The sequence below is a fragment of the Arthrobacter castelli DSM 16402 genome, assembly GCF_000430705.1.
Lineage (GTDB): Bacteria > Actinomycetota > Actinomycetes > Actinomycetales > Micrococcaceae > Arthrobacter_C > Arthrobacter_C castelli.
Map to the genome: position 1 here is coordinate 57,672 of NZ_AUMN01000004.1, position 182,310 is coordinate 239,981.

Genomic DNA, 182,310 nt, shown 5'->3' on the forward strand with positions numbered 1-182,310 from the left:
ACTCCCTTGGTCAGTGCTTCGATTTGCGGCTCGTACGCGCGGCCGCCGTAAATCGTGGCGATGCGGGCGTCCCGACGGCGGGAGGCAGTCTGCAGATCATTGGCAACCTGCACGGCCAGTTCACGGGTCGGGACGACGACGAGTGCCTGCGGAGCGCCGGGGGCGGGGAGTTTGTCATAGCCGGGATCCTGGCGGCCGACCACGCGCTGCAGCACCGGAATGCCGAAGCCGAGGGTCTTGCCGGTGCCGGTTTTGGCCTGCCCGATGATGTCGTGGCCATCGAGCGCGACCGGCAGTGTCATGGACTGGATCGGGAAGGGGTGGGTGATTCCGGCGTCAACAAGTGAGTCGACGATATCGGAGCGGACGTTAAAGTCGGCGAAACTCTGTTCGGCGAGTTCGTGGGGAGCTTCGTCAGTGCTGAGCGATTCTTCGGTTTCTACAATTTCCGAGCCGGTGTCATCGCTGAGCGAATGTTCGGTATTCAAGTTACTCAAGTGGGAATTATTCCTTTGTTCGTATCAGGCGCAGGACTTTGCTGCAGCTCTACGCCGGCCGGGGCATCAAAGCACCGGGACGGAGCGTCAGCACCTGGCGCATCCAGTGGAAGCCGATCGCGGGCTTACAACTGCTTGCCGGTTTCGAAAGAACCGGCGAAAGAGATTCAAGATCGCGTACGCGGTCAATGCGTCGGCGGTAAATCACCGTCCGCACTGGGTATGCAGGTCGGGTTCACTAACTTCAAACGACCGGGCATCCAATTACTACACGACCAGTCTACCTTCTTCGGTCAACTATTGTCGTTGCCCGGTGCAGGCGTGCCGCCTGTACCGTCGTCGGGCCCGGTGGCGTCGACGGCCCGGAAGAGGACTTCCCGGCGGGCGATATCGGCGCTGACCAGCCTGGCGCGGATGGTGCTGCCAGTGTGCAGCTCACCTTCGCAGTGGGCCGTGACGGGAGGTTCCTTGAGCTGGACTGTCCCTCCCGACCCGGGGCGGGTGGAAATCACCACGCAATCGAATTCCTGGCCGATGAAACTGCTCAGCACCGCGGCTTCCACCGCATTGAGCGATTCCCGTTCCACCCGGGACGCGAGTTGGTCCGACGTGGCCATCAGCGCCGGCAGCGCGGGCAGCGCCTGGCGTGCCCATTGCGGGATGTCGCGGTCGTTGGCGATGGCGTCGCAGATCGGCAGTACGAAACGGTCCACCAGCCGGCGCAGCGGGGCCGTGGTATGTGCGTAAGGCGCGGCGACGGCGGCCTGAGTTGTCTCCTCGGGGTGAGCACCGTCAAAGGGCGTGTAGCCGGCACCGCGGAACAGAGTGGCCGCGGCGAACATCAGGGCCAACTGCTCCGGATCATCGGTGTCCAGCGACCGCAGATACTCGCCATGGGCCATCCCCTCCGGCCAGGGATGTCCCAGCGCGATGGTGCGCCGCCGGTATTCCGAAACGGCATCAGCGTGCGGGGGCGGCATGGTGCGCAGAATGCCGACGTTGCCATCGAGCATGATCCGGGCAGCGGCCATCCCGGTCAGCAGCGAAATCTGGGCATTCCATTCCTCCACCGGCAAGGGCGGCCGGGCATCAATCCGGTAGCGGCGCCCGTCGTGCTCGACGTCCTGTTCCGGCAGTGCGAGGCTGGCGCCGCCACGGTCGCGTTCGAGTCCGGTCCGGCGCTGACCAACCTCCTTGAGCAGGTACAGCGGTTCCGGAGCCGTACCGGCGTCGATATCCTGCTGCACCTCCTCGTACGTCAATTGGGCGGTGCTCTGGATCCTCGCCCGCTGCAGCCAGGTATCCTGCAGACGGCCGCCGTCGTCGAGCGCGAACTCCCAGACATACGCACCGCGGATCTGATGCGGCAGCAGCGAACCGGCATCTTCGCCGATGGCTTCGGGGTGCAATGGAATCCGGGTGTCGGGCGCATAGATCGTCTGCCCGCGCCGCCGGGTCTCGGCGTCGAGCGCGGATCCCGGCGCCACGAACGCCGGAACATCCGCGATCGCGTAATGCACCCGGTACCCGTTGCGGTGTCGTTCGATGAATACCGCCTGATCCAGATCCGTGGAGCCGGGCGGGTCGATAGTGACAAAGGGCAGGTGGGTCAGGTCGGCTCGCGGCATCTGGTAGCCCGCTACCGCTTCCTTGGCCTGGCGGAGGACGTCGTCGCTAAATTCGCCGGTCAACTTCATTTCTGTCCGCAGGGCAGCCAGCGATTGCCCGAGTTCGTCCGGTTGGCCGGTGGCGTTCCGGCCCGGATCGGATGCAGCATCCACACGAGAGTAAGGCACATTCCTACGTTAGCCGGTTCAGCGCCGCCGTTTGGCACATCACTGGCCGGTACGCTTAACGTATGCAATCCACCCCATCGGTCCCGGACGAGTTCCCATCGTCGGATCCCGGCAGTTACCGCAGTTTCATCCTCGACCTGCTGGGCATCATGGCTTATGGGGAGCTGTCCGCCTTCGAACGACTCTCCTCCGATGCCCGGTTTTCGCCGGAGCTGAACGACCGGGTGGTCCTCGGCGGCCGTGCCGCGGCCGAGTATGCCCATTATGAGTTAATAGCCGCGCGGCTGGAAGCAATGGATGCCGACGTCGCCGGAACCATGCGGCCGTTCATGGCCGCCGTCGATGCGTTCCACGACCGGACCCGGCCGGCCGACTGGTATGAATCGATCATGAAGGCGTACGTCCTCGACGCCATCTCAGGGGATTTTTACCGCGCACTGGCCCGCCACCTCGATCCGCGGACCCAGCAGATTGTGGCCGAAGTCCAGGTCACGGAGGAACAGTCAGATGTGCTGATGTCGCGGCTGAGGACCGCGCTCGTGGACAACCCGCGGCTCGCGTCCCGGCTGGCGTTGTGGGGACGGCGCCTGGTGGGGGAGGCGCTGACCCAGGCGCAGCGCCTCGGTATCGAACGCTCTTTCCTGGAGGGGCTGGTCTCGCTGCACGACGAGTCGGGCGCCGATCCGGTGGCCAAGCTCTTCTCCGACCTGACCCGGGAGCATTCGCGGCGGATGAATCTGCTGGGCCTGACGGCCTGACGGCCTGCTGCTCAGTCGAGAGATCCAATCGGCGGCAATTCAGCTTTCAGCGCGGCGGCAGCTGCAGCCGGGTCGGTTGCCTTGGTGACGGCACGGACGACGACGACGCGCTTGGCACCCGCTTCAACCACCCGCGCAACGGTGTCCATCCCGATCCCGCCGATCGCGAACCATGGACAGTCAACTCCGCGCTCGTGCGTCTGCTGCGCCGCGTAGGCAACCAGCTGCAGGCCGGCGGCGGGGCGGCCGGGCTTGGTCGGCGTTTCCCAGACCGGCCCGGTGCAGAAATAGTCCAAACCCTCGGTGGCGAGTGCGGCATCCACTTGATCAGGGTTGTGCGTGGAGAGGCCGACGGCGGGATCCGGTCCCAGCAGTGCGCGGGTGGCCCGGACCGGCAAGTCGGTCTGGCCCGCGTGGAACACCGGGGCAGCGGCCAACGATGAGATATCGGCGCGATCGTTGGCGGAAAAGAGCTTGCCATGCCGGCGTGCGGCGGCGGCGAGGATGGCGAAATGTTCCAGCTCCTCGGCCGCGTCGATGGTCTTGTCCCGGAACTGGATGATGTCCACTCCGCCTGCGAAAGCAGCGTCCACGAACGCCGCGAAGTCGCCTTGGCCGCGTCGCGCGTCTGTGCAGACATAGAGCTGCGCAGCCGCCAGCTGTGCCCGCAGTTGCCGGCCATTCTCAGTGATTGTGGTTCCGGCGTCGCCGGCGCTGTCTTTGGCGGGATTTTTATCTGCCATAACCTCTACACTAGTAGCACCACGGGAGCCCGATCCGCGGCGCATCGACGCAGCGGAGGCATGGCTGAGAGGGCGTGCGACGCCGACCGTATGAACCTGAACCGGTTAGTCCCGGCGGAGGAAGGATTTTTATGGCGCAATACCCGGGTCGGCACGCGATAGTAGTCGGCGGCGGCATCATCGGTCTCGCGATTGCCTGGGAGGCGGCGCGGCGTGGCCACCGGATCACCCTGGTCGACCCCGACCCGGCCGGCGGCGCAACCCATGCGGCCGCGGGGATGCTGGCTCCGGTCAGCGAGCTGCACTACCGCGAAGAACACTTGCTGGACCTGACGTTGGCCTCCGCGCAGCTCTACCCTGACTTTGTCGACCGGCTCACCGCCGCAGCCGGACAACCGGTCGGATACCAGCAGACCGGGACGATGGTGGCAGCGGTGGACGCGGCGGACCGGCAGAGCCTGTCCGACCTGCATCAGGCGCAAACCCGGTTGGGACTGCAATCGGAGAGGCTCACTACACGCAGCGCACGCCGCATGGAACCGATGTTGGGGCCACAGCTGACCGGCGCGTTCCTGGCCTCCGCAGATCACCAGGTCGACCCCCGCGCCATGGCGGCTGCCCTGCAGACGGCGCTGGCCGGCCGCCCTGACTACCACAGGCTCACGGCCAGAGCCACCGGTGTGTTGAGTATGGGCGGCTGCGTTACCGGAGTCCGGCTGGAGGACGGGACAACCGTGACGGCCGACGAAGTTGTGCTCGCCAACGGGCTCTCCGCCGCGGGCATGGACGGGCTGCCGGACGGCCTGTCGTTGCCGCTGCGACCTGTGTACGGAGATATCCTCCGGCTGAATGTGCCGCAAGCCCTGCGCCCCCTGCTGACCCGCACCGTGCGGGCGGTGGTGTGCGGCAGGCAGGTGTATGTGGTGCCGCGGGCCGACGGCACAGTGGTGATCGGAGCGACACAGCGGGAAAACGGCTCGGCCGGTGTCTCCGCCGGGGGCGTTTACGAGCTGTTGCGGGATGCGCAGACAGTGATCCCCGCCGTCGCCGAACTGGAATTGCAGGAGACCATCTGCCGTCCGCGGCCGGGCACCGCCGACAACGCACCACTGCTGGGCCGGTGCCGCGGCCAGGACGGCCAGGACGTCGCCGGGCTGCTGCTTGCCACCGGATTCTTCCGGCACGGGGTGCTGCTCGCACCGCTGGCCGCCCGCCTGTGCGCCGAACTGATCGACGGCGCTAAACCATTCATGGATGTAGAACGGTACCGCCCGGACCGGTTCGTCGAGGAGGGAGCACTATGAACATCACCGTCAATGGGAAACACCGCGAGGCCGCGGATTCGCTGCCGTTGCGGCAACTGGTCGTCGAGGTCACCGGACGCGAGCTGACCGAGGGCGGGCAGCCGGCGGATGGTCGGCGCCTTGGCGTTGCGGTGGCGCACAATTCCGAAGTGGTTCCGCGCGGCCGGTGGGCCGGGCTCGAGATCAAAGACGGTGACGACGTCGAAATTGTCGCCGCTGTGCAGGGAGGCTGACAACCATGCTGCAGGAGCATACGCAGACCGGAACGCCGGACACTCGTATCAGCGACGACCCGCAGACCGACGACGAGCCGCTGGTCATCGACGGGGTGGCGTTGCGGTCGCGTCTGGTGATGGGAACCGGAGGGGCGCCGAGCATTGACGGGCTCGCGGAGGCGCTGGAGGAATCCGGAACGGAGCTGACCACAGTGGCAATGCGCCGCTACAGCCCCGAGGTTGGTGGTTCACTGTTCGAACTGCTGAACCGTCGCCGGATCCGGGTGCTGCCCAACACGGCCGGTTGCTTCACTGCGCGGGAGGCGGTGATGACGGCGCAGCTGGCGCGCGAGGCGCTGGAAACCAATTGGGTGAAACTGGAAGTGATCGCCGACGAGCGCACGCTGCTGCCCGATGCGGTGGAGTTGGTGGACGCGGCCGAGTCCCTGGTGGCCGACGGGTTCCAGGTCTTCGCCTACACCAATGACGACCCGGCGCTCGCGTACCGGCTGGAGCAGCTTGGGGTGGCCGCCGTGATGCCGCTTGGCGCCCCGATCGGCACCGGGCTGGGCATCCTCAACCCGCACAACATCGAACTGATCGTGTCCCGGGCCAATGTGCCGGTGGTGCTCGACGCCGGCATCGGCACTGCCTCGGATGCCGCGTTGGCGATGGAGCTGGGATGTGACGCGGTGCTGCTGGCGACGGCGGTCACCAGGGCACAGCATCCGGCCAGGATGGCTGCCGCATTCCGGCATGCAGTGACAGCAGGCAGGCTGGCGTCGGCCGCGGGCAGGATCCCCAAGCGGGAACACGCCTTGGCGTCTTCTTCGATGGAGGGACGTCCGGACCTGTAAGAGGAGGGGCTTGTTGCAGCCAGCCCGGCACCGGATGGTTCCGGAGCCGGTTCAGCGGGCCTGCAGCGTTTCGGTGTACCGTGCATCGTCGGAGGCGGCGCGCCTGCGGGCCAGCACCACCACGGTGGCGATGGCCGCAAGCATGCCGGCGATCATGGGAAGCAGCCATGCCAGCCAGCTGATGCCCGGCGTGTAGCTCACCGAGAATGCCACCAGGATGACCCACAGCAGCAGGCCGGTGGCGACGGCGATTCCGGCCGGCAGCAGCAGTCCGTACGTAGCCCGCTTCCGGTCAATGCCCCAGATGGCAAAGCCGATGGCAGCATTGATGATGACGATCGCACTTAACGTAGCCATGGGGATCAACGATATAGCCCATATGGGAAAGGCACCATTGTCACGTAGCCAAGCCAGACGATTCGGAATAATCGCGTCTCTGCTGATACTCACAGCTGGAATGTGGTGGGGATGGTTTGCCTGGGATGTTGATTACCAACGCGATCCAGTAACGGGGGAAGTTTCCGGGCCCTACGAACTGTGGCAGGGAATCGGGTGTGCCATCTGTTGGATTGTTCTGGCGCTAGTGGCCCAGAGACTTCTCCGGCCAACCATCATTGTCATTGCGATGCCCGTCTCATTCACCACCGCTTACGCACTCACTGTCATCCCGCCCGACAAGTCAGGTTTGTCAGGCGTTGGTGTTATTTTGGTCGCCATCGGCACATTCGTAAGCACGTTGGCAGTCATAGGCGTGGCTAAGGGTGTGCGCCACTTAACCAATCGTGGCGACCGCCCAATTCGAGGGCGCTGCGCATCTGATCCATCGTGCCATGCCAGCTCCGGCCCTTGAGCGCGTCATGCCGGCCGGGTGGCGATCAGCCACCCGGGGAAGGATTGCCTAGGTGGCTGCGAAGCCGATCTTGCGCGGTTCTTCGGCGCCGATCTCCACGTAGCCCAGTACCTTGGACGGCACCAGCACGGTCCGGCCCTTGTTGTCGGTCAAGCGAAGCTCAGTATCACCGTTCATGGCCTTTGAGACAGTTTCGGCGACCTCATCGGCAGTTCCGGACGACTCGATGACAATTTCACGCCCAACGTTCTGAATGCCGATCTTGATTTCCACTTCTGATGCCTCCTGGTCAGTGACGAAGTCTGTCTGTATCCACTCTAAAACGTGCCGTTCAACTCTGGCTCGGAAACCGGCTGATTCCGCGCCAAGCTAAACGGTATATCAACTCGCTGGCCACCTCGAGGTCCAGGTTCTTGTCCGTTTCCAGCCAGTATCTGGCGCTGACCTGGGCCATCCCGGCCAGGGCACGTCCGAGGAGCGTGGCCTCCTGATGTGACAACTTGGTGTCTTCGGCAATCACCTGGGCGATGGCATCGGCATACTTGGCGTTGAACGCTTCCAAGCGGGAGCTGACGTCCGGGTCATTGGCCAGATCGGACTCGAACACCATGCGGTGGGCCTGGTCGTCGTTGGCAACGAACTCGAAGTAGGCATGCATCGTCGCGTGCACACGCTGTTTGTTGTCCGACGTGGAATTCAGCGCCGAGACGAGCAACTCGGTCAGCGACGCCAAATGGTTGTCCAGCAGCGCCAGATACAGCTCACGTTTACCCGGAAAGTGCTGGTATAGCACTGGTTTGCTCACGTGGGCCGTTTCGGCGATCTCGTCCATGGCGGCGCCATGATAGCCGTTGGCAACAAAGACGTCGTGCGCAGCCTGCAGCAACTGCCGCCGTCGTTCGTCACGGGGCAGCCTTGTCGACCGTCCCGCCGGCGGGTTCTGCGCTGAGCTCAATTCTTCGGTGCCTTCCTGCGTCATGAAAGTAGGGATCCCCTTTAGCTTAGCCGTTCGGCATAATGGAAGAGACAACCGCCACGTGCCGGCCCCATAGGCGGCAACACACGACGGAATGGAAACTTCAAGGTGTCATCTCAACAGCAACTCCCGCCGCTGGTCGAACCGGGCGCCGACCTCACCGTGGACGAAATTGAGCGGTACTCTCGGCATCTGATCATTCCGGAAGTCGGAATGACCGGCCAACGACGGTTGAAGAATGCCCGGGTGCTGGTGATCGGCGCCGGCGGCCTGGGATCTCCGGCTCTGCTGTACCTGGCCGCGGCCGGCGTGGGAACCATTGGAATTGTCGACGACGACGTGGTGGACACCTCGAATCTGCAGCGGCAGGTGATCCACGGGGTCGACGACGTCGGCCGGCTCAAGGCCGAGTCCGCCCGCGACGCCGTCGCCCGGCTGAATCCGCTGGTGGACGTTGTGCTGCATGTTGTACGGCTGGATTCGACCAACGCCCTGGACATTTTCTCCGGGTACGACCTGATTCTCGACGGAACCGACAACTTCGCCACCCGTTACCTGGTCAACGACGCCGCCGCGATCCTGGGCAAACCGTATGTCTGGGGATCCATTTATCGCTTCGATGGCCAGATATCGGTCTTCTGGGACAAGTACGGTCCGAATTACCGCGATCTGTATCCGGAAGCGCCGCCGCCCGGAAGCGTCCCGTCCTGTGCCGAGGGCGGTGTGCTGGGCATGCTTCCCGCTTCGGTGGGGTCTGTGATGGTGACCGAAGCCATTAAGCTGATTACCGGCACCGGAGAAACGCTGCTGGGCCGGCTGATGATCTACGATTCACTGGCCATGAGATGGCGTGAGGTCAGGGTGCGTAAAGATCCGGATGCGGAGCCAATCACCCATCTGGTGGACTACGAGGCCTTCTGCGGGATCCTGCCGGCGGATGCTGCCGACGCCGCGGACTCAGCGGCCATATCGGTGCGGGAACTTGCCGGAATGCTGGAGGCCCGGGGCCGCGGGGACGACGACTTCGAACTGATCGACGTTCGTGAGCCGGGCGAGTATGAGATCGTCAACATCCCCGGATCGGTGCTGGTGCCCAAGGCTAAGATTATCGACGGCGATGCCCTGGCCCGGTTCTCCGGCCGGAAGCTGGTGTTCCACTGCAAATCAGGGGCGAGGTCGGCTGAGGCCCTCGCAGTGGCGCAACGGGCCGGCTTTGACAGCGCCGTCCATGTCGACGGGGGAGTCGCGGCGTGGGTGGAGGAGATTGAACCGGCAAAACCGAGCTACTGAGCTCCGGCTTGCCCTGCGGTTGGCCAGTATCTGCCGGTATGAGGTGGGACTGCCCGACGAGTGGTCGGTATCTGCCGGTATGAGACGTCGGGAAGGGTACTTTTTGACTTCTGGATGGGCGGTGGTGAGGCGGATGAGACTTTCTTTGGGCTCGGGTAGCCACTCGACCTGCCCGATGATTGTTATAGCGACGGGACCCAAAAAACTTCGTATCGGGTCGGGGATTCTCGAGGTGGCGAGTTCCGCCTCCACCTGCACGACTTGATCCCACCCGTACTGTTGTGTGGTTTGGTCGGGTTGGTGATGTGCGATGCCAATCCGATCCAGGGTGATATGCCGGGCGGATGGATTTCCCAGCCCCAGAGCCCCGCGAATAACCGTGAGCGCCTCACGCATCAGGCGGATGCCTTCATCTGGAATCTCTCCACGACCGGCTCAGGCTGATTCTTCCCCGGGCTGCTGATCGTGCTGCCCGTGGACGGGACAGGACGCGCCCGAAGCGGTGCCCGCAGCCGCGGAGGGCTCGGCGACCTCAATGCCGTAGAGCGCTTCCAGGGCCGCAATGTATGTATCCTGCTCGCCGTCGGCGGCCAGCTGCCGACCACGGACCGTGGGGATGTGCAGCAGCTGCTTGACCATGCGGCGCAGGGCGAATTCCACTTCCTCGGCGGCAGCGGTGCAGCCGTGCTGTGCCCGCACCCGCTCCAGCTCGACGTCGAGCACGTTGTGCGTATGCTTGCGCAGCGCCACGATTGCCGCGTCGACAGTGCGGGATTTCTGCTGGCTCTCGAAAGACTCAGCGGCGTCGGCCACGATTTCATGGGCCGTGGTCAGTGAATCAGCCTGCTCCTGAGGTGCTGCCAGCCGGACGGATTCCAGGGTTATCAGCTCCACGCCCTCGAGGTCCCCGACGCCCGCGTCGAAGTCGTGCGTGAGGGCAAGGTCGATCATGATCAGCGGCTTTGCCGGGGCGCTGCGCACCCGGGACAGGTCATCGGCGGTGATCCGGTTGGATCCGCCGCTGCAGCCAATGACGACGTCGGCGCCGGCCAGCGCTGCCGGCAGGCTGTCGCGGTCAAGTGCCGTTCCGCCGCGGGATGCGACGAAGGATTCGGCGCGGCCTGAGGACGAGAACACCGAAATGTTGCTGCATCCGTGCTCGCGCAGCAGCGACATGGTCGCCCCGGCATACGCGCCTGTGCCAATGATGACCACATTCCGCCCGGACCAGTCCGCTCCACCCAAATCGGCGGCCAGTTCCAGTGCCACGGTGACGATGGACAGGCCCTGCTGACCGAGTCCCGTCCGCGAGCCGACATCCTTGGCGGTCTTGGACGCGGTCTGGAACAGCCGGGTGAGCCCGCCGCTGGCGGTGCCGGTTTCCTGGGCTTCAATGAGGGCGCGCCGGACCTGGCCGGCGATCTCGCGTTCGCCGACGACGGCCGAATCCAGCCCGGAGCCGACGGAGAACAGGTGACGGGATACGTCCACGCCGGTGTTGACGGCGAAGGACTGTTCCACGAGGTGCGGATCGATGCCGCTGTTGTGGCTGATCTGCCGAACCAGCGCCGTTTGGGCGGTTCCGGCGTCCCCCTCGGAGGGGAGTTCGCAGTAAATCTCGTAGCGATTGCACGTCGAAAGGACGACGGCTCCGGAAATGGGATGGCCGTCGTCGATTACGGAGGTGCCAACCTCTGAGGAGCCCGCGCTGAGCCGCGCTATGGTCTCAAGGTCCACATCCGTGTGGGTCGCAACAAGAGATAGTAGATTCACAGCGTCTCAATCATAACGGTGGAAGGCTGATTCGGCCGAATAGGCAAGCCTAATCCACGCGCTGTTTCGTGGCTTTCGCGTGGTGATTCCGGACACCTTCGCAGTACAGCGCGCCCGCCGGGTTAACCATCCGCAGGCGTTCTTCGGCAGAATCGAGAGTATGACACTTCCACTTGACCATCCGCTGATGGATGGTCGCACGTCCGGCTCGCCGTTGATCGATGCCTACCGGTCCCGGAAGCCATCGCGGCGCCCCATCTGGTTCATGCGCCAGGCGGGGCGTTCGCTGCCGGAATACCGTGCCGCACGGGAAGGCACGGCCATGCTCGATGCCTGCCTCACGCCTGACCTGGCCGCCGAGATCACGCTGCAGCCGGTGCGCCGTCACGGAGTCGACGCCGGTATCTTCTTCTCGGACATCGTGATCCCGCTCAAGCTGGCCGGTATCGACGTCGACATTAAGCCAGGGGTGGGCCCGGTGCTGGGCCAGCCGGTCCGCACGGCCGCCGATGTGGCGTCCCTGCCGCCGTTGACCGACGAAGCCCTGGAGCCGGTCCGCGAGGCGGTACGGCTGGTGGTGGCGGAACTTGGCACCGTGCCGCTGATCGGCTTTGCCGGTGCCCCCTACACGTTGGCTGCCTACATGGTGGAGGGCAAGCCCTCGCGTGACCACCTGGGCCCGCGGACTATGATGCACGCCGATCCTCAGGCGTGGAAGGCGCTGGCGGCCTGGACAGCCGAGGCCTCCGGCAAGTTCCTGCGCGCCCAGCTGGAAGCGGGCGCCAGCGCCGCCCAGCTCTTCGACTCCTGGGCCGGTTCACTGAGCCTGGCGGACTACGAGCAGCACGTGGCTGGCGCATCGGCCGCCGCCCTCGACCACGTGCGCGGACTGGACGCACCGCTGGTGCATTTCGGCACCGGAACCGGCGAACTGCTGGCGGCGATGCGCGACGTCGGCGCAGACGTGGTGGGTGTTGACTACAGGCTGCCGCTGGACGAGGCGAATCGCCGGCTCGGGGCGGACACTGTGTTGCAGGGAAACATTGATCCCGCGCTGCTGTCCGCACCGTGGTCCGTGCTCGAAGAACACGTCCGCGGGGTGCTTGCCGCCGGCCAGTCGGCGCCCGGCCACGTGGTCAATCTGGGACACGGGGTTCCGCCGGACACCGACCCGGCCGTGTTGACGCGCATCGTGGAGCTCGTCCATTCGGTGGACCCGTAGTGCAGACAGCAAGGACTCCCGGTAGTTCCGGCCAGCCCGGCCAGCCCGGCAAACCAGGCAAAACCGGCAAACCAGGCAAACCCAGGAAACCGTCCGCCGTCGTCGTCGGGGGCGGCATCTCCGGGCTGCTCGCCGCCCGCGAACTGAGCGCCGCCGGCACTGCCGTCACGGTGCTGGAAGCCAGCGGCCGGTTCGGCGGCTGCGTGGGGTCGCATGACGTTGCCTCCCTCACTCTGGACAGCGGGGCTGAATCATTCGCCACCCGCTCGACGGCGGTCAGCGACCTGATCGGCGAGCTCGGGCTGGAAGAACGACTGGTCGATCCCAACCCGGCCGGAGCCTGGGTGCAATTGCCACAAGGCGCGGTCCCGCTGCCCAAGACCGGGGTGCTGGGCATACCCGCCGACCCCGGCGCTCCCGAGGTGCGGCGCGCCCTTGGGTTCCGCGGGTCATTGCGGGCACGGCTGGACAAGTGGCTGCCGGCTTCCGTCGGCACTGACGACGAATCCGCCAGCGTCGCCGACGTGGTCACCGCACGGATGGGCCGCACCGTGCTGGAACGGCTGGTGACGCCCGTCGTCGGCGGCGTCCATTCAGCCGACCCGGCCATCCTCGACGTCGATATGGTCGCTCCGGGGCTGCGCCGGCTGGTGGCAGAGCACGGTTCGCTGGGCCAGGCCGTGACTCAACTGCGGGCGCGGGCCAAATCCGGTTCGGCAGTCCAGTCACTGGCCGGCGGGATGCACCTGCTGGTCGATGCCCTCGTCGATGAGCTGAAACAGTCCAAGGTGCAGCTGCTCAGCGACGCATCCGTGACGGGGCTGCAGCGCGACGACCCATCAGGCAAGTGGGTGGTCGAAACGGCCGCGCGGAAGTGGAACACTGACGCCGTTGTCGTCGCCACCCCCGGGCCGGTGGCAGCGGATCTGCTCTCCGCGGCCGTGCCCGGCCTGGATCAGGTCCGACCGCCCCGCGGGCACCAGATCAAGCTGGTCACCCTCGTCCTCGATATGCCCGAGCTCGACACGCCGACCCGTGGGACCGGGATCCTGGTGGCCCCGCAGGCCCCGGGAATCGAAGCCAAGGCATTGACGCACGCCACCTCCAAATGGGCCTGGCTGGCCGACGAAGCCGGCCCCGGCACGCACGTGCTGCGGCTCTCCTATGGCCGGATGAGTTCGGGCAGCACAGCCGGGGAGTTCGATGCCGGCGGCGGGGATGCGTCCGGCGCGGGCGATGCCGGCGGGACGGCGGGGCCGGAAACCGACGCGGAGCTGCTGGACTCCGCGGTGTCCGATGCGGCGGCGCTGCTGGGTGTGCACTTCACCACCGACGACCTGCTGGGCAGCGGGATCGTGCGCTGGCAGGGCGCCATGCCCTTTGCCGCCGTCGGGCACCGGCAGCGGGTGGAGCAGGCACGGGAGATGATCGGGCAGCTGGACGCGCTCGCCGTCGTCGGCTCCTGGGTGGCCGGCACGGGGCTGGCCGCCGTCACCGCCGATACCCGCCAAACGGTCCGGTCGCTGGCCGGAAAACTATGACAGAAATATTCTACAATGTGTAGAAGAACGGTTTCGACTTTATCCACGAGCAAGGAGCAAACTGTTAAGCATGAGCAACACATTGGATGAACCCCGCACGTCAAGCAACGCGTCCGCCGAAAACGGCGGCCCTGAGGGTGTTGTTCAACGGTTTACCCTCTGGACCGTATTCAAGCGGACGGATCACGTCGACCGTTCATCAACGGTGGATTCCTTCGAAGAGTTGACCAGCCAGCTGGCCGACGACGGCGTCACCCTGCGCGGCCTCTACGACGTCTCCGGCATGCGCGCCGATGCCGACGTCATGGTGTGGGTGCACGGCCCCAAGGCCGAGGACCTGCAGGCCGCGGTCCGCCGGATCCGCCGGACCGGCCTGTTTGCCGGCACCGAAATCGCCTGGTCCGCGATGGGCACCCACCGCGAAGCGGAATTCAACAAGAACCATTCGCCGGCCTTCTACCGCGGCGTCAGCCCCGAGGAATGGGTGTGCGTCTACCCCTTCGTCCGCTCCTACGAGTGGTACACGCTGCCCAGCGAGGAACGCGCGGCGATGCTCCGGGACCACGGCATGCTCGGCCGCGACTTCCCGCAGGTGCTGTCCAACACGGTCTCGTCGTTCGCGCTGGGGGACTGGGAATGGATCCTGGGCCTGGAGGCTCCCGAACTGACCGACCTCGTGGACCTGATGCGCCATCTGCGCAATACGCCGGCCCGGCACCACGTGCGCGAGGAAATTCCCTTCTACACCGGCCGCCGGGTCAATGCGGCACAGATTGCGGAGGTCCTGCAGTGACCACCCAGCCTGACCTGGCCGACGACGGCGGAATCCGGGTCATGGAGCCGAAACGATACGACGGCATCTTCCTCGCCTCCTTCGGCGGGCCCGAGGGGCAGGAGGATGTGATCCCGTTCCTGCGCAATGTCACCCGCGGCCGCGGGATCCCCGATGAGCGGCTCGAAGAAGTGGCCACCCACTACCGGGCCAACGGCGGGATCAGCCCCATCAATGCGCAAAACCGGGCGCTGAAGGCCGCGCTGGAGGCGGAACTGGAGCGGCGCGGTATCGACCTGCCGGTGCTGTGGGGCAACCGGAACTGGGACCCGTACGTCCCCGAAACGCTGCAGCGGGCATACGACATCGGCCACCGGCGCCTACTGGCAGTGTCCACCAGCGCCTATGCGAGCTATTCGAGTTGCCGCCAGTACCGGGAAGATTTCGGTATGGCCCTGGAACAGACCGGGCTGACCGGAAAGCTCGAGGTCGACAAGGTGCGCCAGTACTTTGACCATCCCGGATTCGTGGCACCCTTCGTGGAGCGTCTGACCGAGGGGCTCGCCGGGGTCCGCGGAAAACTGCAGGCCACCGGAACGGAAGGCGCCGTCGACGCCCCCGAACAGGATCCGGATGCCCGCGACGTGCACGTGCTCTTCTGCACGCACTCCATCCCCACCGCCGATGCTGAAGCATCCGGGCCGCGGAACCGCGAATTCGTCGAATCCAGCGCCTACGTTGCCCAGCATCTGGCAGTCGCCACCTCCATCATGGACACCATCGCCGAGGCGGACACCGAGTGGTCGCTGGTGTACCAGTCCCGCAGCGGCTCGCCGCAGACCCCGTGGCTGGAACCGGACGTCAACGACAAGCTCGCCGAGCTGGCCGCCGACGGCGTCAAGGGCGTGGTGCTGGTGCCGCTGGGCTTTGTCAGCGACCACATGGAAGTGGTGTGGGACCTGGATACCGAGGCCATGGAGACGGCCACCGAACTGTCGCTGGCCGCCGTCCGTGTCCCGACCCCTGGTATCCACGACAAGTTCGTCGCCGGCCTGGTCGACCTGGTCTGCGAACGGACGGTTGAGAACAACATTGCCGACCGCCCCGCACTGACCGGGCTGGGGCCGTGGTATGACGTCTGCACGCCCGGTTGCTGCGCCAACCGGCGCGGCGCCAAGCCGACGATCGCCGGCAGCGACGAAGCCGATCTGTCGGTCGGGGCAGCTGAATGAGCGGGTCGAAACCAACTGTCCGGTTCGGCACCCGGGGCAGTTCCCTGGCCATGACACAGACATCGGCGGCGGCTGAGGAACTGGCCGATCACGGCGGATTCGACGTCGAACTCGTCACGGTGAAGACCCAGGGCGATGAGTTCAAGGGGTCGCTGACCCAAATCGGTGGTACCGGGGTCTTCGTCACGGCGCTGCGCGATTCGCTGCTGCGCGGGGACTGCGATATCGCCGTGCACTCGCTGAAGGACTTGCCCACCGAGGCGGCACAGGACCTGGACATCGCGGCCATTCCGCCCCGTGTCGACCACCGGGACGCGCTGTGTGCGCGGAACAATCTGACGCTGGCGGAGCTGGAACCCGGTTCCAAGGTGGGCACCGGATCACCCCGCCGGGGGGCCCAGATCCTCGCTGCCCGGCCGGACCTTGAAGTGGTCGATATCCGCGGCAACGTCGGTACCCGGCTGGGCCGCGTGGCACCCGGTGACCTGGACGCGGTCGTGCTGGCCGCCGCCGGACTGCAGCGGCTGGAGCTGCAGGATGCCGTCACCGAATATCTCGACCCGTCGGTCATGCTTCCGGCCCCCGCACAGGGGGCGTTGGCCCTGGAATGCCGCAGCGAAACGAATACCGACCGCTCCATGGTGGGCAAGGCCTTGGCCGCCTACGACGACGCCGCGACCCGGCTGCCCGTGACGGCTGAACGGTCGGTGCTGGCCCGGCTGGAGGCCGGATGCACCGCACCCATCGGCGCGCTGGGCCACCTCGGCCAGGGCCGGTTGTCCCTGGACGCCGTCGTCTGCAAACCCGATGGCAGCCGGATCATCCGCCAAAGCGCCGCCACCGGCGACACCAGCGCGGCCGGTGCGGCGGCGCTGGGTGTACTGCTCGCGGAGAAGCTGCTGGACGCGGGAGCGGCCGGCCTGACTCCGCTGGCCGAATAGGGATGGCTGGAACGTCTGAGACCGGGGCGCTTCCTGTCCTGGACAGCCGGACGGTGGCCCTGACCCGCAGCCCGGACCGGGCCGGATCCATGCTTCACACGCTGAAGGCGACCGGGGCGCGGATGGTCCTCGTGCCGGTGATCGATTTCGAGCTTCCCGAGGACACCGGGGCCTTCGACGATGCTGTGCGTCGCCTGTCCGCGGACGGATTCGATTGGCTGGTGGTCACCAGTATCACCACCGTGCGGGCTCTCGCCCAGCGATGCGCTGAGCTGGATGTTGCCATGGCCGATCTGGTTCCCGAAGGCACAGCCGTGGCAGCGGTCGGAGACACCACCCGCGCCGCGCTCGAAGCGGAGGGGATCGCGGTGTCCCTTGTGCCCGGCATGGAACGGTCGGGGGCGGGACTGCTGCAAGTCTGGCCGGCCGGTGCCCGGCACGCCTCGGTGTTGCTGCCCCAGGCCGATATCGCCGATCCGGCACTCGGCGAGGGGCTGCGCCAGCTCGGCGCCGCCGTCGTCGGGGTGACTGCCTACCGTACGGTGGCATATCCGGCCGATCCGGCCAGGAGACTGGACCAGGCGCTGTCGATGGTCAGTGGACCGGGCGTTGCTGATGGCGCGGCCGGGGCTGGTGTCGCCGCTGGTGCCGATCCGGCCGGCTCCACGCGGGACGTGCCGGTTTGGACACCGGCCGAATTCGGGACCCGGGCGCACAGCGGAGGCGTGGACGCGCTGGTGTTGACGTCGCCGAGCGCCGCCCGGCGGATCGTCGAAGAATGTCCCCGGCTGGATCCGCGCGTTAGGGTGGTGGCCATCGGCAGGCCGACGGCGCGCGAGGCTGAACGCTGCGGCCTGGCGACGGCGGCGACGGCCCCGGAGCCGTCCGGGGCGGGCATTGCGGCAGCATTGAATCAGGTACTGAGCCCAGGGCCAGGTTCCTGAAGGACAGGGAAGGACCCTGAGCAGACGAAACCTGAGCCGCAGACGAAAGACCAACAAGGAGCATTCGTGAGTTTCCCCCACCACCGGCCCCGGCGGCTGCGTACTACCGAGGCCATGCGTCGACTGACCAGGGAGCACCAGGTGAGCGCGGGCCAATTGATTTTGCCGGCTTTCATCCGCGAAGGTGCCTCCGAGCCGGTCCCGATAGCATCCATGCCGGGGGTCGTCCAGCACACGACGGACAGCCTGCGGGCTGCCGCAGCCGACGCCGCCGAAGCCGGTCTGGGCGGGATCATGCTGTTCGGGGTGCCCGAGGTGCGCGACGCGCGGGGGAGCGCCGGCGTCGACGCCGAAGGCGTACTGAACAAGGCGATCGCCGACGTCGTGTCCGAAGTGGGCGATGACCTGGTCGTGATGTCGGACCTCTGCCTGGACGAATTCACCGATCACGGCCACTGCGGAGTGCTCGACGCCGATGGTGCCGTGGACAATGACGCCACCTTGGAAATTTACGCAGACATGGCGCTGGCCCAGGCCAGCGCCGGCGCGGATGTACTCGGTCCCTCCGGCATGATGGACGGGCAAACCGCCGTCATCCGGCAGGCACTCGACGGTGCAGGATTCACCAATGTGTCCCAGCTGGCCTATGCGGTGAAGTACGCGTCGGCGTTTTACGGTCCCTTCCGCGAAGCCGTCGACTCCCAGTTGCAGGGCGATCGCCGCAGCTACCAGATGGACCCCGCCAACCGCACCGAGGCCATGCAGGAGGTCGGCCTCGACCTGGCCGAGGGCGCGGATATGGTGATGGTGAAGCCGGCGCTGAGCTACCTGGACGTGATATCCGACGTCGCCGAGGTCAGCGACGTTCCCGTGGGCGCTTACCAGGTCTCCGGCGAGTACGCGATGATCGAGGCCGCTGCCGCCAACGGCTGGATCGACCGTCGTCGTGCGATTGAAGAGTCAGTGCTGAGTATCCGCCGCGCCGGTGCGGATATGGTGCTGACGTACTGGGCGCAGGAATTGGCCGGATGGCTGAAGGAAGGAAAATAATGACCAGCTCTGCTGAACTCTTTGACCGCGCCAAGGCGACCATGCCCGGCGGGGTCAGTTCCCCGGTCCGCGGGTTTGGTTCCGTCGGCGGGACCCCGCCCTTCATGGCCTCCGGACGGGGCGCGTACCTGAGGGACGTCGACGGCCGCGAGTACGTGGACCTGGTCGGCTCCTGGGGGCCGGCGCTGCTGGGCCACTCACATCCGGCGGTGCTCGACGCCGTCCACTCCGCCGTCGACCGCGGGCTCTCCTTTGGTGCCTCCATAGCCGGGGAGGCCGAGCTGGCCGAATTGGTGCTGGGCCGGGTCGCCGCCGTCGAACGCCTGCGGATGGTCTCCACCGGGACCGAAGCGACGATGACGGCTGTCCGGCTGGCCCGCGGCTACACCGGCAGGAACCTGATCATCAAGTTCGCCGGCTGCTATCACGGCCACCTCGATTCGCTGCTCGCCTCGGCCGGATCCGGCGTCGCCACGTTGTCCCTGCCCGGCTCGGCCGGTGTCACCGAAGCCACAGCCGCAGAGACCCTGGTGCTGCCGTACAACGACCTTGACGCGGTGCGTGAAGCCTTCGAAACCCACGGCGACAAGATCGCGGCCGTCATCACCGAGGCGGCTCCGGCCAACATGGGCGTGGTCGCTCCCGCCGACGGATTCAACGCCGGGCTGGCCGATATCACGGCCCGGCACGGCTCACTGCTGATCATGGATGAGGTGCTCACCGGATTCCGCGTCGGCCCCGCCGGATACTGGGGTGAGACCGGGGGAGCGGCCGGCGCCTCACCGGCATGGGCCCCGGACCTGCTCACCTTCGGCAAGGTGATCGGCGGCGGCATGCCGGTGGCTGCAGTCGGCGGGCGCGCCGAAGTGATGGACCATCTGGCACCGACCGGGCCGGTCTACCAGGCAGGCACCTTGTCGGGTAATCCGATTGCCATGGCCGCAGGCATTGCGACCCTGACGGCCGCTGATGAGGCTGTCTACTCCACCATCGACAGGCGTTCGGCCCAGCTGTCGACGGCGCTGGGCGATGCCCTGAACGCCGCCGGCGTCGACCACAGCATCCAGCGTGCCGGCAACCTGTTCAGCGTCGCGTTCGGTACGTCGCAGACCGGTGTGCACAACTATGAACAGGCGCAGTCGCAGCAGGCCTTCCGGTTCGGGCCGTTCTTCCATTCCATGCTGGAATCCGGTGTTTACCTGCCGCCGTCGGTGTTCGAGGCGTGGTTCCTCTCAGCCGCCCATGACGACGCCGCGATGGAACGGATCACCCGTGCGCTTCCCGCCGCTGCAGCGGCTGCGGCGCGGGCAGCCGGGTAGGGACAGCGACGTTACTCCGGCATAGTCGCTACAGTATCGGTCTCCACCAGCGCTCCCGGGCGGGCGTGGCCGGCGGTGATAACGAGTCGGAACTCTCGCGCCGGGGTAGCGTCATCCAGAGGTGCGGAGTACAGGTGATATGCGACTGCATGGGTGCTGGCCCCTGGGCTGATCCCATGCTTGAATGCGGATGCATGGACTTTCACGTGGCGTGTGTCCAGCTGCGCACGGCTTCGCGGGTGGCCTCCGACCGGGGTGGCACGTTCCTGCTTTGCGCGGGCGTTCAGGGTCGCCAATAACTCTGCGTCCATCCTTGCAGGCACGATCGCACCCGGACCGTCGCCAACGGTTGGCCGGCCACGCCTTCGCAACGTCTCGAGCTCGAAACCGGATTCGGCTTCGTCCGCCCAATCCTGAATCATCTCGTCCGTGACGGGCTGTCCGCACATGTGCATTGATTGTTGATGATGCTGGATCATCGGTGGGTGCGTAGGATCGTCGATACGAGCAGGAAGGGGTCACGGATGCGTCGGATAGTCGGTGCTGTGTCCTGGGGCGTGATCGTTGTTGTCTTGACGACCGTCGGTGTCGCGGGGTGCTCGTCCCGCCAGGGAATGGAGGGAGAGTGCACGTTGAAGGTCCGCGATGAAGGTGCCGTGTACCGGGCGGTGGCGGTGGCCTCGATGCCGCGACCTGGCCGGTCGTTGGGCAGTGCACACTTCGGCGACTGTGACGGTAGTCCGCTACAGGGCTCGTACCAAGGTGAATTGTTCGCCCTTCCCAACACCAGTACTGACCAGGCCGTGTTGCTGGGCCAAGGCGGACACGCCTCGGTATACGTGAACACGGCCCTGAAGATGGACCAGTGGCCGGCCTTGCTCAAGGCCGCCTCCCAGCCCGTAACGTGTGAAGAGTCGGTGGCGTTCACCGGGACCTGGGATATCGTCATCGACGACGGGGCGATGCCCGATGAGGGGGACTATGACCTCACAGTTCCCTATACCGCGGCGTTCACCACCGCCCACGGCATGGGGTTGGACCTGGACACGTGGTCTCGCGTCGAGTTGGATGCGCGCATTACCAGCAACACCGATCCGGTGCCGACCCCACGGTTTCTCAAGCAGGCGCTAGCAGCGAAGAATCCGCCGCAGGTGACCGTGACCGCGACCTGCCGCGGCACTAAGTTCGACGTCGCAACCATCGAGTTTGCAGATTGACGCCCCAAATGACCCTGCACACAGGGGAACTTGCTCCTCCCCTCGCATGGTCACCAGCCGTCGCGCGGCCGCGTAGGACGATGGTGCAGGGAACACTAGTTGGCGCTGCTCCTGCTCTGGGCTTCGATTCCCGGTGTTGCGCTGCGCCCAATCAGGAACCACAGGATCGGCCCCAGAAACGGTACGGCGAGAATGATGATGACCCATACGCCCTTGGCAGCAGAGGTGTGACGACTGGTGCGGCCAACACTGATTAGCGCCACTAGAAGGAAAAAATGCAGGATCAGGGGCAGCAACACCGCCACTTCAAACCACATCGGCATGATGGGGTTCATTCTCCGTTTCCTCCCTGCCGCGGGGGTTCGTCTCCATAGCGGGCGATTCGCAATTTGAGCTCGGTGATCTTTAGCTGCAGAACCTTGATCACCAATATGGCAATCCAGATGCCCAGTACCGCTACAGCAGCTACAAAGACAAAATACAAAACTGCGAAAATTCCGAAACCAGCAGCCATTTCCATGGAGTCGAATCCCCCTTGATATTTGAGACGTTCTCCCCATGCTAATTGACTGTTCTATCCTCCAGTGCCTGCCTGAATCGGCATCTGACCGAAGGACGAGGACACAACATCTCAGTCGCGCTGCCCAACATCCGGCTTTTCCGTATCCCGAATCGGTGTGAGTTGCGCCATGGCCGCACCTATCATGTTGGCTATGAACATTGAGGAAGTGGACGAGCGCGATAGCACCTGGGAGCAGCACGACTCCATTTACCGGGTGTACTTCGCCAAAGGAGTTTCCCGGGCAATCACTACAGTTGACGTGTCTGATGCCACTTTCAGCGAAGTGCACAAATGGGCAAAGGAAAAAGCTTCCGATGACACGCTCATCGCTATCGCACTTGTCGGTCGCAACGCCCGAGGGCTGAAAGGTTTGACGTGGCTGTTTGGAATGGACCCGAACGACCGCCCGGGAAGCGATATCGAGTTGCGGATGTTCGCGGAAATGAGCACTGAAAAATCCTGCACCTGACTTTGGCAGCCTGAGCAGTTTACGCTCCAAACGTTCCAATGGCGTCTCTCTATGGCCAGTTGTCTAGCTTGCTTGCCGAGCGTCCCGTAAGCCGAAGGCGATTCAGAACATCATCAAGATACAACACCGGACGAACGACGCTCGAGGGCATCGAGCTCAAGAGCCGGGTCCGCTACGCACGAGGAGAATGGGTGCATGTCAAAACGATTCGAGTGGGTGCCTACCCTTTCCCGGGGCGATTGGCTTCGCCCTATGGAAGCTGAACCGTTTGGCAGCATCCTGTCGATTGTGCCTCGCGGTTTCGAAACGTACGCGCGTATATTCCATCCTGTCGAACGCGACCGCCCGCGCGACACGAAGACGTGGCAGGGCGTTGATGAGACGACGTACTTCGACGGTGTCGAGGACATCGAGGCATCGCTTGAGACGGAGCGCACCACCTGGGCGAAGGCTGCTGCATCGTTTGACACGGTCATGCACGCCGAGGCGCAGTACGCACGCCTCGTGCGGCGTGACTACGGCAATGTCGATGGCGCGATCGCCGCAGACGGCTGGCGCTACGGGGACACGATGGAGGGATGTTTTGACGCCACGTCACTCACGGCGGCGTCGGTGGTTCTTGCTCGTCACACCACGACTCCGGATGCTGGCATCGCCGCCGTTTGGGATGGGTGGGGCGGCCTTATCAGTTCGGCAGGGGTGGGTTACTTCGTCGTCGAGCCGGGAGACGGGCTGGCCGCCAGCTACACCGACGAGGTTGCTAAGCGCGTCGGTTGTCCGACGCTTCGCGAGCGGCTTGCTACGGCCGCTCGGCGAGGGATCGCCGGGGCGCGTTCCATGGCCGAGACCCTTCCGGGACTCGCCAGCGACGAGCCGGAACTCGGCTCTGGGCTGCTCACTCGTGAAGTCGCAACCGGGCCCCGGTTCGATCTGCATGGAGGCACTGGACGGAACTATGTTCTGTTCGAGGCAGGGGCTAATGACTTCGCGGATGCTGCTTGGCCTGGCTGCGCGCCCTGGGTCGATAATGTCCTGTGGTCACAGTCGCCCAGCATTCTGTGGCCCGACGATCACTCGTGGTTGCTTGCCACAGAAATCGACTTCGACTCGACGCTCGTTGCGGGAACGACGGCGCTTATCCGCGAGCTCGTGCAGACGCCGGGTCTCGAGGCGCTGCCGATTCGCACCGACGCCGATCTGACGTGGGATGGCGACGTGCTCAATCGCCCCGATTGACATCGCAGCTCAGCACGCAGAAATTGGTACTCAATGGGTTTGGCACGGATGAGACACTTGCCGGTTCCGGATGTCGATCCTTGAGTGGGTAGGGTCAGGAGGGCGTGTTCCCGGCTTCAGCTGAGTGGACAATGAATGGACCAGTGATTTTGCCGGTCCTGTTGTATGCGACATTTCCCAGTCACTGACCGGCCTGGTGAATGCGGTGAGTCTGGCCGATAGGCTGGCCGTGGTTTGAGTTCTCGACCCGGGTGCCTGAGCAGGAAGTCCACTGGCCGGATCGAGTGGTCGCGTCGTGCCAAACGCTCATGACCTTCTTCTTCGTCAGAACATCATCTGTGCTTTCACGGAGACGAAGTCACCATAGCTCCATCCGAAAGGCACGGGGCCACCCGAACAGGACTCTCCAGCTGCCCGCTTGAGTCGGGGTTCTTTGGGACGGCCCGGGACATTCTATGCCGGACAGCCCTTGCGGAATTCGTCAGCGCGTACAGGGCGGGATCGGTAGAGACTACTATCGTGTGGGCTACTTCGATGCGAGGGACTCTTCCGCGTCCTCCTGTTGGTCACGGCCAAACCGCCAGGACCTACGTCCTCTATTGGCGAAGCGGACATTCCGGGCCGCACCGACGATGGCTGGAAGGGCGTAGGTCAGACCACGGTGCTGAAAATCCACGGTGTTGACGTCAAGGCAGCAATCGCAGTCACAGGTGACTATTCGGATATCTACGTTGCCGAGAATACTGGTCCAGATGATTGGCCTGACATGATTCGCCGGAAAATGGTTCTCAACTAACGGGTGCTCAACGGGGAACATATGTCCCTGAAGAACCCATCGACCAGTGGTGTCAGGGTTCCTCCTCGCCTATCGAGTGGGCGAGACGTATTCTTCGACTATGGGGAATACGGATGAAAGTGCTCATGGTGTGCCGGCAACAGTGGACGACATAGGTCACCGGAGCCGGAGAGAAACGCCATATGCGGCGGTATTATTCAAAGGCATTTTCATCGGGTCTCTCTTCGGAGCCGTCCTGATGCCGCTTTCGATGATTGGTCCCTCACCGAGCCCAGCTTGGCAACCGGACTTCGGCACCTACATCGTGGCAGTGATCGCCGGACTCTTCATCGGTGGAGCTGTTGCTGGGTTCTCTGCTGCATGTGCTTTGGGACTCCACGTATTGATGGGCCGGATTTCGACCGTGCTGCGGGCCCCGTCCGCAGCACTTGGGGCGATGGTGGGTGTGTTCGTTCCAGCATGCTTGGTCTTTGGTCCCCGGACAGCCCTGACCTTGCTTGACGGCTGGCCATGGTGGGTGAGCGCGTTAGCTGCAAGCGTCCTGGCCGTGAGAATGACAAAGCGATTCAGAACCTGACCAACATCCACATTGGCTCATGCGTCATTTGTGGCTTCTAGCCCACAGCGATCAAGCGATCAGAGTTACTACCCCACCGCCGATCGGCCCAAGCATCACCCCTGGAGCCCGCATACCCCATGACTCCCAGCGCGATGAAAGCCGTCATCACGAGCACAATGAATGCGACGAGAAAGCCGACCATCTCCCGCGCCCACCCATCGACAGATGCGTCGAATACATGATCGGGGACCAGGCAGATGTGGAACCTGCAGGGTCGTCCAACCGCTGATACTTAAGCAGCGACCAGTTCGGCGTGGGCGGGCCACTCACCGCTGATGACTGCCTCCGGGTCCCTGGTCCGTCGCAGGTAGTCCTGGAAGCTGGCAGCCTGTTCGCGGCACCAGCCGATCTGCGACTCATGCAATGCGGCGGCGTCCGTCTGCAACTGGGGGAATTTATCGGCCAGGCAGTCGGCCAGCCGGATGGTGGCCAGCGCGTCCGCCGCGGAGGTATGAGCCTCCGAGAGATCGACCAGATACTCCTCGCACAGGGCCACCAGGGTACGTTTTCCCTTGCGGAATCGGTGGACCTCCTTGTTCAGTACGAACGGATCGATCACCGGGCTGGCCACCGGAGGGATGACACCGTAGCGGGCGCATTCGGCATTGAGCACCGTGAAATCGTAGGGGGCGTTGAACGCCATGACCGGAGTGCCGGCGTCGAACAACCCCGCCAGCACGGTCGACACCTGGGCAGCAACGCGGTGCGGGACCATACCGGAGCGCCGCGCCTGGCGGTTGGAAATGCCGTGCACCGCCGTCGCTTCGGCTGGAATCTCGATCTCCGGACGCGCCAGCCACTCATGGCTGGCAATCACTGACCCGCCGCCGTCGACCACCACGACGGAGGCCGTGACAATGCGGGCCTGATGCGGATCCCGGCCGGTGGTTTCGAGATCGAACGCTGCCCTGGGGAGTTCGTGCCAATTGTCCATGTTTCGAAGCTATCGGCAGGTACCGACAAAACCGTGGAACGCCACAACCTTTGGCCGGATTGAATAGAGTTGGAGTATGCGGGATGAGTATGTGGATGCAGTGCTGGCCGCGGTGAATCTGATTCCGCCGGGCAGAGTGCTGGCATACGGCGACATCGCCGAATTGCTGGATTCAGCCGGTCCCCGCCAGGTCGGTGCGGTGATGTCCCATTACGGTGGTTCCGCGCCGTGGTGGCGGGTGCTGCGTGCCAATGGCGAGCCTCCAAAGTGCCATGATGCGAGGGCGCTGGGCCACTATGAAAACGAAGGGACACCACTGAAGCTGACCGGCAGCGGCGTTTATCGGGTGGATATGAGGGTGGCCCGCTGGCAACCCTCGGATACTGAAATCAAGGCGATCGAAGACCTCGTGGCAAAAATGTCACACCCCTGTGGTGAAGTGGTTCCGTGACCGAAACTACAGCACACCGGCTGCACCTCCGCCCGCCGGAACAACATCGTCCTGAGCCGCCGCTGCTTAGCGCCGATCAGCAGGCCGTTGTCGACCTCCCGTCCGGTTCCGGCCCTGCCCTCATCCTCGGGGCACCTGGTACGGGCAAGAGCACCGTGCTGGTGGAGGCCGCGGTGCGGCGGATCAACGACGACGGCGTGGACCCGGCGTCGGTGCTGATGCTGGCCCCCTCACGGTCGATGACGGCGACGCTGCGGGACCAGATGACGGCACGGCTGAATCGGAGCCTGAGTGCGACGCCGGCTCGCACCTGGGCGTCATATTCATTCGACCTGATCACCCGGGCACGCGCCGAGGGACGGTTGCCGCAGCTGACGCGGCCGCCCAAACTGCTCTCCGGTCCCGAACAGGACCTGATCATCGCTGAGTTGCTCGCCGGACACGAGGCAGCCGGGGTGCGTGCCCTGCCGTGGCCGGACGAACTCGAGGCCGCCCGCGGAACGCGCGGCTTCCGACAGGAAGTACGGCAGCTGTTCGACCGGGTGATCGAGTACGGCATCACTTCGGACGATTTTGCCCGCATGGGCCATGAGCTGGACCGGCCGGACTGGGTGGCCGCAGCACAGCTGTACGCCGAGTACCGAGACCTGATTGACCTGCGGATGCCGGAAAGCTTCGACCCCGCAGGCATTATCACCGCCGCCCGGCAGCTGTTCCAGGACGATCCTGAATTCCTGCAGCAGGAACGCGACCGGCTGTCGCTGGTGCTGGTCGACGACCTGCAGGAAGCTAATCCGGCCGTACATGAGTTGCTGGCCGTGCTGGGAGCGGGCAAGGACGTGTTGGCCGCAGCCTGCCCGGACACCGTAGTGCAGGGCTTCCGCGGTGCCCGGCCTGATCTGGTGTTCGCCGTCGAAGGGCTGCTGGCAACAGACTCCACGCCGGTGTCCCGGTACGTGCTCTCGACGTCGCACCGGCTGCCCGCGCCCCTGGCTGCAACATGGCAGACCGTGGCCTCACGCATAGCACGCCGCGGTGCCTCCAGCCACGGCCGTGAACTGGTTCAACCGGTCACCGGCACGGAGCCGGCGGCAGGCGCGTCAGGCGATCCGCAGGCGGCGGAACCGGAGGAACCGCAGGCGGCGGAACCGGACGATCCAGGTGAACCGGAGAAACCGGAGGAAGCACACGGCGCCCGGGAAACAGGCCGGGCCGAAGCGCATGTTTTGGCTTCGTCGGTGCATGAGCTGCGGTATATCGCCCAGCGGATCCTGGACGCCCAGCTCAATGGCGGCCGGCAGCTGTCGCAGATGGCTGTCATTGTCCGCACCGGTGGCCAGCTGGCCCACGTTCAGCGGTTCCTGACGGCACAAGGCATCCCGGTCAACGTCCCGGTGGCTGAAACCGCCGTGCGTGACGAGCCGGCCGTGCGCCCGCTGCTGGAGGCCTATGCCATCGCGCTGGATCCGGACGGCCTAACGCCCGAAACGGCGGTGGAGCTGTTGACCTCCCGGATCGGTGGTGCCTCCGCCATCGACTTGCGCCGGATCCGGCAGGCATTGCGCCGTGAGGAGATCCAGGCCGGTGGCGGACGCAGCAGCGACGCCCTGCTGGTGGACGCCTTGCGGGAGCCGCCGCTGCTGGAGACACTCGGATTCCAGGCGCGTCCGGCGCAGCGCATTGGCAGGATATTGGCGGCCGGTGCTGCCGCAGCGACCGAGCAAGGCGCAAACGCCGAGACGATGCTGTGGGCTTTGTGGTCGGCATCGGGATGGTCCGACTATTGGGCCCGTCTGGCCATCGACGGCGGCCCGGCCGGGCTGCGCGCCGACCGCGATCTGGACGCCATGATGGAACTCTTCCACACCGCCGAACGGTATGTTGATCAGCTGCCCGGTTCCAATCCGCGGCAATTCCTGGAGTACCTGATGAACCAGGAACTGCCCATGGACACGCTCGCACGCCGGGCACAGAACCGGGAGGCAGTGGAACTGTTGACCCCGGCCAGTGCTGCGGGCAGACAGTGGCCGGTGGTCTTCGTCGCCGGTCTGCAGGACGGGGTGTGGCCCAACCTCCGGCTGCGCGGCGAGCTGCTGGGCAGCACCTTGTTCGTCGATGCCATGGAACTGGGCCCGGAGCAGGCCCGCAGGGTGGACGTCCTGACACGGCTTCACGAGACTCGCTACGACGAATTGCGCAGCTTCTCCGCAGCCATCTCACGCGCCGGATCCCAACTGGTTTGTACCGCGGTGTCGTCCGAAGAAGAGGCGCCGTCGCAGTTCATCGACATCGTGGACCCGTGGACCGACCCGGAGAATCCACGTCCCAAGACGGAGGTGCTGCGTCCGTTGACGCTGCGGGCGCTGGTGTCCGAGCTGCGGCAATGGGCACAGCAGGACGAGGAACACCCGCTCACCGCCGGGCGGGCTGTGCGGCAACTCGCCAGACTGACGTGCAGCGAGACGCCGGTCGCCGGGGCGGATCCGGACAGCTGGTGGGGGCTGCTGGAATTGTCCAGTGCGGGGGTGGATATCGTCGATCCGCAGCAGCCTGTACCGGTTTCCCCGTCCAAGGTGGAAGCCGTCCATAAGTCACCATTGAGCTGGTTCATCCAGGCCGCCGGCGGAGAAGCCACCACCGATTTCGCCCGGAGCCTGGGGACGCTGGTGCATCAAATAGCCCATGATATGCCCGACGCCGCCGGCAGCGAATACATCAAGGAATTGCAGCACCGCTGGCCGGAGCTGGGGATGAAGGAAAACTGGGAGGGGCGGCTGGACTACCAGCGGGCGGAGACAATGGTCCGCAAACTTGCGGCGTATATTCTGCTGATGCGCCGGGAGGGTCGGCAACTCGTCTCCACCGAAACCGACTTCGCCGTCGAGGTCCCCGGCGGCGAACGGACGGCCTTGCTGCGGGGGCAGGTGGACCGGTTGGAAATCGACGACGACGGCCGGTTGGTGATCGTTGACTTGAAGACCGGGCGCAGCACACCGACGAAGAACGAGCTCGAACGGCACGGTCAATTGGCGGCGTACCAAGTCGCGGTGCATCACGGTGCTTTCGAGGGCAAAGACGAGTCGGGTGGTGCCGCGCTCGTGCAACTAGGCGGCACCACCAAGAGTGTCAAGGTGCAGGACCAGGAGCCCTTGGAAACGGACCAGGACTGGGCGACTCCGGTCATCGTTGAGGCAGCCGCGCTGATGGCCGGCCATGAATTTGAGACACGGCATGACCCCGCTGCCGGAGCGTACCGGGGGCATGGATGCCGGGTTCCTGAAGTTTGTCCGTTGTGCCCGGAGGGGAAGCAGGTGACCGAGTGAATTCGGCCAGTCAGGCGATGCTGGATCTGGACGGAACCGGCGAGCAGGAGCGGTTCACGCCGCAGCAACTTGCCTCAGCCCTGGGACAACACCAGCCCACCGAAGAGCAGGCCGCGATTATCAGTGCGCCCCTGGAACCGCTGCTCGTGGTGGCCGGCGCCGGGTCCGGAAAAACGGCGACGATGGCCGATCGTGTCGTCTGGCTGGTGGCCAATGGGAAAGTCCGTCCCGAGGAGATACTTGGCGTCACCTTCACCAGGAAGGCGGCCGGGGAATTGGCGGACAGAATGCGGACGCAACTGGCAAACCTGTCCCTCAAGGGACTGCTGCCGGCAGACGTAACTTCGCCGTCCGAGGCTGACGCCGGCTTACTCGATCCGAAAGTTTCCACCTACCACTCCTACGCCAGCAGCCTGGTCACCGATCATGGGCTGCGGCTGGGTATAGAACGGGACTCGGTACTGTTGGGCGGAGCCCAATCGTGGCAAATGGCCAGCCAGGTGGTGGAGGCCTACTCAGGCGAATTCGAGCACTTCACCGCCGCGAAATCGACCCTGGTGCAGGCAGTGATCCAGCTGGCCGGCGAATGCTCGGAACACCTGCAACATCCCGGCGAGGTGCGCACTTATTTGCTCCAGGAAGCAGCGCGGATGGAAAATCTTCCATACCTTGAGGGCAAAACGAAGGAACCGGCCGCAGAGGCCCGGAAGATCGTTGATCGGCTGCGGACCCGGGCGACCGTCGCCGAACTGGTGGAGCGTTACACCGGTTTGAAGCGGGAACGGGGAGCCCTGGACTTCGGGGACCTGGTGGCGCTGGCCGCGAAAATCGCCGACGAGGTTCCCGCCGCCGGGCACATGGAACGGCAACGGTTCAAAGTGGTGCTGCTGGACGAGTTCCAGGACACCTCACACGCCCAAATGCAATTGTTTTCACGTCTCTTCGGCGGTGGGCACCCCGTCACGGCGGTGGGGGACCCGAACCAGTCGATTTACGGATTCCGGGGCGCCTCGGCCGGGCAGCTCTTCAGCTTCCCGACCACCTTTCCCCTCATGGATGCGTCCGGATCAGGGTCTGCCGCACCGGTGAAGTACCTCAGTATTGCCTGGCGGAATTCGGTCAATGTCCTGTCCATGGCCAACACCATTTCCCGGCCGCTTAACGCAGTTGCCCCAAACCGGCCGGGCTCAGCCCGGATCGAGGTGCCCGATCTACGGTCGGCACCGGCGGCCGGGGCCGGCAAGGTGATCCTGGGGCGGTTCGAGACGGATGCGGACGAGGCAGCTGCGGTGGTCCGCCGCGTCGAGCAATACCGGGCCACCGCATTCACCCGGGATGAGAAGACTGGACGGGCGGTACCCACCTCGGCCGCGGTGCTGTGCCGGCGGCGCGCTCAAATGGAGCCGATCCGCAAGCAGCTTGAAGAACGGGCAGTTCCATATGAAATCGTCGGGCTCGGTGGCCTGCTCAGCACGCCTGAGATTGTGGATCTGGTGGCTACGCTGCGCGTCCTGGCAGATCCGTCCCGTTCCGATTCACTGATGCGGCTGCTGACCGGCGCGCGCTGGCGGGTCGGCCCGGCCGACCTGATGGCGTTCTCGGACTGGTCGAAATTCCTGGCCAGGCAACGGGAGAAAGCCTTCGCGAATCCGCAGGAAGCCGGCCGGCAGGACGAGTCCGAAGCCCCGGTGGTGGAACACGACCAAGTGGACAGCGCCAGCCTGGTTGAAGCGCTCGACTGGCTGCCCAGGGACGGATGGACATCCGGCCACGGACGCAGCCTGTCGCCTGAGGGGCTTGGACGGCTGCACCGGCTGCGGCAGGAGCTGAACAACCTCCGCACCTTCATTGGGGACGATCTGACCACCCTGTTGTCCGAGGTGGAACGGACTATGCTGCTCGATATCGAAGTGGCGGCCATCCCGGGCGTGAGCATTCACTACGCCCGCCGCCACCTGGACGCATTCCACGACGCAGCGGCCGGATACATTCAAACGGCCCAGCGGATGGACCTGTTGGCCTTCCTCAGCTGGCTCGATGCCGCGGCCGAGGAGGAGAATGGGCTGGATATTCCGCAGGTGGAAGTACGCCGCGACGCCGTCCAGCTCTTGACCGTGCACGCGTCCAAAGGCCTCGAGTGGGACGCTGTCTTCGTTCCCGGCCTCAACGCCGCGACCTTTCCGTCGGACAAGGACTCACGCTGGAGCAGCGGCAACTCGGCCCTGCCGTGGCCGCTCCGGGGTGACTGTGCGGGCTTGCCGGTGTGGGACTGCGACCAGCGGGACCAGAAAGGCTGGGTGGACAGCGAGAAAGCGTTCAAGGGCGAGGTCGCCCACCATACGGAAATGGAGGAGCGCCGGCTCGCCTACGTTGCCTACACCCGGGCCAAGCATGTGCTGATGTGCACGTCGGCTGCATGGAACGGCTCGCGGGGATCTGTCGCGGGGGTTTCCACCTTCCTGGAAGAGGTGCTTCCCCTGGCCGGGGGCACCGAACCCGCTGCGGCCATTGAACTATGGGCGGACGAAGATGAAGTCAGCACCTTCAACCCAATGACGGTCGATCTGGAACGGGCGGTGTGGCCATACGACCCGCTGGAAGGCCCAGTGGGACCGGACGGGCCAATCCGCAAACGACCGGGACGCCGGGCGCAGATGGAACGGGCCGCCCGCAATGTGCATGCCGCAGCCGAAGGGCTCAGCGCCGACAGCGACGGTGCGCCGGCCGCGGATGCCGGGGCGACACCGTCCAGTGCGGGCGATGGACCGGCGCATCCCATAGACCGCGCATCCGCCCGTTGGGATACAGAGACGTCCCTGCTGCTTGAGCGGCACAATGCTCCCAACCATCGGTTGGATGTTGAGTTGCCCCAGCACATATCCGCCTCCACCCTCGTGGACCTGGCCGACAACCCGGCGGAGGTGGTCCGGCAGTTGCGCCGCCCCGTGCCCAGGAAACCGGGGATGGCGGCGCGGCAGGGGACAGCCTTTCACACGTGGGTCGAAGAATACTTCGGAACCACCGGAATGCTGGAGTTTGAACAACCGCGCACCGCCGACAGTTTCATTGACGAGAATTACGATCTCGATTCGATGACCGCGACCTTCAAGGAATCCGAATGGGCCAGACGTTCCCCGGCAGCCATCGAGGTCCCGGTGGAAACCCAGGTGGAGGCCGTGGTGGTCCGTGGCCGGATCGACGCCGTGTTCCAGGATCGGGACGGGACCTGGGACCTGGTCGACTGGAAAACCGGCGCCGTGCCATCAGCGTCACAACTTGGGATCCGCGGCGTTCAGCTGGCGGTTTACCGGCTGGCCTGGGCGCGGTTGAAAGACGTTCCGCTCGACCGGGTGAATGCGGCCTTCTACTACGTCAAGGAGAACAAGGTCGTTCGTCCGCACGACATGGCCGGCGAGGAGGAACTTGAATCAGTGATCAGGTCCGCGTACGGGTAACCGGATCCTGCCGGTCGGCGGTGCCGGGGTCCGGGGCATCGCCGCGGTCGGGACCGACCTCGCGCTCGGGGCTACGGTCGGGATCTGCCTCCTCGCCGGAGTCCGGACCGTTATCCGAGTCAACGTCCGACGACGGATCGGAGCCCGAGTCGACGGCGTCGTCGCCTTCGGGGTATTCGTCGGCGGGAACGGGCTGCACCGTGACCTTATCGTTGTCGGCGGGCCGGGCAGAGGCATCAGCGCCGCCCGCGGGGTCCTGGTCGGCAGTGTCATTGGTTCGCGATGTATCGAGGTCCGGGCCGTCGTCGGCGTCACTGCCCGGTTCCGGCGCCGCCTCGGCGTCATCGTCGGTGCCGGTTGTCACTATCGCCTCATCGGGTATCTCTGCTGCGTTCGCCTCGGCGTCATCGTCGTGGCGGGAATCCGGCACCGGGTCGCTCGTCTCCACCTCCCCGGTGCTGATGGGCGCCACGGACTCTGAGTGCGGACGCTCCGGGGGATCCGCCGAAATCGGCTGGCCGCCGTACTCAGCGATGTCCGATTCCAGCGCGGCGAGCATTTCCTCAGCCTCGGCGACCACGGCCGGATCATCGATTGCGATGCCCCGCACGAGCCATTGGGCCACGGCAAACTCGGCAGACAGCGCGGCACGGCGAAGCAGATGGCGGTCCGGGGCACGCTGGACAGCCACCGAATACGATTCCAGCACCGAATCGGCGAAGCGCTGGTCGTTGGCAGCGATCAGCCAGGCGAAGTCATCCGCCGGATCTCCAATGCGCATATCCGTCCACCCGTTGACGCCGGTGACACGGGCCTGATCTATCAGCAGTTGGTCTTCGTGGAGGTCACCGTGCACGACTGACGGCTGGAACTGCCACAATGCAGCATCTTCGAGGGCATTCTCCCAGCGCAGCAATAACGACGACGGAATCTTTCCGGTCGTCGCTGCCTGATCCAGCTCGTTGAGTTTCCGCTGGCGGAATTCGTCGGCGCTGTAGCTGGGCAGGTCCGCCGAGTGCACCAACTCCAACGGCAAATCATGGATCGCGGCCATGATCCTGCCAAGTTCGGCGGCGATGTTGCCGGGTTCTGCCACCAGCTGGTCGATGCTGCGGGTGGACCCGGGAACATGTGAATAGACGAATGTGGACAGGTTTCCCTGGCGTACTGTTCCAGCCACGTTGGGCAACAGGAACGGCAATTCGGCCCGGACCGCCGGGGTGAAGCACCGCAGCACATGCAGTTCCGTTTCCAGGCGGACACTTGCCTCGGCATGTTTGGGCGAGCGCACACGCCACCGTTTGCCGGCGTCGTCAAGCAACACAGCGGACTGAAAATCCGCTGCGTCGTCGGGTGCGGTGGCGACCCCTGCGGGTGTCAGGCCGGGTACCGCGGCGCTTGCTATGGCTGCCAGTTCGGTGGGAGTTCTTGTCACAATTCCAACGGTAGATGTAACCGCGGCCTGAGCCCGGTTACGAGGCGGCGAGTCGCGGGAACCGTAGCCCTTGGAACATGCTGGGAGAATGCTGGGTCACAACTGGATCCGCCCATCCACAGGTCCGGCCTGAGGCGAATCGTGAAAACCCCGAATGGTTCAGTAACGTGGAAGGATGAGCAACACAGTTCCGCCCGCAGGGCCTTCGCCCGAAGATGCTCACCCTCCATTAGGATCACTGGCGCTGGCCCGGGCGGGCGTGGACCGCGGAGGCGACTGGCGGGTGACGCCGGGGCTGATGGAACGACTCTGGTCCGCGCCCGGAACCAAAGTCATGCTGATCGCGCATGGCCGCAGCCCGGTCCGTGACTCCTCGCTGCTGCTGGTGGATGCCGCCAGCATTGACCCCACCCGGACCCCGGTGTATCTGGGGCATACGACGGTTGCCGGTGCCGGACCTGCCGGCAGCGAACCCGCGGGGACCGACGTCGTCCTGTTGATGCTCAAGGAACCTTCCAACCAATGGGAGGGCGACGAATCGGTCCGATGGATTGGACTTCGCGAGGCCGCCACGGAACTGCCTGCCCGGGATGCGGCGCTCTTTGTGGAAGCGGCGGCCATTGCCAACTGGCACGCCACGCATACCCATTGCCCGCGGTGCGGCACGCCCACGGATGTTGAATCCGGCGGCTGGGTCCGGCGGTGCCCGGTGGATAACAGCGAGCACTTCCCGCGCACCGACCCGGCGATCATTGCCACGGTGATTGACGAGAACGACAGGCTGCTATTGGGAAGTTCGGCACAATGGTCCAACAAGCGGTTTTCCACGCTGGCTGGTTTCGTTGAGCCCGGGGAGTCGCTCGAAGCCGCGGTCATCCGGGAAATTGCCGAGGAATCCGGTGTCCGCGTCCATTCGCCGCGCTATCTGGGTTCGCAGCCGTGGCCATTCCCGGCGTCGCTCATGCTGGGATTCACCGCCCGCGCCCACAGCGCAGAAGCCGTGCCCGACGGCGTCGAAATCAGTGACCTGCGCTGGTTCACCAGACAGGAGCTGACTGAGGCAGTGGGCAGCGGGGAAGTGGTGATTGCCTCCGGCGCCTCCATCGCGCGGTCACTGATCGAGCACTGGTACGGCGGGCCGATTGCGGAGCCGGCGGGACCGCAGCCGTGAGCCAGACAAGCATAGCCGGCGACCTCGGACAGGAGCAGTCCCTGGAGGAACGCGTCCTCGGCGCACTGGATGACGAACAGCGCAGCGTCGCCTCAACGTTGACCGGACCATTGTGCGTATTGGCCGGGGCCGGAACCGGAAAAACCCGTGCGATCACACATCGCATCGCCTACGGAGTGCACGCCGGTGTGTACAAACCCCAACAGGTATTGGCCGTGACCTTCACGGCCCGCGCCGCCGCCGAAATGCGCACCAGGCTGCGGGATCTGGGCGTCGCCGGTGTGCAGGCGAGGACGTTCCACGCCGCGGCGCTGCGGCAACTCCAGTTCTTCTGGCCGCAGGCCATCGGCGGCCAGCTTCCGGGCCTGCTCGACCACAAGGCCACGCTCATCGCCGACGCGGCGCGCCGGCTGAGGCTGAGCACCGACCGCGCGGCCATCCGGGACCTGGCGTCGGAAATCGAATGGGCCAAGGTGTCAATGCTCACCCCTGACACCTACCTGGCGAAGACCGCAGGCAGACCGGAACCGGCAGGCTTCGACTTCACCACCATCGCCCGGCTCTTCCAGGCGTATGAGGACGTCAAGACCGACCGGAACGTCATCGACTTCGAAGACGTGCTGCTGATTACCATTGGCATCCTGCAGGAGGATCCGCGCGTCGCCGCGGCCGTCCGCGCCCAGTACCGGCATTTCGTCGTCGACGAGTACCAGGACGTGTCGCCCCTGCAGCAGCGGCTGCTCCAGCTGTGGCTCGGCGACCGCCAGGAATTGTGCGTGGTGGGGGACTCCAGTCAGACCATCTATTCGTTCACCGGCGCCACGTCGCGGCACCTGCTTGAATTCACTCGTAAGTTCCCGGAAGCCGACGTCGTCAAGCTCGTGCGCGATTACCGGTCCACTCCGGAGGTGGTGAAACTCGCCAATGATCTGCTGGCGGCACGCACCAGGGAAGTGGATGCGGCCGCCCGGCGGCGTGAAGCACTGGGTGGCGTCGCCCCCGCGAAAAAGTCCGTCCGGGACAGCTGGGCCAGGCCGTTGGAGCTGATCGCCCAGCGGGACTCCGGCCCGCCGCCGTCGTTCGAGGAATTCACCGACGACGAGGCCGAGGCCGCCGGAACAGCCCGCAGGATCAAAGCTTTGGTCGACGACGGCGTCCCGGCCAGCCAGATCGCGGTGCTCTACCGCACCAACGGTCAATCCGAGGCCTACGAGCAGGCCCTGGCGGCTGCCGGTATCGGGTATCAGCTGCGCGGCGGCGAGCGGTTCTTCGCACGCCGGGAAGTGCGGGACGCCATCCTGCAGCTGCGGGCGGCATCCCGCACGGCCGGCGGCGACGATGTGCCCCAACTGGTCAGGGACGTGCTTTCGTCCCTGGGGTACAGCGCCGAGGGGCCGCAGAGCAGCGGGGCCGTCCGGGAGCGGTGGGAGTCGCTGGCGGCGTTGGTGGCACTGGCCGACGACGTCGCCGCCACCCGGCGGCAGATTCCGGGGGCGCAGTTCACCCTGGCCGATTTCGTGTCGGAACTGGATGAGCGGGCAGCGGCTCAGCATGCGCCAACTGTGGAGGGCGTGACTCTTGCATCTCTGCACTCCGCGAAAGGTCTGGAATGGGACGCGGTGTTCCTGGTGGGCCTCAGTGAAGGCCTGATGCCGATATCGTTCGCCAACACGGAAGAGGGCGTCGACGAGGAACGCCGACTGCTCTACGTAGGCATCACCCGCGCGCGCAAGCATCTGGCGCTGTCCTGGTCGACGGCGCGTACTCCCGGAGGCCGTGCCAGCCGGAAACCAACACGCTTCCTCGATGGTCTCAGGCCGGACTCGGCTCCGGCGTCGTCGGGCCGAACCGGCGCAGCTCCCAAGAGACGCAAGGCCGCGGCGCCGGCGCAGTGCCGCAGTTGCGGGCAGATGCTTGCCTCCGGGGCCGAACGCAAGGTCGGCCGGTGCAGTGATTGTCCGCCGGCGTACGACGAAGCGACCTTTGAGGCGTTACGGCAATGGCGGCTCAAGGTTGCCACCGAGTCGGGAGTTCCGGCATTCGTCGTATTCACTGATGCCACGCTCGTCGCTATCGCCGAATCGAAGCCGGCCGACCCGCGGCAATTGTCTGCTGTGGCAGGTGTGGGAGCCAGTAAACTCGACCGCTACGGGGAAGCGGTGCTGGCCATCATCAACGAACCGGACGACTAACCATTGCGTCCCTGCGCAGGATCCGTTCCCGGTTCATTTGCCTGTCAACTCACGGCCGGAACCGAAGCGGTAGCCCCCAGGCACCCGCAATCGGGATGTGGTGAGTAACTGTGGGTGACGGTGGAACCGTCGGCCGCCCTCACCTGGACCACCGTCGACCAGCCCGAGGGGCGGTTGACACCGTCGACCAGCAGCAGGGATTGCAGCACGGCCGGACCTGCGGCAGATAGGGCCAATGCGCTTTCTTCCGGCCCGGTGGAATCCCTGGCCATTGCCCGCCGACGCATGGTCCGGCACATGTTGAGCCATTGCGGATCCTGGTCTGCCCGATGCCGGTCGACGCATTCAGTGCAGGCTGTTTCTCCGGGGACGACGAGCGGTCCAATCAGTACGTCGTGGTCACGCAGCACTACGGGAAGGTGGGGATGTTCGCGGTGCATGAGTTCTGCCTGCAGCCGGTCATCCGTGACATCGCTGCTGATGGAAATAACTAAGTCGAGGGAGAACGACCCCGTGCCGCCGGCATGGGCGGTGCCAAGGGGGTGCGCCCGGATCGTGGGGTCGATGTGGTGGATCTGGCGGCGGACGGCGGCAGTACGGCCCATGCCGATGTCGCAGAGCCGGTAGGAGCCGGCACCGACATCGCATGCCCGCACCCGGTGGGCGTCCTCCAGCAGCAGGGTGCCGATACCGGCGGCCGCGAGGGCCTGAGCTATAACACTTCCGGTCCTCCCCAGTCCGGCGATTCGGACGGCCGCCCGGCTGCGCCGCTCCATCAACGGCACTGCGTCCTGTTCATAAGCCGCGGACCACTGTTCAACATCCGGGCCCAGGCGATCCGAACGCAATCCTGACAAGCCGGAGGCCTCTGTGCCGCCATGAATCAACACGGGGTCGAGGAGTTCCATCAAGTATTGCGCCCGCGCCGGCAATAGTCCGCACTCGCTGGCGAGCATGGATCCGGACTTGTTCGTTCCGTCCATCAGGCACCACAGGAGCTTCTTGTCCGGGTCGGTCAAACCGTCGAGGACAATGCTCTGTTCTCCCACCCCGAATTGCACGCAATGCCCGGATCGTTCGAACATCTGCAGTCGGCGATTGATATGCATTGTGGCCTCCCTCATGCCTGGCACGGATTGATGCACTGCCGCCGAAGCGGGCTGAGCACCGGGTCTGTGTACTCATGCTGGCACGTCTGAATCCGGCGTGGAGGGTTATCCACAGGATGGAGCAGGCGCGGTGGCACCGGCGGTTCGGCGCTGTAACGTCGAGGTATGACTACTGACGCACCGCAGGTTGAAGTCCGACGTTCCGCCCGCCGTCGTCGTACCGTTACCGCATTTTGGGAGGACGGCGTAGCCGTCGTGGCGGTGCCGGGGCACTTGAGCACGGCGGAGGAACAGGAATGGGTGCAGAAGATGGTGCCTAAGCTGGAACGCAAGCGTGCCCAAAACGCGGGCAAAATGCGTGGTGGTCCGTCAGGCGATCAGGACCTGATGGACCACGCACTGCGGTTGTCCGGCCGCTACCTGGATGGAAGGGCCCGGCCGAAGAGCATCAAATGGGTGGACAATCAGAACACCCGGTGGGGGTCGGCCACACCCGCGAACGAGAGCATCCGGATATCAAGCAAGATCCGGGGTATGCCGCAGTGGGTGATCGATTATGTGCTGCTGCACGAGCTCGCCCACTTGCTGGTCGCCGGGCACAACACCAGGTTCTGGCAACTGCTGGAGGCCTATCCGGATACGGAGCGCGCGAAGGCATTCCTGGAAGGGGCGGCGTTCGCCACGTCGCGTGGACTGAGCGGAGAAACGGGCCTGGATTAGCGGCTGGTCTTGCGGGGCTGAGGGCATCAGTCCCGGCAAGACCGGCCGGCAGCCCATCACGCGACGGGGGAGCCGCCGATCAAGGGCGCCAGCCCGGATGGCCCCCGCCGTCGTCACCATCGTCGCGGTCCGGATCCTCGTTGCCGGACTCTTCCGGCGACCCTTGGCCACCGGTGTTGTCCCCATATTGGGGGTCCTCGTTCCCGGATCCGCCGACTGAAGGGCCAGTGGCCCCGTCGTCGTTGCCGTCACTGGTCTCGACGTCACCTGTCGGCTGATCCTCGTAACCGCCGGACAGCAGTTTCTGCAGCGCCGCGTCGACGTCCTGATCCGAGGCTTCCATCAGCTGCCGGCGTTCGTCGAACCCGGCCGGGTCGTCCAGATCCTCGGCAGTCGGCAGCAGGTCGGGGTGGGCCCAAATAGCATCCCGCCCCTCGATGCCGCGGTCCTTTTCCAGCTTGGCCCACAGCGCGGCCGCATCGCGGAGCCGGCGGGGACGCAATTCCAGTCCCACCAAAGAGGTGAAAGCGTGTTCGGCCGGACCGCCGGTCGCGCGGCGGCGCCGGACCGTTTCGCGCAGCGCCTCGGCCGAAGGGAGGTTGCTGGCGGCGGCAGCGGTCAACTGATCCACCCACCCTTCGACCAGCGCGAGCGTGGTCTCCAACTTCTCCAGGGCGGCGTCCTGTTCGGCGGAACGCTGCGGCATGAACACGCCTTGTGAGAGTGCTTCCTGGATTGACTCCGGGTTTGACGGATCGATGTCGCGGGCCAGCTCCTCGATCTTGCCGGTATCAATGTGGATCCCGCGGGCGAAGCTTTCAATCGCTCCCAACAAATGTCCGCTCAGCCACGGTACGTGGGTAAACAACCTGGCATGGGCGGCCTCGCGCACAGCCAGGAACAGCATCACTTCCTGCGGCGGGACGTCCAGCCCCTCACCGAATGAAGCAACGTTGGCGGGGAGCATGGCCATTTGGTTTCCGGCCAGCGGAATACCTATGTCGGAGGCGCTGACCACTTCGCCCGACAGCGCACCGACGGCCTGGCCGAGCTGCATACCGAAGAGTGCGCCGCCCATGTTCTGAAGCATCGACTGGGCCCCGCCCATCATCGACTTCATTTCCTCGGGCATTTGTTCACCAAGTGCTGAGGAGAGAGCGAACGCCACGGAGTTGGCGACCGGCTCGGTCATCCGCTTCCACGTGTCCATGGTCTCTTCGACCCATTCGGCACGGGACCAGACCCGGCCGATCATGCTGGTGCCGGGGAAATCCGTGGCCGGTTCCAGCCAGATTTCAGCCAGCCGGAGGGCCTCATCGACCTCGTGCGACTGTGCACTTGTCACGGAAGGATCCTCGCCGGCCGCTGCCGCCTGCCTGGCGTTCTCATGGGCCAGCTGCCAGTTCACCGGCGCATCGCTCTGCGAGCTCATCATCGACTGGACCTGCTGGAACATCATGGCCAACGCTTGCGGGTCAGACGGCATGCCGCTGGCCTTGGCGAACTCCTCCGGATCGATGCCGCCGGCCCCCTGTGAGCCGAAGAGCTTTGCCAGCATCTCCGACAGGGGATCTTTTGGATCCTCGCCTTCATGGGGTGGGTTCGAACTCATAGGTACCGCCGTTTCCCTGCTATAGCGTTCAGTTGGGCCAAGGGACTTGGAACTTTAAACGTTACCGGCACGTGCTTTGGGTTGTCGCCCTTTCGCGGGCAGGTTCGCTGAAGGCAAATAATGTCACTCGGCGACGCGTAGGCTGGGACAAAGACTATATTCGAGAGGCTGTGCTGTTGAGTTATCCGCCACCTGCGCCGTATGGTGTGCCTTCCCGCCCCCAGCGGCAAAAAGATCCGCGATTCGGCGCAATGGTGGTTTCGGGTGTGATTGCGGTGGTGCTGATTGTCGCCGCCCTCTTCCTGCCCGCGCCTTACGTGGTGGAAAGTCCGGGGCCAACGTTCAATACGTTGGGCAAGACGGAGCAGGGTCCCGTGATCGAGATCGAAGAACATCAGAGCTACCCGGCCGGCGGGCACCTCAATCTGACAACTGTTTACGTCACCGGCGGACCCGGCCCCCGGAACAACGTGAGCATTTTCCAGGCATTCGAAGCGTGGGCGGATCAGTCCGATTCTGTCCTTCCGGTGGAGCTGGTGTATCCGCCCGATGTCACCCGTGACCAAATCCAACAACAAAATGCGGCCGCCATGGATTCTTCGCAGGACAGCGCCATTGCGGCTGCGATGACCCAACTCGGTATCGAGTACAACCAGGAAATGTTCGTCGTCGGATTCACCCGGGATTCCGCTGCCAAGGGCGTCCTGCAGAAGGACGACATTCCGCTGCGGATTAACGGGAAGAAGATCGAGAATATCGACACTCTCCGCAAGGAACTCAATGCTTCCGGCGGCAAGACCGTTCAACTGACCATCAAGCGGGACGGCGAAACAATCACCGAGGAAGTCACTCCCAATCAGGCCGATTCCGGCGACTACCGATTAGGCGTCTTCCTCGGCACCAATTATGACTTCCCGTTTAAGGTCGACATCGGGTTGCAGAACGTTGGCGGCCCCAGCGCGGGAATGATGTTTGCCCTGGGCATTATGGACAAGCTGACCGAGGGCAAGATGACCGGTGGCCGGTTCTTCGCCGGCACGGGCACGATTTCCTCCACGGGGGACGTGGGTCCCATTGGCGGTATACAGCAGAAAATGGTCGGGGCGGACAAGGACGGCGCCGAAGTCTTCCTCGCCCCCGCGGGCAATTGCAGCGACGTCGAGGGCAACGTCCCTCAGGGGATGGACGTGTACAGCGTCGAAACGCTGGATGACGCCGTCGACGTCGTGAAAACTGTTGGTTCCGGCGGTGACACGTCGGCGTTGGAAACCTGCCAAAGCCAGTAGGATTTTCGGCGCCGAAAGCAATCTTGCGGGCTGTCAGAATTACGATCCAGTGACAGTCCGGCAGATCAATTGTGTCCCGATTGGTTGTGGCATTGCCTTACAGGCAGAATGAAGGGGTAAGGAACCATCGGCCGCGGTGAATCGTGGCACTACTAAAGCATCTGTTTGCTGTACAGCCACAACTTTAGATTGATGGACCAGCGCACCCTAGTGACGAGGTAACGAGTGACATCCGGATCATCCACGCAGGATAGACCACGCCCGATCTTCAGAGGCCGCCGGGGGCCGCTGATCCCGACACTGATTATTGTCGGTGTGCTCGTTGTAGGGTTCATCTTCTTCTCCGGCATCTACGCCGACATCCTGTGGTTTGATCAATTGGGGTACCTCGATGTCTTCGTGACACAGAATGTTACGCAGGCGGCCATCTTCATCGTCGCAGCCCTGATCATGGGCGCGACGGTGTACGCAAGCCTCCGCATCGCCTATGGTGCCCGCCCCATCTACGCCCCGGACACTGATGTCCAGGACAACCTGAGCCGGTACCAGGAAACGATTGAGCCCGTCCGGCGGCTGGCTATGATCGGCATCCCTGCCCTGTTGGGGCTGTTTGCCGGTACCGCCGCCTCCTCCCAGTGGCAGCAGGTGCTGCTGTTCTTCAACCAGGTTCCGTACGGAGAGACCGACCCGGAATTCGGTCTCGACTACACGTTCTACATGATCTCGTTACCCTTCCTGGGGTTCCTGACCGGCTTCCTGATCAGTGTCGTGCTGGTGGCCGGTATTGCCGGAATCCTGACCCATTACCTGTACGGCGGGATCCGCCTGGAGGAGAGGGGCATATTCACCAGCACGGCTGCCCGGGTCCATATCGCTGTGGCAGCGGCTGCCTTCCTGGTGCTGCAGGCGGCCAATTATTGGCTGGATCGCTATTCGACACTGACCAGCCAGGACGGCAACTGGGCCGGCGCCTTCTTCACGGATGTGCACGCTGTGATTCCCACGAAGGCCATTCTGGCGGTCGCCGCACTCATTGTTGCCGCGTTGTTTGTTGCGGCGGCAACGACCAACAAGTGGAGACTTCCCCTGGTGGGAACGGCGATGTTGATCATCACCGCAGTGCTTGCCAGCGGCGTCTACCCGTGGGTTATCCAGCGCTTCCAGGTCGAACCGTCCGAGCAGACCATGGAAGTTCCGTACATCGAGCGGAATATCGAGATGACGCGTGAGGCGTACGGACTATCGGACATCAAGGTCAAGGACTACGACGCCACCACCAACGTGAAACAGGGCGCCCTTGAAGAGGACCAGGCAACGATGGACAATATCCGTCTGCTGGATCCCAATCTGGTCGCGGCGGCCTTTGGGCAACTGCAGCAGTTCCGTCCCTACTACCAGTTCCCCAACATCTTGAACGTTGATCGGTACAAGGTGGACGGCCAGACGGAGAATGTTGTCGTCGCCGTACGCGGACTGGATACCGGAAACATCAACAGCTGGATCAACCAGCACGCCGTCTATACCCATGGTTACGGCGTTGTCGCCGCCAGCGCCAGTGAAGTCGCGGCCGACGGCGAGCCGCAATTCCTTGAATCAGGCATACCCAGTCAGGGAGTCTTCGGCGATTACCAGCCGCGGATTTACTTTGGCGAGTATTCACCTGAATACTCGGTGGTCGGTGCTCCGGAAGGCACGCAGCCGATGGAGCTGGACCGTCCGGAGACCGGCGGCGCCGCGGGGGAGGCCAAGACCACGTTCTCCGGCGATGGCGGACCAAGCGTTGGGAACTTCTTTAACCGGCTGGTCTACGCGATCCAGTTCCAATCCACCGAATTGTTGCTTTCGGACGCGGTGAATGAGGAATCGCAGATTCTCTACGACCGCGACCCGCGTGAACGCGTTGAAGCCGTGGCACCTTACTTGACTATCGACAGCAACATCTACCCCGCCGTCGTCGACGGGAGGGTGAAGTGGATTGTCGAGGGCTACACGACGAACTCGAATTTCCCATACTCGGAACAGCAGCAGCTGGAGTCAGCCACCACTGATTCGCAGACCGGAACCGGCGCTGCCCAGCAGGCGCTTCCACCGGAGCCGGTGAACTACATCCGCAACTCGGTCAAGGCAACAGTCGACGCCTATAACGGTTCAGTGGATCTATACGCATGGAATCCCGATGATCCGCTGTTGCAGGCATGGCAGAACGTCTTTCCCGAGGCTATTCAGCCGCTCAGCGAGGTTTCCGGGGACTTGATGAGCCACTTCCGCTATCCCGAGGACTTGTTCAAGGTTCAGCGCGAGTTGCTTGGAACGTACCACGTCACTAACCCGGTCAACTTCTATCGGGGCAACCAGGAGTGGAGCGTCCCGGACGACCCGACCGAATCGGATAACAACAACACTCCCGGGCAGGATGAGAGCAATGTCCCGATCCCGCCGTACTACCTGTCTCTGGCGATGCCGGGCCAGAAGAATCCGGCCTTCCAACTGACCTCGCCGTTCATTCCCGCGGCATCGAGTCAGGGCGAGGAGGCCAGGAACGTGCTGTATGGCTATTTGGCGGCTAACTCCAACGCCGGATCCACGGCAGGCGAGAAGGCGGACAGCTACGGAACGTTGCGTCTGCTGGAGCTGCCGACGGACCGAGTGGTGTCCGGGCCCGGCCAGGCGCAGAACCTGTTCAACTCCGATCCCGAAGTGTCGCAGGCGTTGAACCTCTTGCGCAGAGGTGCGTCAGAAGTACTCAACGGCAATCTGCTGACACTTCCCGTTGGCGGAGGCATCCTCTACGTCCAACCGGTGTATGTGCAATCATCCGGCGAATCGTCGTACCCGACGCTGCAGCGGGTGCTGGTGAGCTTTGGCGAGCAAATCGGCTTCGCGCCAACGCTGGATAAGGCATTGGACGAATTGTTCCAGGGCGACTCCGGTGTCGAGGCCGAAGGAGCCGAACAGGATGATACCGGCGGCGGCAACGGCGGCGGTGGCTCCGGTGGAGAAGGCCAGCAGCAAGGCGGCGGTGACGCGAGTGCCCAGGCAGCCTTGCAGGACGCCTTGGAGCGTGCCAACGCCGCTATACAGCAGGGGCAGGCTGCCCTGGCCGAGGGCGACTTTGCCGCCTATGGAAAGGCACAGGCCGCCTTGAACGAGGCGCTGCAGGATGCCATTGAAGCTGAGAATCAGCTCGCCAACGGAGGCTCCGGCGGGCAAGGCGGTGAAGGCGCCGGCGGGAACAATGGCGGCGGTTCCGGCGGCGCCAGTCCGGAGCCAACTGACCAGTCCTGACGATGGGAATGAGCCGGGCGGACCTCGATTTGGTTCCATACTTCGTGGCAGGTAGTGTTAATAACACGCCGCGGGGTGGAGCAGTTCGGTAGCTCGCTGGGCTCATAACCCAGAGGTCGCAAGTTCAAATCTTGCCCCCGCAACTGGTAAGCGAAGGTCCGAACCGAATGGTTCGGACCTTCGCTTTTTTGCTTGGCTTTGGGTTTACCCTTACCCGACCGAGCCCTGGGCGGGGAAAGAGATCGGCCACCTGCGCTCAACAGCACTAAAATAGTAAGCATGATGAACGTTCAGGGAGCCGGTGGCTTGCCTCATCACCGGCAAGGCGGGGAGACAAGCGGCGACTTCGATGACGGTCGGGGAGAGACCGAGAACCAGCGGCTCGACCGGAACTGGGTTGAGCTGTTGCAGGAGCTGCGCGTCATGCAGACGGGAATCCAGATTCTGACTGGCTTCCTGCTGACCCTGCCATTCCAGTCCAAGTTCCAGGACCTGGATACGTTCCAAATCGTGGTCTATCTGTGCCTGGTCGTGGGCGCCGTGGTGGTGACGGCGCTCATCCTGACATCAGTAAATCTGCACCGGGCGATCTTTGGACTGCACATCAAGAAATCGTTGGTCACAAACACCGACCGGACCGTGCGACTCACCATGGTCCTGGTTTCGCTGGTCCTTGCCGGGACGGCGGGGTTTATCTTCGACATCGTCGTGGGCCGTGTCGCCGGCGTGCTGGTATTCGGGTTGCTACTGGTCGGCGTGATCCTGCTGTGGAACGTCTACCCATACTTCATTCGCAGCAGAGCGACCCGGCAGCGATCCAATGGCGCTTCGCCGGGCAGCAAAAAGGCGGACCGGCACAGGGCCGATCCGCCTTAGTGAACGCTTGCCGACCAGCCTCAGTAGCCGGACTGTGTCGTCTCACCGGTGGTTAGCTGGGATGGATCGTTCTCATCCGAACGGCCCGCCTTCAAAGCCGCCAATCGGGCCTCGACTTCGGTCTGTTCACCGAGGTCCTCCAGGCTCTCGAACTGGGCATCGAGACTGGAATTCTGCAGCTCCGACTGGCCACGCACACGGGCTTCTTCCCGGCGGATTTTCTCTTCGAAGCGCCCGACTTCACTGGTGGGATCCATGAAGTCCAAGCTCTTGACGGCGTCCTGCACCTGGGATTGAGCCTCGACGGTCCGGGAGCGGGCAACCAGTTCGTCCCGCTTGCGGGTCAGTTCGTCGAGCTTATTCTTCATTTCGTTCAAACCAGTCTTCAGTTTTTCAACGATCTCGGTTTGCGAAGCGATTGTTGGTTCAGCACTCTTGGCTTCGTTCTCAGCATCGATTTGGCGCTGAATCGCGACCTTGGCCAAATTGTTGAACTTATCAGCATCGGCTGTATCACCCTGGGCGCGGAATTCCTCAGCGCGCTGGCTGGCCGCGATGGCCTTATTGCCCCATCCCTGCGCTGCCTGGACATCTTCCTGGTGGTCCTCCTGCAGCATGCGGAGGTTGCCGATCGTCTGGGCGACGGCGCTCTCCGCCTCCGCAATGTTGTTCGTGTAATCGCGGACCATCTGATCCAGCATTTTCTGCGGATCTTCGGCCTGGTCGATCAGGGCGTTGACATTGGCACGGGCCAGTTGTGCCACACGACCGAATATTGACTGCTTCGCCATTGCTTTGTCCCTCTTTCTTCCTTGCATCAATTGCCTGTTGATCCTTTGCGTCGAGCTGTCCTAGAAACTTCCTCCGGCGCCGCCGCCAAAGCCGCCTCCGAAGTCGCCGCCTCCGAAGTCGCCACCACCGAAGCCGCCGAATCCACCGCCGCCACCCAGGACGGAACCCAGCAAAATGCCTCCAAGCATGGCGCCGCCCATGCCACTGCCGCCGCGGTGCCGGCTGTACATTCCGCCACCGTAGCCGCCATGGCCGCCGAATCCTTCAACATCGGTCTGGGCGATCTTCGCTGCCTGCCCGGCAAGAACATTTGCCTGGTGAGCGTAGGAGAGGGCCGAGGTGGGGTCGTCGCGGGAGATGGAAAGCGCGTGATCAAGGTTCCGCTGCGCTTCGGCCAGCCGGGTCCGGGCTTCGCTCCCGACACCGCCGCGCCTGGCCGCAATGTAGTCGGAGGTGCCCGAAATTTGCGACCGCGCGGAGATCACCGCCTGTTGCAAGGCGCTTCGGGAACGGCGATCCTGCTCCTGCTTGTCACGCACGCCGGCGAGCGCCTCGTCCAATTGCCGATTCGCTTCGTCAATGCGCTGCAGGCACGCCAGAGGACCATATTTTCCGGCTGCCATTTCGCTTCGCACTTGCTGCAGAGCGGATTCAGTGCGGGCCAGGGGGCCGGCCAGTTCAGGGTGTGAACCGCCGTCGAGCATGGCGCGTGCTGCTGCGACGTCGGCAGAAACATCTGCGATGGCAGGTTCAAGTTCCTTGGTCGCTTCCGCGAGGTCGTCCGAGAGCTTGTCGATGGCGTCGAGCAGAATATTCGTCTGTTGGACGCTGTCCTCAGCGGCGCGCACTGCAATCACGGCAGATCCGGTGTCGCCTTCGGCGATCTTTTCCTCAGCCGTTTCGGCGGCGGTTTCGACGAATTCGAGGCGCTGGTTCGCCTGTGCGATATTATCGGCAACCTGGGTGATGGCCTCGCCCGCGTACCGTTCCTGCAGCTTCGCAAGGGAAGCTTCGGCAGCCTGAACGTTTTGGGTCGCATCGGCCGCACGCGCCCGGGCATTCTGCAGTGCCGCCGGAGCGTTCTTTTCCAGTTCCCGCAACTTGTCGAATTCGGCCTTGTGCTCTTCCAACGAGCTATTGGCCGCCTCGCAGTTCCGGATGATTTGTCCCAGCCACGACCGCTGCTGCTCCTCCGTGTCAGGAATGTGATCGTCCAGTTGCTGCTGCAGTTTGAACGATTCGCCGAGCTGCGTTTTGGCATGGTCGATATCGGCGATGAACGGCCGCACTGCCTCATCCCCGTACTGCGCCTGTGCAAACAGGACTTCCTGGTCGCTGGTCTTGATGGCATCATCACAAGCGACCAATAGACTGCCGGCCCGCTGGCGCAGTTCTTCGATGCTGAGTGAAGCCAGCGGGTCCGGCGGGGCTTTTTCCTCGTCTTTGTCCAGTTCGGCCTGTCCGTCCTTGGTGGCCGAATGGCTGCGCGAACGGAGGAACAGGAACCCTGCGATTCCGATCACCGCGATAATGAGCGCCACAGTTAACACAGTTGAAATTCCGCCTCCGTCGTTGGGGTTTCCGTCGCCTCCGCTGGCTGCATCGGCCGCACCGTTGGTTGCACCGATGGCTGCTTCAGCCCAGTTATCGTCGTCCAGTTCGGGACGGACGACTTCCTGGGAGATGGTCTGTTCCTCCTCAGCGCTGATATCGCTTGCTGAGTTGAAGTTGAGCTGGAAATCCCGTGTCTCTGTTGCAACGGCCAGCACCCCGTCAATAGTTCCGAGGTTGTTGACCTGGGCCGTTTCCTGAACCCACGCCTGTGGGCTGTCAGTGCCGGTGAAGTCCGGGACGAACGCGATATGCAGGTTGTAGCCGTGCTCATCCTGAAGCTGCTCGATGGCGTCTATGACCGTCGATTCTTCAGAGCTGCTGAGTACATCGGATTCATCGATAAGATATTCACCGGGTGGGAATTCCACTGGTTCCGCAGCGAAGGCTGCGGCCGGGGCGCTGAAAGCCGCGGCAATTCCAATCGACACAGCCCATGGCTTAATCGACGCTCGCATGTGCAATACTCAACCCCATTCGGCTGTTCCGGCGGCGCCAAAAGCAGCCAATCCTGCGATCAACCAGACGCTGACCGACACCTTGATTCTATGTATCACCCTATATGTCGTCCACGGTTGAAATATATGCGGCCCCTCATGCCTTATCCCTATGATGGCTTCGTTCGGGTATTTCATCCAGGCGAATCCCTGAGCAGGTATCCGGCTGTACAGCGAATGTCCAGCAAATATGATCTTCCAAATCAGGAACGGCGGGCATAGTGGGATACATCCACTCCGAAAGGAAATGTCGTCATGAGTGAGCAGCACGGCAGCGGCCAAGAGCGTCCGCGGCCTACTCAGCCGCGCGGACAGACTCCTCCACCTCCGAAGGATCCGCCGTCGAACGCGCCGCGGTTCGGACAATACCTGCCGCCGGATCGGCAAGCGCCGGAGCAGCAAGCAGACTCCGGGCAAGCTGAAGACCGGCCGGCGCAAGACCCGCAAGGGCCCGTTCAACCCGCGGCCGGACAAGCTCAGGGCGGCTATCCCCGAGCCGGGCAGCCGCATCAGGGGCAGGCACAGCGCGGCGGTTGGTACTACGACGGCGGCTGGCAATACTACGGCTCCGCCTCTCAGAGGCCACAACAGTCACAGCAGGGGCAGTCGCAGCATGCGGCCGGTGAGTATCCGGCGGGTCAGTACCCAACTGCGCAGTACCCCACGGGTCAGTATCCCACCGCGCAGTACGCCGCCGGGCAGCAGGCGGCCGGACAATACCCCACCGGGCAATACGGTGCTCCCTACCAGCAACAGCCTGCTCACGGTAAGCGGCCGAAGAGGTATGGCGGCATCGCCCTGGTGAGCGGTATGGTCATCGCGGCACTCGTCGGAGGCGGGGCCGCTATTGGTGCTGATGCCCTGCTCGATGGCGGGTCCTCGTCCACGGCTCCGGCGGCCAGCACCGCACAAAGTCCGGTGATCGTCAACGACCAGCAGAACGTCAACGCTGTGACCGCGGCGGCGAAGAAGGCTTCCCCGAGCGTTGTCACCATATCGGTCGGAGGCATGGGAACCAATGGAACCGGTTCGGGCATCATCCTGGACCGTGAGGGCCACATCCTGACCAATACCCATGTGGTGACTCTTGGCGGCCAGGCTTCGCAGCCAAATGTCGAGGTCCGGACCAATGATGGGCGAGTCCACTCCGCCGAGATAGTCGGCACTGATCCATTCTCGGATCTGGCGGTTATTAAAATCGACGCCGAGGGCCTCACACCGGCAAAGTTGGCCGACTCCAAAGAATTGAATGTGGGTGACACCGCCATCGCCATTGGCGCACCCTTGGGGCTGAGCGGGACTGTCACTGACGGCATCGTTTCCACACTGAACCGCACCATCAGCGTCTCTTCTTCGGCAGTGCCTGAAGATTCCGGTGGTGGAGTGCCCGATGACCAGGGCTGGAATTTTGCGCCGCCGGATGGTTCCGACAATCAGCAAAGCGGTGGTCAAGGCTCGGTCTTCATCAATGTGATCCAAACCGATGCCGCTATTAACCATGGCAATTCCGGCGGAGCACTGGTCAACGTCGATGGTGAAGTCATCGGTGTTAATGTCGCGATCGCCTCGGGAAGCAAATCCGGCGGCAATATCGGCGTAGGATTCTCGATCCCCATCGATTACGCGGAGCGTGTGGCCAACGAAATCATCGCCAACGGTGAGGCGACACATGGGTTCCTCGGGGTTTCTGTCACTGCCAAGGCTTCAGAGGAATCCACGGGCAGCACAGCCTTCAGTGTTGGTGCCGAGGTGGCAGAGGTCGTGGACGGCGCACCGGCCGACGACGCCGGGCTGCAGCCCGGGGATGTGATCACCCAGCTCAATGGCGTGGATATTTCAGACGCCAAGGCCCTGACCGCAGCCGTGCGTCAGCAGGCTCAAGGGTCAACAGCCGACCTGACCTATCTGCGTGATGGCGAGGAGCACACCGTCGAAGTCACGCTCGGCGACGCTGACTTGTCCTGACTGCGCCGTTCCACCACTGATAAGGCGGTTCTGCCGCTGAGGTGGCCCCGCTGCCTGGCGAACTGCCGTGCAGACGAATCACCCGACGCCGGGAGCCGGTTCCACACGCTGGAACCGGCTCCCGGCGTCGTCGTATCACGCGTTATAGTTAATGAGTAATAACTGAGCTGGATGTGATTAGCTTAACGAAGCCACCGGGCCGGACAGGCCGATGGTGGAACCTATTCAAGCGGTGAGGGATGAAAGGCGACAGTGGAAAACAAGGCACTTAAGATTGTGGTCCTGATCAAGCACGTACCCGACGCCGAGTTCGACAGGCACCTCACGGGCCCGTCCCATACGGTTGACCGATCGACCAGCATCCTCTCCGAGCTGGACGAGTACCCCCTGGAAGCAGCGTTGCAGCTGGTTGAAGCCCACGGGGGAGCCAAAAAGGCCGGTCATCAGGTCATTGCCGTGACGATGGGACCGGATCAGGCGTCGGCGGCGGTGAAGAAGGCATTGCAGATCGGTGCCCACGAAGGCGTGCACCTCAGTGATGAGGCCTTGGCGGGCTCGGACGCGGCCGCCACGTCTTTGGCGCTGGCTGCGGTGGTCAAGCAGATCGGCGACGTCGACCTGGTGATGGCCGGCATGGCATCGACCGACGGCGAGACGTCGCTGGTTCCGGCCCAGCTGGCCGAACGGCTGCAGCTGCCCCAGGTCACCTTCGCTTCGGAGCTGGAGTTGCAGGACGAAGGCGGCACCTACCGCATCAGGGCACGGCGCGACGGCGACACGCACTCTGACACTATTGAGTCGGCGCTGCCTGCCGTGGTCTCCGTGACGGATCAGATCAACGAGCCCCGGTACCCGAATTTCAAGGGGATCATGGCGGCAAAGAAGAAGCCGTTGACCACATTCTCACTGGCCGATATCGGGCTGGAAACGGCCGACGTCGGATTCGATGGCTCATGGACGAGAGTAGAGTCCGCAGCGGCCCGGCCTCCGCGCAGCCACGGCACCATCATTACCGATGAGGGCGATGCCGGCAAGCAGTTGGTCGACTTCCTCGAACAGCAGAAGCTGGTCTAAATCCCGTCAACGGCGCACCCACCTACTACCGGCAGCGTTGAACACGGCCGACGCTGAAGACAAGGAGTTCGGAGCATGGCTACCGTTCTGGTATTTATCGACAATCCCGGCGATCAGTTGGCCAAAGCCAACCAGGAGCTGCTGACTTTGGCCGCCGCGGCAGGAGAGCCTGCTGTGGCGCTCAACGGTCCGTTGCACGACTCGGTCGAAGCCACGATGGCCGAATACGGCGTCCACCACATCTATCGTCCCGCTGTCGAAGAGCTCGACGACTATCTGGTGGCCCCGAAGGCCGCATATCTGGCGGCGGCCGCCGGGCAGGCACAGCCTGCCGCGGTGCTGCTGGATAACACGTTTGAAGGCAAGGAAATCGCCGGGCGCCTGGGCATAAAGCTCGGGTCCGGCGTCGTCACCGACGTCACGGCAGTATCGGGCTCCGGGTCCGGCCTGACGGCCACCAAATCCGTCCTGGCCGGCGGCTATACCGTCGAATCCACGGTCTCCACCGGGATCCCCGTGCTGACGGTAAAACCCAACACCGTCGCTCCTTCTCCGGCCGGTGCGGCAACGGAACCGGAAAAGACGGTGATCGAGGTCGACGCCGCCTCACAACCAGCTGCCCGCATCACCGGCGTCGAAGAGCGGCCGGCGAGCGGACGGCCGGCGCTGGCCGATGCCGGGATAATTGTCTCTGGCGGGCGTGGCACGAACGGTGATTTCGGTCCCATCGAAGCGCTCGCCGACGAGCTGGGAGCCGCCGTCGGCGCCTCCCGCGCTGCCACGGACGCCGGATGGATCGAACACTCCGCCCAAGTGGGGCAGACCGGCCAGACGGTTTCGCCTCAGCTGTATGTCTCCGCCGGCATTTCCGGAGCTATCCAGCAAAAGGCCGGAATGCAGACCGCCAAGGTGATCGTGGCGGTGAACAAAGACGAGGACTCGCCTGTCTTCGAGATCGCCGACTTTGGCGTGGTGGGAGACCTGTTCGAGGTGTTGCCCCAGGCGACCGAGGAGATCCGGAAGCGCCGCAGCTGAGCGGGCGCTCAGTCGGTGCGGACGCCGGTGAAGTCGTGCTGGCGCCATGCTTCATATAAGGCGATGGAAGCCGAATTGGCCAGATTCAGCGACCGCAGCGAGGGTAGCATCGGCAAGCGGAGCCTCGCGGTGATGCGCGGATCCTGCTTCACCTCGTCCGGCAACCCGACCGATTCCGGGCCGAACATGAGCACGTCGCCGCAGTGGTACTCAATGTCCGTATAGCAACGCTGCGCATCAGTGGTGAAGGCATATACGTTCTCCGGCTGGAGCGCCTCCCATGCGCTGGTCAGGCTCTCGTGCACATGGAGCACGGCCAGGTCGTGGTAATCGAGACCGGCCCGGCGCAGCTTGGAGTCATCCAGGTCGAAGCCAAGCGGCTTCACCAGATGCAGCTCTGCGCCGGTGACGGCGGCCAGCCGGATGGCATTGCCGGTATTGCCGGGAATTTCCGGGGTGTAAAAGAGGATGCGGAACACCCGTCCAGTCTATGGCGCGAATGCCGCGGGCAGGACACGGGCAGGACATGCGAAGCGGCAGGCAGCGCCGGCCGGGTTCGAGCTCGGCCGGGACCTGCCATAATCAGGTGCCATGACCGAAATCCCCCAGCCACGAACCGGACGGTTTGTGGTCGCCGTCAACCCGTGCGCTGCGTTCAGCGTCAAGCATTCGTCCGGCCCGCGCGCCGAAGCGAGACTGCGTGGCCACGGTGTGGACCCGGTGATGCTTCAGGCAGCGGACTATCAGTCATTGGAGCGGGCGGTCGACTTCCATGTGGAGGCCGGAATCGACGCTCTGGTCGTGGTCGGTGGCGACGGGATGGTCAATCTCGGTGCCAATGCGCTCGCCGGATCTGGAGTGCCGCTGGGGATCGTCCCGTCCGGGACTGGTAACGACGTGGCCCGCACACTGGGCCTGCCCCGCCATGGACCGGAAGCGGCGGTGGACCGGCTGATGGCAGCATTGGCTTCGCCCCCGCGGTACATGGATCTGGGATTGGTCGCCCAGGCGGGCGGCAGCAAGTACTTCGCAGCCGTGCTCTCGGTGGGGTTCGACGCTGTGGTCAACGAGCGGGCAAACCGGTGGACCTGGCCGCGTGGCCGCAGCAGGTATGTCGGCGCTATGCTGCGCGAACTCGCCACCTTCAGGCCTGTCAGCTATCGGCTCGCGGTGGATGGGCAGGGGCGCCGGGATGTCGAAGCAATGATGATTTCGGTGGCCAATGGGACGTCGCTGGGCGGCGGCATGCGGATCACTCCGGATGCGAGGTGCGACGACGGCCTGCTGGACCTGTTCGTCGTTTCCCGTTTAACCCGGCTGGGGCTGTTGGCGGTCTTTCCCAAGGTGTTCTCCGGGCGGCATACCGGGCACCGCAGCGTCCACATCCAGCGGGTCTCTTCTGTGTCCCTCGAGGCCCCCGAAGCATCCGGTGCGGTCGGCTATGCCGATGGTGAACGGGTGGGCCGGTTGCCGTGTGTTGTGACTGTCGCCCCGGCCGCAATGCAGGTGCTGGCGTAGCAGCTGCAGCGCGCATTTTTCCGGTTGGACAGGGACCGTAGAATAGTTGAGTGCCCATGAAACAGTCTGTGTATCTGGATCATGCGGCCACCACACCGCTTGTGGCGGAAGCGATGGCCGTACTGACTGAAGAGCTGAGCCGCAGCGGCAACCCGTCGTCGCTGCACGGCTCAGGTCGTCGTGCCCGCAGGGTGGTTGAAGACGCCCGGGAAGCACTGGCGGCAGCGGCCGGGGCGCATCCATCGGAAGTGATTTTCACTTCCGGCGGGACTGAAGCGGACAATCTGGCTCTGAAGGGTCTGTATTGGGCCCGCCGGGCCGCCGACCCGCGCCGCAACAAGATCCTGGTCCCTGCCATCGAACACCATGCCGTGGCCGACACGGTCGAGTGGCTGGCCGCCCACGAAGGCGCTGAGCTGGTGGACATCCCCGTGGATGCTGACGGTGTGGTCTCCCTCGACGCCCTGCGCACCGAACTCGAGGCGGACGCCGCGCTCGAGCAGCCACGGATCGCGCTGGTGACCGTGATGTGGGCCAACAACGAGGTCGGCACGGTCGAGCCCATTGCCGACGTGGTGGAAATGGCGCACGGCTGCTCCGTTCCGGTGCATTCGGACGCGGTGCAGGCCTTCGGTTCGATCCCGGTTTCGTTCGCCGCCTCGGGCCTGGACTCCATGGCAATCAGCGGACATAAAATAGGCGGGCCGGTCGGCGTCGGTGCGTTGCTGCTGGGCAGGTCGGTGGCAGTGACGCCCGTTCAGCATGGCGGTGGCCAGGAACGCGATGTCCGTTCCGGTACTCTTGACACAGCGTCCATCGCGGCTTTTGCCGCAGCGGCGACTGCCGCCGTCGACCATTTACCGGCCGAGTCCGCGAGGATAGCCGCCCTGCGGCAGCGGCTGACTGAAGGCGTCGCGGCTGCGGTGCCTGAGGCTCGGTTGCGGGGCAGGCCAGATCCGGAGAATGATGGCGGGCGGTTGCCGGGTAACGCACATTTCACGTTTCCCGGGTGCGAGGGGGACTCGCTGCTCTTCCTGCTGGATGCGGCCGGTATTGAAACCTCCACCGGTTCGGCGTGCACGGCGGGTGTGCCCCGGCCCTCGCACGTATTACTGGCGATGGGCCTGGACGAAGACACTGCCCGCGGCGTGCAGCGGTTCAGCCTGGGGCATTCCTCCAGCGAGGCCGACGTCGACGCGTTACTGGCTGCCCTGCCGGAAGCGTATACGCGGGCCAAGCAGGCGGGAATGGCCGGACACATGTCCTCCATCCGTACCGCCGGAACCGGTCGCTAGCAGCGCCGCTGCGGCGGAAGAACTAAAGACCAACATCGGCCGGGCGGGACTTGCCCGGCCCCAAGCAGAGGATATTTATGCGAGTACTGGCAGCAATGAGCGGGGGAGTGGACTCCGCAGTCGCCGCAGCCCGGGCCGTCGAGGCCGGTCACGACGTCGTTGGCGTCCACTTGGCACTGTCCCGGATGCCGGGCACCCTGCGCACCGGCAGCCGCGGATGCTGCACCATCGAGGATTCCCGCGACGCTTGGCGGGCCTGCGACATTCTGGGCATCCCGTACTACGTCTGGGATTTCTCCGAGCGGTTCAAGGAAGACGTGGTGGACGACTTCATCGCCGAATATGCGGCCGGCCGCACCCCTAACCCCTGCATGCGCTGCAACGAACGGATCAAGTTCGCCGCCTTGCTGGAAAAGGCGATTGCGCTGGGCTTTGACGCCGTCTGCACCGGCCACTATGCGACGGTGATTGAGGACGACGACGGCAATCGCGAGCTGCACCGCGCAGCTGACTGGGCGAAAGACCAGTCCTACGTGCTGGGCGTGCTCACGGGCGAGCAGTTGCGGCATTCGATGTTCCCGCTCGCCGCCACTCCCAGCAAGGCCGAAGTGCGTGCCGAAGCCGAGCAGCGTGGATTGTCGGTGGCGAAGAAGCCGGACAGTCACGATATTTGCTTCATCCCCGACGGCGACACCCGCGGCTGGCTGGCTGAGCAGATCGAGATGCGCGAAGGCGACGTCGTCGACGATTCAGGTTCCAAGGTCGGTTCCCATGAGGGCGCTAACGCCTTCACCGTGGGGCAGCGCCGCGGCCTGAACCTGGGTACGCCCGCTCCCGACGGAAAACCTCGTTTCGTGCTTGAAGTCCGGCCCAAAGAGAACGAGGTGGTGGTCGGCCCGGAGCGGATGCTGAACATCGATCTGATGCGCGGCATTAAGGTCTCCTGGTGCGGGTTGCCGCCTGCCGAAGCCGATGTTTTGAGCCGTACCGACCGGGTGTCGGCTGAATTCGACTGCAGGGCCCAGGTCCGTGCCCACGGTGATCCCGTGGCCGCTACCGGCCGGGTGGAACTGGATGATGCGGGGCTCGAAGAGCTGGTCGTCACCTTGGTGGAACCCATGCGTGGAGTGGCTCCGGGCCAGACCGTGGTGATCTACCAAGGCACCCGCGTGCTGGGGCAGGCCACCATCGACAGTGCGAGGTCCACCGAGCGTGCGGGGGCAGTGACGGCGGCCGGCTGACGGAATCGCCGCCTGCAGGCACTTCGCTTGGGTGATTTGGCGCACTTAGTGATAGAAACGATGCATCACTAAAGTGCGCTCACTCACACGCGCGCTTCGATATTCATTGGACAAGGAAGTTCCTGCACATGGCACAAAAGAAAAATGCGTTGCGCTCTGTCGCGGCTACAGCCGCGCTTGGCGCATTGGCGCTGACAGCATGCACCGGCCCTGTCAACGAGGGCAGCGGCGGCGGGGGAAGCGCCGAGGAGAGAGTTGTTGTCGGCACCACCGACAAGGTCACCTCCCTCGACCCGGCCGGAGCATATGACCACGGCTCCTCCGCGGTGATGATCCAGGTCTACCCGTACCTGCTCAACCAGGAGCCCGGCAGCGCGAAGCCCCAACCAGGCATCGCGACGTCGGCCGAATTCACCTCTCCCACCGAGTACACAGTTAAGCTCAAGGACGGGCTCACCTTCGCCAACGGCCATAAACTGACATCGTCCGACGTGAAGTTCAGTTTTGACCGGATGGTGGAAATCGACGACCCCAATGGGCCTGCGGCGCTGCTGGGCAACCTGGCCAGTGTCGAAACGCCTGACGAATCCACGGTGGTGTTCCACCTCAAGGACGGCAACGACCAGACCTTTGCATCGGTGCTGTCCAGTTCGTCCGCCGGGCCCATTGTTGATGAGGAAGTCTTCTCACCGACCGAGATCACCCCGGACAAGAAGATCGTCAAGGCAAACGCCTTCGCCGGCCAGTACAAGATCGACACGTACACCAAGAACGAGCTGATCACCTACAGCGCGTTCGATGGATACAAGGGGCTGCTCGGCGAACCGGAGACCGACAACGTCGAGGTGAAGTACTACACCAGCTCCAACAACCTGAAGCTGGACGTGCAGCAGGGCAATATCGACGTGGCATTCCGCACCCTGTCCTCGACTGACGTGGCAGACCTGAAGAAGGACGAGAACGTCAAAGTTGTGACCGGACCCGGCGGCGAACTGCGCTACATCGTATTCAACTTCGCCACCATGCCGCACGGAACCGAGTCCGCCAACCCGGACCCCGAGAAGGCACTTGCCATCCGCCAGGCGATGGCACACGCCGTCGACCGGGAGGCAATCGCGAAGCAGGTCTACAAGGGCACCTACAAGCCGGCCTACTCCTACGTGCCGTCAGGGTTGCCCGGCGCCATCGAACCGCTGAAGAAGATGTACGGCGACGGCTCCGGCGGGCCGGACCTTCAGCGGGCCGCCAAGACACTTGAAGAAGCCGGCGTCGAAACCCCGGTGCGCATCAACATCCAGTACAACGGCGACCACTACGGGCCGTCATCAGGCGACGAATACGCGATGGTGAAGTCCCAGCTGGAAAAGAACGGGCTGTTCAAGGTCAACCTGCAGTCGACTGAATGGGTCCAGTACAACAAGGACCGCACCAAGGACGTCTACCCCATGTACCAGCTGGGCTGGTACCCGGACTACTCGGATGCGAGCAACTACCTGACCCCGTTCTTCGCGCCGGGCAACTTCCTCGCGAACCACTACGAGGACGAGAAGGTTGCGTCACTGATCGCCAAGCAGCGGACGGAGACCGACGAAGACAAGCGGATGAAACTGATTGAACAGATCCAGACCGAAGTTGCGAAGGATCTGTCCACGCTGCCGCTGCTGCAGGGGGCGAGCATCGCCATCACCGGCAAGGACGTCAAGGGCGTCGAAGACACGCTGGACGCCTCATACAAGTTCCGTCTGGGAGTGATCTCCAAATAGCAACAGATGAGTGGGCGGGGCCCGCGTCCGCAAGGGCCGGCCCCGCCCACTCCTTGCTGTCCGACTCATGGCCCGCGCGGCGGGCCAGCCAGGCGAATCCAGGAAACTTATGACTTCAACTATTGATACTCCCGAGGGGACGACTGCCCCGGCGGAGAAGAAAAAGCCCAAGAAGCAGGGCTTGGGACTGGGCAAATACATCCTGATCAGATTCCTGCTGATCTTTCCCACCATTTTCATCCTGGTCACCATGGTTTTCTTCCTGATGCGGATTACCGGTGACCCCATCACGGCGGCATTGGCAGGCAGGCTGCCACCGGAAGCACTACAGGCCCGGATCGAAGAGGCGGGCTATGACCGGCCCGTCATCGTCCAATACTTCGAATACCTGGGCAATCTTCTCCAGGGCGATTTCGGGACCACATTGTCCACCAACACTCCGGTCACCACTGTGCTGGTCAACTACGGTACGGCCACCCTGGAACTGGTGTTTTACGCCCTCATCGTTGCGTTCATCATCGGGATCCCGTTCGGCTTGATCTCCGCATACAAGCGTGACCAGTGGCCGGACGCGCTGCTGCGTTTCTTCGCCATCCTGTGCTATGCGACGCCGATATTCTTCGCCGGCCTGCTGTTGAAGCTGGTCTTCTCGGTATGGCTGGGCTGGTTTCCCGTCTCCGGCCGGACATCGTATATGTCTGAGCTGGAAGGGTTGCGTGCACCGACGGGCATCTACTTGCTCGACGCCCTGCGCGCGGGCAATTGGACAATAGCGGTGGATGTGCTCGAACACGCCGTGCTGCCCGCAGTCGCCTTGGGCCTGCTGGTTGCCGGGATCTTCCTGAGGCTGGTGCGCACTAACGTCATCGGCACCCTCGGGTCGAACTTCGTCGAGGCCGGCCGCTCCAGGGGCACCAGCGAATACCGGCTGCTGACCAAACATGCCTACAAACCAGCGCTGATTCCCATCATTACGGTGATGGGACTGCAGATTGCGATGCTAATGAGCGGCGCAGTGCTGACCGAGACGACGTTCGGCTGGCGTGGCCTCGGCTTCCAGCTGGCCGAGTATTTGACCGCCCGGGACTTCGTTGCCGTGCAGGGGATCGTTATGCTGCTGGCCGTGATTGTCGCAGTCACCAACTTTCTGGTCGACATCATAGCGGCGCTGATCGACCCACGAGTGAGGTTTTGACCATGGCTGAGCAACAGACACGATCGTGGTGGCTGCGGCTGCCCGTGATTTCCCACCTGCGCAAGAGCGTCGGTGTCCAACGGGTGATGCTGATCATCGGTGTGGCATTATCTTCACTGTTCGTCCTGACGGCAATGTTCGCGCCGTTGATCGCCCCCTTCGGGTATGCCCAGACATCTGACGAGTCCGGACGGTTCGGCGCGCAGATGCCGCCTTCCGCCGAACACATCTGGGGCACCACCGTCGGCGGTTTCGACGTCTTCTCCCGGGTGGTGTGGGGCGCACAGACTGCTGCGATGGTCATTATCCTTGGCGTCGTCTTCTCGATCTTCGCCGGTGTCATCCTCGGACTTGTATCGGGATATCTCGGCGGTGTGGTGGACCGCATTCTCGTGGTTGTCGCCGACGCCGTGTATGCCTTTCCGGGGCTGCTGCTGGCTATCGTGATGGCCATTGTGATCAGCGGCGGCCAGTCGGGCCTGTTTGGCGGCATCATGGCGGCGGCGATCTCCATTACGGTGGTGTTCATTCCGCAATACTTCCGGGTGGCACGTGCCGAAACGCTCCGTTTGAAGGCAGAACCGTTCGTTGAATCCGCCAAAGTCGTCGGCACCTCCGACATCCGGATTATCAGCCGCCATGTGTTTCCCAACGCGACGCGGACCATGCCGCTGATCTTCACGCTGAATGCCTCGGAATCCATCCTGACGCTGGCCGGACTGGGTTTCCTGGGCTTCGGCATCGAACCGACATCGGCAGCGGAATGGGGCTATGACCTGAACCGCGCGATGGCCGATGCCACCAGCGGCATTTGGTGGACCGGCGTCTATCCGGGCCTGGCCATTGTGCTGACCGTGCTGGGGCTGACCCTGGTCGGGGAGAGCATGAACGACCTGAACGACCCCAGGCTCCGCGGACGCAAGCGGGCGCGCAAACCCGGCAGCGGCCAAGGGCCGCTGGGCCGAAGCAAGCAGACTGTTCCGACCGCCGAGGACGTGGACGGAACCGGAATGGAGGCCACCAAGTGACTGCGACATCAACCGCGCACACCGGACCTGTACTCGCCATTGACCGGCTCAGCGTCACCTTTGCCACAGATGTGGGAGACGTTGATGCCGTGAAGAATGTCAGCCTCGACGTTGCCGCAGGCGAGGTCGTAGCCGTCGTCGGCGAATCCGGTTCCGGCAAGACGGTCACCGCCAAGACAGTCCTCGGGCTGCTGCCTGAAACGGCGGTCAGCACCGGGACGGCGATCCTCAACGGCACCGACGTGATTTCGGTATCCGGGCAGAAGATGCGCCGGATCCGCGGGCGCGACGTGGCGATGGTCTTCCAGGAGCCATCGACGGCGCTCAACCCGGTCTTCACTGTGGGCTGGCAGATCGCCGAAGGCATCCGCGCCCACGGCAAGGTTTCGAAGAAGGAAGCCCGGGCGCGTGCCATCGAGGCACTGACCAAGGTCGGCATCCCGGATCCGGAGCACCGGGTGGATCACTATCCGCACCAGTTCTCCGGCGGGCAGAAGCAGCGTGTGGTGATTGCCGCCGCTCTCGCGCTGAATCCCGGCCTGATCGTTGCGGACGAGCCGTCGACCGCCTTGGACGTCACGGTCCAGGCCGAAATCCTGCAGCTGCTGCGGGACCTGCGCGACAAGTACGGAACGGCGATCATGCTGATCACCCACAACATGGGCGTTGTCGCAGACCTGGCCGACCGCGTCGTCGTGATGTATCGCGGAGACGTGGTCGAAGAGGCTGACGCGGCCACGTTGTTCGCGGATCCGCAACAGGACTACACCAAGCAGTTGCTGGCCGCGGTACCGCATCTGGGCAGGAATTCGGCGTCGGCCGGGGCGGAGGAAGGCGGAGAGCCGTCGGGGAAGCTTCTGGTCGAGGCCAAAGACTTGATCATCGAGTATCCCGGGCGGCTGGGCACGAGCGCGTTCAGGGCCGTGGACGGGGTCAGCTTCGCCATTCCGGCCGGGGAAGTGTATGGGTTGGTGGGCGAATCCGGGTCGGGCAAGACGACGATTGGCCGGTGCATCGCAGGTCTGAACCGGGCCACCGGCGGCAGTTTGAAGGTCTACGGGCATGAGATGGTCGACTTCAAGGAGCGGACCTTCAAACCACTGCGCAAGGACATTGGATTCGTGTTCCAGGATCCGGCCGCCTCGTTCAACCCGCACCTGACCATTGCCGAATGCGTGGCCGAACCCATTGCCGTCCACGAGAAGCGCTCGCCGGCCGATATCAGGAAACGGGTCGACGAACTGATGGACGCAGTTCATCTTCCTACCCATTTTGGGGACCGTTATCCGCACGAGCTCTCCGGCGGCCAACGCCAGCGTGCCAGCCTGGCCCGCGCCTTGTCGCTGAATCCGCAGCTGCTGGTGGCCGACGAACCGACCAGCGCGCTGGATGTGTCAGTGCAGGCCAAGGTGCTGGAGTTGTTTAAGGAGATCCAGTCGGAGTTCGATTTCGCGGCGCTGTTCATCAGCCACGACCTGGCTGTGGTGGACATGCTGGCACACCGGGTAGGTGTACTGCTGCAGGGACAACTGGTGGAGGAAGGAATCGGCAGCCAGGTGATGACTCATCCGCAGCACCCGTATACCCAACGGCTGATCGCTTCGTTGCCGGTGCCCGACCCGGTCATGCAGGCCGAGCGACGTGCGGCCCACCGGGCCATGTTCACCACCTGAGATCTGCACCGTCCGTGTCCTTGGTGCCGGCGGAACCGGCGACATAGTTTCCGCCGGTTCCGCCCCATCTGCTTAACTGGATGCATGAGTGACGTCAGCAGAGATTACGATCCCGCCGCCAGCTCACTGGCCGGCGAGGTGGATCCGGCCGTGATGGACGAATTGCTGTCCGTGCGCGGCAGTATCGACAATATCGACGCCACTCTGGTCTATCTGCTGGCGGAGCGGTTCAAGGCCACCCAACGGGTCGGGGTGTTAAAGGCGACGCACCAGCTGCCCCCGGCGGATCCCGAACGCGAGTCCGCTCAAATTACGCGCTTGAAGGCGTTGGCCGAAGAGGCCCAACTGGACCCGGCCTTTGCCGAGAAGTTCCTCAACTTCATCATCTCCGAGGTCATCCGCCATCATCAGGCCATATCGGGGAACGCTAAGGGATGAACCATCCCATCACAGGCGGGGCCGCCATCGCCAGTGGTGCCGGGCCGTGGCCCGGCATTGATCCGGCCGAAGCCATCCGGGTGATCCGGGGCGAGCTGGGCGCTCCCCACCTGTCCTTCCTGCCCTCGCTGCCGCAGCGTGGTGTCGGGGCGGACGCGGTCGGCCGGACTGCTGCCATGTTGACCGGGTTGCCGGTCGATACGCAGCCGTATGGATGGCGGCTGGCTGCCCACGGAGGAAAGGACCTGCGCCGCGCCGCATCGTTGCTGGACACCGATATCAACGCCTTGGCTGATGTGCTGGGCGCCGAAGAGACTGCGCCGGAACAGCTCAAGCTGCAGCTGCGGGGCCCGTGGTCGCTGGCGGCAAATCTGTATCTGCATCACGGGGAGAGGGCCCTGTCCGACCACGGCGCTCGCCGCGATATCCTGCAATCGCTCTGTGCCGGTCTTCAAGCCCATGTCGACAAGGTCCGCGAGGTCTGCCGCGGAGCTGACATCGTGGCGCAGTTCGACGAACCCGAAATCGGCCGGGTGCTGGCCGGAGCTATCCCTACCGCCAGCGGGTACCGCACCCTGCGTTCCATTCCGGAACCGGAAGTGCTCCAGGGATGGCGTGCCATCGCGGAAGCGGCACGGCAGGCAGGCGCAGCCGAAGTGGCCGTCAACGGTCCGGCCGCAGGAGTTCCGCTGGGCAAGCTCAAGGAGGCGGGCCTCGATGCGGCGGGCGTGGACGTGGAGGGACTGTCCATGGCCCAGTGGGAAGACCTCGCCGGCTCAATTGAGGCAGGCCACCGGGTATGGCTCCGATTGAAGACGGAGACAACGGAAGCATTATCGCCGGAGGAACAAGTGCTGGAACCCTGGCGCCGGCTGGGATTGCCGGCCGCCCGGCTGCGGCAGCTACTGCTGCTTCCGACGTCGGAATTGGCCGGCGGCAGCACCGCCACGGCGCGTACGATCCTGCACCGGCTCACGTCCACAGCTGAAGCGCTGAACCAGGCCTCCACGGAGTAGCTACTACGAACCGCAGGGATCAACCGGTCTCGAAGCTGCCGGTGTAGCGGCCCTGCCGGCGAGCCGGCGTCATTACAATTGCCCCGCAGCCTTGAGCCGGATATACCGGTCGGCCAGGGCGCCGGGCAAGTCATGAGGTTGGGCGTCCACTACCTCCGCACCCTGGTGACGCAACTGTTCGGTGAGTGCGGCCCGTTCAAGAACGGAGCGTTCGGCGGCGGCGGCGCGGTAGGTATCGGACACGGTCCTGCGCCCGGTCCGCATCCGGTCCAGCAGCGGATCCCGGACGGACGCGACGACGACGGCGTGCTTGGTGGTGAGGTGTCCCATGACCGGCAGCAGGCCTTCCTCGGTGGAACCGGAGTCCAGCGAGGTCAGCAGCACCACCAGGGACCGGTGTGCCGAGATGGAGTGGATCTGCGCCGGCAGCTGCGACCAATCGGCCTCGATGAGTTCGGCGTCCAGCGGGGCCATGGCGTGGACCAGCTGCTGCAGCAGCACGCCCTTCGACGCCGACTCCACCCTCGCCCGGGGGCGGCGGTCGTAGGCCAGGAAGTCCACCCGGTCCCCGCCGCGCTCTGCCAAAACGGCCAGCAGCAAGGCCGCTTCCATTCCAGTGTCCAGCCGCGGCTCGTCGTCGATCCGGGCCGCTGACGACCGCGAGGTGTCCAGCACGATCACCACTCTGCGGTCCCGTTCCGGCCGCCAGGTGCGTACGACGACGGCCTGCCGCCGTGCAGTGGCCCGCCAATCGATGGACCGCACATCGTCGCCGCGAACATAGTCGCGCAGTGAGTCGAATTCCGTACCCGCTCCGCGGATCTGCACCGCCGCGCGCCCGTCCAGTTCCCTCAGCCGGCGCAGCTTGGAGGGCAACTGACGTTTGGAATGGAAAGGAGGAAGCACCCGCAGCCGGCCCGGAGCCGGAACGGTCAGTTGCCGCGCAGCCACGCCGAGGGGGCCAAAGGAACGCACCGTCACATGTTCGGTGTGCAGGTCTCCGCGTCGTTGAGGCAGCAACGAGACCTGCATCCTGCGGCGCTCGCGGGAAGGAACGGATATCCGCTGGATCGCATTGCGGGCACCGGCGGATGGCTGCCAGCCATCACGGACCATCGCATTGAGCCGGCGGCGACCGTTATTCGTGATGGTCACCGAACTGGAGCATTGCTCGGTGAGTCGGACGCTGGCCGGGATGTTCCGGTTCAGCCCGATGGTCCGCGGGGAGGCGGCCAGCAACAGATCCACCGCGGCCAGCAGCGCCACGAGCAATAGCCACAGCCAAATGGTCAGCCATTGCGGGAACAGCACTACCGGGAGCAACCCCAGCAGTGTCACGATGACCAGTCGTCCGGTAATCGCCATCGCGGCGGCCTAGCGAGGCACCGGCACGGTGGACAGGATGGTGCCGAGCACGTCGTCGGCCTCGACGCCGTCCATCTGCGCCTCCGGGCGCAGCGAGACACGATGACGCAAGGTCGGCAGCGTCAGTGTTTTGATATCGTCCGGTGAAACGTAATTGCGCCCGGACAGCCACGCCCAGGCCCGACCGGTTTTCAGCAGTGCGGTTGCTCCCCGGGGAGAGACGCCCAGTTGGAACGAAGGTGTGGACCGGGTGGCGCGGACGATATCGACAATATAGCCGAGCACTTCGTCGGAGACCCCCACAGCGGACACTGCGTCCCGGGCCGTCTCGAGATCGACGGCCGAAGCGACGGGGGTAATGCCCGCTGCGGACAGCTCGCGGGGATCGAAGCCGGCACTGTGGCGGCGCACCACCTCAATTTCATCGTCGCGTGGCGGCAGCGGCATGGCCAGCTTCAGCAGGAACCTGTCCAATTGCGCCTCCGGCAGCGGGTAGGTGCCTTCGTATTCCACCGGGTTTTGTGTCGCCGCGACAACGAAGGGAGATGGGAGTTGCCGGCTGACGCCGTCGGCGGAGATCTGGTGTTCCTCCATCGCCTCGAGCAGCGATGCCTGCGTCTTGGGAGGGGTGCGGTTGATTTCGTCGGCCAACATCAGGTTGGTGAATACGGGGCCTTCGCGAAAGGAGAATTCCGAGGTGTGCGTGTCGTAGACCAGCGAACCCGTGACGTCGCCGGGCATCAGGTCCGGGGTGAATTGCACCCGCTTGGTATCGAGGCTCAATGCCTCGGACAAGGCCCGCACCAGCAGGGTTTTGGCCACACCGGGAACGCCCTCAAGCAGGACATGGCCGCGGGTCAGCAGCGCGATCAGCAGACCGGTGACCGTGGAATCCTGCCCGACGACGGCCTTGGCGACTTCGCTGCGAACCCTCAGCAGCGCCTCCCGCGACGGGTCTGCGGAATCCACCCCGCTCCCGGGTCCGGCGCTGTCTTGCCCGCCGGCCGGGTACGGGGCCTGCGGTTGATATGGCGTTTCGGGGTACGGCTGACTCATTTGGCAGTTGCTTCTTTCTCTAGATGGTCCAATTCCTGCGCCCATTCCAACAGTTCCGCGTCCGTTTCCGGCCGGTGCCTCAACAGGATCCTGCCGACGTCGTGCTCCGACAGCGAGCTGCCACTGGCGACGGCGCGGGCCACGGCTTCTGCCGGAGCACCGGCACCCAGCCGGAAATGTGAGGCCATTCGGGCCAGTGTCCCGGCCCGCAGATTTTCGGCCGCGCGGTGAACGGCCCGTGAATCCTGGTACAGCCGCGCCCGGCCTTCGGCGGTCTCAGCGGCCTTGGCGATGACCGGCAACGGTTCCAGCACCAAGGGCCCCCGGCGGCGTGCCTGCCACAGCACACCCAGTACCGCGGCGATGGCCAGCCAGATTCCGGCGAACCGGACCCATGGCGGAAGAAGTTCGCCAAGCTCAGGGGCATTCTGGTGGATGGCTGTATCGGCCAGCGATGGTTGGTACCACACCAGGTTCGGTTCGGCCCCCAATGTGCGCAGGGTCAGCGCAGCGTTGCCGTGGAACCGGAGTCGTTCATTGCTGATGATGTTGCCGTTGCCAACGACCGTGACATCGCCGTCGGCGGACTTGACGAACAACGCCGACGGGCCGGCCTGCTCGTTCTGCAGCAGATAGCACATCACCGGGCCGCGGTATGCCGACCCGCCGCCGTCGATCGGCCCCGCAGCGCGAGGGTGGTCCACCCGGCACTGAGGCGAGATCGTGGCGCTGTCCGCTTCACTTGCACCATTGCTGTCGTCGGCAGAGGGGACGACGCCGGCGGCATGGATATCCTGCGCGAAGGCCGACAGCATGGCCACGGAGGGTTCCACCAGGACGGTCCGGGCGGAAGCATCAGCCAGTTTTTCCAGCTGGGGGTCTTCAAGCAACCCCAACCGGTCGTGCACCAGCAGGATCGTATTCTCCGTCCCGGCCGATTCCAGTTGCTGCAGCGTCTGCTCCAGTGTGTCGGCTACTTCGATGTCCACGCCCTGTTCCCGCAGGATTTGTGCCGTTGCCATCGCGCCGTCGGGCGCCGGATTGCCGGGGGAGAGGATGCCCCTGTCCCCGCCACCGGTGCGGAGCATGAAGATGGCGGCAAGCACGACGACGGTTATCCCGCCGAGCAGGATCCAGAACTTCCACTTGCGCAACGACTTCCGCAGGGTTTTCAACGGGCTCCCGCCTGCGGTGGTGACGGAGCCATCCAGTTCCGTGTGCGGTGCTGGTTCCCCGCTCCGTTCGTCGACCCGCTGGCTCATCGCAGCTCCAGCGGAGCGGCAGGCATTCCGGCATACACCGGGTGCAAGGCGAGCAACCCGTCGTCCAGATGCAGCAACTGCTCATACTCGGTCCGGCTCCCGATGGCGTCGCCGTATCGGATGTCGTTGAAGGTCAATGCAGCTTCATGCAGTGGTTGGCGCTGTGGCGGAAAAGCAGCCTCCAGCTGCGCTGCGACTTCGCCGGCTGTGCGTCCGGGCTGGGGATCGATGACCGTGCGTTCCTCGGCCGAGCGGACGATGGCGCGGAACTGCTCCAGCACAGCGCGTCCGAAGTCCTCTTGCTGCGCTGCGCGGCTGCCTTCTTCCCGGTGCTGCCCGGCGGTGAGCAGCACATCATCGTCGAACATCTCATCGGGCTGCACGCGGCTGCGGTTCAGCCGTGGCCGGATGAGCCAGATGGCCACACCGATCAGCAACAGGGCTGCGACAGTGATGATGACCGTGCCCAGGTCGGCTTCGATGCCGGACATATTTTCAAAGACGGATCCGATCCATTCGAATATCCTGGTGACGATCTGGTCGAAAAGAGAAGGCTTGGCTTGCTGGTAAACGCCCTTGCTCAGTTCCTCCACGGCCCAGTCCCGCGCCTGTTCGTCGTCCGGCAGGACTGGAACTTCCGTCGGGAGCTGTGCCGGTGTTTGCAGCGCGTAAGCCGCTGAAGTGCCGAAAGCTGTCACTCAGTAACCCTGTCCCGGTGAGGATGCGGGGCCGGATTGTCCGGCAGTGGCGGCGAGCCGTTCGGCTTCCTTCATCAGCACAATGTCGAATCCTTCGTGCCGCATTCTCAGGTCGACGTACATGAGTGCGGTGACACCGGCCTGGAACGCGTAAGCGACGGCGTAGAAAACGCTTGAGACAATAGTTGATACGAGTGACACAATCAGCGAGCTCACCACCATGCTCTCCGCGGACTCTGCCCCGCCGGTGCCCATGCCGAAGAAGCTGACGATGAATTGAATCGGCACGGTCACCACCGAGGTGACGATTCCGACAATCAGGAGGGTCAACAACACGATACCGAAGATGCGCCACCAGTTGCGTCGCATCAGCCGCCACGACCGCCCGATGGAGGCGAAAACACCGATCTCCTCGAGGACCAGCGCGGCCGGGGCCAGCATGACCTTGATGCCGATCCAGAGTGCCGCCGCAAGCATGACCAGCACCAGCACGGCTATGATCCAGCCGTTCAGCTCGGCGCCGACGCCAAGCACGATCAACAGGACCAGGGCAGCGAAGAAGAGGGGTCCGCCGATAAAAAGCCACAGGGCGCATAACCCGATCAGCGGCCAAATCCGTCCCTTCGCCCGGCCCCACATTTGTTTGAAACGGGTGTGCTGATTCAGCACTGCCCGCGAGACAGGAATAACCAATACACCCTGCAGCACAAACACACTGAACGAATTGAGCAACGCCAACAGCAGGAAAGTGGCGAAAACGCCGCCCCCGAAAGCGATTCCGGCTGCTGTAGGCATCCCATCCGGCTGAATGAAAGATTCGACATTTGTGCCGGCGCCAAAGAACGCGCCGGCCGCCAATGCCATCAGGACGGCAACGCCCAGTTGAAACAAGACAGCCGAGCCGAACATGGCCTTGGCGTTCTTCCGGGTGGCCTGGAAGGCGCCATCGAGGATTTCCCCCACGCCCAGGGGACGCAATGGGATGACCCCGGGCTTCGGCGGCGCGATATAACCGGGATAGCCCGGCGGCTGGCCCCACTGGGGTTGGCCGGGCGGTTGTTGGCCCCACTGGGGTTGGCCGGGCGGTTGCTGGCCCCACTGGGGTTGTTGCTCACCGGGCCCCTGCGTTTGTGACCCCGAAGGCCGTTGCCGGCCATTCGGTCCCGGCGGCGTACCCATCCCGTCGGCAGGATGGCGCGGACCGTCACTCATGACACGCTCTCCCCATTCCTGGCACTGACCACGACGCCGAATTCGTCACGGATATGCCCTTTCGATATCACCTTATAGTTTCTCACCGACACTTCATAGAAGCAGCGTCGCGACGGTGGATGATCGCCTTTTCGAGCAGAATGACGCCGGTCGGTACCAGCGCCTTATTACCCGTAACCGTGTCCCGGCGCGACAATCCCTGTTCACTAATGACAACATGAGTCTTATGAAAGGACGCATTCTGGTCGTAGACGATGACGAGGCCTTGTCGGAGATGATCGGCATCGTGCTGCGAAACGACGGGTTTGAGCCTGTCTTCTGTGCTGACGGCAATGAGGCCCTCAACGTATTTGCCAGCTCCAGGCCGGATCTTGTGCTGCTGGATTTGATGCTGCCCGGGGCCGATGGAATCGAAGTATGCCGGCAAATTCGTGCAGACTCGGACCTGCCGATCGTGATGCTGACCGCCAAAACTGACACATCCGACGTCGTCCGTGGCTTGGAAGCCGGAGCGGACGACTATGTTCCCAAGCCGTTTAAGCCGGCCGAACTGGTGGCGCGTGTCCGTGCACGACTGCGCCCCGGGGACCAAAAGGCACCGGAAACGTTGCGGATCGCCGACGTCGTCATCGACGTGGCCGGCCACATCGTTTACCGCGGCGACGAACGGATTTCGCTGACGCCCTTGGAATTCGATCTGCTGGTGGCGTTGGCCCGCAAGCCGTGGCAGGTGTTCAGCCGCGAATTGCTGCTCGAACAGGTGTGGGGCTACCGGCATGCTGCCGACACGCGACTGGTTAACGTCCACGTCCAGCGGCTCCGGTCGAAAATTGAACGGGATCCGGAGGCTCCTGAAGTCGTGTTGACTGTCCGCGGCGTCGGGTACAAGGCCGGCCAAGGCTGAATCGGTGGCACCGGGCGGGTTCGGCGGCCAAGGTGCCGGTAGAATGTCCTTGAGAGGTCTGGTGCATGAGCGAAAGCAAAACCACTGTTTCTGCCGGGCCGCTGTGGCTGAGGCGGCTTCGCGCCGCCGGGGGGTCTCTTCCGGAACGTCTGCATGGATTTCGGGGACACACCACGCGGCAGTGGCGACGGTCGCTGCAGTTCCGCACCGTCGCAGCGACGGTGATGCTCACTGCTATGGCGTTTGTGGGCGTTGGCGCTTTCCTGTCCGGGCAGATTGCCCAAGGCCTGTATCAGGAGCGGCTGGCCACAGCGCTTGACGAGTCCCGGCGCGGGTTCTCCACCGTGGAGAGTATTTTCGACGGCGCCATCGGCAGCGACCAGGCGACCACCACGGAGGTGGTGCTGGACGCGCTGTCCCAGTTGCAGGGTTCCTTTGACGAGAACGACCGGAAAGTCCTGCTGGTGCCGGTCTTTGGGGAAGACCAGGAAAACCTCTGGCTGGGGGAGACCAACGTCGGCGGGCTGACATCAAACGCGATTCCCGATGAACTGCGCGAGGCAATTGCCACCGGCGAAGCGGATGCTATTCATTACCGTCCGGTCACGATAGTGGTCGAGAATCGGGATGTTCCGGCAATCGCCGTGGGCACGCGGGTGGTGCTGCCCCCGGGTAACGAGTACGAGCTGTATCTGGTGTACAACATTGCATCCGCGCAACAGACCCTGGACTACATCCACCGGTCACTGTGGGTTGCCGGCGCGGTGTTGCTGCTGCTGGTGGGCACCATCGCCTGGTTTGTCACCCGCGCCGTCGTGGGGCCGGTCGGCCATGCCGCGGATGTGTCGGAAAAACTCGCTGCAGGCGAATTGCAGGAACGCATGGAAGTCCACGGGGAGGACGAAGTCGCACGCCTTGGCGCCTCCTTCAACCACATGGCCGACAGCCTGCAGCATCAGATCACCCAGTTGGCTGAGCTGTCCCAAATGCAGCAACGCTTCGTTTCCGACGTCTCCCATGAGCTGAGGACCCCGCTGACCACCGTGCGGATGGCCACTGAGGTCCTCTACGAGGCCCGGAACGAGTTCGACCCGGTCAATGAGCGATCGGCCGAATTGCTGTACGTGCAGGTGGAACGCTTCCAGGCGCTGCTGGCCGATTTGCTGGAGATTTCACGGTTCGACGCCGGCGCAGCAGTGCTGGAATCTGAGCCCACCGATATCTTTACCGTGGTCCGCAGCGTGATTGAGGGCGCCCAGCCGCTGGCGGATCAGAGCGGTTCGCAGGTCAGCGTCGTTTCCTCGCTTCAACGGTGCGTGGTGGACATGGATGCCCGCCGCATCGACCGGATCCTGCGGAACCTGCTGGTCAATGCGCTCGAACACGGCGACGGCAACCCGATCGAGTTCCTGGTCGAGGCCACCGATACGACGGTGGCGGTGGCGGTGCGGGATCACGGCATTGGGATGAGCGAGCTCGACGCTTCGAGAGTGTTTGACCGGTTCTGGCGCGCCGACCCGGCACGGGCGCGCACGTCCGGCGGCAGCGGCCTGGGACTGTCCATCGCCACCGAAGACGCCCGGTTGCATGGCGGCTGGCTGGACGCTTCGGGACGGGAAGATCAGGGATCCTGCTTCCGGCTGACCTTGCCCAGGAGCCGGGACGCCGACGCGGGAGAGCCACCAATTCCATTGCCGCCGGCAGATTTTTCGAACCAGGCGGATACAAGGCAGCCAACCAGTTCTCCGGATTCGACCGGACCAGCAGCGAGGAAGAACAGTGACGAAGTCAAGACCTGATCCGCGCTCGGTTGCGCGGGAGGGACGCCGGTCGTCCCGGCGGGCGCTGGTGGCGGCATTGTGCGCGGTTCTGCTGCTGGCCGGGTGTTCGGCGATTCCCACCAGCGGACCGGTGCAGCAGGCCGAAGAGCCCCTCAGCGATGAGAACGGGAATCCGGTGGGCTACAACCCGGATGGGCCAAAGCCTGATGACAGCCCGAAAGAAATAGTCGAAGGCTTCATCAACGCCGGTACCGGCACGGATGACAATTATCAGACGGCGCGTAAATTCCTGGCACCGGATCTGGCTGATTCATGGCGTCCGGACGCACGCGCGTGGGTCTACCAAGGCGTGCCGAACATCGTCCGCGCGCCTCAGGACAATACCTTCTCGGTGACCTTCGACCTGACACGCGTCATCAATGGGGAAGGCATCTCCCGTCCGGCCTCGGAAACCGGCGAGGACACCATCAAGTTCTCCCTCACCCAGCTCCCCGAGGGCCAGTGGCGGATTTCCGAGGCACCAGACGGAATCATGCTGTCGTCGGACAGCTTCTCCCGGGTATTCGACTCGCACAAGCTGTACTTCTACAGCCCCGACTATAAATATGCGATTCCCGACGTCCGCTGGTTCGCCCGCGACGCCTCAGTGCCGGCGTCGTTGGTCCGTGCCATGCTGCTGGGCCCTGCACCCTATTTGAAAGGCGCCGTAGTGAGCGCCTTCAACGACGGCACCACCTTGGCCAGTCCCGCCGTCGCCGTCGAATCCGGTGAAGCCCTGGTCGACCTTGCTCCAGGTGCTATTGACGGGACATCTGGGTTGCAACGGCAGCGGATGCAGGCCCAGCTGGAGATGACACTGCTGCAACTGAACAACATCAGCTCGGTCAACATGACCATCGAACAGCGTGAAGTTGCGCTGCCGGAAAACACCGAGCCGGTGACGCCGGTCCAGGACCCGGACGTGCCGGCGGTCCAAGTGATGCTGCGTGATGAGGAGCTGGCCTACTACCAGAACCTCGATGTCTCCCGGCCGAACAAATTGCCGGAGATCTCCCGGCTGGATCCCCGGGACCCGGCGCTGTCCTACCAACAGGACTGGATCGCATTCCTCAACGGAAAGCGAAACAAGTTGTTCCTCACCGGTGCGGACAAGGACGTGACACAAGTCCTGGCCGGCAGCAACCTCACCGAGCCGTCCTTCGGCCCGTACAACTGGCTGTGGACGGCTGAAGCGGCGCGATCGGGCAGTATCTTCGCCGTCGCGGCCGGCAGCAACCCGCCGGCGGTGGTGTCGGTGTCCGCCGAGTGGCTCAAGGGGACGGTGACGGACCTGAAAATATCCCGCGACGGTGCCCGGGCGTTGGTGATCACCGATTCGGAGGAGGGCTCCGACGCGATGATTGCCGGTGTGCTGCGTAACGAAGACGGGGTTCCCACCGGTTTGACTCAGCCAATGCACCTCGATCCCTCAGTGCCGGTTGACCGGGGAGTCTGGGTGGACGAGACCAGTGTGGCGGTGATCAAGGCATCGAAGACCGAGGACGTCCAGGCGGAGATTCTTTCACTGGACTCTGAATCGAGCCGGATCACCGGGCTTGAGGGGATGACCCACATTTCCGCAGGCAACGGACGGCAGCAGATCTACGGACAGACTGAAGACTATATCTATCTGCAGGTGGGCAACAGCTGGTCGCGCAAGACCAAAAACGTGGTGGACCCCTCCTTCCCGGGATAGCTTTATCCACATCCGAGCCCTCAATGGTGGCCGCGTGCTTCGTCCGCCGCCGACGATAGGTGGATGAGGCTTGGAAACAACGGACCCGTGCCCTGGTTACTCGATGTCGCTGTGCCCGCGTTCAGCCAGTTCTGGGCGCTGTTGTTCCCCACCGAATGCGTCTGTTGCCAGCTGCCTGACGCGTCGTTGTGCCGGCGGTGCCGGCAGCGGCTCCGCCGATCCACTGTGCGACCGTACCGCGCAGAATATGCGGCCGGGTCCCTCCCGGAGGACAGCGCCGGAAGGGTATTGCCGGTCGTTGCGGCAGGTGTTTACCGCCGGGAACTGTCGCTGTCCCTGCTTGCCTACAAGAACCGTGGGCACACCGACCTGGGACGGACCTTGGCCGCTGCCCTGGCCGGCGCCGTCCATCATGCGGTGGATGGTCTCGCTGACGGCGCTCCGGTGCAGCTGGTCCCGATGCCCAGCACGGCAGCGGCGCGGCGCAGACGCGGGTACGAGCCCGTACAGGCGTTGCTGCGCCAACTGCACCGACGGAAGATGCTGCCGCCAGGCTGCAATCCCGCTGCGGCGTTGCGGGTGCGGCCGCTGTGGGTCCGGATCCTCTTCAGACCCGTCGGTGCACTGGATCCATCGCGGCGGCAGCTGACCCGGCAGGCAACAGGGCACCTGCTGACGGGCAAAGCGGGCCAGAAGGGGCTCGGGGCCTCCGCCCGCCGGACCAACGTGCGCGGCACCATGGGTTTGCGCCACCGGCGACCCCGTGGCGGCAGGGACGTGCGGCAATGTCTCATCGTCGATGACGTGTTGACCACCGGAGCCACCATTGCCGAAGCACACCGGGTGCTGGACAGCAGCGGCTTCAAGGTCCTCGGAGCCGTGGTGCTGGCCGCCACCAGTCCGCCGCAGACCGACGAGGCCAAGCCTGCCGGCGGCCGGGGATGACAGCCACGCCACGGGTCGAAGATGAAGCACATGTGACTGAAAATGAAGCACAGTCACAGCCCGTCCGGAGGTCACAGCAGGGATGCGGCGAAATTGATTAACAATTTGGGGATGGATGGATGAATAAGTGAGATTCGTCAACTAACGTAAGTAATGGGTATCTGATTTGGTGCAGATACTACCGACAGTGCCACTGTCGTCACCGTAGTGATATGGAGGGCACCATGGAGTTCAACATCAGCGGCCGGAATCTGACAGTGCCGGAGCGCTTCCGTGAGTACGCCGAAGAAAAGATCGACAAAGTTGAGCAGCTTGGAGACAAGGTTCAGCGATTGGATGCCAAGGTCACCAAGGCTACCAATTCCCGCCACGACGATCTCCAGACAACTGTCGAACTTACCGTTCTGGGCCGTGGACCCGTGATCCGCGCCGAGGCAGCAGCTTCAGACAAGTATGGAGCCTTCGACCTCGCGTTCAACAAGTTGCTGGAACGTCTGCGTCGTGCCCGCGACCGGAAAAAGGTCCATCGGGGCAGGCATCGTCCAACCGCTGTCCACGAAGCCACCGCATCGCTTGAACCAGCCAGCGGGTCAATCCCGCTGCACATGGAATCGAACAATAATCACGAATCCCAGGAGGTTACTGAGGAGCGCACAGGGTACGAGATTGAGAATGATCTGCCTGCCGGCGACTCACCGGTGCTGATCCGGCGGAAGGTCTTCCCTCCCGTTCCGCTCACCCTTGACGATGCCGTCGACAACATGGAATTGGTGGGACACGATTTCTACATCTTTATTGATAAGGAGACCAACAGCCCCTCTGTCGTCTATCGCCGGCGCGGGTGGACATACGGTGTCATCAGCCTGGACGAGCAATGCGACGGAGACGAAACGCATCCACAGGAGGAAATCCTGGCCTACCGCTCCGACGACCGGGCGGCGGTCAATGTATAGATTCCGTAAACACGCCGCATGAACGCGGCACTGACACTGGATCAGGCACGACGGATCGCTTTATCCGCACAGGGTCTGGCCAGTGCGCGGCCCACCTCCCTTGTGACCGCAAGGCAGGTGGGCCGCACCTTTGACCGGCTGCAACTGATCCAGATTGACTCGGTCAACGTACTGGTCCGGTCCCATTATCTTCCGCTGTTTTCCCGATTGGGCGACTATGACGTCGACATAGTGCACCGAATGGCAGGCCGCGCCCCGCGGCGGATGGTGGAGTACTGGGCCCATGAGGCAAGCTATATCCGTCCGCAGCACTTCGAAGATTTAAGACTGTGGCAAAAACGCGCCTGGGTGGGAGCTCACGGCATGGAAACTGCCGAACGGCTGGAGCTCGCCCGCCGGATTCTGGCGGTGCTGGAGTCTTCCAGGCCGCTGACGGCCCGCCAGGTTTCGGCCCGATTGGGCCATGACGACGCCGGTCCGAAAACCAACTGGGGATGGAACTGGAACGCGGCTAAGCGGGTCTTGGAGCATCTGTTCGAACTCGGGGAGGTCAGCGCCGCCGGACGGACAGCCCAGTTTGAACGGCTCTACAGCCCTGCCGGCAAGGTGCTGCCGGCACAATGCACCGAAAAGCCGGCGCCGGACCCGGACCAAGCCATGCTTCGGCTGATTGAAGCTGCCGCGTCAGCGCACGGCATCGGAACCATCCGGTGTTTTGCGGACTATTTCCGGGTTGGCGTGCGGCCGGCCACCGCCGCGGTCGAAGAGCTCGTCCGCCAACGAATCCTGGAACCGGTGACCGTGACCGGCTGGGACCGGCATGTGTTCCGTCATGCGGAAGCGAAGTTGCCGCGGAAGGCGACCGGGCGCGCGCTGTTGAGTCCGTTCGATTCGCTGGTCTTCGAGCGGCGCCGGCTGCAGGAATTGTTCAACTTCCACTATCGGATTGAAATTTATACTCCGGCCCCGAAGCGCCGGTACGGATACTACGTGCTGCCCTTCCTGCTGCGTGACCGGCTGGTCGCCCGGGTCGACCTCAAGGCCGACCGAAACGGCGGGAAACTGCTGGTGCGTGGCAGTTTCGCAGAGCGGGATGCACCTGCTGACACGGCCGTCGAATTGGCCGACGAGCTCCGGGCGATGGCGGCCTGGCTGGGAATGGACGACGTCGTGGTTGAGCAGCGAGGCGACCTCGCCGCGTCACTCGCGGCCGCCGTCGGCCCCAATGTCATTCGCCGACAGGGAACTTTGGACGCCGCCCACACGTAACTCACGTAGACTAGGGACGCCAGAAAACGGCAGCAGCAGATTGGGAGCAGCGCAGTGGCATCGATTTTAGAGAAGGTCCTGAGGACCGGCGACAAGAAGATCCTCAAACGCCTCCGGACGTACGCCGATGCGACCAACGCCCTGGAAGATGAGTTCAGGGCCATGAGCGACGAGGAACTGCGCGGGGAGACGGAGGACCTCAAGCAGCGCCACAACGAGGGCGAACCCCTCGACGATCTGTTGCCCGAGGCATTCGCGGCGGTGCGCGAAGCCGCATCACGGACCTTGGGGCTGCGGCCCTTCGATGTGCAGGTGATGGGCGGCGCCGCACTTCACCTGGGCAATATCGCCGAGATGAAGACAGGTGAAGGCAAGACCCTGGTGGCCACTCTGCCCGCCTACTTGAATGCATTGAGCGGCAAGGGCGTGCATGTCATCACCGTCAACGACTACCTGGCCGAGTACCAGTCGGACTTGATGGGCCGCGTGTTCCGGTTCCTGGGGCTCCGCACCGGTTGCATCCTGGCCAACCAGGAACCTGCCGTGCGCCGTGAGCAGTATGCCGCCGACATCACCTACGGCACCAACAACGAATTCGGGTTCGACTACCTGCGCGACAACATGGCATGGTCGTCGGACGAACTGGTCCAGCGCGGCCACAATTTCGCCATCGTCGACGAGGTCGACTCCATTCTCATCGACGAGGCCCGTACGCCGCTGATCATTTCCGGTCCGGCTTCCGGGGACGCGAATCGTTGGTACACCGAGTTTTCCAAGGTCGTGCAGCGACTTGAGGCAGAAGACGATTACGAGGTCGACGAGAAGAAGCGCACCGTCGGCGTACTCGAGTCCGGCATCGACAAGGTGGAGGACTATCTCGGGATCCATAACCTCTACGAATCGGCCAACACGCCGTTGATCGGTTTCCTGAACAACGCCATTAAAGCCAAGGAACTCTTCAAGCGCGACAAGGACTACGTGGTCCTCGATGGCGAGATCCTCATTGTCGACGAGCACACCGGCCGCGTGCTGGCCGGGCGCCGTTACAACGAGGGCATGCACCAGGCCATCGAGGCCAAAGAGGACGTCGAGATCAAGGCCGAGAACCAGACCCTGGCCACGGTGACGCTGCAGAACTACTTCCGGCTGTACGAGAAGCTATCCGGAATGACCGGTACCGCGGAGACGGAGGCGGCCGAGTTCATGAACACCTACAAGCTGGGTGTCGTTCCGATTCCGACGAATAAGCCGATGATCCGTGATGACCAGACGGATCTGGTGTATAAGAACGAAGTGGCTAAGTTCGCCGCGGTGGTCGAGGACATCGCAGAGTGCTATGAGAAGGGCCAGCCGGTGCTGGTGGGCACCACCTCGGTGGAGAAGAGCGAATACCTGTCCAAGCAGTTGGCCAAGCAAGGCGTGCGGCACGAGGTGCTTAACGCCAAGAACCACGCCCGAGAGGCCGCGATCATCGCTCAGGCCGGGCGCAAAAGCGCCGTCACGGTGGCCACCAACATGGCCGGTCGCGGCACTGACATCATGCTGGGCGGCAACGCTGAATTCAACGCCGTGGCCTCCATGGAAAAGAAGGGCTTGGACCCGGCCGAACATCCTGAAGAGTATGAAGCCACCTGGCCCGAGGTGCTTGGGCAGGCCCAGTCGGGCGTCGCCGCAGAACATGACGAGGTCGTTGAGCTGGGCGGGCTGTACGTGCTCGGCACCGAGCGCCACGAGTCACGACGGATTGACAACCAGCTGCGCGGCCGTTCCGGCCGTCAGGGCGACCCGGGCAAGTCCCGCTTCTACCTGTCCATGACCGACGACCTGATGCGCCTGTTCGGGTCCGGTAGCGCAGAGCGGCTGATGGCCAGCGGTCGGATGCCCGACGACGTGCCACTGGAGAACAAGATCGTCTCGCGGGCCATTGCGTCGGCCCAGGGCCAGGTGGAAAGCCGGAACGCTGAGCAGCGCAAGAACGTGCTGAAGTACGACGACGTCTTGAACCGCCAGCGCGAAGCTATCTATGGTGACCGCCGCCGGATCCTGGAGGGCAGCGACCTCCACGAGAAGGTGCAGCACTTCCTGGAGGACACGCTGACCGCGATTGTGGATACGGCGACCGCCGAGGGCAACGGCGACGACTGGGACTTTGAGCAGCTGTGGACCGATCTGCGGCAGCTGTATCCGATCAGCCTGACGATCGACGAGGTGCTGGAGGAGGCCGGCGGCAAAGCACAGATTTCGCATGACTTCCTGCTGGAGGAGATCCTCTCCGACGCCAAGCTGGCCTACCAGCGGCGCGAAGATGAGCTCGGCTCGGATACCATGCGGGAGCTGGAACGGCGCGTGGTGCTTTCCGTGATTGGCCGGAAGTGGCAGGAGCACCTCTACGAGATGGACTACCTTAAAGAAGGCATTGGGCTGCGCGCCATGGCACAGCGTGACCCGCTGGTGGAGTATCAGCGCGAGGGGTACACGATGTTCCAGTCCATGATGGAGGCCATCCGGGAGGAAAGCATCGGGTTCCTGTTCAACCTCGAGGTCCAGGTGCAGCAGCGCGATACTGACGGCGACGGCGTCGGTGATGAGTCTGAGGTTTCGGCGGACGGGCTCGAAGCACCCGAGAAGCCGGCCAGTATGCAGTACAGTGCGCCCAGCGTGTCCGGGGAAGTCGAGACCCGCGTGGAGCAGCGGAAAAAGGCGCCCGCCGCGGCCGGTGCGAGGACCGGGGGCAATGGCAAGTCCGGCGCCAACGGCAAGTCGGGCGCAAATGGCGGAAGCAATCGCGCAGCCAAACGGGCCAACGCCAGGAAGAAGCGGTGATCGCCGGAGTGCGGTAGGCGTGCCGGCTGCCGCAGCCGGGCTCGCTGCCTTTTTAGCCGATTTCCAAAGCGGTGACTTTCCACAGTTCTCTGCGGTATTCCAAACGGAGTGCCACGGCGCGCACCCGGTCCTGTTCGATGACGATGAGTGCTGCTTCGTAGGCGTTTCTGCTGATCCGGCACAACCGTACCGAACGCACACGGGGGTTGCGGTGTAACTGGTCAATCCTGGATGCGGTGGCAGCACGTCTCCGTTCTCTCTGGCCACGCAGTATCTTCGCCCGGAACTGCAGCTTTTCGTAACTGACAGGATCCAGCCATCGAGACAGCTGTGTGGCGGGACGGGTCCCGGCAAGCACTTCCAGCGAGGCTTGTGCAATCGATCGTGAAATTCCCAGCACGCGGCGTCGCACTTCCGCACTTTCGATGTCAACGATGTCGGCCGTTGGTCTGTTGCCGGCGGAATCTTCGGCACGATCCTTGTGTCCGGTGCGAGGGGTCAATCGGATAACCGGCGCATACCCTTGCCGGTCAAACAGGTGCCCGGAACGTGTCGCTGTCAGCTCGGGTGGCTCCGACGCTTCCGGCTGACCGGGTTCGCCTGCCTGATCCGGGGCCGGCACTGTCGTGAGCCTCCGGGCAGTGTGATCGTGCTGTGCCGCGGTTTCTGCCTTCATTGCATGTCCTTCTTTCACGCTTCGGATGTTGTTGGGATTCGCAGGACCTGTCCCGGCAACAGCAAGTCCGGGTCCGGGCCGATGAGTTGCCGGTTGGCCGCATACCAGCGGGGCCACGCTTGAGCGATTTCGACATCAGTGGCGTATGGGCCAAGGTGCCCGGCGCACAGTGACCACAGGGTGTCGCCTGGCTGAACGGTGATTCCCTGTTCGCCTGACTCTGCCTCGGCCGACCGGCGCGGACTGCGGGTGATGAGATCGCCGTCGGAGGCTGTCTTCCCGGGCGTCCATCGGGGGCCTGGCGGGTGAGCGCCCGGCGGAGGTTCATGACGGTCGGTCGGTTGCCACACGGGGCCCCGTGGCGGGCCGGTCCCATGCGGCACGCTCCCGGCGTCCGTGTCAACAGCAATCGGCGCCTGGACTGCTGCGACTTGCTGGTTCGGCGTGCCCGCCATCACCGGCGTTGCAACGAGATTCAGGCTGAAGACCAGCAACACCAGCCGGCGCATGAACCCGGGACTGCACCGCCCGAGGCGTTCACCCAGGGCAGTATGGCCAAGGGCGCAGAGCATCCGGCCAAGCACTGCCATGAGAAGCGCAGCGCACCACCAGCCCAGCACGACGGCTCCGAGAAGAGCAGATGCGAGGCCCATGAGGCTGGAGAACTCAGCGGTCACGGCAGCCGACAAGGGATTATTCCCGCCGTCGTGGATTGCGATTCCGGCGGCAAGCAGCGCTCCGGCCAGTCCCGCAATGAGTGCAGCGATGGCGGCATCCGTCACGGCCTTGCGGCTACCGGTTTCCAGCATAACCATCTTTGCACCTATCTAATACTGTTTGAAGCAGTTTGATGTCGTTTAGTGCATCCACTTTTATCTTGTATTGGTTTATTTGTCCATACGTTGACCTGAAGCCGTTGGGTTTCTAGGCTTGCCGTCATGAGGTGGGCAGCTTTGTTCGCGGATCTGGAAGCGCAGTACGCTGCCACGGATCAGCTGACTCTGGAATCCGAGGTGGCGGAACGCGCGCGGATGGACCAATCCGCTTTGGCGCTCACCGAGCGGCTGCGCGGGCAGATGGGTGCCGTGCTCAAGGTGCGAACTTCCACTGGTGACACGTTCGAGGGAGAGCTGGCCTATGTGGGGCCGGAATGGCTGGTCCTGCATGCCGGGCGCCGTTCGCTATTGGTGCCGCTGCCCGCTGTTGTGCTGGTTCATGGAATGGGCCGCGCTACGGCGGGTGCTGCAACGGGTGTTGAAAGTAAGCTGCGCCTCACTTCAGCGTTGCGCGCCCTCGGCCGGGACCGGGCGGCTGTAACTGTCTACTTTCCCGCAGGGGAGAGCTCGGGGAGCGCATACGGGACCATCGACCGCGTCGGCAATGACTTCGCTGAGATGGCACTCATCCCAAAAGGGGAGTACCGACGTGCCGGCAACGTGGTGGAGGTTGTGGCATTGCCGTTGACATCGATCGTTGCAGTGGTTTCCCGGAAGTAGCGGATCATCTCCAGCAGCAAGGCCGCCGAAGCAAACGGGGCAGCCGGACCACCCGGACTATTCCTGGTTTTGTTTGAGGCTCTCGGCCGTTTTCTCATAGGCGTCGGCTATGTATTCTTCAAGTTTGCTTTGCTCGACCCGCCATTGGCCGCGGTTATCTCTAGTTCGATTCGAGCCGCGAGATTCCTGAGTATCGACCTACGCCATTGCCGATTCTCGATTGTCTTCAACATGAGTGAGAAACGAAGCCAGTCTCTTAGTCTGCGTCTGGGGGTTTCATGAGTCTCGCAGGCGGCGGCCTGCGATGAGGAAGCTCAACCTTCGCGGCGTCCATAGAACGCTTTCGGCAGACGTTAGTGTTACCGCGCCCCTTCTTCGAGCGGAACGGTTTCATTGTAAAAGCGCAGCAGTATCCTGTGACTTCGGGTGTTCAAATGACCAATTTCACATGGCGAAGATTCTCCCTGGCCCCGCCAGGGGACCGCTCAGAGCAGGTGAGTGCCCACGGAAGCAGCTTGGTCACAGGGCGCGGTGGCGCTCCATCTCCAGGGCCTGCCAGACTACGCCGCCCATCTCGGTTCCCAGCACGAGCCCGGTCTCTTCAAATCCAAGGTTTTTGTACAAGTCCCGGGCTCTGGTGTTGTGGGCATAGACTCCCAGCTTCATTACGGGCAATGTTGTGGCTTCGAAACCGGCGCGGACCACCGTTTCAGTCAGGTCCTTCCCCAGCCCTCGCCCCCGCAGGTCCGGATCCAGCAAAATGAAGCCAATCCGCATCGTTTTGGCATCATCATCTACGAGAAGCGAAGCGTGACCGGCAGCCAGACCGGAATTGGGATTCAGGGCCGTCCAGTACAGTCGCCGATCGTCGCCAAAGTACTTCTCCAGCTGGCCACAATCCAGCGGCCAAGTGAAAGTAGGGCCAGACCACATCCACATGTCGGTTTCTGTGGGTAACCAACTCAAGAAGGTTCGTAGATCCGTCCGGGCCGTTGTACGCAGCTGCATGTGTTCCAGCGTAAGAGACAAAGCACCAAGTGCGTTTCCGAAACAGCCCCCATCACATCACTGCGTCGAAGCGACCCATATTTGAAACATACGGAATCCCACCGTTCAGCCTCGACCGACTGCCCATTGAGCGTTCGAAGGTGGGTTTGGGATGCACTCCGCTACCTCACCATACGAGCATCGACAATCTTGGGAGCGCCGGGGTCTGTCTGCTCAGTACCGTCGAATTGGAATCCATTGCGCAGATAGAACGCCACTGCCCGCGGGTTGTCCTTCGCCACCCACAGCATGGCAGGACTTCTACCAGACGTGGCATCAAGCAATGCTTGCCCCGCACCAGTGCCATAGTGCTTGGAAGCTACATAAATGCTGAACACTTGCCGATCACGAGGCAACGTTTCGACCTCCGGGCCGAAGCTGGGCCCGACATGAGCGAAGCCAATAATCTCCTCGTCGTTCTCCGCGATGCGGATGCTCCACTCCTCATTGGGGTTGCTGAGGATGTGGTTCCACATCCGATGACGGCTCTGAATATGCTCCTCGCTGAAGAAGTCCTCAGGAAGCAGGTGAGAGTAGGCCTCACGCCAAGTACGCACGTGTAGAGCAGCGATGTCCGACGCGTCAGACAGCGTGGGCTCGCGGAGAGTGAACGACATCACCACATTCTGCCAGAACCTTGCTGCGATTAAGTGACACAACATGACCGCGCCGCTGGAGGATCCCCTTTCGGGCACGATATGCCGGGGGACGACGCCGTACTGTTCTTCCTCGCTCTCGCCGGACCTTTGTTTGATGCCATCTGATTCATTTAGATAAAGCTTGATAGTTCTAGGTGGATGGAATCGTTGGGCTTAATTTGATGCTGTTCATTTGCCGGGTAAGGTCAAGCCGTGTGACCGTATTTAGGGCAGTTGAGGCTCCGCTCTCCGGCGAACCGGTTTATGTTGTGGTGGATGTGGATTTCCTGGTTACGGAGGAATGCCGGGTTTACGCTCTTTGGCTCAGTCAGGCTGGGCGGTCGATCAACACTCAGAAGTCCTATCAGACGAAATTGGCGCAGTTCCTGACTTGGGCCGCTACAGAAGAGGTCGACTGGCGGCATCTGACTCTGATGGATCTGGTCAGATACAAGTTGCATGTTCAGACCGCCGGAAAAGGACAGCGTGGCAGATCGGGTAAGACAGTGAACGTTCATATCGTTGCCGTCCTCGCGTTTTTGAGATTCTGCGCCCATGAAGGCTTCAGCGACGTCGATGTCGACCGGAGATTTTTCGACCATCCGGGACTGCAGGCCATCGATTCGGTCAGCCGAAGAAATGCGCCGGAGGGGGCACCCAGATTGACCCGAATGCTCAAAGCAAGGGAAACGACGACACGTCCCCAACCAATCAGCAGCGACGAAGAAGCACAGCTCATGCATTGCGCCACGAATGCACGCGATGCGCTGTTGGTCCGCTTGCTGCTGCACTGCGGTCTGCGAATCGGGGAGGCGTTGGGCCTTCGCTTGGAAGACATCCATTTCCTCCCGGAATCGACCTTCGCAGGTTGCTTCGAGCGGGGAGCACACGTGCATATCCACCGCCGACTCAATAGCAACGGCGCCTTGGCAAAATCTCATGCCAGCCGCAGCGTTCCAGTCACCGATGCCGTCATACACGCGTACGCTGCCTATCAGGATGAGCGCTACCACCTGCTGGGTGACATTCCGGCCGACTACCTCTTCCTCAACCTCTACTCCCGCAACAGCCCCATGAATGAACCCCTGCGCTACGCCAGCGTCCATGCCCTGTTCAAACGATGGGAACGGCAAACCTCGGTACGGCTGCGCCCGCACCAGCTGAGACACTCCGCCGCCACCCGGTGGGTCAGGGCAGGACATCCCCTCGATGTCGTCCAGGAACTGCTGGGCCACAAAAGCATTGAATCAACACAGGTATATCTACACGCTTCCCCGGAGGAAATGAGAGCAGCCGTCGATTCCGTGACACAGCCCAGGAGCGAAGACAATGGTGGCTGAACGTCCGCAGATCCTACTGAATGAATCACCCGACGCCGACGCAGAGAACTATCTTCAGTTCCTTCAACAACGCATCACAGGCAATTGGCGGCCGACCGAGTGGGACAGCCGACTTTGGCATTTCACAGCGGATGCCGCTAATCCGCTGACCGCCGCATATCCATGTTCGTCCCCTGACTGCGAGGGGCTGGCCCGCGGCAGCGGCGCGCCCTGCCCATCGTGCAAATCGGCCGCCAGCGGCGGAACGGACGGTATGCGGGCACGGAGCAATCATGCCCGGCGATTGCAGAAAATCGCCGAACGGTGCACCATCACAGCCGACGGCCGGGCCTGCAAGGCACCGGTCAGTCATCACGGGCTTTGCTACCACCACTACCACGCTTGGCAGAAACGACGCTCCAGTGCTGGCGGAGACTATCCGCTGGAAAAATACCGGGACTCTGCGCGTGGAGCGTTTCCCAAGGGAAAGCAATGCACGCTTCCGGGTTGCCGGACAGAGGAATGGCGTTTCGAGAAGAAAATTTGCCTGAGTCACCACTTCCAGTGGAAACGTCTCAAACGACAAGGCATCACATTTGAGCAGTTCAGCTCCACTCGACGTCCCGTCATCGGTCAGTGGTCCACCACTGAATTCACCCTGTCGGATCTGCCTCCGATCCTGCGGCATGAGTTCCTCCTGACATTGCAGCAGCGCGATCAGGACGGTTACCGGCTCGATCCCTGGGTGATCCGCCGCTGCATCACCATTGCCCTTGAGGACAGAGTCCTCACAATGGAAAAGCTCCACCGGGCTATGAAGGAAAGGGCAACGGACCAGCGCCTGCAGCAAGGACTCACCAATTACGGCCGGATGTGGTCCGCCCGCTGGCGGTACCAATACACCGGCCACGATATGAAATCTGACGATATCTGGGACGCTGCAGTGTTGATGCTCCGCACCCGTTCCGGCAGTGACACCATCAGTTCAAAAGGGATCCTGGACTTCCGCCCCATCCGCATCCCTTGGCTGCGCGAGGCAGCCAAGGAGACGGCTGCTGTCTTCGAATTACCGGCCGACAAGATCCGCGAACTCATCCGCTCGTGCAGCATTGCCTCGGACGCGCTGCTGCAACGTCCCCACGGAGCGACGCCCGAACGCTTAACCCGCGCAGATGCCAAAGCCGTATTCAACGCCTACTCCACACTGGAAACCGACGATGACGTGCCCAAGGCCGACCGGTACAAGTATGTGAACTTCCACCAATTCCGCCGATTTCTCCACGAAGGCAGAGAGCTCAAAGCCCTTCAATCGCTGGCACCGGCATTCAGATTCCTTGCCACCGATACACTTCCGCACGGACGTAAGACGAACACCGTCAACAAGTCCATCCCGGATGATGTCATCAAGGTGCTCGACGCCAACCTCGACCTGCTCACCGTCGCCGAAGACCACCCCTACACCAACCGGCGGCCCGCGGAGCTCTACAACCACATGCACCAGACCATCTACCAACTGCTGCGTGACCTGGGCAGGCGACCATCGGAAATCCTGGGACTCAAACGCGACGCCCTGCAGCACTACGACGACAGCCGGCCATTCATCCGCTACGACGCACCAAAAACCGCAGACATCGGCCTGGAACTGCCGGTCCATCAATCCACCGCGGACATCATCACCGCATGGGTCGACCGGCTAGAAACCGTCTCCGATATAGAACCAAAGGCGGCAGGGCTGATGTTTCCATCGCTCTCCGGGTTTGGCCCAGCAGCCACCAGACCCATCACCATCAGCGGATATTATGCCGTTTACTGGCGGTGGATCGACCGCATCAGGAATCTCCCCGAATACGCGCAGGACTCCGGCGGTGTCGCCCGCACCTTTGACCGTTCCCGGCTGAACCTCTACGCGTGGCGGCACACCTATGCCCAGAGGCTTTCCGATAACAACACCGCTCCCGATGTCATCCAGGAACTGATGAACCACAAAAAGTTCGAAACCTCTGCCGGATACATCCGCATCAACCGACAGCGCAAGGCAGACGCCATCCGCATTGTTGATCAAACCACCATCGACCGCCACGGCGCCGCCCAGGACCCACACAGCTATCCGGCCTACGTCCGCGGTTCCGTCGCCACACCACTCGGCCTATGCACCGAACCATCCAACGTCAAAGCCGGAGGACAGGCCTGCCCGGCCCGCAGCAAATGCGGCGGATGCACATTCTTCCGCGCCAACGTATCCCACCTGCCCCTGATTGATGCGCATATCGTCGCACTCACAACCGACCTGGAACTTGCCCGACCCATCGCCGACACCTGGGTGGTGGAAAGCCTCACAGCGGAAATCGCCTCCTACCGGAAGATCAGAAGGCTGCTCGCCGACACCAAAATCAGACTCTCACCAACCGAGCAAAGTGAAATCGACCGGGCAACTGAACTCCTGCATGCCCTCTCCACCACCCCCACTGCTGAGCCGATCGCCGCGGTTCCACAGAAACTGCTCCCGCTGACGCCGAAATAATCATGACAGAAAAAAGCAGCGGGGCGACCGATCCCGCCGGTCAACGAACTTCCAAGCTCATCGCGGCGAAACGAGCCGACAGCCAAAGGAGACGCGCAGCGGTACTCAAAACTGTCGAAATGCAGACACGGAGCGGCCAGCCGGTAACAGTTGCAGGTGTCGCCCGTGCGGCGGGAGTCAGCACTTGGCTGATCTATAACGTCCCCGACCTCCTGGCAGCCGTTCGTCGTGCCATGGCCGAATCGCGTGGCAACACGGCCGGAAATAGCCGGACCAGGAACAGCGGGCCCAGTCCTGCAAGTCTTCACAATGAGGTGGCGCTTCTCAATGCCAGACTCACTAAAGTGACCGCCGAACGAGATCAGCTCAAGAAGGCACTCAAAGCCCGGATCGGTGCACAGCTTGAACTGGAGACTCCCGCCGAACTGAAAACGCATATCGCGAACCTTGAACGATCCCTCAAATGTGCCCGTCTCAACTTGGAGGAAGCTGAAACGAACAACGACCTCCTGCACGACAAGCTCGAAGAGAGTCAGGACCAGCTAAGAGCAGCACAACGAATCAACAAGATGCTCATCACGGAAAATTCAGGTAAAGCTGCGGTGATTCCTCTCGGATCACCGCATTAAGAGCGGTTATCGTCGCTCGCCTGGGCTGCGGATTCTTTGATGGAGGCCGCTGTGCGCTCGTATGCACCGGAGATATACTCTTCAAGTTTATGAGCCTCAACACGCCATTGGCCCCGGCCGCCGACCTGAATGGCCGGTAACTCACCAGAGCGAACCAGAGCATAGGTTTGGGACGACGAAATGTTCAAAACCTCACCGACATCAGCCAGAGTCAAAAACCTCTTCTCAGCCATCAGCGCCTCGCTTCTCCCATCATCAACATGCTAGCGGCAGCCCCTCGAACCTCACGATACTCACCCAATCGAAACCGGGCGATACAAGCATTTCCCCAGGTCAGAGACATAAGAGCCCCTCCGAAACGCCTTCGGACTTAAGATAACCGCGCCCGCCGATTTGGATGGCTGGCAATTCGCCACTGCGCACCAACGCATACGTCTGGGCAGAGGATATGTTCAGGATCTCGCCCACATCAGTCAGTGTCAGGAACCTGGGCATATGCGTTTCACCTGCTCTCTGCGACGGCGGTTTCCTGGACGGCAACGGTTGGCTGCAGCCTGCTCCCACCATTCTGCCATTGTTTGGAGACTTATGATGCTGTTATCCACAATTTGACGGTTTTTGAGATCGTCTGTGTTGCATCCTGCCGGGACAGAGCTAACAATGGCAGGACACAGTTTCAATCGCTGCGCGCGACGTGGGTATCATGCCGGGCCCTTTTCCGTTGCAGCCCAGCCCTAGGGGGACGCTTGGCGGGTACAGGTATCACTACTGCCGGCAGTGAGCCGGCCGGACGATTGAAGCGACCGTCGTGGAAGGATCCCCGGCTTATGATCGGACTTCTTCTTGTGCTCGCCTCCATCGCAGCGGTCGTCGCAATCGTTGAGGGCGCTGACCGGACGGTCAGGGTGTATGCGGCTAAAAAGACCATATCTGTTGGTCAGCAAGTGAAACCCCGGGACCTGATAGCAGTCCCTGTGCAGCTGGGCGACGTTCGTGATAAGTACTTGATTGCTTCCGGCGGTGTGCCCAGGCATTCATACGCGCAGCGACTGGTCAGCAAAGGAGAATTGCTTGCCGCCTCTGCCCTGGGCCAAGCAGATGAACTGGAACGGAAGCCGGTGGGGATCACGGTCGAGGAAGCATTGCCGGATGAGGCCAGGGTGGGCTCGCGGGTCGATGTGTGGGTGTCGGCCGCCAAGGATGACGGCAGTTTCGCGGACCCGGAATTACTGTTGCCCGGGGCCGAAATCTCGGAGATCTCGAACTCGTCTTCGGCGTTGGGGTCGGCGACCACGACGCAGCTCCATGTACTGGTGCAGGATGAGCACATGCCGGAACTGCTGGGAGCTTTATCCAACGATGCCAACCTGGCGGTGGTGTGGAATCCCGGCGGTGACGGTTCATGACCATCCCTGTGATCACCGCTGGAGAAACTTCGGCTGGATTCGTGGGCAGTCTTGAGCGCTTACATGGTCCCGTCACCGTTGTCCGTCGATACGCCGAACTGGCCGAAGTGGTTGCGGCCTGCCAAACGGGGATCGCTCGTGCGGCCATCATTGCTGACGTGGCAGACGGACTCAACAGTTCACTGGTCGAACGGATGAATGTGGCTGATGTTGCCGTGGTGGCGTTGTCGGCGGACGAATCCGAGAGGTTGCGGCTCGAGGCCATCGGGGCCTTCAGCGCCGCTGTCGATGTATCAGCCGAGGAACTGTCAGAGGTAGTCGCATCCGCTGTGCAATCTTTGGCACAGACGGGAGCCTTCCGGCAAAGAACCGTTTCCAGCGGGTACGCCGATCCCGGTGCATCCCTGACCGCGGAGAGCACTCGCGCTCAGGAGGCCGATGCACCAGCCCGACCGGAGGGCCAAATAATGGCAGTATGGGGCCCTGGCGGTGCCCCGGGCCGCACGACGGTTGCCTTGAACCTTGCCGCCGAGCTTGCCGCTGCGGGGAAGAGCACCATGCTCGTCGACGCCGATACGTACGGCGCGAGTATTGCGACGGCGCTGGGGCTGCTGGACGAATCGGCGGGTCTGGCCCAGGCATGCCGCCTCGCCGATCAGGGGCTGTTGACCTCTTCCGAACTGGACCGGGTTGGCAGCCAGGTGATTATCGGTGGTGGACGGCTCAGTGTTTTGACCGGGATCACAAGGGCCGACCGGTGGCCCGAACTCCGCAGTGCTGCGCTGGCCGAAGTCTTGGAACTGTGCCGACGCTCGGCCGAATACACGATTGTGGATTGTGGATTCTGCCTCGAGGCCGACGAAGAGCTGAGTTTTGACACCCAGGCACCGCGCCGTAACGGGGCTACGCTGCGCAGTCTTGAATTGGCCGATGTGGTCTTCGCCGTAGGCGCGGCTGATGCCATTGGAGTTCCGCGCCTGGTCAGGGCGCTGGCCGAACTTGAAACGGCAGTACCATCCGCGGCGCCAAAGGTTCTCTTCAACCGGGTGCGCGCATCAGCCACCGGACGATCCCCGCGCCGGCAGTTGCGGGAAGCGTGGGAACGCTATGGTCCTGGAGTGGATATTGAGGCGTATCTGCCATCGGACGCCGGGGCGGCCGATGCCGCACTGATGGCAGGTTCATCACTCCTGGAGTCGGCGCCGGGCTCACCGTTTCGCGCCGGGGTTGCCGAGGTGGCCGGAACCGGGAAGGAACGAGGCAGGCGGAACACCGAGGCCGCCGACGCATCCACGATGAAGTTTTCCCGACGGGGCGTTAGGCTGTTATCGAGGAGGCCGCGATGAGGCGGTCTTTAGTTTCGTGCTATGGAGGCGTTGTCGATGTCGTCTGGATCCAGCTTGGACCAGTTCACTTCAGGTAAGTCCGTGGAATCCTTTATATCCAGCTATTACGCGCACATGGCTGATGAGGATGCCCGCAATTTCACGCCCGACGAGCTGGCCGAACGCGCCCGGTTCCATTATGAGCTGGCCGAGCAGCGGCGTCTGGGCGAGGCGGCCATCGCCATCAGGGACGAGCCGGGGTGCAGCGTAGTAGCCATCACCACCGATGACATGCCTTTCCTCGTGGACTCGGTGACCGCTGAACTCGTCCGTCAGAACGCAGCCATCCACATGGTGCTCCACCCGACTTTCGTCGCCACACGCAATACCGGGACCAGTGAGCTCATTGAGGTGAACGATGTCCCCTCCACGATGGGGGTTTCCAGCGGGGATACAGCGGCGCTGCCCAGCATTTCGCACTTGGTGGCGGAAGGGGATAATGCCTCCCACGTCGAATCCTGGATGTCAGTTGAAATAGACCGGGTGGACGAGGAAAAGGCCGAGGAAATCAAGGCCGGTCTGCGCCGGGTTCTCGCCGATGTCCGCGCCTCCGTGGAGGACTGGCCGGATATGCGCAATAAGGTCCGCGAAATCGCCGATGCGCTTGACGATGTCCCCGGCACCGACGGCGTCCCCGACCTTCAGCAGGCCAAAGACCTGCTCTATTGGCTGGACGACGGCAACTTTACGTTCCTTGGCTTTCGCGAATACGAACTAAAAAGCGAGGACGGGGAAGATGTCTTGGTCACCAAGGCGGACAGCGGACTGGGTATGCTGCGGGACAAGCAGCACGACCGGGCCGTGCAGCATCTGACCGGGGCCGGACGCGAGAAAGCCCGGGAAAAGCGGGCCTTGGTGATCACCAAGGCCAATTCACGGTCCACCGTGCACCGGGCTGCGTATCTCGACTACATAGGGGTAAAAAGGTTCGACGCCGAAGGCAATGTTGACGGGGAACGCCGCTTCATCGGTCTCTTCGCGACCACTGCGTATACCGCTTCTGTACGGCGGATCCCGATCGTCAGGGACAAAGTAGGGGCAGTGCTGCGCGAATGCGGTTTTCCATCCGACTCCCATTCGGGCAAGGACCTGCTCTCCATCATGGAGACATACCCACGCGATGAACTGTTCCAGATCACCGAGGAAGAACTGACCGAAGTTGCCCTCAGCATCATGCGGCTGCAGGAACGGCGCCGCACGCGCCTCTTCCTGCGTCCGGATATCTACGGCCGCTTTATGTCTGCCCTGGTCTACCTGCCCCGTGACCGGTATACGACTCAAGTCCGGTTGCGCATTGAGGAAGAGCTGAGGACGACGTTCGACGCTGAACACATTGACTATGAGGCGCGGATGAGTGAGTCCTCATTGGCACGGCTGTTCTTCCGGATCCGGCTGCCCAAGGGTGGAGAAGTGCCGGAGGTTGACCAGTCGGAGCTCGAAGACCGCCTCGTCAGGGCCGCCAGATCGTGGTCGGAAGGTATCAGCCAGGTGCTGAACAAAGAGCATGACGTGGAGGAAGCCAGCCGGCTTTCGTCTCTGTGGGCCGAGGCCTTTCCCCCGGGTTACCGGGTCGATTACGAGGTGGAAGACGCGTTGGGAGACATCGCGCGTTTCTACGAGTTGGCCCGTGAAGAGGAAAGCCGGAAACAGGAAGGCGGACCGGAGCCGCTGCCAATCCTCGACGTCTATATTCCCGATGGCGTGGAGGAAGTGCCCGAAGACGCCCGTCTTAAGCTCTATCTGGTTGAGCCTAAAAGCTTGAGCCAGATCCTGCCCTATTTCCATAACCTGGACCTCGAAGTGACAGACGAACGTCCCTTCGAAGTAATTCGCGGCGATGGAGAAGATTTCTTCCTCTATGACTTTGGGCTGAAATACCCCGAAGGCGTGGGTCCGATGGAGACGGCGGACCTGTTGTCAGAGGCCTTCCGGGCGGCCGTGGCCGGCGACAGCGAGTCCGACAGGTTCGACCGGCTGGTCCTGCGGGAACAGATTCCGTGGCGGCAGATCGCGCTGCTGCGCAGTTACGCGAAGTACATGCGGCAGATGGGCAACAACAATTCTTACCGCTTCATGAGCGACACCCTGCTCGCCAACCCGCAGGTCACACGTGGCCTGCTGGGCTTGTTCGCGGCGCGCTTCGATCCGGAGGTTGATGAGGCGGCCCGGGACGAAACATCCTCTCAGGTCCGTGAGGATCTGTCCGGGCAGATGGAGCAGGTTGCCAGCCTTGACGCCGACCGCGTGCTGCGGACGTTCATCAATTTGATCGAGCAGAGCCTGCGGACCAACTATTACAGGGACCAGCGGCATTTAAGCGTCAAGTTCAATCCCGAAGGCATCGAAGGGCTTGCCTATCCGCGGCCGAAGTACGAAATCTGGGTCTACAGTCCACGCGTCGAGGGCGTCCACTTGAGGTTCGGGGACGTAGCCCGCGGCGGACTGCGCTGGTCGGACAGGCAAGAGGACTTCCGTACTGAGGTGCTTGGGCTGGTCAAGGCGCAGACGGTCAAGAATGCAATCATCATCCCTACGGGCGCCAAGGGCGGCTTCTTCGCGAAGCAATTGCCGGATCCAGGCGCCGACCGCAATGCCTGGATGGAGGAAGGCAAGGAGAGCTACCGGGTCTTCATCAGGGGACTGCTCGATATCGTTGACAACCTGGAAATCAGAGATGACGGCGAGAAGGTCGTGCCGCCTGAACGGGTAGTCCGCCATGATGATGAGGACACCTATCTTGTGGTGGCAGCGGACAAGGGAACCGCGTCCTTCTCGGATACCGCGAATGCCCTGGCCAAGGAATATGAATTCTGGCTCGGCGACGCCTTCGCCTCCGGCGGATCCGTCGGGTACGACCACAAGGCGATGGGTATCACAGCCAAGGGTGCATGGGAATCGGTCAAGCGCCACTTCAGCGAACTGGACCACGATTCCCAGGCAGAGGACTTCACCGCCGTCGGAATCGGTGATATGAGCGGTGACGTATTCGGCAACGGAATGCTGCTCTCCCGCCATGTCCGGCTGATCGCAGCCTTCGACCACCGCCATCTCTTCCTGGATCCCGATCCTGATGCCGCCTCGTCCTTCGAGGAGCGGAAGCGGTTGTTCAACCTTCCCCGTTCCACGTGGGACGACTACAACAAGGACCTGATCAGCAGTGGAGGAGGCGTCTATCAACGCTTCACGAAGTCCATTCCGATTTCGGACCAGGTCCGGCAAGCTCTGGGAATAGAAGACGGCGTCGACGCTATGAGCCCGCCCGAACTGATCCGGGCAATCCTCAAGGCACCGGCCGATCTGTTGTACAACGGTGGCATCGGCACTTACGTAAAGGCATCGGTCGAAACGAATGCCGACGTCGGGGACAAGACCAACGACTCAATCCGGGTTAACGGCGGCGACCTGAGGGTCAGGGTGGTTGGCGAAGGCGGTAACCTGGGCATGACCCAGCAGGGCCGCATTGAAGCAGCCCGGCAGGACATCATCCTCAACACCGACGCCATCGACAATTCCGCCGGAGTGGATTGTTCGGACCATGAGGTCAACATCAAGATCTTTGTCGACCGCATGGTCACGGCCGGCAAACTGAAAGAAGCCGACAGAGCTGACTTCCTGCAGTCGATGACCGGCGAAGTCGAGCGGCTGGTGCTGCGGGACAATATCGACCAGAACATTCTACTGCTCAACGACAAGCAGCGGATCGAGGTGACGAGCCCCAGTTTCGAACGGTTGATGGACTGGCTCGATACCGAGGCCGACCTGAACCGGGATATAGAGAACCTTCCCTCAACCGTTGAACTGCACGAGAGGGTGGAAGGCGGGCAAGGCTTGACCTCGCCGGAATTGTCGGTGCTGGCAGCTTATGCGAAGATTCAACTCGCCACCGTGCTGACCAAGAGCGATTTGGTGGACGACCCGTGGTTCGAACGGACTTTGGCCGATTACTTCCCGGAGCAACTGGCTGAACGCTTCGGCGATGACCTGCAGACACACCCGCTCCGGCGCGAGATCATTGCCACCGTGCTCGCCAATGACATGGTCAATATTGGCGGAATAACATTTGCCTTCCGTGCCATTGAGGAAACTTCGGTTTCCGAAAGCGCCGTGGCACGGGCCTTCGTGGTGATGCGCGAGGTGTACGACCTCGACGAGCTGCTGGCCGAGCTGAACTCGCTGCCGGCCGGCTTCCCGACCGAACACTGGTGCGCGGTGCACCTGGATGTCCGGCGGCTGCTGGACCGCGCGGTGCGGTGGTACATCAACCAGGTCCATGTCGGAATCAGCGTGGGCGAGGCTGTCGAGATGTACAAGCCGTTGATGGACCCGCTGCGCCGTGACCTGTTCGAGTACCTGAAGGGCGACGATCTCGCTCGCAACGAAGAATGGCTTCAGCGGGCCTCCGACTGGGATCTGCCGGAATCCCTCGGACGGCGCTGGGCCAAGCTCTTCGAAAGCTACGCCCTGCTCGACATTGCCCGGGTTTCCAAAGACATTGATGAACCGATCGAGCAGATTGCCAAGGTGTACTACACGCTGTACGACCGCTTTGGCGTCGACAAGTTGCTGGACCGGATCACCAATCTTCCTCGGCGGGATCGTTGGGAAGCGTTGGCACGGGCAGCCCTGCGCGAGGACCTCTATTCGACTGTGGCCGAGATGACCATAGCCATTATGAACACCACCGGCAGCGAGGAAGGTACCGACCGGGGCAATTCCGAGGCCCGTATCGAACGGTGGGAGGAGATAAACGCCGAACACCTGGACCGGTCACGGAAAATGTTCAATGAAGTGAATCGCCTGGACAAGGACGACATCGCGTCCCTGTCGGTCGCACTGCGGCTGCTCCGCTCCATCGTGCGGAGGTAATATGGCGATATTCACCGACCCGATCACGGAACACGCTGATTTCGGGCCGGGGGATGCCGAGTGGCTGCATCTGCTGGTCGGGGACTGGCAAATGGTCGCCGATTTGGCCTTCGCGGATTTGGCACTCTGGTTCCGGATGCCCGACGGCGGGTTCGTGGCGTTGGCCCATGTCCGCCCATCGACGTCCCATACCGTCTTCCACAGCGATTTCGTGGGGGAACGCATTCGAAGCGACATGGTCCCGCTGGTCGACTCGGCATGGAACAACCAGCAGATGGAACGTTCCAGCGAAACCAACTGGACGACGGAAATGGCGATGCGGGTCGAGGCTGTTCCGATGGTGCGAAACGGCCGGACGCTGGCCGTCGTGACCACCCACATGGATCTGTCGAGTTCGCGGATGCCCTCCCGGCTGGAGCTGACCTACCGGCAATGCGCCTATGATTTGCTGCGGATGGGAACGCTTGGCCTGTGGCCGGACTTCGCCTCACCCACGGGTTCCCGGCGCGGGGCGCCACGCGTTGGAGACGGGCTGATGCGGCTCGACGCGGAAGGCATCGTCCAGTACGCCAGCCCCAACGGGGTGTCGGCCTTCCGGCGTCTCGGCGACGTCGAGACACTGGAGGGCCGCCCACTGGCGGAGATCACCACCGGCCTGCTCAAGGAACGGCGGCTGGTGGATGAAACGCTGCCACTGGTCGTCACCGGGCGGATGCCATGGCGTACGGAGATTGAATCACGCGGCGTCAGCCTGTCCCTGCGGGCCATACCATTGCGGGACGAGAAAGAACGGTTCGGCGCGCTGATCCTGTGCCGGGACGTCTCAGAACTGCGGCGGCGGGAAATGGAGCTGGTTTCGAAGGATGCCACTATCCGCGAAATCCACCATCGGGTGAAGAACAATCTCCAGACGGTGGCCGCCCTGTTGCGGATGCAATCCCGTCGGATGCAAAGTGAGGAGGGCCGCAAAGGCTTGGAGCAGGCAATGCGCCGGGTATCCACCATCGCCTCCGTGCATCAGACCCTGTCCCAGGGGCTGACTCAGAACGTCAACTTCGATGAGCTGATCGACCGTCAGTTCCGGATGTCTGCCGAAGTCGCGACTCCCACTCAGAAGGTGGCCACCGAGCGCCAGGGACGATTCGGAGAGCTGCCCAGCGACTTCGCGACACCGCTGGCGTTGGTAATCAATGAGCTGGTCACCAACGCCGTGGAACACGGACTCGCCGGCCGGCAGGGGACCGTGTGGCTTTCGGCGGACCGCAAAACGCAGCCCGACGGCAAGGAGATGCTCAGCGTTTCGGTGTCCGATGACGGGGCCGGTCGCCCGGCGGAAAATACTCGTGAGGGGCTGGGCGTTCAGATTGTCCGCACACTCGTGGCCAGCGAGCTTGGGGGCACCATTGAGTGGGCAGACCGCGACGCCGGAGGTACGAAGGTGCGCATTGACATGGAGATTCCCGCCGTGCCGGCGCTATGACCGGCGGTGAACTGTGGTGACGAGCGGGGAGTGCACACGATAATGTCGCCGGGCCTGTGAAGACCCGGCGACATTGACGCTCGAATTTCTCCAGTTAGGAGGCGCGGCGTGCGCGCGCTGCCCGGCGCTTGAGGGCACGGCGCTCGTCTTCACTCATTCCGCCCCATACACCCGCGTCCTGCCCGGACTCCAAGGCCCACTGCAAGCAGGTGTCGATGACAGGGCAACGGCGGCACACACTCTTCGCCTCTTCTATCTGGAGCAGGGCCGGACCCGTATTTCCAACCGGAAAAAACAGTTCCGGATCCTTATCCAAGCACGCTGCGCGACTACGCCAATCCATGCTGATCACTTACTCCTTCAAGATGAATCGCCCATTGTGAAAACATTCACGAGTGGCTCCAAAGCAAAGGGGCCGACCTACCGGCCCCCACATTTCCTTTCTAAAGCTTTTCACGTTAAATCGGCGTAAACAAGAGGTAGCGCAGGCGGAATTGGCCTATCATGTGAGCGATGCATCACAGCTTTTAAGGGCACTGCGCGTACTCCGGTAGGGTTCGAGTGTGTCGAAATCAGCCTCAAACCTCCCTCCTGACGCCAGCCGTGATGACGGTGAAACGGGCCCAGGGCGTCCGGCTGGAGTAGTCCTGATAGCCGCCGTGGTGATTTTGGAAGCGCTGGCCCTTCTCGCGGCGGCCGGCTTTTATCTTTACGGTTTGGCCACGTCGACACCGGCCTCGTTAGGTGGCGCCGTGTTCATGCTGGTGCTGCTGCTGCTGTTGTCCGCGTGGTTGTTCGTCGTCGGCCATTTCCTGTGGCGGGGCTACAGCTGGACACGGGCGGCGATCCTGACGTGGCAGCTGTTCATGCTGGTTATTGCCGTGCCGACCCTGACCGGTGGCTACGTTCTTTACGGGCTGTGTTTGCTGGTGCCTCCAGTCGTCGCGGTCGTGCTGCTGTTTCAACGCAGGGTTGTGGCGTTTATGTCCCGGACGTCTCAACCGCCGGCTGCCCTGTAGGGCGAGGTTCCTGCGGCCGGCGAGCTCAACCGGGGCTGTCAGGCAGTTGGAGTAGTTGGGCTTGTTCATAGTGTTGTCCGTCGATGATGGCGGCGCGCCCCGGAACTGATGTCGGGTCCGGCTCAATTCGTAGTCCAAAGAAATCGGCGTCAAATGGCGACTGAGGCATCAGGATCATGCCTCGTCCAGCAGCCCGTGCCTCGGCACCCAGTGGGATCCGGGACATCAGCGCCGGGTTGTTGGAAGCACTCATTATGACTCCGTATCCACTGTTGTGGAACTGCGTCAGCTGGTGCTGCGCCTGCGGGGAGAGATGGTCCACGTCATCGACCAGAATCATGGTGGGCACCGCCGGTGCGGACTGCCGAATGGGCGACTGGTTATGAGCGGAAATCAGCGACGGAGCTTCGGAGTGGTCGTCAAAGGACATCCGGGCAAGGATCCACCGACGCTGCTTTGGCCCTTGGATGGCCAGCATTTTCAGTGCCGAAGTCTTTCCGGACTTGGGGCCGCCGAGCACTAAGTAGACGGACAGCGGCGGGACTCGGATCACTGCGGGTTGAAGGTGGTCACCCTTGACACCCACGACGGACTCGTCCGGCCCGGTTTCGTGCGCCGGCAGGTCCGCGGCCCGCAGCACCCGGGGCAGCGCATCGACCCGGAAAGGATCATCGGATGTCGGCTCACCGCCGGTGCGAGAGCCGTGGGGCGGCGGCCATCCACCTCGGCCGCATGGCATCAATTGGGCTATGCCGGGATGCGGTGCGATACTCCCTTGGACATAGGCCCGTCCCGGAACCTTTTTCATCGGAGGCAGCCGCGGCCAGGCCATCAGCGTCTCTGCGCTCGCTCCGGTAGGTAGAAACAAGCGGTTCTCAATGCTGCTGAACATTCGGGAGGTCACCAATTCGCGGTCGCCGTTGATCAGCACGGTGACTGATGCCGTGCGCCCGTCCCGCACCACGTCCTGAAGAGTGTCCTCCGCCTGTGCCCAAGGGCTGCTCCTCAACGCGGACAGCCACCTGCCCCACCCGGCAATAACGAGAACGAGATCGGGTAGCGCGCCGGCGGTTGAGTGATCCGCAGCAACATGGGCCGCTGCGCTGCCCGCAACGGGCCGCTGCCCGGCCGTCAACCGTTCTGCGACGCTCTGTCCAAGTCGTTGTACTACTCTTGCCGCACGGCGCAGATCGTGGCCGGTGACATAAGCCCCCACCTGAGGGTTTTCGCCCAGTCCAGGCAGGCTGCCATCGCCGTCGAGCACATACAAATGCACGCTTTTGAGATCGCCGGTCAGCAGCTGACCGGTTACGTGGCGCAGCGTGTCGTTGGCACCGCTGCGGGGGCCGCCCACGACGGCCAAATGTGAATCACGCCGGGGACTCCACTGCAAGGCCAGTTGTTCCTGGCGGGCCGGAATGTCGAGCAACCCCAGCGTGACTTCGGGGCGGGCGCCGTCGGCTTTCGGGCTGCCGACGTCGGCCGGCCGCAGCAGATCGGCGACCGCCGAAGCGCCAATCCGGTCCGGCAAGTCGGGCAGCACCGGCTGACGCGGTTGCGTGCCATCGACCGTGCGCCAAGCTTGGCAGGCCGCATCGACGTAGCGGGCCAATGATGATTCTTCCTCGCCGTGCGCGTTTTGGCGGACTTGAGAAGCGGCATCCTGGAGGAGGAAACTTTCAAGGCGTTGGACGCCAACGGGACTACTTGTCGCCCGCATCAAGGACGACGAGGCCGATTGAAACTCTCGAACGGGTTCTCCGCTCCGCTTCAGATAGGCGCGGCCGGGCAGCGTAACGCTGATGTCGGCGGCATCGGAGGTCCCGAGGATGTCTTGGGACTCCATGGGCGTTTGCACGCGTAACGAGATGCTGGTGGTGATATTGGCGCGGATGTCCGCCGACACAGCGCCTTGAGGCCGCTGTGTCGCCATGACCAAGTGGAGTCCCAAAGAACGTCCCACCGCAGCGATGCGCAACAATTCGTCCATGGCGGAAGGTATCTCTTCGAGCAGCATTCGGAACTCATCGATTACCACGATCAGCCGCGGAACTTCCTCCATGTCATGCCCACGAAGTCTTTGATAGGCGGCAATGTCTGCAGCCTCAACCGAAGCGAACAGCGACTCGCGGCGTCGGATTTCTGCCCGCAGCGATTCCATCGCCCGCTCCATCGATTCTGCCGATAGGTCGGTAAGCAGCCCGACGCTGTGCGGAAGCTTCCGTAACGGGCTGAGCCCGGAACCGCCCTTAAAGTCCACCAGCAGAAAGTTCATCAGAAGGGGGGAGTGATTGAGGCACAGGGACATGATCATCGTTCTGAGCAGTTCAGACTTTCCAGATCCTGTAGTGCCGGCCACCAGCAGGTGCGGGCCGTCCCTGTCGAGGTCGATCCACATGTCACAGGATGAACTCACCCCGACAGGCGCACCAAGCCGGATGTCATGGTCTTGCGCCCAGCGTTCAAGTATTCGCTCCGGCGCCGGGTCCACCAACTTGTCCAGTGCCTTTAGCCCAGGCAGCGCCTGGGCTTTACCGCCGCCATATCCCGGGCCGGCAGCCATATCGAGTCTGGCCCTGTTCCGGCAGTAGCGTTCAAAGGCTGCTGCGTTGACGAGGTCCGGGACGAACTCAAGTACAGGTCCGGCATTCTTTAGAACGGCGCCGTCACGAAGCAGCGTAACGGTTGGAACGTCAGCCTGGGGCGGTTGCTCCGCATAGCGGATAGTGATGAGCCGCCTGGCGGTGGCCAGTTCCTGCAGCTGCAACTGCAGGTTTTCGGTGACAGGAGCTTTAGCCGGCATGAAGAGCACGATGCACTGATCCGTTGCCGTCTGCAGTGATCCGATCAGGCCGTTCAAAGTCTGAATCAGCTCGGCTTGGGGAAGAAACCGTACGGCGGCCGGCATCTGTTCACCGACGCCATAGAAAATGAGACGGCGGCGGGAACCGTCGGTCCATGAGGATACTTGGATGACCAGCGACCGCAGCAACCCCGTGATCTGCTTACCGTTTCCGGTGACGTCGAGGTGTGTGCGTCGCGCCAGGTCCAGAGCTACCGGCAGGTCATGCAGGAGGGTCGGGGTGAAGTCCCTGTCAGGGGGATCCAGGCGAACATTGGCCGCCTGGTCGGCTGCCCCCAAGCGGATCCAGCCTGACAGCGGTCCGCAATCATCAGGGGGCTGCCGGCCGTGGCTCTCCGCGGCGGAACAGGTGCCACCGGCGTGATGGACGGTGTGCCGGATTGTCTCCGCCACCGATGGCGTAGTTGCCTTGCGGCGGGCCGCGTCGTCACGGTTGGCCGTTGCCAATTCCCTTTGGAACTTCTTGCGGTGTTTGCGCCCGCCGAGAACCGGTATCAGCATCGTCAACGCGGACATGGCGCTGAACGCGAGGAACATCCACATTCCCGTGATCAGGGCGAGTGCGACTCCGATGGTGACCGGGAGGATGGCTGTAATCAGCATGATCCCACGGCGCTGGCTTGCCAGCTCGCGGTGAACGGTCAAAGGCTCCGAAGGATCGATGGGGGCAGCATCGAGATCAGGAAAACCGGAGGCGAAGCGAAGCGCGCACATTGAGGTTCCGATCCGGATCCTTGAGGCGGTGGTGATCAGGTCCGATTCCGTCTTGCTTCCATCGATGGTCGTCCCGTTGGACGAGCCCTGATCGGCGATCAGGATGCTTGTCGGTTCGACGATGAGCTCTGCGTGCCTGCGGGACAGCTGCGGATCCGCGATCGGGATGTCTGCAGTCGTTCGTCCAATGGTGTAACGTCCACGCTTCAATACGTGAACCCGGCCCGTGTCCGGACCGGACAGTACCGAGAATATCAGCGCATCCGGGCTGCCATCGGGGCGTGCAGGGGCGGGACCATGCACCGGACCGGCAAGAATGACAGCGCCTGAAACCAGGGGCGGGTGTCCCGCGTTCAGGTCGCTGAGTCTGCTGCCATCCACCCAAAAACGTGCCGGACACGGGATTTCATGCCCCAGTCGTTCCTCGACGAGACGGCCGGACGCAGAGTCCAGCTCCAGGACGAGCTCGGCAGGGCCCCGGTTCAAGCCCGACAGCAATCCGTCGCCAGGATGCCCGGCTACTGCCGGTAAGGCCAGTCCCGGTGCCGCGGCAACAGTCACGTGAAGACGCATCCGATGACTCCCTTCGCTCGCGTCTGAGAGAAGAATAGACAGAGTACGGAGCGAATCGGTGCACGATAGATCCACTTGTGGATAAAGATAGTCAACGATGCCGGACGGGCCCGGAAACGGGTGCCTTGTCCACAGCTCCGTGAGCGCTGGTGTAGACCCGCGGGACGATTCGTTCTAGGCTTCTTGACCATACAGTCGCAATTTCAAGGGGGCTCGACCGTACCGGGGGCGCACATTCACCGGCGGTGACTTCTCCGGAACGGGGACCATAAATGGATGCAGTACGGATTGTCGAAGATGAGGTGCGCGAACTCATTCGCCGACGCGGACTGGATCCTGCCACTGAAACGTTTGAGATCCACCGTTTGGTCGAGGCCGCAGTCTCCGATTATGACGAGCGTGCGCTGTTGGGATCGTTGCCGCCCTTAGGCCATGTCGAGCGGGCTCGTAAGCATGTATATGACGCTGTCGCCGGTTACGGACCGTTGCAGCCTTTGCTCGATGACCCGTCGGTTGAAGAAATCTGGTTGAACTCTCCGTCCTAAGCTGCAAAACTTCTCTTCGTCCGGCGGCCCTTCCGATGTCAGTGGTCCACGTTGTCAGAGGCTTATGTCGCCCTCACGTTGCGGCGGTCGTGCCTTCGGCCCGTGCGTCTAAGGGCCCCTTCGTCCGCGGGCTGCGGCAAGAACCCGGCGATGATCAACAAGGGGCCATAAGGAGTGAATGCCTCAGCAGCAGATTGCATAGGAGCACTATAACCAATCAAACCACTACTGACTGTGCAAGCTAGCGCAGGATTCCTTCGTGGAGTGCCCGCAGGACGGCGTTGGTCCGGTCCCGGGCGCCGAGCTTGAGCAGGATCGCCGAAACGTGGTTCTTTACCGTACCCTCAGCGAGGAACAATGCCTCGGAAATATCGCGGTTTCCGTATCCCATAGAGATGAGCCGCAATACTTCCATCTCGCGTTCGGTGAGATCCTGCACTGGCGGAGCATCGGTATGGACTGGCGATGGGCCAGTGCGGATTGCCCGAAGCAGCCGGTCGGTAATCGACGGCGCAATCAGCGTCCCTCCGTCAGCGAGAGTGTGCACCGCATGAGTCAGCTGCTCCAGCGTCACATCTTTGAGCAGGTACCCTCGCGCGCCGGCGTGCAGGGCTTCGAGGACGAGTGCGTCGTCATCGAAGGTTGTTAGCACGAGCACGGGGATCTCGATGCCGCGCCCGCGCAGCTGGCAGAGCGTCCAGATGCCGTCATACCGGGGCATCCTCAGGTCGAGCAGGATCACATCCGGCACGGTCGCCGCGACGACGTCCAGCGCGGCCTGTCCGTCGTCGGCCTCGCCCACGACGTCGAACCCGGCCACTTCCAACAAGTTCCGGATTCCCTGGCGTACGAGAGCCTGGTCGTCGACCACTACGATCCGGGTCATGTGGCCGGCACCCGTGCGGTGACCATGAACCCTGCTTTACCGCCGTATGTCACATCGCCCCCCAGCGCCTCGATCCGCTCTGTTAGGCCACGCAACCCGTTACCTGGAACCAGATCACTTGCTCCCCGCCCGTCGTCCACCGCGGTCAGAATGACGCCGGTCTCATCGGCCGAGACCTCAATCCACAGCTCGCGGGCGTCGCCGTGCCGGATCGTGTTGGTAACGACCTCCTGCACGGTCCGGACAAGAGCTGTGGTCTGCTGCTCGCCGATCCGCACCCCGGCGTCGACATCGACCCACACATCAAGGCCCGGCAAGTTCCGCACCACCTCGCCCAGCGCCTGTGTGAGGTCCGGCGGCTCGGCCCGGAGCTCACCCACAGTGGCGCGGACGTCTGCCAGCAGCTCACGGGCGACGAAGTTGGCCCGTTCGATGTGCTCACCGGCTCGCTCACCGTCGCGGTGCCGGGCCGTCTCCAGCTCAAGGGTCAGGACGGTCAGCTGATGGCCGATCAGATCGTGCAAGTCACGCGATATTCTCAGTCGTTCAGTGGTGCGGGCCGACTCCGACAGCAGGACCGTTGCCGCTTGCAGGTCAATGTGGGCCTCAGTCAGCTCGCGGCGCATCCGCTGCTCACGGATGAGCGCGACCGAGCCGAGCAATGCCGCGAGCTGGATGAGCAGGTAGAAGCCAGCGGAGATCATCGCTTCAGTCACGGGATCTGCCTGCTGAACGATACCGAACGCCAGCACGGCCGTGTTGAGTCCGACGACGACAAACCCCAACCGCAACGGGATGATGTAGGCGCCCACCGCCGCAGTGACGACCAGCAGGACCGGCAACAGTCCCATATTCGGTGCTGTCAGCACCACTACCCAGGACGATACAACCGTCGTCGCGTATGCAATATACCGGAGTCTGGTCGGTCGTTCACTGACCGCGGCGACCAGCAGAGCGACGATGAGCAGCGTGAATAAAGTGATCCACCAGCCGCGCGGAATCGTGGTCTGGACCACGTCGAACAGAACCGGCCCGGCCACGGCGACCGATACCACGAGCATCGCCAGCCCCGACCATTCCTCGGACCCGAGTTTAGGCATACCCCTATCGTAAGGTTTGCGTCCCCAAGACCGAGGGTGCCGGAAGTCATGGACTGCATTACTGACCTTTAGCACACGCCCAGCGCTGCCCGGGCTGGCTAATGTCGTTGCTGTGAACAGTCCAGATCCAGCTATCCGCATCGAAAATCTCCGCAAGCGGTACGGCGACAAGGTCGCCGTCGACGATGTGAGTCTGCACATCGATAGTGGTGAAGTGCTCGGCGTCCTCGGTACGAACGGCGCGGGCAAGACCACGATGGTGGAGATGATTGCGGGATTGCGCAAGCCGGACCGGGGACGTGTCAGCATCTTCGGCCTGGACCCCCAGCAAGACCGTGCGGAGGTCCGTCAGATCCTGGGGGTCCAGTTGCAGCAGGCCTACCTGCATGATGCGTTGACCGTCACGGAGCTCATTACGCTGTACCGCAGTTTCTATCCGGATCCCCGGCCCGAATCAGAGTTGCTGCAGTTGGTCGGCTTGGGAGAGCAGGGCAAGGTCCGCTTCGGCAGGCTCTCCGGCGGCCAGCAGCAACGGCTCTCCATCGCTCTCGCTCTCGCCGGCGGCCCCCGCATAGTGATCCTTGACGAGCTCACTACGGGTCTCGACCCGCGGGCCAGGCGTCAGATGTGGAAGGCGATCGAAGGCCTTCGGGACGACGGCGTCACCATCCTGCTGGTGAGCCACGTGATGGAGGAGGTCGAACGCCTCTGCGACCGCGTGGCCCTCATTGACTCCGGACGCATTATCGCCCTCGATTCGTCCTCCGGCCTCGTTTCCCGCGCCGGAGCCGAAAACCTCGACGACGCTTTTGTCACACTCACCGGAAATGAACTGGAGGACCCGGAATGAGCATCGCGGTCGAAGCCCATCGCCCCGGAGCCGGAGCATGGCTGTCTCTGATTCAGTGCGAGGCCAAGATGGTCGCCCGGGACACTGCTGGTCTGGTTGTTCCAATCGGCCTGCCTCTCCTGATCCTGGTGATGAGTGCCTCGGCGGCGACCGACGAGGTGGTGGCCAACGGACGTACTGCCCTGGATGTGTTCGTCCTGCCCCTGGTACTGACCTTGGTTATCTCTACCATCGGCATCATTAACATGCCAAGCTTCCTGGCCTACTATCGCCGTGCCGGAATTCTGCGCCGGCTCTCCGTCACCCCTGCCTCACCTGCCATGGTGCTTGTGGCTCAGGTGGTCGTGAGCGTGATTCAGGCGGTCATCGGGATCACCGCAGCACTGGCCGTGGCTGTCTTGATATTCGACGCCAATCCACCCGTCCAGCCCGGCGCGGCCCTCGGCATTTTCGTTCTCGCGATGGCTGCGATGTATGCCCTCGGCATGGTCGTCGCAGCCGTTGCGCCGACACCGAATTCTGCCGTGGCCATCGGACTGATCGTGTTCTTCGCCCTCGCAGCCCTCGGTGGTTTATTCGGCGGGCGGGCAGCTTTGCCCGAACCGGTCGCAGCAGTTGGCGAGTGGCTCCCCTTCGGTGCCACTGTGCAAGCTTTGTCTGCGGTTTGGGCTGGCTTCGCGGTCGAACCGGTCCACCTGATAAGCCTCGGTGTCACAACTGTCCTGGGTTTCACAGTTGCGGCCGTGCTATTCCGCTGGGACTAAAACATTTCGTGTGTCCATGACACGCAAGCCGTCACGGCTGGCGATAGAGCCATTGAAACGATAATCAGCATACTTCCTCTCGATCGATGTATGGTGACCGGAGGTTCACCCGACATCGATGACCTCGAAGCCCATGTCGAACTCGTCTATGACCCGTTCGACCTGACCGCTCCGATCACCGTGACCGGCCCCGGCGGCGCCCCCGGCACACCGGACGCGGTCCTGCTCGACATCCGCCGCCACGTTCACCCCAAGACCGCCGCCGCGAGTCGCGACGCGGATCCCGGCGCAGCCAACGCCGCCTCGGGCATCGACTACCTACCTGCGTCTGATCGAGGACCGTCACAAAGAACCGATGACCGGCGCCCCGATCAGCTACGACCGCAGAAATCTCATCTGACGCATCAATGAGTACTGCTTAGCGCACTGCCGTTGGCCCGCCCGGCTAGCCTGTGTTGAGGCAGGGGTCAGGCTCCTTCGGCCGTCGCGTCTTCGGCGAGGCGGGTGATGCGTATGCGTTCCACGCGGGATTCGGTGGCTTGGAGCGCTTCGAACCGGTGGCCGGCGTATTCGAGACTGTCGCCGGTATCGGGCACGCGGCCGAATCGGTCGATGAGGAATCCGGCGATGGTTTCGTAGGAGCCGTCATCAGGCAGTTCCACTCCGATCAGGGAGGGGATTTCCTGCAGGATCAGCCCTGCGTCGATGTCGATACTTTCCCCGACAGCCGGCTGAGACGATGGGCCTTGGCCCGTTGGTGCCGGGTCGGGATCGTACTCGTCGTAGATTTCTCCGACGAATTCTTCGACCAGGTCCTCGAGGGTCGCAATTCCGGCGGTTCCACCGTATTCATCGACCACTAAGGTGATTTGGTGGTTGCCGGCCCGCATCAACGCCAGGGATTGGGGCACTTTATTGGTCCCCGGTAGGGGAAGGATCGGGCGGGCCAGTTCGGCCACGGGTGTTGCTGTGTTGGATTGTTCGTATACATCGCGAATGTGCAGAAACCCAATGATGTCGTCGATCGATTCGCCGAGCACGGGGTATCGCGTGTGGGGTAAGTCCCGCATCACGGTGCGGGCTTGCTCGATGTTCAGGGTGCTGTCGAGGAAGGCCACGTCGGTGCGTGGTTGCATGACTTCACGGACCAGCCGGTTGCCGGCGGTAAAAGCGCCGGCGAGGATCCCCCGGTGCTCGTACTGGATGGAGCGGTTATCGACGAGCATCTCGCGCAGTTCTTCGGCGCTGACTTCCTCGGTGGCGACCTTCGGATTCCCGCCGAGCAGCCGGACCACGGCATTGGTCGAGACGGACAGCAGCCCGATCACCGGTCGCATGAGTTTGGCGAACACGTTCAGTGGCGGTGCCAGGACCTTGGTGAATCCTTCGGCCCGCTGCATGGCTAAACGCTTGGGCACCAGTTCACCGAGGATGAGGGAGAGGTAAGCGATGAGCAGTGTCATGGCGATCAGCGCCACGGTGTCGGCGGTCCCGTCGGGCAACCCCCAGCTGATCAGTATCGGGGCGACATCGGGAGCCAGTGTCGCGGCGCCGTAAGCTGATGAGAAGAACCCGGCGACAGTGACACCGATCTGCACGGCCGAGAGGAACAAATTCGGATTCCGCACCAGCGCTGCTGTCTTCGGCCCATGGCGGCCGGACCGCTCGATCTGCTTGACCTGGCTCTCGCGCAGGGTCACGATGGCCATCTCCGTGCCGGCGAACAAACCGCCGATCAGCACAAACAGCACAACCAGCAGAAGATTCAGCAGCGTATCGCCATCCATGGCCTCTAATTTACAGGTTTCGAAAGCTTAGCGACTCATTCGGCAACTGCCATCGTGATCCGGCCCGCTAAAGGAAGCAGGCATGGGCGGACCCTGGCTAAGGCCAATATAATGATCAGCGAAGCGGCCGGTATCCGGAAGTGGGGAGTCAACAGTCAACCCCAGGCAGAAAGGCCACCTGTTCGGTCGCAAGTATACGGGGCAAAAAGCGAAGACAATGAACACATTCTGTGTCAGCCGGTAAATGGCCGGGCTGGAGTCCAGAGCGAACTTAATGCCGAACAGCAGCACCTTCTGCAGGTCCTCGCGCGGGACCCTGAAGCTGACCGTGATGATCAAAAAGACAAGGCTCACAGTGGGTGAGGGATGGCATAGCCGGTGATCATCAGTGGCAAGGGTGAACCGCTGGGCGGCCATCCTCCGTGATACAGCAGCATGGAGGCAATGATGATTGGCTATGGGTGCTCCGGACAGCAGAGCCGTGGCGGTGAACGGAGGCCGGGGCCGGTATGAAGATCCAGCCACGGCGGGAAGGGGCCCGCGCCCCAGGCCTCGTGATGGCAGGATTTGGCACGCTGTGGTGGCTGTTCGGGACCACGGGTATGCCCGGCGCCTGGGTAGCGATTAGCGTCGGGGGTGGACTCGCCATCGGGATCGTCCTGTTCGTTCTGACCCTGGCGCAGTTGACTGGCATCAGCGCGCAGGCTGGGTACGGACCGAACGTGCGGCGGCAGTTCGCACTGATCAACCTTGGACAGACGGCAGGGATCGTCCTGGCGATCACCGTGGCAAATCTGGCCGGCGAGGCCGCTTGGATCCCGGCTCTGATAGCGACAGTAGTGGGAGCGCACTTCCTGCCGTTAGCCCGGCTCTTCCGGTGGCCCCAGCACTGGTGGATCGCAGGGTTCATGATCACTGTAGGTGTAACCGGCTTTGCTCTGGCGCTGTCGGGAACGGGGCTGAACATTGTGCTGGTCGTTGTTTGCCCTGGCTGCGCCGTGATTCTGTGGGCGTCGGCGGCGTGGCTTATCTGGCGCTATGGGTCTCACCGGGGGCGGAGTACTCCCCGTTGGCACAGGACATTCAGATAGCCGTACTCCCACGGTCAACAGCCTCGTCCGGCCCATTGACGATCCGGGTCGGCACAGGGTCGCTGTCCGAGTTTAACCGCGGGACCATACCCGATGCCGTGGCGAGTGCGGGCAGGCGACGGGGTGTGATGGACAAGGCGATTGTCATCGGTGCGGGGGTCGGCGGGCCGGTCACCGCTATAGATCAGTCGAGCGGGTCAAGGCGGCCGGGTTCCCGGCATGACGGATGCTGATGTGGAGCGGTTCCGGAAAGCGACTCGTTAACGTGGATCAGAGCCCCGATGAGGCCGGCGCGCGGTTCGAAGACGGGAGTGCCGCACGGCAGCGTTCTCATCGGCGCCGATGGACTGTGGTCGAAGACGCGCACGCTCGTGGTTCATTTCGAGATGTTCGTTTTATGGTTCATGCGAATGAGAACTACAGGTTTGGCCCTGTTGGGGCGATGGATCTGCGGCTGATCCGCAGGGCGGCGACGAAGGAGACCCGGTCGGGAACGCGTCCGGCGTGTTCGGCGGCATCGAACATCAGTGACCGGATGGCGTAGTGGCAGCTGAGGTGCCCGAAGATCTCCTAGACCACCAGTTCGGGGGACTTCGACCGCCTGCAGGCCGCGTTGAGGCGTCTTGAGCACGTCGAAGGCGGACTCGATCTTCCAGCGCAGTCCAAGGAAGTTGGAATGGACACTTGTAGGTGTCCAACAACTCCTACGAGATTTTCAGGGCTGTTTGTTACCCGTCGCTGCGTACTGTGGGAGCTCTATGCTGGTGTGGACGCCGGGCTGGCCCATGCCTGTTGCGGTCGCTGGTGTCGTGGTGGGTGAGGGGAAGCAGATGTTGGTCGGGGGTGTCCATATGGCTGAGTCGCAGACGGGCCCGGCACAGCAAGCCGCCCCTGGCCCCGGGCTGGCGCCGCTGATGGCTGCAGCAGCCGGGGCTGGCCATGAAATCCTGTGCAGGTGGCGCCACGTGCGGTGGATGGCTGCCTCAGACGGGAAGGGCGGCTGACGGTGCTGGCCACGGAGCGGACCTTCATCCCCTTCAGTTTCTCGCACTGGGTGGTTCTACTGTTGGTTGCTGCCGGGGCGGTGCTGTTGGTGTGGGCGGGCCGTGCCCTGCGGGCTGGCCGGGCAAGGGAAGATTTTACCCATGGTTTCGCCATCGTCTTGGCCGCCTATGCGGGCACGATGTTGATTGTCGATATGTTGCCGGCACGGTGGAGCATCGACTCGTCGTTGCCACTGCACATTTCGGATCTGACCTGGATGACGGCGGTGTACGCGCTGTGGACGCGTTCGAGGTGGGCCTTCGCGCTGACCTTTTACTGGGGCTTGACCCTCAACCCGCAGGCGATGATCACCCCGGCGATGCGCCCGGGATTTCCCGACTTTGCCTTCATTGACTTTTGGCTGCAGCATGCCCTCGTTGTCTGGGCCGCTGTGTACCTGACCTGGGGCCTGGGCCTGCGACCGGACTGGGCCGCCTTCCGTATTGCGGTCACGGTCACCATCGGCAGGGCTGTTGTGGTGCTCTGCTTCAACACCGTGGCCGGCACCAACTACGGATTCCTCAATGCCAAACCCGCTAATCCCTCAGTGCTGGACCTGATGGGACCGTGGCCCTGGTACCTGGTGGTCGAACTGCTAGCCGTCATCGTCCTGTGGACGTTAATCACCTGGCCTCTGACCCGCCCACGCAATACACCCAACCAGAGCATGCGATGAGCACGTCAGGGCAGGAACTGATTGATGCAAAGAGCAGGCATTCGACCCTGTGTGCCCCTCATAGGGTCGCGCTGACCATATTGGCCACACCCGCGCCGCCGCGGGTGTGGACCGGGCCGGGAGGCACCAAGGGTGCCAAGAGCGATGGCGTGTACCCGGGCGGTCCGGAACGCTTTCGAAGGGATCCGGGGCGCTGGGCGGGTGGGCTGCAGAGGTTTCAATGATTATGTTCTTCTCGAAAGGTCCCGTGGTGCGGACTTGAGCCAGCGCGGAACCATCCGGGCGATTGCCATGACTGTGACGATTATTCCGCTCAAGGCCAGAATCACTGCGGTGGCGGCCACACCGACCATCAGGATGAAGGCTCCGACTGCGATCATCGTCAGTTCGAACACCAGCGGATCCTGTGACGGTTCCTGCTCCCGGGCAGCAGAGAACGACTGCGCCAGCCGTGGGTCGTCAGAACTGAGCCGCATTTCCAGCCTGGCTAATTCTTCACGTTCAGATTCAGATAGAGCCAATGAACTCGACCTGCCGATCCCCTTCCGGTCATAGCGCGAAAACTACAGCGGGCACGGCCACCGTATGAGGTGTCGCCCCGAGGACTCATCGCACGGTGGTCTGAGTCCAGTATCCCACTTCTGCGGTGCTCAAACGAGTCGAAGCGGCTCACATCACGTCCTGTATTGGGGCGGCTGCAACGGTTGGCTGTGTCTCATTCTGTGGCGGTGATCGCGGTGGCCGGGTAGGCTGGTTGGTGCGTAGGAGAGTATCCCTCAGCGCTGCACCCGTCAATACGTTAGGCGAAAGCCCGACCGGGTGCAGTGGCCGGCCGGGCGGCCGGTGGAGAGACTTGTGCTTCGACCAGTTGAAACTCTTCGAAGGCAGAGAACATGACCGTCTCCCCGCTCATATGGTCACTGACCATTGCTTTTATCCTGGCGCTGCTGGCCTACGACTTCTTCTTCCACGTCCGCAAGGCCCACGTGCCCACGCTGAAAGAAGCGGCCATTTGGTCGGCCGCCTACGTCGGCATCGCAATCCTGTTCGGCATCGCGGTGCTGATCTTCGGCGGCACAACCATGGGCCGAGAATATTTCGCCGGGTACCTGACCGAAAAGGCCCTGTCGGTCGACAACCTGTTCGTCTTTTTGATCATCATGGCCAGCTTCAAGGTCCCGCGCGAGGACCAGCAGAAAGTGCTGCTGTTCGGCATCATCTTCGCGCTGATCACCCGCACCGGCTTCATCTTCCTCGGCGCGGCGCTGATCAACAATTTCGCCTGGGTGTTCTACTTCTTCGGCCTGATCCTGTTGTTCACCGCCGCCAAGATGCTCAAGCCCGAAAGCGAAGAGAGCCACTCGGCGGACAACTTCATGATCCGCATCGCCCGCAAAGTCTTCCACACCACTGACTATTACGACGGCGACAAACTGTTCACCGTCGAAAACGGCAAAAAAGTGATGACCCCGATGCTGCTGGTGATGGTGGCCATCGGCGGCACCGACATCCTGTTCGCCCTTGACTCCATACCAGCGATTTACGGGCTGACCCAGAATGTGTTCATCGTCTTCACCGCCACCGCGTTCTCCCTGCTCGGCCTGCGCCAGCTCTACTTTTTGATTGATGGCATGCTGGACCGGCTGATCTACCTGTCCTACGGGCTGGCCGCGATCCTGGCCTTTATCGGCGTCAAGCTGGTGCTGCACGCCCTGCACGAGAACACCGTCCCCTTCATCAACGACGGCCAGCCGGCCCCGGTCTTCGAAATCACCACCGGGCTGTCGCTGTCGGTCATCGTCGCCGTGCTGCTGGTGACCATCATCGCCTCGCTGTACAGCCCGGCCGGCAAGGCCCAAACCGCGGTGACCAATGCCCGCCGCCACGCGGAAAACTACCTGGACCCGGACTACACCCACGACCCGAACGAGCGGGAACGCGTCTACCAGGCACTGGTGGACGAGGAAAAGCAGATCTTCAGCATGGATCTGAAATACCGCAACAAGATCAACGACATCGAAAAAATCCGCCAGAAAGTACGCGAAGCCCACCGCGTCCACGACGAGCACGCCACGCGCTGACCGTCGGCCAGCACCGGGTTTGCACGGAGTGAAACCTCCCTGACTGAAACTACGTCCGTACAGCTACGCCACGAGCTGCGGAATATGGTCGATTTCCAAATGCCTGTGGTCACAGGCGAGGCAATGGTGCGGTCTCGAAGCATTCCGGTTCCTCGCGGCAGGTAAATTCAGGTCCTCAGCAAAGCGGTCGTGGGAATCCAGCGTCACCGCCTCCCTATGCCGCTTCGGCCTAACATTTCTGTTGCGGGCCTTGATGTGTTGGCGCTTCACGGCGGAGAGTTTCGGCGTTGAGCAGCCTGTAACGCAATCGTGTGGCGGGATTCGGGCGCGCGAAAAAGTACTCAAAATCCACTGCCTGACACGCCTTGGTATGGAGCCGGAGCAGTTCTTGGTTGGAAAGAACACTCAGATCCTCTGGAAGACCGTCATGAAAATCCTGCGTCTCCAATAACCCGTAATACACAAACCCCCGCCCCCTGGCCAGAAAGTCCCCTCGATGACCGTGCTGTTTAGGCTGAGTTAAGCATATCGTCCCACCTGTGCCAGCGGCGGGCATCCTCGTATCGAAACGATAAACTCCTACTGTAGAACACCGGTGACATACCCGTCGTATTAATAGTGGCTATGTATCCAAGACCTGGACATCGTCAGCATCCACATACGCAGCACCTTCCCAGTTCTCCAGTGCGCTCAGATTCAGCTCCGTTCCCAGCTCTTCCTCAACGGCACTAACGTCGAAGCTTTCCTGCACCGTCCCGGTTACCTCGACAGCGGCACCATCGGTGACAACGACTTCTCCATCATGGACGACCAGCAGGGCATCGCCTGTAACGTCCGTGCCGGAGTCATCGGTGCCGCCGATGGCGAAGAACATAGGTGTGATGTTGTCGCGGACTTGAGATGTCAGGGTTACTTCCTGCCCGGTATATCCGTCGATGTCATCGTGGAACTGCTGACTGTACACACCGCTGAACGACCCGTCGGGATCCTCGGTGACTCCGCCACCTCCGCCCGACCCTCCACAAGCGGTGAGAGCCACACATGCCAAGGCCCCCGCTGCCACGGCGCGGCTTACCGAAAACGCGCTTCCACTGCCAGCCACTGTCGTCTTGCCCTCCCCCGATTGCCGGTACCTCACTACCAGTGTGCCACCGCCAGAGACGGTTCTGCGATCAATCCGCGCGGAAGCCTCCAAGGGCTGGAACAGTCTGAGCCATGTTTACATGGTTTACAGTCGGCCCGAAAGCGCCCGCTGAACGTTGGTTTACCAGCTCGAGACAACCAGTCCAGCGGCAGCCCAGATTCTTGGTGCCACAGACCATTGAGGTCGAGATATAAAGAACTCAACAATGACCGTGGTACAGCGAAGGCGACAACGGATAACTAATGCAGATGCAACGAAAGAAAGCGCATGAGTATGTTGGACACTGACCTGATCCCGCGGACAGAGGGCGTGTTCGGCTCCCTCGCGGCAGAAGATTTCGGCTCTGTGAAGGCTCAGATGAGCTTCATCTGCGCACGCATTCTGACGAAGAGGAAAGTCATGGGAGTGTGGCATGACGTGATTACCCGCTCTGGTCAGTGGATATCATCCGCTGACACGCGGACAGGATACTCAGCCGGGAACCGGGCCGTTGGCCAGACTCTGCTCAACTATGAGGCCGGCCAGTGGCTCGGGAAAGTCGCCTACAACAAGGCTGGGAGGATTACCGGCCTGCTCATCATGCCTCCAACTGAGACCGCCAACGTACCTTTCTAACCATGCGGGTGGAATGTTTACCAGGGCTGACACAGAGGGACCGCCGAAGGTCCTTGCACGAGTTGACAGGTTGTACCCCCAACGCGCTGGAACTGCCTATGGTTGCGGCACCACCATTACGGGGGACGTACCTCCGAGCAAGACTGCTTGGCTCACCGAGCCCAGCACGAGTCCGGTAAGGCCGCTATGGCCGCGGGTGCCCAACACCAACATGTCAGCGGAATGTGAAATCCCGATCAAGGCCTTGGCTGCCCGGCCGGGACGGACCTGCCATTTCACCACCAGATCGGGATGTTCCTGCCGGGCAGCTTGGAGAAGTTGTTCCAGCATAGTTTCCGTCCCGGACAGAACCCGATCATCGCCAGAGGTGCCCCGCACTAATACTATGACCAGTGGCTTGCTGTGCAGCCTTGCCATCTGCGCCGCCGCCCGGACAGTCGTGCACTGCTGGGCTTTCCCATCGACCGCGGCAACAATGCTGCCCCCATAGTCGTTGTCATCGGCAGCAACGGCCGGTTCGGAGGGCCGGCCTTCCCGTGCCGGGGCAGTGATGAGAACGGGGCAGTTGGCGTGCGCGGCCAACCAGGAGGAGACACCGCCCAACACACGATCGGATACCGTGTGCCTTCCATGCTTGCCAACCACCACCAGCCCGGCCTGTGCCGAATGCCGGGCGAGTACGCGATGCGCCTCGCCCGACTCAATGCGTGTGCTCACTTCCAGGCCGCGCCGTATTGCCGGCTCGGCCGCCTCCTCAAGAAGCATCGTGGACTCGTGTTGTTGCGCTCCGGCGTAAACCGAGCCGACCGTTGGATCAATCACCAGTGACGGAGCAAACACGCTTATCAGATGAAGCGGCCAGCTGCGTACACAGGCTTCGGTGATAGCAACTTCAAGCGCCCGCGATGCAGCCGGTGATCCATCGATCCCCACCAACACCACATCCTCCATATCACCACCTTAGTCCGACCCCCGTGGCACCGCGAGGCATTGACAAGCCGTCCATAACCGGCATGGCCACGCACGAACAAACCCTCATCCGAATCAGTATGGAATGCGGACGGCCTGGGTTGAGGCGCAAATTTCCGGGGCGGGCGGCAGTGGACCGACCTCGACCATGGGAAAAGGGCGGCCCGCCAGCTCCGGAAGAGGCCACCCTTTCCACGTCAGGATTTTACCGATTGCTCAGGCTCGCCCGGTAGGCTGGCTAGTACCTCGTGTCGAGTGCGAGTGTGACAGGGGACCGGTTTGAACCGTTCCCGGTTCCCTTGGTCGGTAAGCAACTGGACAAGCTCCCCAACTTTATTCTGGTTGCTTACCGGCCTCTGTCAAGCGAAATCTGGTGGGCCCCTGCACCGCACAGTCGTCTGAATGGGCCAGTGCTGGCGTAATTCGCTCCCGCAGCCCGGTTATCCGAACAATCCAGCTCTCCGAAGCCTGGCAGAGTTCGCAGTGGCGGACCATGAACGGGCCGGACGCGTATCACGTGTCGGTGTGGAGCGTACCCGGATGCATCAGCCAGAGATTCTGCTGCGGTTGGCCCGCAGGAAAATGATCCGCACGGCTGAGCCGGCCAGCAAGGCCGCTATGACGACGAGTGCCAGCAGGACGTATAACCAGACCAGGAATCCGGTGATGGTATCCGGCCGGGACAGGCCCGCCACCTCGACCCAAACCCATGCACCGGCCAGCAGAACCAGATAGAGACCGGATGAGATGCCGCTGCCGCCCACCTGCCCGTTCCACAGTTTCCCGAACCACTGTTTTAGCCCCATACCCACTATTTTGAGCCCACCATGGCCCGCATATCGCCCACGAAACCCGCACGGGGCGGAGAAAGTTAGCAAGTTGTGATCCCGGGCCCACGCTCCAGCTGACTGTGTGCAGTCGGGTGCGGACATTTGCGCAGATAGCTTCGGACATTGACACCGTAAGCGGATCCCACGGCGGGACGCGGTGCCGTTGGCTGCTTAGTGCCGAGAGCCGTAGCGGAGGAGGTTGCCGTCCGGGTCGATGTGGGCACCCTCTCGGATGCCGTAGTCGGTGTCGACCGGTTCGACGTCTTTACCGTCGGGAGCGGTCGACCACTGCCGCCACACCATGTCAGAGTCGTCGACATCGAGGTAGGCGCAGCCAGCGGTGGTGGCTGGGTCGTGATCCTGGTTGCGCGATACGTGAATCTCGACGGGGCCCAGCGAGGCGAACCCATACTCCTCGTTGTGGGGCTCGACCTCGAACCCGAGACCGCGGTAGTGCTCCAGCCAGCGTGCCACGTCAGTGGTCGAAAACACCGGCGCCACCGACCGCAGCTTCACAGACGTCTTGTTCATCTTCATGGTCAGATTCTCCCACCCGCCGCGAAGTCGCCAGGGACGCTTCGATCAGCTGACCCCACGTGACCAGTCATCGTCCCGGTGGGCATGGGACGGCGGAAATCGTTGACCTGCGGTGTCCACCGTTCGGTGGACACGAAGTTCAGTATATTGGGCCTCATTTCGGAACCCATAGGCACGGCAAGCTGATCATATGAACGCACTGACATCTTTGAGTACTCAACCGACGAAGCGGGTCCGGGAGGATGGACCGATTATTGGAGTCGAGCAGTTAACTAAGTCGTATGCGAAGCCCAAGGGCGGGCAGTTCAATGCGGTGGACAACGTCACCTTCGAGGTCAGCGCCGGCGAAACCTATGCCATGCTTGGCCCTAACGGTGCCGGCAAATCCACCACGATTGAAATACTTGAAGGACACCGGAAGCCCACGAGCGGGGCCGCGAGGGTCCTCGGCTGCCGGCCGTACAAGGCATCACCGGCTTTTCGGGCGCGGATCGGCGTTGTCCTGCAGGAAGCGACCGACGCCGGCGAGCTCGGTGTCGCAGAATCGCTGCGGAACCTGGCCGTTTTCTACCCCAACCCGAGGAGCGTCGACGAGGTGGTTGCCGCGGTTGGACTTGAAGAAAAGGCCAGCGCCCGGATCAAGGCCCTCTCCGGCGGCCAGCGGCGGCGCGCAGACGTGGCGATGGGCCTGATCGGCAACCCCGAGCTGCTGTTCCTCGACGAGCCGACCACCGGCTTTGACCCTGAGGCCCGCCGCGCATTCTGGGAGCTGATCCGCAGCCTCGGTCAGGATGGGACCACCGTTGTCCTGACCACTCACTATCTGGATGAAGCGCAGCAGTTGGCCGACCGCCTCGGCATTATCGCGGGTGGGCGGCTCATCGCTGAAGGTACCCCCACTACCATCGGCGGGCCTGAGGTACGCACTCCGCGGGTGCGGTGGACCGATCAGGAGGGCAGACATGAGCAGATCACTACCGAGCCTGCCTCGCTCATCCAGCGGATTAGTGACGGCGGACGGCGGGAACCGGAGTTGCTGGAGGTTTTCCGACCCTCCCTCGAGGATATTTATCTGCAGCTGCTGGATCATCAGAAATCGGTTGATCCAAAGCCAGCCAGCGAACCCCGGAATCGGCAGGATCTGCCATGAGCAGCTCAAACGTCACTGCCAGCAGGTCTTTGAACCGCGCTCGAGACCCGGATAAGCCCTGGCGCCCCAATACTTTCGTGCTTGGCTGCAGACGGACCGTCGTCGAGATTGTGCTATTTAACCGGGATGTCGCGTCGCTGTTTTTCATCTTGTTGTTCCCGATACTGATCATGGGTCTGTTCAGTACTGTCTTCGGCGATGAGCCCACTTTCGGTGCCGAGGGCGATGTCGTTGATCCGATCACGCCGGCGCAGTATTATCTGCCGGGCTTGATTGCCCTCGGCACCATTCTGAGCGGATTCCAGAATCTGAGCGGCTACGTCGCGGCCGAGCGGTATAACGGCGCCATCAAGCGCCTGGCCGGTACGCCGTTACCGCCGCTGTCCTACTTCATCGGCAAGACCGGTCTGACCCTGTACTTGATCGTTACCCAGACCGTGCTGCTGCTGCTGTTTGCCGGGTTCGTGATGGATGTGCCGATGCCAACGGATCCACAGCAATGGTTCACCTTTGCCTGGGTGTTGTTACTGAGCACAGGCGCATGGTCGATGGCCGGCATTGCGTTTGCCTGCTTGGCCAAGTCCGCTCAAAGTGCCGCCACCCTGACCGTATTGCCGGTTTTGCTGCTCTCCTTCACTTCCGGAGTCTACTTTCCCTTCCACCGGTTGCCCGAATGGTTGCAGAACATCGCTAATGTGACGCCACTGCGCTGGACGGCGAGCGGGATGCGATCGGTGTTCCTGCCTGAAGGATGGGAAATGGCCGAACCAGGCCAAGCCTGGCATCTGGGACTCTCGGCCGTCGTCATTCTGCTCTGGCTGATCGTGGGACTAGTGGTGGTCCGGCTGACGTTCAAGTGGCCACCGCAGAAATGAGCACCACGGGAAAAACAGTAGAGTTGTGGCCATGAGCGCGAGGCAGGACCGGGCCGAACGCATGAGGCCGGATCGTTCGGTATGGGTCGGCGGGATGAAATGGTGGCACGCGGCGTTCTACGTCGTCCTGACCACAGCGGTGCTGATCATCGTCGGGTATGACGGATCCGGGATCGAAAAAATTCCCATGCTGCTGGCCCTTGCCGGCCTCGGTGTCGTCTATCCATTCCTCACCCGGCACCGGAATCTTAGAACCTGGAAACCGAAGGCATATCTGGTGTTGCTGACCGCCGTCGTTATTCTGTTGGTCAGCCAAGGCGGGGTCGGGATGGTCATCCTGTTTGTGGCATTTCCGCAGATGTGGATGTTCGCCGGAACGGCCAGGGGCGGCGTCGCCTTCACCGCAATTCTGTGCATCGGGGTGGGCGCTGCGCAGCTTCAGTTCTGGAACGAGTCCGAAATATCGCTTAGCGGTGCAGTCGTCCAGGCCGCCACCACCTTTGTGGCCAGCACCATGCTGGGACTGTGGATCTACAAGATCATCGCCCAGAGCGAGGACCGTGGCGAGCTATTGGCGGAACTGGAAGCTGCCCGGACTGAACTTACCGCCTCGTACAGAGAGCAGGGTGCCATGGCCGAGCGAGAGCGGATATCCCGCGAAATCCACGACACGCTGGCACAAGGCTTCACGTCCATCATCATGCTCACCGAAGCGGCACAGGCTCAGTTGCGAAAAGAGAGTCCAGGTTCAGGGGCCACGGCGTTGGAGCAGCAACTGCAGGGAATCCAATCCACGGCCCGGAGCAGTCTGCAGGAGGCGCGGTCCCTGATTGCTGCCACGGGGCCGGCGCCGCTTCAGGGAGCGGACCTGCTCGATGCGTTGGCCCGCTTAGAGGAATCATTTGCCGATGACCCCGGCGCGGACTTGGTGCTGACCCTGCCCGGCTCCCTGCCGCCATTGTCCTCTGTCCAGCAAATCGCCATCCTGCGCACAGCCCAGGAAGCGCTCAACAATGTCAGGCGTCATTCCTCAGCGGAGCATGTCACACTCCGTCTGGAGGCCCCTGACAGAAGGCTGACACTGTTGATCCATGATGACGGTGACGGATTCGATCCCGGCACGGCAACCCACGGGTTCGGTCTGGAGGGGATGGCAGCACGGCTCGATGAGATCGGCGCCCGGTTGGACCTTCAGTCGGCACCCGGCGAAGGGACTACCGTCTCGGCGACAGTCCCGCTGGACCTGCATCCACAAAGACAACCAGCGCAGGTCGGCAATGCCTGAGCGGATCCGGGTGGTGATTGCCGACGATCATCCCATTGTCCGCGCCGGCCTTGCAGGATTGCTGAACACTTCGGACGGTATCGACGTCGCGGGCCAAGCCGGTGACGGGCAGGAGGCGCTACGTATGGTCGCCGAGTTGGAGCCCGACGTCGTCCTAATGGATTTGCGGATGCCCGGCCTCGACGGCGCCAGCGCGACAGCGCGCATCCACTCCGACCATCCAAACCCCAAGGTTCTTGTCCTGACCACCTACGACGGCGATGCGGACATCATGCGCTCGGTCGAGGCAGGGGCGGTCGGATACCTGCTCAAGGACACCGCCGGGGAGACGATCATCGAGGCAGTCTTCGCCGCGGCCCGTGGCGAAACCGTACTGGCACCGGCCGTTGCGGCCAAACTGGTCTCGCGGATGCGGATGCCGGAGCAGCGGTCCTTGTCGGCACGGGAGGTGGAGGTTCTTGAAGCTGTCTCGACCGGGCTGAGCAATTCCGAGATTGCGGCCCGCCTCTTCATCGCCGAAGCAACCGTGAAAACCCACCTGCTGCGCATCTTCGCCAAGCTCGACGTCGAGGACCGCACCCGCGCTGTCGTCGTCGCAATGGAACGGAGACTACTGCGACGTTGAGCTCGACGTGACGCGGTGCTCGCATACACCCCTCCACCTTCGAGAAGTGTGAGCCCAATATGAAGATCAGAATTCTGCCGGGCGGCAGCCGATTGTCCCCGAACTCAACACCGGCATCCGCAGCATCAAAGCAGAGCGGAACCATCCCCGCACGCCTTGGACGAATCTGTTCGAGGGCGACGATGGGCCCGAGAAGATCGTGGAAAACCCGACGTCATTATCGCCATGGGCAGCCAAGGCCCTGCCACGGCAAAGCGAATAACCGACGCCGAGCTGAATATTTCGCCGAAGTCATGGAACGCTTTAAAATGTCTGGTCCAGATTACCGTCGTGCGGCACGCACAATCCCACTCAAGCAACAAAGAAAGTTTGCTTTGAGGGCAGCTAACCGCCAGCTAACCGGGGTGACTCCGCAGAGTACCATCACCAACCATGCGTATATTGGGCCAATGGATGCATCCCGCAAGACCGTCCTTGCCCTACGCGACGTCGCTTACGGTCCAACCACCTGCCGCCAGAGTCAACGGTCGTCGATCCTCTTACGGGAGGCTCAGCTTTGGCATAGGCATAGAGCCCTCATTGACGCAAGCGACGAGCTCATTGCCTTCCCCGACTTGGTGGCGCGCGCTAGTATCACTTCATGATCAGGTGCTGTTTCTTTGCTGTGCGCCTTCGCTGCTCGTCACGAAGGACGGCGACACGTGCACGCTCGCCGTACTCGCTGGATCTGCCTTTTCATTTCACGAGTATTGGAACCAACTACTCTTGATTACGTCTTTCCCTGAGCTGAATGCTGTCCTGCAGGAGCTGAACGAGGCAGCGCGTACCATCCTGCAAGGCACGTACGTCGGTGGCTACCTGCAAGGCTCCTTCGCTCTCGGCGGTGGCGACGCGTATAGCGACGCTGACTTCATCATCGTCACAACCGTTCCACCAAGCGGTGAGGTAGAGGCCGACCTCCGACGCCTGCACGCCGATATACCAACACGTCCCGGCCTCTGGCCAGACAACATCGAAGGCTCTTACGCGCACGCAGATTCGCTACGTTCGGCGGAGGGGCTCGGTGTGCCGTGGTTGTTCGTGGACCGCGGACGCCGGGAGATGACCTGGGACGATCACTGCAACAACCTCCACACACGGTGGATCCTGCGCAATCACGGCATCGTGCTCGGCGGTCCTCCGCCCGCAGAACTCGTCGATCATGTCCCGGAACAGGCTATGCGGGAGGCGGCGCGCGAGGCGCTGCCGGGCACCCTGGCAGGAATACGCGAGTGGGCCGACATGGAGCATGCCTGGACGCAGCGATACATCGTGCAGACCTACAGCCGTGTGCTCTACACCGCGACGACCGGCAAAGTGGCCTCCAAATCCACCGCGCTCGAGTGGGTGTGCAATAGGCTCGATCCCGTCTGGTCACCGCTCCTGGCGCAAGTCGCAGAGGACCGCGCAACTCCCTGGAAGCCAGTGGACCCGCCACTCCCCGGAAGTATGCGGCGAGCATGCGAGTTCGCCTCCTACGTCGAGGTGTTCGCCGAGACTCACTGAACACCGGCCTCGAGACCACCACAGTACAGCGCGTCCTCCTGATGCGCAGGCGGCGTCCCGGCCGAGGGAATCGTCTCGTGCAAAGTCCTGCCCGCTTCAAAGTGCTCAGCCACTAGAATCTCGCAGCTTCATCAGCTGGACGGATTTAGTGTTTGGGACACGGCCCGAGATACGGCCTACGTCCCGGGCAAAAAATGGTGGCTTGAGCCCAGTAGAGAGGAAGCGTCCCGCTTCGCGATTCGAGACTGCCTCTGTGCAGGTGCCGGCACCGCCGTTCGATTTGTTGCCGCCACCGGTCAATCAAACTTTGGCCCTATCGGAGAGTTTGGAAGTTCGACATCATCATCATGTCCTCGTGTTCAAGATTGTGGCAGTGCATGACGTAGGTGCCGGCGTAGTCAGTCATTCGGATGGCGACCTCGACTACTTCGCCGGGCCGCAGATCGATTGTGTCCTTCCACCCGGTGTCGAATGGTCCGGGCCCGCCTCCGCCGCGGCGGGTGACTTGGAATTGTTCAAGGTGGACGTGGATGGGGTGATGGACGTCGGTGATGAACCGCCACAATTCGATGTCGCCGAGTGGAACCTTGGAGTCGATGCGGGCGGGGTCATAGGCCCGGCCGTTGATCAGCCATCCAGTCTCGCCGGAAGGGAGCGGGCCTTGGGTGAAGGTGAATTCGCGGGTGAGTGTCCCGGCCGTGGAGCTGATTCCCTCGACGCGGCTGAGCCTCGGGGGTACGTTGCTGTCGTCGCGGGCCTTGCGTGCGATCCGGAAGCGCATCACGTTTTTCGTCGATCCGGTTCCGAAGGCGTTGGTCAGCGTGACGAGGCTGCCGACCGGGTAGGCGGAGAAGTCGATGACGACGTCGAAACGCTCGGCTGGCGCTATCCTCAGGTTCGGATGCTCCAGAGGTGCGGCCAGGAGTCCGCCGTCGGATCCGATTTGGGTGAACGAGGCGCCCTGTGGAGGGCGGGGGTCCAGCCGCAGGTCGTAGCGGCGGGCGTTGGAAGCGTTGAGGATCCGGAATCGGTAACGGACGGCGTCGACGTCGAGTTCCGGCCAGGGGGCGCCGTTGACGAGCACCACGTCGCCGAGGACGCCGGCCATGTATTGTTCCGTGACGCCGGGTTGTTCCAGCATGGTCGGGTCCAGGGCGGGGTAGCGGAATGCGCCGTCTGCTTCGAACGCGCGGTCGGTGATCATCAGCGGGATGTCGCGGTCACCTCCGGGCAGTGGCAGCGCTTCTTCTTCGTCGTCGTGGATCAGGTGGAATCCGGCCAGGCCGTGGTAGACGGCCGGGCCGGTGAAGTCCATCCGGTGGTCGTGGTACCACAGTGTTGCGGCACGCTGCGTCATCGGATACTCGTAGGCGAAGGAGCCGCGGCTGATGGTGCCGCCCTGGTGGTGCCCCGGCACGGTATCCATGCCGCGCGGAAGCACATAATCAGTCGGGAACCCGTCGGATGCGGCCGGTGTGTGCCCGCCGTGCAGATGCACCACCGATGGGATGTCGAGTTCGTTGATGTGCTCGACGATCACCGGCCGTCCCGTCCGGGAAGGCACCGTTGGTCCCGGGAACTGCCCGTCATAGCCGAGGATGGGGGTCTTGGTGCCGGGCAGGATCTCGACTTCGGCATGACGCTGGGTGATGGCGAAATGGTCGGTGCCGCCGGTGGTGTCCGTGGGCACCGCGACCGCTGGCACTGGCAGCGGGACGGTGAATGGGCCGGGCAGCCGGAGCGAACTGCGCAGCAGGTTGCCCGTCGCACTGCCTGAGGCCAGCGCACAGCCCCCAAGGGTTGCACCGATCGCGGCACCGCCTGACAGGCCAAGGAAGTGTCGGCGGGATAGCGTCATGGCCGCGTCCTGGGTTCGGGCTGGTAGCGCAGCGACCAGATGAACATTGTGGTCACGGTGACGATGATCGCCACGCCCAGTGGAATGTGCAGGCCGAGGTCGCGGGCGTACCCGAATCCAACCTGCATCCCTTCCACGGGGAACAGCACGACGGTGACGGCCAGCGGCCACCATGGTCCGCGACCGGGATACCAGAACAGTAGCGCGGGCACGGCCTGGGCCATGGTGATCAGGGTCAGCATTCCGCCGAGCAGCCGGTGCATTGTCATGGCGTCGAGGCTGCCGGACAGGTAGGCGCCTGCCAGGATCGCCTGCGTGAACGCGGCCGCGGCGTGCAGGCCGAGTATGGCGACGAGTATCCACCGGAATACCGGCTGCGCCCGCTCAAAGCGACGTGTGGGCATCGGCGTCCCATTCCACGCTGTAGCCGTACTGATCCGCGGTGGCCCGCGCCCCCATCCGCAAAAACAGCGGCAGTCCAAGATCGCGAACCACGTTGGAAGCGGCGGATGAGATTTTCCGCTCGCCGATTTGGCGGCCGAACTTTACAATCTTTTCGGCACGCGGCTTGCGTGCCTGCACGAAGCGCTCCAGCGCCGGGGAGGGATCGTTATGGTCGCGCAGGCTTTGGGCGAGCACGACTCCGTCCTCGATCGCCAGCGAGGCACCCTGGCCTGCCGATGGGCTCATCGCATGGGCGGCATCTCCGATCAGGCAGATCCTGGACGTGCTCCATTCGTCCGGATCGGGCAGGTCATAGATGGGCCAGGCACCTGCCGAATCAGTTGCAGCAGCGAGAATGCCCGGGATCGGTGCTGGATCCGCGGCATGCAGCGCCCGTAGCTGTGACATCCACGCGGGGCCCTCTATGCGGTCCAGTTCTGCCCGCTCCGGTTCCTGGCTGCGGGGAAAGTTGCTGAACCAGTACGCCGTGCCGTTGCGTATGGCATGGCCAAAGAACGCCTCCCGGCCGAAGTGCATCTGCTGTCGTGCGGTCTCCGGCAGGTCGACGTCCGTCCACCCACCGCAGTCGATGATTCCCGTATACCGCGGCGGTTGTGCTTCCGGCCAGGCGAGTTGGCGGATGGTTGAGAAGATGCCGTCGGCACCAACCAGCGCATCGGCCCGAACAGTGTCACCGGCATCGAGGGTGGCGGTGACACCGGCAGCATCTTGAACCACATCGAGAACCCTGGTGTCGAAGTCGGTCCTGATCCCTGCGGCGCTGACCCGGGACGCGAGTTCGCGCTGCAGCCGTGCCCGCTGCAGCAGTATGCTCGGCGCCCCATAACGGGCTTCATCCTGTTCGCCGTCGAGTTGGGCAATCCGCCGGCCCTTCGCATTCCGGAAATCCAAGCCCGAAAGGACAAAACCGCCAGCGGTCTCGGGTATGCCGCCCAGGTCAAGAGTGCGCAGGGCATTAACGCCGTTCGGGGCCAGAGCCAAAAACGCGCCGCCGGTGTCCACCCCCGGCCGGGCTTCAACGATGTGGCTTTCAAGCCCGGCCTTGTCGAGCGCCAGCGCTAAAGTGCACCCCGCAATTCCAGCACCAACGATGAGCACCTTCATATCAAACCCCTAACCCGGGTCGAAATGTCGTTCGTTCGTGCGAGCGAACAAAATCAAGCTACCATGGGTATATGCATGATTCAACGCTGGACGGCGGGGCCCAACGGGAGCGGGTCTTGGAAGATGTCTCTGATTCCAGCCGGCTGCTGAGCACGGCCATGGTCCTGTTTCATACGAACTTGTCCTCGAAGGTCGGTCTAGGGCCGACCGACGAGAAAGTGCTTGAGCTGGTCCGCCGCGACGGCAGTCCATCACCTCGGGATCTGGCCGAGTACACCGGTCTGGCGCGGAACTCGATCACCGATGTCCTCGACAGGCTCTCCCGGCGCGGGTTTATCGCCCGCAGCCGGGACGCCGGCGACGGGCGGATAGTGAGAGTGCGTGTGACAGAGGAAGGGGCGGCCAGAATCGGCGGGTACTTGATGGGGTTAATGACGCGGGTCTCCGAGCTCAATACCGACTACACGGTGGATGAACTACGGCTCATCGCCCAGTACCAGCGACGTGCCGCCGCCATACAGGAGACGGAGGCGCGAAAGCTGCTCACGGACGACACATCAGGCAAGACATGACCGGTGGAAGCTTGGTCTTCAGGGAGGCTTGGCAGTGCCACGGGCGTACTGCTGCTTCTTGTGTTGTCGAAGCGGGCGTGGGGGTCTTTGCTCCAACTACGACCGGAATGTCCAGCGTTCGTTATTACTCGTTATACCCCCGTGTTGCCAGACTTACTACATTGACACGTACGACTCGGCCAACGAACCGAGCCGTGCCGGAGAACAATCGATGAAACGAACCAGGAATGAGCATGCGATGAAGATCCTGATTTTCGGCGCCGGAATCATCGGCCAGGTTTATACGGCACGGCTCACCGCCGATACTTGGTCCGGCGGAGCCGCTGACCGGGTTCGATCTGGTCATAGTGGCTGTTCGGCGCGATCAACTCAAGACGGCACTTCCATCGCTGGAGAAGATCTACTCCGGTCGGTTCCTGGTGCTGGGCAACGCGCCAATGGAGGTCGCCCAAGAGTTAGGGCGGCGGAAGAACGTCAACGTGCTCTCCGCATTCCCCGGCATCGGCGGTTACCGGATGCACGACGGGCGCATCCGCTATGTGGAGCCGTTGCCGACAATGGTCGGTGACGCGGCTGGGGTCGAGCAAGCCGTCGTGCAGGTCCTGAAATCGGCCGGCTTTCGAACAGACACCAGCGGCCATATGAACGTGTGGCTGCAGGCACAAGCCATATTCATCACAGCCGCCGTTGCCGCAGTCAACGTGGCCGGAGGAGATCCTCGGCTGCTGGCCACTGATCGGTGTTAGCTCCGCGTGCTGCCTCAGCACTGCCAGTATCCGTGCAGGGTACGTGTGTGGTTAGGCCGTGCTCATGGCGGCCCCGTTCTGCAGGGGTGCGGCCGCGGACCAGCACCATCCGGCCAGTTCCCTGGCGATCGCGGTATTGGCCTTGGTCCGGCGTTTACCGTGGGCATCGAAGCGTTCCCATTGGTGGTGTAGTCGATGATTGCCTTCCATGGCGCGGGTCCGGGTGGCGGGGTCGACGAGGTCGAACTGACGCAATAGGCGCACGCCTGGACGCGTGTAGGGGCGTTGGTGAAGCCATGCCGCTTCGATGAGCAGCCGGCGTGCGTAGGTGTTGCCGGCCTTGGTGATCGGTCCCTGGCTGCGGGTCTGGCCGGAGGAGTGCTCGCTGGGGGGTGAGTCCGAGATAGGCGCCGATGGAGGCGCCGGTGAAACGGGTCCAGTCTCCGACCTCGACTGCCAGCCCGAAGCCGGTGGTGAGTTGGATGCCGCGGAAACACATCAGCGCGTTGATCACCGGGAAGTACTCTCAGTCCGGGGCCAGATTCGTGATGTGCTGTTCCAGAGATTTCAGGTGCTGCAGCTGCAGGATTTGAAGTTCAACATCGGCTTCGAGGGTCAGCTGCGCGGGGCGCTGATCGAAATGCTGGTGGTTCAGCCAGGCGATATGTGTTTGGGTCCAGTGGGTCTTTTCCGGGTAGTGCAGTCCTTTGCGCAGTAGCAGCGCGTTGATGCGTTGGCGGCTGTGAGCCAGTTCCTTAGCCGCCGTTGCCCGGGCACGGGAGAGGTCGCGGAGTGCTTCCTGATCCGGCGAAGGCACCCGTACCGGCACGATTTCACCCAGGCTGAGCATATGGGCCAACGCCATCGCATCGCGACGATCCGTTTTGACCCGGTCTCCAGGTGCCCGCAGAAGCTTCGAGCCAGCGGCGACGACGCAGTCGATGCCGGCCTCGATCAGATACCTGGCCAAGCCGAAGCCGGTGGGCCCGGCCTCGTAGGCGACTCGCACCGGTGCGTCGAAGCGTTGGACCCACGACCGTACCGCGACCGGGTCCGAGGCCATCTTCTCCCGGAAAACTTCCCCGGTTTGGGTGTTCATGGCGCAGCCAACAATGCTCTGGGCATGGACATCGAGGCCAATATAGGTATGCTCAAACATGTCGGGACCTCCCAAGATTCAAATGTGGCACTACCAGTCAATACCCGACCGGGCCAGCAGCCCAGAGGATATTTGGTACCGGTAACCCACGATCTTTTGAACAGAAGGTCCCGGCCCCACTACCGGCCCGTGCCGATACAGGACAGTACCGGCCGGGGCAGGGGACCCGCGGCGCCACTTACAGCGCCACTGCACCAGGTGCGACCATGCCGGCGCCGCCGGGAAGCCCCGGCGATAATGACTACTACCGGACGGGCCGGTAACCTTTCCGGCCCCACCCTCATATTGTCTAAACGATACTGTTGTTCAGTCGAGGTGTTAGGTGTCGCATTGTTTGATGATGATGCCTAACAACCCGCCCATGCTAAAGGTACGGCAGGGGTAGAACCCATCCCCCGAGTTCTGAATGGAAGCCTATTATTCAATACCGCTGCTGAGACAATGGGCGGGTGAACACCGAACCAACACGCGCCGATGAAACCTCCCGAAAATCTCCTTGGGGAGTCGTCATCGCCGCGGTGATCGTGTGGTTCGGCCTCTGGTGTCTCACCCCCGGTCTGCTCAGCAACGGCGTGGGCAGCCTCTTCACCGACGCCCCAGCCGTCTTGGTGCTCATAGAGACGATCATCGCCCTCGTGATCGCGGTAGTCCTGGTACGCGTTCATCACCAGTACAACCGCGAACTGTTCTCGCGCTCGCGGACGAGCTGGGTCTATGCACTACCGCTCGTGGCCGCGATCGCGCTGCCGTTCCACTACGCCATGGCGTTTCCCGTCGCGCTTTACATGTTCTGGATGACTGTCTCGGTGTTCTGGCAGGACTACCTCACGTTCGGCCTGCTGCAGAGTTACTTGACCGAGAGGCTCCCAAGGTGGGCTGTATTGGTTGGGAGCGCGGTGATCTTCTGGGCCGGGCACGCCTTGCTGCTGCCCGATAAGTTCGCGCCGATCCACATTCTGCCGAGCCTTGCGATCCTCGCGCTCGGGTTCGCGCTGGCCACGCTCCGCATCTGGCTCAAGACACTGCACCTGATCCTGGCGCTGCACCTCGCATTCTACTTCGTCGTTGCGTAGGAGTGGCAGCTAGCAAGACCAGATCCGAGTGTGGTCAGTAGCCTGCCTACAGGCCAAGTGCCGCCCGCAAGGAGATCGCTTGGATCGAGCGGCAGATACCTCTCTTGCCGGGTCCCGCTACAGAGCGTAGCGTAGACACAATTGTTACCCGACCCCGGGATACGATTGACGAATCGGACACTGGTCCCCGGTGCGTCGGCCGATGCTGGTGGCATTGTCGAAGACGAGTTGCCGCGGCACCACCCCGATATGCTCGAACCCGGTGCGCAGCCCGTGACAGACGCATTCAGCGGTCTCTCCGGCGTAAGCCGGCACGAGGCGCATATTCGAAAACGGGAACGTTACGACCGGGATATGCAAGACCTGCCGGATCCCGGCGATGAGCGCCTAACAAAGCCTCGATCAGCCAGGCATGCCCCCACCAGTTTGCCGGGCACTGTAAAGCCCGGATTCGCGTGTTAGGTGGCAGCGATCAGTCTTCGTTGAAGGGAAGTAATTCTGTAGAGATCACGGTGCCTGCGCCGAGGAATTCGGAGGGCTCGACCATGAGTGGTTCAAGAAGCCTGCCGACTTCGGGGCCAAGGAGGGATAGTCCCGAGGCTGCATGCTGCTCACTTTCCCACAGGTTGAGGACCAGCTGACGGCCCTGTTGCAGGTCGATGACCACACTGCTCAGAAATCCCTGCTGAGTTGAGTGAAGCCGGTTGAACTCCTCCAAACTATCCGGGGAAGCGCTCAACTTGGTGGGGTCGAACGAGTTCAGGCGGGCTATAGCGTACATCCTGCATTCTCCTTACGGTTTATCCTTACTATTCATCCATGGCGATATCTGCTGAGCGGTGGTACGGACGGCAGGTCGTCCCACTCCCAGAGCTCGCTCAATACCGGCAGCACGACGTCAGCTGGTTCGAACAACATTCAGCTGAACCCCCGGAGTCTGCCGACGATCCCCAGGACCTGTTGTGGTAATCCGAACGTCCTAAAATTACACGTGCTGTTACATTAAAAACTACGCAGACTGTGTAATATGTCAAGGGTGGTGGCGAACACGATTACCGGACCGGCGAACGCACGCAGTCGCCGTACCCGGATCGCACTTCTCGACTCGGCTCGGGCAATCCTCGAATCCGGCGGGTTCCCTGCACTGACCATGGCCGCGGTGGCCGATCACGCGGGTGTGACCCGGAGGGCCGTTTACCTGCACTTCACCGACCGCGCCGAACTAACTACCTGCCTCTTCGACCACATCAGCGCAGTCGAAGATCTGGCTGCCTCGTTGGCGCGGGTGTGGGCCGCCCCCGAAGCGGGCGCGGCGTTAGAGCGGTGGGCGGAGCATCTTGCCCGTTACCACCCGCGAATCCGTGCTATCGATCTCGCATCAGCCCAGGCCGCCGACATCGACAGCGACGCGCATGCACATCGCCAACAGGTCGCGGCCGACCAGCAAGCCGCTTGCCGTCGTCTTGCGCTGTGGCTGGCTGGGGACGATCGCCTGGCCGCGCCGTGGACACCCGACACTGTCGCAGACCTGCTGTGGGCACTGATGTCTTCCGACATGTTGACCCGGCTGCTGCACTCACGGAAATGGAGCACGAGTCGCTACGCCGAGAACATCACGCTCGTCTTGCAGCGCACCTTTCTTGCCGACAAGCCTCAGCACTGAGAGGCCCAGCTGTGCGGGATTCGCCGGATGACCGCGAAGACACCTCCTCCGCAGCCGTCACGGCGTCCTTTCAATGTTCGGTGCAGCGCCTGTACCGATGCGGCGCAGCGTCACCAGGGCGATTCCCACTGCGGCGAGCATCAACACCATAGCGATACCCGCCGCCGTCGTGATTCCCGAATTGAAGGCCGCCTCGTCGACTCCAGCAGTGACTGGGCCGCCTGTGGAGGAAATGATTGCGCCACCTGGTTGGCGCCACCAAATGGCTCGTCACTCCAGTAACCGCGGAACTGTGATTTCTGCAGTATGATAGAATTTTAGTGCTCGTAGTGCATGCGAAGAGAAGATTCGCATGCTCCCTCTTGAGCTGGAAAACTTCTCCTCCAGTTCTGCGGTCCTACGGTGCCAGTGTCCCACGCTGTCAGGGGCTGAGTCCGCACCAGGACCGACAGGGCAGCACGTTGGCGATCGCCGCGCGGCAAGCAGCTCCGGATGTCGATCAGCCGACTGCTCTAGTGGTGCCTCGTCGGCCTCCAGATAGCTGGCAACATTGTGGAACGATACTGTCCGCGCCGCCACAGGTCACTGAGGCTGCCGCCGCTGGATCACCTCAGGGTCCGTGACGAGCCCGTAGTGGAATCGCTCCTCCATCGCTCCTATGTGTGCGGTGAAATTTGTTTGCATCTAAACAGCGGTGTCGCCTGCACGCTTGATGGTGCGGTAGACGATGGAGCGTCCCACGGAGAGCAGTTTGGCTAGCCGCATATGGAGTGCTCACCCGCCGCTTGCAAGCCATTGAGGTAGGCTTCCTGCTTGGCTGTCAGCTTCGGTTGCTTGTCTCGCAGCCGACCTTAGCCTTCGCAACTTTCATGCCTTCACGGGTTCGGGTTCGGATGAGGTCGGCTTCGAACTCTGCGATCATCGCCAGAGCGTTGAACAGCAGTTTCCCTGTGGGGTCGGGTCATGGATCGATCCGCCGATGCTAAGTATTATTTCCCGCTCGGCGATTTCGTGGGCGTCGCGGACCGGTGGGTTCGGAGAATGCGGGGACGACCGGTTGAGAGCGGGCGAGGTAACGGGTCGGGCCGTGGCAGCGCGTAGATGTCGCGGGCCTGGATCATCTCGTGGCTGAGTCGAGTTCCTCGCGGGTGGGTGCGGTGGCCGGGCCGTGCCTGGTTATGGCCAGGGCGGCAGAGATATTGGCCCGACGGACCGCTTCGGGCACGCCGTAGCCTTGGGCAAGTTGCCCACACAGAACCCCGCAGTGCGCGTCGCCTGCCCCGTTCGTGTCCACCGCTTGGACGGGGTGCGCGGCAATGTGTTCGACTGGGCCGCGACTGTCGTGGTCTTGGTCCCCGGACGCGATGATGGCTCCTTCGGCTCCGGCACGCAGGACCACAGTGCAGCCCAGCCCGGCAGCAAGCGAATGGGCCTTTTCGGACAGGTCATATTCGAAGTTGATGCCGAGCTTCTCTGCCACGAGGGAGGCTTCGCGCTCGTTCGTGCTCCATACCTCTGCCATGCCGGCGATGGTCCGCACGACGTCGGTTGGCACTTGCCCGATGACCGGCGAGGGGTCCACGACGAGCCTGGTTCCTTCCGGAAGGTCCGGCAGCCACGTCAGGAGGGCGGAACGCGATGAGTCATGCAGCAGTGAATACCCGGTGACATAGACGATGTCCCCGGCTTTCGGATGTGTGGCTTTGTAATCGTCAGCGGTGATGTCTCCTTCGGCACCCAGCCGTGATATGAAGGTCCGCTCGGCGGTATCGTCCACCAGTGCGATGGAGAACCCGGTGTCCTGGTCGATGTGCGGGTTGGAGAGGATCTGGACACCGGCCTCTTGCATGGCCGCTCGTACCTGATCGCCGAACGGTCCGCTTCCGTGTCCGCCGGCGTACACCACATCGGCACCATCTCTGGCGGCTGCGGCCATGACGTTGAACCCGCCGCCTGTATGCAGTTCGTGACTGGTGGCGAAGGTGTCGGATCCCGGTTCGGGAACGGCCTCAATCCGCATCACCATATCGATGATTGCCTGGCCGGTATGCAGGAGTCGGCCGGCGCTCATCGTGCATCCTCGCGCCGGCGTGCCCCACCAAGAGCTGCATATGCGAGGCCGGCGACCAGCAGGCTGACCATCCAGGCCAAGCCGTTCTGGCCCGCCCAGGTCTCATGGAACGGGCCGGTGAACCACGCTGCTTCGCCCGGCTGGACTTGCATGAACGTGGCGCCGGAGATGATGCCAGCGATCCAGGATCCGAAGGCCGGCCACGCGATGCCCCCGCGGTACCAGTATGCCGAGCGCCGGCTCAGGTCGAGCAACGCCACCTCGTCGTAGGTGCTCCGTCCGATCATGTCGACGCAGAACACTCCGACCCAGGCGACAATCGGCACGGCGAGCAGTGAAATGAAAGTGATGAATGGCCCGTAGAAGCTGTCGGCGATAAGCAGGAAACTCAATGACGCCGCCGTGGTCACCACAACGTCAACGAGAACCGCATACGTTCTGCGCAACCGGAATCCCAAGGTGATGGTGACTAGACCGGCCGAGTACACGGAGAGGTGATTGGAAAGCAGCAGGCCCACGAACGAGACGATGAGGTATACCACAGCCATACCAAGCGGGAGGGTTTCACGTATGGCTTCGAGGGGGTTGGGGGAGGCAAGAACATCGGCATCAGAGCTGCCGATCAGGGCGCCCATGGAGATCATGAGCATCAGTGGGATGCCTGCACCGGCGGCGGCTGAGGCTATCAAAGAAGAGCCCTTGACAGCAGGGGTCTGGTAACGTGCCATGTCAGCCCCCGAATTCGCCCAGCCGATGCCGGTGCCAGCTGCAATGGTCCCAATGCCCGTCAGTACGATGGCCACGCTACCGGGCGGGGCGCTGAATACCGCGGACCAATTAACTTCGACGACCAGGAATGCGATGACGAAGAGGTTGATCGCGCCAAAGATCCACGTGGCCCACTTCTGCACGATCAGGATGAAGGCGTGGCCCATTCCCGAGACCGATATGGTGCACCCCACGAAGAGCACGACTCCCACCACTGTCAACACCGGAACGGACTTGGCGGTGGGCCCGGTTCCGAAGGCGATGGAACACATGGTGACGAATGCCAGAGCGGCGGTTGCAGTGTTGACTGTTTCCCACCCAAGCCGTGATAGAAGGGCCACCACAGTCGGTCCGATGTTGCCCCTGACACCAAAGGTGGCCCGGGACAGGGTCAGGCTGGGTGCCCCTCCCCGGCGTCCGGCAATGGAAATGACGCCCACGATGGCGAAGGAGCCGAACGCGCCCAGAAAAGCAACAACGATCGCCTGCCAGATGTTCAGTCCGGCGGCCACCAGCGAGACGCCCAAGGGCAGCCCCACTACGGAGATGTTGGCTGCAAACCACACCCAGAACAGTTCCATGGGGTTGCCGTTGCGTTCGGCTTCGGGAACCGGTTCGATACCGCGTTGTTCAACTGCACCCAAGGGGGATGCAACTGGCTGTTCAGTTTCGATGCTCATGTCTTCTCTCCATTGAGGTTCTCGGTGTGGACCAGCGGCATCTTCTCGCCATCTGGTCCGGGACATGCCTGTGGTCTTTTTGTGGCGTTCATTGGTCAGGATGCTTCAGACTCCGCTGTGTGACCGGAGGACAAGCAGGCCTTCCGCGAGAGGTTCGAGCCCAAGATTGTTGATCTTCTCGAGGATCTGGAGTTCGGCCGACGGCAGGGCAGATGCCCCGTGGCAGGCGCCGAGGATGGAACCGGCGATGGCTGCGATCGTGTCAGTGTCTCCCCCAAGGGAAGCCGCCGTGCAGAGCCCTTGAAAGGGGTCGTGATGGTACCGCTCAACCAGAAGCAGCGCGCTAACGACCGATTCCTGCGACTGGACTGAAGTGCCGACCACGTTGTAGAGGAAGTCGGCAAACTCTACTTCATCGAGACGACGTGCGATGGGCACCATGGCTTGGTAGCGGTCGTGGATGGAGGCCCCGGCAACCCAACTGCCTTCGTCCCTGCACGAATCCGCTGCGGATAGGCCGGCTCGGAGCGCCGCCTTGGTGCTCGCGCCCTGGATGCCGGCGCTGACGGCTACGGCGATGGCCGCGGCAGCCGAGATGCCCAGTCCCGTATTGTGGGTGACACTGCTTGCCTGGAGGATTCTTTGCAGCAGCAGCGGCCCCACCGCTGTGGCGATTCCGACCGGGGCGATCCGCATGGCGGCGCCGTTGGTGGTGCCATACCTGCCAGCTTCGCCCGGGTCCGCACCGGATTGCAGGGCCATGAGGGCCGATTTGGTGGACGGGCCCAGCAGGTCGCGGGATCCACGCCTGATCATTGATTGTTCCCAGTCGATCAGCGCGGACGCGAAGCCCCGGGGTTCGATGTGACCATCGCCATCGAGCAGTAGGTTGGCCACGAGGATGGCCTGTTCGGTGTCGTCGGTCACTGACCCGCCGGTCATCTCCGGCGCGATCGGCTGGTCAGGCGCCCCGTCAACAAATCCGGTGATGCGTCCGTACCGGGCCTGCACATCGGAACGAGGCAGGGACTGGGTGGGCATACCAAGCGCGTCACCCAACGCGAGTCCGGCCAAGGCCCCGTATGCCCGGTCAAGGGTGGATGGCACCGTGGGGTCGGTGTTTGCCGCGGTGACAGTCTGGTCGGTCATTCGTTTTCTCCGAATTTCAGGTGCAGGGTGAAACGTGAGGGGTCCAGCAGGGAAACGACGTGTTCGACGAACCGGCCTTCCTCGTTGAAGGAGGTCCTCACGCTGCGCAGGAAAGCGGCGCCCGGAGTGCGCCCGAGGATTCCGGCCTCGCGCTCATCGAGCATGCGCACATCGACCCTTTGTTCGCCGGTGGCCGCTATGAGACCCTCAGCTTTCAGCGTTTGCCAAAGAGAACCGTCTATCAGCCCGGTCCGTGGCAGGTCAGCCAGATTGCCGGTGGAGGGAATCGTGGAGCATTCAAACGAAAGGACCCGATCCTGCCCGTCGGATCCCGTGCCGGTGCGGATACGCCGGACCGCCATCGCTTCTGTGAGATCGACGTCCTCCGGCAGCAGGGGAACGTCTTGCCGCTTGACCGGGGCGATATCCAGAAGGCGGGTTCCAAGCTCCGCACCTGCCCCGGCGAGAGCCTGGGCCCAGCCGCCGCGCTGATCGAGCTGGTGCCCATCGAATGTAACGAATGACCCTATTCCGGAGCTGGTCGATATGAGACGGCGACGTTGCAGCTCACCCAAGGCCTGGCGGATCGTACCCCGGGACACCGAGTACTCCTCGGCGAGCCGGTACTCGCCGTCGAGTTGCTGGCCATGACTGAATTCGCCGCAGCGGATCCGATCGGCCAAGGCCTCAACGACCAGCGCCCTCTTACCGTAAGTCGCCTGCTTGATCATGTCTATACATGTACACTCCTGTCCATTGGTAAGTCAAGGCAGGCCTCCTTTGCAACGCGCTGCGAACGGCGGCACGCTTCAGCGGTCACGAGCACCGTCGAACCCTTTGACTGCGACGTTGCTTTTGTTCACGTGGCCGGCTCCCGATAGCCCGCGGAACTGTGATTTCTGCAGTGTGATACAGTTTTAGTGCTGACAGTGCATGCGAAGAGGGTCAGCTGAATGACCCATCGCAAGCTGCAAAACATATCCCATGGTCGTAGAGCTTCCTCACGCGCGTGACATCCAGTTGGCTGGAAGTGTCACAGCTAAGGTGCTGATATATAGGGAAGCGTTCCATCAATGACGACGTTCTCCATGGTGGCGAGAGCCGCTGCACGGACAAGGTCAGCCGTGCGAGTACCCGGTACAGTCCGGCCGCATCTACAGGGTCATGAAATCGCTGCCGACGATTACTTTGCCATTGAACCCTTTTGATGCTTCTTTTTTCCAGGTCTCGTCGGTTATGCCGGCGTCGGTGGGGACAAAATGGGACAGGACGAGGGTTTTGATGTTGGCGGCGTGGGCGATCTTTCCGACCCGGTCGACTGTGGTGTGGCTGTCGAGCAGGTGTTTTTTCAATGCAGTTCCGTTGGTCCGTTGGAGGATCCAGTCGAGTGCGGGCTCGTAGAGGACTTCGTGGACGAGGATGTCCGCGCCTTGTGCCAGCTCAATGAGGGCGCTGCTTTCGGCGGTGTCACCGCTTATCACAATGGATCGGTCAGCGGTGTCGAATCGGTAGGCGAGGGCCACCTCAAAGGGCGGGTGGTTGACCAGTGCGGCGGTGACGGTGACGGTATCCGATTGGTGGACTATTCCCGGTTCGGTGATCTCTCGGGGGCTGATGAGTGGTTCAAGGGGTGGTCGGCCTTCGTCGGCAATGCGTGTTTCTATGTCGACGCGATTCATCGAAAGGAATTCGCGGGTCATTGATGTCAATGGCGGTGGGCCGTAGGTGGACACTTCATGGTCTAGATTTGCGCCCCAGGCCAGCATCAGGAGGTTGCCGTAGTCGGCGTTATGGTCGGAATGGTGGTGGGTGATGAAAACACCGGCGAGATGGTCAAAATCAAGGCCCGCACGCGTGTACTGTCTAGCCACGCCGTTGCCGCAGTCGATGACAAAGACTTGTCCGTCGATGTTGATGGCTTGCGCAGGGGCACTGCGCGACATTTTCGGAGTGGGGCCACCTGCGGTCCCCAGTAACGTCAGAGTGGTGGTCACGATGCCCTTTCGTGCTGTTTTTCACTGTCGGCCCGTGATTCCTCGGTGAGGACGCGACGGAGGAAATTCCGGGTTCTTTCTTCTTGAGGGTTGCTGGTGATTTGGTTTGGCGTTCCCTGCTCGAGGATGACTCCGTTGTCCATGAACGCGATGGAGTCGGCGACGTCGCGGGCGAAACTCAGCTCGTGCGTGACAATGACCATGGTCATTCCGCCGGCGGCGAGGTCTTTGATGACTTCGAGTACTTCGCCGACTAGTTCAGGGTCGAGGGCTGATGTGGGCTCGTCGAAGAGCATGAGCTTCGGGTCCATGGCCAATGCACGGGCAATTGCTACCCGTTGGGCCTGGCCTCCGGAGAGTTGTGCCGGGTACGCGTCGGCAAATTGCCGCAAACCGACCTTATCGAGCAGCCGCATTGACTGATCCGCCGCGATGGTTTTGGAAACACCCTTGGTGACGATGGGAGCCATGGTGATGTTCTCGGCCGCGGTCATGTGGGGAAAGAGGTTGAAGTGCTGAAACACCATGCCGATGTCCCGGCGCTGGTGTGCCGCGGCGCGGCTACGGAGCCGGTGCAGTTTATTGCCTTTGACCTGGTATCCGATTAGCTGGCCCGCGACCCAGATGTGTCCGTGCGTGACTTCTTCGAGATGGTTAATGCAGCGAAGGAAGGTGCTCTTGCCCGACCCGGACGCACCGATGAGGCATTGCACTTCGCCGGTATTGACAGCTAAGTTGATCCCCTTGAGAACTTGTGAGTGGCCGAACTGTTTATGGACATTTTCGGCTCGGACCATTTCTGCCATCAGCTTGCCCTTCCTCTTGCGGTTTTGTTCCCACGGTCCTTTTGCCGCCGGATGCTACGTCCCAGGCGGCGCTCCAGCAGGGCCTGGCCGGCGCTGGCAATAGAGGTGACAAGCAAGTACCAGACCGTGGCGACGATGAGCAACTCAATCGTCTGGAGATTGACCGCCGAGATGTTCTGGGCGACGGTGAGGAGGTCACCGCCAGCGATGACGGCCACCAGTGAGGTCATCTTGAGCATTTGGATGAACTGGTTGCCGGTCGGCGGCACGATGATCCGCAGTGCTTGTGGCACGACTACCCGGGACATCATTTGACCGCGGGTGAGGCCCAGCGCCTGTGCAGCCTCGGTTTGGCCGTAGCCAACGGACATGATTCCGGAGCGAATGATCTCGGCCATGTAGGCAGCCTCGTGTAGGGCCAGTCCAAGTACGGCGGCGACAAACGTGGTAATGACTTCGTTGGTCGGCCAGGAGGCGAAGGTGACTCCGGTGAAGGGGATGCCTAGTGTTATCTGGTCGTAGAAGAGGGCGAAATTGCCCCAAAGCAGGATCTGCACAAGCAGCGGTGTGCCACGGAAGAGCCAGATATAACCGCGGCTGACTGCACCAGCCACCGGGTTGCTGCTGAGCCGCATCAGAGAGATGACCAGCCCCAAAACGATCGCAATCGCTTGCGAGAGGACCGCCAGCTCCAAGGTGGTCCAGAGCCCGTTAAGGATCCGGGGGCTCAGGATGAACTCGCCAACCACCGGCCACGCAATATTGGGGTTGACATACAGTGACTGTGCGATGAACGCGGCCACCGCGGCCACGATCAGGCCGGAGATCCACCAACTGAGGTTGCGTTGCTTGACGATAGCCTGCGGAATATCCGTGCCGGTTTTCGTACCTGTGCTGGTAGTCATAGCGATACCGCGTTCGTCAGTGGTGTTATTTGCCAACGGCATTGGTCATCGCCTTCTCGACGCCTAATTCGTTCAGCCCGTACCCCTCAAGGACCTTGTCGTAGGAACCATCCTTGATCACGGCGCTGAGCGCCGCGGTAAAGGCTTTGCGCAGCTGTGTATCGGACTTGTTGAAGCCAATACCGTAGTAGGACTTGCCCTGGTTCTTGAGCGTGACCGCGTCGAACGTTGAGCCGCTGCCCTCATTTGAGGCCAAGTAGAGCAGTGCTGGGGCGTTGCCGATGAAGGCCTCCACACGTCCTGTTTTCACCTGCAGCCTCGCGTCTGAGGCTGCCCCGTAGAGCTTGAGGTTGATGGGTTTCTTCCCGGCCTCGGTGCACTTTTCGGACTGCGCATTCACGGCGTCGATCTGTGCGGCCCCGCGAATAGTAGCCATCGACATGCCGCAGAGGTCCGCCAGGGTCTGCAGGTTGTTCGGGTTACCTGCTGGAACCAGCATGGTGTATCCGGCACCGAGATAATCAATGAAGTCCAGCACCTTCTGCCGTTCCACTGTGTCGTTCATCGAATCCCAGATGATATCGATCTTGCCGGACTGCAGCGCGGGCCGCAGTCCCGAGAAGCTCAGCTTACGGAACTTGATCTCGATACCGAGCTGCTCTTCGAATAACTCGGCCAGATCTGGGTTGACGCCGGTCGGCTCACCCGCTGAATCGTAGAATCCCACCGGCGGAACATCCATGAGACCACCGGCGACGATTGTTCCTTCATCGCGTACGTCAGTCGGAAGCATATCCGCCAGGGGAGCGGCGCCGGCAGTCTCCTCATCAGTGGAACCGGTGTTGGAGCCGCCGCACCCGGTCAGCAGGAGTGATGCTGCTAAACCGGCCGTCAGAACGGTATGGCGAAAATACTGTCGTGTAGCCATGAGGTAACTCCCTAATTGAGCGCTCAGCGCACGGATAAGTGGTATTGCGCACATTCAGTAAATCGAATGCGCTATCATAAGTCAACGGTTGGTGCGGAAAGTGTAGATGGAGAGGCGATTGACGGCAGGGCAAGAGGCGCGCGGTCGGGGGACACATGTCCAGGCATTCGCACGCGGTATCCATATCCTCAAGGCATTCAGCCGAACCACTCCGACACTGACGTTGCCGCAGATCGCCGAAGCAACACAGCTGGACCGCGCAGTGGTCCGTCGTTACCTAATGACCCTGCAGGACCTGGGATACGTTGGTGCGTCCGGCAAGGGGTATAGCCTGCGGCCGCGGATTCTTGAAATTGGCTATGGATACCTGGCTTCCGCGGGGCTGCCGGAGATCGTCCAACCCCACCTCAATCGACTCTCCGCCACCGTCAACGAATCCTGTGCCGTGACGGTCCAGGATGACTCCGACGTTGTTTACATCGCTGTGGCCAATACGGACAGATCATTTTCCATCCAGCTCACCGTTGGAAACCGACTACCTGCGTACTGTACTGCGATGGGCCGCATCCTCCTCGCAGGCCAGCCGAAAGATGAGGTGCAAACTCAACTGCGCTGTGTGCCGCTGGTGCGGCACACAGCGCACACGATCCAAGATCCCGATAGAATTACCGCCCTCATAGACCGGGCCCGCTCACAGGGATGGGCGATCGGCGACGAAGAGTTGGAGGCAGGCGTGCACTCGGTCGCGGTGCCCATCAGAGACTCGACCCAGCAGCCGATCGCGGCAATGAGCGTCAGCACGCCCTCAGTACGCGTCTCTAACCAGACCCTGAAAGAAACCATCCTCGAGAAGCTGCGGGCCGCCCGCGACAGCGTGGAAAAAGACATCGTCGATGTCCCGGTCGCGCTCAGCCGCAACGATGCACCAGTTGGGTAAAGGATGGATGAGCCGGACAACCTTCGGCCGCGGCAAGACCTCCAAACTGCACTCCTGGAACCAAGCCCTTCACCATCCTGCACAAGGCCAGGCCAGTACCGGAACCTATCCGCGCCCGCCTCGTGGCAGCCGAGATTGCAGATCCTGGCCCCACCATCGTGCACAACCGCCGACCTCGAACATCCGATTGAAGCCGGTGGGAGCCCGAAACTGTGATTTCTGCAGTGTGATATCTTGTTAGTGCGCGTATTGCATGCGAAGAGAATCGACCTAACGACCCATCCTAGGCTGGAAAGCTTCTCCTCAATTTCTGTGGCGCTTCGATGCCAGTGTCGCACGATGTCAGAGGTTGAGTCCGCACCAGAACCGACGGCGAGTGGCCGCGCCTTTTGATGCAAGCGGTGGAGCCAATCTCATCCCGAAGACGCCAGCGGATTGCCTTTCCGTCTACCGTTTGCCTGCTTTGAGTGGGTTGGTGACACGCACATATGGCTCCCGCTGATGGGGAAATGTGCGGTGTTCTCTGGAACACGCTCGTTTACGTACTCCGCATCATGATCGTGGAGCGTATCATCGGGCAACGTAGGATCAGTTTATTTGAAGCATGCTGCCGTCATTCCCTGAACGCGTTCTTGGCTGCCGCCGATGCTTGCTGGATAGCAGATGTTTGGTCGATCGTCTGAAGGACACGGTTAAGCATGACGACGCGGCCGTCAACTATTGTGTGCTTTACGTCACCGGCAGCGGCTCCATAGACGGCGGTGGACCAGGGGTCTGTGCCCGGCGCGGCGTTTAGCGTGCTGGTACGTAGCACTTGGAGGTCAGCACGCATCCCTTTTTCTAATGTCCCGACCGTGGTGAGCCCAAGACTTCGTGCACCTTCGATGGTGCCAAGGCGAACGGCATGCTCGGCTTTGACCATCGTCGGGTCTTTCGTAGTGCCCTTGTGTAGTAGCGCTGCCATGCGTACCACCGCGAACATGTCCAGTGCCCCGGTCGACGCTGCGCCGTCGGTGCCGAGGCCGAGGGGCACGTCTGTTGTGAGCAGTTCTGCTATTGGTGCAATACCGCAGCCTAATTTGAGGTTCGAAACCGGGCAGTGTGCGACGTTCGCGCCCGCGGTGGCGACTTGGGCTATCTCATCTTTCGTCAAATGTACGGCGTGGGCCAGCATCGTGGTCCGATCAAGCAGGCCAGCTTTTGTGAGTACAGCGAGTGGACGGTCTTGATGAAGTTGCTCCACCAAATCGATTTCGCCCAAACTCTCAGAACAGTGAACGTTGATTCGGGCTCCATATCGGGCGGCTAGGTCATGAATACGACCGAGTTGTTCCGCACTGAGCGTGTAACTGGAGTGGGGCATAACCCAAAGGGCGTCATTAGGGTTTTCAGCTCGATTTTCTTGAAGTATTTCCTCGGCGCGGGAGAGCATGCCGTTGAAGTCGCGACCGTCGGGATCAAGGTCTCCCATGAAGGTTGGTCCATTAAGTAAACGGAAGCCCGACTCACGAGCAACTGCCCGTGCCGCCTGTGGATACCAGTACATGTCGAGCGCTGTGGTGATTCCTCCCGCAAAACATTCGGCAATGGCTGCCCGGGCCCCAATGGTGACCATCTCTTCGCTAAGGACTCTCATTTCTGCACTCACGAGTCGGTCAAGAAATTCTTCGAGGCTCACATCATCGGCAGCACCTCGAAAAATGTTCATGGCCAGGTGCGTATGAACGTTAACCCAGCCCGGCATGACGAGGCACCCGGGGTTGTGAAGCACCTCGGCGGCTCGGTAATCAGCGAGCAGTTGGTGCGTGGTTCCGACGTCAACAATTATCCCTTCTCTGATGGCGACTGCGCCGTCCAGAAGTATGGTCCCGGCCCTGTCGACAGTGAGGACCGCTTCTCCGGTGACGATGAGGTCGACAGGTACACTCATCGGCTCACGCTACTTCTGGCAGTGCCGCCAGAGCCTCAAGGGTGACAGCGATAGCCCGGTCGACGCCTTCAGTCACGATTGCGCGGTGTGGATCGTAGCCGGTTGTATCCACCAAGTCGTCGGCCGCGGCACCGTCAATGACGAGGACACCGCCGGCCCTTACGCCTCGTGTTGAGGCAAGAACGAGTAAGGCCGAGAGTTCCATTTCAATAGCAAGGACACCTGTTTCCAGGTAACTCTTGAGGCCGAGATCGAGCACTCCCGGATAGAAGGCTGCCCGGGTCCAAACAACGCCACGCTGGTGTGGAGCTGCATTTTCGACCGCACTCCGACGCAACTCGAGAACAATCTCAGCGGCCGAGCACGCCGGGTAGCTTTCAGGAACAAGCTGCTGCGTCACGCCATCGTCGCGGACACATGATTCTGCGATGATTAGGTCGCCGTCTTCGATACCAGTCTGCAAGGAGCCTGCGGTGCCGAGACGGACGATGGTGTCAACCCCTGCATCCATTAGTTCCTGGAACAGACATATCGCTCCAGGTCCCCCGACGCCGTGCGAAGAAACGACAATTTCGGTGCCATTCCACGTCCCCCTGAAGGACCGGTACTCACGGCGGTGTGCGATTTCACGTGCATCTGTCAATAATCGACTGATGCGCTCAGCCCGAAAGGGGTCCCCGACCACAAGCGCACGTGTAGGAAGACCACTCTTCGCAATGCCGGTGACGGGAAATGATTCATCGGGATTCATGCGTTCTCCTTTATGTAATGTGAAGCCAGGTCGTAATGTGAAAAACCGGAATTTGTGCGTACACAAGCGCGTGGATCAACTGTGGTGGAGGTGGTGAAACTCGTTCTCTGGAAACATCGTCGTTGTGTCGCCCAGGGCAAGGGCACGGAAGGTCGCTATCGCCGCCTCCTCAAGATTCAACGCACGCCGATAGGCCATCTCGATGGATTCCCCCATGGTTGAACAGCCGTGGTGACGCATGATCACGCAATTGTGGGTTTGTGCCTGTGCGGCCGCAGCATCCGCCAGCTTGTCCGACCCGTTGGGGTGGAAGGCACTGATCCCGATTGACCGAATGTAGCTTGCGTGGTCTAGGGTGATCATACGTATGTCATGGCCGAGCGCGTCCAGCAGTACCGCGTGCTGGGGATGAACATGGACGATAGAGTTGACATCGGGCCGGGCCATAAAGGTCTTCTGATGCAGCTTCCACTCACTGGACGGTTTCGGATTGCCCTCCAACACCTCACCTGCTAACGACATGATGGTGAATGTCTCGTCCGAGAGCTTGTCGAGCCAGGCCCCGGCGCCGGTGACGACGAACGTTTCAGTACCCGGTATTCTCGCGGAAAGGTTGCCCCCACTCGCCACCGCGAGTCCACTCTTCACAACCGAACAGCCTACGTCAACCAGCTCGGAGATATAATCCCGCGCGTGGCACATCAGCATATAGACCTCTCCCTTCCTGGAGCTAGACGTGGATCGTGACCCTGCCGCGATGGAGGCAGGTGCTTCGCTGCCCAACCTCATTTCATCCATGGAGTTTCTGCACAACGCCATGCACTAAGGCCGTCAGCTTCCCGGCCGAGAGCGCGACCTTGTCGGCCACGTCTTCTGCGGTGATGACTTGAGAGGACATTCCCGAGGCCATGTTGCCGATGCAGGCGACACCGAGTACTTCGATGCCGACATATTTGGCGACGAGGACCTCGGGGACTGTCGACATTCCTACAGCATCGGCCCCCATGGTTCGCAGCATTCTGATTTCAGCGGGCGTCTCGAGCGAGGGTCCGGGCCACCACGCGTACACACCTTCCCGTAATTCGATGTCCTTCGCCTGGGTGATGTTATGGGCCAGCTCTCGCAGCTGTGGCGAGTAGGCGGCCGACATGTCAGGGAACCGGTCTCCCAGAGAGGTGTCGGGTCCGCGCAATGGGTTCAGCCCTGAGGTATTGATGTGGTCGCTGATCAGCATGATGTCTGACGGCATGTAGTTGTCGTTGATGGCACCGCACGCGTTGGTGATGATCAGTGAACGGATCCCAAGGGAGTGCATGACCAGGATCGGGAAGGTGACGGCGTCGAGGGAGTGTCCCTCGTAGTAGTGGAAGCGTCCGCTCATCACGACAACATCTTTGCCCGCCAGTTGCCCAATGATCAACTCGCCAGCGTGCAGCTTGACTGAAGTGGTTGCGAAGTGCGGGATTTCCCCGTACGGGATTATAACCGGGTCGGTGAGCTGGTCCGCGAAGCTGCCGATGCCGCTTCCGAGGATCATCCCGACGGTGGGCCGCAGCGGCGTGCGGCTGCCGATGAGGGTGCTTGCCTCTTCAATCTTCTGCTCGATGTTCACCAGATCTCCTCGCGTGGTGGCTGATCGATGTGGATAGATGCTTGGTTGCGGTCGTCAGCTCGTGGTGTGGGTGGTCTTCGCTGCTTCCACCTGGATCGATTCTCAGATGAACATGCCTGCGATCGAGGCGCTCAGCATGGATGCCAGCATGCCGGCGAAGACGGCCGGCAATGCCATCTTGGCAATCTCGTGCTTGCGGGAGGGGGCGAGATTGCCAAGGACTCCCATCATCGAGCCCATCGAGGCGAGGTTTGCAAACCCGCAGAGTGCGAAACTCACGATCGCGACCGTCTTGGGAGACAGGGTGTCCTGGACTTCGACGAAGCTGCTGTAGGCGATGAACTCGGTGAGGATGAACTTCTCGCCGATGAACGATCCGACTGTCAGAGCCTCATCCCACGGCACTCCCATTGCAAAGGCCAAGGGCGCCAGTACATATCCCAGGATCTGTTGCAACGAGAGGTCCACCCCGAACCAGCCACTCACATAGCCCAGCACGCCGTTGACCACTGCGATGAGTGCCACAAATGTGAGCAGGATCGCCCCGACTGTCAGAGCCAGATCGAGGCCACGCTTGGCGCCGGACGCAGCGGCATCGACCACGTTGGCGGCCCTCTCATCGTCGTCCTCAGCACCTTCGGACTTAACCGCGTCCGCCTTGACAGCGGATCGTGTTTCCGTACGGCGTCCGGAATCGGTGGTGTACACCTTCTCGACTTCGACGTCCCCCTGAGCATTCGAAGCGCCATACGTCTCCGCAGCCGTGGCGTGGTCGGCGATGTCCCCGTTGCCGGTGATCTGCTCAGTCTGCGGATAGAACATCTTAGCCATGACGATGCCCGAAGGCGCCGCCATGAACATGGCAGCGATGATGTAGCGCGAAGGGACCCCCAAGGCGATGTAGGCGGCCAACATGGTTCCGGCCACTGAGGCCAGGCCCCCGACCATGACGGCGAAGAGCTCCGATCCAGTCATTCGGGACAGGTACGGCCTGACGGTCAAGGGGGCTTCGGTGTGACCGACGAAGATGTTGCTCGCTGCGGACAGAGATTCGGTCCGGCTGGTTCCCAGCAGTTTAGCGATCGCGCCCCCCAGGTACCGAGTCAGAATCTGCATCGCGCCGAGGTGATAGAGAACGGCCATTAGGCCAGCAAAGAAGATGATGTATGGCAGAACGTTGAACGCGACCACGAAACCGATACCTGATTCCTCAGTGTATAGGCCGCCAAACAGGAAGTTGATGCCTTCGCTCGCGAACTCCATGAGAGCATTCACTCCGTCGACGACCACGGAGAGCACCTTCTGCCCGACGCTCGTTCCCAGCACCAGGAAGGCGAACACGAAAAGGGTTCCGATCCCACCGAGAACGGGACGTAGCTTGATGTTTTTCTTATTGTTCGAGAATAAGAAGGCGATGCCCAGGATCACGATGATTCCAAGGATGCCTCTCAGTACGCTGATCACGTCCATAGCCAGTCTTTCTATGTGGGAGTTGAACCCGTAGAGCGGATAGGGGCCTAATAGATCAGTGCAGACCTTGACTCTGGGCTGGTCGCGACAGTGTCATGCACCGGCTCTCCTTTGGTTGTGTAGTACGAGCTGAGATCCGACGGGGAGTACCTCCCCCGATCTGTCGCAATGACGCTGATGAACCGTGGTGGGGTGATGTCGAAGGCCGGGTAGATACCGGTTACCCTGTTGGACGCCGTGCGCTGGCCGTTGAGATAGAGAACTTCGTTGCCGTCCCGGTATTCCATCGGTACGTCCTGAACGGTCGCTGCCTGGGCATCGGGTGCCTGAACCAACGCAACATATGGAATCCCGAACGCATGTGCTGCGATGGCTATCTGGAGTGTCCCGACCTTGTTGATCACGTGGCCGTCCATCGTCACTCTGTCTGCCGCCGTGACGACTTTCGTGATGGCACCGCGGCTCATGAGCTCAGCCGGCATGCCGTCGCTGATGACAGAAGTGGGAATTCCCATCTCGGCGAGGGACTCGGCCGTTAGTCTGGCCCCTTGCAGGTAGGGACGTGTCTCGGTGCACACGACGTTCAATTGTTTGCCTGCACGAATGGCGAAGGCTAAAGTTTCGGTCAGGTATGACTCGGCCCAACAATGGGTGAGTATGGTGTCACCGTCCTCGAGCAGAGCGCCCGCGTTCTCTCCCAGAAGTCGACTGCGACCCAGATACCGCTGTCCCACCTCTTGTGCAACCCATTCGACGACTTCGCTGAGCTGCTCATTCGCAGCAAGAAGCGGTTCGGCCGCCTGGCGAATCGCACCGACCGCTTCACGAATACCGTTGTTCGTAGGTCTTGTAGCCAACAGCCGGTCTGCCGCGGCCTTAAAAGCCTCGCGACGTTTGTTAACTCCGCTGAGTGTATCCACTGACCGCGCAGCCAGAACCATTCCGCCTGCCGCGGCGAACAACGGCCCGCTGCTCTGCGTCACCATCTCTTCGATGGCAGTGGCGACTTCCTCATAGGTCCGACACGTGACCCAGGTCTTCTGCAACGGAAACACCCTGCGGTCCAGGATCCGAACTGCATCTGTCTCAATCAACACGCTTTTCTCGATCAATGTCGGAACCGGTACCTCTGGTGCACTCATGAAGGATGCCCTTATCATTAGTTGTCGGATGTCTAATCACACCTGTCGGACGTCTATCTAATACTGTTTGGGGTATATACTTATACAGGTTTCAACGGCTGTCAAGGAAATTTCGTCGAAAATTCGGAAGAGGGGAAGATGAGCGAGGCGCCAATTCGATCTTCCAAATCGCTGCCGGCCGAGTTGGCCGTCACCTTGCGGGACCGTATTGCCGACGGCGAGTGGCCGGCTGGTGCCCGGCTGCCGTCCGAGCAGGAACTCGCCGCGCGCTTTGGAGTCAGCCGGCCGACCGTTCGGGCCGCTCTGCGGTCACTGGCCGATACTGGCACGGTCCGGGTACGGCGGGGTACCGGCACGTTTGTCTCCCCGCACAGCAGCGCCATCCGCGCCAGTATGCAACCCCTGCGGTCCACCAGCGAGCTCATCCGTGAGCAGGGACACGACTGCGACGTGACCTTCCGGGTAAAAGCCCTCCGCACAGCGACGGCGAGGGAAGCCGAACAGTTACAGCGCGAAAAAGCACCAATTGTCCTGGCCTATGAGCGCTCCTTTACCAGCGATAGGACCGCCATCGCTTTCGAGAAGGGAACGCTCGCGGTTGACGTATTTCCATTGGGGACTGACTTCGACGACCTCACCAGCTCGATCTTCGACTTCCTCGAGCCCCTGGGTCTGAGACCCGACCAAGCCTTGACCAAGATCCAGGCGACCTACAACCACGAAATCGCTTGGGGGCCACACAAGCCAGACCCCCCGCTCTACCTCACACTCGAGCAGGTGCAATTCCTGCCGTCGAACACTGCATTGAGCTGGTCGATCACACATTTCGTCCAGGAAAACTTCCAGTTCCACTTGGTGCGCAGCGTCTAGCTGAACCACCACGCAGGGACGGTTCACAGGGCAGATGCGCCTCGCGCATTGTTCCGACCGCTGGCCTACTTCAAATCGCCAACATACCGAGTGGTGCAGATCGAACCGTCATAGCCGCAAGGGCGAGCAGCTTCTCGTACACCACAGTCCTGTGGATCTTCCCGCGGGGCTACGGAACTATCTCGTTAACGGTGTATCCGGCGTTTTCATTTAGTAGTTTTCAGCGGCTGGGAATCGGTCGCTGATGGGGAATGCGTTGAGAGCGGGCTTCCAGCGCATCGTCCATCGGGCTTTGCCTGCACCGGTCGGGATCGAGTGATCCGGGGACCAGATACAAGCACTTTAGCGCGACCTGCTCGGTGGGGAAATGCCCGGGCGCCTTAACCCGGATCTTTCATCAGTTGTCGGCTATGGGGTCTGAAGCCGGTTGATTCGACAAGCCTGGCTTCTTAGTGGTTTCGGACGCGTTGAGTTGGCCCGTTCGCTGGGTATTGCGCCGGTTCTCCACTGACCGGGAGGTTGTCGTCGTCCTGCTTGTGATGGCCGGGCATGAGACTGCTGGCCCAGGTCCGGACGCCTGCGGTGTTCTGCTTGAGTATGGTTGCGATGCGGGCGGTGACGTCGATCAGCATGCTAAGCAGCTGATGCTAGGGGGGCCGTCCGGGGCAGCAGCAGCGCCATAAACGAGGGATCGTTTCCTGACTATATATAAGCGATAGAATTGCGAGGAAGCAATGATTACAGAGGAAGCGGTAAGCGGAAGATGACTACTCGCGGACAGGCGCCAGGATCATCACCTGTGTTGCCTAAGTCGAAGACCCAGTATGTGTATGAATGGCTTCGCGAACAGATTGTTCAGGGAAAGTTGTCTCCGGGAGAGCCGATTCGGCAGCAGTACGTTGCGCAGACACTGGGAGTTTCTTTCACTCCGGTGCGGGAGGCGATTCGGCGGCTTGAGTCTGTTGGATTGGTCAGCCACTCCGACAATCATGGAGCATCTGTCAATGAACTATCCCCGGACGCCATACAAGAGCTGTATCTCCTTCGCGGTGTGATGGAAGGGCTCGGCGCCAGGCTCGCGGCACGGAAGTACTCCCAGGATGAGTTGCTTGAGCTAGAAAGCATACATACAGAGATGTCGCAGCTCTTGGACAGTGATGAAGCAGTTGGTGGTCAGCTGGCCTCTCTTAGCCGCGAGTTCCACGCGAAGATTAATATGATTGGCGGTTCTGCGGTCATTGCTCCGCGTGTGCAGGAGATCTGGGCGACTTTCCCCATCCCGCGTTCGCAGACTTTGTGGGATTCCAAGTCCCACGCGGCGCAGGCATTCGCATTTCATGGGCAGATTCTTCAGGCATTCCGCGAGCGCGACAGCTCTACTGCGGCGGAGCTCATGGAGCGGCATATTGCGGCAAGCGCTGAGTATAGGTCTGCTCGCTCGTTTTAGTCTGTGTGGACGTGCGCTCTGAAGCTGGATCAAAGCCGCAAGCCCCCGACCGCGTAGGTGCCAGTCTGCTGAGTAGCAGGTCCCGATTCGTCGGAGAAAAGCGGCGCACAGAGAGTCAAGGCCCCAGCGGGTTCTCCTCGCAGAGACGTTTGATTTTACGGGTGTCGGCTGTGGCTTGAGGGCGAGTGACTCTTGACACAGAAGTCGATAAACGATTATATATAACGTATGACCGCCCTCCGTGATCTCAAAGTCCTTGATTGTTCGACGCTCTTTGCCGGGCCGTATGCTGCCGCGATGCTGGGCGATTTCGGTGCCGAGGTGATTAAGCTTGAGCATCCTTCCAGACCGGACCCCAGCAGGGGACATGGGCCGGCTAAAGAGGGACGCGGTTTGTGGTGGACTTCGCTGGGCCGTAATAAGCGGACGATTACCGCGAATCTTAATACGGAGAGCGGTCGGGACGTTTTCCGGCGTTTGGTGGCTGAAGTTGACGTCGTCATCGAAAATTTTCGTCCTGATACGCTCGAACGCTGGAATCTAGGTTTTGAGGCCCTCAAAAAGATCAATCCAAAAGTGGTTCTGGTGCGGGTTACCGGTTTCGGGCAGACGGGGCCGCGGCGCCGGGACCCTGGTTTCGGTACTCTGGCCGAAGCTATGAGCGGGTTCGCCGCCGTCACCGGCGACCCCGATGGTCCGCCGACCCTCCCGCCATTGGCTCTGGCCGATGGCGTGGCTGGCATCACCGCTGCCTATGCCGCGATGGTTGCCCTTCACGCCAGGGACACGAGCGGGGAGGGGCAGGTCGTTGATCTGGCGCTGATTGAACCGCTGTTGGGCATACTTGGACCGCAGGTCACCATTTACGACCAGCTGGGTGTTATTCCGGAGCGCACTGGAAATCGGACACAGAACAATGCTCCCCGCAATGTATACAGGACGCGGGATGATCGGTGGTTGGCGGTTTCGACATCCGCCCAATCGGTGGCCGAGCGGGTGATGAAATTGGTGGGACGTCCAGATTTCATTCACCAACCATGGTTCTCTTCCGGGACGACCAGGGCGCAGCATGCCGATGAACTCGATGAATCTGTCTCGTCATGGGTCATAGAACGCACGGCCGAGGAAGCTTTAGCTGGATTTGCGGAAGCCGAAGCCGCCGCAAGCCTGGTCTATAACGTTGCGGACATCGTCAACGATGAGCAATATGCGGCCCTTGAGACCATCAAGACCGTCGATGACCCACACCTGGGACCAGTACAGATGACGAATGTGCTGTTCCGTCTATCGAATACCCCGGGACACATCAGTTTCGCCGGTCGCGATCACGGTGCTGATACCACCGAGGTGCTTGAACAGCTTGGATTCATCGAAGCAGAGATAGCTGATATGCGGGAACGGGGAGATGTCTGATGCACCATCCCGCATTGACCTGGCTGTACTGTCCTGCAGCGCGCCTGGACTTGCTGGAGAAGGCACGCATCAGCGAAGCCGACGTGGTGATCTACGACCTCGAGGACGCCGTGCTGCCATCCCAGAAGGACCACGCACGCGAACAGCTTCGAAACTTCCTGTCCCACAACATTCGAAGCGGAACGAGCATCGCTACAGAAGTCCACGTAAGAATGAACAATCTGGAAAGCCGGTGGGCGCAGGCTGACATCGAAATGCTGGCCTCCACTGATGAGATTGATGCGGTCCGTGTACCCAAGGTGGAATCGCCGGACCAGCTCGCCGCGTTCTCGAATAAACTCAACGGTTTCGCCGTACATGCCTTGGTCGAGACGGCAAAAGGACTCGCAAATCTGGAAGAAATCTGCGGTTCGCCCTTCATTGAAGGCGTCTCTCTCGGGGACGCCGACATCCGGGCCGACATGCATCTGACTGGGGAGCACGCCATGGACCAGTTCCGGGTCCGGCTCGTCCTTGCATTAGCGTCACAAGGGAAACCGGCACCCGTGGGGTCGGTGTTCACAGATCTTTTGGATACGGAAGGGCTGCTTCGACATACCCGCCATCTGCGGGATCTGGGTTTCATAGGCCGCACAGCGCTCCATCCCAAGCAGCTTCCAATCATCCGCCAGGCATTCACGCCCACCCCTGACGAAACCGACCAAGCCCGGAAACTCTTGGCCGCCGCCGCAGCAGCAAGCGACAACGACTCATCCGGCGCATTCACCATGGCAGACGGCCGGTTTGTCGATGTTCCGATTATCCGGCAAGCCGAAACCACCATGGCCCTGGCTGCCGCCGTCCGGAACTAGCCTCCCCATCGAGCAGAAGCTCTCATCCACCAATTGATACTGATCGAAAGCCGAGGAAAAACAATGGCGTTAACACGACGGATAATGGCGACAACGGCAGTTGCAGCACTGGCACTGACCGGTTGCGGCCAACAGAAGCCTGCTGCAGGGGGAGAAGGAGAAGAAACATCCTGGCCCACAGGCTCCTTCACTCTGATGGTCCCCGGTGACGCCGGGGGCGGATGGGACGGAACCGGCCGTGCGCTGACCCAGGCGATGGAAACATCAGGCCTGGTGCAGGACACCCAAGTCATTAACCAAGGCGGAGCTGCCGGGACCATCGGACTTGCCTCTTTCGTTGAGAACAGCCGTGAAAACTCCCTATCTATTAGCGGCAGCACAATGATCGGCGGGATCCTCCTCACCGACTCTGCCGTGACCCTCGATGACGTCCAACCCGCAGCCGTTCTCATTTCCGAGCCCGTCGTGCTAGCTGTCCGTGCGAACTCGCCATATAAATCACTGGACGATTTCCTTTCCGCGCTCAAGAAGGATACGGAAGGAACTTCCGTTGCCGTCGGCTCGACCGGTGGTGTCGATCATCTGGGATTCGCGCAGGTTGCCGAAGCAGCAGGGGTTGATCCTACAAAGCTGAATGCTGTTTCGTTCAAAGACGGCGGTCTGACCTCGGTCCTGAACGGAGACGTTGCCGCCGGCTTTTCAACTCTGCAGCAGTGGCGGCCACAGATCGAAAACGGGGACCTGAGGGTTCTCGGCGTTACCTCGGCCGAGCGGGTAGAGGGGCTGGACGCACCAACGTTCATAGAACAGGGCATAGACGTCGAATGGGCCACCTGGCACGGATTGGTTGCACCCAAGGACACGACAAAAGAAGAAGCCGCAGCCATCGCCGACTTCCTGTCTGAGGTACATGCCACAGATGCTTGGCAGGAAGCGGTGGAAAAGAACGACTGGACCGACGAGTTCATGGTCGGCAAGGAAGCGGACAAATACTTCGAAGAACAGAAGGCCCTGTACGAAGACCTGCTTCCACGGTTGGGCCTGACCGAATGAGGACACCGACGCCGCACCATTTCTTCCGCAGGGTCCATGTCGGAGAAGCGCTCGCCGGGTTGATTCTGGCGGCAGCAGGTGTCTCGATGGTTGTCGCCACGGGCGACATCACTGTCGTGGGTAATAACCAGGTGGGACCGAGGTTCTTTCCTTATCTGGTGGGCGGACTCCTCCTACTGACCGGAGTTGGTATCGCAGTGTCCGCGGCACGCGGGCACCAAGGCGAGTCGGAAGCTGGAGAGGACGTAGATGCCAGCAAGCACACCGACTGGAAAACCCTTGGATTCATCATCGCAATTTTCCTGGCCTATATTTTCCTGATCCAACCCGTTGGTTATCTTCTCATGACGATCTTCTTGTTCGGCGGCATGGCATGGATCCTGGGTGCACGCAGGTGGAGAGGGCTCATCACCGTTTCGGTCGTGGTCCCGTTCCTGTCATATCTGTTCTTTACCCGGGTGCTGGGAATATACATCCCCAACGGCATCTTGGAGGCAGTCATCTAAATGGATGCTCTAGTCAACCTTCTCGACGGTTTCACCAACGCATTCACCCTTGCCAACCTGTTCTATGCCTTCCTGGGCACGCTCGTCGGTTCTGCCATCGGAGTGCTGCCAGGGATTGGTCCGGCCATGTCGGTTGCCCTCCTGCTGCCCCTCACATACGGACTTGATCCCACCGCCGCACTGATCATGTTCGCGGGTATCTACTACGGATCGATGTACGGCGGATCCACCGCAGCGATCATCCTGAACACTCCCGGAGAGTCGGGGTCCATCGCCACCGCACTTGAAGGTAACAAGATGGCCAAGGCTGGCCGCGGGGCTGCTGCCCTGGCCACTGCCGCCATTGGATCGTTTGTGGCCGGAACGATCGCAACGCTCCTCTTAGCGCTGCTGGCCCCGTCTGTGGCAGAGATAGCGGTGATGCTGGGACCACAGGACTACTTCGCCCTTATGATTCTTGCCTTCCTCGCCGTCACTGCCGTACTGGGATCAAGCTTGGTCAGAGGCCTGGCGAGCCTGAGCATCGGCTTAGCGATCGGGCTGATCGGTATCGATGTACAGACCGGTCAGGCCCGGTTCACCCTCGGCATACCACAGCTGTATGACGGTGTGGACGTCATTCTCGTTGTTGTCGGCCTCTTTGCCGTTGGAGAAGCCTTCTGGGTCGCCTCAAGACTGCGGAAGGCACCCCCCAAGCTCGCCACCGTCCACGGGCACTGGATGCGGAAGAACGACTTCAAACGCTCCTGGAAGCCTTGGCTGCGAGGGACGGCGCTGGGCTTCCCTATCGGGGCGATGCCGGCGGGCGGTGCAGAGATACCAACATTTCTCAGCTACGGTATCGAGCGCAAACTCTCGAAACACTCCGAAGAATTCGGTACAACCGGGGCCATCGAAGGAGTGGCGGGGCCCGAAGCAGCTAACAACGCCTCGGCCGCCGGTGTCTTCGTGCCCCTGCTCACCCTGGGTCTGCCCACCTCGGCCACAGCAGCCATCCTGCTCGCCGCCTTCCAACAATTCGGGCTACAGCCCGGACCGGCATTCTTCACAACCAATTCCACACTCGTCTGGACGCTGCTGGCGAGCCTGCTGATCGGCAATGCCATGCTCCTTGCCCTGAACCTCCCGCTGGCAGGACTGTGGGCACGGCTGCTCCGGATTCCCCGCCCCTATCTCTACGCGGGGATCATGCTTTTTGCAACGTTTGGTGTCTACAGCCTCGGCCTGTCACCCACCGATCTTTTCCTGCTCCTCATCGTGGGGCTCATGGGCTACGCTATGCGCAGCTTTGGGTGGCCAGTGGCCCCAGCTATCATCGCGGTGATCCTCGGCCCACTGGCCGAACAACAGGTCAGGCGGGCCCTCGCGATCAATGAAGGTGATCCGAGCATTCTGTGGAGCACACCGTTCTCCCTCACCGTGCTACTCCTGTCCGGGACTCTGCTCATCGGTCCGTTCGTATTCAGAAAACTGCGGAAGCGGCACACCACATCGACGGACGATCATTCGGAGCATTCCGAAACTCCGCGTTCAGCACATGAAAGGGCCAAGTAAGTGACAATCGTTATCGGATATGTTGATAAACCCGAAGGCAGAAGTGCTCTGCGACGAGCAGCTAAAGAGGCAGCCTTGCGTTCCGAGAAGCTGCTCATCATCAATGCCGTCAGAGGCGAAGCAGCAACCGAGCCGATGGCCGCGGATATGTCCGATCTACGGCAGCTCGCCGAACGCACACGTCACCAAGGAGTCGAAACCGTCGATGTGCTCCAACCTCTGGGGCCCGATTTCGCCGATGCACTGATCGCGGAAGCGGAACACCATGAGGCAACCATGATAGTCATTGGCCTGCGCAGACGCAGCCCGGTAGGGAAACTATTCCTGGGTAGCACCGCACAGCAGATCCTGCTCCAGGCACATTGCCCTGTGCTGGCAGTAAAGGCAGAGGAAGGCTTTAAGGACCGGCAGACTATCGGCGGTGCAGCATAACCAGCCCCGTCAGTCGCAACTACGGTGAGATTACACCGGAGACCCGGCGGTGCAGTCCGCCCGATTCAGGTTTGATTTCCTCGGGTATTCCGAGCCCTCCCTTGTCCAGCACACGAATTCCCCCCCCTCGATCATGCAGAAGTGATGTTAGGGGTACGAAACACCAAATTGGTGAGTCATCTTGTCCATTTGGGGTACAGGCTAACCGGATGTCAGGGACCAGCGTGATATCTCGTCGGATTGCTGCGTTGGCTCGCTGAACTCTCCGGTCCAGCCCATAGAGCCAGATCTGACAGGTTGACCGAAGCGCTGTTATCGGGCGTGTAGCTATCTTGTGTAGTGGACCACCCCCGGCGTATACGGTGACTTTGTTTGTTGGCATCCGGCCAGTTTAAGTGGCTGGTTTTTTTAGAAGGAGCGGCTATGAATCTGAACCAGCTTCGATACTTCGTTGAGGTCGCCCGGAGGGGGTCGGCCTCGGCAGCGGCAAAGGAACTATTCGTTGCGCAGCCTACGGTGTCGACCGAGATTCGCAGGCTCGAACGGGAACTCCAGTGTGAGCTGTTCACCCGGGCTGGCCGGAGTCTGGCATTGTCGTCCTCGGGTCGGCATTTTCTACCCTATGCGGAAAACGTCATCAGCAGCGTCACGGTGGCCCACGAAGCCATGATCTCGCATAACGAAATGATCTCGGGCACAGTACGGTTCGGTTATTTGGCCTCGGCGCATAAATATATGATCGGCAGTATTGCCAGAAATCTTCACACTAAGTTTCCAGGCGTCAATTTCGAGTTCAGGGGGTTGAACTCGGCGCATGTTGCCGACCTTGTCCGGGATGGCGTATGCGATGCCGGGCTGGTGATGATCCCGATTGCCGATCATGGTTTGTCCGTGTCGCCGCCGATATCAACTCAGCCCCAGTATTACTGGACAGCTGCGCCCGAACGAGTGGCCCCGAAACTATCAATTGCCGACATTATCGATCGGCCGATGGTGATTTCTGAAGCGTCGTGGCGGGATTCCGACCCCTTGCGGCTCCAACTGACGGCCGCCGCCCAGCGGCGCGGACTGGTTTTCACTCCGACCGTCGAGGTGGAGTTCCAGGATGCAGCTATCCAGATTGCCGCGGAGGGGACCGCCGACACCATCGCTTCCCCGTTGATTGTCAATTCGTTAGGCTTCGGTCAGATACTCACGCCAGTCGAGATAGACGAACCTATGCATGAATCGCTGGCGATCGCTACACGAGGTGGTATGCACTCCAGTAAGCCGGTCATCGAGTTTCGTAACGCGCTCGAAGCGGTGTTCAGGTAACAAGGTATATAGCCTTTTCCTATACTTGTGTTAATTAACCTCCCATTTATCGATGGTTTGCCCCTCCGTAATGTGGTTCGAAACACTACGGAGGGCGGAAACGTGGCCGAAAAGTTCTGTATCGTCGGTGCTGGCGCAGCCGGCATCGGATCTGCGCTGGCATTTGTCGAACATGGCCTGGAATTCGACATTCTCGAAGCTGGCTACGAGGTCGGCGGTCACTGGAATCATGGTTACGACATATTGCATCTGATTACGTCGCGGGATACAACCGGTTATCCCGGCTACCCGATGTCGGAGCAGTATCCGGAGTTCCCAAGCCGGGGGCAAGTGCTGGAGTACCTGCAGTCAGTGGCGAATATGCACCAGATCCACGATCGGATCCATTTCGGACAAACAGTCGAAAAAATCTCTCGCACCGATACCGGTCACTGGCTAGTGAGAACTCAAGGTCGCGAGCTGGAATACGCAGGAGTCTTGATCGCGACCGGTCACCTTAGACAGCCACGCATTCCCGACATCGCAGCCCGTTTCACCGGTCAGTCGATACATTCCAAGGACTACCGCAATACGGTCAGCCTGGCAGGGGAGTCAGTTCTAGTCGTCGGTTCCGGTAACTCGGGATGCGACATCGCCGTCGATTGTGCCCAGCACCTGCTCGACACCGACATTGTCATCCGTTCCTCACAGGGGTTTCTGCCCAAATCGTTCTTCGGTGTCCCCCGGGCTGAATTGGACTGGGTAAATAAGTTGCCCGGCATTCTCCGCAAACCGGTCACCGATCTACTCGCCCGGGTCACGCTCGGCCGCAATGAACGGTACAGGGGACTCCCGTCACACGAAAAGCTGCCCGAGGAGGACGATATTCCGGTGATCAACAGCCTCCTGCTGTATTGGATCCAGCACGGCCGCGCTGATGTAACTCCCGGTATCGCCGACATCCGTGGCCGGGAGGTCGAGTTCACCAACGGGACGCGCAAGACTTACGATTCGATCATCTGGGCTACCGGCTACGAGGTCACTGTGCCCGGTATCGGCGAACGGCTGCGATGGCAGAATGGCTGTCCGGTGACCTTCGGCAGCAGTATTTTCCCGGCCGGTGCTGACGAGGAATTCGACAACCTATACCTGGTCGGTTTCATCGCCCCCCGCGGCCCGCAGATCCCGGTTTATCACCGGCAGGCTTCACTCATTGCCCGGGCCATCCGCCTGCGGCAAGCTGGGCAACCGGTCCGCCGGATTATCTGGGACGACTCGTCCACCGCTCATCAGATCGACATCGTGCGGCAGACCTGGGACAAAAATATGCTTGCGCTCGAAGGGCTGCTGGACAAGCAGTTCGCTCAGCATCCCGTGCGCGCTGACTTCCACTTCGGCGACGGTACCGACGACGGATCTGACCAGGCCTCTGCCCATGCAGCCACAGGAGCCGAACATGCATGAAGAGTTCAAGAAGGTCGCCGTCGTCTCCGGACATGCCAGCGGAATGGGCGCCGCAGTGGCCCGTCGCCTGCTCAACGCGGGCTGGCATGTCGTTGGGGTTGATATCCACACAACCAGCAACAACCATTCAGAACTCCGCGAGTTCACCGTCGACCTCGCGTCGGCGACCGATCTTGACCTGCTGGCACGACAGCTGGCCAAGATGCCACGCATCGATGCGGTCGTTGCCGCCGCCGGTATTTATCCCCAGACCACCCTCGATTCGGTCGATTACGAAACCTACCGACAGATTTTCGACGTCAATGTCTTCGGTACGCTGGGCTTGCTGCAGGCAGCCAAGCCAAAACTGGCTGAGACTTCCGGTATGGGTCACATCGTCCTGTTTGCCAGCATCGATGGTATCCGCGTCTCGCCCGGTCAATTGTTGTACTCGGCGTCGAAAGCCGCGGTGATCTCTCTGACCCGATCCTTGGCTGTCGAACTTGCCGAAGACGATGTCCTCGTCAACGCCGTGGCCCCCGGCTGGGTCCATACAGCGGGCACGGGGCAGAACGACCGGCTTTCTGAAGGCATCGCGTCAGTGCCCCTGAAGCGGGCGGCAGACCCCGACGAGATCGCTGGTTGGGTGATGAACCTCGTCGCTGGCACCAACACGTATATGACTGGCGAAATCCTGAAGATCACGGGCGGTGGCGCCTTGTAGGTGCTGCCCACTAACTAAGTGGTGACCAACATGAATGATACAACGAATCAACACGAGACGGCCCCAGCTCCATCAGTGTGGCTGTCGCTGAGCATAGTCGGGCTGCTCGCGGCGATCCTGATTCTGGGCTCGGTGTTCCTGGGCGCCCCGATCGAACTATCGATGTTCTTCGCCCTCATCGTGCTTATCCCCGTGGTGATGTCGCGGGGCTTCAGCTACGGCCAGGTGCAGGGATTCGCCTTCGACGCCATCCGAAAGGTCCTGGAGCTCATCTTCATCCTGTTGGCCGTCGGGGTGCTCATCAGTACATGGGCGCAGGCCGGAACCATCCCGACAATCATCCGGTTCGGTCTCAACACCATCTCCCCGGAATGGTTCTATGTCTCTGCCATCCTCCTGTGCGCGGCCACTTCACTGGTCACCGGCACATCATGGGGGACGATGGGGTCGGTCGGTATCGCACTCATGGTCGTCGGCAACAGCCTCGGCCTGCCGGCGCCACTGACCGCCGGCGCCATCATCTCCGGGGCTTACTTCGGTGACAAGCTGTCGCCGCTGTCGGACTCGACGAATCTTTCAGCGGCGATCACCAACACACCGTTAATGACGCATGTCAGGTACCTGCTCTACACGACATTACCGGCCTTTGTACTGACCCTGGTCATCTACGGCGTCATTGGCGTGTTCCTGCCCTATGGGGGAGGGGACAACGAAACGATCCCGCAAATCGTCTCCCAACTGGAGGCCACCTTCGATTTGGGGCTGGTCACCCTGATCCCCGCCGCGATCACCATTGGCCTCCTCGTCTTACGCTGGCCACCCTTCGTTTCCATCATGGGCGGCGCGATAGCCGCAGTTGTCGTCGCCATGACGGTGCAAGGGGCGACGGTGTCCGAGGTCGTCACATCTATCTATAGCGGATACGTCTCAGAGACCGGAGTCGCCAACATCGACGACCTGGTCTCCGGCGGAGGCTTGCTCTCCATGGCCGGTCTGGCCTTCCTGTTTATGTTCGCCGTTGGTGTCTCCGGCTTGCTCAGCGGTGCCGGCTTCGTGCAATCCCTGCTCCGTTATCTCATGCGATGGGCCAATTCCCGGCGCAAGCTCATGACATTGACGTCGCCGGTCACCCTCATTGCCTTGGCCCTGGGCGCGTCGTTTTCCTTCGCCGCCGTCATCGTGGGCACTTTATTTTCCCCGGCATACGCACGTCTCGACCTCAAGAGCCAAAACTTGTCCCGGACAATCGAGGACTCGGGTACGGTTTATGACGCCTTCTTTCCGTGGTCCGGTGGCGCGGTCTTCGCTTCCGCGGTGCTCGGTGTGGCGACAGTCCAGTACATGCCGTTCATGTTCTTCGCGTTTCTCTCCACTGCGTTCTCCATCCTGTTCTCGCTGACGCAATTCCGGGTGGCCGTGGAGGAGAAGACTACAGGCGAGCTAGCAGAAGGACCTCAACAACAAAAGGAGGCTTACCCATGACGGATGATGTCGTCGTTGTTACCGGAGGAGGCCGGAGCCAAGGCTTTTCCCATGTCACCGGGCTTGCTGAGCTCGGTTACGTCGTGTACTCGATTGATGTGGCGTTCCCCAATTCGCCGGTGCCCCGAGTCCACGAGGTCGAGGGGGACATCACCGATACCGGCTTCTGGGCCAGCCTTCGTGAGCGTATCGGCGAAGACCACGGCAACCTAGCGGGGCTGGTGAACAATGCAGGTATCATCCATCACGCATTTGTGCGCGAGGACTCGGTTACTGCTGTTCGCAGACTTCTGGACGTCAACCTCACTGGTGTATTCAACGGTATCCATGCAATGTGGCCGCTCCTTGTCGAAGCGCCGTCGGCGTCGATCGTCAATATCGCCTCGATTTATGGCACCAATGGTGCACCAGGATACGGTGCCTATTCTGCATCGAAGGCCGGCATCATTGGATTCACCAAAACCGTGGCCCTTGAAGGTGCGGAATATGGAGTGCGTGCCAACGCGATCGCTCCGGGCACCGTGCTCACAGAGATGCGGTCGGCCGAGCCGGAGGAAACTTCCGCAATCCACACCACGCCGCTCGGTCGTGGAGCGCAACCAGAGGAGATCTCTGCTGCAGTTTGCTACTTACTATCGGACCAGTCGTCCTTCGTCACCGGCTCCGTTCTTACTGTGGACGGTGGTTACTCGGCTCGGTAGCTTTTCTATTTGCGCTGGTGTTGATATTCACGGTCAGCAGTCTTCTGCGCCAACTTTGGACTTTGTCCGAACCGACTTCATAAACGGCAGGAGATTCGGGATATCGATTGGGGGATCGCTCACCGACATGGTCCTCTGGAGGGGTTACTGTTAACGCCATGATCTGGTGGCAGACCTTGCTCGTCGGCAGCGTTCCAGCCTTTCTCGCTTTATGCGGGGTGCTGATTCATTTTGCTGCGGTTTGCCCGCAGCAAAATGAATCAGCACGGCTGAACCGGGCAAACAGAGCCGCTATTACGACGGCCCCCAAAAGGGCGTAAATCCAGATCAGGAACCCGGTGAGGGTATCCGGTCTGGAAAAACCCACCGCCTCGGTCCACACCCAGGCTCCGGCCAGCACAACCAGATAGATACCGGCCGCGATGCCGCTTCCGGCCATCTGCCCGTTCCACAGATCTCTCAGCGACTGTTTTATCCCCCATGGCAACAGGTTTAGCCCACCGCCGGCGTATTGTGCGGTGAAACCGTTCAGAACGGAGAAACGTTAGAAATTCGTGATGGAGGACAATGGCGTATCTGCCGTCAACCTGTGCAGTCGGGGTCTGACATTCCGTGCAGCCGACTTCTAGCACGAAACTGACCGTCGGGCTCTGCGGGAATCGTGCCATGGCTGGCTGCGCAGCATCCGACGGGCGCTACGTGCTCGACCTGTGCGACGGCTCCTCGGAGCGGGTCGCTGTCGGCAGGCCAACAGCACCAGCTACGACACGGAACTCCCGCCATCCAGCAACGCTATATCTGAGGGATGAACCGCCAAGGGTGTCACCTGGACGTTCATGTACGGAAAGAGCGGCAGGTTCCACAGAATCTCGTGGAGCCTCTCATTGTCCTTCACGTCGAAAATGCTCAGGTTTGAGTACTGTCCGGCATTGCGCCAGATGTGCACCCATTCGCCCTTGCGCTGCAGCTGGTGGGAGTAGGCCTTCTCCCGTGCAACGGTGTCAGCCTTGACGTCGGGATCAAGGTCGTAGGGAATCTTGACGTCCATATTCACGGCAAACAGCAATGTTGATACCTTCCTCTGGTGGGTAGTCGCAGCCTGCCCCGCCGTGGCGGTCTCGGCTGCGATGTGTGATGGGCTCAGGCCCGGTCCAGGGTGAAGTTGTAGTAACCTCACTTCTTTGTCCTCGGCCTTCGGCTGCGGGTTCAGGATCAGTTCCGGCTTCACCGCGGTAGCGATATCGTCGTCGAGGTGCTCGTCGCCCTCGAAGTGCCAGTCCTGATCACCAACTTAGACGCTTGCTCCCGGCGGCCGGAGGTCGTCATGACGTCAACGAGCTTACTGAAGTGTCACCAACCTCGGAGCCGAGCGGAGTTGGGGCGACGTGTCGATGGTTTCAACCGACCGGGCAGCTGGCTCAGAGGAAGCACTCCCCATTTAGGTAGGCCTTCCTCCACCTGCGGATCCTAACCTCGCGGAAGAGGTTGCGCCGTGAAAACGGATCTTGGGCGATGAATGCCTCAGCCTCTTTACGCGTCTCCAGGTCCACAACGTAGATACCGCCGTCCGCGGAGGTGCCGTCATCCGATAGTTTGGCTCCGCACGCTAGTAGAAGGCCCGCACTTTCTGCCAGAAAGTGCAAGTGTTCCTGATAGAGCTCGTGCCGGATGTACGCCCTTTCCGGGGAATCGAAGGTTTCGATCAGGTAAGGCATGGGAACGCTTCCCCCTTTCAGTTATTGCCTCGATCAGACGGTCATGAAGCCCCATAGGAGTACCGCTAGACCGAAGATGATGCCGAGGAAAGCCAGGATCAGCACCATGTAGCCCATGATGTCGCGTAGCTTCAGTCCGGAGATGGCCAGCACCGGCAGGAGCCAGAAGGGCTGGACCATGTTCGTCCACTGGTCGCCGATCTGCACGGCCAAAGCGGTGGCCGGAATGTTGGCATTGAGCGCCTGTGCGGCCTCCATCATCACTGGTCCCTGCACCGCCCATTGGCCGCCTCCTGAGGGGGCCAATAAGTTGATAATGCCTCCGGAGATGAAGGACCAAAAGGGCAGGGTTTCAGCGGTGGCGAATGTGCCGAACCAATCGGCGAAGGAGACCACGAGACCGGAGCCGACCAGTATGGCCATGATGCCGGCGTAGAACGGGTACTGGATAATGATGCCGGAGACGATTCTGACTCCGTCGTTCACTGCGGCCAGGAAGGCGGACGGGCGGGCGAAGAGGATGATGCCTAGGAACAAGAACATGAAGTTGACGGCGTCCAGATTTATAGTGCCGCCTTGAAAGAAGTAGTTGATGGCATAGACCAGGGCGATCAGGCCGATGCCGATGCCAATCACCGGGCTGTTGTTCAGTTTGGCTGCGATGGTCGAACGTTGATCCGACTCTGTGATCGGCTCGTCGATGGCACCGGACTTTCGCTCCATCTCTTTGATCGAGGCCGGGTCCTTCGGATGCAGAGCCATGTTGAACAGCGGCAGGAATACCATCACAGCCAGGTTCGTCAACAGTAGATAGGGCGAAAAAATCGTCTCGGACAGGGGGACAATGCCTATCTCGTCTTGGAGGAAATGCCCTTCGGTAGCGATGAGCAATGGCACCGAGCCAGAGAGTCCAATCCCATACACCGCAAAACCGGAGTAACCGGCAGCGATGGCCAACGGGTAGTGCAGTCCTTTCACATTCATCGCCAGCTTCTGGGCCACGATGCCGCCCATAACGAGGCCAAAGCCCCAGTTCAACCAGCTGCCAATGCCACCAACAAGAGTGGCGACGATAATGGCAGTGCGAGGCGAAGAAATCCTACTGGTCAGCATATCGAGCAAGCGGTCGACGAGTGGGGTCTTGGCCAGGATGTAGCCGGCCAGAAGCACCACGGTCATCTGCATGGTGAAAGCCAACAGGTCCCAGAAGCCGCTGCCCCAGTAGTTGACTACGTCCATGGGCGTGCTGCTTTGGAACAGGATGGCCAGAATCATCGTGAGGCCGGTCAACATAATGGCTATCACGAGCGGATCCGGCAGGTATTTATCCATCAGGTTCGTGAAGAACCCAGCGGTCCTGTCGAGGACGTTGTCCTTACGGCGCGTTTTAGCGTTCGGTGCTTTCATGTTCCCTCTCTTGGGTGCTTGGAGTTGCTGTGCCTGAGATTGCAGTGATGAGATCGATAAGACGCCGGTCACGCCAGGCCACCCGGTCCTCCCAATCCTCAAGGGCGAGGACGGAGCGACGTTGACGGTTCACCTCCGCCACGAGGTCCGGTGTCCAGGGGTCGTGTTGGCCACGTTCAGCGCCCATACGCTCATAGGCCGGGCCCATCTTCTCTGCGTGAGCGGAAATCCCGCCGTGGGTATTCAGATCGACGGTCTCGAAAGGTCCCATGAAGGACCATCGCCGTCCCAGGCCGTCCCGCATCACCGTGTCAATATCCTCCACAGTGGCAACCCCGTCGCGTACTAGTGCGTAGGCTTCCCGCAAAACGGCTCCTTGAAGCCGGTTAAACAGGAAACCTTCCACTTCCCGTTCCACGATTACGGGTGACATGCCGGCTCCAGCGTAGAGTGCCCGCGACTTCTCGAGGATGTCGGAACGAGTGTTTTCAGTGGGCACCAATTCGATGATCGGGAGGAGAAACGGCGGATTGCCGGGATGCGCAACGATAATACGGTCATCGCAGTCCATCTCCGCAGCTATTCGGGAGGCCGGAATTGCTGAGGAAGAGCTGGCTAGTATGCATTCCGGTGCCGTGAGGTCACCCAGTTCACTGAAGATTCTGCGCTTTACGTCGAGCCGTTCGGGGACGCATTCTTGGACTAGAATCGCACCGGACAATGCCTCCCGCACGGTCGATGTTATGCCTACTCGACGAATGATCCTGTCCGGCTCTTCCGCCGTTAGTCCAGAGGCGGACAAAAGCTCGAGTTTGGCGCGTAACTCGTGTGGAATCGCTTCGCGTCGTTGTGGATCGGCGTCCATGATGGTCACCGAATGACCCGCCTTAGCGAAGACCAGAGCGAAAGCCACACCAATAGAGCCGCCGCCGACCACGGCGACGGGCGCGCGGGGGTATGTCGTGCGAGACGCAGTTCCTCGGCGCGGGCCTGCTAGGGGGAACTCAGACATCGACACGTCCCACGGTCATTCCGCCACATACATACAAGGTCTGCCCGGTGACGAACCCACTGCGGGCGTCCAGAAGGTACGACGCGGCATGAGAAACATCTTCGGGCGTACCCATGCGCTGGACCGGAACAGATTCGATAATGGCACGGGTGCGGGACGAATCGTCCGGGTTGGCCTGACGAAAGAGGTCCGAAGTTATAGGGCCGGGTCCGATGGCGTTAGCCGTGATGCCATTCCGCCCCTCCTCGAGAGCGATTACCCGGGTAAGGCCGAGGAGTCCGGCTTTGGTAGAGGCATAGGCCGCACGGAGTTCCTTGCCGAGAGCTGCCCGAGAGGATACCGACACGATCCTGCCGAAATGAGCTTCTTGCATGCTTGGCAAAAGTGCTTGGACACATTGCAGTGCGCTGCGCAGGTTGAGCGCGACAGCTGCATCGAACTCGCCCAGGGTTTGCTCCTGGACAGAACGTGGAAACACGGCCCCAACATTGTTCACGAGGCGCGTGATCGGCCCATCGGCTAAGGCTTGCTCAAGCGCTTCGGCTGTGGATGATGGGTCGGAGAGATCGCAGTGGATAGCGTCCCCGCCCTCCTGGTCCAATATGACCGGTTCATAACCGTCTTGACGGCATCGGTGAGTGATCGCGGCGCCAATGCCGTGGGAGCCGCCGGTGACAAGGACGCGTTCGGCTGTGGAAGGCAAGGGTGTCTCCTTAGGTAGTCGCAATCGGATTTAGGGGCGAACCAGAGGCCCCAGGAAGGTTCAGTGGTGGTGCGGTCAGCAGGAAGGCTGTGCGGCCGGCGGTTCGTAGATGGGAGGCGAGGTCGGAGAGGTACCAGAGCTCGCCGAGCTGCACACCGAGCTTGAACAGACAATGTTCATGCAGCGGCAGGACGGAAGCTGGAGCCGGTGCCGCAATGGCCGGATAGAGCTCAACAGCGTAGTTGTCCGCTGCGATAGCAGCGATCCCGGAATCTGTAATCCAGTTCAACAGGGCTTGGTCTCGTCCATCAAGGACAGCGCCGTAATGATGTAGTACGGCCGCATCCGGATCCCCTGCCATTTGCCGGACGCGCTCAGCGTAACCGGTATGGATTGTCACCATGTCTCCGGGACGGACGTCGACTCTGTCATTGTCAAGCACAGCCTGGACCTGGTCGTATCCGATAATTTGATGATGTGTGCCGAAGTGGTGTGCGAGATCAATCATGACCGCCCGCCCTTGGACCGGATGTGCGGCCAAGGTGCCTATGCCCACCGGACCGAGATCCATCGTCGTGTCCTGACCTGGGCCTGGATTTCCGCAATCGTCGGGATCCGTGGGACCTTGTACATCGACGCCGGCCCGATAGCCGTTGTAGTAGACAGGTTCCGGTTGACCGTCTCCATCAGCATCGAACATTGAGCCGACGTGCACGAGGGCGTCCCATTGGGTGGAGTATTGGTTGTGTAACACGACCAAGTCGTCGTTCATCACGTCAGATGATCCAGGCGAAATTGGCTCGAGGACGTAATTTACGTTTGGAAGTCCCTGTCTGAGGTTCGGCCGGTGAACCGGCGGCAACCGGTTCGGGTTGAGGGTACTACCGCCGGGAAGGGTGAGAGGAAGGCCAAGTGCGAAGGTGCAACCGTCCTGGGCGTCCTTCAAGCCTTCCGCGACCTTAGCTTGGGTCAAAAGATTCATTCGGCCCAGAGCGTCGTCGGCACCAAAATCACCCCAAGTAGAAGGCTCGGGCCGCGTGCGCCAACGCGGTTTCCGCGGTACATCCATCAGAATTCCTCACGATCATCGGCGTCCGTGCAGAGAAGACCCGGAACGATTGGCCCCTCTCGTGGATCTCTCGGAGTAGGGAGTGAACTGGTGCACTCCGCATGGTGACCGGATCCACATGGACTTATGATGCCCCTCTCTTTCAACCCTGTCCAAGATGGATTCTGTATGTTTCCATACAGATATCTAATGAAAAGGGTGACGCGTGGATCTAAAACTGCTGCAGGCTTTCGTCATGCTGGCCGATGAACTGCATTTCACACGAGCGGCCGAACGCCTCGGGGTGGCCCAGCCCGTCATAAGCCAATGGATCCGTAAGCTCGAGCGTGAATGTGACGTTGCCTTGGTGGAACGCACCACGCGCGCCGTCAAACTGACGGCCGCGGGTGCTGCAGCCTTACCTCATGCCCGGCAAATGGTGGAAGCCTCGCGCCTGATGGGGCGTGCCATTCAGCAGGAGGATACGCCGGTACTGGGGAGCGTGACATTGGGTTATGCCGGTGCCTCCTCCCGCCCATGGCTACCGGGGATAGCCCGAGCAGTAAGATGGGAAGCGCCGGGGGTCGACCTGCAGTTGAAGTCAATGGTCTATGCGAGCTCCGCACCATCGCTGCTGATGGCTGGCGACCTTCATGTCGCTTTCAGCCGTCGACCCTTGACCTATACGGGTTTAGATGACCGGGTCTTCGAGTACGAGCGCGTGCTGGTTGGAGTCTCGACCGACCACCGGCTCGCCGAGCACCAGGAGATCGATATTCGCGAATTGATCGACGAGCCGTGGGTGATGTTTCCCGGGCAACAAGGTTCTACCGTGCGAGATCTGGGCTTGAGGTTGGCCACCCAAGCGGGCTTCGTCCCGAAGGTTGTCCAGGAGGCCCCAGACTCGTACACAATCCTCGGACTGGTGGCTGCTGGGGTCGGAGTCACAATGACGGTCTCCTCTGTGGCGCACGTGGACACGCCAGGCTTGAAACTCGCACCCTTGGCCGGTCCGCCCCGCTACCTGGCTGCCACCCTCCTTCATCGTCGCAAGCCGAGTCGTGCCACCCAAGCGGTCCTGGATGTTTTGGCCGAACTCCACCCGACGCCGACCCGTCCCTCGGGGATTGTTTTGGACTGATCGCATTCGGTTCGCCCTTGACAGCAATCGCAAGTTTCCTGCCTTCCAGTCGAAAGGTTTGTGACTATCGCAAGGTTGAGACGGTCTGGCACTCACCGGAGTTCGTCGCGCAGACGCACGGTTGGCGATCGGCAACTGACATGCGACGCGTGGCAATTCTGACAAGCGACGGTGTGCCGGGTATTTCGTAGAGACAAACCGCATCGGAGGACAATTCTGAACGCTTAATGTGGGATTGTCTTTTGGTCTGGTTCGGGATCGAGAAGCCTGCCGCTGTGTCGTTCCAAGATCGGCCGCGGGGGAGCGGCTCACATCCAAGGAAACGAGACCCCTGATGCGGCCGAAGGGGACTCTGATGCTGCAAGGAGATGATGAAGTGAGCGGCCTCATCTCAAAGGGCACGCTTTGAAGTGAACATTTCTTCGCTGGGGGAGACGAGCATTTGTTCGAGTTTGTCGATGGTGGCGTCGAGTCCGAAGGTGAAAGCATCCTCTTGGCGTCTGCCGGTGTGTCCCGATGTCAGCGCTCGTGATAGTGCCGGGTGGACGCTGTGGGAGGCTTTCCATGGTGGTTCGGGGGAGGCGGCGTCGACGGCGGAGCCAAGAGCCAGCACGTCGATCAGGGACAGGGCCTGCAGCAGAAGTTCATCCTGGAACCCGGCTGTTTCAAGGATCTGTACCAGGTTTTCGTAGATGTTGAGGGTGTCAGTGTCGTCGACGGGTTCGCCGACGAGGGCGGGAATGGCCATGGGGTGGCGGCCCAAGGCATCGCGGTAGTTGATGGCCCATTGGCGCACCTGGTCCTGCCACCGGACGCCACGTGGTGGGAAGTCGCCACGGGAGTATGCTTCCTGGCTGATGAGTGCCCGGATGCCTTTGATGATGTCGGTACGTCCGCCGCTGACGTGGTGGTATAGGGATGAGGGGCTGACCCCGAGGCGTTGGGCGAGCCGGGGGATGGAGAAGTTGTTTTGTTCGTCGAACAGTTCAAGGGCGGCGCGGTGAATCTTTTGCGAGGTGAGCAGTTGTGTGCGGGGCCGGGCCATAGCGGGCCTTTCACTCATGGAGGAGGATTGTTAGAACATGATGACGCTGCGTGCCCGCTCGCCACGGCGCATGGCTTCGAACGCTTCATTGACCTCGTCCAGGCTGATGCGGTCGGATATCAGGTCGTCAACTGGTAGTTTGCCTGCCAGGTACAGCTCGGCCAGCCGTGGGAAGTCCCGTCCCGGTACGGTGGAGCCATAGTTGGAGCCGAGGATCCGCATCCCGCTTTCGGCCAGTTCAAGGCCGTCGAAGTTGATCGACTGGCCGGCCGGCGGCAGTCCCACCAGCACGGCGGTGCCGCCGCGTACCAGCAGCGATGGAAGTGATTCGATGGCTTCTTTCCGACCGATGGCCTCGAATGCGTAGTCGGCTCCGCCGCCGGTGATCTCAGCGACTTGGTGTTGGGTGTCGTCTCCCGATATGACTGTGTGAGTGGCTCCCAGACGTTGCGCAGCATTCAGCTTCTGCTCATTGAGGTCGACGGCGATGATCGGGTGTGCGCCGGCTAGTTTGAGCCCCATGATGATGGAAAGTCCGACTCCGCCGGCACCAATTACCACCGCGGAACTGCCCGGTGCCACCATGGCGTCGTTGACCACGGCGCCCACGCCGGTGGCGATGGAGCACCCCAGCAGGGAGGCGACATCAAAGGGCACCTCGGAGGGAATTTTCACGGCGGCGGTTTCGGGCACGACGGTGTACTCGCTCATCGATCCGACGGCCAGGTACGGGTAGACGCGGGTGCCGTCCCGGGAGAGGGGAGTGTTGCCGTCGGGCAGCAGGCATTCTTCCGAACGGCTGCCAGTGCACACATAGGCGCGGCCGGACAGGCAGTTGGTGCATCGGCGGCAGGGGTAGAACCAGCTGAGCACCACATGGTCACCGACCACGACGTCCTGGACTCCCTCGCCGATGGCCTCGACCGTACCGGCGCCTTCGTGTCCCATGACCGTGGGGGAGGGCATCGGCCACTCGCCGTCGAGGACGTGGCGGTCAGAGCCACATACGCCGGAGGCACCAAGCCTCACCAGCACGTTTCCGGGTCCGGGTTCTTCGACCTGTACCTCGGTAATGTCAAGAGTCCGCTCGTGTCCATAGTGGACTGCTGCCCGTGAAGTGAAGCTCATTTGTGGTTTCCCGTCAATCTGTTGGGATCCGTTGTGTCGAAGCCGGCAGCGCCCCGCCTTTTGTACAGCACGAGGGCCAGGATCCAGTAGACGAGACCGCCGATGACCGCTCCAGGCAGCGAAGCGGTCACCACGTTGAATGCCGGCTCGGTGTCCAAGGTGACCGGATTGTAGATCCAGAGGTAGAAACCGGACCCGGCGGCGACTGCGGCCATGCCGGCCCAATTCACCCCACCGGGCAGGTGGTAGGCACTGTCCGCGCCGGGCGCGTAGAGCTCTGCCAGGTCAATGCGTTGTTTGCGCAGAATGAAGTAGTCCACGATGATCGCCCCGCACATGGGCGCCAGGAACGCGCCGCTGAGCGTGACGAACACGACGAACCGCTCGTACATAAACTGCGGGAAGAACGCCAGCACGGCCGGCAGCACGAAGAAGGCCGCGCATAACCACTTCCAATGCAGCCCGGCCAGCAGACGGCCGCTGGACTGCCGCAGTGCCAGCACCGTGGAGTAGACGATCGAAGACATGCTGGTGATGTTCGCGAAACAAATGAACAACAGGATGAACGCACCCAGCAATGGGCCGCCGAAGGGAATCATCCATACTGTCGGGTCCGAATTGCCCAGTGTCAAGGCCGCGCCCATGCCCACAATCTGCGCCAGCAGGGTGGCGATCAGTAGTCCGCTGTAGGCCGGCCAGATGGCCGCCCGCGGAGAGTTCGTCATCCGGGCCAGCGATCCCATCACCGGGTACCAGGACACGCCGACGGCAACATTGAATTCCACGGCGATCATGAAGTTCAGCTGCGGATCGTCAAACGGCTCCAGTGGCGCCGCGGCCATCAGTTGCCCCCACGAGGTGTTGATGATCAGCAGCACCATCAACACCGCCGTGATGATCAAAAGGCCCGGTCCAATGTACTTGTTCAGCCGGCCAATAGTGACCGGTCCGCGGGAGAGGATAAACCAAGCGATGGCAATCGCGGCAAGCGCGCCCAGGGTGACCACAGGCCCGTACTCGCTCAACTCAGCCTCGGTAGCCACGCCGGCCACCTGACTGGTGGCCCGGCCGACCATGATGCCCAGCAGCGACGACCAACCCATCTCGGTCAGCAGCACCACCGTGAAAACCAGAATGCCGACGCCTGCCACACCGAACACCGGCCGCAGTATGGTGTACTGCTCGACCCCGTACCGTTGGCTGGCAACGGTGCTGGCCAGAACCATGAAGCACAGCCCGACCGCGTTGCCAATCATCATCGCCGCGATACCCTGCTGAAAACCCACGAACGCCGCGGTTGAACCGCCCACCAAGAACGCCCAGGTCGCGATCGCCAAGGCCACATTGACCCAACCGAAGTCCATACCGCCCCACACCCGCTCGGATTTCAACAGCGGCAGCGAACCGAACGTGTTGGCGTGTTCCACTTCCTCCGTGGCAGTGTCCTCCGACCGGTTCACAGCACCATCACCAGCACCCCAAGCGCGCAGATCAGCACGGTCGTGCCGACATACAATGTCAGATCCCCGGCGCTGAGTGCCCGACGTGAAGGATCGGCTGCTTCATCAGTATGGATAATCTCAATACGCCGGTCCAGCTCCGTTTGTACCTTGCCGGGACTGCTGTCCATGATGGCCTCCTAGCCACTTATCGAACACCTTTCGGTTTTCGGTTACATAATTCTGCCGACGGTGGCATGCTGTCAATAGGAACCGGCATAAAAGATCCACCGGATACGAGGGGAGGGGTAACGTGGCCCTCATTGGCGTTTGGCAGGCCACCGGAGCCGTGGACCGCGTCCAGGAGAACTTGGCACGCTTGGACCAGACAGCAGTGGCTGCAGCAGGCAAAGGTGCAGACATCCTCGTCACCCCGGAACTGTTCGCCACAGGCTACGCCCCCTCACGGGCTGCTTCCTCGGACGGTGACACAATCCGGGAACGGTTGGCTGAAACCGCCAGCCGGCACCACATGGCGCTGGTGGCCTCCACCGTCGACCACGACGGCGAAGAGACATATATCAGCGCCTCCTTCTTCGATGCCGAAGGTAAGGAACTGACCCGGTACCGCAAATCCCAACTCTTCGGCCTCGAAGAGAAATCAGCCTTCACACCAGGAACGAACGCGCCCGAATTGATCCAGTACGCCGGGCTGCGGCTGGCGCTGGGCATCTGCTACGACGTCGAGTTCCCGGAATTCGTTCGGGCAGCAGCCCGGCGCGGCGTCGATGCGTTACTGATACCCACTGCAGTGCCCGCCACAGGCAACGTCGGAGGGCTGCCGGCGGACCGTACCTACAATGCCGAACGAATATCCACCCTCATGGTGCCATGCCGGGCGATGGAAAACGGCCTCTACATCGCCTACGCAAATCATACGGTGCCGAATTTCACTGGACTCAGCTGTATCAGCGGTCCGCACGGAAACGTGCTGGCACAAGCCGGACACGACGAAGAGCTGCTCCTGGCCGACATCGAAGCGCTAGAGGTCGAACGTGCCCGCCGCATCAACACCTACCTCAACGATCTGCGTGAAGACCTTGAAGGTTCAGCCACCGTTTCGGACGGTCGTGCTTGATGATCGATGCAGCCAGATCAGAATGTATTGAGTATGAAAGCGATTCCGCGTAGGCATGACAAGTGACGCGGCGATCAGCGCGGCGGAAGATAGCAACGGGCTGACTATCACGAGCAAATAGGTCATTGACACTGCCAGCTCAAGGGAGAACTGCCAACGACCAGGGTTGTCCCAAAGTTGCCAATTATTAGTGGACTGAACGCAACCATCAGAACGGCGATTACGCCCAAAGCCATCCCCACGCGCATTATCCCCTTTGACATCCTCGCCGCGTTCACACGTTTCTCCTCGGCTTTTACGTGTCACTGCTTCTCAGCCAAGCACCAACCTTGAGGAAGAACAACGGGATAGAAACGGCATAGAACTGAACGTGATGCCGCCGAATCTTCGTGTGTGCCGGCAACGCCCCCGTAAATTTGTCACCTATGACGCTGTGGCCATGCGGATGAGCCAAATGACATTTTGCCGGAACCCCCCGTAAGTCAACTTCTCGATGGAGCTTGTAGGGCATCACCTAAGTCTCGGGGCAATAGATGTTTGGCAATTCGTTGGCTTGGAGTCAACGGCATTTCTGGTAATACTTTGATGTAACGCGGGACCTGGAACTTCGCCAGCTGGGTTGTTGCCCAATCCAACAAAGCTTTAGGATCGACTTTCTGCCCTTCCGCTTCAGTGACCAGCAGGAGCATTTCTTGCTCTCCGACTTGGGCCTCGACTCCGATCACTGCGCAGCGGTTGATGTCCGGGTGCAGGCCAAAAACGTTCTCAACTTGCCAAGCGGACACGTTCTCACCCCGGACACGGATGCTGTCGCTGCCACGCCCCGCGAAGTGCAACCGACCCTCATCATCGAAGTACCCGAAATCACCGGTGCGAAACCAATCACCAAGGCGAGCCTTCGCCGTCGCTTCCGGATTTCCCAAATAGCCGGTGGTTAAGAGACCGTCGATGAGTCCCCGAACCATGATCTCGCCTCTGGGGCACGGGGCAGTACTGTTGTTTGTGTCGTCGTCGATGGCGATCTCGACCCAAGGTAAAGGCCTGCCCACTCCACCGTCCGGCTCGTTCTTGTTGGCGGTGACGATGCTTGATGTCTCGGTCATCCCGTAGCATTCGTGCAGGGTGAATCCGTAACGTTTGCTGCAAGCTGCGCGGACTTCCGGAGTCGCGCCCGCACCCCAGGCGACTCTGACCCGGTTGTTCCTCTCCGCGTCCGTCGCAGGCAATTGCAGCAGAATCTGCAATACACCGCCGAGGTAATGGATGTGGGTCACATTGAGTTCGACGATGTCATCCCAGAACCGCGAGGCACTGAATTTCGGAACCAAGGCCAGGGCGACCTCTTGAAACAAGGGGAGGAAAACGACCTGTGCACCACCAATGTGGAACAGCGGCTCCCAAACGTAGAACACATCGTCTGGCTCCGGTGATGTCACTTCGATAGCTCCGAACACCGCCGCCTTGAGCATTGTTTCGCTAACCAGTACCCCTTTGGGAGGGCCAGTGGTCCCCGAGGTGTACATCAACAAGCAAGCGTCTTGGCGGTCAGCCTGTTCAAATACCGGTTCGGCCCAAGAGGCCAGCACCAGAGCATTGTCAGTTGCTTCCGACATCAGCACCTCGGCGGTGGCTGAGGGCTCCGGTAGACGCTCCGCGAACTGTCCCACGGCCTCAGTGAGGACGTCCGTGGCACGGGAATCCCGCAACTGATGTAGGAGCGGTTCACCTTTGAGTTGCATGTTGAGCGGAACCCACAATGCGCCTAAACGCAGTAACGCGTAGATGAGCACAACGTGGTCGATCCCTGTAGGCAGGGCGATCCCGACGCGGGATGTCGCACCTACGCCGAGGCCGCGCAATTGCGTCGCTGCATGGTCGACCCGGTTGTTCAGCTCGGCTACAGTCACCGATCTTTGCCGGTCGCGCAGGTAGGCCCTGCCCGGAGCTGTGGTGGCCAACTGTTCCAGAGCCTCGGAAAGCCCGGGACCTTGAATGAATCGATTCCCCTCGTGCACCCTGTCAACAACCACTGTGATTATGCACCCTTCTTGGCAACGAAGTCGTTGGCAGAACGCTGCGGTTCTCCATCACCATAGGCTTGCTTATCGATCTCAACAGCGGCAGCGAAAGCCTCCTTGAGGCCCGGCAGAAGAGTTGCGCGAACTCGCTGCTTAGTCAGAGCGAAGGCCTGCTTGGGCAACGCTGCTAATTCCTTGGCCAACTCGATGCTCCGGGCAAGCACCTGTTCAGCCGGCACGACTTCAGCGAGCAAACCGGCTTGTTTAGCTTCGGCAGCGTCGAGCAAGCGACCGGTGAGCATCATTTCGGCGGTCTTGCTATGTCCCAGGGACTGCCAAGTCAGGTACATTCCGGTAATACTCGGAATGCCTGACTTCACCTCTGGCTGCCCAATGCGTACTCCCGAATGACCAATCCGCAAGTCGCACAGTAGTGCGAGCTGATATCCGGAGCCGGCGGTAACACCGTTGAGTGCCGCTATGATGGGCTTCGAGTTCGACAGCACTGCGTCGTACACCTGGTAAAAGATATCCAGCCATTCGTCGACGCTGTCCTCGGTGAATTCGGATACCTCGTTGAGGTCTTGACCGGCGCAGAACGCGCGGTCTCCTTGACCGGTGATGATGATGCCTTTGACTTCTGGGTCGACATCGAGGTCGTTCAACGAGGTGGCCATGTTGCGCTGCATCTGCTGGGTCCAGGCGTTAAGTGCCTGCGGATTGTTCAAGGTGATGATGCCGATTCCCTCATTTACGTTCACATTCAATTGGGGCATGTCGCTTCTCCTTCTGTGCTGGTTTGCCCAGCGGTTGATGTCAGTGTGGATTGCATTATTTGGAAGTTGCGTGCAGAGTGGTCATTTTGCCGGTCACGGCGTCGAAACGTTCGACCACCTCCTGCTTCTGGCCGGGCCCGAACCGATTGCCGATCCATAGGGCGAGCAATCCGGCCAGGAAGGCTGGAACCAGCTCGTAGAGGCCGATCATGTCGATTTGGCGGTAAACGATCACTGTGACGCCTCCGGTGACGATGCTCGCCAGGGCACCGAACCAGGTGGTCTTGCGCGAGTAGAGTGCCGCCAGCAGGACCGGTCCAAAGCTGGCTCCGAATCCTGCCCAGGCATAGGCGACGAGGTCCAGGATCGATCCGCCTTGCAGGGCAACCACCACACCGATTCCTGTGCAGACCAGCACGGCAATTCTGCTCAACCACACGAGTAGCTTCTCTGGTGCATCACGTTTCATGAATGATCGATAGAAGTCTTCGGTCAACGTTGTCGAGGCGACCACCAATTGGGAATCAGCGGTACTCATGACGGCAGAAAGCACTCCAGCAAGGAAAACGCCCGCTGCCCAGGTCGGCATGAGGTCCGAGACCAAGGAGATATACGCGTCTTCGGGATCAGCCAAATTCGGACCATAGATCGCGATGGCGGCAAAGCCGATGATTGCCGCGAAACCGAGCAATGTGATCGACAGAAAGACTCCAAGACGGGCCCCGTTGCGTGCTGATTCAGCCTTCCGCATGCCCATGAAGCGGGCCAATATATGAGGTGAGCCGAAGTATCCAGCGGCCCAGGCCAAGCCTGAGATGATAGCGACGAAGGACACGGAGCTCGTAGTCACCCAGCTGCCGTCGACGAGTTCGACACCGACGAATGGTGAACCGAGATCGGGGTTCTGTGCTCCGATGGCGTTGATAAAGCCACCGATGCCACCAACTTGGAAGATGGCTATGACGGACAGGATGAGCAAACTGAAGAACATGATGAAGCCTTGGACGACATCCGTGTAGCTGCTGGCCAGATAGCCTCCGAGTGAGGAATAGAGCATGACAACCACGGCGCCGACGATGGTGCCGGTGGTCACGGAGGTCCCGAAGATCTCAGCGAAGATTACTCCGGTGGCGATAAAGGCCGAACCCAGATAAATCACATAAAAGATGATGATGAAGATCGCCGACACCGAACGAAGCGAGTTGCTGTGGAACCGGTTGGCGAAGAATCCAGGCAGGGTCACCGACTCACCAGAACCATCCTTTTGCCGCCAATCACTGAATTTGGCTGAGTACTCACGCAATCGTCCGGCGAGGATCCGCCAACTAAGGTAGAACCCGATGGTGAGGCCGAGGATCAGCCAGATGTTGCTCATTCCGCTGACGTAGAAGGCCCCCGGCAGCCCGAAGAACACCCACTGACTCGAGTCGGTTGCCTTGGCGCTGACAGCGGTGACGAAGGTGCCCAGTCGTCGACCACCAATAGCGAAATCACTCATCCCGGTGTTTTTCCGGTAAGCCCAGATCCCGATGGCGAGTACAGCCAGGAGATAGACAAGGAAAACGATGATTGTCGATGGATCGGCGGTGGAAGGCATATGTGAACTCCCTGGCTTCGTCATTGGGCGTGGGATACGAGTAATAACTCTAGGAATCCACATGTGATCGGTGATAGAGGTGGAGAATAAGACTTGAGTGAAGTCTCCCACAGCTGTGCTTATGCTCGACCGCAGCATACACTCACCCAATGACCGTCGACATTAGAACTCTCAAGACCATGCACGTGGTGGTCCGCACGGGATCATTTGCCGCCGCCGGACGAGAGCTGGGATTCACCGCATCGGCAGTGTCCCAACAGATGTCCGGACTCGAGCGCACTCTGAAAATACGGTTGTTCGAACGTGAAGCCCACCGGGTTATCCCAACGGAAGCCGCTCAGTACCTGCAGCACCGTGTCGAAGAAGTTGTCGACCTGCTCAACCAGGTCGAGATTGACATCGCACGCCTGGGAGCAGGACAGACCGGGAACCTACGGGTCGGCACCTTCCACTCGGCTGGGGGGCCGATCCTCGGACAGGCAATTGCAAGGTTCCTTGTCCGCAGGCGCGATGTGGAGATCACGCTCGATGAGGGCGAACCCTATGAGTTGTTCCCTCGGGTATCGGACGGCAGTCTCGATATCGCTCTGGGCTTCCAATACGATCTCGTTCCAACCGACTTCCCTGCCAACCTCCACCTAACAGAAGTCATGACCGAGGATCTTTACATCGTCGCCCCAAAGAATCATCGCTTAGCGCATAAGACATTGGTCGACCTCAACGAACTGCGCGAGGAGAAATGGGTTGCCCACAGGGAGGAGACACCCTCACACCAATGTCTGCTCACGCTGTGCTCACAAAACGGTTTCGCCCCGGATATCGCCTTTCGAAGCAATAATCTCGGAACAGTAAAAGGCATCGTCGAAGCTGGTCTCGCCCTAGCGATGGTCCCAGAGATATCTCTACAACAGAATCGCGAAAGCATCGCCTCACTGCCAATCTCCCAGCGTCTACCCCGGAGACAGATCATTTCCGCAACCCGGCAAGGCGATGCCAACCCCTTGGCTGAAGCGTTTCTACAGGCTTTACGAAAAATCGCGGAAAATTGACCTATCAAAATGCTGGGGGCCTCAGCATGGATCGAGAAGCGTCAGTGGGGGAGAGGGGCAGCGGCACCAGCAATTCTTCACCCGCGCGAGGGTCGCCGTCTTCATCGACGGCTGCTGCTGGCGCGGCTGTTCAGAACACAGGACCGCTGCGAGGATCCGCCGGGGGCAACGCGGACTACTGGTCGGCGACATCCAACAGCACCAGCCAGGATAGGGGGCCCCTGTCGTTGCGATCATTTGCTGAACAGCAGCCTCCGGCTCATTCAGAGGTTCCTCTCTCGCAGCTCTGCTCCATTTTCACCGGTGTATTGGGCGCGACAGGGGAGAGTAGCAGTCGTTGCGACGAGCATCCGATTGAACCCGGCGGGGGCCTGGAGGAACTGTGATTTCTGCAGTGTGATACACTTTTAGTGCTCTTAGTGCATGCGAAGAGAATCTGCTGAATGACCCGGCGCAAGCTGGAAAACTTCTCCTCCATTTCTATGGCGCCTTCGGTGCCAGCCTCCCACGCTGTCAGCGGTTGAGTCCGCACCAGAACCGTCACGGAGTCACGTTGTTGACCGCGCCGCCGGACGAGCAGCTCCGGGTGCCGATCAGTCCCCTCCTCAAGCGGTGCCTTGTCTCCTTCGCGTAGAGCATTCCGTTCGCCTCAGAGGGAGGCCCAGCGAAGCCATTTCGTCCTAATCGTTGCGGACATTGGACAGCACCGGAGTTTCCCTATATTCCGTACTTGCCGAATACCGCGGCGGCAGGGTCGACAACGCCGCCTGCCGAATGTGCGATCTCGCCACCGATGAGGGTGAGTTCCACGTTTCGGCGGAGACCGGATTGGGTCTGCTGGAGCGAGGTTGAGAGGGCGGGCCGCGTGGCATCGCTTTACGCATTGCCGGCCTCGTGTATTACTTCACCTCCCACCAACGTGAGGTCGGCGCGTTCGCCAAGCAGTTGCGGTGCTTCCAACGCGTACAGATTGGACGACCACACCACCAGGTCGGCCCTGGCGCCGGGATGGAGAATTCCTATCTCCCCTTCCCGGTGCCAGTGTGATTACGTTTGCGCCGGCATTGGTCAGGCCTGCCGCGATGGCGGATCCGATGCCTCGGGATGCGCCGGTGACTACCGCGGTGTTTTCTCTGAGGTCGAACTGCGTCACGTTTTCCTTCTTCGATGGCACTTGGTTAACGGGGCTCTTCGCATTTAGGCATGGTTAGCGGTTTTTCGCCGGTAGGGGCGGTGGCCGCCGGCGGCCAGTAGGCATCTGAGCCTGTAGTTGGCGAAGTTGCGGAATCCGCGGGCGATACGGCGGGTGGTTTCGATGACGCCGTTAATCGCTTCGGTGGGACCGTTTGATGCTCCTCCGGTATCGAAGTAGGCCAGTATCGCACTCTTCCACGCCCGCAGGCTCCGTCCGAGGCGGGCGATCTCAGGGATCGGGCACGTGGGGAACGAGGTCAGTATTTCGGTGACCAGTTGCCGGCCCCGGGCAGGGCTGGCGTGGTAGACGGCCCGCAGCTTCTGGTAGCAGTGCCAGGCCAGCGT

The 182,310-nt window shown here is 62.0% G+C and carries 161 protein-coding genes, 1 tRNA gene and 6 pseudogenes (1 of these 168 cut by a window edge); 90 read left to right on the plus strand and 78 right to left on the minus strand.

From position 1 onward, the window contains the following. On the minus strand, positions 1–497 hold the start of the coding sequence (locus tag H535_RS0106280; RefSeq protein WP_026818879.1) for a DEAD/DEAH box helicase. The gene continues 1,186 nt to the left of window position 1, outside the view; only the first 497 of its 1,683 coding nucleotides appear in the window; its start codon is at positions 495–497; the stop codon falls past the left edge of the window. A gap of 293 nt (positions 498–790) precedes the next feature. Next, complete coding sequence (locus tag H535_RS0106285; RefSeq protein WP_026818880.1) at positions 791–2,293, minus strand: RNB domain-containing ribonuclease; 1,503 nt, start codon at positions 2,291–2,293, stop codon at positions 791–793. A gap of 62 nt (positions 2,294–2,355) precedes the next feature. On the opposite strand from H535_RS0106285, the gene H535_RS0106290 reads away from it, so the two are divergent. Then, a complete protein-coding gene (locus H535_RS0106290; RefSeq protein WP_026818881.1) occupies positions 2,356–3,051 on the plus strand; it encodes a ferritin-like fold-containing protein in 696 nt (231 codons plus the stop codon). Between the two features lie 11 nt (positions 3,052–3,062). Here H535_RS0106290 and thiE read toward each other — a convergent pair whose 3' ends face one another. Next, positions 3,063–3,794: a thiamine phosphate synthase gene (gene thiE, locus H535_RS23825; protein WP_081416483.1), complete on the minus strand. Its 732-nt coding sequence runs from the start codon at positions 3,792–3,794 to the stop codon at positions 3,063–3,065. Positions 3,795–3,925: 131 nt separating this feature from the next. Between thiE and thiO the strand changes: the two genes are divergently transcribed. Genes thiO through H535_RS0106310 form a run of 3 tightly spaced genes read left to right on the plus strand, consistent with a single transcriptional unit; the run spans position 3,926 to position 6,170 of the window. Beyond that, a complete protein-coding gene (thiO, locus tag H535_RS0106300; RefSeq protein ID WP_026818882.1) occupies positions 3,926–5,098 on the plus strand; it encodes a glycine oxidase ThiO in 1,173 nt (390 codons plus the stop codon). Next, a complete protein-coding gene (gene thiS / locus H535_RS0106305; protein WP_026818883.1) occupies positions 5,095–5,331 on the plus strand; it encodes a sulfur carrier protein ThiS in 237 nt (78 codons plus the stop codon). The genes thiO and thiS overlap by 4 nt, the downstream gene beginning before the upstream one ends. Before the next feature lie 5 nt (positions 5,332–5,336). Further along, complete coding sequence (locus H535_RS0106310; protein ID WP_051298646.1) at positions 5,337–6,170, plus strand: thiazole synthase; 834 nt, start codon at positions 5,337–5,339, stop codon at positions 6,168–6,170. Between the two features lie 51 nt (positions 6,171–6,221). Here H535_RS0106310 and H535_RS0106315 read toward each other — a convergent pair whose 3' ends face one another. The 3 genes from H535_RS0106315 to H535_RS0106325 all read right to left on the minus strand — a co-directional run bounded on the left by H535_RS0106315 (position 6,222) and on the right by H535_RS0106325 (position 7,999). After that, positions 6,222–6,527 (minus strand): hypothetical protein, encoded by a 306-nt coding sequence (locus H535_RS0106315; RefSeq protein ID WP_026818885.1) that lies wholly within the window; start codon positions 6,525–6,527, stop codon positions 6,222–6,224. Between the two features lie 541 nt (positions 6,528–7,068). Then, complete coding sequence (locus H535_RS0106320; protein WP_026818886.1) at positions 7,069–7,293, minus strand: DUF3107 domain-containing protein; 225 nt, start codon at positions 7,291–7,293, stop codon at positions 7,069–7,071. 58 nt (positions 7,294–7,351) lie between these two features. Next, the gene (locus H535_RS0106325; RefSeq protein WP_051298648.1) at positions 7,352–7,999 is read right to left on the minus strand and encodes a TetR/AcrR family transcriptional regulator; all 648 of its coding nucleotides are present in this window, start codon (positions 7,997–7,999) and stop codon (positions 7,352–7,354) included. A 105-nt stretch (positions 8,000–8,104) separates the two neighbouring features. Between H535_RS0106325 and moeB the strand changes: the two genes are divergently transcribed. Further along, positions 8,105–9,286, plus strand: a complete 1,182-nt coding sequence (gene moeB / locus H535_RS0106330; protein ID WP_026818888.1) for a molybdopterin-synthase adenylyltransferase MoeB — start codon at positions 8,105–8,107, stop codon at positions 9,284–9,286. Between the two features lie 435 nt (positions 9,287–9,721). Here the strand turns inward: moeB and H535_RS0106340 are convergent, their stop codons facing one another. Next, positions 9,722–11,059 carry a glutamyl-tRNA reductase gene (locus H535_RS0106340; protein ID WP_026818889.1) on the minus strand — a complete coding sequence of 446 codons (1,338 nt, stop codon included), beginning with the start codon at positions 11,057–11,059 and terminating at the stop codon, positions 9,722–9,724. 160 nt (positions 11,060–11,219) lie between these two features. Between H535_RS0106340 and hemE the strand changes: the two genes are divergently transcribed. The 9 genes from hemE (at position 11,220) to H535_RS0106390 (ending at position 21,297) form a co-directional block, all read left to right on the plus strand. After that, the gene (hemE, locus tag H535_RS0106345) at positions 11,220–12,281 is read left to right on the plus strand and encodes a uroporphyrinogen decarboxylase (protein ID WP_026818890.1); all 1,062 of its coding nucleotides are present in this window, start codon (positions 11,220–11,222) and stop codon (positions 12,279–12,281) included. Then, positions 12,281–13,822: a protoporphyrinogen oxidase gene (gene hemG, locus H535_RS23830; RefSeq protein ID WP_081416484.1), complete on the plus strand. Its 1,542-nt coding sequence runs from the start codon at positions 12,281–12,283 to the stop codon at positions 13,820–13,822. Before hemE ends, hemG begins: the two co-directional genes overlap by 1 nt. Positions 13,823–13,892: 70 nt before the next feature. Continuing rightward, positions 13,893–14,615, plus strand: a complete 723-nt coding sequence (hemQ, locus tag H535_RS29830; RefSeq protein WP_026818891.1) for a hydrogen peroxide-dependent heme synthase — start codon at positions 13,893–13,895, stop codon at positions 14,613–14,615. Between the two features lie 41 nt (positions 14,616–14,656). Next, on the plus strand, positions 14,657–15,826 hold the full coding sequence (locus H535_RS0106360; protein ID WP_051298714.1) for a ferrochelatase: 1,170 nt from the start codon (positions 14,657–14,659) through the stop codon (positions 15,824–15,826). Next, positions 15,823–16,767: a hydroxymethylbilane synthase gene (hemC, locus tag H535_RS0106365; RefSeq protein WP_026818893.1), complete on the plus strand. Its 945-nt coding sequence runs from the start codon at positions 15,823–15,825 to the stop codon at positions 16,765–16,767. The genes H535_RS0106360 and hemC overlap by 4 nt, the downstream gene beginning before the upstream one ends. Positions 16,768–16,769: 2 nt before the next feature. Further along, the gene (locus tag H535_RS0106370) at positions 16,770–17,711 is read left to right on the plus strand and encodes a uroporphyrinogen-III synthase (RefSeq protein WP_035768535.1); all 942 of its coding nucleotides are present in this window, start codon (positions 16,770–16,772) and stop codon (positions 17,709–17,711) included. Between the two features lie 66 nt (positions 17,712–17,777). Beyond that, positions 17,778–18,761, plus strand: coding sequence for a porphobilinogen synthase (gene hemB / locus H535_RS0106375; RefSeq protein ID WP_026818895.1), 984 nt, complete (start codon positions 17,778–17,780; stop codon positions 18,759–18,761). Continuing rightward, a complete protein-coding gene (gene hemL, locus H535_RS0106380) occupies positions 18,761–20,080 on the plus strand; it encodes a glutamate-1-semialdehyde 2,1-aminomutase (protein ID WP_026818896.1) in 1,320 nt (439 codons plus the stop codon). Before hemB ends, hemL begins: the two co-directional genes overlap by 1 nt. Positions 20,081–20,604: 524 nt before the next feature. Further along, positions 20,605–21,297, plus strand: a complete 693-nt coding sequence (locus H535_RS0106390) for a hypothetical protein (protein ID WP_035768537.1) — start codon at positions 20,605–20,607, stop codon at positions 21,295–21,297. 95 nt (positions 21,298–21,392) lie between these two features. On the opposite strand, the gene H535_RS29320 is transcribed toward H535_RS0106390, so the two are convergent. Both H535_RS29320 and H535_RS29325 read right to left on the minus strand, forming a co-directional pair. Next, positions 21,393–21,632 (minus strand): PLDc N-terminal domain-containing protein, encoded by a 240-nt coding sequence (locus H535_RS29320; protein ID WP_026818898.1) that lies wholly within the window; start codon positions 21,630–21,632, stop codon positions 21,393–21,395. Further along, positions 21,629–21,817 (minus strand): hypothetical protein, encoded by a 189-nt coding sequence (locus H535_RS29325; RefSeq protein ID WP_035768539.1) that lies wholly within the window; start codon positions 21,815–21,817, stop codon positions 21,629–21,631. The genes H535_RS29320 and H535_RS29325 overlap by 4 nt, the downstream gene beginning before the upstream one ends. A 193-nt stretch (positions 21,818–22,010) precedes the next feature. Here H535_RS29325 and H535_RS0106405 point away from each other — a divergent pair, with 193 nt between their 5' ends. From H535_RS0106405 to H535_RS28910, 3 genes are all read left to right on the plus strand, one after another. Continuing rightward, positions 22,011–22,328 (plus strand): hypothetical protein, encoded by a 318-nt coding sequence (locus tag H535_RS0106405; protein ID WP_155838577.1) that lies wholly within the window; start codon positions 22,011–22,013, stop codon positions 22,326–22,328. A gap of 252 nt (positions 22,329–22,580) precedes the next feature. Next, entirely contained in the window at positions 22,581–23,564 is a 984-nt protein-coding gene (locus H535_RS0106410) for a hypothetical protein (RefSeq protein WP_245580194.1), read from the plus strand. Positions 23,565–24,460: 896 nt separating this feature from the next. Further along, a complete protein-coding gene (locus H535_RS28910; protein ID WP_155838578.1) occupies positions 24,461–24,937 on the plus strand; it encodes a hypothetical protein in 477 nt (158 codons plus the stop codon). A 274-nt stretch (positions 24,938–25,211) separates the two neighbouring features. On the opposite strand, the gene H535_RS0106430 is transcribed toward H535_RS28910, so the two are convergent. Further along, positions 25,212–25,913 carry a 3'-5' exonuclease gene (locus H535_RS0106430; RefSeq protein ID WP_026818903.1) on the minus strand — a complete coding sequence of 234 codons (702 nt, stop codon included), beginning with the start codon at positions 25,911–25,913 and terminating at the stop codon, positions 25,212–25,214. A 76-nt stretch (positions 25,914–25,989) separates the two neighbouring features. Between H535_RS0106430 and H535_RS0106435 the strand changes: the two genes are divergently transcribed. Genes H535_RS0106435 through H535_RS0106445 form a run of 3 tightly spaced genes read left to right on the plus strand, consistent with a single transcriptional unit; the run spans position 25,990 to position 33,142 of the window. Beyond that, complete coding sequence (locus tag H535_RS0106435) at positions 25,990–26,364, plus strand: MGMT family protein (RefSeq protein ID WP_026818904.1); 375 nt, start codon at positions 25,990–25,992, stop codon at positions 26,362–26,364. Next, positions 26,361–29,687, plus strand: coding sequence for an ATP-dependent helicase (locus H535_RS23840; RefSeq protein WP_081416487.1), 3,327 nt, complete (start codon positions 26,361–26,363; stop codon positions 29,685–29,687). The genes H535_RS0106435 and H535_RS23840 overlap by 4 nt, the downstream gene beginning before the upstream one ends. A 17-nt stretch (positions 29,688–29,704) precedes the next feature. After that, entirely contained in the window at positions 29,705–33,142 is a 3,438-nt protein-coding gene (locus H535_RS0106445; protein WP_051298718.1) for an ATP-dependent helicase, read from the plus strand. On the opposite strand, the gene H535_RS30265 is transcribed toward H535_RS0106445, so the two are convergent. Further along, positions 33,123–34,577: a phosphotransferase gene (locus H535_RS30265; RefSeq protein ID WP_081416488.1), complete on the minus strand. Its 1,455-nt coding sequence runs from the start codon at positions 34,575–34,577 to the stop codon at positions 33,123–33,125. The genes H535_RS0106445 and H535_RS30265 overlap by 20 nt on opposite strands. A gap of 175 nt (positions 34,578–34,752) precedes the next feature. On the opposite strand from H535_RS30265, the gene nudC reads away from it, so the two are divergent. Continuing rightward, positions 34,753–35,748 carry an NAD(+) diphosphatase gene (gene nudC, locus H535_RS0106455; protein WP_026818906.1) on the plus strand — a complete coding sequence of 332 codons (996 nt, stop codon included), beginning with the start codon at positions 34,753–34,755 and terminating at the stop codon, positions 35,746–35,748. Beyond that, positions 35,745–37,940, plus strand: coding sequence for an ATP-dependent DNA helicase UvrD2 (locus tag H535_RS0106460; protein WP_245580195.1), 2,196 nt, complete (start codon positions 35,745–35,747; stop codon positions 37,938–37,940). The genes nudC and H535_RS0106460 overlap by 4 nt, the downstream gene beginning before the upstream one ends. Before the next feature lie 44 nt (positions 37,941–37,984). On the opposite strand, the gene H535_RS0106465 is transcribed toward H535_RS0106460, so the two are convergent. After that, positions 37,985–39,049: a ThiF family adenylyltransferase gene (locus H535_RS0106465; RefSeq protein WP_026818908.1), complete on the minus strand. Its 1,065-nt coding sequence runs from the start codon at positions 39,047–39,049 to the stop codon at positions 37,985–37,987. Between the two features lie 165 nt (positions 39,050–39,214). Between H535_RS0106465 and H535_RS23850 the strand changes: the two genes are divergently transcribed. Further along, complete coding sequence (locus H535_RS23850) at positions 39,215–39,769, plus strand: M48 metallopeptidase family protein (protein ID WP_035768544.1); 555 nt, start codon at positions 39,215–39,217, stop codon at positions 39,767–39,769. Positions 39,770–39,848: 79 nt separating this feature from the next. On the opposite strand, the gene H535_RS23855 is transcribed toward H535_RS23850, so the two are convergent. Continuing rightward, a complete protein-coding gene (locus H535_RS23855; protein WP_035768546.1) occupies positions 39,849–41,381 on the minus strand; it encodes a zinc-dependent metalloprotease in 1,533 nt (510 codons plus the stop codon). A 251-nt stretch (positions 41,382–41,632) separates the two neighbouring features. On the opposite strand from H535_RS23855, the gene H535_RS0106480 reads away from it, so the two are divergent. The 4 genes from H535_RS0106480 to H535_RS23865 all read left to right on the plus strand — a co-directional run bounded on the left by H535_RS0106480 (position 41,633) and on the right by H535_RS23865 (position 46,828). Further along, on the plus strand, positions 41,633–42,667 hold the full coding sequence (locus H535_RS0106480) for a YlbL family protein (RefSeq protein ID WP_081416490.1): 1,035 nt from the start codon (positions 41,633–41,635) through the stop codon (positions 42,665–42,667). A 225-nt stretch (positions 42,668–42,892) separates the two neighbouring features. Beyond that, positions 42,893–45,952 (plus strand): UPF0182 family membrane protein, encoded by a 3,060-nt coding sequence (locus H535_RS23860; protein WP_081416491.1) that lies wholly within the window; start codon positions 42,893–42,895, stop codon positions 45,950–45,952. Positions 45,953–46,021: 69 nt separating this feature from the next. Further along, a tRNA-Met gene (locus H535_RS0106490) sits at positions 46,022–46,095 on the plus strand. A 136-nt stretch (positions 46,096–46,231) separates the two neighbouring features. Then, complete coding sequence (locus tag H535_RS23865) at positions 46,232–46,828, plus strand: DUF6328 family protein (protein WP_245580197.1); 597 nt, start codon at positions 46,232–46,234, stop codon at positions 46,826–46,828. Between the two features lie 20 nt (positions 46,829–46,848). Here H535_RS23865 and H535_RS0106500 read toward each other — a convergent pair whose 3' ends face one another. Beyond that, positions 46,849–47,619, minus strand: coding sequence for a PspA/IM30 family protein (locus tag H535_RS0106500; protein WP_026818910.1), 771 nt, complete (start codon positions 47,617–47,619; stop codon positions 46,849–46,851). Between the two features lie 60 nt (positions 47,620–47,679). Further along, the gene (locus H535_RS0106505; RefSeq protein WP_026818911.1) at positions 47,680–49,689 is read right to left on the minus strand and encodes a TPM domain-containing protein; all 2,010 of its coding nucleotides are present in this window, start codon (positions 49,687–49,689) and stop codon (positions 47,680–47,682) included. A 294-nt stretch (positions 49,690–49,983) separates the two neighbouring features. Here H535_RS0106505 and H535_RS0106510 point away from each other — a divergent pair, with 294 nt between their 5' ends. From H535_RS0106510 to H535_RS0106520, 3 genes are all read left to right on the plus strand, one after another. Then, entirely contained in the window at positions 49,984–51,693 is a 1,710-nt protein-coding gene (locus tag H535_RS0106510) for a S1C family serine protease (protein ID WP_026818912.1), read from the plus strand. Positions 51,694–51,945: 252 nt separating this feature from the next. Continuing rightward, complete coding sequence (locus H535_RS0106515; RefSeq protein ID WP_026818913.1) at positions 51,946–52,767, plus strand: electron transfer flavoprotein subunit beta/FixA family protein; 822 nt, start codon at positions 51,946–51,948, stop codon at positions 52,765–52,767. A 75-nt stretch (positions 52,768–52,842) separates the two neighbouring features. Next, complete coding sequence (locus tag H535_RS0106520) at positions 52,843–53,802, plus strand: electron transfer flavoprotein subunit alpha/FixB family protein (RefSeq protein WP_026818914.1); 960 nt, start codon at positions 52,843–52,845, stop codon at positions 53,800–53,802. 8 nt (positions 53,803–53,810) lie between these two features. Here H535_RS0106520 and H535_RS0106525 read toward each other — a convergent pair whose 3' ends face one another. Continuing rightward, the gene (locus H535_RS0106525) at positions 53,811–54,281 is read right to left on the minus strand and encodes a tRNA (cytidine(34)-2'-O)-methyltransferase (protein WP_026818915.1); all 471 of its coding nucleotides are present in this window, start codon (positions 54,279–54,281) and stop codon (positions 53,811–53,813) included. 112 nt (positions 54,282–54,393) lie between these two features. Between H535_RS0106525 and H535_RS0106530 the strand changes: the two genes are divergently transcribed. The 9 genes from H535_RS0106530 to H535_RS0106570 all read left to right on the plus strand — a co-directional run bounded on the left by H535_RS0106530 (position 54,394) and on the right by H535_RS0106570 (position 64,969). Next, positions 54,394–55,320: a diacylglycerol/lipid kinase family protein gene (locus H535_RS0106530; RefSeq protein WP_026818916.1), complete on the plus strand. Its 927-nt coding sequence runs from the start codon at positions 54,394–54,396 to the stop codon at positions 55,318–55,320. Between the two features lie 56 nt (positions 55,321–55,376). Further along, a complete protein-coding gene (locus H535_RS0106535) occupies positions 55,377–56,615 on the plus strand; it encodes a cysteine desulfurase family protein (protein ID WP_035768550.1) in 1,239 nt (412 codons plus the stop codon). Positions 56,616–56,692: 77 nt separating this feature from the next. Beyond that, complete coding sequence (gene mnmA, locus H535_RS0106540) at positions 56,693–57,856, plus strand: tRNA 2-thiouridine(34) synthase MnmA (RefSeq protein WP_026818918.1); 1,164 nt, start codon at positions 56,693–56,695, stop codon at positions 57,854–57,856. Positions 57,857–57,984: 128 nt separating this feature from the next. Next, a complete protein-coding gene (locus H535_RS0106545; protein WP_026818919.1) occupies positions 57,985–59,619 on the plus strand; it encodes an ABC transporter substrate-binding protein in 1,635 nt (544 codons plus the stop codon). A 109-nt stretch (positions 59,620–59,728) separates the two neighbouring features. Further along, a complete protein-coding gene (locus H535_RS0106550) occupies positions 59,729–60,814 on the plus strand; it encodes an ABC transporter permease (RefSeq protein WP_026818920.1) in 1,086 nt (361 codons plus the stop codon). Between the two features lie 2 nt (positions 60,815–60,816). Beyond that, positions 60,817–61,842 (plus strand): ABC transporter permease, encoded by a 1,026-nt coding sequence (locus H535_RS23870; protein WP_051298650.1) that lies wholly within the window; start codon positions 60,817–60,819, stop codon positions 61,840–61,842. Continuing rightward, a complete protein-coding gene (locus H535_RS0106560) occupies positions 61,839–63,515 on the plus strand; it encodes a dipeptide ABC transporter ATP-binding protein (protein ID WP_026818921.1) in 1,677 nt (558 codons plus the stop codon). Before H535_RS23870 ends, H535_RS0106560 begins: the two co-directional genes overlap by 4 nt. Before the next feature lie 84 nt (positions 63,516–63,599). Then, positions 63,600–63,953 (plus strand): chorismate mutase, encoded by a 354-nt coding sequence (locus H535_RS0106565; protein WP_026818922.1) that lies wholly within the window; start codon positions 63,600–63,602, stop codon positions 63,951–63,953. Next, positions 63,950–64,969 carry a uroporphyrinogen decarboxylase/cobalamine-independent methonine synthase family protein gene (locus H535_RS0106570; protein WP_026818923.1) on the plus strand — a complete coding sequence of 340 codons (1,020 nt, stop codon included), beginning with the start codon at positions 63,950–63,952 and terminating at the stop codon, positions 64,967–64,969. Before H535_RS0106565 ends, H535_RS0106570 begins: the two co-directional genes overlap by 4 nt. 72 nt (positions 64,970–65,041) lie before the next feature. Here the strand turns inward: H535_RS0106570 and H535_RS0106575 are convergent, their stop codons facing one another. Genes H535_RS0106575 through H535_RS23875 form a run of 5 tightly spaced genes read right to left on the minus strand, consistent with a single transcriptional unit; the run spans position 65,042 to position 70,562 of the window. Continuing rightward, positions 65,042–66,334: a DUF58 domain-containing protein gene (locus H535_RS0106575; RefSeq protein ID WP_026818924.1), complete on the minus strand. Its 1,293-nt coding sequence runs from the start codon at positions 66,332–66,334 to the stop codon at positions 65,042–65,044. A gap of 9 nt (positions 66,335–66,343) precedes the next feature. Continuing rightward, positions 66,344–67,390 (minus strand): AAA family ATPase, encoded by a 1,047-nt coding sequence (locus H535_RS0106580; RefSeq protein WP_026818925.1) that lies wholly within the window; start codon positions 67,388–67,390, stop codon positions 66,344–66,346. Then, positions 67,387–68,652 carry a DUF4350 domain-containing protein gene (locus tag H535_RS0106585; RefSeq protein ID WP_051298652.1) on the minus strand — a complete coding sequence of 422 codons (1,266 nt, stop codon included), beginning with the start codon at positions 68,650–68,652 and terminating at the stop codon, positions 67,387–67,389. Before H535_RS0106585 ends, H535_RS0106580 begins: the two co-directional genes overlap by 4 nt. Next, positions 68,649–69,350, minus strand: a complete 702-nt coding sequence (locus H535_RS0106590) for a DUF4129 domain-containing protein (protein ID WP_051298654.1) — start codon at positions 69,348–69,350, stop codon at positions 68,649–68,651. The genes H535_RS0106585 and H535_RS0106590 overlap by 4 nt, the downstream gene beginning before the upstream one ends. Beyond that, on the minus strand, positions 69,351–70,562 hold the full coding sequence (locus tag H535_RS23875) for a glycerophosphoryl diester phosphodiesterase membrane domain-containing protein (protein WP_081416492.1): 1,212 nt from the start codon (positions 70,560–70,562) through the stop codon (positions 69,351–69,353). Positions 70,563–70,788: 226 nt separating this feature from the next. On the opposite strand from H535_RS23875, the gene mtrA reads away from it, so the two are divergent. From mtrA to secA, 7 genes are all read left to right on the plus strand, one after another. After that, positions 70,789–71,466, plus strand: a complete 678-nt coding sequence (mtrA, locus tag H535_RS0106600; protein ID WP_026818928.1) for an MtrAB system response regulator MtrA — start codon at positions 70,789–70,791, stop codon at positions 71,464–71,466. Between the two features lie 65 nt (positions 71,467–71,531). Further along, the gene (gene mtrB / locus H535_RS23880; RefSeq protein ID WP_051298657.1) at positions 71,532–73,265 is read left to right on the plus strand and encodes an MtrAB system histidine kinase MtrB; all 1,734 of its coding nucleotides are present in this window, start codon (positions 71,532–71,534) and stop codon (positions 73,263–73,265) included. Continuing rightward, complete coding sequence (locus tag H535_RS0106610; RefSeq protein WP_026818929.1) at positions 73,246–74,982, plus strand: LpqB family beta-propeller domain-containing protein; 1,737 nt, start codon at positions 73,246–73,248, stop codon at positions 74,980–74,982. Before mtrB ends, H535_RS0106610 begins: the two co-directional genes overlap by 20 nt. 63 nt (positions 74,983–75,045) lie before the next feature. After that, positions 75,046–75,927: a ComF family protein gene (locus H535_RS23885; RefSeq protein ID WP_155838580.1), complete on the plus strand. Its 882-nt coding sequence runs from the start codon at positions 75,046–75,048 to the stop codon at positions 75,925–75,927. A 224-nt stretch (positions 75,928–76,151) separates the two neighbouring features. Then, entirely contained in the window at positions 76,152–76,880 is a 729-nt protein-coding gene (gene hpf, locus H535_RS0106620; RefSeq protein WP_026818930.1) for a ribosome hibernation-promoting factor, HPF/YfiA family, read from the plus strand. Positions 76,881–76,898: 18 nt separating this feature from the next. Continuing rightward, positions 76,899–78,149, plus strand: a complete 1,251-nt coding sequence (locus H535_RS0106625; protein WP_026818931.1) for a winged helix-turn-helix domain-containing protein — start codon at positions 76,899–76,901, stop codon at positions 78,147–78,149. Between the two features lie 54 nt (positions 78,150–78,203). Further along, positions 78,204–80,972, plus strand: coding sequence for a preprotein translocase subunit SecA (gene secA / locus H535_RS0106630; protein WP_026818932.1), 2,769 nt, complete (start codon positions 78,204–78,206; stop codon positions 80,970–80,972). Positions 80,973–81,024: 52 nt separating this feature from the next. On the opposite strand, the gene H535_RS28915 is transcribed toward secA, so the two are convergent. Both H535_RS28915 and H535_RS0106640 read right to left on the minus strand, forming a co-directional pair. Further along, positions 81,025–81,648, minus strand: coding sequence for an Rv3235 family protein (locus H535_RS28915; protein WP_155838582.1), 624 nt, complete (start codon positions 81,646–81,648; stop codon positions 81,025–81,027). A 14-nt stretch (positions 81,649–81,662) separates the two neighbouring features. Next, the gene (locus H535_RS0106640) at positions 81,663–82,463 is read right to left on the minus strand and encodes a LysM peptidoglycan-binding domain-containing protein (RefSeq protein WP_026818934.1); all 801 of its coding nucleotides are present in this window, start codon (positions 82,461–82,463) and stop codon (positions 81,663–81,665) included. Positions 82,464–82,586: 123 nt separating this feature from the next. Here H535_RS0106640 and H535_RS0106645 point away from each other — a divergent pair, with 123 nt between their 5' ends. After that, complete coding sequence (locus tag H535_RS0106645; RefSeq protein ID WP_026818935.1) at positions 82,587–83,144, plus strand: hypothetical protein; 558 nt, start codon at positions 82,587–82,589, stop codon at positions 83,142–83,144. A 519-nt stretch (positions 83,145–83,663) separates the two neighbouring features. Here the strand turns inward: H535_RS0106645 and H535_RS0106650 are convergent. Together H535_RS0106650 and H535_RS0106655 are read right to left on the minus strand one after the other, a co-directional pair. After that, a complete protein-coding gene (locus tag H535_RS0106650; RefSeq protein ID WP_081416493.1) occupies positions 83,664–84,152 on the minus strand; it encodes a GNAT family N-acetyltransferase in 489 nt (162 codons plus the stop codon). Positions 84,153–84,313: 161 nt separating this feature from the next. Next, complete coding sequence (locus tag H535_RS0106655) at positions 84,314–84,808, minus strand: GNAT family N-acetyltransferase (protein ID WP_026818937.1); 495 nt, start codon at positions 84,806–84,808, stop codon at positions 84,314–84,316. Positions 84,809–84,984: 176 nt separating this feature from the next. Between H535_RS0106655 and H535_RS23890 the strand changes: the two genes are divergently transcribed. The 3 genes from H535_RS23890 (at position 84,985) to H535_RS0106670 (ending at position 89,298) form a co-directional block, all read left to right on the plus strand. Further along, positions 84,985–86,169 carry a tyrosine-type recombinase/integrase gene (locus tag H535_RS23890; RefSeq protein ID WP_155838584.1) on the plus strand — a complete coding sequence of 395 codons (1,185 nt, stop codon included), beginning with the start codon at positions 84,985–84,987 and terminating at the stop codon, positions 86,167–86,169. Positions 86,170–86,422: 253 nt separating this feature from the next. Beyond that, complete coding sequence (locus tag H535_RS0106665) at positions 86,423–88,669, plus strand: site-specific integrase (RefSeq protein WP_162144854.1); 2,247 nt, start codon at positions 86,423–86,425, stop codon at positions 88,667–88,669. 2 nt (positions 88,670–88,671) lie between these two features. Then, the gene (locus tag H535_RS0106670) at positions 88,672–89,298 is read left to right on the plus strand and encodes a DUF6262 family protein (RefSeq protein ID WP_155838586.1); all 627 of its coding nucleotides are present in this window, start codon (positions 88,672–88,674) and stop codon (positions 89,296–89,298) included. Here the strand turns inward: H535_RS0106670 and H535_RS0106675 are convergent. Beyond that, a complete protein-coding gene (locus tag H535_RS0106675; protein WP_026818940.1) occupies positions 89,295–89,531 on the minus strand; it encodes a helix-turn-helix domain-containing protein in 237 nt (78 codons plus the stop codon). The two genes, H535_RS0106670 and H535_RS0106675, sit on opposite strands and share 4 nt — an antisense overlap. Before the next feature lie 100 nt (positions 89,532–89,631). Beyond that, positions 89,632–89,865 (minus strand): helix-turn-helix transcriptional regulator, encoded by a 234-nt coding sequence (locus H535_RS30350; protein WP_425387262.1) that lies wholly within the window; start codon positions 89,863–89,865, stop codon positions 89,632–89,634. A gap of 260 nt (positions 89,866–90,125) precedes the next feature. Between H535_RS30350 and H535_RS0106685 the strand changes: the two genes are divergently transcribed. The 4 genes from H535_RS0106685 to H535_RS0106700 are packed head-to-tail and all read left to right on the plus strand — an operon-like array spanning position 90,126 to position 98,435. Beyond that, positions 90,126–90,704, plus strand: coding sequence for a hypothetical protein (locus H535_RS0106685; protein WP_245580198.1), 579 nt, complete (start codon positions 90,126–90,128; stop codon positions 90,702–90,704). Further along, entirely contained in the window at positions 90,701–92,050 is a 1,350-nt protein-coding gene (locus tag H535_RS0106690; protein WP_026818942.1) for a CpaE/TadZ family protein, read from the plus strand. The genes H535_RS0106685 and H535_RS0106690 overlap by 4 nt, the downstream gene beginning before the upstream one ends. 36 nt (positions 92,051–92,086) lie before the next feature. After that, positions 92,087–96,955: an NAD-glutamate dehydrogenase gene (locus H535_RS0106695; protein WP_026818943.1), complete on the plus strand. Its 4,869-nt coding sequence runs from the start codon at positions 92,087–92,089 to the stop codon at positions 96,953–96,955. A 1-nt stretch (position 96,956) separates the two neighbouring features. Beyond that, positions 96,957–98,435 carry a sensor histidine kinase gene (locus tag H535_RS0106700; RefSeq protein ID WP_026818944.1) on the plus strand — a complete coding sequence of 493 codons (1,479 nt, stop codon included), beginning with the start codon at positions 96,957–96,959 and terminating at the stop codon, positions 98,433–98,435. Positions 98,436–98,529: 94 nt separating this feature from the next. On the opposite strand, the gene H535_RS0106705 is transcribed toward H535_RS0106700, so the two are convergent. Continuing rightward, a complete protein-coding gene (locus H535_RS0106705; protein WP_026818945.1) occupies positions 98,530–98,778 on the minus strand; it encodes a WhiB family transcriptional regulator in 249 nt (82 codons plus the stop codon). A gap of 220 nt (positions 98,779–98,998) precedes the next feature. On the opposite strand from H535_RS0106705, the gene H535_RS0106710 reads away from it, so the two are divergent. Continuing rightward, a complete protein-coding gene (locus tag H535_RS0106710) occupies positions 98,999–99,454 on the plus strand; it encodes a hypothetical protein (RefSeq protein WP_155838588.1) in 456 nt (151 codons plus the stop codon). Positions 99,455–99,479: 25 nt separating this feature from the next. Here the strand turns inward: H535_RS0106710 and H535_RS0106715 are convergent, their stop codons facing one another. After that, a complete protein-coding gene (locus tag H535_RS0106715; protein ID WP_026818947.1) occupies positions 99,480–103,604 on the minus strand; it encodes a type VII secretion EssC family protein in 4,125 nt (1,374 codons plus the stop codon). 272 nt (positions 103,605–103,876) lie between these two features. Between H535_RS0106715 and H535_RS0106720 the strand changes: the two are divergent. Continuing rightward, positions 103,877–104,146: pseudogene (locus H535_RS0106720) on the plus strand (CpaF family protein); the annotation flags it as partial. A gap of 244 nt (positions 104,147–104,390) precedes the next feature. Here H535_RS0106720 and H535_RS0106725 read toward each other — a convergent pair. Next, positions 104,391–105,035, minus strand: coding sequence for a response regulator (locus H535_RS0106725; RefSeq protein WP_026818949.1), 645 nt, complete (start codon positions 105,033–105,035; stop codon positions 104,391–104,393). Beyond that, positions 105,032–106,135, minus strand: a complete 1,104-nt coding sequence (locus H535_RS0106730; RefSeq protein ID WP_035768558.1) for a sensor histidine kinase — start codon at positions 106,133–106,135, stop codon at positions 105,032–105,034. The genes H535_RS0106725 and H535_RS0106730 overlap by 4 nt, the downstream gene beginning before the upstream one ends. 112 nt (positions 106,136–106,247) lie before the next feature. Between H535_RS0106730 and H535_RS0106735 the strand changes: the two genes are divergently transcribed. From H535_RS0106735 to H535_RS0106745, 3 genes are all read left to right on the plus strand, one after another. Then, complete coding sequence (locus tag H535_RS0106735; protein WP_026818951.1) at positions 106,248–106,985, plus strand: ABC transporter ATP-binding protein; 738 nt, start codon at positions 106,248–106,250, stop codon at positions 106,983–106,985. Then, positions 106,982–107,749, plus strand: a complete 768-nt coding sequence (locus H535_RS0106740) for an ABC transporter permease (RefSeq protein WP_026818952.1) — start codon at positions 106,982–106,984, stop codon at positions 107,747–107,749. Before H535_RS0106735 ends, H535_RS0106740 begins: the two co-directional genes overlap by 4 nt. A gap of 90 nt (positions 107,750–107,839) precedes the next feature. Beyond that, positions 107,840–108,160: a hypothetical protein gene (locus H535_RS0106745; protein ID WP_026818953.1), complete on the plus strand. Its 321-nt coding sequence runs from the start codon at positions 107,840–107,842 to the stop codon at positions 108,158–108,160. 56 nt (positions 108,161–108,216) lie between these two features. Here the strand turns inward: H535_RS0106745 and H535_RS0106750 are convergent, their stop codons facing one another. After that, positions 108,217–109,536 carry a hemolysin family protein gene (locus H535_RS0106750; protein WP_026818954.1) on the minus strand — a complete coding sequence of 440 codons (1,320 nt, stop codon included), beginning with the start codon at positions 109,534–109,536 and terminating at the stop codon, positions 108,217–108,219. A 509-nt stretch (positions 109,537–110,045) separates the two neighbouring features. On the opposite strand from H535_RS0106750, the gene H535_RS27640 reads away from it, so the two are divergent. Then, positions 110,046–110,627: a hypothetical protein gene (locus tag H535_RS27640; RefSeq protein WP_051298662.1), complete on the plus strand. Its 582-nt coding sequence runs from the start codon at positions 110,046–110,048 to the stop codon at positions 110,625–110,627. Positions 110,628–111,044: 417 nt separating this feature from the next. Here the strand turns inward: H535_RS27640 and H535_RS29845 are convergent. Further along, positions 111,045–111,285, minus strand: a pseudogene (locus tag H535_RS29845) (IS4 family transposase); the annotation flags it as partial. Positions 111,286–111,582: 297 nt separating this feature from the next. Between H535_RS29845 and H535_RS0106775 the strand changes: the two are divergent. Next, positions 111,583–112,347, plus strand: a complete 765-nt coding sequence (locus tag H535_RS0106775) for a YwaF family protein (protein WP_245580199.1) — start codon at positions 111,583–111,585, stop codon at positions 112,345–112,347. Between the two features lie 224 nt (positions 112,348–112,571). Here H535_RS0106775 and H535_RS0106780 read toward each other — a convergent pair whose 3' ends face one another. After that, entirely contained in the window at positions 112,572–112,868 is a 297-nt protein-coding gene (locus H535_RS0106780; protein WP_162144855.1) for a DUF3040 domain-containing protein, read from the minus strand. A 372-nt stretch (positions 112,869–113,240) separates the two neighbouring features. On the opposite strand from H535_RS0106780, the gene H535_RS0106785 reads away from it, so the two are divergent. Beyond that, entirely contained in the window at positions 113,241–114,428 is a 1,188-nt protein-coding gene (locus H535_RS0106785; RefSeq protein ID WP_026818959.1) for a TerC family protein, read from the plus strand. Between the two features lie 622 nt (positions 114,429–115,050). Here the strand turns inward: H535_RS0106785 and H535_RS0106795 are convergent. After that, positions 115,051–115,467 carry a hypothetical protein gene (locus tag H535_RS0106795; RefSeq protein WP_162144856.1) on the minus strand — a complete coding sequence of 139 codons (417 nt, stop codon included), beginning with the start codon at positions 115,465–115,467 and terminating at the stop codon, positions 115,051–115,053. 372 nt (positions 115,468–115,839) lie between these two features. On the opposite strand from H535_RS0106795, the gene H535_RS23905 reads away from it, so the two are divergent. Continuing rightward, positions 115,840–116,187, plus strand: a complete 348-nt coding sequence (locus H535_RS23905; RefSeq protein WP_051298664.1) for a hypothetical protein — start codon at positions 115,840–115,842, stop codon at positions 116,185–116,187. A 96-nt stretch (positions 116,188–116,283) separates the two neighbouring features. Here the strand turns inward: H535_RS23905 and H535_RS0106805 are convergent, their stop codons facing one another. From H535_RS0106805 to H535_RS0106815, 3 genes are all read right to left on the minus strand, one after another. Further along, on the minus strand, positions 116,284–117,138 hold the full coding sequence (locus tag H535_RS0106805) for a universal stress protein (RefSeq protein WP_026818962.1): 855 nt from the start codon (positions 117,136–117,138) through the stop codon (positions 116,284–116,286). Positions 117,139–117,701: 563 nt separating this feature from the next. Then, on the minus strand, positions 117,702–117,962 hold the full coding sequence (locus H535_RS0106810) for a hypothetical protein (protein ID WP_155838590.1): 261 nt from the start codon (positions 117,960–117,962) through the stop codon (positions 117,702–117,704). A 195-nt stretch (positions 117,963–118,157) separates the two neighbouring features. Continuing rightward, a complete protein-coding gene (locus H535_RS0106815) occupies positions 118,158–118,523 on the minus strand; it encodes a bleomycin resistance protein (protein ID WP_051298666.1) in 366 nt (121 codons plus the stop codon). Positions 118,524–118,713: 190 nt separating this feature from the next. Here H535_RS0106815 and H535_RS0106820 point away from each other — a divergent pair, with 190 nt between their 5' ends. The 5 genes from H535_RS0106820 to H535_RS0106840 all read left to right on the plus strand — a co-directional run bounded on the left by H535_RS0106820 (position 118,714) and on the right by H535_RS0106840 (position 124,003). Then, positions 118,714–119,673 carry an ABC transporter ATP-binding protein gene (locus H535_RS0106820; RefSeq protein ID WP_051298668.1) on the plus strand — a complete coding sequence of 320 codons (960 nt, stop codon included), beginning with the start codon at positions 118,714–118,716 and terminating at the stop codon, positions 119,671–119,673. Continuing rightward, positions 119,670–120,548, plus strand: a complete 879-nt coding sequence (locus tag H535_RS0106825) for an ABC transporter permease (RefSeq protein WP_026818966.1) — start codon at positions 119,670–119,672, stop codon at positions 120,546–120,548. The genes H535_RS0106820 and H535_RS0106825 overlap by 4 nt, the downstream gene beginning before the upstream one ends. A 31-nt stretch (positions 120,549–120,579) precedes the next feature. Continuing rightward, on the plus strand, positions 120,580–121,833 hold the full coding sequence (locus H535_RS27645) for a sensor histidine kinase (RefSeq protein WP_051298670.1): 1,254 nt from the start codon (positions 120,580–120,582) through the stop codon (positions 121,831–121,833). Continuing rightward, positions 121,826–122,458: a response regulator gene (locus H535_RS0106835; RefSeq protein ID WP_026818967.1), complete on the plus strand. Its 633-nt coding sequence runs from the start codon at positions 121,826–121,828 to the stop codon at positions 122,456–122,458. Before H535_RS27645 ends, H535_RS0106835 begins: the two co-directional genes overlap by 8 nt. Before the next feature lie 765 nt (positions 122,459–123,223). Beyond that, a complete protein-coding gene (locus tag H535_RS0106840) occupies positions 123,224–124,003 on the plus strand; it encodes an aminoglycoside adenylyltransferase domain-containing protein (protein ID WP_026818968.1) in 780 nt (259 codons plus the stop codon). Between the two features lie 313 nt (positions 124,004–124,316). Here H535_RS0106840 and H535_RS0106845 read toward each other — a convergent pair whose 3' ends face one another. Genes H535_RS0106845 through H535_RS27650 form a run of 3 tightly spaced genes read right to left on the minus strand, consistent with a single transcriptional unit; the run spans position 124,317 to position 127,430 of the window. After that, positions 124,317–125,861, minus strand: a complete 1,545-nt coding sequence (locus H535_RS0106845) for a multicopper oxidase domain-containing protein (RefSeq protein WP_026818969.1) — start codon at positions 125,859–125,861, stop codon at positions 124,317–124,319. After that, positions 125,858–126,265 carry a hypothetical protein gene (locus H535_RS23920; protein WP_051298672.1) on the minus strand — a complete coding sequence of 136 codons (408 nt, stop codon included), beginning with the start codon at positions 126,263–126,265 and terminating at the stop codon, positions 125,858–125,860. Before H535_RS23920 ends, H535_RS0106845 begins: the two co-directional genes overlap by 4 nt. Then, positions 126,246–127,430: an FAD-dependent oxidoreductase gene (locus H535_RS27650; RefSeq protein ID WP_051298674.1), complete on the minus strand. Its 1,185-nt coding sequence runs from the start codon at positions 127,428–127,430 to the stop codon at positions 126,246–126,248. The genes H535_RS23920 and H535_RS27650 overlap by 20 nt, the downstream gene beginning before the upstream one ends. A 71-nt stretch (positions 127,431–127,501) precedes the next feature. Here H535_RS27650 and H535_RS27655 point away from each other — a divergent pair, with 71 nt between their 5' ends. Together H535_RS27655 and H535_RS0106865 are read left to right on the plus strand one after the other, a co-directional pair. Further along, positions 127,502–128,002 carry a MarR family winged helix-turn-helix transcriptional regulator gene (locus H535_RS27655; RefSeq protein WP_051298675.1) on the plus strand — a complete coding sequence of 167 codons (501 nt, stop codon included), beginning with the start codon at positions 127,502–127,504 and terminating at the stop codon, positions 128,000–128,002. Positions 128,003–128,349: 347 nt separating this feature from the next. Continuing rightward, complete coding sequence (locus H535_RS0106865) at positions 128,350–128,748, plus strand: hypothetical protein (protein WP_026818970.1); 399 nt, start codon at positions 128,350–128,352, stop codon at positions 128,746–128,748. 51 nt (positions 128,749–128,799) lie between these two features. Here H535_RS0106865 and H535_RS29850 read toward each other — a convergent pair whose 3' ends face one another. The 3 genes and pseudogenes from H535_RS29850 to H535_RS29855 form a co-directional block, all read right to left on the minus strand. Beyond that, positions 128,800–129,003 carry a hypothetical protein gene (locus H535_RS29850; protein WP_245580201.1) on the minus strand — a complete coding sequence of 68 codons (204 nt, stop codon included), beginning with the start codon at positions 129,001–129,003 and terminating at the stop codon, positions 128,800–128,802. A gap of 81 nt (positions 129,004–129,084) precedes the next feature. Beyond that, a pseudogene (locus H535_RS30270) lies at positions 129,085–129,153 on the minus strand (hypothetical protein); the annotation flags it as partial. 121 nt (positions 129,154–129,274) lie between these two features. Further along, positions 129,275–129,907 (minus strand): IS110 family transposase, encoded by a 633-nt coding sequence (locus tag H535_RS29855; RefSeq protein WP_245580203.1) that lies wholly within the window; start codon positions 129,905–129,907, stop codon positions 129,275–129,277. 449 nt (positions 129,908–130,356) lie between these two features. Here H535_RS29855 and H535_RS27660 point away from each other — a divergent pair, with 449 nt between their 5' ends. Then, entirely contained in the window at positions 130,357–130,980 is a 624-nt protein-coding gene (locus H535_RS27660; protein WP_155838591.1) for a hypothetical protein, read from the plus strand. A 192-nt stretch (positions 130,981–131,172) separates the two neighbouring features. On the opposite strand, the pseudogene H535_RS29860 reads toward H535_RS27660, so the two are convergent. Further along, positions 131,173–131,337: pseudogene (locus tag H535_RS29860) on the minus strand (IS21 family transposase); the annotation flags it as partial. Positions 131,338–131,452: 115 nt separating this feature from the next. Then, positions 131,453–131,761 carry a hypothetical protein gene (locus H535_RS0106885; RefSeq protein WP_026818972.1) on the minus strand — a complete coding sequence of 103 codons (309 nt, stop codon included), beginning with the start codon at positions 131,759–131,761 and terminating at the stop codon, positions 131,453–131,455. Between the two features lie 38 nt (positions 131,762–131,799). Between H535_RS0106885 and H535_RS28925 the strand changes: the two genes are divergently transcribed. Both H535_RS28925 and H535_RS27665 read left to right on the plus strand, forming a co-directional pair. After that, positions 131,800–131,949, plus strand: a complete 150-nt coding sequence (locus tag H535_RS28925) for a hypothetical protein (RefSeq protein WP_155838592.1) — start codon at positions 131,800–131,802, stop codon at positions 131,947–131,949. Between the two features lie 58 nt (positions 131,950–132,007). After that, on the plus strand, positions 132,008–132,643 hold the full coding sequence (locus H535_RS27665; protein ID WP_026818973.1) for a TetR/AcrR family transcriptional regulator: 636 nt from the start codon (positions 132,008–132,010) through the stop codon (positions 132,641–132,643). Between the two features lie 684 nt (positions 132,644–133,327). Here H535_RS27665 and H535_RS28310 read toward each other — a convergent pair. The 9 genes and pseudogenes from H535_RS28310 to H535_RS0106930 form a co-directional block, all read right to left on the minus strand. Further along, positions 133,328–133,669 (minus strand): annotated as a pseudogene (locus tag H535_RS28310) (recombinase family protein); the annotation flags it as partial. 91 nt (positions 133,670–133,760) lie between these two features. Further along, on the minus strand, positions 133,761–134,714 hold the full coding sequence (locus H535_RS0106895; protein ID WP_026818974.1) for a PfkB family carbohydrate kinase: 954 nt from the start codon (positions 134,712–134,714) through the stop codon (positions 133,761–133,763). Continuing rightward, on the minus strand, positions 134,711–136,162 hold the full coding sequence (locus tag H535_RS0106900) for a purine-cytosine permease family protein (RefSeq protein WP_051298679.1): 1,452 nt from the start codon (positions 136,160–136,162) through the stop codon (positions 134,711–134,713). The genes H535_RS0106895 and H535_RS0106900 overlap by 4 nt, the downstream gene beginning before the upstream one ends. A gap of 105 nt (positions 136,163–136,267) precedes the next feature. Continuing rightward, positions 136,268–137,311 (minus strand): ADP-ribosylglycohydrolase family protein, encoded by a 1,044-nt coding sequence (locus H535_RS0106905; protein WP_051298681.1) that lies wholly within the window; start codon positions 137,309–137,311, stop codon positions 136,268–136,270. Next, positions 137,308–138,042 (minus strand): GntR family transcriptional regulator, encoded by a 735-nt coding sequence (locus tag H535_RS0106910; protein ID WP_026818977.1) that lies wholly within the window; start codon positions 138,040–138,042, stop codon positions 137,308–137,310. The genes H535_RS0106905 and H535_RS0106910 overlap by 4 nt, the downstream gene beginning before the upstream one ends. A gap of 423 nt (positions 138,043–138,465) precedes the next feature. Next, complete coding sequence (locus tag H535_RS23950; protein WP_035768565.1) at positions 138,466–139,305, minus strand: MBL fold metallo-hydrolase; 840 nt, start codon at positions 139,303–139,305, stop codon at positions 138,466–138,468. Continuing rightward, positions 139,302–140,102: an amino acid ABC transporter ATP-binding protein gene (locus H535_RS23955; RefSeq protein ID WP_051298726.1), complete on the minus strand. Its 801-nt coding sequence runs from the start codon at positions 140,100–140,102 to the stop codon at positions 139,302–139,304. The genes H535_RS23950 and H535_RS23955 overlap by 4 nt, the downstream gene beginning before the upstream one ends. Before the next feature lie 8 nt (positions 140,103–140,110). Beyond that, positions 140,111–141,016: an amino acid ABC transporter permease gene (locus H535_RS23960; RefSeq protein ID WP_081416511.1), complete on the minus strand. Its 906-nt coding sequence runs from the start codon at positions 141,014–141,016 to the stop codon at positions 140,111–140,113. A 25-nt stretch (positions 141,017–141,041) separates the two neighbouring features. Then, on the minus strand, positions 141,042–141,944 hold the full coding sequence (locus H535_RS0106930; protein ID WP_026818978.1) for an ABC transporter substrate-binding protein: 903 nt from the start codon (positions 141,942–141,944) through the stop codon (positions 141,042–141,044). A 106-nt stretch (positions 141,945–142,050) separates the two neighbouring features. On the opposite strand from H535_RS0106930, the gene H535_RS23965 reads away from it, so the two are divergent. Beyond that, entirely contained in the window at positions 142,051–142,881 is an 831-nt protein-coding gene (locus H535_RS23965; RefSeq protein ID WP_051298683.1) for an IclR family transcriptional regulator domain-containing protein, read from the plus strand. A gap of 613 nt (positions 142,882–143,494) precedes the next feature. Here H535_RS23965 and H535_RS0106940 read toward each other — a convergent pair. The 6 genes from H535_RS0106940 to H535_RS23970 form a co-directional block, all read right to left on the minus strand. Next, on the minus strand, positions 143,495–144,811 hold the full coding sequence (locus tag H535_RS0106940) for an amidohydrolase family protein (RefSeq protein WP_026818979.1): 1,317 nt from the start codon (positions 144,809–144,811) through the stop codon (positions 143,495–143,497). A gap of 4 nt (positions 144,812–144,815) precedes the next feature. Next, on the minus strand, positions 144,816–145,562 hold the full coding sequence (locus tag H535_RS0106945; protein ID WP_026818980.1) for a nucleoside phosphorylase: 747 nt from the start codon (positions 145,560–145,562) through the stop codon (positions 144,816–144,818). Positions 145,563–145,637: 75 nt separating this feature from the next. After that, the gene (locus H535_RS0106950) at positions 145,638–146,270 is read right to left on the minus strand and encodes a class II aldolase/adducin family protein (RefSeq protein WP_035768662.1); all 633 of its coding nucleotides are present in this window, start codon (positions 146,268–146,270) and stop codon (positions 145,638–145,640) included. A gap of 82 nt (positions 146,271–146,352) precedes the next feature. Further along, positions 146,353–147,174 (minus strand): purine-nucleoside phosphorylase, encoded by an 822-nt coding sequence (locus H535_RS0106955; RefSeq protein WP_155838593.1) that lies wholly within the window; start codon positions 147,172–147,174, stop codon positions 146,353–146,355. A gap of 102 nt (positions 147,175–147,276) precedes the next feature. Then, the gene (locus H535_RS0106960; protein ID WP_035768567.1) at positions 147,277–148,644 is read right to left on the minus strand and encodes a NupC/NupG family nucleoside CNT transporter; all 1,368 of its coding nucleotides are present in this window, start codon (positions 148,642–148,644) and stop codon (positions 147,277–147,279) included. 47 nt (positions 148,645–148,691) lie between these two features. Further along, positions 148,692–149,804, minus strand: a complete 1,113-nt coding sequence (locus H535_RS23970; protein WP_342667719.1) for a s-methyl-5-thioribose-1-phosphate isomerase — start codon at positions 149,802–149,804, stop codon at positions 148,692–148,694. A 120-nt stretch (positions 149,805–149,924) separates the two neighbouring features. Here H535_RS23970 and H535_RS27670 point away from each other — a divergent pair, with 120 nt between their 5' ends. Then, entirely contained in the window at positions 149,925–150,656 is a 732-nt protein-coding gene (locus tag H535_RS27670) for a GntR family transcriptional regulator (protein ID WP_051298684.1), read from the plus strand. Positions 150,657–150,866: 210 nt separating this feature from the next. Here the strand turns inward: H535_RS27670 and H535_RS28930 are convergent. Then, positions 150,867–151,041 (minus strand): annotated as a pseudogene (locus H535_RS28930) (IS256 family transposase); the annotation flags it as partial. A 417-nt stretch (positions 151,042–151,458) separates the two neighbouring features. On the opposite strand from H535_RS28930, the gene H535_RS23980 reads away from it, so the two are divergent. The 12 genes from H535_RS23980 to H535_RS24015 all read left to right on the plus strand — a co-directional run bounded on the left by H535_RS23980 (position 151,459) and on the right by H535_RS24015 (position 163,555). Next, complete coding sequence (locus tag H535_RS23980; RefSeq protein WP_162144858.1) at positions 151,459–152,103, plus strand: GntR family transcriptional regulator; 645 nt, start codon at positions 151,459–151,461, stop codon at positions 152,101–152,103. Between the two features lie 228 nt (positions 152,104–152,331). Then, positions 152,332–153,516, plus strand: coding sequence for a CaiB/BaiF CoA transferase family protein (locus H535_RS0106985; RefSeq protein ID WP_026818985.1), 1,185 nt, complete (start codon positions 152,332–152,334; stop codon positions 153,514–153,516). Continuing rightward, on the plus strand, positions 153,516–154,367 hold the full coding sequence (locus tag H535_RS0106990) for an HpcH/HpaI aldolase/citrate lyase family protein (protein WP_026818986.1): 852 nt from the start codon (positions 153,516–153,518) through the stop codon (positions 154,365–154,367). Before H535_RS0106985 ends, H535_RS0106990 begins: the two co-directional genes overlap by 1 nt. 33 nt (positions 154,368–154,400) lie before the next feature. Further along, on the plus strand, positions 154,401–155,420 hold the full coding sequence (locus H535_RS0106995) for a tripartite tricarboxylate transporter substrate binding protein (RefSeq protein ID WP_155838594.1): 1,020 nt from the start codon (positions 154,401–154,403) through the stop codon (positions 155,418–155,420). After that, positions 155,417–155,926, plus strand: a complete 510-nt coding sequence (locus H535_RS23985; protein WP_035768571.1) for a tripartite tricarboxylate transporter TctB family protein — start codon at positions 155,417–155,419, stop codon at positions 155,924–155,926. The genes H535_RS0106995 and H535_RS23985 overlap by 4 nt, the downstream gene beginning before the upstream one ends. Next, positions 155,927–157,480: a tripartite tricarboxylate transporter permease gene (locus H535_RS23990; protein ID WP_081416502.1), complete on the plus strand. Its 1,554-nt coding sequence runs from the start codon at positions 155,927–155,929 to the stop codon at positions 157,478–157,480. Continuing rightward, positions 157,481–157,912 (plus strand): universal stress protein, encoded by a 432-nt coding sequence (locus tag H535_RS23995; protein WP_051298690.1) that lies wholly within the window; start codon positions 157,481–157,483, stop codon positions 157,910–157,912. 423 nt (positions 157,913–158,335) lie between these two features. Then, positions 158,336–159,226 (plus strand): LysR family transcriptional regulator, encoded by an 891-nt coding sequence (locus H535_RS24000; protein WP_051298691.1) that lies wholly within the window; start codon positions 158,336–158,338, stop codon positions 159,224–159,226. 102 nt (positions 159,227–159,328) lie between these two features. Further along, positions 159,329–160,669, plus strand: coding sequence for a flavin-containing monooxygenase (locus tag H535_RS24005; RefSeq protein ID WP_051298693.1), 1,341 nt, complete (start codon positions 159,329–159,331; stop codon positions 160,667–160,669). Continuing rightward, entirely contained in the window at positions 160,662–161,372 is a 711-nt protein-coding gene (locus H535_RS0107025) for an SDR family NAD(P)-dependent oxidoreductase (protein ID WP_026818988.1), read from the plus strand. The genes H535_RS24005 and H535_RS0107025 overlap by 8 nt, the downstream gene beginning before the upstream one ends. A gap of 30 nt (positions 161,373–161,402) precedes the next feature. After that, on the plus strand, positions 161,403–162,854 hold the full coding sequence (gene nhaC / locus H535_RS24010) for a Na+/H+ antiporter NhaC (RefSeq protein WP_081416504.1): 1,452 nt from the start codon (positions 161,403–161,405) through the stop codon (positions 162,852–162,854). Beyond that, positions 162,851–163,555 carry an SDR family NAD(P)-dependent oxidoreductase gene (locus H535_RS24015; RefSeq protein WP_051298696.1) on the plus strand — a complete coding sequence of 235 codons (705 nt, stop codon included), beginning with the start codon at positions 162,851–162,853 and terminating at the stop codon, positions 163,553–163,555. Before nhaC ends, H535_RS24015 begins: the two co-directional genes overlap by 4 nt. A gap of 226 nt (positions 163,556–163,781) precedes the next feature. On the opposite strand, the gene H535_RS0107040 is transcribed toward H535_RS24015, so the two are convergent. The 7 genes from H535_RS0107040 to H535_RS0107070 all read right to left on the minus strand — a co-directional run bounded on the left by H535_RS0107040 (position 163,782) and on the right by H535_RS0107070 (position 169,461). Next, on the minus strand, positions 163,782–163,994 hold the full coding sequence (locus tag H535_RS0107040; RefSeq protein ID WP_026818989.1) for a hypothetical protein: 213 nt from the start codon (positions 163,992–163,994) through the stop codon (positions 163,782–163,784). Positions 163,995–164,315: 321 nt separating this feature from the next. Then, a complete protein-coding gene (gene catC, locus H535_RS0107045; protein WP_425387263.1) occupies positions 164,316–164,783 on the minus strand; it encodes a muconolactone Delta-isomerase in 468 nt (155 codons plus the stop codon). 190 nt (positions 164,784–164,973) lie between these two features. Next, entirely contained in the window at positions 164,974–165,270 is a 297-nt protein-coding gene (locus H535_RS0107050; RefSeq protein WP_026818991.1) for a YciI family protein, read from the minus strand. A gap of 33 nt (positions 165,271–165,303) precedes the next feature. Further along, positions 165,304–166,677, minus strand: coding sequence for a short-chain fatty acid transporter (locus H535_RS0107055; RefSeq protein WP_051298698.1), 1,374 nt, complete (start codon positions 166,675–166,677; stop codon positions 165,304–165,306). Then, on the minus strand, positions 166,658–167,689 hold the full coding sequence (locus H535_RS24020) for a 3-hydroxyacyl-CoA dehydrogenase (protein WP_081416505.1): 1,032 nt from the start codon (positions 167,687–167,689) through the stop codon (positions 166,658–166,660). The genes H535_RS0107055 and H535_RS24020 overlap by 20 nt, the downstream gene beginning before the upstream one ends. Continuing rightward, positions 167,682–168,392: an SDR family NAD(P)-dependent oxidoreductase gene (locus H535_RS0107065; RefSeq protein WP_026818993.1), complete on the minus strand. Its 711-nt coding sequence runs from the start codon at positions 168,390–168,392 to the stop codon at positions 167,682–167,684. The genes H535_RS24020 and H535_RS0107065 overlap by 8 nt, the downstream gene beginning before the upstream one ends. 10 nt (positions 168,393–168,402) lie before the next feature. After that, positions 168,403–169,461 (minus strand): cyclase family protein, encoded by a 1,059-nt coding sequence (locus H535_RS0107070; RefSeq protein WP_035768575.1) that lies wholly within the window; start codon positions 169,459–169,461, stop codon positions 168,403–168,405. Positions 169,462–169,666: 205 nt separating this feature from the next. Between H535_RS0107070 and H535_RS0107075 the strand changes: the two genes are divergently transcribed. Next, the gene (locus H535_RS0107075; protein WP_026818995.1) at positions 169,667–170,581 is read left to right on the plus strand and encodes a LysR family transcriptional regulator; all 915 of its coding nucleotides are present in this window, start codon (positions 169,667–169,669) and stop codon (positions 170,579–170,581) included. Positions 170,582–170,972: 391 nt separating this feature from the next. Here H535_RS0107075 and H535_RS24025 read toward each other — a convergent pair whose 3' ends face one another. Genes H535_RS24025 through H535_RS28935 form a run of 4 tightly spaced genes read right to left on the minus strand, consistent with a single transcriptional unit; the run spans position 170,973 to position 174,384 of the window. Further along, complete coding sequence (locus H535_RS24025) at positions 170,973–171,644, minus strand: TetR/AcrR family transcriptional regulator C-terminal domain-containing protein (protein WP_081416506.1); 672 nt, start codon at positions 171,642–171,644, stop codon at positions 170,973–170,975. A gap of 12 nt (positions 171,645–171,656) precedes the next feature. Further along, positions 171,657–172,754 (minus strand): alcohol dehydrogenase catalytic domain-containing protein, encoded by a 1,098-nt coding sequence (locus H535_RS0107085; RefSeq protein WP_026818996.1) that lies wholly within the window; start codon positions 172,752–172,754, stop codon positions 171,657–171,659. Beyond that, positions 172,751–174,214, minus strand: coding sequence for a purine-cytosine permease family protein (locus tag H535_RS24030; protein WP_051298702.1), 1,464 nt, complete (start codon positions 174,212–174,214; stop codon positions 172,751–172,753). The genes H535_RS0107085 and H535_RS24030 overlap by 4 nt, the downstream gene beginning before the upstream one ends. Continuing rightward, a complete protein-coding gene (locus H535_RS28935; RefSeq protein WP_155838595.1) occupies positions 174,211–174,384 on the minus strand; it encodes a hypothetical protein in 174 nt (57 codons plus the stop codon). The genes H535_RS24030 and H535_RS28935 overlap by 4 nt, the downstream gene beginning before the upstream one ends. Positions 174,385–174,506: 122 nt before the next feature. Here H535_RS28935 and H535_RS0107100 point away from each other — a divergent pair, with 122 nt between their 5' ends. Then, positions 174,507–175,331 carry a nitrilase-related carbon-nitrogen hydrolase gene (locus H535_RS0107100; protein ID WP_026818997.1) on the plus strand — a complete coding sequence of 275 codons (825 nt, stop codon included), beginning with the start codon at positions 174,507–174,509 and terminating at the stop codon, positions 175,329–175,331. 482 nt (positions 175,332–175,813) lie between these two features. Here the strand turns inward: H535_RS0107100 and H535_RS24035 are convergent, their stop codons facing one another. The 3 genes from H535_RS24035 to H535_RS0107115 are packed head-to-tail and all read right to left on the minus strand — an operon-like array spanning position 175,814 to position 179,722. After that, on the minus strand, positions 175,814–177,361 hold the full coding sequence (locus H535_RS24035; RefSeq protein WP_051298704.1) for a class I adenylate-forming enzyme family protein: 1,548 nt from the start codon (positions 177,359–177,361) through the stop codon (positions 175,814–175,816). Between the two features lie 5 nt (positions 177,362–177,366). Further along, positions 177,367–178,125, minus strand: a complete 759-nt coding sequence (locus tag H535_RS0107110; RefSeq protein ID WP_026818998.1) for an enoyl-CoA hydratase/isomerase family protein — start codon at positions 178,123–178,125, stop codon at positions 177,367–177,369. A gap of 55 nt (positions 178,126–178,180) precedes the next feature. Next, a complete protein-coding gene (locus tag H535_RS0107115; RefSeq protein WP_026818999.1) occupies positions 178,181–179,722 on the minus strand; it encodes a sodium/proline symporter in 1,542 nt (513 codons plus the stop codon). Between the two features lie 149 nt (positions 179,723–179,871). Here H535_RS0107115 and H535_RS24040 point away from each other — a divergent pair, with 149 nt between their 5' ends. Beyond that, positions 179,872–180,771: a LysR family transcriptional regulator gene (locus H535_RS24040; RefSeq protein WP_051298707.1), complete on the plus strand. Its 900-nt coding sequence runs from the start codon at positions 179,872–179,874 to the stop codon at positions 180,769–180,771. A gap of 876 nt (positions 180,772–181,647) precedes the next feature. Here H535_RS24040 and H535_RS28940 read toward each other — a convergent pair. Both H535_RS28940 and H535_RS0107130 read right to left on the minus strand, forming a co-directional pair. Further along, positions 181,648–181,758 (minus strand): hypothetical protein, encoded by a 111-nt coding sequence (locus H535_RS28940; RefSeq protein ID WP_342667720.1) that lies wholly within the window; start codon positions 181,756–181,758, stop codon positions 181,648–181,650. A 210-nt stretch (positions 181,759–181,968) separates the two neighbouring features. Further along, positions 181,969–182,310, minus strand: a 342-nt coding sequence (locus tag H535_RS0107130; RefSeq protein ID WP_026819000.1) for a transposase, incomplete at its 5' end; no start/stop codon positions are given.

Coding starts and splice junctions, on each gene's coding strand:
- H535_RS0106640 (WP_026818934.1), bottom strand. CDS start 82,463: ATGGTTATGCTGGAAACCGGTAGCCGCAAGGCCGTGACGGATGCCGCC.
- H535_RS0106950 (WP_035768662.1), bottom strand. CDS start 146,270: ATGCTGATGTGCCACGCGCGGGATTATATCTCCGAGCTGGTTGACGTA.
- H535_RS0106885 (WP_026818972.1), bottom strand. CDS start 131,761: ATGTACGCTATAGCCCGCCTGAACTCGTTCGACCCCACCAAGTTGAGC.
- thiO (WP_026818882.1), top strand. CDS start 3,926: ATGGCGCAATACCCGGGTCGGCACGCGATAGTAGTCGGCGGCGGCATC.
- H535_RS0107025 (WP_026818988.1), top strand. CDS start 160,662: ATGCATGAAGAGTTCAAGAAGGTCGCCGTCGTCTCCGGACATGCCAGC.
- thiS (WP_026818883.1), top strand. CDS start 5,095: ATGAACATCACCGTCAATGGGAAACACCGCGAGGCCGCGGATTCGCTG.
- hemE (WP_026818890.1), top strand. CDS start 11,220: ATGACACTTCCACTTGACCATCCGCTGATGGATGGTCGCACGTCCGGC.
- H535_RS0106985 (WP_026818985.1), top strand. CDS start 152,332: ATGACCGCCCTCCGTGATCTCAAAGTCCTTGATTGTTCGACGCTCTTT.
- H535_RS0106520 (WP_026818914.1), top strand. CDS start 52,843: ATGGCTACCGTTCTGGTATTTATCGACAATCCCGGCGATCAGTTGGCC.
- H535_RS0106745 (WP_026818953.1), top strand. CDS start 107,840: ATGGTGACCGGAGGTTCACCCGACATCGATGACCTCGAAGCCCATGTC.
- H535_RS23970 (WP_342667719.1), bottom strand. CDS start 149,804: ATGATAAGGGCATCCTTCATGAGTGCACCAGAGGTACCGGTTCCGACA.
- H535_RS23885 (WP_155838580.1), top strand. CDS start 75,046: ATGAGGCTTGGAAACAACGGACCCGTGCCCTGGTTACTCGATGTCGCT.
- H535_RS0106445 (WP_051298718.1), top strand. CDS start 29,705: ATGCTGGATCTGGACGGAACCGGCGAGCAGGAGCGGTTCACGCCGCAG.
- H535_RS23920 (WP_051298672.1), bottom strand. CDS start 126,265: ATGCCCACACGTCGCTTTGAGCGGGCGCAGCCGGTATTCCGGTGGATA.
- H535_RS0106545 (WP_026818919.1), top strand. CDS start 57,985: ATGGCACAAAAGAAAAATGCGTTGCGCTCTGTCGCGGCTACAGCCGCG.
- H535_RS0106315 (WP_026818885.1), bottom strand. CDS start 6,527: ATGGCTACGTTAAGTGCGATCGTCATCATCAATGCTGCCATCGGCTTT.
- H535_RS0106505 (WP_026818911.1), bottom strand. CDS start 49,689: ATGCGAGCGTCGATTAAGCCATGGGCTGTGTCGATTGGAATTGCCGCG.
- H535_RS0106650 (WP_081416493.1), bottom strand. CDS start 84,152: ATGCAGCTGCGTACAACGGCCCGGACGGATCTACGAACCTTCTTGAGT.
- H535_RS29320 (WP_026818898.1), bottom strand. CDS start 21,632: ATGAACCCCATCATGCCGATGTGGTTTGAAGTGGCGGTGTTGCTGCCC.
- H535_RS23875 (WP_081416492.1), bottom strand. CDS start 70,562: ATGAGTGACGGTCCGCGCCATCCTGCCGACGGGATGGGTACGCCGCCG.
- H535_RS27665 (WP_026818973.1), top strand. CDS start 132,008: ATGTCAAGGGTGGTGGCGAACACGATTACCGGACCGGCGAACGCACGC.
- H535_RS23870 (WP_051298650.1), top strand. CDS start 60,817: ATGGCTGAGCAACAGACACGATCGTGGTGGCTGCGGCTGCCCGTGATT.
- H535_RS0106675 (WP_026818940.1), bottom strand. CDS start 89,531: ATGGCTGAGAAGAGGTTTTTGACTCTGGCTGATGTCGGTGAGGTTTTG.
- H535_RS28915 (WP_155838582.1), bottom strand. CDS start 81,648: ATGAAGGCAGAAACCGCGGCACAGCACGATCACACTGCCCGGAGGCTC.
- H535_RS28925 (WP_155838592.1), top strand. CDS start 131,800: ATGGCGATATCTGCTGAGCGGTGGTACGGACGGCAGGTCGTCCCACTC.
- H535_RS0106480 (WP_081416490.1), top strand. CDS start 41,633: ATGGTGGTTTCGGGTGTGATTGCGGTGGTGCTGATTGTCGCCGCCCTC.
- H535_RS24020 (WP_081416505.1), bottom strand. CDS start 167,689: ATGTCTGAGTTCCCCCTAGCAGGCCCGCGCCGAGGAACTGCGTCTCGC.
- H535_RS24015 (WP_051298696.1), top strand. CDS start 162,851: ATGACGGATGATGTCGTCGTTGTTACCGGAGGAGGCCGGAGCCAAGGC.
- H535_RS0106670 (WP_155838586.1), top strand. CDS start 88,672: ATGACAGAAAAAAGCAGCGGGGCGACCGATCCCGCCGGTCAACGAACT.
- H535_RS0106405 (WP_155838577.1), top strand. CDS start 22,011: ATGAACATTGAGGAAGTGGACGAGCGCGATAGCACCTGGGAGCAGCAC.
- H535_RS0106625 (WP_026818931.1), top strand. CDS start 76,899: ATGAACGCGGCACTGACACTGGATCAGGCACGACGGATCGCTTTATCC.
- H535_RS27650 (WP_051298674.1), bottom strand. CDS start 127,430: ATGAAGGTGCTCATCGTTGGTGCTGGAATTGCGGGGTGCACTTTAGCG.
- H535_RS0106805 (WP_026818962.1), bottom strand. CDS start 117,138: ATGGAGGATGTGGTGTTGGTGGGGATCGATGGATCACCGGCTGCATCG.
- H535_RS0106725 (WP_026818949.1), bottom strand. CDS start 105,035: ATGACCCGGATCGTAGTGGTCGACGACCAGGCTCTCGTACGCCAGGGA.
- mnmA (WP_026818918.1), top strand. CDS start 56,693: ATGCGAGTACTGGCAGCAATGAGCGGGGGAGTGGACTCCGCAGTCGCC.
- H535_RS0106960 (WP_035768567.1), bottom strand. CDS start 148,644: ATGGACGTGATCAGCGTACTGAGAGGCATCCTTGGAATCATCGTGATC.
- nudC (WP_026818906.1), top strand. CDS start 34,753: ATGAGCAACACAGTTCCGCCCGCAGGGCCTTCGCCCGAAGATGCTCAC.
- H535_RS0106570 (WP_026818923.1), top strand. CDS start 63,950: ATGAACCATCCCATCACAGGCGGGGCCGCCATCGCCAGTGGTGCCGGG.
- H535_RS0106370 (WP_035768535.1), top strand. CDS start 16,770: ATGGCTGGAACGTCTGAGACCGGGGCGCTTCCTGTCCTGGACAGCCGG.
- H535_RS0106910 (WP_026818977.1), bottom strand. CDS start 138,042: ATGATCAAGCAGGCGACTTACGGTAAGAGGGCGCTGGTCGTTGAGGCC.
- H535_RS0106645 (WP_026818935.1), top strand. CDS start 82,587: ATGAGGTGGGCAGCTTTGTTCGCGGATCTGGAAGCGCAGTACGCTGCC.
- H535_RS28910 (WP_155838578.1), top strand. CDS start 24,461: ATGGGGAATACGGATGAAAGTGCTCATGGTGTGCCGGCAACAGTGGAC.
- H535_RS0106945 (WP_026818980.1), bottom strand. CDS start 145,562: ATGAATCCCGATGAATCATTTCCCGTCACCGGCATTGCGAAGAGTGGT.
- H535_RS0106430 (WP_026818903.1), bottom strand. CDS start 25,913: ATGGACAATTGGCACGAACTCCCCAGGGCAGCGTTCGATCTCGAAACC.
- H535_RS0106390 (WP_035768537.1), top strand. CDS start 20,605: ATGCGTCGGATAGTCGGTGCTGTGTCCTGGGGCGTGATCGTTGTTGTC.
- H535_RS27640 (WP_051298662.1), top strand. CDS start 110,046: ATGAAGATCCAGCCACGGCGGGAAGGGGCCCGCGCCCCAGGCCTCGTG.
- H535_RS0106895 (WP_026818974.1), bottom strand. CDS start 134,714: ATGAGCGCCGGCCGACTCCTGCATACCGGCCAGGCAATCATCGATATG.
- H535_RS0106550 (WP_026818920.1), top strand. CDS start 59,729: ATGACTTCAACTATTGATACTCCCGAGGGGACGACTGCCCCGGCGGAG.
- H535_RS0107040 (WP_026818989.1), bottom strand. CDS start 163,994: ATGGCCGGAAGCGGCATCGCGGCCGGTATCTATCTGGTTGTGCTGGCC.
- H535_RS0106580 (WP_026818925.1), bottom strand. CDS start 67,390: ATGAGTCAGCCGTACCCCGAAACGCCATATCAACCGCAGGCCCCGTAC.
- H535_RS0106435 (WP_026818904.1), top strand. CDS start 25,990: ATGCGGGATGAGTATGTGGATGCAGTGCTGGCCGCGGTGAATCTGATT.
- H535_RS0106815 (WP_051298666.1), bottom strand. CDS start 118,523: ATGAAGATGAACAAGACGTCTGTGAAGCTGCGGTCGGTGGCGCCGGTG.
- H535_RS23955 (WP_051298726.1), bottom strand. CDS start 140,102: ATGGTCCGAGCCGAAAATGTCCATAAACAGTTCGGCCACTCACAAGTT.
- H535_RS0106990 (WP_026818986.1), top strand. CDS start 153,516: ATGCACCATCCCGCATTGACCTGGCTGTACTGTCCTGCAGCGCGCCTG.
- H535_RS0106810 (WP_155838590.1), bottom strand. CDS start 117,962: ATGGGGCTAAAACAGTGGTTCGGGAAACTGTGGAACGGGCAGGTGGGC.
- H535_RS0106665 (WP_162144854.1), top strand. CDS start 86,423: ATGCGGGCACGGAGCAATCATGCCCGGCGATTGCAGAAAATCGCCGAA.
- H535_RS0106715 (WP_026818947.1), bottom strand. CDS start 103,604: ATGCGTCTTCACGTGACTGTTGCCGCGGCACCGGGACTGGCCTTACCG.
- H535_RS0106785 (WP_026818959.1), top strand. CDS start 113,241: ATGACCGTCTCCCCGCTCATATGGTCACTGACCATTGCTTTTATCCTG.
- H535_RS0107085 (WP_026818996.1), bottom strand. CDS start 172,754: ATGAGCTTCACTTCACGGGCAGCAGTCCACTATGGACACGAGCGGACT.
- H535_RS0106730 (WP_035768558.1), bottom strand. CDS start 106,135: ATGCCTAAACTCGGGTCCGAGGAATGGTCGGGGCTGGCGATGCTCGTG.
- H535_RS0106530 (WP_026818916.1), top strand. CDS start 54,394: ATGACCGAAATCCCCCAGCCACGAACCGGACGGTTTGTGGTCGCCGTC.
- H535_RS29325 (WP_035768539.1), bottom strand. CDS start 21,817: ATGGAAATGGCTGCTGGTTTCGGAATTTTCGCAGTTTTGTATTTTGTC.
- H535_RS23855 (WP_035768546.1), bottom strand. CDS start 41,381: ATGAGTTCGAACCCACCCCATGAAGGCGAGGATCCAAAAGATCCCCTG.
- H535_RS23850 (WP_035768544.1), top strand. CDS start 39,215: ATGACTACTGACGCACCGCAGGTTGAAGTCCGACGTTCCGCCCGCCGT.
- hemL (WP_026818896.1), top strand. CDS start 18,761: ATGACCAGCTCTGCTGAACTCTTTGACCGCGCCAAGGCGACCATGCCC.
- H535_RS0106465 (WP_026818908.1), bottom strand. CDS start 39,049: ATGCATATCAATCGCCGACTGCAGATGTTCGAACGATCCGGGCATTGC.
- H535_RS0107070 (WP_035768575.1), bottom strand. CDS start 169,461: ATGGATGTACCGCGGAAACCGCGTTGGCGCACGCGGCCCGAGCCTTCT.
- H535_RS23985 (WP_035768571.1), top strand. CDS start 155,417: ATGAGGACACCGACGCCGCACCATTTCTTCCGCAGGGTCCATGTCGGA.
- H535_RS0107115 (WP_026818999.1), bottom strand. CDS start 179,722: ATGCCTTCCACCGCCGATCCATCGACAATCATCGTTTTCCTTGTCTAT.
- H535_RS0106835 (WP_026818967.1), top strand. CDS start 121,826: ATGCCTGAGCGGATCCGGGTGGTGATTGCCGACGATCATCCCATTGTC.
- mtrA (WP_026818928.1), top strand. CDS start 70,789: ATGAAAGGACGCATTCTGGTCGTAGACGATGACGAGGCCTTGTCGGAG.
- H535_RS0106410 (WP_245580194.1), top strand. CDS start 22,581: ATGGAAGCTGAACCGTTTGGCAGCATCCTGTCGATTGTGCCTCGCGGT.
- H535_RS0106940 (WP_026818979.1), bottom strand. CDS start 144,811: ATGAGTGTACCTGTCGACCTCATCGTCACCGGAGAAGCGGTCCTCACT.
- H535_RS0106360 (WP_051298714.1), top strand. CDS start 14,657: ATGGAGCCGAAACGATACGACGGCATCTTCCTCGCCTCCTTCGGCGGG.
- H535_RS23865 (WP_245580197.1), top strand. CDS start 46,232: ATGATGAACGTTCAGGGAGCCGGTGGCTTGCCTCATCACCGGCAAGGC.
- H535_RS0106310 (WP_051298646.1), top strand. CDS start 5,337: ATGCTGCAGGAGCATACGCAGACCGGAACGCCGGACACTCGTATCAGC.
- H535_RS0106930 (WP_026818978.1), bottom strand. CDS start 141,944: ATGGCTACACGACAGTATTTTCGCCATACCGTTCTGACGGCCGGTTTA.
- H535_RS29855 (WP_245580203.1), bottom strand. CDS start 129,907: ATGTTTGAGCATACCTATATTGGCCTCGATGTCCATGCCCAGAGCATT.
- H535_RS23905 (WP_051298664.1), top strand. CDS start 115,840: ATGAGTATGTTGGACACTGACCTGATCCCGCGGACAGAGGGCGTGTTC.
- H535_RS30350 (WP_425387262.1), bottom strand. CDS start 89,865: ATGGTGGGAGCAGGCTGCAGCCAACCGTTGCCGTCCAGGAAACCGCCG.
- H535_RS0106575 (WP_026818924.1), bottom strand. CDS start 66,334: ATGGCGATTACCGGACGACTGGTCATCGTGACACTGCTGGGGTTGCTC.
- nhaC (WP_081416504.1), top strand. CDS start 161,403: ATGAATGATACAACGAATCAACACGAGACGGCCCCAGCTCCATCAGTG.
- H535_RS0107110 (WP_026818998.1), bottom strand. CDS start 178,125: ATGCCCCAATTGAATGTGAACGTAAATGAGGGAATCGGCATCATCACC.
- H535_RS0106655 (WP_026818937.1), bottom strand. CDS start 84,808: ATGTCGTTCACTCTCCGCGAGCCCACGCTGTCTGACGCGTCGGACATC.
- H535_RS0106825 (WP_026818966.1), top strand. CDS start 119,670: ATGAGCAGCTCAAACGTCACTGCCAGCAGGTCTTTGAACCGCGCTCGA.
- H535_RS0106290 (WP_026818881.1), top strand. CDS start 2,356: ATGCAATCCACCCCATCGGTCCCGGACGAGTTCCCATCGTCGGATCCC.
- H535_RS27645 (WP_051298670.1), top strand. CDS start 120,580: ATGAGCGCGAGGCAGGACCGGGCCGAACGCATGAGGCCGGATCGTTCG.
- H535_RS0106820 (WP_051298668.1), top strand. CDS start 118,714: ATGAACGCACTGACATCTTTGAGTACTCAACCGACGAAGCGGGTCCGG.
- H535_RS0106900 (WP_051298679.1), bottom strand. CDS start 136,162: ATGAGCATCGAAACTGAACAGCCAGTTGCATCCCCCTTGGGTGCAGTT.
- H535_RS0106740 (WP_026818952.1), top strand. CDS start 106,982: ATGAGCATCGCGGTCGAAGCCCATCGCCCCGGAGCCGGAGCATGGCTG.
- H535_RS0106685 (WP_245580198.1), top strand. CDS start 90,126: ATGATCGGACTTCTTCTTGTGCTCGCCTCCATCGCAGCGGTCGTCGCA.
- H535_RS24025 (WP_081416506.1), bottom strand. CDS start 171,644: ATGAGTGAAAGGCCCGCTATGGCCCGGCCCCGCACACAACTGCTCACC.
- H535_RS0107055 (WP_051298698.1), bottom strand. CDS start 166,677: ATGAAAGCACCGAACGCTAAAACGCGCCGTAAGGACAACGTCCTCGAC.
- H535_RS23960 (WP_081416511.1), bottom strand. CDS start 141,016: ATGACTACCAGCACAGGTACGAAAACCGGCACGGATATTCCGCAGGCT.
- H535_RS0106690 (WP_026818942.1), top strand. CDS start 90,701: ATGACCATCCCTGTGATCACCGCTGGAGAAACTTCGGCTGGATTCGTG.
- H535_RS27670 (WP_051298684.1), top strand. CDS start 149,925: ATGAGCGAGGCGCCAATTCGATCTTCCAAATCGCTGCCGGCCGAGTTG.
- H535_RS0106705 (WP_026818945.1), bottom strand. CDS start 98,778: ATGGATTGGCGTAGTCGCGCAGCGTGCTTGGATAAGGATCCGGAACTG.
- H535_RS0106750 (WP_026818954.1), bottom strand. CDS start 109,536: ATGGATGGCGATACGCTGCTGAATCTTCTGCTGGTTGTGCTGTTTGTG.
- H535_RS28935 (WP_155838595.1), bottom strand. CDS start 174,384: ATGGACAGCAGTCCCGGCAAGGTACAAACGGAGCTGGACCGGCGTATT.
- hemQ (WP_026818891.1), top strand. CDS start 13,893: ATGAGCAACACATTGGATGAACCCCGCACGTCAAGCAACGCGTCCGCC.
- H535_RS0106845 (WP_026818969.1), bottom strand. CDS start 125,861: ATGACGCTATCCCGCCGACACTTCCTTGGCCTGTCAGGCGGTGCCGCG.
- H535_RS0106905 (WP_051298681.1), bottom strand. CDS start 137,311: ATGACCGACCAGACTGTCACCGCGGCAAACACCGACCCCACGGTGCCA.
- hpf (WP_026818930.1), top strand. CDS start 76,152: ATGGAGTTCAACATCAGCGGCCGGAATCTGACAGTGCCGGAGCGCTTC.
- H535_RS23965 (WP_051298683.1), top strand. CDS start 142,051: ATGGAGAGGCGATTGACGGCAGGGCAAGAGGCGCGCGGTCGGGGGACA.
- H535_RS0106500 (WP_026818910.1), bottom strand. CDS start 47,619: ATGGCGAAGCAGTCAATATTCGGTCGTGTGGCACAACTGGCCCGTGCC.
- H535_RS0106535 (WP_035768550.1), top strand. CDS start 55,377: ATGAAACAGTCTGTGTATCTGGATCATGCGGCCACCACACCGCTTGTG.
- hemC (WP_026818893.1), top strand. CDS start 15,823: ATGAGCGGGTCGAAACCAACTGTCCGGTTCGGCACCCGGGGCAGTTCC.
- H535_RS0106585 (WP_051298652.1), bottom strand. CDS start 68,652: ATGAGCCAGCGGGTCGACGAACGGAGCGGGGAACCAGCACCGCACACG.
- H535_RS0106510 (WP_026818912.1), top strand. CDS start 49,984: ATGAGTGAGCAGCACGGCAGCGGCCAAGAGCGTCCGCGGCCTACTCAG.
- H535_RS0106565 (WP_026818922.1), top strand. CDS start 63,600: ATGAGTGACGTCAGCAGAGATTACGATCCCGCCGCCAGCTCACTGGCC.
- H535_RS27655 (WP_051298675.1), top strand. CDS start 127,502: ATGCATGATTCAACGCTGGACGGCGGGGCCCAACGGGAGCGGGTCTTG.
- mtrB (WP_051298657.1), top strand. CDS start 71,532: ATGAGCGAAAGCAAAACCACTGTTTCTGCCGGGCCGCTGTGGCTGAGG.
- H535_RS0107050 (WP_026818991.1), bottom strand. CDS start 165,270: ATGCCTTACCTGATCGAAACCTTCGATTCCCCGGAAAGGGCGTACATC.
- thiE (WP_081416483.1), bottom strand. CDS start 3,794: ATGGCAGATAAAAATCCCGCCAAAGACAGCGCCGGCGACGCCGGAACC.
- H535_RS23990 (WP_081416502.1), top strand. CDS start 155,927: ATGGATGCTCTAGTCAACCTTCTCGACGGTTTCACCAACGCATTCACC.
- H535_RS0106700 (WP_026818944.1), top strand. CDS start 96,957: ATGGCGATATTCACCGACCCGATCACGGAACACGCTGATTTCGGGCCG.
- H535_RS24040 (WP_051298707.1), top strand. CDS start 179,872: ATGACCGTCGACATTAGAACTCTCAAGACCATGCACGTGGTGGTCCGC.
- H535_RS0106695 (WP_026818943.1), top strand. CDS start 92,087: ATGTCGTCTGGATCCAGCTTGGACCAGTTCACTTCAGGTAAGTCCGTG.
- H535_RS0106325 (WP_051298648.1), bottom strand. CDS start 7,999: ATGACGCAGGAAGGCACCGAAGAATTGAGCTCAGCGCAGAACCCGCCG.
- H535_RS24000 (WP_051298691.1), top strand. CDS start 158,336: ATGAATCTGAACCAGCTTCGATACTTCGTTGAGGTCGCCCGGAGGGGG.